215 protein-coding genes, 1 tRNA gene and 1 riboswitch (2 of these 217 cut by a window edge) are annotated in these 221,537 nt (G+C 67.4%); of the genes, 106 read left to right on the top strand and 110 right to left on the bottom strand.

Translation table 11 applies throughout. The annotated features are described in order from the left end of the window. A protein-coding gene (locus tag AC07NY_RS14425) for a methyl-accepting chemotaxis protein (protein WP_494584394.1) crosses the window boundary here: on the bottom strand, positions 1-1,250 show its 5' portion. The gene continues 436 nt to the left of window position 1, outside the view; the window shows 1,250 of its 1,686 coding nt (coding positions 1-1,250); the start codon lies at positions 1,248-1,250; its stop codon lies beyond the left edge, outside the window. A gap of 114 nt (positions 1,251-1,364) precedes the next feature. Continuing rightward, positions 1,365-2,198 (bottom strand): ChbG/HpnK family deacetylase, encoded by an 834-nt coding sequence (locus AC07NY_RS14420; RefSeq protein ID WP_494584393.1) that lies wholly within the window; start codon positions 2,196-2,198, stop codon positions 1,365-1,367. 273 nt (positions 2,199-2,471) lie between these two features. On the opposite strand from AC07NY_RS14420, the gene AC07NY_RS14415 reads away from it, so the two are divergent. Together AC07NY_RS14415 and murJ are read left to right on the top strand one after the other, a co-directional pair. Beyond that, the gene (locus AC07NY_RS14415; protein WP_492284191.1) at positions 2,472-3,431 is read left to right on the top strand and encodes a glycosyltransferase family 2 protein; all 960 of its coding nucleotides are present in this window, start codon (positions 2,472-2,474) and stop codon (positions 3,429-3,431) included. A 6-nt stretch (positions 3,432-3,437) separates the two neighbouring features. Further along, the gene (murJ, locus tag AC07NY_RS14410) at positions 3,438-4,964 is read left to right on the top strand and encodes a murein biosynthesis integral membrane protein MurJ (RefSeq protein WP_494584392.1); all 1,527 of its coding nucleotides are present in this window, start codon (positions 3,438-3,440) and stop codon (positions 4,962-4,964) included. 163 nt (positions 4,965-5,127) lie between these two features. Here murJ and AC07NY_RS14405 read toward each other — a convergent pair whose 3' ends face one another. From AC07NY_RS14405 to AC07NY_RS14390, 4 genes are all read right to left on the bottom strand, one after another. Beyond that, the gene (locus AC07NY_RS14405) at positions 5,128-6,105 is read right to left on the bottom strand and encodes an NAD(P)H-dependent flavin oxidoreductase (RefSeq protein WP_494584391.1); all 978 of its coding nucleotides are present in this window, start codon (positions 6,103-6,105) and stop codon (positions 5,128-5,130) included. A 17-nt stretch (positions 6,106-6,122) separates the two neighbouring features. After that, positions 6,123-6,995 (bottom strand): branched-chain amino acid aminotransferase, encoded by an 873-nt coding sequence (locus AC07NY_RS14400; protein WP_494584390.1) that lies wholly within the window; start codon positions 6,993-6,995, stop codon positions 6,123-6,125. Positions 6,996-7,121: 126 nt separating this feature from the next. Beyond that, positions 7,122-7,439 carry an AzlD family protein gene (locus AC07NY_RS14395; protein WP_494584389.1) on the bottom strand — a complete coding sequence of 106 codons (318 nt, stop codon included), beginning with the start codon at positions 7,437-7,439 and terminating at the stop codon, positions 7,122-7,124. Then, positions 7,426-8,157 (bottom strand): AzlC family ABC transporter permease, encoded by a 732-nt coding sequence (locus AC07NY_RS14390; RefSeq protein ID WP_494584388.1) that lies wholly within the window; start codon positions 8,155-8,157, stop codon positions 7,426-7,428. Before AC07NY_RS14390 ends, AC07NY_RS14395 begins: the two co-directional genes overlap by 14 nt. A gap of 113 nt (positions 8,158-8,270) precedes the next feature. On the opposite strand from AC07NY_RS14390, the gene AC07NY_RS14385 reads away from it, so the two are divergent. Further along, entirely contained in the window at positions 8,271-8,903 is a 633-nt protein-coding gene (locus tag AC07NY_RS14385) for a 4'-phosphopantetheinyl transferase family protein (RefSeq protein WP_494584387.1), read from the top strand. On the opposite strand, the gene AC07NY_RS14380 is transcribed toward AC07NY_RS14385, so the two are convergent. The 7 genes from AC07NY_RS14380 to pheS all read right to left on the bottom strand — a co-directional run bounded on the left by AC07NY_RS14380 (position 8,891) and on the right by pheS (position 17,041). Next, on the bottom strand, positions 8,891-9,634 hold the full coding sequence (locus AC07NY_RS14380) for a TerC family protein (RefSeq protein ID WP_494584386.1): 744 nt from the start codon (positions 9,632-9,634) through the stop codon (positions 8,891-8,893). The two genes, AC07NY_RS14385 and AC07NY_RS14380, sit on opposite strands and share 13 nt — an antisense overlap. Positions 9,635-9,711: 77 nt before the next feature. Beyond that, positions 9,712-10,788, bottom strand: coding sequence for a tartrate dehydrogenase (locus tag AC07NY_RS14375; protein WP_494584385.1), 1,077 nt, complete (start codon positions 10,786-10,788; stop codon positions 9,712-9,714). Then, positions 10,785-11,687, bottom strand: coding sequence for an alpha/beta fold hydrolase (locus tag AC07NY_RS14370; protein ID WP_494584384.1), 903 nt, complete (start codon positions 11,685-11,687; stop codon positions 10,785-10,787). Before AC07NY_RS14370 ends, AC07NY_RS14375 begins: the two co-directional genes overlap by 4 nt. Positions 11,688-11,919: 232 nt before the next feature. Continuing rightward, positions 11,920-14,343, bottom strand: coding sequence for a phenylalanine--tRNA ligase subunit beta (pheT, locus tag AC07NY_RS14365; protein WP_494584383.1), 2,424 nt, complete (start codon positions 14,341-14,343; stop codon positions 11,920-11,922). Then, on the bottom strand, positions 14,340-14,765 hold the full coding sequence (locus AC07NY_RS14360; RefSeq protein ID WP_494584382.1) for an ASCH domain-containing protein: 426 nt from the start codon (positions 14,763-14,765) through the stop codon (positions 14,340-14,342). Before AC07NY_RS14360 ends, pheT begins: the two co-directional genes overlap by 4 nt. Further along, entirely contained in the window at positions 14,755-15,930 is a 1,176-nt protein-coding gene (locus AC07NY_RS14355) for a ceramide glucosyltransferase (protein WP_494584381.1), read from the bottom strand. The genes AC07NY_RS14360 and AC07NY_RS14355 overlap by 11 nt, the downstream gene beginning before the upstream one ends. A 28-nt stretch (positions 15,931-15,958) precedes the next feature. Further along, positions 15,959-17,041, bottom strand: a complete 1,083-nt coding sequence (gene pheS, locus AC07NY_RS14350) for a phenylalanine--tRNA ligase subunit alpha (protein ID WP_494584380.1) — start codon at positions 17,039-17,041, stop codon at positions 15,959-15,961. Positions 17,042-17,181: 140 nt separating this feature from the next. On the opposite strand from pheS, the gene AC07NY_RS14345 reads away from it, so the two are divergent. After that, the gene (locus AC07NY_RS14345) at positions 17,182-17,901 is read left to right on the top strand and encodes an LOG family protein (protein ID WP_257732593.1); all 720 of its coding nucleotides are present in this window, start codon (positions 17,182-17,184) and stop codon (positions 17,899-17,901) included. A 61-nt stretch (positions 17,902-17,962) separates the two neighbouring features. Here AC07NY_RS14345 and rplT read toward each other — a convergent pair whose 3' ends face one another. Both rplT and rpmI read right to left on the bottom strand, forming a co-directional pair. Next, positions 17,963-18,337, bottom strand: a complete 375-nt coding sequence (gene rplT, locus AC07NY_RS14340; RefSeq protein WP_377846401.1) for a 50S ribosomal protein L20 — start codon at positions 18,335-18,337, stop codon at positions 17,963-17,965. Between the two features lie 28 nt (positions 18,338-18,365). Continuing rightward, positions 18,366-18,566: a 50S ribosomal protein L35 gene (gene rpmI, locus AC07NY_RS14335; RefSeq protein WP_047575639.1), complete on the bottom strand. Its 201-nt coding sequence runs from the start codon at positions 18,564-18,566 to the stop codon at positions 18,366-18,368. Positions 18,567-18,834: 268 nt separating this feature from the next. Between rpmI and AC07NY_RS14330 the strand changes: the two genes are divergently transcribed. After that, positions 18,835-19,857 (top strand): amino acid ABC transporter substrate-binding protein, encoded by a 1,023-nt coding sequence (locus AC07NY_RS14330; RefSeq protein ID WP_494584379.1) that lies wholly within the window; start codon positions 18,835-18,837, stop codon positions 19,855-19,857. Between the two features lie 53 nt (positions 19,858-19,910). Here the strand turns inward: AC07NY_RS14330 and AC07NY_RS14325 are convergent, their stop codons facing one another. After that, positions 19,911-21,119: an MFS transporter gene (locus AC07NY_RS14325; protein ID WP_494584378.1), complete on the bottom strand. Its 1,209-nt coding sequence runs from the start codon at positions 21,117-21,119 to the stop codon at positions 19,911-19,913. Positions 21,120-21,224: 105 nt separating this feature from the next. On the opposite strand from AC07NY_RS14325, the gene AC07NY_RS14320 reads away from it, so the two are divergent. Continuing rightward, entirely contained in the window at positions 21,225-21,821 is a 597-nt protein-coding gene (locus tag AC07NY_RS14320) for a TetR/AcrR family transcriptional regulator (protein ID WP_494584377.1), read from the top strand. A 59-nt stretch (positions 21,822-21,880) separates the two neighbouring features. Here AC07NY_RS14320 and infC read toward each other — a convergent pair whose 3' ends face one another. Both infC and AC07NY_RS14310 read right to left on the bottom strand, forming a co-directional pair. Further along, positions 21,881-22,474: a translation initiation factor IF-3 gene (gene infC, locus AC07NY_RS14315; protein ID WP_257732516.1), complete on the bottom strand. Its 594-nt coding sequence runs from the start codon at positions 22,472-22,474 to the stop codon at positions 21,881-21,883. A gap of 69 nt (positions 22,475-22,543) precedes the next feature. Further along, a complete protein-coding gene (locus AC07NY_RS14310; RefSeq protein ID WP_494584376.1) occupies positions 22,544-23,761 on the bottom strand; it encodes a glycosyltransferase family 4 protein in 1,218 nt (405 codons plus the stop codon). A 107-nt stretch (positions 23,762-23,868) separates the two neighbouring features. Between AC07NY_RS14310 and AC07NY_RS14305 the strand changes: the two genes are divergently transcribed. Beyond that, entirely contained in the window at positions 23,869-24,645 is a 777-nt protein-coding gene (locus tag AC07NY_RS14305; protein ID WP_494584375.1) for an alpha/beta hydrolase, read from the top strand. Positions 24,646-24,663: 18 nt separating this feature from the next. On the opposite strand, the gene AC07NY_RS14300 is transcribed toward AC07NY_RS14305, so the two are convergent. The 5 genes from AC07NY_RS14300 to AC07NY_RS14280 form a co-directional block, all read right to left on the bottom strand. Beyond that, complete coding sequence (locus tag AC07NY_RS14300) at positions 24,664-24,930, bottom strand: BQ00720 family protein (protein WP_257732513.1); 267 nt, start codon at positions 24,928-24,930, stop codon at positions 24,664-24,666. Between the two features lie 110 nt (positions 24,931-25,040). Continuing rightward, positions 25,041-25,469: an Hsp20 family protein gene (locus AC07NY_RS14295; protein ID WP_492284210.1), complete on the bottom strand. Its 429-nt coding sequence runs from the start codon at positions 25,467-25,469 to the stop codon at positions 25,041-25,043. Between the two features lie 185 nt (positions 25,470-25,654). Continuing rightward, a tRNA-His gene (locus AC07NY_RS14290) sits at positions 25,655-25,731 on the bottom strand. A gap of 149 nt (positions 25,732-25,880) precedes the next feature. After that, a complete protein-coding gene (locus AC07NY_RS14285; protein ID WP_494584374.1) occupies positions 25,881-26,729 on the bottom strand; it encodes a phasin family protein in 849 nt (282 codons plus the stop codon). 93 nt (positions 26,730-26,822) lie between these two features. After that, complete coding sequence (locus AC07NY_RS14280) at positions 26,823-27,218, bottom strand: phasin (RefSeq protein WP_492284212.1); 396 nt, start codon at positions 27,216-27,218, stop codon at positions 26,823-26,825. A 225-nt stretch (positions 27,219-27,443) separates the two neighbouring features. Here AC07NY_RS14280 and AC07NY_RS14275 point away from each other — a divergent pair, with 225 nt between their 5' ends. The 3 genes from AC07NY_RS14275 to AC07NY_RS14265 all read left to right on the top strand — a co-directional run bounded on the left by AC07NY_RS14275 (position 27,444) and on the right by AC07NY_RS14265 (position 31,080). After that, positions 27,444-30,389 carry a sensor histidine kinase gene (locus AC07NY_RS14275; protein ID WP_494584373.1) on the top strand — a complete coding sequence of 982 codons (2,946 nt, stop codon included), beginning with the start codon at positions 27,444-27,446 and terminating at the stop codon, positions 30,387-30,389. A gap of 231 nt (positions 30,390-30,620) precedes the next feature. After that, positions 30,621-30,833: a BrnT family toxin gene (locus AC07NY_RS14270; RefSeq protein ID WP_494584685.1), complete on the top strand. Its 213-nt coding sequence runs from the start codon at positions 30,621-30,623 to the stop codon at positions 30,831-30,833. Continuing rightward, complete coding sequence (locus AC07NY_RS14265) at positions 30,802-31,080, top strand: helix-turn-helix domain-containing protein (protein ID WP_492284215.1); 279 nt, start codon at positions 30,802-30,804, stop codon at positions 31,078-31,080. Before AC07NY_RS14270 ends, AC07NY_RS14265 begins: the two co-directional genes overlap by 32 nt. 121 nt (positions 31,081-31,201) lie before the next feature. Here the strand turns inward: AC07NY_RS14265 and mgtE are convergent, their stop codons facing one another. Then, entirely contained in the window at positions 31,202-32,569 is a 1,368-nt protein-coding gene (gene mgtE / locus AC07NY_RS14260; RefSeq protein ID WP_494584372.1) for a magnesium transporter, read from the bottom strand. A 330-nt stretch (positions 32,570-32,899) separates the two neighbouring features. Here mgtE and AC07NY_RS14255 point away from each other — a divergent pair, with 330 nt between their 5' ends. The 7 genes from AC07NY_RS14255 to AC07NY_RS14225 all read left to right on the top strand — a co-directional run bounded on the left by AC07NY_RS14255 (position 32,900) and on the right by AC07NY_RS14225 (position 39,484). Then, positions 32,900-33,562 (top strand): glutathione S-transferase family protein, encoded by a 663-nt coding sequence (locus tag AC07NY_RS14255; protein WP_492284217.1) that lies wholly within the window; start codon positions 32,900-32,902, stop codon positions 33,560-33,562. An 83-nt stretch (positions 33,563-33,645) separates the two neighbouring features. Next, entirely contained in the window at positions 33,646-34,581 is a 936-nt protein-coding gene (locus AC07NY_RS14250; protein WP_494584371.1) for a DMT family transporter, read from the top strand. Between the two features lie 183 nt (positions 34,582-34,764). Beyond that, the gene (locus AC07NY_RS14245) at positions 34,765-35,748 is read left to right on the top strand and encodes a LysR family transcriptional regulator (protein WP_492284219.1); all 984 of its coding nucleotides are present in this window, start codon (positions 34,765-34,767) and stop codon (positions 35,746-35,748) included. Continuing rightward, on the top strand, positions 35,748-36,266 hold the full coding sequence (locus AC07NY_RS14240; RefSeq protein WP_494584370.1) for a tripartite tricarboxylate transporter TctB family protein: 519 nt from the start codon (positions 35,748-35,750) through the stop codon (positions 36,264-36,266). The genes AC07NY_RS14245 and AC07NY_RS14240 overlap by 1 nt, the downstream gene beginning before the upstream one ends. 3 nt (positions 36,267-36,269) lie before the next feature. Further along, positions 36,270-37,769: a tripartite tricarboxylate transporter permease gene (locus AC07NY_RS14235; RefSeq protein WP_494584369.1), complete on the top strand. Its 1,500-nt coding sequence runs from the start codon at positions 36,270-36,272 to the stop codon at positions 37,767-37,769. A gap of 65 nt (positions 37,770-37,834) precedes the next feature. After that, a complete protein-coding gene (locus AC07NY_RS14230) occupies positions 37,835-38,809 on the top strand; it encodes a tripartite tricarboxylate transporter substrate-binding protein (protein WP_494584368.1) in 975 nt (324 codons plus the stop codon). Between the two features lie 243 nt (positions 38,810-39,052). Further along, entirely contained in the window at positions 39,053-39,484 is a 432-nt protein-coding gene (locus AC07NY_RS14225) for a DUF1236 domain-containing protein (RefSeq protein WP_494584367.1), read from the top strand. 90 nt (positions 39,485-39,574) lie between these two features. Here AC07NY_RS14225 and upp read toward each other — a convergent pair whose 3' ends face one another. The 6 genes from upp to AC07NY_RS14195 all read right to left on the bottom strand — a co-directional run bounded on the left by upp (position 39,575) and on the right by AC07NY_RS14195 (position 46,589). After that, complete coding sequence (gene upp, locus AC07NY_RS14220; protein WP_257732500.1) at positions 39,575-40,216, bottom strand: uracil phosphoribosyltransferase; 642 nt, start codon at positions 40,214-40,216, stop codon at positions 39,575-39,577. A gap of 39 nt (positions 40,217-40,255) precedes the next feature. Next, complete coding sequence (locus AC07NY_RS14215) at positions 40,256-41,473, bottom strand: URC4/urg3 family protein (RefSeq protein WP_494584366.1); 1,218 nt, start codon at positions 41,471-41,473, stop codon at positions 40,256-40,258. 26 nt (positions 41,474-41,499) lie between these two features. Then, positions 41,500-42,762 (bottom strand): GTP cyclohydrolase II, encoded by a 1,263-nt coding sequence (locus tag AC07NY_RS14210; protein ID WP_494584365.1) that lies wholly within the window; start codon positions 42,760-42,762, stop codon positions 41,500-41,502. 102 nt (positions 42,763-42,864) lie between these two features. Next, positions 42,865-43,026 carry a Thivi_2564 family membrane protein gene (locus tag AC07NY_RS14205; protein WP_091855869.1) on the bottom strand — a complete coding sequence of 54 codons (162 nt, stop codon included), beginning with the start codon at positions 43,024-43,026 and terminating at the stop codon, positions 42,865-42,867. A 348-nt stretch (positions 43,027-43,374) separates the two neighbouring features. After that, the gene (gene glyS, locus AC07NY_RS14200; RefSeq protein ID WP_494584364.1) at positions 43,375-45,687 is read right to left on the bottom strand and encodes a glycine--tRNA ligase subunit beta; all 2,313 of its coding nucleotides are present in this window, start codon (positions 45,685-45,687) and stop codon (positions 43,375-43,377) included. Beyond that, a complete protein-coding gene (locus AC07NY_RS14195; RefSeq protein ID WP_494584363.1) occupies positions 45,687-46,589 on the bottom strand; it encodes a glycine--tRNA ligase subunit alpha in 903 nt (300 codons plus the stop codon). The genes glyS and AC07NY_RS14195 overlap by 1 nt, the downstream gene beginning before the upstream one ends. Before the next feature lie 258 nt (positions 46,590-46,847). Between AC07NY_RS14195 and AC07NY_RS14190 the strand changes: the two genes are divergently transcribed. From AC07NY_RS14190 to AC07NY_RS14180, 3 genes are all read left to right on the top strand, one after another. After that, the gene (locus AC07NY_RS14190) at positions 46,848-47,117 is read left to right on the top strand and encodes a hypothetical protein (RefSeq protein WP_494584362.1); all 270 of its coding nucleotides are present in this window, start codon (positions 46,848-46,850) and stop codon (positions 47,115-47,117) included. Positions 47,118-47,254: 137 nt separating this feature from the next. Beyond that, positions 47,255-47,530, top strand: coding sequence for a hypothetical protein (locus AC07NY_RS14185; protein ID WP_494584361.1), 276 nt, complete (start codon positions 47,255-47,257; stop codon positions 47,528-47,530). A gap of 155 nt (positions 47,531-47,685) precedes the next feature. Beyond that, on the top strand, positions 47,686-47,991 hold the full coding sequence (locus tag AC07NY_RS14180) for a hypothetical protein (RefSeq protein ID WP_494584360.1): 306 nt from the start codon (positions 47,686-47,688) through the stop codon (positions 47,989-47,991). Here AC07NY_RS14180 and AC07NY_RS14175 read toward each other — a convergent pair. Then, positions 47,982-48,767 (bottom strand): tRNA1(Val) (adenine(37)-N6)-methyltransferase, encoded by a 786-nt coding sequence (locus AC07NY_RS14175; RefSeq protein ID WP_494584359.1) that lies wholly within the window; start codon positions 48,765-48,767, stop codon positions 47,982-47,984. The genes AC07NY_RS14180 and AC07NY_RS14175 overlap by 10 nt on opposite strands. Then, a complete protein-coding gene (locus tag AC07NY_RS14170; protein ID WP_492284231.1) occupies positions 48,760-48,984 on the bottom strand; it encodes a putative signal transducing protein in 225 nt (74 codons plus the stop codon). Before AC07NY_RS14170 ends, AC07NY_RS14175 begins: the two co-directional genes overlap by 8 nt. Positions 48,985-49,238: 254 nt before the next feature. On the opposite strand from AC07NY_RS14170, the gene AC07NY_RS14165 reads away from it, so the two are divergent. Next, positions 49,239-50,174, top strand: coding sequence for a polyprenyl synthetase family protein (locus tag AC07NY_RS14165; RefSeq protein ID WP_494584684.1), 936 nt, complete (start codon positions 49,239-49,241; stop codon positions 50,172-50,174). A 15-nt stretch (positions 50,175-50,189) separates the two neighbouring features. Here the strand turns inward: AC07NY_RS14165 and AC07NY_RS14160 are convergent, their stop codons facing one another. The 3 genes from AC07NY_RS14160 to AC07NY_RS14150 form a co-directional block, all read right to left on the bottom strand. Continuing rightward, a complete protein-coding gene (locus tag AC07NY_RS14160) occupies positions 50,190-51,065 on the bottom strand; it encodes a 4-(cytidine 5'-diphospho)-2-C-methyl-D-erythritol kinase (protein ID WP_494584358.1) in 876 nt (291 codons plus the stop codon). Positions 51,066-51,091: 26 nt separating this feature from the next. Then, a complete protein-coding gene (locus AC07NY_RS14155; protein ID WP_494584357.1) occupies positions 51,092-52,858 on the bottom strand; it encodes a tetratricopeptide repeat protein in 1,767 nt (588 codons plus the stop codon). A 468-nt stretch (positions 52,859-53,326) separates the two neighbouring features. Then, on the bottom strand, positions 53,327-55,006 hold the full coding sequence (locus AC07NY_RS14150) for an electron transfer flavoprotein-ubiquinone oxidoreductase (RefSeq protein WP_494584356.1): 1,680 nt from the start codon (positions 55,004-55,006) through the stop codon (positions 53,327-53,329). Positions 55,007-55,177: 171 nt separating this feature from the next. Between AC07NY_RS14150 and AC07NY_RS14145 the strand changes: the two genes are divergently transcribed. The 5 genes from AC07NY_RS14145 (at position 55,178) to AC07NY_RS14125 (ending at position 59,996) form a co-directional block, all read left to right on the top strand. Next, positions 55,178-56,002, top strand: coding sequence for a uracil-DNA glycosylase (locus tag AC07NY_RS14145; protein ID WP_494584355.1), 825 nt, complete (start codon positions 55,178-55,180; stop codon positions 56,000-56,002). Positions 56,003-56,117: 115 nt separating this feature from the next. Then, on the top strand, positions 56,118-57,548 hold the full coding sequence (locus AC07NY_RS14140; RefSeq protein ID WP_494584354.1) for a cytochrome ubiquinol oxidase subunit I: 1,431 nt from the start codon (positions 56,118-56,120) through the stop codon (positions 57,546-57,548). 11 nt (positions 57,549-57,559) lie between these two features. Then, a complete protein-coding gene (cydB, locus tag AC07NY_RS14135; protein WP_494584353.1) occupies positions 57,560-58,564 on the top strand; it encodes a cytochrome d ubiquinol oxidase subunit II in 1,005 nt (334 codons plus the stop codon). 148 nt (positions 58,565-58,712) lie between these two features. Next, positions 58,713-59,594: a KPN_02809 family neutral zinc metallopeptidase gene (gene ypfJ / locus AC07NY_RS14130; protein WP_494584352.1), complete on the top strand. Its 882-nt coding sequence runs from the start codon at positions 58,713-58,715 to the stop codon at positions 59,592-59,594. A gap of 63 nt (positions 59,595-59,657) precedes the next feature. Continuing rightward, on the top strand, positions 59,658-59,996 hold the full coding sequence (locus AC07NY_RS14125) for a hypothetical protein (RefSeq protein WP_494584351.1): 339 nt from the start codon (positions 59,658-59,660) through the stop codon (positions 59,994-59,996). Between the two features lie 103 nt (positions 59,997-60,099). Here the strand turns inward: AC07NY_RS14125 and AC07NY_RS14120 are convergent, their stop codons facing one another. After that, complete coding sequence (locus tag AC07NY_RS14120) at positions 60,100-60,225, bottom strand: hypothetical protein (RefSeq protein ID WP_257732482.1); 126 nt, start codon at positions 60,223-60,225, stop codon at positions 60,100-60,102. Between the two features lie 151 nt (positions 60,226-60,376). Then, the gene (locus AC07NY_RS14115) at positions 60,377-60,862 is read right to left on the bottom strand and encodes a hypothetical protein (protein WP_494584350.1); all 486 of its coding nucleotides are present in this window, start codon (positions 60,860-60,862) and stop codon (positions 60,377-60,379) included. A gap of 232 nt (positions 60,863-61,094) precedes the next feature. On the opposite strand from AC07NY_RS14115, the gene AC07NY_RS14110 reads away from it, so the two are divergent. The 4 genes from AC07NY_RS14110 to AC07NY_RS14095 all read left to right on the top strand — a co-directional run bounded on the left by AC07NY_RS14110 (position 61,095) and on the right by AC07NY_RS14095 (position 65,506). Continuing rightward, positions 61,095-62,180, top strand: coding sequence for a PA0069 family radical SAM protein (locus AC07NY_RS14110; RefSeq protein ID WP_492284241.1), 1,086 nt, complete (start codon positions 61,095-61,097; stop codon positions 62,178-62,180). Between the two features lie 341 nt (positions 62,181-62,521). After that, positions 62,522-63,133 (top strand): ribonuclease HII, encoded by a 612-nt coding sequence (rnhB, locus tag AC07NY_RS14105; RefSeq protein ID WP_492284748.1) that lies wholly within the window; start codon positions 62,522-62,524, stop codon positions 63,131-63,133. A gap of 339 nt (positions 63,134-63,472) precedes the next feature. Then, a complete protein-coding gene (locus AC07NY_RS14100; RefSeq protein ID WP_494584349.1) occupies positions 63,473-64,675 on the top strand; it encodes a site-specific DNA-methyltransferase in 1,203 nt (400 codons plus the stop codon). Between the two features lie 102 nt (positions 64,676-64,777). Continuing rightward, complete coding sequence (locus AC07NY_RS14095) at positions 64,778-65,506, top strand: papain-like cysteine protease family protein (protein ID WP_492284243.1); 729 nt, start codon at positions 64,778-64,780, stop codon at positions 65,504-65,506. Here the strand turns inward: AC07NY_RS14095 and mutY are convergent. Beyond that, the gene (gene mutY / locus AC07NY_RS14090) at positions 65,485-66,549 is read right to left on the bottom strand and encodes an A/G-specific adenine glycosylase (protein ID WP_494584348.1); all 1,065 of its coding nucleotides are present in this window, start codon (positions 66,547-66,549) and stop codon (positions 65,485-65,487) included. The genes AC07NY_RS14095 and mutY overlap by 22 nt on opposite strands. A 60-nt stretch (positions 66,550-66,609) precedes the next feature. After that, complete coding sequence (locus AC07NY_RS14085) at positions 66,610-67,203, bottom strand: DNA polymerase III subunit epsilon (protein WP_494584347.1); 594 nt, start codon at positions 67,201-67,203, stop codon at positions 66,610-66,612. A gap of 118 nt (positions 67,204-67,321) precedes the next feature. Between AC07NY_RS14085 and AC07NY_RS14080 the strand changes: the two genes are divergently transcribed. From AC07NY_RS14080 to AC07NY_RS14040, 9 genes are all read left to right on the top strand, one after another. After that, positions 67,322-67,819 (top strand): DUF721 domain-containing protein, encoded by a 498-nt coding sequence (locus tag AC07NY_RS14080; protein ID WP_494584346.1) that lies wholly within the window; start codon positions 67,322-67,324, stop codon positions 67,817-67,819. A 92-nt stretch (positions 67,820-67,911) separates the two neighbouring features. After that, the gene (locus AC07NY_RS14075) at positions 67,912-68,532 is read left to right on the top strand and encodes a DsbA family protein (RefSeq protein WP_494584345.1); all 621 of its coding nucleotides are present in this window, start codon (positions 67,912-67,914) and stop codon (positions 68,530-68,532) included. A gap of 162 nt (positions 68,533-68,694) precedes the next feature. Further along, on the top strand, positions 68,695-72,150 hold the full coding sequence (gene smc, locus AC07NY_RS14070) for a chromosome segregation protein SMC (RefSeq protein WP_494584344.1): 3,456 nt from the start codon (positions 68,695-68,697) through the stop codon (positions 72,148-72,150). 285 nt (positions 72,151-72,435) lie between these two features. After that, positions 72,436-72,786, top strand: a complete 351-nt coding sequence (locus AC07NY_RS14065; RefSeq protein ID WP_336809738.1) for an AtpZ/AtpI family protein — start codon at positions 72,436-72,438, stop codon at positions 72,784-72,786. Positions 72,787-72,828: 42 nt separating this feature from the next. Beyond that, positions 72,829-73,593: a F0F1 ATP synthase subunit A gene (locus AC07NY_RS14060; RefSeq protein ID WP_492284249.1), complete on the top strand. Its 765-nt coding sequence runs from the start codon at positions 72,829-72,831 to the stop codon at positions 73,591-73,593. Between the two features lie 67 nt (positions 73,594-73,660). Further along, the gene (locus tag AC07NY_RS14055) at positions 73,661-73,888 is read left to right on the top strand and encodes a F0F1 ATP synthase subunit C (RefSeq protein WP_038360954.1); all 228 of its coding nucleotides are present in this window, start codon (positions 73,661-73,663) and stop codon (positions 73,886-73,888) included. Positions 73,889-74,020: 132 nt separating this feature from the next. Then, on the top strand, positions 74,021-74,590 hold the full coding sequence (locus AC07NY_RS14050; protein WP_494584343.1) for a F0F1 ATP synthase subunit B family protein: 570 nt from the start codon (positions 74,021-74,023) through the stop codon (positions 74,588-74,590). A gap of 11 nt (positions 74,591-74,601) precedes the next feature. Beyond that, positions 74,602-75,078 (top strand): F0F1 ATP synthase subunit B family protein, encoded by a 477-nt coding sequence (locus tag AC07NY_RS14045; protein WP_492284251.1) that lies wholly within the window; start codon positions 74,602-74,604, stop codon positions 75,076-75,078. A gap of 376 nt (positions 75,079-75,454) precedes the next feature. Next, positions 75,455-76,177, top strand: a complete 723-nt coding sequence (locus tag AC07NY_RS14040; protein WP_494584342.1) for a dienelactone hydrolase family protein — start codon at positions 75,455-75,457, stop codon at positions 76,175-76,177. 6 nt (positions 76,178-76,183) lie between these two features. On the opposite strand, the gene AC07NY_RS14035 is transcribed toward AC07NY_RS14040, so the two are convergent. The 7 genes from AC07NY_RS14035 to AC07NY_RS14005 all read right to left on the bottom strand — a co-directional run bounded on the left by AC07NY_RS14035 (position 76,184) and on the right by AC07NY_RS14005 (position 83,648). Beyond that, the gene (locus AC07NY_RS14035; protein ID WP_494584341.1) at positions 76,184-77,443 is read right to left on the bottom strand and encodes a L,D-transpeptidase family protein; all 1,260 of its coding nucleotides are present in this window, start codon (positions 77,441-77,443) and stop codon (positions 76,184-76,186) included. A gap of 125 nt (positions 77,444-77,568) precedes the next feature. After that, the gene (gene gcvPB, locus AC07NY_RS14030) at positions 77,569-79,140 is read right to left on the bottom strand and encodes an aminomethyl-transferring glycine dehydrogenase subunit GcvPB (protein ID WP_494584340.1); all 1,572 of its coding nucleotides are present in this window, start codon (positions 79,138-79,140) and stop codon (positions 77,569-77,571) included. Further along, entirely contained in the window at positions 79,140-80,480 is a 1,341-nt protein-coding gene (gene gcvPA / locus AC07NY_RS14025; protein ID WP_494584339.1) for an aminomethyl-transferring glycine dehydrogenase subunit GcvPA, read from the bottom strand. The genes gcvPB and gcvPA overlap by 1 nt, the downstream gene beginning before the upstream one ends. A gap of 161 nt (positions 80,481-80,641) precedes the next feature. Next, positions 80,642-81,016 carry a glycine cleavage system protein GcvH gene (gene gcvH, locus AC07NY_RS14020; RefSeq protein WP_336809746.1) on the bottom strand — a complete coding sequence of 125 codons (375 nt, stop codon included), beginning with the start codon at positions 81,014-81,016 and terminating at the stop codon, positions 80,642-80,644. A gap of 35 nt (positions 81,017-81,051) precedes the next feature. After that, entirely contained in the window at positions 81,052-82,206 is a 1,155-nt protein-coding gene (gcvT, locus tag AC07NY_RS14015; protein ID WP_494584338.1) for a glycine cleavage system aminomethyltransferase GcvT, read from the bottom strand. 162 nt (positions 82,207-82,368) lie between these two features. After that, a riboswitch (glycine riboswitch) is annotated at positions 82,369-82,459 on the bottom strand. A gap of 77 nt (positions 82,460-82,536) precedes the next feature. Beyond that, complete coding sequence (locus AC07NY_RS14010) at positions 82,537-83,133, bottom strand: hypothetical protein (protein WP_494584337.1); 597 nt, start codon at positions 83,131-83,133, stop codon at positions 82,537-82,539. Beyond that, entirely contained in the window at positions 83,130-83,648 is a 519-nt protein-coding gene (locus AC07NY_RS14005; protein ID WP_374678976.1) for an invasion associated locus B family protein, read from the bottom strand. The genes AC07NY_RS14010 and AC07NY_RS14005 overlap by 4 nt, the downstream gene beginning before the upstream one ends. Positions 83,649-83,985: 337 nt before the next feature. Between AC07NY_RS14005 and coxB the strand changes: the two genes are divergently transcribed. The 12 genes from coxB to AC07NY_RS13945 all read left to right on the top strand — a co-directional run bounded on the left by coxB (position 83,986) and on the right by AC07NY_RS13945 (position 97,012). Then, positions 83,986-84,864, top strand: a complete 879-nt coding sequence (gene coxB, locus AC07NY_RS14000) for a cytochrome c oxidase subunit II (RefSeq protein WP_492284259.1) — start codon at positions 83,986-83,988, stop codon at positions 84,862-84,864. A gap of 19 nt (positions 84,865-84,883) precedes the next feature. Next, positions 84,884-86,506 (top strand): cytochrome c oxidase subunit I, encoded by a 1,623-nt coding sequence (ctaD, locus tag AC07NY_RS13995; protein ID WP_492284260.1) that lies wholly within the window; start codon positions 84,884-84,886, stop codon positions 86,504-86,506. Between the two features lie 143 nt (positions 86,507-86,649). Next, positions 86,650-87,594: a heme o synthase gene (locus AC07NY_RS13990; protein ID WP_492284261.1), complete on the top strand. Its 945-nt coding sequence runs from the start codon at positions 86,650-86,652 to the stop codon at positions 87,592-87,594. After that, positions 87,591-87,764, top strand: coding sequence for a cytochrome c oxidase system small membrane protein (locus AC07NY_RS13985; protein WP_494584336.1), 174 nt, complete (start codon positions 87,591-87,593; stop codon positions 87,762-87,764). Before AC07NY_RS13990 ends, AC07NY_RS13985 begins: the two co-directional genes overlap by 4 nt. After that, a complete protein-coding gene (locus AC07NY_RS13980; RefSeq protein WP_494584335.1) occupies positions 87,764-88,375 on the top strand; it encodes a cytochrome c oxidase assembly protein in 612 nt (203 codons plus the stop codon). The genes AC07NY_RS13985 and AC07NY_RS13980 overlap by 1 nt, the downstream gene beginning before the upstream one ends. Before the next feature lie 54 nt (positions 88,376-88,429). Next, positions 88,430-89,290 (top strand): cytochrome c oxidase subunit 3, encoded by an 861-nt coding sequence (locus tag AC07NY_RS13975; protein ID WP_492284264.1) that lies wholly within the window; start codon positions 88,430-88,432, stop codon positions 89,288-89,290. Positions 89,291-89,430: 140 nt separating this feature from the next. After that, complete coding sequence (locus AC07NY_RS13970) at positions 89,431-89,805, top strand: DUF983 domain-containing protein (RefSeq protein ID WP_494584334.1); 375 nt, start codon at positions 89,431-89,433, stop codon at positions 89,803-89,805. Beyond that, positions 89,802-90,569 carry an SURF1 family protein gene (locus tag AC07NY_RS13965; RefSeq protein ID WP_494584333.1) on the top strand — a complete coding sequence of 256 codons (768 nt, stop codon included), beginning with the start codon at positions 89,802-89,804 and terminating at the stop codon, positions 90,567-90,569. Before AC07NY_RS13970 ends, AC07NY_RS13965 begins: the two co-directional genes overlap by 4 nt. Positions 90,570-90,639: 70 nt before the next feature. Then, complete coding sequence (thrC, locus tag AC07NY_RS13960; protein ID WP_494584332.1) at positions 90,640-92,055, top strand: threonine synthase; 1,416 nt, start codon at positions 90,640-90,642, stop codon at positions 92,053-92,055. 29 nt (positions 92,056-92,084) lie between these two features. Next, positions 92,085-93,392, top strand: coding sequence for a M16 family metallopeptidase (locus AC07NY_RS13955; RefSeq protein WP_494584683.1), 1,308 nt, complete (start codon positions 92,085-92,087; stop codon positions 93,390-93,392). Between the two features lie 6 nt (positions 93,393-93,398). Continuing rightward, on the top strand, positions 93,399-93,998 hold the full coding sequence (locus tag AC07NY_RS13950; protein ID WP_494584331.1) for a GNAT family N-acetyltransferase: 600 nt from the start codon (positions 93,399-93,401) through the stop codon (positions 93,996-93,998). Positions 93,999-94,075: 77 nt separating this feature from the next. Continuing rightward, positions 94,076-97,012, top strand: a complete 2,937-nt coding sequence (locus tag AC07NY_RS13945) for an EAL domain-containing protein (RefSeq protein WP_494584330.1) — start codon at positions 94,076-94,078, stop codon at positions 97,010-97,012. 151 nt (positions 97,013-97,163) lie between these two features. Here AC07NY_RS13945 and AC07NY_RS13940 read toward each other — a convergent pair whose 3' ends face one another. Then, positions 97,164-97,775: a YqgE/AlgH family protein gene (locus AC07NY_RS13940; RefSeq protein ID WP_494584329.1), complete on the bottom strand. Its 612-nt coding sequence runs from the start codon at positions 97,773-97,775 to the stop codon at positions 97,164-97,166. 258 nt (positions 97,776-98,033) lie between these two features. Here AC07NY_RS13940 and AC07NY_RS13935 point away from each other — a divergent pair, with 258 nt between their 5' ends. The 6 genes from AC07NY_RS13935 to AC07NY_RS13910 all read left to right on the top strand — a co-directional run bounded on the left by AC07NY_RS13935 (position 98,034) and on the right by AC07NY_RS13910 (position 101,247). Beyond that, entirely contained in the window at positions 98,034-98,897 is an 864-nt protein-coding gene (locus tag AC07NY_RS13935; RefSeq protein WP_494584328.1) for a protein-disulfide reductase DsbD domain-containing protein, read from the top strand. A 53-nt stretch (positions 98,898-98,950) separates the two neighbouring features. Continuing rightward, entirely contained in the window at positions 98,951-99,436 is a 486-nt protein-coding gene (locus AC07NY_RS13930) for a peroxiredoxin (protein ID WP_494584327.1), read from the top strand. A gap of 21 nt (positions 99,437-99,457) precedes the next feature. Further along, positions 99,458-99,943: a hypothetical protein gene (locus AC07NY_RS13925; protein ID WP_494584326.1), complete on the top strand. Its 486-nt coding sequence runs from the start codon at positions 99,458-99,460 to the stop codon at positions 99,941-99,943. 49 nt (positions 99,944-99,992) lie between these two features. Next, entirely contained in the window at positions 99,993-100,415 is a 423-nt protein-coding gene (locus tag AC07NY_RS13920) for a hypothetical protein (RefSeq protein WP_494584325.1), read from the top strand. Positions 100,416-100,493: 78 nt separating this feature from the next. Beyond that, on the top strand, positions 100,494-100,724 hold the full coding sequence (locus AC07NY_RS13915; RefSeq protein WP_306227150.1) for a hypothetical protein: 231 nt from the start codon (positions 100,494-100,496) through the stop codon (positions 100,722-100,724). Between the two features lie 73 nt (positions 100,725-100,797). Beyond that, positions 100,798-101,247, top strand: a complete 450-nt coding sequence (locus AC07NY_RS13910) for a GNAT family N-acetyltransferase (protein WP_494584324.1) — start codon at positions 100,798-100,800, stop codon at positions 101,245-101,247. Between the two features lie 106 nt (positions 101,248-101,353). Here AC07NY_RS13910 and AC07NY_RS13905 read toward each other — a convergent pair whose 3' ends face one another. After that, positions 101,354-101,872, bottom strand: a complete 519-nt coding sequence (locus AC07NY_RS13905; RefSeq protein WP_494584323.1) for an anthrone oxygenase family protein — start codon at positions 101,870-101,872, stop codon at positions 101,354-101,356. Positions 101,873-101,959: 87 nt separating this feature from the next. Here AC07NY_RS13905 and AC07NY_RS13900 point away from each other — a divergent pair, with 87 nt between their 5' ends. Further along, positions 101,960-102,559, top strand: a complete 600-nt coding sequence (locus tag AC07NY_RS13900) for a TetR/AcrR family transcriptional regulator (protein ID WP_494584322.1) — start codon at positions 101,960-101,962, stop codon at positions 102,557-102,559. On the opposite strand, the gene rnhA is transcribed toward AC07NY_RS13900, so the two are convergent. From rnhA to AC07NY_RS13880, 4 genes are read right to left on the bottom strand one after another with little or no spacing between them, the layout of a single operon-like run. Next, positions 102,556-103,005, bottom strand: coding sequence for a ribonuclease HI (rnhA, locus tag AC07NY_RS13895; RefSeq protein ID WP_492284279.1), 450 nt, complete (start codon positions 103,003-103,005; stop codon positions 102,556-102,558). The genes AC07NY_RS13900 and rnhA overlap by 4 nt on opposite strands. Then, the gene (locus AC07NY_RS13890) at positions 103,002-103,967 is read right to left on the bottom strand and encodes a homoserine kinase (protein WP_492284280.1); all 966 of its coding nucleotides are present in this window, start codon (positions 103,965-103,967) and stop codon (positions 103,002-103,004) included. The genes rnhA and AC07NY_RS13890 overlap by 4 nt, the downstream gene beginning before the upstream one ends. A gap of 21 nt (positions 103,968-103,988) precedes the next feature. After that, entirely contained in the window at positions 103,989-104,960 is a 972-nt protein-coding gene (gene ispH / locus AC07NY_RS13885) for a 4-hydroxy-3-methylbut-2-enyl diphosphate reductase (protein WP_494584321.1), read from the bottom strand. A gap of 18 nt (positions 104,961-104,978) precedes the next feature. Continuing rightward, the gene (locus AC07NY_RS13880; RefSeq protein WP_494584320.1) at positions 104,979-105,161 is read right to left on the bottom strand and encodes a hypothetical protein; all 183 of its coding nucleotides are present in this window, start codon (positions 105,159-105,161) and stop codon (positions 104,979-104,981) included. Between AC07NY_RS13880 and AC07NY_RS13875 the strand changes: the two genes are divergently transcribed. From AC07NY_RS13875 to AC07NY_RS13865, 3 genes are read left to right on the top strand one after another with little or no spacing between them, the layout of a single operon-like run. After that, positions 105,160-107,025 (top strand): monovalent cation:proton antiporter-2 (CPA2) family protein, encoded by a 1,866-nt coding sequence (locus AC07NY_RS13875; RefSeq protein WP_494584319.1) that lies wholly within the window; start codon positions 105,160-105,162, stop codon positions 107,023-107,025. The two genes, AC07NY_RS13880 and AC07NY_RS13875, sit on opposite strands and share 2 nt — an antisense overlap. Continuing rightward, on the top strand, positions 107,022-108,428 hold the full coding sequence (locus AC07NY_RS13870; protein WP_494584318.1) for an MATE family efflux transporter: 1,407 nt from the start codon (positions 107,022-107,024) through the stop codon (positions 108,426-108,428). The genes AC07NY_RS13875 and AC07NY_RS13870 overlap by 4 nt, the downstream gene beginning before the upstream one ends. Before the next feature lie 35 nt (positions 108,429-108,463). Beyond that, complete coding sequence (locus AC07NY_RS13865; RefSeq protein WP_494584317.1) at positions 108,464-109,354, top strand: DUF937 domain-containing protein; 891 nt, start codon at positions 108,464-108,466, stop codon at positions 109,352-109,354. Between the two features lie 85 nt (positions 109,355-109,439). Here AC07NY_RS13865 and AC07NY_RS13860 read toward each other — a convergent pair whose 3' ends face one another. Continuing rightward, on the bottom strand, positions 109,440-109,802 hold the full coding sequence (locus tag AC07NY_RS13860; RefSeq protein ID WP_492284285.1) for a hypothetical protein: 363 nt from the start codon (positions 109,800-109,802) through the stop codon (positions 109,440-109,442). Positions 109,803-109,982: 180 nt separating this feature from the next. Here AC07NY_RS13860 and AC07NY_RS13855 point away from each other — a divergent pair, with 180 nt between their 5' ends. Then, entirely contained in the window at positions 109,983-110,864 is an 882-nt protein-coding gene (locus AC07NY_RS13855) for a LysR substrate-binding domain-containing protein (protein ID WP_047580398.1), read from the top strand. Between the two features lie 38 nt (positions 110,865-110,902). Here AC07NY_RS13855 and AC07NY_RS13850 read toward each other — a convergent pair whose 3' ends face one another. From AC07NY_RS13850 to AC07NY_RS13840, 3 genes are all read right to left on the bottom strand, one after another. Continuing rightward, positions 110,903-111,079 carry a Flp family type IVb pilin gene (locus tag AC07NY_RS13850; RefSeq protein ID WP_494584316.1) on the bottom strand — a complete coding sequence of 59 codons (177 nt, stop codon included), beginning with the start codon at positions 111,077-111,079 and terminating at the stop codon, positions 110,903-110,905. Positions 111,080-111,181: 102 nt separating this feature from the next. Continuing rightward, positions 111,182-112,561, bottom strand: coding sequence for a glutamate--cysteine ligase (locus tag AC07NY_RS13845; RefSeq protein ID WP_494584315.1), 1,380 nt, complete (start codon positions 112,559-112,561; stop codon positions 111,182-111,184). 169 nt (positions 112,562-112,730) lie between these two features. Beyond that, complete coding sequence (locus AC07NY_RS13840; protein ID WP_494584314.1) at positions 112,731-113,477, bottom strand: 16S rRNA (uracil(1498)-N(3))-methyltransferase; 747 nt, start codon at positions 113,475-113,477, stop codon at positions 112,731-112,733. Positions 113,478-113,684: 207 nt separating this feature from the next. Between AC07NY_RS13840 and AC07NY_RS13835 the strand changes: the two genes are divergently transcribed. Beyond that, complete coding sequence (locus AC07NY_RS13835) at positions 113,685-114,152, top strand: hypothetical protein (RefSeq protein WP_492284289.1); 468 nt, start codon at positions 113,685-113,687, stop codon at positions 114,150-114,152. A 16-nt stretch (positions 114,153-114,168) separates the two neighbouring features. Continuing rightward, a complete protein-coding gene (gene ubiA / locus AC07NY_RS13830; protein ID WP_494584313.1) occupies positions 114,169-115,134 on the top strand; it encodes a 4-hydroxybenzoate octaprenyltransferase in 966 nt (321 codons plus the stop codon). Between the two features lie 3 nt (positions 115,135-115,137). On the opposite strand, the gene AC07NY_RS13825 is transcribed toward ubiA, so the two are convergent. Beyond that, on the bottom strand, positions 115,138-115,659 hold the full coding sequence (locus AC07NY_RS13825; protein ID WP_494584312.1) for a DUF6101 family protein: 522 nt from the start codon (positions 115,657-115,659) through the stop codon (positions 115,138-115,140). 249 nt (positions 115,660-115,908) lie between these two features. Here AC07NY_RS13825 and AC07NY_RS13820 point away from each other — a divergent pair, with 249 nt between their 5' ends. The 5 genes from AC07NY_RS13820 (at position 115,909) to lpxK (ending at position 120,141) form a co-directional block, all read left to right on the top strand. Further along, the gene (locus tag AC07NY_RS13820; protein WP_494584311.1) at positions 115,909-116,736 is read left to right on the top strand and encodes a 3'(2'),5'-bisphosphate nucleotidase CysQ; all 828 of its coding nucleotides are present in this window, start codon (positions 115,909-115,911) and stop codon (positions 116,734-116,736) included. Positions 116,737-116,826: 90 nt separating this feature from the next. After that, positions 116,827-117,069 (top strand): DUF4170 domain-containing protein, encoded by a 243-nt coding sequence (locus tag AC07NY_RS13815; RefSeq protein ID WP_492284293.1) that lies wholly within the window; start codon positions 116,827-116,829, stop codon positions 117,067-117,069. Between the two features lie 29 nt (positions 117,070-117,098). After that, complete coding sequence (locus AC07NY_RS13810; protein WP_492284294.1) at positions 117,099-117,836, top strand: lysophospholipid acyltransferase family protein; 738 nt, start codon at positions 117,099-117,101, stop codon at positions 117,834-117,836. Further along, positions 117,833-119,137 (top strand): 3-deoxy-D-manno-octulosonic acid transferase, encoded by a 1,305-nt coding sequence (locus AC07NY_RS13805; protein WP_492284295.1) that lies wholly within the window; start codon positions 117,833-117,835, stop codon positions 119,135-119,137. The genes AC07NY_RS13810 and AC07NY_RS13805 overlap by 4 nt, the downstream gene beginning before the upstream one ends. Beyond that, on the top strand, positions 119,137-120,141 hold the full coding sequence (gene lpxK, locus AC07NY_RS13800) for a tetraacyldisaccharide 4'-kinase (protein WP_494584310.1): 1,005 nt from the start codon (positions 119,137-119,139) through the stop codon (positions 120,139-120,141). The genes AC07NY_RS13805 and lpxK overlap by 1 nt, the downstream gene beginning before the upstream one ends. Positions 120,142-120,148: 7 nt before the next feature. On the opposite strand, the gene AC07NY_RS13795 is transcribed toward lpxK, so the two are convergent. Beyond that, positions 120,149-120,370, bottom strand: coding sequence for a DUF2093 domain-containing protein (locus AC07NY_RS13795; protein WP_257732426.1), 222 nt, complete (start codon positions 120,368-120,370; stop codon positions 120,149-120,151). Between the two features lie 110 nt (positions 120,371-120,480). Here AC07NY_RS13795 and AC07NY_RS13790 point away from each other — a divergent pair, with 110 nt between their 5' ends. Continuing rightward, positions 120,481-121,293: a dienelactone hydrolase family protein gene (locus AC07NY_RS13790; RefSeq protein ID WP_494584309.1), complete on the top strand. Its 813-nt coding sequence runs from the start codon at positions 120,481-120,483 to the stop codon at positions 121,291-121,293. 3 nt (positions 121,294-121,296) lie between these two features. Here AC07NY_RS13790 and xseA read toward each other — a convergent pair whose 3' ends face one another. Next, a complete protein-coding gene (gene xseA, locus AC07NY_RS13785; protein ID WP_494584308.1) occupies positions 121,297-122,892 on the bottom strand; it encodes an exodeoxyribonuclease VII large subunit in 1,596 nt (531 codons plus the stop codon). A 92-nt stretch (positions 122,893-122,984) separates the two neighbouring features. On the opposite strand from xseA, the gene purD reads away from it, so the two are divergent. The 3 genes from purD to AC07NY_RS13770 are packed head-to-tail and all read left to right on the top strand — an operon-like array spanning position 122,985 to position 126,106. After that, positions 122,985-124,262, top strand: a complete 1,278-nt coding sequence (gene purD / locus AC07NY_RS13780; RefSeq protein ID WP_494584307.1) for a phosphoribosylamine--glycine ligase — start codon at positions 122,985-122,987, stop codon at positions 124,260-124,262. Positions 124,263-124,295: 33 nt separating this feature from the next. After that, entirely contained in the window at positions 124,296-125,210 is a 915-nt protein-coding gene (locus AC07NY_RS13775; protein ID WP_494584306.1) for an alpha/beta fold hydrolase, read from the top strand. Between the two features lie 23 nt (positions 125,211-125,233). After that, positions 125,234-126,106, top strand: coding sequence for a patatin-like phospholipase family protein (locus tag AC07NY_RS13770; protein ID WP_494584305.1), 873 nt, complete (start codon positions 125,234-125,236; stop codon positions 126,104-126,106). Here AC07NY_RS13770 and AC07NY_RS13765 read toward each other — a convergent pair. Next, positions 126,066-126,830 carry an ArsR/SmtB family transcription factor gene (locus AC07NY_RS13765; RefSeq protein ID WP_494584304.1) on the bottom strand — a complete coding sequence of 255 codons (765 nt, stop codon included), beginning with the start codon at positions 126,828-126,830 and terminating at the stop codon, positions 126,066-126,068. The two genes, AC07NY_RS13770 and AC07NY_RS13765, sit on opposite strands and share 41 nt — an antisense overlap. An 87-nt stretch (positions 126,831-126,917) precedes the next feature. Between AC07NY_RS13765 and AC07NY_RS13760 the strand changes: the two genes are divergently transcribed. Together AC07NY_RS13760 and AC07NY_RS13755 are read left to right on the top strand one after the other, a co-directional pair. Beyond that, the gene (locus AC07NY_RS13760; RefSeq protein WP_494584303.1) at positions 126,918-127,661 is read left to right on the top strand and encodes a sulfite exporter TauE/SafE family protein; all 744 of its coding nucleotides are present in this window, start codon (positions 126,918-126,920) and stop codon (positions 127,659-127,661) included. 102 nt (positions 127,662-127,763) lie between these two features. After that, positions 127,764-128,015 (top strand): hypothetical protein, encoded by a 252-nt coding sequence (locus tag AC07NY_RS13755; protein ID WP_492284304.1) that lies wholly within the window; start codon positions 127,764-127,766, stop codon positions 128,013-128,015. A 3-nt stretch (positions 128,016-128,018) separates the two neighbouring features. Here AC07NY_RS13755 and AC07NY_RS13750 read toward each other — a convergent pair whose 3' ends face one another. After that, positions 128,019-128,483: a nucleoside deaminase gene (locus AC07NY_RS13750; protein WP_494584302.1), complete on the bottom strand. Its 465-nt coding sequence runs from the start codon at positions 128,481-128,483 to the stop codon at positions 128,019-128,021. A gap of 684 nt (positions 128,484-129,167) precedes the next feature. Between AC07NY_RS13750 and AC07NY_RS13745 the strand changes: the two genes are divergently transcribed. The 4 genes from AC07NY_RS13745 to AC07NY_RS13730 all read left to right on the top strand — a co-directional run bounded on the left by AC07NY_RS13745 (position 129,168) and on the right by AC07NY_RS13730 (position 132,930). Continuing rightward, positions 129,168-130,835, top strand: a complete 1,668-nt coding sequence (locus tag AC07NY_RS13745) for a pseudouridine synthase (RefSeq protein ID WP_494584682.1) — start codon at positions 129,168-129,170, stop codon at positions 130,833-130,835. A 3-nt stretch (positions 130,836-130,838) separates the two neighbouring features. Further along, positions 130,839-131,399 (top strand): 16S rRNA (guanine(966)-N(2))-methyltransferase RsmD, encoded by a 561-nt coding sequence (rsmD, locus tag AC07NY_RS13740; RefSeq protein WP_494584301.1) that lies wholly within the window; start codon positions 130,839-130,841, stop codon positions 131,397-131,399. A gap of 172 nt (positions 131,400-131,571) precedes the next feature. Continuing rightward, complete coding sequence (locus AC07NY_RS13735) at positions 131,572-132,477, top strand: LysR family transcriptional regulator (protein ID WP_494584300.1); 906 nt, start codon at positions 131,572-131,574, stop codon at positions 132,475-132,477. A 63-nt stretch (positions 132,478-132,540) separates the two neighbouring features. Continuing rightward, positions 132,541-132,930, top strand: a complete 390-nt coding sequence (locus AC07NY_RS13730) for an antibiotic biosynthesis monooxygenase family protein (RefSeq protein ID WP_494584299.1) — start codon at positions 132,541-132,543, stop codon at positions 132,928-132,930. 291 nt (positions 132,931-133,221) lie between these two features. Here the strand turns inward: AC07NY_RS13730 and AC07NY_RS13725 are convergent, their stop codons facing one another. The 10 genes from AC07NY_RS13725 to AC07NY_RS13680 all read right to left on the bottom strand — a co-directional run bounded on the left by AC07NY_RS13725 (position 133,222) and on the right by AC07NY_RS13680 (position 145,751). Further along, positions 133,222-133,647: a GFA family protein gene (locus AC07NY_RS13725; RefSeq protein ID WP_494584297.1), complete on the bottom strand. Its 426-nt coding sequence runs from the start codon at positions 133,645-133,647 to the stop codon at positions 133,222-133,224. Between the two features lie 42 nt (positions 133,648-133,689). Then, a complete protein-coding gene (gene mutL, locus AC07NY_RS13720) occupies positions 133,690-135,495 on the bottom strand; it encodes a DNA mismatch repair endonuclease MutL (protein WP_494584296.1) in 1,806 nt (601 codons plus the stop codon). A 159-nt stretch (positions 135,496-135,654) separates the two neighbouring features. Further along, entirely contained in the window at positions 135,655-136,980 is a 1,326-nt protein-coding gene (locus AC07NY_RS13715) for a phosphoglucose isomerase-related protein (RefSeq protein ID WP_494584295.1), read from the bottom strand. 36 nt (positions 136,981-137,016) lie between these two features. After that, entirely contained in the window at positions 137,017-138,312 is a 1,296-nt protein-coding gene (locus tag AC07NY_RS13710; protein WP_494584294.1) for a M16 family metallopeptidase, read from the bottom strand. A gap of 53 nt (positions 138,313-138,365) precedes the next feature. Continuing rightward, positions 138,366-139,655: a M16 family metallopeptidase gene (locus AC07NY_RS13705; protein ID WP_494584293.1), complete on the bottom strand. Its 1,290-nt coding sequence runs from the start codon at positions 139,653-139,655 to the stop codon at positions 138,366-138,368. A gap of 146 nt (positions 139,656-139,801) precedes the next feature. After that, complete coding sequence (locus AC07NY_RS13700) at positions 139,802-140,443, bottom strand: hypothetical protein (RefSeq protein ID WP_494584292.1); 642 nt, start codon at positions 140,441-140,443, stop codon at positions 139,802-139,804. A gap of 74 nt (positions 140,444-140,517) precedes the next feature. After that, positions 140,518-141,000, bottom strand: coding sequence for a signal peptidase II (lspA, locus tag AC07NY_RS13695; protein WP_492284313.1), 483 nt, complete (start codon positions 140,998-141,000; stop codon positions 140,518-140,520). Beyond that, positions 141,000-144,014, bottom strand: coding sequence for an isoleucine--tRNA ligase (ileS, locus tag AC07NY_RS13690; RefSeq protein ID WP_494584291.1), 3,015 nt, complete (start codon positions 144,012-144,014; stop codon positions 141,000-141,002). The genes lspA and ileS overlap by 1 nt, the downstream gene beginning before the upstream one ends. A gap of 201 nt (positions 144,015-144,215) precedes the next feature. Beyond that, complete coding sequence (locus AC07NY_RS13685) at positions 144,216-145,199, bottom strand: bifunctional riboflavin kinase/FAD synthetase (protein ID WP_494584290.1); 984 nt, start codon at positions 145,197-145,199, stop codon at positions 144,216-144,218. A 96-nt stretch (positions 145,200-145,295) separates the two neighbouring features. Further along, the gene (locus tag AC07NY_RS13680) at positions 145,296-145,751 is read right to left on the bottom strand and encodes a MaoC family dehydratase (RefSeq protein ID WP_494584289.1); all 456 of its coding nucleotides are present in this window, start codon (positions 145,749-145,751) and stop codon (positions 145,296-145,298) included. Between the two features lie 492 nt (positions 145,752-146,243). Here AC07NY_RS13680 and AC07NY_RS13675 point away from each other — a divergent pair, with 492 nt between their 5' ends. Further along, positions 146,244-146,630, top strand: coding sequence for a response regulator (locus AC07NY_RS13675; protein ID WP_257732403.1), 387 nt, complete (start codon positions 146,244-146,246; stop codon positions 146,628-146,630). A 127-nt stretch (positions 146,631-146,757) separates the two neighbouring features. Here the strand turns inward: AC07NY_RS13675 and AC07NY_RS13670 are convergent, their stop codons facing one another. From AC07NY_RS13670 to AC07NY_RS13660, 3 genes are all read right to left on the bottom strand, one after another. Next, positions 146,758-147,627 (bottom strand): TIGR01459 family HAD-type hydrolase, encoded by an 870-nt coding sequence (locus AC07NY_RS13670; protein WP_494584288.1) that lies wholly within the window; start codon positions 147,625-147,627, stop codon positions 146,758-146,760. 110 nt (positions 147,628-147,737) lie between these two features. Then, positions 147,738-149,249: an EAL domain-containing protein gene (locus tag AC07NY_RS13665; protein ID WP_494584287.1), complete on the bottom strand. Its 1,512-nt coding sequence runs from the start codon at positions 149,247-149,249 to the stop codon at positions 147,738-147,740. Positions 149,250-149,382: 133 nt separating this feature from the next. Next, the gene (locus AC07NY_RS13660) at positions 149,383-151,140 is read right to left on the bottom strand and encodes a tetratricopeptide repeat protein (protein ID WP_494584286.1); all 1,758 of its coding nucleotides are present in this window, start codon (positions 151,138-151,140) and stop codon (positions 149,383-149,385) included. A gap of 179 nt (positions 151,141-151,319) precedes the next feature. Here AC07NY_RS13660 and aptA point away from each other — a divergent pair, with 179 nt between their 5' ends. After that, positions 151,320-152,660 carry an omega-aminotransferase AptA gene (gene aptA / locus AC07NY_RS13655; RefSeq protein ID WP_494584285.1) on the top strand — a complete coding sequence of 447 codons (1,341 nt, stop codon included), beginning with the start codon at positions 151,320-151,322 and terminating at the stop codon, positions 152,658-152,660. A 28-nt stretch (positions 152,661-152,688) separates the two neighbouring features. After that, on the top strand, positions 152,689-153,792 hold the full coding sequence (locus AC07NY_RS13650) for a serine hydrolase domain-containing protein (protein ID WP_494584284.1): 1,104 nt from the start codon (positions 152,689-152,691) through the stop codon (positions 153,790-153,792). Between the two features lie 12 nt (positions 153,793-153,804). Here AC07NY_RS13650 and AC07NY_RS13645 read toward each other — a convergent pair whose 3' ends face one another. From AC07NY_RS13645 to AC07NY_RS13625, 5 genes are all read right to left on the bottom strand, one after another. After that, positions 153,805-154,299: a peptide deformylase gene (locus tag AC07NY_RS13645; protein ID WP_494584283.1), complete on the bottom strand. Its 495-nt coding sequence runs from the start codon at positions 154,297-154,299 to the stop codon at positions 153,805-153,807. Between the two features lie 14 nt (positions 154,300-154,313). Beyond that, entirely contained in the window at positions 154,314-156,515 is a 2,202-nt protein-coding gene (locus tag AC07NY_RS13640) for a 3-hydroxyacyl-CoA dehydrogenase NAD-binding domain-containing protein (protein ID WP_494584282.1), read from the bottom strand. Between the two features lie 157 nt (positions 156,516-156,672). After that, the gene (locus AC07NY_RS13635; protein WP_494584281.1) at positions 156,673-157,881 is read right to left on the bottom strand and encodes an acetyl-CoA C-acetyltransferase; all 1,209 of its coding nucleotides are present in this window, start codon (positions 157,879-157,881) and stop codon (positions 156,673-156,675) included. 141 nt (positions 157,882-158,022) lie between these two features. After that, complete coding sequence (locus tag AC07NY_RS13630; RefSeq protein WP_494584681.1) at positions 158,023-159,810, bottom strand: acyl-CoA dehydrogenase C-terminal domain-containing protein; 1,788 nt, start codon at positions 159,808-159,810, stop codon at positions 158,023-158,025. A 352-nt stretch (positions 159,811-160,162) separates the two neighbouring features. After that, positions 160,163-160,621: a MerR family transcriptional regulator gene (locus tag AC07NY_RS13625; protein ID WP_494584280.1), complete on the bottom strand. Its 459-nt coding sequence runs from the start codon at positions 160,619-160,621 to the stop codon at positions 160,163-160,165. Between the two features lie 355 nt (positions 160,622-160,976). Here AC07NY_RS13625 and AC07NY_RS13620 point away from each other — a divergent pair, with 355 nt between their 5' ends. The 3 genes from AC07NY_RS13620 (at position 160,977) to AC07NY_RS13610 (ending at position 166,202) form a co-directional block, all read left to right on the top strand. Then, the gene (locus AC07NY_RS13620; RefSeq protein ID WP_494584279.1) at positions 160,977-164,324 is read left to right on the top strand and encodes a hypothetical protein; all 3,348 of its coding nucleotides are present in this window, start codon (positions 160,977-160,979) and stop codon (positions 164,322-164,324) included. A 181-nt stretch (positions 164,325-164,505) separates the two neighbouring features. Further along, entirely contained in the window at positions 164,506-165,435 is a 930-nt protein-coding gene (locus AC07NY_RS13615; RefSeq protein ID WP_492284328.1) for a sulfite exporter TauE/SafE family protein, read from the top strand. Continuing rightward, positions 165,432-166,202 carry a TIGR02186 family protein gene (locus tag AC07NY_RS13610; RefSeq protein ID WP_494584278.1) on the top strand — a complete coding sequence of 257 codons (771 nt, stop codon included), beginning with the start codon at positions 165,432-165,434 and terminating at the stop codon, positions 166,200-166,202. The genes AC07NY_RS13615 and AC07NY_RS13610 overlap by 4 nt, the downstream gene beginning before the upstream one ends. Here the strand turns inward: AC07NY_RS13610 and AC07NY_RS13605 are convergent. After that, entirely contained in the window at positions 166,199-167,440 is a 1,242-nt protein-coding gene (locus AC07NY_RS13605; protein ID WP_494584277.1) for a molybdopterin molybdotransferase MoeA, read from the bottom strand. The two genes, AC07NY_RS13610 and AC07NY_RS13605, sit on opposite strands and share 4 nt — an antisense overlap. 151 nt (positions 167,441-167,591) lie before the next feature. On the opposite strand from AC07NY_RS13605, the gene AC07NY_RS13600 reads away from it, so the two are divergent. The 3 genes from AC07NY_RS13600 to AC07NY_RS13590 all read left to right on the top strand — a co-directional run bounded on the left by AC07NY_RS13600 (position 167,592) and on the right by AC07NY_RS13590 (position 169,512). Continuing rightward, complete coding sequence (locus tag AC07NY_RS13600) at positions 167,592-167,849, top strand: sulfurtransferase TusA family protein (protein ID WP_494584276.1); 258 nt, start codon at positions 167,592-167,594, stop codon at positions 167,847-167,849. Between the two features lie 63 nt (positions 167,850-167,912). Beyond that, positions 167,913-169,028 carry an Mrp/NBP35 family ATP-binding protein gene (locus AC07NY_RS13595; RefSeq protein WP_494584275.1) on the top strand — a complete coding sequence of 372 codons (1,116 nt, stop codon included), beginning with the start codon at positions 167,913-167,915 and terminating at the stop codon, positions 169,026-169,028. An 82-nt stretch (positions 169,029-169,110) separates the two neighbouring features. Continuing rightward, positions 169,111-169,512: an SRPBCC family protein gene (locus AC07NY_RS13590; RefSeq protein WP_494584274.1), complete on the top strand. Its 402-nt coding sequence runs from the start codon at positions 169,111-169,113 to the stop codon at positions 169,510-169,512. Between the two features lie 7 nt (positions 169,513-169,519). Here the strand turns inward: AC07NY_RS13590 and mobA are convergent, their stop codons facing one another. Both mobA and AC07NY_RS13580 read right to left on the bottom strand, forming a co-directional pair. Next, positions 169,520-170,137 carry a molybdenum cofactor guanylyltransferase MobA gene (mobA, locus tag AC07NY_RS13585; protein ID WP_494584273.1) on the bottom strand — a complete coding sequence of 206 codons (618 nt, stop codon included), beginning with the start codon at positions 170,135-170,137 and terminating at the stop codon, positions 169,520-169,522. Positions 170,138-170,142: 5 nt separating this feature from the next. Then, entirely contained in the window at positions 170,143-170,658 is a 516-nt protein-coding gene (locus AC07NY_RS13580; protein ID WP_494584272.1) for a DUF2478 domain-containing protein, read from the bottom strand. Positions 170,659-170,898: 240 nt separating this feature from the next. On the opposite strand from AC07NY_RS13580, the gene AC07NY_RS13575 reads away from it, so the two are divergent. The 3 genes from AC07NY_RS13575 to AC07NY_RS13565 all read left to right on the top strand — a co-directional run bounded on the left by AC07NY_RS13575 (position 170,899) and on the right by AC07NY_RS13565 (position 173,804). After that, positions 170,899-172,155: a peptide ABC transporter permease gene (locus tag AC07NY_RS13575; protein WP_494584271.1), complete on the top strand. Its 1,257-nt coding sequence runs from the start codon at positions 170,899-170,901 to the stop codon at positions 172,153-172,155. 113 nt (positions 172,156-172,268) lie between these two features. After that, positions 172,269-173,252 carry a threonine ammonia-lyase gene (locus AC07NY_RS13570; RefSeq protein ID WP_494584270.1) on the top strand — a complete coding sequence of 328 codons (984 nt, stop codon included), beginning with the start codon at positions 172,269-172,271 and terminating at the stop codon, positions 173,250-173,252. 30 nt (positions 173,253-173,282) lie between these two features. Further along, positions 173,283-173,804: a GNAT family N-acetyltransferase gene (locus tag AC07NY_RS13565; RefSeq protein ID WP_494584269.1), complete on the top strand. Its 522-nt coding sequence runs from the start codon at positions 173,283-173,285 to the stop codon at positions 173,802-173,804. Between the two features lie 18 nt (positions 173,805-173,822). Here AC07NY_RS13565 and AC07NY_RS13560 read toward each other — a convergent pair whose 3' ends face one another. After that, positions 173,823-174,230, bottom strand: a complete 408-nt coding sequence (locus AC07NY_RS13560) for a hypothetical protein (protein WP_494584268.1) — start codon at positions 174,228-174,230, stop codon at positions 173,823-173,825. A gap of 356 nt (positions 174,231-174,586) precedes the next feature. Between AC07NY_RS13560 and AC07NY_RS13555 the strand changes: the two genes are divergently transcribed. Beyond that, complete coding sequence (locus tag AC07NY_RS13555; protein ID WP_492284338.1) at positions 174,587-175,759, top strand: M20 aminoacylase family protein; 1,173 nt, start codon at positions 174,587-174,589, stop codon at positions 175,757-175,759. A gap of 10 nt (positions 175,760-175,769) precedes the next feature. Further along, positions 175,770-176,876: an NAD(P)/FAD-dependent oxidoreductase gene (locus tag AC07NY_RS13550; protein WP_494584267.1), complete on the top strand. Its 1,107-nt coding sequence runs from the start codon at positions 175,770-175,772 to the stop codon at positions 176,874-176,876. Positions 176,877-177,057: 181 nt separating this feature from the next. Here AC07NY_RS13550 and eda read toward each other — a convergent pair whose 3' ends face one another. The 8 genes from eda to AC07NY_RS13510 form a co-directional block, all read right to left on the bottom strand. Then, positions 177,058-177,702, bottom strand: a complete 645-nt coding sequence (eda, locus tag AC07NY_RS13545; protein WP_494584266.1) for a bifunctional 4-hydroxy-2-oxoglutarate aldolase/2-dehydro-3-deoxy-phosphogluconate aldolase — start codon at positions 177,700-177,702, stop codon at positions 177,058-177,060. Between the two features lie 39 nt (positions 177,703-177,741). Beyond that, positions 177,742-178,428 carry a 6-phosphogluconolactonase gene (pgl, locus tag AC07NY_RS13540; protein WP_494584265.1) on the bottom strand — a complete coding sequence of 229 codons (687 nt, stop codon included), beginning with the start codon at positions 178,426-178,428 and terminating at the stop codon, positions 177,742-177,744. Continuing rightward, complete coding sequence (gene zwf, locus AC07NY_RS13535; RefSeq protein WP_494584264.1) at positions 178,428-179,930, bottom strand: glucose-6-phosphate dehydrogenase; 1,503 nt, start codon at positions 179,928-179,930, stop codon at positions 178,428-178,430. Before zwf ends, pgl begins: the two co-directional genes overlap by 1 nt. 170 nt (positions 179,931-180,100) lie before the next feature. Next, the gene (locus AC07NY_RS13530; RefSeq protein ID WP_494584263.1) at positions 180,101-180,853 is read right to left on the bottom strand and encodes an ABC transporter ATP-binding protein; all 753 of its coding nucleotides are present in this window, start codon (positions 180,851-180,853) and stop codon (positions 180,101-180,103) included. Continuing rightward, on the bottom strand, positions 180,850-181,707 hold the full coding sequence (locus tag AC07NY_RS13525) for an ABC transporter ATP-binding protein (RefSeq protein WP_492284343.1): 858 nt from the start codon (positions 181,705-181,707) through the stop codon (positions 180,850-180,852). Before AC07NY_RS13525 ends, AC07NY_RS13530 begins: the two co-directional genes overlap by 4 nt. Positions 181,708-181,711: 4 nt before the next feature. Next, the gene (gene nikC / locus AC07NY_RS13520) at positions 181,712-182,617 is read right to left on the bottom strand and encodes a nickel transporter permease (RefSeq protein ID WP_494584262.1); all 906 of its coding nucleotides are present in this window, start codon (positions 182,615-182,617) and stop codon (positions 181,712-181,714) included. Between the two features lie 12 nt (positions 182,618-182,629). Beyond that, positions 182,630-183,694, bottom strand: coding sequence for an ABC transporter permease (locus tag AC07NY_RS13515; protein WP_494584261.1), 1,065 nt, complete (start codon positions 183,692-183,694; stop codon positions 182,630-182,632). Positions 183,695-183,848: 154 nt separating this feature from the next. After that, positions 183,849-185,450 carry an ABC transporter substrate-binding protein gene (locus AC07NY_RS13510; protein WP_494584680.1) on the bottom strand — a complete coding sequence of 534 codons (1,602 nt, stop codon included), beginning with the start codon at positions 185,448-185,450 and terminating at the stop codon, positions 183,849-183,851. Positions 185,451-185,683: 233 nt separating this feature from the next. On the opposite strand from AC07NY_RS13510, the gene AC07NY_RS13505 reads away from it, so the two are divergent. The 3 genes from AC07NY_RS13505 to AC07NY_RS13495 are packed head-to-tail and all read left to right on the top strand — an operon-like array spanning position 185,684 to position 192,491. Further along, a complete protein-coding gene (locus tag AC07NY_RS13505; RefSeq protein WP_494584260.1) occupies positions 185,684-189,085 on the top strand; it encodes a transglutaminase family protein in 3,402 nt (1,133 codons plus the stop codon). Positions 189,086-189,093: 8 nt separating this feature from the next. Then, on the top strand, positions 189,094-191,616 hold the full coding sequence (locus AC07NY_RS13500; RefSeq protein ID WP_494584259.1) for a circularly permuted type 2 ATP-grasp protein: 2,523 nt from the start codon (positions 189,094-189,096) through the stop codon (positions 191,614-191,616). Continuing rightward, complete coding sequence (locus tag AC07NY_RS13495; protein WP_494584258.1) at positions 191,613-192,491, top strand: transglutaminase family protein; 879 nt, start codon at positions 191,613-191,615, stop codon at positions 192,489-192,491. Before AC07NY_RS13500 ends, AC07NY_RS13495 begins: the two co-directional genes overlap by 4 nt. Positions 192,492-192,495: 4 nt before the next feature. Here the strand turns inward: AC07NY_RS13495 and AC07NY_RS13490 are convergent, their stop codons facing one another. Beyond that, positions 192,496-192,858 (bottom strand): winged helix-turn-helix transcriptional regulator, encoded by a 363-nt coding sequence (locus AC07NY_RS13490; RefSeq protein WP_492284349.1) that lies wholly within the window; start codon positions 192,856-192,858, stop codon positions 192,496-192,498. 99 nt (positions 192,859-192,957) lie between these two features. On the opposite strand from AC07NY_RS13490, the gene AC07NY_RS13485 reads away from it, so the two are divergent. Then, positions 192,958-193,971 (top strand): zinc-binding alcohol dehydrogenase family protein, encoded by a 1,014-nt coding sequence (locus AC07NY_RS13485; protein WP_494584257.1) that lies wholly within the window; start codon positions 192,958-192,960, stop codon positions 193,969-193,971. Between the two features lie 57 nt (positions 193,972-194,028). Here the strand turns inward: AC07NY_RS13485 and AC07NY_RS13480 are convergent, their stop codons facing one another. Both AC07NY_RS13480 and AC07NY_RS13475 read right to left on the bottom strand, forming a co-directional pair. Next, positions 194,029-195,474 (bottom strand): aldehyde dehydrogenase family protein, encoded by a 1,446-nt coding sequence (locus AC07NY_RS13480; protein ID WP_492284351.1) that lies wholly within the window; start codon positions 195,472-195,474, stop codon positions 194,029-194,031. A 124-nt stretch (positions 195,475-195,598) separates the two neighbouring features. Beyond that, positions 195,599-195,751: a hypothetical protein gene (locus tag AC07NY_RS13475; protein ID WP_492284352.1), complete on the bottom strand. Its 153-nt coding sequence runs from the start codon at positions 195,749-195,751 to the stop codon at positions 195,599-195,601. Positions 195,752-195,921: 170 nt separating this feature from the next. Between AC07NY_RS13475 and AC07NY_RS13470 the strand changes: the two genes are divergently transcribed. Next, positions 195,922-196,410, top strand: coding sequence for a pyridoxamine 5'-phosphate oxidase family protein (locus tag AC07NY_RS13470; RefSeq protein WP_377846078.1), 489 nt, complete (start codon positions 195,922-195,924; stop codon positions 196,408-196,410). A gap of 13 nt (positions 196,411-196,423) precedes the next feature. Here AC07NY_RS13470 and AC07NY_RS13465 read toward each other — a convergent pair whose 3' ends face one another. From AC07NY_RS13465 to AC07NY_RS13450, 4 genes are all read right to left on the bottom strand, one after another. Continuing rightward, complete coding sequence (locus tag AC07NY_RS13465) at positions 196,424-197,074, bottom strand: phosphatase PAP2 family protein (RefSeq protein WP_494584256.1); 651 nt, start codon at positions 197,072-197,074, stop codon at positions 196,424-196,426. A 92-nt stretch (positions 197,075-197,166) separates the two neighbouring features. Continuing rightward, the gene (locus tag AC07NY_RS13460; RefSeq protein ID WP_494584255.1) at positions 197,167-198,066 is read right to left on the bottom strand and encodes a diacylglycerol/lipid kinase family protein; all 900 of its coding nucleotides are present in this window, start codon (positions 198,064-198,066) and stop codon (positions 197,167-197,169) included. Positions 198,067-198,110: 44 nt separating this feature from the next. Then, positions 198,111-198,998: a transglutaminase-like domain-containing protein gene (locus AC07NY_RS13455; protein ID WP_494584254.1), complete on the bottom strand. Its 888-nt coding sequence runs from the start codon at positions 198,996-198,998 to the stop codon at positions 198,111-198,113. 327 nt (positions 198,999-199,325) lie between these two features. Then, positions 199,326-199,709 (bottom strand): PRC-barrel domain-containing protein, encoded by a 384-nt coding sequence (locus AC07NY_RS13450; RefSeq protein ID WP_492284356.1) that lies wholly within the window; start codon positions 199,707-199,709, stop codon positions 199,326-199,328. A gap of 256 nt (positions 199,710-199,965) precedes the next feature. On the opposite strand from AC07NY_RS13450, the gene AC07NY_RS13445 reads away from it, so the two are divergent. Then, the gene (locus AC07NY_RS13445; protein ID WP_492284357.1) at positions 199,966-200,232 is read left to right on the top strand and encodes a YMGG-like glycine zipper-containing protein; all 267 of its coding nucleotides are present in this window, start codon (positions 199,966-199,968) and stop codon (positions 200,230-200,232) included. 76 nt (positions 200,233-200,308) lie between these two features. Here AC07NY_RS13445 and hutC read toward each other — a convergent pair whose 3' ends face one another. Together hutC and AC07NY_RS13435 are read right to left on the bottom strand one after the other, a co-directional pair. Next, on the bottom strand, positions 200,309-201,058 hold the full coding sequence (gene hutC / locus AC07NY_RS13440) for a histidine utilization transcriptional repressor HutC (protein WP_494584253.1): 750 nt from the start codon (positions 201,056-201,058) through the stop codon (positions 200,309-200,311). Positions 201,059-201,070: 12 nt separating this feature from the next. Continuing rightward, positions 201,071-202,438 carry a formimidoylglutamate deiminase gene (locus AC07NY_RS13435; RefSeq protein WP_494584252.1) on the bottom strand — a complete coding sequence of 456 codons (1,368 nt, stop codon included), beginning with the start codon at positions 202,436-202,438 and terminating at the stop codon, positions 201,071-201,073. A 179-nt stretch (positions 202,439-202,617) separates the two neighbouring features. Here AC07NY_RS13435 and hutI point away from each other — a divergent pair, with 179 nt between their 5' ends. The 5 genes from hutI (at position 202,618) to AC07NY_RS13410 (ending at position 208,506) form a co-directional block, all read left to right on the top strand. Beyond that, on the top strand, positions 202,618-203,784 hold the full coding sequence (gene hutI / locus AC07NY_RS13430) for an imidazolonepropionase (RefSeq protein WP_494584679.1): 1,167 nt from the start codon (positions 202,618-202,620) through the stop codon (positions 203,782-203,784). After that, entirely contained in the window at positions 203,781-205,313 is a 1,533-nt protein-coding gene (gene hutH / locus AC07NY_RS13425; protein WP_494584251.1) for a histidine ammonia-lyase, read from the top strand. Before hutI ends, hutH begins: the two co-directional genes overlap by 4 nt. After that, complete coding sequence (hutG, locus tag AC07NY_RS13420) at positions 205,310-206,119, top strand: N-formylglutamate deformylase (protein ID WP_494584250.1); 810 nt, start codon at positions 205,310-205,312, stop codon at positions 206,117-206,119. The genes hutH and hutG overlap by 4 nt, the downstream gene beginning before the upstream one ends. After that, positions 206,116-207,783, top strand: coding sequence for a urocanate hydratase (gene hutU, locus AC07NY_RS13415; protein WP_494584249.1), 1,668 nt, complete (start codon positions 206,116-206,118; stop codon positions 207,781-207,783). Before hutG ends, hutU begins: the two co-directional genes overlap by 4 nt. Positions 207,784-207,945: 162 nt before the next feature. Continuing rightward, on the top strand, positions 207,946-208,506 hold the full coding sequence (locus tag AC07NY_RS13410; RefSeq protein WP_494584248.1) for a HutD/Ves family protein: 561 nt from the start codon (positions 207,946-207,948) through the stop codon (positions 208,504-208,506). 112 nt (positions 208,507-208,618) lie between these two features. On the opposite strand, the gene AC07NY_RS13405 is transcribed toward AC07NY_RS13410, so the two are convergent. Then, a complete protein-coding gene (locus AC07NY_RS13405) occupies positions 208,619-209,698 on the bottom strand; it encodes a citrate synthase/methylcitrate synthase (RefSeq protein WP_494584247.1) in 1,080 nt (359 codons plus the stop codon). Between the two features lie 89 nt (positions 209,699-209,787). Between AC07NY_RS13405 and AC07NY_RS13400 the strand changes: the two genes are divergently transcribed. Next, positions 209,788-210,927: a citrate synthase family protein gene (locus tag AC07NY_RS13400; protein WP_494584246.1), complete on the top strand. Its 1,140-nt coding sequence runs from the start codon at positions 209,788-209,790 to the stop codon at positions 210,925-210,927. Positions 210,928-211,080: 153 nt separating this feature from the next. On the opposite strand, the gene AC07NY_RS13395 is transcribed toward AC07NY_RS13400, so the two are convergent. The 5 genes from AC07NY_RS13395 to AC07NY_RS13375 form a co-directional block, all read right to left on the bottom strand. Beyond that, entirely contained in the window at positions 211,081-212,277 is a 1,197-nt protein-coding gene (locus tag AC07NY_RS13395; RefSeq protein WP_494584245.1) for a class I SAM-dependent methyltransferase, read from the bottom strand. Positions 212,278-212,450: 173 nt separating this feature from the next. Beyond that, on the bottom strand, positions 212,451-213,230 hold the full coding sequence (locus tag AC07NY_RS13390) for an ABC transporter ATP-binding protein (RefSeq protein ID WP_494584244.1): 780 nt from the start codon (positions 213,228-213,230) through the stop codon (positions 212,451-212,453). Beyond that, the gene (locus tag AC07NY_RS13385) at positions 213,227-214,000 is read right to left on the bottom strand and encodes an ABC transporter permease (RefSeq protein ID WP_494584243.1); all 774 of its coding nucleotides are present in this window, start codon (positions 213,998-214,000) and stop codon (positions 213,227-213,229) included. Before AC07NY_RS13385 ends, AC07NY_RS13390 begins: the two co-directional genes overlap by 4 nt. Next, positions 213,997-214,512 carry a mismatch-specific DNA-glycosylase gene (locus AC07NY_RS13380; RefSeq protein WP_494584242.1) on the bottom strand — a complete coding sequence of 172 codons (516 nt, stop codon included), beginning with the start codon at positions 214,510-214,512 and terminating at the stop codon, positions 213,997-213,999. Before AC07NY_RS13380 ends, AC07NY_RS13385 begins: the two co-directional genes overlap by 4 nt. Before the next feature lie 24 nt (positions 214,513-214,536). Beyond that, positions 214,537-215,496, bottom strand: a complete 960-nt coding sequence (locus AC07NY_RS13375) for an ABC transporter substrate-binding protein (RefSeq protein WP_494584241.1) — start codon at positions 215,494-215,496, stop codon at positions 214,537-214,539. A gap of 241 nt (positions 215,497-215,737) precedes the next feature. Between AC07NY_RS13375 and AC07NY_RS13370 the strand changes: the two genes are divergently transcribed. After that, complete coding sequence (locus AC07NY_RS13370) at positions 215,738-217,294, top strand: acetolactate synthase large subunit (protein WP_494584240.1); 1,557 nt, start codon at positions 215,738-215,740, stop codon at positions 217,292-217,294. 182 nt (positions 217,295-217,476) lie between these two features. Here the strand turns inward: AC07NY_RS13370 and AC07NY_RS13365 are convergent, their stop codons facing one another. The 4 genes from AC07NY_RS13365 to AC07NY_RS13350 all read right to left on the bottom strand — a co-directional run. Next, on the bottom strand, positions 217,477-218,520 hold the full coding sequence (locus AC07NY_RS13365; RefSeq protein WP_494584239.1) for a histone deacetylase family protein: 1,044 nt from the start codon (positions 218,518-218,520) through the stop codon (positions 217,477-217,479). Positions 218,521-218,646: 126 nt separating this feature from the next. Continuing rightward, positions 218,647-219,243, bottom strand: a complete 597-nt coding sequence (locus AC07NY_RS13360; protein ID WP_494584238.1) for a TetR/AcrR family transcriptional regulator — start codon at positions 219,241-219,243, stop codon at positions 218,647-218,649. A gap of 220 nt (positions 219,244-219,463) precedes the next feature. After that, positions 219,464-220,642, bottom strand: a complete 1,179-nt coding sequence (locus AC07NY_RS13355) for an acyl-CoA dehydrogenase family protein (RefSeq protein WP_494584237.1) — start codon at positions 220,640-220,642, stop codon at positions 219,464-219,466. 99 nt (positions 220,643-220,741) lie between these two features. Then, positions 220,742-221,537, bottom strand: partial view of a diguanylate cyclase domain-containing protein gene (locus AC07NY_RS13350; RefSeq protein ID WP_494584236.1) — the 3' portion only. The gene runs 326 nt beyond the window's last position; only the last 796 of its 1,122 coding nucleotides appear in the window; its start codon lies off the right edge, out of view; it ends in the stop codon at positions 220,742-220,744.

The raw sequence follows: 221,537 nt of genomic DNA, 5'->3' as shown, positions 1-221,537 counted from the left end.
ATGGTCGCGTTGAGCGCGAGCAGGTTGGTCTGGGCGGCGATATCGCGGATCAGATTGACGACCTCGCCGATCGCCCGGGCGGTCTCGTCGAGGGCCTGCACGGAACCTGCCGTATCGCGCGAGACGGACGCCGCCTCGACGATCTCGGTGCGGACACGGCGGACCTGGAACTCGACCTCGCGGATCGCCGCGCCCATCTCCTCGGCCGCCTGCGCGGCGTTCTCGACATTGCCCGAGGCACCATGGGCGTTGTCGGCCGCGCGGGCCGCACGCTCCGAAGATTCGGCGGCGACGCGAGCGAGGCCGTCGGAAGCCTCGCGCATCCGTTCGGCGTTGTTCTTGAAGGCCTCGAGCGCGAGGCCGACATCGGTGCGGAACGAGGTGATCGCATGGTCGACGCCCTGCTGGCGCGCGATCCTCTCGACCTCGGCCACGCTCTGCTTCTCCTCGAGGGTCGCCCGTTCGGCGAGGCGGATCTTGAGGACGCCGAGTGCCCGCGCGATCGCGCCGATCTCGTCGCGCCGGCCGAGCGCATCGATCGGGGTCGAGAGATTACCGTCGGAAATACTCACGATCGCCTTGGTCATGCTGCGCAAGGGGCGCATCGCCCGCGAGAGCGAGAACCAGAGCAGCGGGCCGAGCACGAGCAGGATGAGCAGGCCGAGCCCCATGGTCACGAACTGCTCCCAGGCGGCGCGGGCCACCAGGCGCGTCTTGTCGAAGCGCAGGGCGACATAGCCGATCTGCTTCTGCAGATTGCCGACGCGGACGGCATAGATCTTGGTCAGATAGACATCGTCCTCGATATCGATCTCGTTGCGCGTCTGCAGCGCATTCCAGGGCTCTTCGCCGATCCGCTCGGCCAGCCAGCGCGGCGTCAGCGACAGGCGCGCCTCGACGGTGCGCCCGGCAGACGCCAGGCTGGAGATATCGTCGGCGACGATGCCGGCGTCGAAATCGGGGTCGCGCTGCAGCGAGGCGAGGATATATCCGAGCGTGCTGTTGTCCCGCGACAGGATCAGGGACGGTGCCGCGTTGACCACCATCAGGGTCAGTGCCGTGACCTTCTGGTCGAGATCGGCCCGTGTGCGGGCGTCGTTGTAGCGGGCGATCGCCATCACGACAAAGACGACGGCGATGGCGACGATCGCCACAGCCGCCGCCGCGATCTGCCGGCTGAGTGAGCCCAGGCGCTGCCCGCCCGGCTGCGCCGGCTCTCCCGCGCCGGCTGCGCGCCTGAACACCTTCATCGAGCCGATCATCTCCGAAACCGGCGCAAACTGCGGCAAAGCGCGGCGCCTCCAACCCTGCAAGAGAATGGCCGATGCCGGTAAACAAATCGCTTGCAGGCACGTCCTCGGCGGTCAGCCTTCAAGGGCGCCGAAGCGACGTAACGGAAGATCCGGCGGCGGCACGAAAGCGGCGATGGCGGCGTGCTCGACGGGCCGCGTCGCGATGACGGGATCGAGGCTGGCGAGCTCATCGTCGATGAAGCCGGGATGGCACATCACGAGATGGCGCGGACCGGGCGCGATCAGGAAGCGCCCAAGGTCCGCACCGAAATCGCGCTGCGGATCGAAGGGCGCCACACCGGAGAAGCCGCGATTGACGCGCAGGCCCCGCCGCAACGCCGCACTACGGAAGCCCGCGGCGAGGCCGGCGATGACGAAAGCCTTGCCGACTGCGATGCCGCGCGCCTTGATCGCTGCGGGACGATCCGCAGGGTCGCGCACATAAAGCGAACCGGCCGGGTAACGCCGGGCGAGGCTGTCGAGCAACGCCCGGCGTACGCCGGGCAGCACATGGACATGCTGGTGACCGTCGACGAAATCCGGCGGACGCCCGAGCGCATCCTCGAAGGCATCGAGCTGTTGCGCGATCTCCGTCGCAATCTCCTTGCGCACCGCCGGTGAGAGCGCGGCGGCGCGTGCGAGGTCCTTGAGACCCGGCAAGGTACCACCCGGCGCGAGCCGCGGCATCGCCGAGAGCGGTGCGGCGCAGGTCAGGTTGAGATGCAGGCCGAGATCGGCCCTGTCGGCGAAGGCGCGGAGTTCGGGCGCGAGCCGGCGCCAGTGCGAACGATTGGTCATCGCCCCGGTCGCCGTCAGCTTGCCGCGCCCGAGCAGGTCGAGAATCGCGCGGCTGACGCCGTCCGTCATGGCGAAATCATCGGCGCACAGGATAAAGCCCTCGGCCATCGCGTTCTCATCCTCCATGCGCGCCAAAGCCGCCGTCGCCCGTTTCCGCGATCGTGGCAACCCTTTTGTGGAGCAAACCCCGGTTCGGCTGCGCCTGAATGAAAGGGCCGGCCATTCCGGGCTTGTCGGGCGGCAAGCTTTGCGGTTCTGTGCGTCGCGCCTCGTCTGCGAGGCAATGCATCCAAGGTTGAAAGGTCGTTCGTGTCGGATATCGGGCCCCAGCCGGTTCAACGTACGCCTCGGGCATCCCGCTGGCCCGAGCTGTCCATCGTCGTGCCCGTGCACAACGAGGCCGCCAATCTGCCGCTTCTCGTCGAACGGCTGCGGACGGCACTGACCGGCGAAGTCGCCTCCTGGGAAATCGTCTTCGTCGACGATGGCAGCCGCGACGAGACGCTGGCCGCGATCCGCGACCTCAACGCCGCCGACCCGCGCATCAGCGCCGTCTCCTTCAGCCGCAATTTCGGCAAGGAGATCGCGATCGCGGCCGGACTCGACCATGCGCTCGGCGACGCCGTCGTCATCATGGACGCCGATCTCCAGCATCCGCCGGAGACGATCTCCGCCTTCCTCGCCAAATGGCGCGAGGGCTATCTCAACGTCTACGGCCAGCGCACCGATCGCGACGGCGAGACCCGGATGAAGCGCGGCTTCGCCAAGCTGTTCTACCGGCTCTTCGGCTATTTCGGCGAAACCCCGCTGCCGGAAGGTGCCGGCGATTTCCGCCTGCTCGACCGCAAGGCCGTCGATGCGCTGCGGGCTCTGCCGGAACGGGCGCGCTTCTCGAAGGGGCTCTATGCCTGGGTCGGCTTCCGCTCCATCGGCGTGCCTTTCCATGTCGCCGAACGCGAGCACGGCCAGTCCAAGTTCAGATACGGCAAGCTATTCTCCTTCGCCTTCGACGGCCTTTCCTCGTTCTCGACGGTGCCGCTGAAGATCGCGACCTGGTCGGGCGCGATCATCGCCGTGATCGCCGCGTTCTCCGCCGTCTACTTCCTGCTGCGCACGCTCTTCTTCGGCACCGACCTGCCCGGCTTCCCGTCGCTGATCGTCTCGATCATGTTCTTCTCGGGCATCCAGCTTTTGTCGCTCGGCATGATCGGGGAATATGTCGGGCGCATCTTCGCCGAGGTGAAGCGCCGGCCGCTCTACCTGATCGGCGAGCGCATCGGCTTCGACGCCCGCACCGTCGACCATCCGCGCGGCGACGCTCTGCCGCCGCTGATCCGCTAGGCCTTCATGCTCAAGAACATCCTGTCGGTCGGCGGCTATACGCTGATCTCGCGGATCACCGGATTCGTCCGCGACATCGTGCTGGCGGCGGTGCTCGGCGCGGGCGCGATCATGGACGCCTTCTCGGTCGCGCTGCGCCTGCCCAATCATTTCCGCGCCATTTTCGGCGAGGGCGCCGTCAACCAGGCCTATGTGCCGACCTATGCGCTGATCGCCGAGAAAGAGGGGCGCGAAGCCGCCAATCTCTTCGCCGACCGGCTCTTCACCGTCCAGCTGATCGTGCAGATCGTCCTGCTGGCGCTCGCCCTGCCCTTGATGCCCTGGCTGGTGACGCTGCTGGCGCCGGGCTTCACCAAGGACCCGGCGGTCTTCGAGCTCGCGGTCGCGCTGACGCGGATCACCTTCCCCTATCTTTTGTTCGTGACCATGGTCACCTTCCTCGGCGCGACGCTCAACGCCGTCGAGCGCTATGCCGCCTTCGCGGCCGCGCCGATCCTGCTCAACGTCTTCATCGTCGCCGCACTGGCCGTGCCCTTCCTGTTCCCGAGCGCCGCCCATGCTGCCGCCTGGGGCGTCGCGATCTCCGGCGTGGCGCAATGGGTCCTGCTCTATGTCGCGGCGCGGCGGGCCGGCGTCTCCGGCAAGGTGGTGCGCCCGCGCATGGATGCCGGGGTCCGGCATTTCCTCAAGGTGTTCGGGCCGGCGGTGATCGGCTCGGCCGGCGTCCAGATCGCGATCTTCACGGACGGCATCATCGCCTCGATGCTGCCGCGCGGCGGCTATGCCGCGCTGTACTATGCCGAACGGCTCTACCAATTGCCGCTCGGGCTGATCGCGATCGCGGTCGGCACCGTCGCGCTCTCGGCGATGAGCCGCGCCATCGCGCGGGGCGACGAGGCCGCCGCCAATCGCGCGCAGAGCCGCGCCATCGCGATCTCGCTCGCCGCCAGCGCGCCCTTCGTCGCCGCCTTCGTCGCGGTTCCCGAAATGATGATCGCGGGACTGTTCCAGCGCGGCGAATTCGATGCGCCGGCAAGCGCGGCGGCCGGCGCGGTTCTGTTCGCCTATGCGCTCGGCCTGCCGGCGATCGTGATGATCCGCACACAGGTCTCGGCCTTCCAGGCGCGCGGCGACACGATGACGCCGATGCTGGTCGCGCTCGCCGCCATCGCCTGCAATGTCGCGATCAAGCTCCTGCTCTGGCGCGACTGGGGCGCACCCGGACTGGCGCTCGCGACGGCAGCCGGCGCCTGGGTCAACCTGATCGTGCTCTTCGTCCTGGCGCGGCGACGCGGCCTGACCGAGCTCGACCGGCGCCTGCCCGGCTTCGCGGCGATCATCTGCGGCGTGGCGGCGATCTGCGGCCTGCTGGCCTGGTGGGGGAAGCCGCTCGCGCTCAAGCTGACGGCGGCCCTGCCCTTCGAACCGATTTTGATGGCGGTGCTACTGTTGTCAGGCGTCGCAGCCGTGCTCTACGCGGTGCTGGCCGGCGGGCTGCTCAAGGTGACGGGGCTGCTCAGGTTGCTGAGATAGAGCAGTTCTTCAGGCTGGACCCTTGTCATTCCGGGGCTTCGCAAAGCGAAAAGCCCGGAACCCACGACTGGGTGAGCCCGTCCCAACCGATACGTCGCACCCAGTCGTGGGTTCCGGGTTCGCCTTCGGGCGCCCCGGAATGACAATGTGACCCTGAAACGTATCAGGCGAGGAAGTGCTTTGCGCCACCGAGCAACGCAGCTGCCTCGACCACCATGCGCTCGACGATCTCCGCGGCGCTGGGAACATCGGAAATCAGCCCGGCTGCCTCGCCAAAGATGACAGCCGCCTTGTCAGGATCGCCGGCCATGAAGGCCTCGCGATAAGCCGGGCCCTCGGCTGCGATGGCATCCTTGAGCGCAGCATCGCGGCCCGCCCAATTCGCGATGAAGGCGTTGTCGGAGACGCGGATATCGAAGGGCTTCGGCCAGTCGAGCTGGCGGGCGATGTCGGGCAAGGAAGAGCGCACGGTTTGGTCGCCCGTCGCTCCGACGGCCGCAGCATGATGGCGCTCATGCACCAGCGCCTCGCGGCTCGCCCAGAAGCGCGTACCAGCCAGCACGCCATCGGCACCGAGCATCAGGGCTGCGGCGAGCCCGCGGCCATCGGCGATGCCACCTGCGGCAACGAGCAGCGTGTCGGGGCTTTCGCGGGCGATGAGATCCGCTGCCTCGGGCACGAAGGGCAGCGTCGCGCGGTTGGCGCCATGTCCGCCCGCTTCGGAGCCTTGCGCGACGACGATCGTAGCGCCGGCCTCGATGGCCTGACGGACATGGGCGAGCGACTGGCACTGGCAGATCAAAGGCACGCCCGCCGCCGCGATCTCACCGGCGAAGGGGCGCGGGTCGCCGAAGGAGAGCATCAGAGCGGCCGGCTTGTGCGCCAGCGCCTGCGTCAGAAGCTCAGGCTTTTTCGCCATCGACCAGGTGATGAAGCCGCAGCCGACCTGTGTGTTGCCGGCTGCAGCGAATTGCTGCTCGATCCAGGCGGCATCGCCATAGCCCCCGCCGATCAAGCCGAGGCCGCCGGCGCGCGTGACCGCCGCGGCCAGCGCCCCACCGCCTGCCAGCGCCATCGGCGCCGACAGGATGGGATGGGCGATGCCGAGGCGTTCGGTCAATCGCGTGGCGAGGCGCGCCATGGACCGGGCCTTCAGGCTCAGGCGGCCTTCGGCTTGCTGTGGGCGTAGTCCATGTAGAGCTCGCGGGCGCGGCGGAAGAGCGGGCCGGGCTGGAGCGTGCGGTTGTCGATGCGGGTCACCGGCATGCATTTCGAGTAGTTGCCGGACATGAAGATCTCGTCGGCCTGCTCGAAATCCTCATAGCGCAGGCTGCATTCCTCGACCGGAATGCCGCTCTCGCGCATCAGCTTGATGACGCGCTGGCGGGTGATGCCGTTCAGGAAGGTGCCGTTCGGAACAGGGGTCTTCACGACGCCGTCCTTGGCGAGGAAGATGTTCGAAGTCGCGGTCTCCGCGACATTGCCCTGCATGTCGAGCACCAGCGCGTTGTCGAAGCCGGCGGCCTTCGCCACCTTCAGCACGCGGGCATTGTTCGGGTAGAGGCAGCCGGCCTTGGCGTCGGTCGGGGCGGTCTCGTAGCTCGGGCGGCGGAAGGCGCCCTTGGTCACCGAGAAGCCGGCCGTCGGCTGCGGCATCGCTGCCTCGAACAGGCAGAGCGCGAACTGGGTCGAGTCCGGATCGGGCATGATCGTGGACGGGCCGTCCGCCTCGCCCCAGTACATCGGCTTGACGTAGATCGCCGTGCCGGGGGCGAATTTCTTGACGCCCTCGAACATCTTCCCGACGATGAAGTCGGCCTCGACGGTCGGGTTCAGGCCGAGCGCGGTGGCCGAGCGGTTCACGCGGGCGGCATGCAGGTCGATGTCCGGCGCGACGCCGTCGAAATAGCGGCCGCCGTCGAAGACCGAGGAAGCCTGCCAGAGCACATGGCTGCGCGGACCGACGATGCCGGGGTTGCCCTCATGCCAGGCGCCATCGAACCAGGTCCACGTCTGAGAATACCATGCCATGACGGCGCTCCATTGTAGGCGATTTAACTCAGCCGCACCGTCCTCCCCCCGCCCTTCGCCGTCAACATGCGGCGATGCATATCGGGATGACGTGATGTGATGGAAGCAATCGGCCCGCGTGATGGATCAGTAGCCGAGCGCGCGCAGGCCCGAGATCGCCGCCATGCCGACGAGCAGCGCCAAGAGCTCGCTACGCCGCAGGATCATGGTGCCGACAGCGGCCAGCAGCGCGATCGCCGCGGCCCAGCCGAGCCGCTCGATCAAGGGCAGGACGGTCGCCACGACGATCGAACCCGGCAGGGCCGCGAGGCCGCGCCGGACATGCGGCGTCAGCGGGATGATGCTCATCAGCGCCACGCCGGAGATGCGGCAGAGATAGGTCGCGGCGGCCATCGCGGTGATGGCGATGATCGGGCCCCAGGTACCGAGGTCAGGCAGCGTCATCGCTGAACGCTCCCGTGATCGCGCCGGCGAGCGAGCCGACGATGATGAAGGCGTAGCCATCGACCAGCCGGGCGGTGACCAGCGCGACGAGCCCGGCGACGACCCAGGGCACCATGCCGCGCCGCCCACGCCAGAGCGGCACAATCATCGCGGCGAAGAAGATCGGCATGACGAGATCGATGCCGTAGCGGCGCGGGTCGCTGACCAGCGCGCCGAGCATGTAGCCGCCGCCGGTCGCGATCACCCAGACCAGCCAGAGCGCGAGCCCGGCCCCGACCAGCACGCCGAGGTCGCGCCCGCCTTCGGCGCGGTAACGCGTGCCGATCAGCCAGTTGGCATCGGTGAAGAAGAAGAGATGGAAGGCGTTGAGCGTCTTCGGGTATTTCGCGAACCAGGGCTGCAGAGAGGCCCCCTGCAGCACCATGCGCGCGTTGACGGTTGCGGTGACCACGGCGATGCCGGCAATCGCCCCCCAGCTCCATTCCGGGCGCCAGAGCTCCAGCGAGACAAGCTGCGCGACGCCGGCATAGACGAAGCCGCTCATCAGCAAGGTCTGGAACAGGGTGAGCCCCTTCGCCGCCGCCGCCGCGCCGAAGGCGACGGCGAAGACGACGATGCCCGGCATCAGCACGGAGACCTTGCGCAGGCCGAGCATCATGCCGGCGGCGGTGATCGGTGCTTCCGGGACGACCGGCGGCGTGTTCGGGTCGGGTGACATGATCCTTCCAAAAGCGGGAAAGCCTGCGCGAAGGTCAACGCGCAGGAACGGCGCGCCTGCATGAATTCCGCGCAGGGCGCGACAGCCTTCGGCAGGAGCCCTACAGATGAGCCATGCACTGGTTTGACGACGCCGATGCCATCGCCCCTGCCCTGCCCGCGATCTGGCTTATCCGGACGAATGCTGCTCCGCGCAACCTGACGGAGCGCTCCGCGCTGAGACGTGGCACGGCGCGGCAGATCGTGGCGCATCAGCTTGGTTGCCGTGAGGAGGACGTCGCCATCGCGCATGATGCGCTCGGGCGCCCTCTGCTTGATCTTCCCAGGAAATCTGGCCTGCATCTTTCATTGGCGACACGGGCCGGGATCGTCGCCGTCGGCCTCGCGCGTCATCCGCTGGGCATCGACGTCGAACAGGTCGATGAACAAGCTGCACCGCCGCTCGACCTGTTGCACCCCGACGAGCGCGCCGCCCTCGTAGCAGCGGATACTCCCCAGCGAGCCCAGAGCTTCGCCCGCCTCTGGGCCGCGAAGGAGGCTTACGTGAAGGCTTTGGGAACGGGCTTCCGGCGGGCGCCGGAGAGTTTCGCGGTGTCGCTTCTGTCGGAGACAGCCTTTCGGGTGACCGACGCGCCCGCTCCCACGGACGCCATCGGCGTTCTCCGCACCATGAAAAACGGCGGCCATGAGATCATGGCCGCCGCGTTCGTCGCTACCGGTCAGGCTGAAGCAAATCAGCCGGCCTGATCGATCGGCTTCTTCTTGAGGGAGTAGCCGACGATGCAGACGAAGGCCGCGCCGAGCACCGCCGCCGTATAGAACGGCACCTTGGCGGGCAGGAGACCGGCCGGGTTCGTCTCGGAGACCGGCACGCTCTGGACCCAGCTCGGCATATGGACCTGGAGCCACTGCATCACCGCCATGTCGCTGAGCAGCATCTCGCCCGCGATCCAGCCGAGCAGGGCCGCGCCGAGCCAGATCAGGATCGGGAAGCGCTCGAGGACCGACGAGAGCAGGCGGGCGCCGAAGATGATCAGCGGGATCGTCAGCAGCAGGCCGAACACGAACAGCTCGAAATGGCCGCGTGCGGCGGCGGCGATCGCGAGCACGTTGTCGAGGCTCATCACCGCATCGGCAATGGCAATGGTGCGTACCGCCTTCCAGAGATTGTCGCTGGCAGCGATCTCGCCATGCGCCTCTTCCTCACCCTTGGCGAGCTTGATGGCGATCCAGAACAGGAGCAGCGCGCCGACGACCTTCAGGAACGGGATGTTCAGGAGGTAGCTGACGACCACCGCGAAGATGATGCGCAGGCCCACCGCCGCGCCGGCGCCGAGCCAGATGCCGACCTTGCGCTGCTTCTCCGGCAGCGAGCGCACGGCGAGCGCGATCACGACCGCGTTGTCGCCCGAAAGCAGCAGGTCGATCCAGATGATCTGGAGCAGTGAGGTCCAGAAGGCGGAAGATGCGAAATCCATTGGTCAGGTTGCCCCTTTTTGCGGTTTGTCAGAGAGCCGGATCAGGCCGGCGTGTTTTGATGAAGTAGCCGATCATCCTAGAGCGCCTGCTCAACCGCCTTGCCGGCGGCTTCGGTGCCGAGCGAGCCGCCGAGATCGCGGGTGCGGGTCCGTGCATCGCCGAGCGCACGCTCGATTGCCGCCTCGATGCCTTTGGACGCCTCGTGCTCGCCGAGATGGTCCAGCATCATCGCGCCGGACCAGATCATGCCGACGGGATTGGCGATGCCCTGCCCGGCGATATCGGGCGCCGAGCCGTGGACCGGCTCGAACAGCGAGGGGTGATCGCCGGTCGGGTTGATGTTGCCGGAGGGCGCGATGCCGATCGTGCCGGTGCAGGCCGGTCCGAGATCGGAGAGGATGTCGCCGAACAGGTTGGAGGCTACGACCACGTCGAAACGATCCGGGTTCAGCACGAAATGCGCGGTCAGGATGTCGATATGGTACTGGTCGACCGCGACGCCGGGGTAGTGCTTCGCCATCTCCTTCACCCGCTCGTCCCAGTACGGCATGGTGATCGAGATGCCGTTGGACTTGGTGGCCGAGGTCAGCTTCTTGCGCGGGCGACGCTGCGCCAATTCGAAGGCGTATTTCAGCACGCGGTCGACGCCGACCCGGCTCATCACCGTCTCCTGGATGACGATCTCGCGCTCGGTACCGGCATACATGCGCCCGCCGACCGAGGAATACTCGCCCTCTGTGTTCTCGCGCACGACGAAGAAGTCGATATCGCCGGGCTTGCGGTTGGCGAGCGGGCCGGGCACGCCCGGCATCAGGCGCACGGGGCGCAGGTTGACGTATTGGTCGAACTCGCGCCGGAACAGCAGCAGCGAACCCCAGAGCGAGATATGGTCCGGCACCTGCTGGGGCATGCCGACGGCGCCGAAATAGATCGCGTCATGGCCGCCGATCTTCTCCTTCCAGTCGTCCGGCAGCATCTTGCCGTGCTTGGCGTAGTAGTCGCAGGAGGAGAAATCGAACTCGTCGAGGCGCAGTTCGAAGCCGTATTTCTTGGAAGCGGCCTCGAGCACGCGCAGGCCCTCGGGCATGACCTCCTTGCCGATGCCGTCGCCGGCGATCACGGCGATGCGGTAAACGCGGTTGGTGCCGGTCATGCGGTTTCTCCGAAGAAGGCCCTGAACTCCGCGGCGACGAGATCGGGAACCTCCTCCGCCAGATAATGTCCGCCCGGCAGAGCCCGGCCGCGCACATCCTGCGCACGCTCGCGCCACAAGGCCAGAGGGTCGAAGCATTTTCCGATGACGCCGCGCTCGCCCCAAAGCGCCAGCAGCGGGCAGGCGAGCTTGCGGCCGCCATCGGCATCGTCATGGGCGATGTCGATCGTCGCGGCGGCGCGATAATCCTCGCAGCTCGCATGGATCATCGCGGGATCGCGGAAGCAGCGCAGGTATTCCTGCAACGCCTCGGGCTCGAACAGCCGCATGTCCGAGGCACGCCGGCTCGTCCAGTAGAAATCCGGGTCGCTCTCGATCATGCGCTCCGGCATCGGCGCGGGCTGGATCAGGAAGAACCAGTGCCAGTAGGCGCGGGCGAAGGCATCTGTCGTGTCGCGACACATCTCGCGGGTCGGCGCGATGTCGAGGGTGGCGAGCTTCAGCACGCGCTCGCCATGATCGAGCGCCAGACGATGCGCGACGCGGGCGCCGCGATCATGCGAGCCGACGCAGAAGTGCTCATGCCCGAGCGCGCTCATCACCTCGGCCATGTCCTGCGCCATGGCGCGCTTCGCGTAAGGCGCGTGATCGGCATCGCTCGGCGGCTTGTCGGAATCGCCATAGCCGCGCAGATCCGAGCAGATCAGGGTGAAATGCGGGGCGAGCAGCGGCGCGATCCGGCGCCACATCACATGGGTCTGCGGATAGCCGTGCAGCAGCAGAAGCGGCGGCCCCTCCCCGCCGATCCGCACGCGAATCCGCGGCCCCGACGTCGCGACGTCGAGCAGGCGAAAACCGGGGAACAGATTGTCCGCGACGGGACGTTCGGTAAGGCTCATAGGACCGCGAAGATGCAAGAATGCGTCAGCGCATACCCTGATAGCGCAGGGATTTCGCGCATGGATTATTACATAATGTCGATCAATGGTGGGAGACCCCGGCACCCCACGGCGTCATTCTCGGGCGCCGCGAAGCGGTGACCCGAGAATCTGCCGCCGAAAGAGCGCGGGAGCCTCATTCAGCACGAGATGCTCGGGTCGAGCCCGAGCATGACGCGCCTTGGATGATCACTCAGCCGCGCAGCGTCGCGCCGTAGCGCTTGCCGATCTCGGCGACGATCTTGCTGCCGACGGCCTCGATCTCGGCCTCGGTCAGCGTCTTCTCGGTCGGCTGCAGCGTGACGGCCAGCGCGACCGATTTCTTGCCGGCCTCGACGCCCGCGCCCTCGTAGAGATCGAAGACGCCGACATTGGCGATCAGCGCACGATCGGCGCCCTGCGCCGTCTTGACCATGTCGCCGGCCGCCACCGCCTTGTCGACGATGAAGGCGAAGTCGCGCGTCACCGGCTGGAAATCGGAGAGCGCGAGCTTCGGCTTGACCTTGGTCGGCTTGGCCTTGGGCAGGGGCAGCGCGTCGAGATGGATCTCGAAGGCGACCAGCGGCCCCTTCACGTCGAGCGCCTTCAAAATCTTGGGGTGGACCTCGCCGAAGGCGCCGATCACGCCCTTGGGGCCGAACTGGAGCGTGGCCGAGCGGCCGGGATGGGCCCAGGCCGGGCCGCCCGCGACGATCTGGAGACCGCCGGTCGGGATGCCGAGCCCAGAGAGCAGGCCGAGCACATCGGCCTTGGCATCGAAGACGTCGACGGACTTGGCGCCGACATCCCAGCGACGGCCAACACCGTCAAGGCGAGCGGTGCCGCGGCGCAGGCCGGTCGCGGCGATGAGCTGGCCTTCCGGCTCGTCGCTCTTGAAGACCTGGCCGACCTCGAACAGCGCCACATCCGGGAAGCCGCGATCGGCATTGCTCTGCGCGGCGCGGATCAGCCCCGGCAGCAGCGAGGGCCGCATGTCCGAGAGATCGGCGGCGATCGGGTTGGCCAGCGCGAGCTTGGGCGAGCCACCGCCGAAGAGCTTCGCTTGGTCATGCGAGATGAAGGACCAGGTCACCGCCTCGACGAGGCCGCGCGCCGCGAGCGTGCGCTTGGCGGTGCGGGTGCGCTTCTGCAGCACGGTCAGGACCGGCTTGACGACCTCGCCCTTGATGCGCGGCAGCGGCGTCGAGGCGACGCGGTCGAGCCCGGCGATGCGGACGACCTCCTCGACGAGATCGGCCTTGCCACCGACATCGGCGCGCCACGACGGCGGCGCCACTTTCACTCGGTCGCCCGCGCCCGAAACGTCGAAGCCGAGCGAGGTCAGCGCCTGCTTCATCTCAGCCTGCGGCAGGTCGAGCCCGGTCAGACGCTCAACCTCCGACCAGGGGAAATCGATCGCGGCGGGGCTATCCGGCAACTCGCCGACGAATTCCATCTCGGACGCTTCGCCGCCGCAGAGCTCGATCACCAGCGCGGTCGCGAGATCGAGGCCCGGCCGGGCGAAATCGGGATCGACGCCGCGCTCGAAGCGATAGCGCGCATCCGAATTGATGCCGAGCGCGCGGCCCGAGCGGGCGACGTTCAGCGGGTCCCAGAGCGCGCTCTCGATCAGCACGTCGGTCGTCGTCTCGCTGCTGCCCGAGGCCTCGCCGCCCATGATGCCGGCCAGCGACTCGACGCCGTGCTCGTCGGCGATCACGACCTGCTCGTCGGTCAGCGTATAGGTCTTGCCGTCGAGAGCGAGGATGGTCTCGCCAGCCTTGGCGCGCCGAACGGTGAGATTGCCCTTTACCTTGGCGGCATCGAAGACGTGCAGCGGCCGGTTGCGGTCGAGCGTCATGAAATTGGTGATGTCGACCAGCGCGTTGATCGGACGCAAGCCGACGGCGCGCAGGCGCGCCTGCAGCCAGTCCGGCGAGGGGCCGTTCTTGACGCCGCGCACGAGGCGCAGCGCGAAGGCCGGGCAGAGCTTCCGGTCTTCCGCAGCGAAGTCGAGCGTGACCTTCACAGGGCACGGGAAGGAGCCGCTGATCGGCTGGATCGGCGCGTTCTTCAACTTGCCGAGGCCGGCGGCGGCGAGGTCGCGGGCGATGCCGGCGACGCCAAGTGCATCGGCCCGGTTCGGCGTCACCGCGATCTCGATCACGGCATCGTCGAGCCCGGCATAGGGGGCGTAGGGCTGGCCGACAGGAGCGTCCGCCGGCAATTCGATGATGCCGTCATGGTCGTCGGACAACTCCAGCTCGGCTTCCGAGACCAGCATGCCGTTCGATTCGATGCCGCGGATCACGCCCTTGCCGAGCGTGACCTTCTTGCCGGGGATGTAGCTGCCCGGCGGCGAGAACACGCCCTTCATGCCGGTGCGGGCATTCGGCGCGCCGCAGACGACCTGCACGGGCTCGCCCGCTCCGGTATCGACCAGGCAGACGCGCAGGCGATCGGCATTCGGGTGCTGCTTCGCCTCGATGACATAGGCGATGGTGAAAGCCGACAGCGCGGCGGCGCGATCCTCGATCGCCTCGACCTCCAGGCCGACGCGGGTCAAGGTCTCAGCGATCTCCGCAACGGAGGCGTCGGTGTCGAGATGCTCTTTGAGCCAGGAGATCGTGAACTTCATCGGTCTACGTCCATCGGGGCGAGCACTTCCACCAGACGGAAGCGTTCGCAAAGCAAGGGCATGTCGGGGCTGAAGACACCGATGCGCCGGAAATAGGATTCGTGGGCGTCCCGCCAGAAGGCCAGGGAGCGGTCCCCCTCCCCTTCGTCGAAGGCGAAGGCCTCGTCAACTTCATCGAAGCGCCGCGGGGTGAGTTCGAGCGTCTCGATGACGCAGACGGGCCGGCCGGTGCCGTCGAGCACGATCCAGAGCTCGTTGAGCTTGGGGCAATCGGGCGCGTCGAGCGTGTTCACCGTCGCGATCTTGCGACCGCTCACGACCAGCGCAGCAAGCTCCGTCGCGAGTTCCGGGCTGTCGCCGAAGGAAAAGCTCGGGCAATCGCGATAACGCTCCGGCAAGGAGGCGATCAGCTCAGCGTCCATCGCGCCCCGCCTGTGCCGGCGCCGTCGCATCGTTGAGCTTGTTGGCGCCGTCGGTGCTGATCTTCATGGCATTGCCACGCCAGCTCACCTCGCCGCCGACGAAGGCATAGGCCCAGATGCCGGGGAAGGCGATGTCGCGTGCCAGCATGGCGAGCGGAGTACGCCAGTTCAGGAACCAGCCGACACTCGCGGACAGCACGATATCGCCGGCATACCAGACGAGCAGCACGAAGAGCGGCGCAAGCCAAGCCGGCAGGCCGATGGCAGAAGCGCCGAAGGCCGCCAGCACGGCCGCAAGGAATGGCGTGGACAGGATTTCCAGCGCGAAGAAGGGCAGGAAGGTCACGCGCCGCAGACGCGCCCAGCGGAACTGGCGCTGCACGGCGTCCCTCAGTCTGCGCCGGCCAAGCGGCTGCTCGAAGGGCTGGCCGACGAGATGGACCTGCCGCCCGGTGCTGCGCACCAGCTTGGTCGAGGCCGCATCCTCGGCGATCTCGGCGCCGAGCGCGGCGATGCCGCCATTGGCGTCGAGGAAAGGCTTGTTCCAGAGCATCGACTTGCCCTGTGCGAAGCCAAGGCCCAGCGCCTCGCCAACATATTGCCAGCGCGCCTGGAAGGCGTTGAGGAAGGCGCATTCGACTTCGGCGCCAATGCACAGAGGCCGGGAACCGGCCGGCGTCGAGCAGACGAGCCCGGTCGTCGGCTGCCAGGCGGCGAGCATGCGCTGGATGTAATCCTTGGGCATCAGCACATTGGAATCGGCGAGGATGACCCAGTCGGTCTCCGCCGCCTCCCAGCCGCGCACGCAGTTGTTGAGCTTGGGATTGGCGCTGACCGGCACGTCGCCGACGATCAGGCGCGCCTTCTCGTTGCCGTAGATGCCGACCAATTCCTCGATCAGCGGGATGATCGGGTCATGCGCGTCGGCGACGCAGAAGATCGTGCTGTAGCGGGGATAGTCGAGTTCCAGCCCCGAGATCGCCGTCTCGCGGCTGAAGGCCTCGATGCCGCGCACCGGCCGAACGATGGTGACCGGCGGCAGTTCTTCGAGCAGAGCGGAGCGCTGCAAAGGCCGGCGCAGCCGCCAGAGCGCGATGGCCTGGCTCGCCAGGTTCATCACGACCAGCAGCACGGCGATCGTCGCCGCCCAGCCCGCAGGCGTCATCGCGCCCTCCCCTGCCCGGCCGATGCCGTCATGAGGACAGGCCGCCCGTCAGCGTCGGCAGGTCGAGCGGACGGAAGCCGTAATGGGCGAGCCAGCGCACATCGGCCTCGAAGAACGGGCGCAGGTCCGGCATGCCGTATTTCAGCATGGCGATGCGGTCGATGCCCATGCCCCAGGCGAAGCCCTGATAGACCTCCGGGTCGAGCCCGCAATTTTTCAGCACGTTCGGGTGGACCATGCCGCAGCCGAGGATCTCCAGCCAGTCGTCGCCCTCGCCGAAGCGGATTTCGCCGCCCTTGCGCGAGCACTGGATGTCGACCTCCATCGAGGGCTCGGTAAAGGGGAAGAAGGACGGGCGGAAGCGCATCTTCACGTCGTCGATCTCGAAGAAGGACTTGCAGAACTCTTCGAGGATCCACTTGAGGTGGCCGAGATTGGCCGACTTGTCGATGACGAGCCCCTCGACCTGATGGAACATCGGGGTGTGGGTCTGGTCGGAATCGTTGCGATAGGTCCGGCCCGGGCAGATCACGCGGATCGGCGGCTCCTGCACCAGCATGGTGCGGACCTGGACCGGCGAGGTGTGGGTGCGCAGCAGCTTCCGCTCGCCGTTCTCATCCGGCGCGAAGAAGAAGGTGTCGTGCATCTCGCGAGCGGGATGGCCGACCGGGAAGTTCAGCTTGGTGAAGTTGAGGTCGTCGGTCTCGACATCCGGCCCTTCGGCAATGGCGAAGCCCATGTCGCCGAAGATCGCGGTGATCTCGTCGATGACCTGGCTGATCGGGTGGATGCGGCCGCGCGCTTCCGGGCCGTCCTGCACCGGCAGCGAGATATCGACGCGCTCGGAGGCAAGCCGGGCTTCGAGAGCGGCCTCGCCGAGCGCTTCCTTGCGAGCGGCGATGGCGCCCTGCACACGGTCGCGCAGGCCGTTGATCTGCGGGCCCTTCTCCTTGCGCTCGTCCGGCGTCATGCCGCCAAGCGTCTTCAGCAGCGCCGAGATCGAGCCGGACTTGCCGAGGGCGCCGATGCGCACATCCTCGATGGCGGCTTCATCGGCGGCAGAATCGATCGCGGCGAGGACGTGGCGTTCCAGGGTGGCGATATCGGTCATGAATTAAGTCGCAAGCGTTTGAAGGCGTGGGAACGGGCGCGTTCTAGCGGGAACGGCCGGCATATGCCAGAGCGAAGCGACGACTTGAGGAGGCTGCCTTGCCCGACAATACCCGCCAGAAGGAATCGCCCTCTTACCGGATGGCCGCGCTCGACCCGGATTTCATCCTCGGCGATTCGATGCGCGGCGCGCGCTTCATGCTGGAATACCAGAAGGCGGAGGACAGCCTGAGGGCGCGCGGCGTCGTCTCGACCATCGTCGTCTTCGGCTCGGCGCGGGTGCGCGAGGGCAATCCCTGGTACGAAGCTGCCCGCACCTTCGGCCGCATCGCGTCGGAGCGCGGCGGGGCGCTGCGCGACGGCGAGGCCGGGCGCCATCACGTCATCGCCACCGGCGGCGGGCCGGGCATCATGGAGGCCGCCAATCGTGGCGCGACCGAAGCCGGCGCGATCTCGATCGGCTTCAACATCACCCTGCCGCACGAGCAGGAGCCCAATGCCTGGTCGACGCCGGACCTGACCTTCCTGTTCCACTATTTCGCGATGCGGAAGATGCATCTGGCGATGCGCGCCGCGGCGCTCGTGGTCTTCCCCGGCGGCTTCGGCACGCTCGACGAACTCTTCGAGATCATGACCCTGGTGCAGACCGGCAAGATGGGCCCGGTGCCGATCGTGCTCTACGATTCCGGCTACTGGAAGGGCCTGCTCAATCTCGACCAGATGGCAGCGGCGGGCTTCATCCGGCCCGATGACCTGAAGCTGTTCAGCTATGTAGATTCGCCTGAGGAAGCCTATGACCGGATCGTCGAAGGCGCCGGCGAAGGCTGGAACCCGCCGAAGAACGGAAGCGTGCAGACGTAGACCCCAAAGAAAAAGGCCGGCGTCACCGCCGGCCTTTTCCAATTCAGCACTGCAAGGCTGCTCAGGCAGCCTTGGCCTCGGCGCCCAGCACGCCCTTGACCGTCTCGACCACGGCAGCGAACGAGGCTGCGTCGTCGATGGCCATGGCCGACAGGGTCTTGCGGTCCAGCTCGATGCCGGACTTGATCAGGCCGCCGATGAAGACCGAATAGGTCAGACCGTGCTCGCGCACCGCAGCGTTGAGACGCTGGATCCAGAGAGCGCGGAACGTGCGCTTCTTGTTCTTGCGGTCGCGATAGGCGTACTGCATCGACCGATCGACGGCCGCCTTCGCGGCGCGGATCGTATTCTTGCGGCGGCCATAGAAGCCCTTGGCAGCCTTGAACGTCTTCTTGTGCTTGGCGTGGGACGTTACGCCCCGTTTCACGCGAGCCATGTCATGATCTCCGGAATGTCAGGTGGCGTCAGCCGTTGGGGAGGAAGAACTTCTTCACGTTGGCAGCATCGCCCTCGAAGAGGGTCGTGGTACCGCGGTGATTGCGGATCTGCTTGTTGGTCCGCTTGATCATCCCGTGACGCTTGCCGGCCTGGGCGTAGAGCACCTTGCCGGTTCCGGTGATCTTGAACCGCTTTTTGGCGGCCGATTTGGTCTTGATCTTGGGCATTTGAGCTCCTCAATGGTCGTGGCTGCGCGTCTTTTGAACGCGTTGCCAATGTCTTGCTTTCAGGAAGCAAAGCACGATCGCCACGGCAGCCCTTATCAGCCGGGCGATCGAAGGCCGGGCCTATCGCAGAAAACGGCGTCTATTGCAAGTGCGAAGCCGGCAATCCCCAATGGGGCTGCCCGGAAAAGCAGCAGCGTTTTATCCGCTTCCTTCAAATGATTGTCACGCCGTAAGCTCAACAGGCGCGTTCCGCATCTGGAGTCTCCCCGTGAAGAAGCTTCTCACCCTCGCCACAGGCCTGGCCCTGACGGCCGCCGCCTCGGCCCCTGCGCTTGCCCAATCGACGCTCGACAAGATCAAGGCGCGCGGCAACATCATCTGCGGCACCAGCGAAGGCGTTCCGGGTTTCTCGCTGCAGGACAAGAACGGCGTCTGGCAGGGCTTCGACACCGATGTCTGCCGCGCGCTCGCGGCCGCGATCTTCAACGATCCGAACAAGGCGACCTACCTCTCGCTGTCGAGCAAGAACCGCCTCGTCGCGCTGCAATCGGGCGAGATCGACGTGCTCGCCCGCACCACGACATGGTCGCTCGGCCGCGATATCGGCCAGGGCGTCAGCTTCACCGCGATCAACTATTACGACGGCCAAGGCTTCATCGTCCGCAAGAAGCTCGGCGTGAACAGCGTCAAGGACCTCAACGGCGCGTCGGTCTGCGTCGCGCAGGGCACCACCACCGAACTCAACCTCGCCGATTACGGCCGCACCAACGGCCTCAAGTTCGAGACCGTCGCCTTCGCGACGCTGGAGGACACGGTGCAGGCCTATGAGGCCGGGCGCTGCGACGCCTACACCACCGATCTCTCCTCGCTCGCCGGCACGCGCGGCCGGCTGAAGGACCCGGAAGAGCATGTGCTGCTCCAGCAGGTCATCTCCAAGGAGCCGCTCGGCCCGTGGGTGCGCAAGAGCGACGCATCCTGGTTCGATCTCGTGCGCTGGACGGTGATCGCCACGATCAATGCCGAGGAGCTCGGCGTGACCCAGGCCAATGTCGAGGAACTCGCCAAGACCTCGCAGAACCCCGAGATCCGCCGCATGCTGGGTAGCGAGGGCAAGTTCGGCGAAGGCCTCGGCCTGAGCAACGACTGGGTCGTGCGCATCATCAAGGCGGTCGGCAATTACGGCGAGAGCTTCGAGCGCCATTTCGGCGCCAAGACCACCAACCCGCTGCCGCGCGGCGTCAACAACCTCTGGACCAAAGGCGGCCTGCAATACGGCCCGCCGATCCGCTGAGGCGAGCCCCCATCTGAGACCGGGCCGTTCCTTCCGGGGAGCGGCCCTTCTCTTTAAGCGGCTTCGCAGACCAGCGTTTCGGCCCGCGCACCGAGCAGGCGGCCATAGCCGATCAGCACGACCAGCAGCGCAGCGACGCCCGCCCCGACCGAGATCCAGAAGCCGCTCTGGGCGCCGTAGGCGTCGATCAGGATGCCCGCAGCCGAGGCGCCGGCGGCCATGCCGATATTGATGCCGGTGATCGCCCAGGTCATGCCCTCGGTGAGCTGGCGCGCCGGCACCAGCCGCTCGACCAGGCCCATGGCGATGATGATCGTCGGCGAAACCGCGGCGCCCGCCATGAAGAACACCAGCGCCAGCGAATAGAGTCCGGTCACGGCCAACAGCGGCAAGGTGGTCGCCGCTGCCAGCGCGATTGCCGCAAGGAACTGCATGGCGAGCGAAGCCTTGAGCCGCAACGTCCCGAAGACGAGGCCGACGATCAGCGAGCCCGCCGCGTAGACGGCGAGCGGCAGGCTCGCGGCGGCCTTCTGACCCTGCGCTTCCGCAAAGGCGACGGCGGTGATCTCGGCCGTGCCGAAGATTGCGCCGATCGCGATCATGACGAGCACGACGATCTGGACGCCGCCGACGCGGATGACCGAGATGTCCGTGCCGGCCACATGAGCGCGGACCGGCGGCTCGGTGCGCCGCTGCGCGCAGAGCAAGGGCACGCCGACGACGAGGAAGATCAGGGCGGCCAGCGGCCCGGCCTCGGGAAACAGCCCGACACTCAGCCCGATCGCGACGATCGGCCCGATGATGAAGATCACTTCGTCGACCACCGATTCGAAGGCGAAGGCGGTGCGCAATTGCGGGGTGTCGCGATAGAACTCGGTCCAGCGCGCCCTGACCATCGCGCCGATGCTCGGCGTCACGCCGGCGAGCAGCGCGAAGACGAAAAGCAGCCAGCTCGGCGCGCCCGTCCAGGTCGCGACCATCAGGCCGCTCAAGGCGAGCGCCCCGGCAGCGGCAGCCGGCATCAGCACGCGGCGCTGACCGTAGCGATCGACGAGGCGCGAGACCTGTGGCGTGATCATCGCACTGGCGAGCGCAAAGGTCGCCGCCACCGCGCCTGCGATCGCATATTCGCCGCGCCGCTCCGACAGCATGGTGACGATGCCGAGCCCGACCATCGAGGCCGGCAGGCGGGCGATGAAGCCGGCACCGGAAAAGGCGAAGGCGCCCGGCACCTGGAAGATCTCGCGATAGGGATTAGGCATGACTCGGACCGTGATTGCGAACATACGCCGCGTATGTGAGTGAATGCGTAATTGCATACGCCCCGTATGTCAATTAACATACGAGGCGTATGTGATGGGGATATGATGGCTCGCAGACTTCGTGCCGACATGATCGCGGAAACCCGCGCCAGCCTGATCGCCGCCGCCCGCGAGGCGTTCGGGACGGTCGGCTATGCCGGCGCCTCGATGGACGAGATGACGGCGGCCGCCGGGCTGACGCGCGGCGCGCTTTATCACCATTTCGGCGACAAGAAGGGCCTGTTCGCGGCCGTCATCGACCAGATCGATGCGGAAATGACGGTCAGGCTGCGCGCCGTCTCCGCCAGGGCCGGAGATCGCTGGACCGGCTTCCGCGACGAATGCGCCGCCTATCTCGCCATGGCGCTGGAGCCGGAAATGCAGCGCATCATGCTGCGCGACGGCCCGGCCGTGCTCGGCGACCCCTGGAGCTGGCCGATCCAGAACGACTGCATCCGGATGATGGCCCGAAGCCTCGACGAGCTCGTCGCCGAGGGCGTTCTGGCGCCGCTCGATCCGGAGGCGGTGGCGACACTGATCTTCGGCGCGACCCAGCATGCGGCGCAATGGATCGCGCATGCGCCAGATCCGGAGGCGGCGCTCAAGGGCGCCACCGACGCCTTCGGCGCGATGCTGGACGGGCTGCTGAGAAAAGCGACATGAAAAAGGGCGCCAGCGGCGCCCTTTTTCTCGATCTGTAGCGATCGCGGGTAACGCGCGCCTCAGCGCGGCGCGAGCACCATGACCATCTGGCGGCCTTCGAGCTGCCAGTCGCTCTCGACCTTGGCGATCTCGGCGGTATCGACCTTGACCCGCTCCAGCACCTTCACGCCGAGGTCCTGATGCGCCATCTCGCGGCCGCGGAAGCGCAGGGTGACCTTCACCTTGTCGCCTTCCTCGAAGAAGCCGTGCATGGCCTTCATCTTCACGTCGTAGTCGTGCTTGTCGATGCCGGGGCGCAGCTTGATTTCCTTGATCTCGATGGTGCGCTGCTTCTTGCGCGCCTCCGAGGCCTTCTTCTGCTCGAGAAAGCGGAAGCGACCGTAATCGAGGATCTTGCAGACCGGCGGAACGGAGTTCGGGGCGATCTCGACGAGGTCGAGGCCGGCATCCTCAGCAAGCTTCAGCGCATCGAAAAAGGACACGACGCCGCGGTTGGCGCCGGTATCGTCGATGAGCTGAACCTCGCGAACTCCACGGATATCGCGGTTCGAGCGGGGACCTTCTTTGGTCGGGGTCGGGGCAGCGCGGTAGGGACGACGAATGGGGGTATTCTCCTGTACTTGGCGCGCTTCGCGCCGTTGTTGCAGACACATTGCACAAAGACGGGCGATGTCAATGCATGACACCGCCACGGCAGGCATCTCCCACCGCGCAGAAGCCGGTCAGCGCCCCAGCAACGCGCAATAGACGTCAAGGGTTTCCGCGACCATCGCTTCGAGCGAGAAATGCCGCTCGACATGCACCCGCGCCCGCCGCGCCAGCGCATCGCGGGCGGAAGGGCGCAAAGCGAGCGCCTCGTTCAAACCGGCCGCGAGGGCCGCGGCATCGCCCGGAGGCACGTGCCAGCCGGTGCGCTCGCCCGGCTCGATCTGCGGCGGCGCCAGCACCGTCTCGGGGACCGCTCCGAGATCGGAAACGACGACGGGCGTGCCCATCGCCTGCGCCTCGACCGCGACGCGGCCAAACGCTTCCGGATCGGTCGAGGGGACCGCGACGACCGCCGCCGAGAGCATCGCCGCCGGCATGTCCGAGCAATGGCCGACGCGCTTCACCCGGCCTTCCAGCCCGGCCTTGGCGATCAGCGCGTCGAGCTCCTTGACGTAGCCATCCCTGCCCTGCGCATCGCCTGCGAGGATGAAGGCCGTGTCGGTATCGCCGCCGTCGCGCATGATGCGCGCGGCCTCGATCAGCACGCGCTGGCCCTTCCAGTTGGTCAGCCGGCCGGGCAGCAGCACGATGCGCTGGTGGGGCTCGACGCCCCAGGCCTTGCGCAGGGCCTGCACCCGCTCGGCACCGACGGCAGCCGGCGCGAAGGCCGAGAAATTGGTGCCGCGATTGACGACCCGGACCCGGTCGCCGGCGACCGGGTGCTTCGCCTGGATCAGGCCCGCCGTATAGACGGAATTGGCGATCACGACGTCGCCGCGCGCCATCACCGAGTTATAGAGCGTCTTCACCGCCGAACGGCTGTTATAGGAGCCGTGATAGGTGGTGACGAAGGGCAGCTTCAGGAGCCGCGCCGCGCCGAGCGCGACCCAGGCCGGGGCACGCGAGCGGGCGTGGATCAGCTCCACCCCCTCCTGTTTGCAGAGCCGCGCGAGCTTGCGGATGTTGAACAGCATCGCGACCGGGTTCTTGGACGCCGCCGGGAATGGCAGCCAGACTCCCCCCTTCGCCTGCAATTCGGCGACGAGGCGCCCGCCCTCCGTCGCGACCAGGGCGCGAGCGCCAGAATCGGTCAGCCCCTTGGCGATGTCGACGGCGGTGCGCTCGGCCCCGCCTGCTTCCAGCTCGGGAATGATCTGCAGGATCGTCCGCCCCGCCAGCGGATGCGTTTCGGTCGATGGCAGCGAAAGATGGGCACCTGGCTGGAAGGACATTCGCTCTCGGTCTGGACTTTCGTAAACGAGGGCGAATATGCCCCTATCGGATAGACGCCGCAGCCTTTAATCGCCGCGGCGCCCTGATTCGTCACAGGAGATTTGCCTTGGAGCGCCAGCCACCGCAATGGCTCGAGGTCGGAGACGGCCCCTCGAAGCGCCGCCTCGCCTATCTCCTGCAGGAGGGTACGGCTGCGCCAGTGGTCTGGCTCGGCGGTTTCCGCTCCGACATGCGCGCCACCAAGGCCGAAGCGCTGGCGGACTGGGCCAAGGGCGCCGGCCGCGCCTTCCTGCGCTTCGACTATAGCGGCCATGGCGAGAGCGATGGCGATTTCGGCAGCTTTACCCTGTCGGATTGGCTCGGCGACGCGCTGGCGGCGATCGAAAGCCAGTGCCGCCAGCGCCCGATCCTGGTGGGATCCTCGATGGGCGGCTGGATCGCGCTGCTCGCCGCGCGCAAGCTCCTCGGAACGCCGCTTCAGCCCGCGGGACTCGTGCTGATCGCGCCGGCCGTCGATTTCTCCGAGGATCTGATGTGGGCGCAGATGCCCGATTCGATCCGCCGGATGATCATGGAGGAAGGTGTCTGGCAGCGGCCTTCGGAATACTCGCCGGAACCGACGCCGATCACCCGCGCCCTGATCGAGGACGGGCGCCGACACCTGATGTTCGGCGGCGAGATCAAGGCCGGCTGCCCCGTGCATATCCTGCAGGGCATGCGCGACCCCGACGTGCCCTGGCGCCAGGCGCTGAAGCTCGTCGAGCATCTCAGCGGTGATCCCGTCGTCCTGACCTTGATCAAGGACGGCGATCACCGCCTGTCCACGCCGGACGATATCGTGAGGTTGCAGTCGGCCGTGGCCGGGATGGCGAGCGCGCCCTGAGAACCGGGCTGGCCAGCGTCAGTGGACGCTGACCATCCGCAGATCATGCTCCCAGGCATTGGCCGTGGCGGCCTCGCGCGAATCCGTGACGAGGATCGGCGCGCCGTCGGCCGAGAGCAGGGTGAAGAGCTGCAAGCCGGACTCGATCTTGGGAGCCTGCGGGAAGATCCGCATCAGCTCGTCCGAGCTCATCGACTTGAGGTAGGCGACCTCCCCGGTGCCGAGCGCGGCGAATTCCGCAGGGGTCAGCGGGTTGATCTGGATGAGATTCCTGTCCTGTTTCATCGCGCCCTCCTTCAGAGCAGTGCGAACGCGGTTCTGATACTGCGCCTTCAATTATGAACAGATGCGAAAACCGCTGGCGCATCCTTCAAAGCTGGACGGGTCCCCGTCCTCTACTCCCGGCTCATGATATCGATACGCCGGACGAGCCGTTCCGGTTCCGGCCTGACCAGATCAATCGCGAGCAGGCCGTTCGACAGATCGGCGCCGAGGACCTGCATGCCGTCGGCCAGCAGGAAGCTGCGCTGGAACTGACGGGCAGCGATGCCGCGGTGCAGGAACTGGCGATTCTTGTCGTCGCTCTGGCGGCCGCGGATGGTCAGCTGGTTCTCCTCCAGCGTGATCTCCAGCTGCTCGCGAGCAAAGCCCGCGACGGCCAGCGTGATGCGCAGACGATCGGGCTCGTCCTCCGTCCGGGGCAGCCGCTCGATATTGTAGGGCGGGTAACCCTCGCTCGCGCCCTTGGCGACGCGATCGAGCGCACGCTCGATATCGTCGAAGCCGAGCAGGAACGGGTGGGACAAGCTAGGTGGACGCGTCATCGCTTCAGGCCCTCGAAAGGCGCCTCATGGACATCGGGACCCGCCGCCGGGCAGCATCCCGCAGGCGAAAGGCGAACCCTTCCGCTTGAGCCAGATATGGCGAAGCGCAAAGGCCGCTTCAAGGGGCGGCGCTGAGCCGGCTCAGCCTGGAAGGGGGAAAGTTCCTACAATGTCCGGAAGGAGAATGGTACAGCCACCCCGGCTTGAACGGGGGACCTCTAGATCCACAATCTAGCGCTCTAACCAACTGAGCTATGGCTGCCCAAACCAGGCTTCGCGACCGGCCGCCGTGGCGGGGGTCGTCAGCGGCGCGGACCCTAGTGCCGAGTTTCCGCTTTTGCAACCGCGTAATTCAACTCCGGCCATGGAAATTCGGCGCGGCCGTCGCACGCGCCGAATTCGGCCACTCGATCAGTCCTTGCGCAGGGCCGCGTTGGCGGTCCGGGCGAGCTCCTTGAGGTGCTCGGCATAGGATTCGTAGCTGCGGCGCACTGCCTTGGCCTGGAGCGCGACCGCCTCCGACGCGCTGTTGCTGCGGGCGAGCGATTGCGCATCGCCGAGCGTCGCCTCCAGCTCGGCGCAGGCATGGTCGAGCATGCGGGCCTGCAAGGCACCGAAGGCGCGCGCCATGGTCAGCGCCTGGCTCATCGCCGTCGCCGTGACCACGGCGGCCGCCTCGGGCGGGCGAGGCAGCGGCAGCGATTCGAGGGATGCAGGCGGCGGAGGTGGCGCCTTGGCAGCCGGAGCAGGAGCAGGAGCAGGCTCAGTCGGCTTTGCAGCGGGGGCGACAGGCGCGGCCTCGACGGTCGCCGGCTTGCTGGCGACGACAGGCTTGGCAGGCGCCGGCTCGGCAACGGCCGGCTTGGCAGGCGCGGGCTTGGCTTCGGCGACCACCGGCTTGGACACTGCTACGGCAGGCTTGGCGGCCTTGGCGGCAACCTTCGGCCCGGCGACCTTGGCCGCAGGCTTCTCGACCCGGACCTTGATCGGCGCCGCCTTTTTCGGGGCGCTCGCGAGCGCGGGCTTGCTGACGGGAGCCGGCTTGGCCGCAGCGGCAGGAGCCGGCGACGGCGCGGGAGCGGCGACCTTCACAGGCGCGGGCTTGGCAGGCGCAGCAGCAACGGGTTGCGCGGGGGCCTTCGGCTTTTCAGGTTCAGCGGCGGATGGCGGCGTCGCGACGGGCGCGGACGTCAGCGCCTTCACCGGGGACAGGCTGACCGGAACCTTGGACTTGGTCCGGGTCGGAGCAGGCTTGACCATGACAGCTCTCCTTCAGCGGCAAACAGCGAAGGCCGGACACAGGGTCCGGCCAAAAGCAATGGCGGCGCCATGCGGCGCCGAATCAGTCTCGTCTCAGCGGCCCTTGGTCGCCTTGCTGACAGTCTCGGCAGCCTTGGTCGCAGCATCCTGCGCGGCGGTGCCGAGGTCCTTGATCTGGCTCTGAAGCGCGGCGACCTGCGACTTCAGGAAGTCGGACTGATGCTGCATCACCTCGGTGAGGTCCTTGGACTTCACCAGCTTCTGGGCGAAATCGAACGCGGCCGCGACATTGTTCTCGGCATAGGAGATCGCCTTGCGGGTCGCTTCCTGGGTGTTGACGCGGGCGCTCTCGGCCGAGCCATGGGCATTGTCCACAGCCTTATGGGCAGCGCCCATGAAGCCGTCGAACGCCTTGCGGGCCTGCTCTACGCTGCGCTCGGCGAACTCGCGCATTTCGGTGGGCACTTCATAAGGCTGCTTGCCGTTCATCGAATCCTCCTGTCGAGTGACGATCCATCCCTAGATCATTGTGCAGTGCAATATCATTGTTGCGCTGCAATGACAACAGCGCGACAAGCCGGCGACGCCGACCATGTTAACGCTGTTTCGATGAGAAGCGGGAGAGCGATCTTCGGTTCCATGGATTTGCCGCCGTTTGGGGTCTATTAAGGCTTTGTTAGGCATAACGGGCGCGGATCGAGCGAGCAGGCAGGCATGAGCGAGGCCGGAGAGGACTGGGCGGAGTGGAGCGTGGCGGCGGCTGAAGACGCCGCCCTTGCGTCCTTTGCCGCCGGTGGCGCCCTGCTGCTGTGGGATCCGGCCGCCGAGAAGCCCCATTTCGTCAATGCGGCAGCCGAAGCGCTGCTCGGCGGGCAAGCGAGCCTGCCGGCACCGACCCGGCAACGCCTGAACCTGCTGGCCGGCGGCCTGGCCTCGGCCAACGGCATTCGCCTGGAGCGCCTGCGCCTGACCGCGAGCTTCGCCGCAGTGCCGGTCACTTGCGGCAGCAAGCTGGTTTCGCGACCGGACGGGCGCTCGGCCCTGGCCATCGCCGTGCAGGCCTCCGAACTGCGCCGTCTCGGCGTCACGGTTCCGAAGGCCGCGCCTGCCGAACCCGCCCCCGTCGCCGCTCCGACTGCACTTGCACCCCAGGATGAAGCCGCCTCGCCCGCCAAGCCGGCCATGGTCCGCTTCCTCTGGCAGAGCGATCGCGAGGGCAAGCTGACCAAGCTCTCCGACAATATCGCCGCCCTCACCGGGCAGACGGCAGCGGCCGGGCTGATCGGCCAGCGCTGGCAGGACCTGCTCGGCTTGAGCTTCGCCGACAGCGATGGCGGCCTGATCGAGCGGTTCGCCAAGAATGCAACCTGGAGCGGCCATAGCGTTCTCTGGCGGACCGATTCGCCCGGCGAGGCTGCACCGGTCGAGCTTTCCGGCGTGCCGGTGCTCGACGCCGCGCGCCAGCTCGCCGGCTTCCGCGGCTTCGGCATCGCCCGACTCAACGAGCGCTGCCCCTTTCCGGTGCCGGCGGCCGATGCCATGGTGACGGAGAATGCCGAGCCGGATTCGGAGCAGGTTCCGGCTATCGCCGATGCGATCCAGGACGACGCGGCACAGCCGGCCGCCGATCTTGCCGCCATGGACGAAGCTGGCCGGGCCTCGCCCACCGCGGAGGATCGGGAAGACCTGACGGTCGACGCACCTGAAACGGGCGATCTGCCGGATCTGGCTGAGGAAGATGAGGAGGAAGCCGAAGCCGCCGCCTCGACCAATCTCGACACACCGCAGGAAGAAGCTGCGGCGGAGCAGGCTCCCGAAGCGCCCGTCTTGCCTGAACCTGAGCCCGATCCGCTGCCCGGCAAGATCGTGCCGCTGCGCAACGGCCATCTCACCGCGATCCGGCCGGTGCTCGAGCCGTCGAAGTCGCATCTGAGCTCGGCCGAGCGCAACGCCTTCCGCGAGATCGCCAAGGCGCTGGGCGCCCGGCTTGCCGGTGACGACGAGCCGAGCACGCCCCGCCTGCCGCCGGTCGCGCCCTTGCAGGTCAAGGAGAAGGAGGAGGCCACCGTCGCCAAAGCGGCCGCGGAGGCTGACGCTGGCATGGCCCCTGCCCGCCAGCGCAATTCCCATGCGGATGTGCTCGACCGGCTTCCCGTCGCCGTTCTCGTCAATCGCGGCGATGAGGCGCTCTATGCCAATCGCACGCTGCTCGAACTGCTTGATTATGCCGATCTCGCCGACCTGAAGGCGGGCGGCAAGGTCAGCCGCCTGATCAAGGAGGCCGCCCGCACCGATGGCGGCACGATGACGCTGATCGACCGGCTCGGCCATCTCGTCCATGTCGATGCCGTGCTGTCGAGCGTGAGCTGGCAGGACGAGCCGGCGACACTGATGGCCTTCCGCCGTCCCAGCAGCGACGGCAGCGAGGTTCCAGTTCTGACGCCGGAAGAGGCTGAGGAAGCCGAGCTTGCGGCCGAATTCGCGGCGGAGGAAGCCGAGTCGGCTGCGCGTGTCGAGGCGCTCCGGCTCGATGCGGATGCGCGCGATGCCCGCATCGGCGAGCTCACCGCCATGCTCGACACCGCAACCGACGGCGTCGTCACCGTCGACGATCGCGGGCGCATCCTCTCGCTGAACAAGGCCGCCGAGGCACTGTTCGGCTATGACCAGCGCGAGGTCACCGGCGAATTGTTCACACTGCTCTTCGCCGGCGAAAGCCATGCGCCTGCACTCGACTATCTCGAAGGCTTGAAGGGCGGCGGCGTCGCCTCGGTGCTCAATGATGGGCGCGAGGTGCAGGGCCGCGTCCGCCAGGGTGGCAAGATCGCGCTGTTCATGACGATGGGCCAGATCGCCCATGGCAGCGAGCCGCGCTTCTGCGCCGTGCTGCGCGACCTGACTGCCTGGAAGAAGACCGAGGGCGAGCTGGTCGAGGCCCGCAAGGCGGCCGAGACGGCGAGCGCCCAGAAATCCGACGTGCTCGCCAAGATCAGCCACGAGATCCGTACCCCGCTCAACGCGATCATCGGCTTCGCCGAGGTGATGGCGGAGGAGCGTTTCGGGCCGATCGCCAACGAGCGCTACAAGGAATACCTGCGCGATATCCACCAGTCGGGCGGCTACGTCATCAGCCTCGTCAACGACCTGCTCGACCTTGCCAAGATCGAGGCCGGCAAGCTCGATCTCGACTTCGTCAGCGTCAACCTGAACGAGATCGCGCTGTCGACCGTGTCGCTGCTCCAGCCGGAGGCGCAGCGCGGCCGCGTCGTCCTGCGCTCGGGGCTCTCGCCGAAGCTGCCGCCCGTCGTCGCCGACGAGCGCTCGATCCGCCAGATCGCGATCAACCTGCTCTCGAACGCGGTGAAGTTCACCGATGCCGGCGGGCAGGTCATCATCTCGACGGCGCTCGGCGACCAGGGCGAGGCGATCCTCAGGGTGCGCGACACCGGCATCGGCATGGACGATGACGAGCTCCGGCTCGCACTCGAACCCTTCCGCCAGGTTCCGACGACACGCCGCGCCGGTGGCACGGGGCTCGGCCTGCCGCTGACCAAGGCGCTGGTCGAAGCGAACCGCGCGGCCATGGCGATCACCAGCGTCAAGAAAGAAGGCACGCTGGTCGAGATCACCTTCCCGCCGCAGCGCGTGCTGGCGAGCTGAGCCGGACCGCCCAACGTCATGCTCGGGCTTGACCCGAGCATCTCGGGCCGGAAGAGGCGCGTTAGCCTGCCCGAGATTCCCGGGTCGAAGCTGCGCTTCGCCCGAGAATGACGGCCTTCATCGTGCGATGGATTGCGCCAAATACGGAAATCCCGTATAGTCACTGCATATGTCGGAAGACAGATTTGACCCCGTCAAGGACGCGACCAACCGTGCAAACACGGGCTTCCGCTGGCGTTCGGCGACCGAATCTTCGGGGACGGCGATCACCTGATCATCCCCTCCATCCGCGAGATCGATGGCGAGGAACGTTTCAAGGTTGTCGGGATCGTCGAGGAGAAGCTGTTCACCGGCATTTTCGTCTGGCGGGGTGACCTACCCCGCTTCATCTCGGTGAGAAGGAGCAACAAGGGTGAAGAACGAGCCTACCGCTCTTCCTGCTGATGCAACCGATGCCGAGGATTTCCACGCATCGGCCAAGGCGTTGGACCGCGGCCAGCGCGCGCGTCTGATCCGCCAGACGCGGAGCCGACTCGGCCTGTCGCAATCCGAGTTCGCCACCCGTTTCCATGTTCCGGTCGGCACACTGCGCGATTGGGAGCAGGCGCGGGCGACCGCGCCTGATTTCGCGATCGCCTATGTGCGGGTCATCGGCCAGCATCCGGAGATGGTGGCGAAAGCGGTCGCCTAGCCGGCAGACGTCATGCTCGGGCCTGACCCGAGCATCTCATGCCCACTATGCGCGGGAGCCTCATCCTGCGCGAGGTTCTCGGGTCGAAGCTGTGCTTCGCCCGAGAATGACGGCCTCTGCCTTACAGCAGCGTCCCGGTCAGGATCGCCGCCGCCACGCCGAAATAGATCACCAGGCCGGTGACATCGACCAGCGTCGCGACGAAGGGCGCCGAGGCGCTGGCCGGGTCGAAGCCGAGCCGCTTCAGCGCGAAGGGCAGCATCGAGCCGGCGAGCGAGCCGAAGGTGACGATGCCGACGAGCGCGCCGCCGACGGTCGCGGCGATCAGGATCCAGTGCGGCCCGTAATCGTAGAGGCCGAGCCACTGCCACGCGATGATCCGGACGACGCCGATCAAGCCGAGAATGCTGCCGAGCGTCAGGCCGGTCGGCAGTTCGCGTAGCGCGATCCGCCACCAGTCCTTCAGCGTGACCTCGCGCAGCGCCAGCGCCCGGATGATCAGCGAGGTCGCCTGCGAACCGGAATTGCCACCGGAGCTCATGATCAATGGGATGAAGAGCGTCAGCACGATCGCCTTCTCCAGCTCGCCCTCGAAGAACTGCATGACGGAGGCCGTCAGCATCTCGCCGACCAGCAGGATCGAGAGCCAGCCGGCGCGCTTGCGGATCATCGCGAGGAAGCCGATTTCCTTATAGGGCTGGTCCAGCGCTTCCATGCCGCCGAGCTTCTGTACGTCCTCGGTGGTCTCGGCGATCATCGCGTCGATGACGTCGTCGAAGGTGACGATGCCGATGAGCTGCTCCTCGGCATCGACGACGGGCACGGAGAGCAGGTCGTATTTGGTGATGAGGCGAGCGACCTCCTCGCGATCGACCTCGGGCGTCACGCAGATCGGCTTGTGCGCGGGCACCACCGATTCGACCGGGGCCTCGGGATCGCCGCTGATCAGGCGGCGCAGCGAGACGGCACGCACCAGCTTGCGCGTCACCGAATCAAGCACGTAGATCGCGTAGACCGTCTCACGCGAACGCTCGACGCGGCGGATATGGTCGAGCGTCTGCTGCACCGTCCAGTTCGAGGGCACGCTGACGAACTCGGTCGTCATGATCGAGCCCGCGCTGTGCTCGGGATAGGCCAGCAGCTTCTTCAGGTCGGACCGAGTCTGGCGGTCGATGCGGCCGCTCAGTCGTTGTCGAACCTCCTCGTCGAACTCCTGGAAGACGTCGGCCGCCCGATCCGCCGACATGGCGGAGAGCAGCGCGCCCGCGCGTTGGTCCGGCAGCAGCGCCACGGCTTCGGCAGCCGTGGTGAATTCAGGCTGGTCGAGCACTTCGACGGCGCGCTCGAAGGGCAGTTCAGCCAGGACATGCGCGATGGTCGCGGTGTCCTGGTCGTTCAACGTCTCGACGATGTCGGCGACGTGTTCCTGCGCCAGCGTCTGGGCCAACGTCACGGCAAGGAGGTCCGTGGTGGCGGCGGTATCATTCATGGCTCTGTTCCTTGCGATCGGGCCGTCGTGGCCGGATCGCAGGCGAGCCGGGGGACCCGGTCAGGCGCGCGAGACGGCGGCGGACGGCTTCGACTGTCGGCTGGGACTGTCGCTGGGCATCGGGTCGGGGTTTCCTGTGAGCAGCCGGCCGCAGAGGCCGGGAGCAGGAGGCCAATGCACCCGCAAGGCGCGCGCGTCAAACGGTTTTTTGCTTCGCGCGCGGCGATGATTGGCATTGGCCGATGCCACGCGACCGGCCTATTGTCGCCGCGACGCGCCGGCCCCTGCCGGAGGCGTCCCCGTTCCGCACTCTCTTGCTGGATTCCGCCGATGTCCCTGACGATCTATGGCTGTTACCGCTCGCGCGCGACGCGCGTCATCTGGCTCGCCAACGAGCTCGGCCTGCCCTTCAACCATGTGCCGGTGATCCAGGCCTATCGCCTGCCCGATCCGACCGCGCCGGGCGTGCCGCTGCATACCCGCAGCGCCGATTTCCTGAAGATCAACCCGAACGGCCATATCCCGAGCATCGACGATAACGGCTTCAAGCTGCACGAATCGCTGGCGATCAACCTCTACCTCGCCCGCAAGCATGGCGGCCCGCTCGCGCCCAAGGACGCGCAGGAAGAAGGGCTCGCGGTGATGTGGTCGCTCTGGGCCGCGACCGAATGCGAGACCCATGCGCTCAACCTGCAGTTCCATCTCGCGGCCTACCCGCCGGAGAAGCGCAAGCCCGAGCTGGTGGAAGCCGCTCTCGCCGCCCTGCCCGCCCCTTTCGCCGTGCTCGAAAAGACGCTCGTCGAGAATGGCGGCTACGTGATGGGCAACCGCTTCACCGTCGCCGACATCAATGTCGCCGAGATCATCCGCTACGCGAAGCCCGCGACCCAGCTCTTCGACGCCCATCCGCGCGTGAAGGCCTGGCTCGACGCCTGCCAGGCGCGGCCGGCCTTCCAGGCGATGTGGCAGGCGCGCGACGCCGAAGCTGCCTGAACCAGGACAGAATACGGGTGGCCGGGCCTCGTCCGGCCACCTACTGACGCGGGATGACCCGGCCCGAGAGCAGAGCTTCCGCCATGACACAGCCGATACCCGCTCCCGCGCTGCGCATGGGCCCGCTCGAATGGCTCCTGCTGATCGTCCTGTCGGTCCTGTGGGGCGGCTCGTTCTTCTTCAACAAGCTGACCGTCGCGGAATGGCCGCCCTTCGCGGTGGTGCAGGTGCGCGTCGGCCTCGCCGCGCTTGCGCTGCTGCTCGCCGTGCGAATCGCCGGGCACTCGATGGCGGTTGGGCGCGAGCTCTGGCTCGCCTTCTTCGGGATGGGCATCCTCAACAACCTGATCCCGTTCAGCCTGTTTCTCTGGGGGCAACAGCAGATCGCGAGCGGCCTCGCCTCGATCCTGAACGCGACCACGCCGATCTTCGCGGTGCTGGTGATGCATTGCTTCGGCAATGAGAAGGCGACCGGCCTGAAGCTCGGCGGCGTGCTGGCCGGTCTCGTCGGCGTCGCCATCCTGATGGGCCCGGACGCGCTCAGCGGCCTCGGCTCCAATCTGGCGGCGCAGATCGCCTGCATCCTCGCCGCCGTCTCCTATGCCTTCTCCGGCCTGCTCGGCCGGCGCTTCCGCGGCGTGTCACCGCTGGTCGCCGCCACGGGCCAGCTCTCGGCCTCGACCCTGATGATGCTCCCGATCGTCTTCGTGATGCACCCGCCCTGGACGCTGCCGGTGCCGTCGCAGACGGCCCTGCTCGCCCTCGTCGGGCTGGCACTCATCTCGACGGCGCTGGCCTATCTGCTGTTCTTCAGGATCATGCGCACGGCCGGCCCGAGCAATGTCATGCTCGTCACCTTCCTGATCCCCGTCAGCGCGATCCTGCTCGGCTCCGGCCTTCTGGGCGAGGCCCTGCTGCCGCGCCATTTCGCCGGCATGGCGGCGATCTTCGTCGGGCTCGCCCTCATCGACGGCCGCATCATCCGCCTGGCCCGGACCGACCCGGCACCCACCGCCTGACCTCAACTCCCGGTCGCCATAGCCCTTCCACAGCCGGGCTCCCTGCGGGGCGCTCAGTCGAAAGGCTTTGTTGCCAAAAGATTATGAATTTCTGTAGGGTCGACACCTTGGCCGGAACCGCTATTGGCCACGGCCACCGATAGAGATATCGCGGCAAGCGATACACGGGACAGGGGACGGCTCATGGATGTGCGGCAACTGCGATGTTTCATCGCGGTAGCAGAAGAGCTGCATTTCGGCCGGGCGGCCGAGCGGCTTGGCATTGCGCCTCCTGCGCTGTCGCGCCAGATCAGCACCCTCGAAGACGAGCTGGGCGTCGCCCTCCTGACCCGCACCACCCGGCAGGTCGCGATGACGCGCGCCGGGCTGATCATGCTGGAGGAAGCCAAGGGCATCCTCGTCAAGATGGAGCATGCCTCGCGTGCCGTGCGCGAGGCCTCGCTCGCCTCGGGCAAGGTGCTGCGCGTCGGCGCGATCGACGCGGCCTCGTCGAGCTTCGTGCCGGAAGCGCTGGTGGCCTTCCGCACCCGCTTTCCCGGGATCGAGATCAAGTTCGTCGAGGCGATGACGGCGGCGCTCGTCCAGATGCTGGAGGCCGGCAAGCTCGACCTTGCCCTGACCCGCCCGCCGCGCAAGCCGACCGACTGCGCCTTCGAGATCCTGCGGGTCGAGCGCCCGATCGTGGTGCTGAACGAGAATCATCCACTCGCCGCGCGCGAACACCTGACCATGCTTGATCTGGTCGGCGAGCCCTTCGTCGTGCCGTCCAAGCGCATCCGGCCCTATGCCTATGATCTCGTCATGGCCTATTTCGAGAGCGTCGGCGCGGTTCCGAACGTGACGATCGAGGCGACCGAGAAGCCGGCGATGATGTCGGCGGTCGCTGCGGGACTGGGCATGGCGCTCGCGCCGGACTGGGTTTCCCGCCTCTCCTTCCCCGGTGTGACGATGCGGCGCCTGCGCGGCGCGATGCTCGATCCGCCGCCGCCCGGCGCGCTCGTCGGCGTGTCCTGGCGCCCGCAGCAGAAGCTGCCGTCGCGCGACGATTTCCTCGCGATCCTCCGGGAAAGCGTGACGCTGCTCGATGAGCGCCACATCCTGCCTTTCGCCCTACCAAAAACGCAGAAACGGACCGCCCGCACCGGGTCGCCAGTCGGAGGAGCCTGATGAGTTTGAACCAGATAGAGCGGGCCCGGGGCCTGCGCGTGCGATCATCGCAGGATTTGGCCGGCGGCCTGTTCATGGTGCTGCTCGCACTCGGCGCCTTCGTCTTCTCCTGGGAGCTGCCGGCCGGCACGCTGCGCCAGCTCGGGCCGGGCATGCTGCCCAAGACCTTCGCGGTGATCTGCGGGGCGCTCGGCCTCATGCTGGTGCTCGCATCGCTGCGCTACAATGGTGAGAAGCTCTCGGGCTGGTCGTGGAAGGGCATCTTCTTCGCGCTGGGTGGCGCCTGCCTGTTCGCACTCACCATCCGCGGCTTCGAATTCGGCCCGATCCGGGTGCCGGCACTGGGCCTTCTGGTCTCAGGCCCCCTTCTGATCTTCTTCTCGGGCCTGGCGGCCGATGATCGCAGGCTCAAGGAGCTGGTGATCTTCGCCGTGGCGATGTCGGCAGCCTGCATCCTGCTGTTCAAATACGCGCTGAGCCTGCCGATCCCGCTCGCGCCTTGGCTGCTGGGGATCTGACCGATGGATATGTTCTCCAATCTCGCACTGGGCTTCGGCGTCGCGTTGACGATGAAGAACATCGCGCTCTGCTTCGCCGGCTGCCTCGTCGGCACGCTGATCGGCGTGCTGCCCGGCGTCGGGCCGATCGCGACGATCTCGATCCTGCTGCCGATCACCTTCGGCCTCGACCCGACCGGCGCGCTGATCATGCTCGCCGGCATCTATTACGGCGCGCAATACGGCGGCTCGACCACGGCGATCCTGGTCAACATCCCCGGCGAGGCGACCTCGGTCGTCACCACGCTGGACGGGCACCAGATGGCGAGACAGGGCCGCGCCGGCGTCGCACTCGGCACGGCCGCGATCGGCTCCTTCTTCGCCGGCTGCGTCGCGACCCTGATCATCGCCGCGCTCGGCGCGCCGCTGACCAAGATGGCGCTGCTCTTCGGCCCGGCCGAGTATTTCTCGCTGATGGTGATGGGCCTGTGCTTCGCAGTCGTGCTCGCGCGCGGCTCGATCCTCAAAGCCTTCTGCATGATCATGCTCGGCCTGCTGTTCTCGACCGTCGGCACCGACCTAGAGACCGGGCAGGAGCGCCTGACCTTCGGCATCGCCTCGCTCTCGGACGGCATCGACTTCTCGGTTTTGGCGATGGGCGTGTTCGGCTTCGCCGAGGTGCTGCGCAACCTCGAAAGCCCGGAGGCGCGCGACGTCGTCAAAGGCAAGATCGGCCGGCTGCTGCCGGACTGGAACGACATCAAGCAAGCGACCGCGCCGGTGCTGCGTGGCACGGCGATCGGCGGCATCCTCGGCATCCTGCCGGGCAACGGCGCCGTGCTCGGCCCCTTCGCCAGCTACACCATGGAAAAGAAGATCGCCAAGGACCCCTCCCGCTTCGGCAAGGGCGCGATCGAGGGCGTGGCGGGGCCGGAATCGGCCAATAATGCCGGCGCGCAGACCGCCTTCATCCCACTGCTCACGCTCGGCATCCCGCCGAACGCGGTGATGGCGCTGATGGTCGGCGCGATGACGATCCACGGCATCATCCCCGGCCCGCAGGTCATGACCCGCAACCCGGAGCTGTTCTGGGGCATGATCGCCTCGATGTGGGTCGGCAACCTGATGCTGCTGGTCATCAACCTGCCGCTGGTCGGCCTGTGGGTCCGGCTGCTGCAGGTGCCCTACCGGCTAATGTTCCCGGCGATCCTGATCTTCTGCTGCATCGGCATCTACTCGGTGAACAACCAGCCGCTCGACGTCGCCTTCACGGCGCTGTTCGGCCTGTTCGGCTACCTGCTGATCAAGCTCGGCTTCGAGCCGGCGCCACTGCTGCTCGGCTTCGTGCTGGGCAAGCTGATGGAAGAGAAGCTCCGGCAGGCGCTGATCATCTCGCGCGGCTCGTTCTGGACCTTCGTCGAGCGGCCGATCTCGGCGGGACTGCTGCTGGTCGCCGTGGCCGTGCTCACCATCGCGCTCTTGCCCTCGATCTCGAAGAAACGCGAGGAAGTCTTCACCGAATGACGGGGTTGCCGCCCCGGCGGCGTCCCCCCAGTTTCATCTCAAGCCAATCCCAGGGAGGAATACGCATGAAGAAGCTCGTTCTCGGCCTTGCCGCCGCCGCCACGCTGGCCGTTGCCGGCGGCGCACAGGCGCAGGCCTACCCGACGAAGCCCGTCACCATGATCGTGCCCTTCGCCGCCGGCGGGCCGACCGACATCATCGCCCGCATCGTCGCCGACCACATGTCGAAGACGCTCGGCCAGCAGATCGTGATCGAAAACGTCGCCGGCGCCGGCGGCACGACCGGCATCGCCCGCGCGGTGACTGCCGCGCCGGACGGCTACACCATCGCGATGGGCCATCTCGGCACCTTCTCGGCGGCGCCCGCCACCTATCCCGGCCTCAAGTACGACCCGATCAACGGCATGCAGACGATCGGCCTGGCCGGCGGCACGCCGATCCTGATCGTCGCCCGCAAGAACCTCGAAGCGCCCGATCTCAAGGCCTTCGTCGCCGCCGTGAAGGCCAATCCGGACAAGTTCAACGAAGCCCATGCGGGCCTCGGTTCGGTGTCCTGGACGACCTGCACCCTGCTCAAGGGCATCCTCGGCACGCCGAAGATCAATGCCGTTGCCTATCGCGGCACGGGTCCTGCCCTGAACGACCTCGTCTCCGGCCAGGTCGACTTCATGTGCGACCAGATCGTCTCGGTCGCCGAGCAGGTTCGCGCCAATACGATCAAGGCCTATGCCATCGCCTCGGCCCAGCGCTCGCCGGCCCTGCCCGACGTGCCCACCACCAAGGAAGCCGGTCTGCCCGAGTACCAGATCGAGGCCTGGAACGGCATCGCCGGCCCGAAGGGCATGCCGAAGGAGGCCGTGGACAAGCTGGTCGACGCGCTCGGCAAGGCGCTCAACGACGAAGGCACCAAGAAGCGCCTGCTCGACCTCGGCACCGTGCTGCCGACAGCCGAGGAGCGAACCCCGTCCGGCTTCGCCGCGCTGATCAAGCGCGACGCCGACAAGCTGACGCCTGCGCTCTCGGCCGCGCCGAAGCAGTAAGCTTCCAGCGCTCTCAGACGACGATGCGGCGGGCCCTTATGGCCCGCCGTTTTCGTTTCCGGCATCGCGTTCATCAGGTACGAATATGGGTCAGGCTTCTGCTCTGACCCGCCAAAGCCTTGTTCTGGAAAGCTTTTCCTAGGTCCATTTCCGGGCGTTAACATCTCGTGACCCGATTTCCGGGAACTGTTCCCGCGCGCCTTGGTTGTCCCGCCGAAGATTAGCTTCGAAAGGAGACATCCCATGTTCAAGAAGCTTGCTATCGTTGCCGCCCTGGCCATCACCCCGGCGGTCGCCTTTGCCCAGAGCCAGCCCTCGGGCGGCGCGGTCGGCGGTGCGACCAGCGGCGCTGCGGCGGGCGCGGTTGGTGGCGCCGTCGTCGGCGGTCCTGTGGGCGCCGTGGTCGGCGGTGTCGGCGGTGCCGTGGTCGGCGCGATCGTCGGCGATGCGGCTTCGCCGCGCTTCCGCACCTATGTCGTCGAGCAGCGCGTGCCGTCCTACACCTATGCCGAGCCGGTCGCGGTCGGCACGGTCTTGCCGCAGCAGGGCGTCGTCTACCACCAGCTGCCGGCCGATTACGCGCCGAACGCCTCGAACTATCGCTATACGGTCGTGAACGACCGCACCGTGATCGTCGAGCCGCAGACGCGCCGCATCGTCCAGATCATCGAGTGATCCGGCACCTCGATTCAGGCGGCACCTGAATCGGTTGGAAAGCCCGCCCCTAACCGGGCGGGCTTTCTGTCGTTCGGATATTGCGAGGCGTCAGCGGGTTCCGAACATGCGGTCCCCGGCATCGCCGAGGCCGGGGACGATATAGCCATGGTCGTTCAAGCGCTCGTCGATCGCCGCGGTCCAGATGCGGACATCGGGATGGGCGCCGCGCAGGCGGGCGATGCCCTCAGGCGAGGCCAGAAGGCAGACGAAGCGCAGGTCCTTGGCGCCACGCTCCTTCAGGCGCTCGACCGCCGCGACGGCGGAGTTCGCGGTCGCCAGCATCGGGTCCATCACCACGATCATGCGGTCCGCGATATCGGAGGGCGCCTTGAAGTAATACTCGACGGCCTGGAGCGTGTCGGGATCGCGATAGAGCCCGATATGGGCGACGCGGGCGGCCGGGACGAGCTCCAGCATGCCATCGAGGAAGCCGACGCCGGCGCGCAGGATCGGGGCGAAGACCATCTTCTTGCCGGAGATGACCGGCTGCATCGATTTCTGCAGCGGCGTCTCGATCTCGATCAACTCGGTCGGCAGGTCGCGCGTCACCTCGTAGCAGAGCAGCATGCCGATCTCGTTGAGGAGCTGGCGGAAACTCTTGGTGGAGCGATCCTTCTCGCGCATCAGCGTGAGCTTGTGCTGGACCAGCGGATGGTCGACGACGGTGACGCCGTCCTGGCTCGAAGTCATACGCCGGTTACCCCTCTATCTCTCGGACTTGGCTTACCCTCAAAATACCGTGCCATCGCTGACGATGGTCAAGGGCGGGCCGCCATCCACACGCTTTTCGCGCGCGATCCGGCGCCCGGCCGCCCAGGTCCCGCCTTCGAGCACCTTGGCGAGCGGCAGTTCCTCGCGCGAACGGCCGAGGCGCTGGCGGATGAGAGCGCCGACCTCGTCGAGCAACGCGACGGTCAGCGCCCGCCATTCGACCACGAGGGGCGACGAGACCTCGTGCGCCTTCGCACGGTCCGCCTCGTCCTTCAGCGCGATGACGCCGCTGTCGAGGAAGAGCCCGCCATTGCGGTATTCCGGCAGGCCGGTCATCTCGTCGATATCGACCACGGTGATGCCGGCCCATTCCAGCGGCTCGATCAGCGAATAGGTCAGCCATTGCGAGAGCTTGTGAAAGGGCACGAGCCCCTCGGTCGGCTTGCCCGGCGCTATCAGCGGATGGCGCCAGGTATCGCCGAGCGCAATACCGGCCAATGTCAGGCGCGACGGCCAGATGCCGCCGAAGGTGCCGAGCACCTCGCCGAGCATATGTGGCGCCCGCAGCGTGCCGGTCTCGGCTGATGCCGCGAAGCGGTCGAACAGCGCGCCAGGACGAGACAAGCCCTGCCTTTCGAGTTCCTCGCCGAGGCGGTTGAGCAGGGCGGCACGGCCTTCGAGCGCCAGCAGCGGATTATCCGGGCCGGCCTGGAAGCCGCGCGCCAGAGCCGCCGCGTCGAGCCGCTTCAGGCCGGCCGCATCGGCCTGCAAGGGCTTGGCGGGATCGCTGGAGAACAAGCCGGCGGCGAACATGTCGAGCGAGGCCAGCGCCAGCCCCTCGGAGCGGCCGATCTCGCGACCGGTCGCGGCATCGCGATAACGCCAATCGGGGCCGGCGCCGGCATCGAGCAGGACGCTGACGACAGCGAGATCATAGGCGGCGCGACCTCGTGCGGCGGGGTTGGCGAAGCCGGCGGTCTTGTCGAGCTTCTGCCAGCGATCCTCGCCATCGACAGTGAAATGGCGCCAGCGGGCATGGAAGGGGATGTCGAGCGTCGGATAATTCGCGCGGATCGTCTCCAGTACGTAGCCGGCGCAGGCCTCGAGCCGGTCCGGATGCACGCTGAAATGCAGGAGCTGGCCGGCGAGCCCGAGCTCCAGCATCTCCTGTGCGCGCTCGCGCACGGCAGCGGGTTTCAACAGGGCGCGGAACGCCTCGGGATCGCGGTCGGGCATCATCAACTCGGGCAGGCGTGACGGAATCAGAACTTGTCGAGGTCGCGGCCGACAGTCGATTTCAGGGCGTTGTCGCCGGGCGCGCCGTCGGGCGAGTAATAGCCTGCGGCCTTCTTCGCCTCGATCTCGACGGAGGCATCGGGCGGGATCAGCTCCGGCGGGATCGCGACGCGCTCGCCGATGGTGATGCCGCTCTCGACCATGGCGTCGTATTTCATGTTCGACATCGACATCAGCCGGTCGATATGCGTGACGCCGAGCCAGTGCAGCACATCCGGCATGAGCTGCTGGAAGCGGGCATCCTGCACGCCGGCGACGCATTCGGTGCGCTCGAAATAGGTCGCCGCGGAATCACCACCTTCCTGGCGCTTGCGGGCATTGTAGACGAGGAACTTGGTGACCTCGCCGAGAGCCCGGCCCTCCTTGCGGTTGTAGACGATCAGCCCGACGCCGCCGCTCTGGGCCTCCTTCACGCATTCCTCGATGCCATGCGTGAGATAGGGCCGGCAGGTGCAGATATCGGAGCCGAACACGTCGGAACCGTTGCATTCGTCATGGACGCGGCAGGCGATGCGCGCCTTCGGATCGGCGAGCCGCGAGGCTTCTCCCATGACATAGGCCGTGATCGAGCCGATCGGCGGCAGGAAGACCTTGAGATCCGGCCGCGTCACCAGCTCGGGATACATGCCGCCAGTCTGCTCGAAGAGCGTGCGGCGCAGATCACTCTCGGTCGCGCCGAAGCGCTCAGCGATGCCGGGCAGATACCAGACCGGATCGACCGCGATCTTGGTGACGCTGATATCGCCGGACGCGTGCAGGATATGGCCGTCGGCCGCGAGACGATGCACGCCCATCGCGGCGAGGATCTCGGGGAGGTTGAGCCTGGCCTTGGTGATCGCGATCGAGGGGCGGATGTCGATGCCCTCGCCGATCAACTGGCCGAAATCCTGCGCGACTGTGTGCCCGAACGGATCGAGCGAAACGATCCTCTTCGGATCGCCCCATTGCGGCTGCGGCAGGATTTCCGCCGTCGGATAGGTGTTGGTCAGGTCCGGACGCTGCGAGGGGTTCATCGCGCGGGCCGAGATCGCCAGCGCCCGATACACCGAATACGAGCCGCCATGGGCACCGATGACGTTGCGGTCGGCCGGGTTGGTCGTGGAGGCGATGATCGGGCCGCGCTCAGTGGCGGTGGCAGCGCCCCATCGGATCGGGAAGCGCGCGGCGGCGCTGCCCGGCTCGGGGTGGGAAGTCAGCCTGATATGGCCGTTGCGGTTCGGCGCGTTCATCGCGGTCACGTCCTGAAACGGAAAAGGGCCCCGGACGGGGATCGTCCGGGGCCCTCTGGACCTCGTGAAGTCTGAACCAGCGCGGTGACGCCGTCAATCGCCTTAGAAAACAGCGAGATAGCGCAGCAGCGAGATGATGCCGATCACGATCACGATGATCTGCACGACGTTCTTGATCTGCCCATCGAGCGGCAGCATCCGCACGAGGTAGAGCACGAGGCCGATGACGAGAACGGTGATCAGCAGCGAAATCAGAATGGACATGCTTTCAGCCCTTTATCTCGGCCGGTAGCCGGCCCCCCGGAGCCCAGCCGCGACGCATTCGCGGCTTGTCAGCCCCGCCGACAGAACGTCGCAGGGCGGGGATTGGTTCCGGAAGCGGGTTTGCCGGCGAAAGGCGTTAGTGGCGGTTTTCAGGGAGCGTGCGGGAGCCACAACAGAAAACCCCTCTCCTGTAAGGAGAGGGGTAGGGGTGAGGTGTCGGCCGCTGGACCAGTTCAGCGCCAAACCAACCGCGGGCGCGGTTAGGGCAGAGCACGGGCGACCAACGGCCTACCCCTCACACTGCCCTCTCCCTACGGGAGAGGGTTCCCCGCGGTACCCGCGCCTTACTTAGCCCGCGATGCGATCGAAATCCGCGACCGCGCGCGTCGCCTGGCGAAGCTGGTTGAGCAGCTTCAGGCGGTTGGCGCGCAAGGCCGGATCGGGATCGTTGACCGTGACCTTGTCGAAGAAGGCATCGACCGCCGGGCGGATTTCAGCGAGCGCGGCCATGGCGCCCTCGTAATCCTCGTTAGAGACGGCAGCCTCGGCCTTCGGCGTCGCCTGCGCGAGGGCGACGGCGAGCGCCTTCTCCTCGATCAGGCCGGCCTCGGCGATGAGGTGGAGGTCGGGAGCAGCGGCAAAGGCGCCCTCCCCGTCCTTCTTCTCCTCGGCCTTGAGGATATTGGCGGCGCGCTTGTAGCCCGCGAGCAGGTTCCTGCCGTCCTCGGTGTCGAGGAAGCGGCCAAGTGCGGCGACACGGCGGGTGATGAGGAAAAGATTGCAGCTTCCCGGCGCGATGACGGCATCGATGATATCGTGCCTGGTGCCGATTTCCCGGAGATGAACCCGGAGGCGATCCTGGAGGAACAGGCGCAGATCGTCGCTGATGGCGGGGTCATGCTCATCGACGAGCCGCAGCCATTCGGGCTTCTCGTCACGGCTCGCGGCGATCAGCGCGCGCGCCTGCTCACCGAACATTCCGCTGGTAGCGGCTGCGGACAGGATGGCGCCGAGTTTTTCGGGAGCCGATGGTGAGGAGCCGATCTGGTGACGCAGCAACTGCACGTCGTTGAAACGGTCGATCGAGAAGTTCAGGCCGTTTTCCAGCACGATCCTGATCACGCCCAGCGCAGCCCGTCGCAGCGCAAAAGGATCCTTGCTGCCGGTCGGCTTTTCGTCGATCGCCCAGAAGCCGGTGAGCAGATCAACCTTGTCGGCCAGCGCCACCGCCACCGAGACCGAATCCGTCGGGATGCGGTCTGTCGGCCCGAGCGGCTTGTAGTGCTCCTCGACCGCTGCGGCGACCGAAGCGTCCTCGCCCTGGAGCTCGGCATATTTCCGGCCCATCAGGCCCTGCAACTCCGGGAACTCGCCGACCATCTCGGTCGGCAGGTCGGCCTTGGCGAGCTTGGCGGCGCGCTCGGCCTTGTCCGGGTAGGCACCGACGATCGGGGCCAGGTCCTTCGCCAGCGCCGCGATGCGCTGGACGCGCTCGCCTTGCGTGCCGAGCTTGGCGTGGAAGACGACGCCGAGCTTGTCGAGCTTGGCCATGCGCTGGTCGAGCGGCTTGGCGAGATCGAGCCCGAGCTTCTCGGCGCTGTCCTTGAAGGTGCCGAGGTCCGGCAGCGAGCCGCGATCGGTCTGCCAGAAATAGGCGGCGTCCGAGAGGCGCGCGCGCACGACGCGGCCATTGCCGGCGGTGATCGCCACGCCACCATCGCTGGCGACGAGGTTCGAGACCAGGATGAAGCGGTTGGCGAGGTTGCCGGTCGCCGGATCGCGCAGCACGAAGCATTTCTGGTTCGCGCGGATGGTGGCGCGGATCGCCTCGCCGGGGATATCGAGGAAGCGCTCCTCGAAGGAGCCCATCAGCACGACCGGCCATTCGACGAGGCCGGCGACCTCCTCCAGCAGCCCCTCGTCCTCGACGAGATCGAGCCCCTGCGCGAAGGCAAGGTTGCGGGCATCGGTGAGGATGATCTCCTTGCGGCGGTCGGCATCGAGCACGACCTTCGCCTTCTCGAGCGAGCTCACATAGTCGTCGAGGCGCTTCACCGTGATGGGCGCAGGCGCATGGAAGCGATGGCCATAGGTGACATTGCCCGAGACGATGCCGTCGACCGCGAAGGGCACGATCTCCGGGTCCTCGACCTCGGCAGCGCCGAAGGTGCAGAGGATCGAATGCAGCGGGCGGACCCAGCGCAGGCTCGCGCCGGCCGCCGAGGCCTTGCCCCAGCGCATCGATTTCGGCCAGGGGAAGGCGCGGATCACGGCCGGCACGATCTCGGCGATGGCCGCGACGGTTTCCTGGCCAGGCTTCTCGATGATGGCGACGTAGCTGTCGCCCTTCTTCGGATCGCTGACGATGGTCGCCTGGTCGAGCGAGGTCAGGCCGGCAGCCTTGAGGAAGCCCTGCACGGCAGCGTCGGGCGCGCCGACGCGCGGACCCTTGCGCTCCTCGCGCACGTCGCGGCCGCGCACGGGCAGGCCGGCGATGTGCAGCGCGAGACGGCGCGGCGTCGCGAAGGCCTTGGCGCCCTCATAGACCAGGCCGCGCTCGACCAGCGCATCGGTGACGAGCTTCCTGAGGTCATCCGCCGCCTTGCGCTGCATGCGCGCGGGGATTTCTTCCGAAAACAATTCAAGGAGAAGATCGGGCATCAGTTCGCTCCGCCGCCGTCGGTCTTCAGCCAGGCCGCACCGCAGGCCTTGGCGAGCTCACGCACGCGCAGGATGTAGCTCTGCCGTTCGGTGACCGAGATCACGCCGCGCGCATCGAGCAGGTTGAAGGTATGACCGGCCTTCAGGCACTGGTCATAGGCGGGCTGGACCATGAGATGGCGGTCGCCGGCCTCGCCCTTTCGCAGGAGGGCGCGGCACTCGGCCTCCGCCTCGGCGAAGCGCCGGAACAGGGCATCGGTATCGGCGTGCTCGAAATTGTAGCGCGAATATTCCTGCTCGGCCTGCAGGAAGACATCGCGATAGGTGACCTTCTCGTCGCCCTCGAGCCCGTTGAAATTGAGCTCCATGATGCTCTCGACGTTCTGCAGATAGCAGGCGAGGCGTTCGAGACCGTAGGTCAGCTCGCCGGATACGGGCGCGCATTCGATGCCGGCGACCTGCTGGAAATAGGTGAACTGGCTGACTTCCATGCCGTCGCACCAGCATTCCCAGCCGAGGCCCCAGGCGCCCAGCGTCGGGTTCTCCCAATCGTCCTCGACGAAGCGGATGTCGTGCAGCAGCATGTCGATGCCGATCGCTTCGAGCGACTGGAGGTAAAGTTCCTGCAGGTTCGGCGGGTTCGGCTTCAGGATGACCTGGAACTGGTAATAATGCTGCAGCCGGTTGGGGTTCTCGCCATAGCGGCCGTCCTTGGGCCGGCGCGACGGCTGGACATAGGCCGCCCGCCAGGGCTTCGGCCCAAGCGAACGCAGCATCGTGCCGGGATGGGAGGTGCCGGCGCCGACTTCCATGTCGTAGGGCTGCAGCACCACGCAACCTCGCTCGGCCCAGAAGCGCTGCAGCGTCAGCAGCAGCCCCTGGAAGGAGCGGGTCGGATCCATCGCCGGGGAAGAAGCCGGGATGGTGGAAAGCGAGAGTGGCGCGGGGGCGGACAAGTGCCTGCAACCTTCCGATAACAAGGGGATGGTGCGGTGATTAGGGTTCGTATCCGCCAGGGTCAAGCGCGGGCCGGAACCGAACGCGGACAGGTTTCGTTCATAACCGGTCTGATATCGACACAACCAACCGCATGGTTCGCGATGTTCGGGGCGAGCATTTGATGCCGGGCCGGCGGCTGTAAAAACCTAAGGAGTAAGCCCATGTTGACAACCCGCATCATTGCCGCCGCGTTCGGCGCCGCAACCTTGCTCGGTGCCGCCATGAGCAGCGCCCCGGCCTCCGCGGCCCCGATTTCCGCCGGCACGACCTTTGCCGCCGGCGCCGAAACCGGGCTCGTCCAACAGGCTTGGCATCGCGGCCGGCCGCATTACGGCCCGGGCCGCCCGCATGTCCGCCGCTGCTGGACCGAGACCCGCCGCTTCTGGAACGGCCGGCGCTGGGTCGTGCGCCAGCATCGTATCTGCCGCTAAGCCGGCCTCCCGCCGGTTTCGACTGGGCGAGCTGAACGGCGCCGTTTCGCGCCGTTCAGCAGCAACGGCCTCGCCTTCCGGCGGCAACGACGCGTCACCCATCGGCACTGCCGATGGCTCGATCGACGGAGAAGACCATGTTCCGGACAGCGCTTATCGCGACCGCCGTGGCGGGTGCCCTCGGGGGCTTCGCCCTGACGGCCGCCTCTGCCCCTGCGGCTCCGGCTAGCGCTCAGGCAGGCCAGACCACGCAGGCTGGCGAAAACCTGGTCGAACAGGCTCAATACCATCGCGGCCCGCGCCGCCATTATGGCCCGCGCCCCTCCTATCACCGCCCGCGCTGCTTCTGGTCCGAGCGGCGTATCTGGGACGGCTGGCGCTGGGTTGTCCGCCCGGTACGGGTCTGCCGCTGAGCGGCAGCAAGCATGGCCGCATTGCGGCCATTGGCTGAAGGCAAGGTGAACGGCGCGATCCCATACCGTTCAGGTTCGACGACGTAATGTCACAACTCAAGGGCGGCGTTTCATCCGACGGCAAGCGTTGCCGACGCCATCTCATGGAGGTTTTCATGTTTCGGACAATCATCGTCACGGCGGCGACCGCCGGTGCGCTGGGCTTGGCCGGCCTCGGCAGCACCTCTGCCTCCGCGGCTCCGGTCGGGGCCGCTCCGATCGCGGCCACTGCCGACGCGAGCGAAGGCATGGTCCAGGAGGCGCAGTATTATTACGGCCCGCGCCGCTATTACGGGCCGCCGCGCTACTATGGCCCGCGCTATTACGGCCCGCGGCGCTACTATGGTCCGCCGCGCTTCTATGGTCCGCGGCCCTATTACGGCCCGCCGCGCTTCTACGGCCCGCGTCCCTATTACTGGTAATCGGGAGCCAGGCGCGCGCGGCCGCGATGCACCGCATCGCTAAGCGGCGTCAGCCGTCCGTCGGCGCCATTGATTACGAAAGCCGGCAGCAAAGCTGCCGGCTTTTTGCTGTTCAGGACGGCGGTGACGATGATCCGGATCGCCGGCTTGTCGGCGAAGGCATGAACCGGCCGGATCGCGACCGCACCGAAACCGGTTTGGAGACCGGCCAGCACCTCCGGCAGTGCCTCCGCCGTGTGAATGAGCGCCAGATGCCCCCGGGGCCTGAGCAGGCGCCGGGCAGCCCGCAGCCACGGTTCCAGGGCACCCTCGGCCATATGGGCCGCCTTGCGATTCGGAACCGGCGAAGCCCTGCTCCCGCCCGGCGGGTAGAAGGGTGGGTTCATCGCGACCGCATCATATGAGGCGGCAGTCAAGCCGAGCCCGGAGAGAATCGCGGCGCGCGCCGTGACATCGCCGGCAACGGCCGTCGCGCGTCCGGCCATGTCGTTGAGCCCGGCATTGCGCGCCGCCAGCGCGGCAAGCTCCGGATCGCGCTCCAGCAACGTGACACGCAGATCGGGCTGGGCCAGCGCAGTCGCGAGGCCGACCGTGCCCACGCCCGCGCCGATATCGAGCAACGCACCCTGCCCAAGCTCCGGCAAGGCAGCTGCCAGCAGGATCGCGTCGCTGCCGGCGCGATGGCCCTTGCGCGGCTGGAGCAGCCGCAACCGGCCATCGAGCAGGCGATCCTCGACGATCTCGCCCAGCGCCGAGGCTTCCCCGATTTCACTCATCGCGGAGTTCGGCGCCGTAGCCGGCCTCGACCAGCAAGGCGCGAGCACGCTTGCGGTCGGCCTCGCGCACCAGCAGGCGGCGCGGGAAGGCGCCGATCATGCCTTCAAGCGAGCTGATATGCTGGTCGGCGATCAGGCAATCGAGATTGGCGGAGGCCAGCAGCGCCTCGACGGCGCCGAGCAGGATAAGATCATTGGTGCGCATGAGTTCGTGCATGGCTCCATGGAGCCCAAGCACCCCGCCCCGCGCAAGAGCCGAGCGCTTTCAGGCCCCCGCTCACGCAAAGGTGCGGCGTCGCGCCGGTTTGCAGGGGCTGGCGTCCCATGCGACGGTTGTGGCATGGCAAGCGCGCGCCGTCCGGCGCGAGTATCCGACTTGGAGTGCGTTCAGTGGGTGTCGTCGTCTCCCTCGAGGAACGGGAATCGAACCAGGCCAGCATCGAGCCGCTGGTCGGGCTGACGCGCGATGACATGGCGCGGGTCAATGCGATGATCCTGTCGCGCACCGGCTCCGACGTGACGATGATCCCGGAGGTCGCCAATCACCTGATCTCGTCTGGCGGCAAGCGCCTGCGGCCGATGTTGACGCTCGCGATGGCCGATCTCTGCGGCTACCAGGGCGAAGGCCACGTCAAGCTCGCGGCTTCCGTCGAGTTCATGCACACCGCCACGCTGCTGCATGACGACGTCGTCGACGAGAGCGACATGCGCCGTGGCAAGCTCGCGGCCCGCATGCTCTGGGGCAACGAGGCGAGCGTGCTGGTCGGCGACTTCCTGCTCGGCCAGGCCTTCAAGATGATGGTCGAAGTCGGCTCGCTGCGCGCGCTCGACATCCTGTCGACGGCCGCCTCCGTGATCGCCGAGGGCGAGGTGCTGCAGCTTTCGGTCGCCAAGAACACGGAGACGACCGAGGACGAATACCTCTCGGTGATCCGCGGCAAGACGGCCGAGCTCTTCGCCGCCGCCTGCGAAGTCGGGCCGGTCATCGCCAATTCCTCGAAGGCCGATGCCGCCGCCTGCCGCAGCTACGGCCTCAATCTCGGCATCGCCTTCCAGCTCATCGACGACGCGCTCGACTATGGCGGCGTTGCCGCCAAGCTCGGCAAGAATACCGGCGACGATTTCCGCGAGGGCAAGATCACCCTGCCCGTCGTGCTCTCGTTCCGGCGCGGCGACGAGGCTGAGCGCGCCTTCTGGAAGCGTACGCTGCAGGACGGCGAGATTCGCGACGGCGACCTTGAGGAAGCGCAGGCGATCATGCGCCGGCACAAGGCGCTCGACGACACGATCGCCCGGGCCGAGCATTATGCCCGGATGGCCAAGGACGCGCTCGGCCTGTTCCCGGCCTCGCCGATGAAGCAGGCGCTCAACGCCGCCGTCGATTTCTGCGTGGCGCGGGCGCATTGAGCAGCCCACCGGCCGTCAGTTCAGCAGCGTCGGCTTGATCCACCAATCCGGCCGCTCGCGCTGCAAAGCCTTCGCCGCAGCGGCGCTGGCCATGCAATCGTCGAACAGCGCGTAGCAAGTCGCGCCGGAGCCCGACATGCGCGCGAGCCGGCAACCCGGCAGCGCCGCAAGCCGTTCGAGAACCTCGCCGATCACCGGCGCGATGCGTTGCGCCGGCGGGGCAAGATCGTTGGTCGTTGCTGTCAGGTGCCCAAGAAGCTCGCTGGCCGATGCCGGCGCTGCAAGGTTGATCCTACGCGCTTCGGCAACCACTTCACCGACCTTGAGCCCGAGCGCCCGGAACACCCCGACGGTCTCGACCCCCACACCCGGATTGACCAACACCGCGAAGAGCCGCGGCAGGCTGAGCACCGGACCAAGCTTTTCGCCAATACCGGCCATCAACCGCGCCCGCGAATCGAGGCAGACCGGCACATCGGCGCCGACGCCCGCAGCAACCTGCCGCAGCAGCGGATCGGTTAGCGCGATGCCGTTCAACCGCGCGAGCAGACGCAGCGCCGCAGCCGCATCGGCCGAGCCACCGCCGATACCGGAGGCGACCGGCAATCTTTTCACGAGATGGAAGCGCCCCAGACTCAGGCCAGGACGCGCGGCAGCGAGCGCACGGGCCGCCCGCAGGATGAGGTTGCCGTCATCGACCGCCAACCCTTCGGAGCGGGGCCCGGTGAGCGTGAGAGATAGCGGCGCGCCCGGATCGAGCGAGAGCGTATCGCCCACGCCTGCGAAGGCGACGAGGCTTTCGAGCTCGTGATAGCCGTCGGCACGCCGGCCGAGCACGCGCAGGTCGAGATTGACCTTGGCGCGGGCGCGCGTGGTCAGCGGCAGGGCCACGGCGTCAGGCCGGCGACGCGAGAGCGTCAGCCGCCATCCTTCTTCGGGGCTTCGGTCGCATTGGCCGAAGGCTCCTCAAGACCGCGATCGATCTTGCGCAGGATCTTCTCCAGGTCCTCGGGCTCGGGCTTGAGATCGCGGGCGTGGTTCCACTGGAACTTGGCCTCGAGCTGGCGGCCGGTGCGCCAGTAGACGTCGCCGAGATGGTCGTTGATGACCGGGTCGGAGGGGCGCAGCTCCGAGGCGCGCTCGATCTCGCGCGCCGCATCCTCGTAGCGGCCGAGGCGGTAATAGGCCCAGCCCAGCGAATCGATGATGTAGCCGTCGCGCGGCCGCAATTCGACGGCGCGGCGCAGCATGTCGAGCGCCTCGTCGAGCTTGAGATGCTTGTCGACCAGCGAATAGCCGAGATAGTTCAGCACTAGCGCGCGCTCACGGCCGAGCGGATCGGGCAGGAGTTCCAGCGCCTTGCGCAGGTCGGCCTCAGCCTCAGGCCAACGATTGATGCGCTCGCGGGCGATGCCGCGGAAATAGAACAAGTCCCAGTTGGCCCGGCCCGGCGAAGCGAGCTTCGAGATCGCCTTGTCATAGGCCGCCGCGGCCTCGGCGAACTGCTTGCGCGAGCGATAGATGTTGCCGAGCGCCGAGAGCGCGTCGACATCGTCAGGACGCTCCGCGATGACCTTGTCGAGATGCTTCACCGCCTCTTCGGGCTTGCCGAGATTCTCCAGCGCCAGACCGGCCTGGATTTCGGCATTCGGGCGCAGCGGAGAGGTCGCCGGCATCTTGTCGTAGACGGCGACGGCATCTTCCGGCTGGCGCGCGCGCTCGAGGATGTCGCCGAGCGTCAGGATGGCGAGGTCGTGGCCGGGATCGAGATAGATCGCCATGCGCAGGTAGAGCAGCGCGGCAGCTTCGTCGCCCTGGCGATTGCCGGCGCTGGCGAGGCCGTAGAGCACCTCGGCCGCGCCCTGCTGCGGCGTGGAGATCTGGCGCGGCGGCTGCTCCTTCTTGCCGACCAGCGCCATGCCCTCGCGGATGATCGGATGGTTCGGCAGCAGGCGGTCGAAGCCGGCATAGGTCTCGGCTGCGCCGTTGAAGTCGCCGTTGCGGGCCTGGAAGCGCGCCCAGAGATCGACGAGGCGGAGCGTGGTCTTCTCGGCGTCATAGGCCGATTTCAGGCGCTTCTCGGCATCGGCCCGGCGGCCGGCGGCGTCGAGGATCAGGCCGGCATGGTAGTCGCGGAAAAGATTGTAGGAAGGCTCGCCCTTCAGGCGCTCCAGCGTCTCGATGGCGCGCTTGGGATTGTTCGAGCCGAGATAGGACCAGGCCGAGAGCAGGGTCGCGGTGATGTCGGCCGCGCGACCCCTGCCCCCGCGCTGGAGATGGTTGCGCGCGGTCTGGTAGCTCTTCTGCTTGATCGAGCGGATGCCGATGACGAGCTGGGCGAGGCCGTTGCTCGGGTCCTGCTGGATCAGCTTGTCGGCAGCCCGGAAGGCGTCCTGCATGGCACCGTCGGCCAGGAAGGCGACGAAGGCGCGCTCGGTCAGATCGTTGTTCTGCGGATCTTCCTTGATCGCCTCGCGCAGATAGACGGAGGCCGCGCCGAGATCGCGCGAGGCGCCGGCGACGATCGCGGCGAGGTAGTTACCCTCCAGGCTATCACCCGGCTCAAGCGAATCAGCCGAGCGCGACTGGGTCGCGCCCTGGGCGGCGGCCACGGCTGGCAGGAACATCAACAGCGACAACGCAGCAGCCGTGCCGGAGGCACGAACCTTCTTCAATAATGTCACGACTGCCATTCTCCCTCGGCCCGCAGCCTCACCATCTCGGGGCGCACTCTTCAAGCGGACCGTGATCGCTTCGCGTAGGCCGCCAAGATGGCGGTTTCCGGGCGGGCGGGCAAGCCGGCCTCCCCATGAATGCGGCGGTTTCGTAGCAGCTGCGCAACACCTGGTGGAATCCCGGTGACGAAGGGGCCGGCACAAGAAAACGGCAATCATCCGCTAGGGATATCGTGTCTATATTCGGCTCGCTTGCGGTTCCCGCAGCGATTCCACTGGGACTATTCCAATGAAGAAGATCATTCTGAGCGTTGCCGCCGTCGCGCTTCTCGGCGGCTTCGTCGCCGGCTGCGCCAAGGAAGAGACCAAGCCGGTCGCCCCGATCGTCCGCAAGGGCTGATCAGACCGGTTTTAACGACAAAGGGCGCGCCGGCAGGCGCGCCCTTTTTGATTCGTCAGGCAAGTAAATCGCGGCGATCACATATTCGCGTAACCGGGGCCGCCGCCGCCTTCCGGCACCGTCCAGGTGATGTTCTGGGCGGGATCCTTGATGTCGCAGGTCTTGCAGTGGACGCAATTCTGCGCGTTGATCACGAAGCGCGGATTGGTCTTGGTCTCCGCGTTCTCATAGACGACCTCGTAGACGCCCGCCGGGCAATAGAGCCGCGCCGGCTCACCATAGAGCGGCAGGTTCTGCGAGATCGGAACCGACGGGTCGGTCAGCTTGAGATGCGCCGGCTGGTCTTCCTCGTGATTGGTCGAGGACAGGAAGACCGAGGACAGCTTGTCGAAGGAGATCTTGCCGTCCGGCTTCGGATAGGTGATCGGCGTGACCTCGGCGAGCGGCTTCAGCGTCGCGAAATCCGGCTTGCCGTGCTTGAGCGTGCCGAAAGGCGACCAGCCGAAGAGCTGGTTCAGCCACATGTCGATGCCGCCGAGCCCGATGCCGAGGAAGGTGCCGAACTTGGACCAGAGCGGCTTGACGTTGCGGACGCGCTTCAGGTCCTTGCCGATAGCGCTGTCGCGCCAGCTATTCTCGATCTCGACGACCTCGTCATGCTGGCGACCCGCCTGCAGCGCCGGCACGAGCTTCTCCGCCGCGAGCATGCCCGACAGAATGGCGTTGTGGCTACCCTTGATGCGGGGAACGTTGACGAAGCCGGCCGCGCAGCCGATCAGCGCACCGCCCGGGAAGGTCAGCTTCGGCACCGACTGGAAGCCGCCCTCGGTGATGGCGCGGGAGCCATAGGCGATGCGCTTGGCGCCCTCGAAGGTGTCGCGGATCAGCGGATGGGTCTTGAAGCGCTGGAACTCGTCGAAGGGCGACAGCGTCGGGTTCTGGTAGTTCAGATGCACGACGAAGCCGACGGAGACGAGATTGTCGTCGAAATGGTAGAGGAACGAGCCGCCGCCGGTCTTGTTGTCGAGCGGCCAGCCGAAGGAGTGCTGGACGCGCCCCTTGTGGAATTTCTCCGGCTTGACCTGCCAGAGCTCCTTCAGGCCGATGCCGTATTTCTGGGGCTCGCGGCCCTCGTCGAGAGCAAACCGCTTGATCGCGATCTTGGAGAGCGAGCCGCGCGCGCCCTCGCCCAGCAGCGTGTAGCGGCCGCGCAGTTCCATGCCGCGGGTGAAGCGATCCGAGACGGTGCCGTCCTTGGCGATGCCCATGTCGCCGGTGGCGATGCCGGCGACCGAGCCATCCTCGTTGAAGAGCAGTTCGGCAGCGGCGAAGCCCGGATAGATCTCGACGCCGAGCGCCTCGGCCCGCGCGCCCAGGAACTTCGCGACCAGCCCGAGCGAGCCGACGAAATTACCGTGGTTGTTCATCAGCGAGGGCATGCCGAAATTCGGCAGGCGGATGCCGTTCGGCTGCGTCAGGAAATAGAAGATGTCTTCCTTGACCTCGGTGGTCAGGGGGCGATCGGGATCCTCGCGCCAGTCCGGCACCAGCTTGTCGAGGCCGATCGGATCGATGACCGCGCCGGAGAGGATATGGGCGCCGACCTCGGCCCCCTTCTCGACCACGACGACGGTAAGGTTCTCGTCGAGCTGCTTCAGCCGGATCGCGGCGGCCAGGCCAGCAGGACCCGCGCCGACGATGACGACGTCATAGTCCATGCTCTCGCGCGGTTCGCTCTGCGCTTCCTTGAGATCCATCCTGCCCTCCGCCTCAGCAACCGCGCCGCTTGATAGTTTATATATGAACTATTTCGCCGGGTCGTTCAATGCCGGCTTTCGTCCAGTCTGGAACCCCTCTATCCAAGCGTGCGTTCCATTTTGCAACTGCGTCGGCTCGCGAAGCGGCCTTGCAGGGTATAGGATACCCCTATGAGCCTGTCCGATGCAGTCGGCCCCGACGCGCCCGATCCCTATGAGTTGCTGAGCTGGTACGCCGAGATGGGCGTGACCGAGGCGCTCGACGAGACACCGCGAAACCATTTCGCCGATCCGGTTCCCGCCGGCGGCAACGGCCAGCCGCGCCTGCGCCCCCTGCCCGGCCGCCCGGCTGCACCGGTGCGGCCTATGACGGCGGCTGCGACGGCTCCGGACGACGCGACGGTCAGCGCGAAGGCATTGGCGCGAGAGGCCCGCACGCTCGACGAGCTGAAGACCGCGCTCGCCGGGTTCGAAGGCTGCGCGCTGAAGGCCACCGCCAAGAACCTGGTCTTCGCCGACGGCAATCCGGAAGGCCGCGTGATGATGGTTGGCGAGGCACCCGGCGCCGATGAGGACCGGATCGGCCTGCCCTTCGTCGGACGCTCCGGCCAGTTGCTCGATCGCATGCTGGCAGCGATCGGGCTGAGCCGGAAAGACGACGTCTATATCGCCAACATGCTGCCCTGGAGGCCGCCGGGCAACCGCACGCCGACGCCGCAGGAGGTCGCGATCTGCCTGCCCTTCATCCAGCGCCAGATCGAGCTTGCCGACCCCGACATCCTGGTCTGCGTCGGCGGCCCCTCGGCGCAAGGTCTGCTCGGATTCACCGGCATTCTGCGCTCGCGCGGAAAATGGGTGGAATACGACACCGGCGCGCGACGCATCCGGGCGATCGCGACGCTGCACCCGGCCTATCTGCTACGGCGACCGCTCGACAAGCGCCTCGCCTGGCGCGACCTGCGCGCGCTAAAGGCGGCGCTCGACGGGAAGAATTGACGCAGCGACGTTGCGCGCAGGGGCGGCGCAAGGCAGAGTTACATTAGATCACATCCAGAAGCGCCCCAGCGGGCGTTCCCCAGCGCCTTGACGGCGTGGCCGACGGAGTTCTGCGATGGTCATCGATGCATTTCTGCTCTCACGCATCCAGTTCGCCTTCACGGTTTCCTTCCACATCGTCTTTCCCGCCTTCACGATCGGGCTTTCGGCCTATATCGCGACGCTGCTCGGGCTGTGGCTGAAGACGGGCGATGCGAAATTCCATCTGCTCGCGCGCTTCTGGACCAAGATCTTCGCGGTCTCCTTCGCCATGGGCGTGGTTTCCGGCATCGTGCTGTCCTACCAGTTCGGCACCAACTGGAGCCGGTTCTCGACGGCGGTCGGCAACGTCATCGGGCCTCTGATCGGCTACGAGGTGCTCTCGGCCTTCTTCCTCGAGGCCTCCTTCCTCGGCGTCCTGCTGTTCGGCTGGAAGCGCGTGCCACCCTGGCTGCACTTTCTCTCCGCCGTCATCGTCGCGGGCGGCACGGCGCTCTCCGGTTTCTGGATTCTCTCGGCCAATAGCTGGATGCAGTATCCGGCCGGGCACGAAGTACGCGACGGCATCGCCTATCCCGTCGACTGGATGAAGATCGTCTTCAACCCGACCTTCCCCTTACGCTTCGCCCATATGATGACGGCCGCCTATCTCACGACCGCCTTTGTCGTGCTCGCGACCGGGGCGCGCCACCTGCTCGCCGGGCACCGCACCGAATCGGCCAAGACGATGGTGCGGATGGCGATCCTGATGATCGCGCTCACCGCGCCGCTGCAGGCGGTGATCGGCGACTTCCATGGCCGCGATACCGCGACCTACCAGCCGGCCAAGCTCGCCGCGATCGAGGCGCACTGGGATTCGTCGAAGCCCGGCGCGCTCGTGCTCTTCGCCTGGCCGGACGAGAAGGCCGAGCTCAACCGGTTCGAGATCTCGATCCCCGGCGTCGCCAGCCTCGTCACCCACGGCAGCATGAACGCACTGTTCCCGAGCCTGAAGGACTTCAAGATCGAGGACCGGCCGCCCGTGCTCATCCCCTTCTTCGCCTTCCGGGCGATGGTCGGGATCGGCGTGCTGATGATCCTGTTCGGTTGGGTCGGCGCCTGGCTCTGGCGCAAGGGCACCGTCTTCGAATCGCGGCGCTGGCTCTGGCTCGCGCAATACACCTGGCCGGCCGGCTTCATCGCCATCCTCTCCGGCTGGTTCGTGACCGAGGTCGGGCGCCAGCCCTGGCTGGCGACAGGCATCATCCGCTCCGCAGACGCGGTCTCACCGGTCACGACGCTGCAGGTCGCGATCTCGCTTGCGCTGTTCGTCTGCGTCTACTCCGTCGTCTTCACGGCCGGAATCCTGCTGATCAACCGCCTGATCGACAAGGGGCCGGACGAGATATCCGGCGAGGATGCGCCCGAGCAGCCATCGCAGCGCCCGCTCAAGGCGGCGCAGGGGGAGGCCGCCGCGATCTTCGGCGACGGCAAGCCCGGCGACGACAAGATCCAGCCCGCGATCTGAGGAGACGACCCATGGAATGGTATCTCCCCGTGATCTGGGCCGGGCTGATCGGCACCGCCGTGATGCTCTATGTGGTGCTCGACGGCTTCGACCTCGGCATCGCCATCCTGTTCCCGACGACGAAGGACGAGGGCGAGCGCGACCAGATGATGAATTCGGTCGCGCCGTTCTGGGACGGCAACGAGACCTGGCTGGTACTGGGCGGCGGCGGGCTCTGGGTCGCCTTCCCGCAGGCCTATGCCATCATCATGCCGGCCTTCTACATCCCGGTGATCCTGATGCTGCTGGCGCTGATCTTCCGTGGTGTCGCCTTCGAGTTCCGCTGGGTCGCCAAGCCGCATCACCACCGCTGGGACCTCGCCTTCTGGCTCGGCTCCACCGTCGCCGCCTTCTCGCAGGGGCTCATCCTTGGCGGGCTGATCCAGGGCATCACGGTCGCGAACGGCCAGTTCGCCGGAGGCCCGTTCGACTGGCTGACGCCTTTCACCGTGATGTGCGGCATCGGCGTCGTGGTGGGCTATGCCCTGCTCGGCGCGACCTGGCTGATCTTCAAGACCGAAGGCCCGGTCGCGGAGCGGGCGCGCCGGCAGGCCAGGGCGCTGCTGCTCGCGCTGATGGGCTTCGCCGCGCTGGTTTCGCTGTGGACGCCCCTCGCCCATCCGCGCATCGCCGAGCGCTGGTTCACGCCGGGCAATCTCGCCCTGCTCTGGCCCTTCCCGGTGCTGACGGCGTTCTGCGGCTACATGGCCTGGAAGCGGCTCCACGGCGCGCATGAATTCACGCCCTTCGCCTTCACCATCGCGATCTTCCTGCTCTGCTTCCTCGGGCTGTCGATCTCGAACTTCCCCTATCTCGTGCCGCCCTCGGTCACGATCTGGGATGCCGCCGCCGCGCCGTCCTCCCATATCTTCGTGCTGATCGGCGTCGCCTTCCTGCTGCCGATGATCCTGTTCTACACGGCCTTCGTGTACTGGACCTTCCGCGGCAAGGTCAGGGCCGATAGCGGCTACCACTAAGAGTCTCCAACAAGACCCGGAGGGGTCTCGATGGAGGCTCTCAGGAACCGACGCGGTCAGCCGGCGTTCAGGAGCAGCTTGCAAAGACGACTTGAGTTCCCTGCCTCTCCCAGCGAGATTGCGGGGACGCTTCGTCGGGGACGCCTTCATGCAGTGGGAAGATTACCGCCAGTCCGAAAATCTCGAGGACAGGCGCGGCAGCGGCGGCGGTTTCGCCGGCATGCCCGGCGGGCGCGGCGGCGTCGGCATCGGCACGATGGTGGTGCTGGGCCTGCTCGGCTGGGCGCTCGGCATCGACCCGCGCCTGCTCATCGGCGGAGCCGAACTGATCGGCGGCATCGGCGGGCGCCCGCAGACGCAGGAGACACGCCGCTCCTCCGGCCCGCCGCAGGACGAGATGGGCCGTTTCGTCTCGGCCGTGCTGGCGCAGAACGAGGATATCTGGTCGAAGATCCTGCCGCAGCAGGCCAATATCCGCTACCAGCCGCCGCGCCTCGTGCTGTTCTCGGGCGTCGACCGCTCGGGCTGCGGCACGGCGCAGGCGGCAATGGGGCCATTCTATTGCCCGGCCGACAAGAAGGTCTATCTCGACACCTCCTTCTTCCAGGAGATGCAGCGTAAGCTCGGCGGCGGCGGCGACTTCGCCTATGCCTATGTCGTCGGCCACGAGGTCGGCCACCACATCCAGAACCTGCTCGGCATCCTGCCCAAGGCCAACCAGCTGCGCGAGCGCTCCTCGGAGCGCGACGCGAATGCGATCTCGGTCAGGATCGAATTGCAGGCGGACTGCTTCGCCGGCGTCTGGGCCAATAACATTCAGGCGATGGGCCGGCTCGACCAGGGCGATATCGAGGAAGCGCTGCGCTCGGCTGCGGCGATCGGCGACGACAAGCTGCAGCAGGCCTCGCAGGGCGTGGTCGTGCCCGATTCCTTCACGCACGGCTCGTCCGCCCAGCGCACGAAATGGTTCAATGTCGGCTTCCAGTCCGGCTCGATGCAGCGCTGCGACACGTTCCGGAACCCGGTCTAGGGCGGCACGCGCTCTGTCTTTCGTCGAGATGGGCCCTGCCGCATAAATTACAGGAGACCTCTCATGTGCCGTTTGCTGATCGCCGCGGTGCTGCTTGCCGCCGGCGCAACCATGATGGCGCCGGCTGCGTCCGCATCCTCCGTGAGCGAGGCGCTTCCGGCGGCGACCGCCGGGCAGCTCGACGGACAGCCGATAGCCTTCACCGCCAGCGCCGCCAGGCGCGAGCGGATGATGACCATCCAGCAGAACATGGAAGAGCAGCGGCGCTTTGGCCGCAGCGGAGGGCGCGGCTACGGCGGCGGCTACTACAATCGCGGTTACGATCGGGATCCCAACTACCGGCGGCGTCCCGGCAACCTGCCGCCTTACGGCTATCGCCGTCCTCATTCCAACCGGTGGTAATCGGGCAAGCTCGCAAAACAGAAAGGGCCCGAACAGGGCCCGCGACGTTCACATGCTGCGCGGAGGGCTGCATCCAGCCCTCCGCTTCGTTTTCATGGAGCCTTCAGCTCCAGAATCCTTCCTGATGCACGCGAGGCGAGAACGTATCCTCGTCCTCTTGCTGTTCCTCGCGTTTGTCCTCTTCGCGCTCGGCTTCAAACGCTGAACAGGAATCGTGCCGGTCAAGCATGGGTCTCTCCTTTCGAAGGTCTGAGGGAGGTGCTTTGGGCAACCGTCAACATATGAACTTATGCTGCATTGCACAAGTTCCGATGCGAAACGCGATCTGCCATGCGCCCGAAGCATGACCAGCCGATGACAATAAGGAGGGTGCGAACGGCTTAGCCGGCCCGTTCCCGCAGGACCGGCAACCGCAGCGGTGCCCGGTCGATTCGGCCGGCCGCTGCCGCCGCGCGGAGCATGACGAGGCCGGGCCCAAGGCCACGCCCGCCCAAGGAGAAAGCCAGCCGCTCGCGCAGGGATGCGGCAATCCCGCTTGCCGGAATCAGGGCCGGCTTCGCCGCCGCGACCAGCAGATGGCGCTCCACGGCCTGCACCCAATGGGCCTGCGGCACGTCGCCGGCATCGAACAGGACGATACGCTCGCCCCGCGCACCGGCCGCGCCATCGCGCCAAGCGCTGCCATTGCCCGCGCGCAGATAACGGGCGCCCGTCGCATCAGCGGCGCGCTCGGTCTCGGGCGAATCGATGGTGTCGACGATCACCGCATGGCCGAGAAAGCCCTCCGCCACCGCCGGGATGAGGACGGCAAGGGTCGCTGCGAGCGCCTGCTGGGAACCATCGCTGCGGATCACGGCTGTGAGCATGAGCGAAATCCTATGCCGCAACGCAGCATGCCACAATCCCGCCACTTGCCTTTTGTTCTCTATATGTTCACTCTACGTGAGACCAGAATGCGTCGATTCCCGGCGCGCGACCCGGTTCGAAACCATGCCCCAGGCCAGACCCACCTCACGGCCCTTCCCGGCAGCCCAGCCCCTGCGGCGGGCGGACAGGGAGCCGAGTGTTTCCGCTCCGATCGTCGCGCCGGCTGACCCTATGGCCTATGCCGGCCACCGCATCGATCCCGACAGGCGGCGCGGGCGCGGCGCCACGATCAATCCGGGCGGACGCTACGAGACGGAGCAGCGCGTCACCGAGGATGACGGCTGGGGCTCGCTGGAGGAGCTGCCGCCGTTCTCGACCGAGATCGCCTATGAGAAGGCGCGCACCATCATCACGCGCAACGACTCGCCGGACATCTCCTTCGACCGTTCGATCAATCCTTATCGCGGCTGCGAGCATGGCTGCGTCTACTGCTTCGCCCGGCCGAGCCATGCCTATCTCGGCCTGTCGCCCGGGCTCGACTTCGAGAGCAAGCTGACGGCCAAGCCGGATGCGGCGGCGCTGCTGGAGAAGGAGCTCTCATCGCCCTCCTACCAGCCGCGCACCATCGCGATCGGCACCAATACCGATGCCTATCAGCCGATCGAGAAGAAGCTCCGGATCATGCGGCAGATCCTGGAGGTGCTGGCCAAGTTCAACCATCCCGTCGGCATCGTCACGAAATCGGCGCTGGTCCAGCGCGACATCGATATCCTCGCGCCGATGGCGGAAAAGGGGCTGGTCAAGGTCGCGCTCTCGGTGACGACGCTCGATCCCAAGACCGCACGCGGCATGGAACCGCGCGCCGCCTCCCCCGCCAAACGCCTCGAGACGATCCGCAAGCTCTCGGAGGCCGGCATCCCGGTCACGGTGCTGGTCGCGCCGATCATCCCGGCTATCAACGAGCACGAGATCGAGCGCATCCTCGATTCGGCCAAGGCGGCGGGCGCCCAGGAGGCCGGCTATGTCCTGCTCAGGCTGCCGCTCGAGGTCCGCGACATCGTGCAGGAATGGCTGCTGACGCATCATCCCGACAAGCTCCGGCATGTGATGTCGCTGATCCGCTCGACGCGCGGCGGCAAGGACTACGATTCGCAATGGGGCCAGCGCATGGTCGGCTCCGGCCCCTATGCCTGGATGATCGGGCGGCGCTTCGAGATGGCGGCCGAGCGCATCGGCTTCAATACAACCCGGCGCCGGCTGCGGACGGATCTCTTCGTGAAGCCGGAGAAGGAGAAGGCGCAGCTGAGCTTGTTTTGAGGCGCTGGGTCAGCCGTCATTCTCGGGCGCAGCGAAGCGCAGACCCGAGAATCTCCTTCACCAGATGGCTGCCGCAGATCAATCAACCGCAGGAACCCCTCTCCTGTAAGAATAGGGGTTGGGGTGAGGTGTAGGCCTCTCGACCAGTGAAGCGCTCGCCTTTCCGCTGCCGCGGTCAGGTCACAACCACAGTGTCCAACGGCCTACCCCTCACCCTGCCCTCTTCCTCCGGGAGAGGGTTCCCCGCGGTTCCAGCATCTATTGGGTCGGGTAAGAGCATGGCAGTGGAGCGCGCTCCCGCCGCTCTGGCCCAACGTCCCTGCCTGCTGCATAACCCCGCCATGCCCGCCGATTTCCACCGCGAGACCTCCGCCATCGCCAACGGCTTTTGGCCGCTCGCCGGGATCGACGAGGTCGGGCGCGGCCCGCTGGCCGGGCCGGTCGTTGCGGCGGCCGTGATCCTCGATCCCGCCCGGGTGCCTCACGGACTCGACGATTCGAAGAAGCTGCCGGCGGCGATTCGCGAGGAGCTCTTCGGGGAGATCATGGAGCGGGCGCTGGCCGTTTCCGTCGCCAGCGTGACGGCGGTCGAGATCGACGCCATCAATATCCGCCAAGCGACGCTGCTCGCGATGCGCCGGGCCGTGGCCGCGCTGCCGCTCGCGCCGCGGCATGTACTGGTCGATGGCAACGACCCGCCGCAATTCGATTGCTCCTGCGAGGCGATCATCCAAGGCGACGGGCAGGTCGCCTCGATCGCCGCGGCCTCGATCGTCGCCAAGGTGATGCGCGACCGGATGATGGCGCGGCTCTCGCAGCGCTATCCGGCCTATGGCTTCTCCGGCCATGTCGGCTATGGCACGCCGCAGCATCGCAAGGCGATCCTCGCGCACGGCCCCTGCCCCGAGCACCGCTATTCCTTCGCGCCGGTGAAAGGCGTCTGGTTCCGGTAGCCGGCGCATTTGTTCACGCGTCATTCTCGGGCGGAGCGCAGCGCAGACCCGGGAATCTCCGCCAGGAAGAGGCCCCGGAGCCTCGGTGCCAGAGATGCTCGGGGCACGCCGTAGCATGACGGCCAGCTCTGGCCGAAAGGGAAGCCGACCGCCCCGCCAACCTGCCGTAACGGCAGGTCCAGACGTTAACCGCCGTTTACGAATTTCCCTTGATTCCCAATAGGCTAGGCAAATTTTGCAGCCCCAGAATGGGACGCATTTTTTTCAAAGCGGAAACCCGACCTTTACCCTGTCTGACCAATATCGCCCTCGTTGAAGTTGCGTAACGGTCTTGGCGTCATGGGTATCTCGCGTACCGGGACCGCCAGTGCTCCCGTCCGGATTCAGGTTTCGCGTACCGGACGGCCTGCACTGGGGGCTCGGATGAAGGCCAAGGGCCTTCCCGAACAAATCGGCATCCCTCGGGAGCTGCCGCTGGATCAGGTCCTCGTCGGCGATTGCATCGCCGCGATGAACGCCCTGCCACCGGCGAGCGTCGACCTGATCTTCGCCGATCCTCCCTATAATCTCCAGCTCGGCGGCGATCTGCGCCGGCCCGACGACAGCCTCGTCGATGCCGTCGACGACGACTGGGACAAGTTCGCCTCCTTCTCCGATTACGACCGCTTCACCCGCGACTGGCTGTCGGCCGCGCGGCGCATCCTGAAGCCGGACGGGGCGCTGTGGGTGATCGGCAGCTATCACAACATCTTCCGCGTCGGCGCGACGCTGCAGGATCTCGGCTTCTGGATGCTGAACGACATCGTCTGGCGCAAGGCCAATCCGATGCCGAATTTCCGTGGCCGGCGCTTCACCAATGCGCATGAGACGCTGATCTGGGCGGCGCGGGGCGAAGCTTCCAAATACACCTTCCATTACGAAGCGCTGAAGGGCGGCAATGACGACCTGCAGATGCGCTCGGACTGGTATCTGCCGCTCTGCACCGGCGACGAACGCCTGAAGGACGAAAACGGCACCAAGGTTCATCCGACGCAGAAGCCGGAAGCCCTGCTCGCCCGCGTGCTGCTCTCGGCCTCGAATCCCGGCGACGTGATCCTCGATCCGTTCTTCGGCACGGGCACGACCGGCGCCGTCGCCAAGGCGCTGGGCCGCCGCTTCATCGGGCTCGAGCGCGATCCGGTTTATGCCAAGGCGGCGCGCGAGCGCATTGCCGCGGTGACGCCGCTGGCGCCGGAAGCCTTCTCGACCGCGCCCTCAAAGCGCAGCGAGCCTCGCGTGCCCTTCCTCAGCCTGGTCGAGGCCGGGCTGGTGAAGGCCGGCGAGACCGTCCATGACGAGAAGCGCCGCTACAAGGCCACCGTGCGCGCCGATGGCACGCTGCTGCTCGGCCCCGCGGTCGGCTCGATCCACAAGGTCGGCGCGCTGGCGCAGGGCCTGCCGGCCTGCAACGGCTGGACCTTCTGGCATGTCGAGCGAGAGGGTGGGCTGACCGTCCTTGACACCCTGCGTGGCGAGATCCGGGCGCAGATGGCCGCGGTCTGAGCCGCCGGGCGCAGGCGCCCGGCCCTTCCGTCATTCGTTCAGAGGATGCGCGCCCGCCGCCCGCGAGCGCATGCTCGCCCGTATGACATAGAGGGCGGCAGCATGGCGACGATCCTCAAGAACGGCTCCCGTGGCCCCGAGGTCAAGGCGCTCCAGGAAGCGCTGAACGCCAAGCTCAAACCGATACCCAAACTCGTGCCCGACGGACAGTTCGGCACCCTCACCCACAATGCGGTCCTCGCCTTCCAGCGCAAGAACTGGCTGGTCGAGGATGGCCAGGCGGGGCCGGCGACCCAGTCCTGCCTCTACGATACCGAGGCCTTCGCGCCGATCCTGCACAAGGTCCCCTTCATCGCGCAGCCGACCAACACGACCTGTTGGGCGACATCGACGGCGATGATGAAGAAATCGACCGTGCCGATCATCATCGCCAAGACGCCACCGGACATGATCGCCTCCGATGGCGGGCTGCTGAACTCCTCCGAAAGCGACCAGGCGATCGTCACCGGCCAGCGCTATGGCCGCGTCCACGGCCTGCGCTGCAATGCGCCGCAATCCTGGTCGGTCGAGCAGCTTCGGCAGGCGGTGTCGCGCGGGCCGTTGATGTTCGACATGCTCTGGCGCGTCGATGAATATACCGCCGGCCGCGGCAGTCCCGGCCATATGATCGTGATCGTCGGCATGCGCGGCGACGGCAATCCGGACGGCACCGGCACGACGCTGCGCATCCACGACCCCTGGCCGCCGAACCGCGGCAAGGTCTATTCGAAGGGCTATTTCAAATGGTCCGTCGAATTGCCGACGATGACCTATCGCGTCTTCGAGTTGTAGAGCCCGGCGCGCTCGACCACCTTCAGCATCAAGCTCGGCAACGGCTCGCCGGCGAGATCGGCGAGTCTGGTAAAGCGCATGCCTGCCGGGGCCTGCGTGCGCTCGGACACGCTGCCGGTGAACACGGTCAGTTCCAGCGGAAAATGCGTGAAGACATGGCGGACCGGCTCCGCAACCTGCGTCCAACGCAGTGGCAACGGCGCGTCCTGCGCCGCGCCGTCGAGTTCGTAATCGGCCCGCCATTCGCTGGTCGGCACCTCGGCCATGCCGCCGAGCAGGCCCTTGGCCGGCCGGGTGCGGAGCAGGATGGCGCCATCCTGCCGGGTGAGCACGAAGGCCGCGCCATAGCGCGTGACGCCGGCCTTCTTCTTCGCCTTGCACGGAAAGCTCTCCTGCGTTCCGGCGATCCGCGCCCGGCAGGGCTCGCGCCAGGGGCAGAGGCCGCAGGCCGGATTGCGCGGCGTGCAGATGGTGGCACCGAGATCCATCAACGCCTGAGCGAAATCACCCGGCCGGCCGTGCGGCAGCAGCGCCAGCACCTTCTCGCGAATCAAAGGCCGGGCGCCGGGCAGTTCATCCTCGATGGCGAAGAGCCGGCTCATGACGCGCTCGACATTGCCGTCGACCGCCGCCGCCGGCCGGTCGAAGGCGATCGCGGCAACCGCACCGGCCGTATAGGCGCCGATGCCCGGAAGAGCGCGCAAGCCCTCCTCCGTATCGGGAAAGCGGCCGCGATGGCCCTCCATCACCGCCTTGGCGCAGGCGTGGAGATTGCGGGCGCGGGAATAATAGCCGAGCCCGGCCCAGGCCTGCATGACATCCTCGGACGGCGCCTCGGCGAGAGCCTTCACCGTCGGGAAGCGGGTCATGAAGCGCTCGTAATAGGGCTTCACGGCCGTGACGGTTGTCTGCTGCAGCATGATCTCGGAGGCCCAGACCCGGTAGGGATCAGGCCGTTCGCCCGCGCTCGCACGCCAGGGCAGCGCCCGGCGATGACGGTCGTACCAGGCGAGAAGGTCGGCGGCGCGGGCCTCTGGGTTCATGAGGCCGATGTAGCCCGAGAGGCCGGCGATGCGGAAGGGCGGGGATCACCGAGCACCGTCCTAACGTCCGTGCGCTAAGCGTCCATTCCGGATGACGAAGCTCAGGAGGTTTGCATAGCCACGCGCATCATCGATCGCGCGATGCGTGTGCTCGACATCGCCGAGCCATTCGGTGGGATAATTCCCGACATCGCATTCCCAATGCCCCCGCCCCGTGCTGCCCGCGACCATGGACATCAGGCACAGAGGCGCATGAAAAAACAGGCGATCGGAGACCCATGGGCCTTCCAGCAGCGGGCGTCCGGTAAAGCGCCGCAGGCAAAAATCGAACCATGGCCCATCGAGGCTGACCGGGTGCGCGGCAAAGATCGGCTTGCCATCGAATGATCTCACCCAATCGACGAAACGTCCGACTACAGTGGCTGCGGGTTCGGCGTTGCTGGTGGCAGCTGCCCAGGCTTCCGGATGCCTCTGCCAAAAAGCCATGGTGCCGGGATCGCGACCTGCGCCGTCCAGCGGCTCCAGAACGGCCTCGAATTCACCGAGAATGCTGCCGCTGGCCGAGACGGCGACGGAGCCGAACGAGAGCATCGAGTTTGCACCGGGCGTCGGCCCGTCGAATTCGCAATCTGTGACGACGTAAAACGGTGCCATCGCAGTTCCCGCTGTCCTTCAAGCCTCTGAAACGGTCCTCTGTATAGAGCTTCGCCAACCCACCGCCAGCGGCGGCAAGCAACTTGCGGGCAGCCGGCCGCGCCCCCACAATGCAGCCATGTCCGCCAAACCTCTCGCAGAGCTGATCGACGACTGCATCGCGCCCGCGCTCGCCGCTCAGGGCTTCGCGGGGCGCGCCATCGTCTCGCTCTGGCCGGAGATCGTCGGCGAGCGGCTGGCGGCGCGCTCGCGGCCCCTCAAGATCGACTGGCCCCGGCGACGGCCGGCGCCGGGCGAGGCCTCCGAGCCGGCGACGATGGTGGTGCGGGTCGAGAGCGCCTTCGCGCTGGAGATGCAGCATCTCGGGCCATTGCTGGTCGAGCGCGTCAACACGCATCTCGGCTGGCGGGCCGTCGGCAAGCTCGTGCTCAAGCAGGGGCCGGTGGCGGCGCCCGTCGTTGCCAAGCCGGTGCCCAAGCTCGACAGCGAGACGGTGGCGCGCGTCGAGGCGCAGGTTTCGGGCGTCGTCGACGAGGGTCTGCGCGAGGCGCTGGCGAAGCTCGGCCGGGCCGTGGCATTGCGCGCGAAAACGCAAGGCGATGACACGGCTTCGTGAGCGGAGCGGTGCGCGGCACGATGCGCTCTTGCCACAATCGCGATGGCCTCTATAGCTCCAACCGATTTCGACCTTTCCGAGGATATCTCACGATGACGAACAGGCGACAGCTCCTGACCGGCGCAGCCGGCATCGCCGCTGCCGCGCTCGCCGGCGGCACCGCCGCGCGGGCCCAGACCAAGCTGCCCGATGCCGGCCCGCTGGGCGACGTCTGGCTCGGCTCCGCCGACGCCAAGGTCAGCATCGTCGAATATGCGTCGCTGACCTGCTCGCATTGCGCGACCTTCCATTCCGCGACCTGGCCGGAACTGAAGAAGAAGTACATCGACACCGGCAAGGTGCGCTTCAACCTGCGCGAGTTCCCGCTGGATCCGCTGGCCACCGCCGGCTTCATGCTGGCCCGCTGCAACGGCAACGACAAATATTACCCGATGACGGACCTGCTCTTCGCGCAGCAGCGCAACTGGGCCTTCACCGACAAGCCGGTCGATGCGCTCTCCGCGCTGGTGAAGCAGGCCGGTTTCACACAGGAATCGTTTGAAGCCTGCTTGAAACGCCAGGATATCTATGACGCCGTCACCGTGGTGAAGGATGGCGGGGCCAAGGCTGGCGTGGATTCGACGCCGACCTTTTTCATCAACGGGCAGAAGCGTTCCGGTGCGCTCACGATCGCCGAATTCGACAAGATCCTGGAGCCGCTCCTCGGCAATTGAGGCGGCGTGCGATGCACATTCCCTTCTCCCCTCGGGGGAGAAGGAGTCTGCGAAGCAGACGGATGAGGGCAGGCTCGCGCTGCCCTGCCCTTCCCTCATCCGACCCGGCTCCGCCGGGCCACCTTCTTCCCCGAGGGGAGAAGGAAGAAAGCTGGCGCGCCTATGCATCTGACGCGCCTCAAGCTCGCCGGCTTCAAGACCTTCGTCGAGCCGACGGAGTTCCGGATCGAGCCGGGGCTGACCGGCGTCGTCGGCCCCAATGGCTGCGGCAAGTCCAATCTCGTCGAAGCCCTGCGCTGGGTGATGGGCGAAAGCTCGTTCAAGAACATGCGCGGCTCGGGCATGGACGACGTCATCTTCGGCGGCTCGAACGAGCGCCCGGCCCGCAACATGGCCGAGGTCTCGCTCACCCTCGACAATAGCGACCGCAAGGCGCCGGCCGCCTTCAACGAAGCCGATGTGCTGGAGGTCACGCGCCGGATCGAGCGCGAGGAGGGCTCGACCTACCGCATCAACGGCAAGGAGGTGCGGGCCAAGGACGTGCAGCTCCTTTTCGCCGATGCGGCGACCGGCGCGCGCTCGCCGGCCCTCGTGCGGCAAGGGCAGATCAGCGAGATCATCTCGGCCAAGCCGCAATCGCGCCGGCGCATCCTGGAAGATGCCGCCGGCATCGCCGGCCTCCACAGTCGCCGCCATGAGGCCGAACTGCGCCTGCGCGGGGCCGAGGACAACCTGACCCGGCTGGAAGACGTGCTCGGCGAGATCGACGGGCAAATCGACGCCTTGCAGCGTCAGGCAAGGCAGGCCGGGCGCTATCGCAGCCTCGCTGCCGATATCCGCCGGGCCGAAGCGATTCTCGCCGTCATCGCCCTGCACGACGCCCGCGCCCAGGAGGCGCAGGCCGCGCATGTGCTGGAAGAAGCCGTGCGCGGCGTCGCCGATCAGACCGGACTTCAAGCCGAAGCCGCCAAGAGGCAGGCGATCGCCGCGCATGAATTGCCGGCGCTGCGCGAGGGCGAGGCGACCGCCGCTGCCGCGCTGGTCCGCCTGAAGCGCGGGCTCGACGAGCTCGAAGCCGAGAACAGGCGAGCCCGCCAGCGCGCCGAGGAACTCGGCAAGCGCCTCGCCGAATTGCAGGCCGACCTGTCGCGTCAGGAGACGATCGGCCGCGACGCGGCCGAGAGCCTCGCCCGACTGGCGGAGGAAGACGAAGCGCTCGCCCGGGAAGGCGATGGCGCCGGGTCAGGCGCCGAGACCGCAGCGGCGGCGCAGCGCGCGGCGGAAGCCGCACTTGCTGCAGCCGAAGCCGAGCAAGCCACTGCGCAGGCCGCGCTCTCCGATCTCGCCGCACGACGCGGCGCCCTGGAGCGCTCACTGCGCGAGGCGCGCGATCGACAGGATCGCGCCGGAGCCGAACGCGACAAGCTGCGCCGCGAGCTCGAAACCCTCGACGCATCCGATGCCAAAACGTTGCTCGACCGGCTACGCGAAACGCTGGCCGCCGCCGAGAAGGCGCTGAAGGCCACCGACGCCGACGTCGTCACCGCGCGCAATGCCGTCGCTTCGGCGCGCGAGCGCGAAGCCGGGCAGCGGGGGCCCCTTGCCGAAGCCGACCGCCGGGCGCAGCGCCTCGACACCGAGATCGGCACGCTGCGCAAGCTGCTCGCCCCGGCTGCGGGTGATCGCTGGCCGGCGGTGCTCGAAGCCGTCAGCGTCGCCAAGGGTTACGAGATCGCGCTCGGCGCCGCGCTCGGCGACGATCTCGACGCGTCGACCGAGGCGACCGCCCCTGCCCATTGGGACGATACCGGCGAAGGCGAGAGCGACCCCGCCCTGCCTGCGGGCGCCCAACCGCTGCTTGCCCATGTCAAGGCGCCGGCAGCGCTCCGGCGGCGGCTGGCGCAGATCGGCGTCGTCACCTCTGACGAGGGCGAGGCTCTGCGGCGCTCCCTGAAACAAGGTCAGATCCTCGTGTCGCAAGCGGGCGATCTCTGGCGCTGGGACGGTTTCACCAGCGCGGCTGACGCCCCCTCGCCTGCCGCGCGGCGGCTCTCCGAGAAGAATCGCCTTGCCGATCTCGAACGCGAGGCGAAAGCGGCCCGGGAGGCGGCTGAGGCTGCGCGCCGGGCTCTGGAGGCCGTGAGCGCCGAGGCGAGACAGGCCGCGCAGGCCGAAAGCGCCGCGATCGAGGCTGCAAAGCAGGCACGGCGCGGCGTCGACCAGGCCCGCGAGCAGTTGACCGTTGCCGAGCGCAAGGCGGCCGAAACGCTGGTCAAGCGCTCGACGCTCGCGGAAGCGGTCAAGCGCCTCGGCCAAGCCGTGTCGGAAGCTTCGCAGCAAGTCGCAGCGCAGAAGACAGGGCTTTCCGCCCTGCCCGCTTCCGCCGAACTGGAAAATACCCTGCTCAAGGCCCGCGTGCTGCTGGGCGAGGCCCGCGCCGCCGCCTCCGATGCGCGCGCTCGCGTCCAGACCCTGGCGCGGGAGGCCGACCTGCGCGCCCGCCGCCGCGAGGCCATCGCCGCCGACATCAAGGCGTGGAAACAGCGCACGGCTGCAAGCCTCCAGAGCGCCGAGGAGACGCGACGCCGAATCGACGCCGCCGGCGCCGAGCAGAAGGCGCTTCTCGAAGCGCCCGACACGTTCCTGACCGAGCGGCGGCGCCTCGTTGCCGAGATCGAGCAAGCCGAAGCCACGCGCCGGGACGCCGCTGACAAGCTGGCTTCAGGCGAGGCCGCGCTGGCCGAAGCCGACCGGCAGGCGCGCATCGCTCTAGAGGGTTTGTCGAGTGCCCGCGAGCGCCGTGCCTCGGCTGAAGCCCGACTGGAGGCCGCCCGCCAGCGCGTCGGTGACATCATCCGGCAGATCGAGGACGGGCTCGATACCGGGCTCGACGGTTTGCAGGCGATCGCCGGAATCAAACCGGGCGATGCGCTGCCCGAACCGGAAGCGATCGAGCGGCGGCTCGCCAACCTCAAGGGCGAGCGCGAGCGGCTCGGCGCCGTCAATCTGCGTGCCGAGGACGAATTGACCGAAGTGAAGGCCAAGCGCGAAGGCCTCTCCAGCGAGCGCGACGACCTGACCGAGGCGATCCGCCGTCTGCGACAAGCGATCGGCGCGCTCAATCGCGAGGGGCGCGAGCGGCTCATCGCTGCTTTCGACGTCGTCAACGGCCATTTCCAACGGTTGTTCGGCGTGCTCTTCGGCGGTGGCGAGGCGGAACTCAAGCTGGTGGATTCGGAAGACCCGCTCGATGCCGGCCTCGAAATTTTCGCCCGCCCGCCCGGCAAGAAGCCGCAGGTGATGACGCTGCTCTCCGGCGGCGAACAGGCGCTAACCGCGACCGCGCTGATCTTCGCGGTCTTCCTGACGAATCCCTCCCCGATCTGCGTGCTCGACGAGGTCGACGCCCCGCTCGACGACGCCAATGTCGAGCGCTATTGCGACCTGCTCGTCGACATGGCCCGCAATACCGAGACGCGCTTCATCCTGATCACGCACAATCCGATCACGATGGCCCGGATGGAACGGCTCTTCGGCGTGACCATGGCCGAGCGCGGGGTCAGCCAGATGGTGTCGGTCGACCTGGCAACGGCCGAGCGCATCCGCGACGCGGGATAAGCCGGCCTCGAGCGGTCCGGTCATCCCCAAAAACGTGGCCGTGAGCGGCCGCGGCCCGCTGAAAAAATGCCACATTCGGTCCCGCAATGCGGCAAGATTGTCGCACTTTGCCAGAATTTATAAATATTCCAATGCGTTAGACATTATCCACCTGCCTTGACAGCGCGGGGGGCTGCCAATAAAGGAGGCCGTGCTGACGACGGCTCGATGCGCGGGTTTGGTCGTGGTTATAGTGGTTTTTCGCCGGATCGCGGCGTAAACGCGATCAAGACGGAGACCAAGACCATGTCCGAACCCGACCCAAACGCCTCAGACTCGGAGTTGCGCGCAAGACTGGGTTCCCTGAAGTCCGCGATCCAGCGGGCGGAAGAGAACGAAAAGCCGGGCGCGAGCCCGGTTGGAGAGGACAAGGCCCTTGCGGGCGCGATGTCCTCAGGCTTTCGCGCCGCGACGGATCTTGCAGGCGGTGTCATCGCGGGTGCCCTGATCGGGTATCTCGGCGACCGGTGGCTGGGAACGTCCCCGTTCCTGCTGATCGCCTTCCTGGTGATCGGAACCATCGCGGGTTTCAGGGCCGTCTACCGGCTCGGTTCGCGTCCGACCTCCGGGTCGAAGGGCGGTCCGAAGGCGAATTGATCGAAAGGCGGCCGTCCGGGCCGCGCGACGAGGAACGAGACAATGGCGGCCGGCGGCGGAATCGATCCGATCCACCAATTCCACATCACGAATCTCGTTGAGCTGAAGCCGCTCGGCATCAATCTCTCCTTCACGAACACCTCGCTGTGGATGGTGATCGTGCTCGCCGTCGTCTCGGCGCTGATGATCTACGGCTCGAGCCAGCGTGCGGTCGTTCCCGGCCGCCTGCAGTCGCTCGCCGAGATGATCTACGAATTCGTCGCCTCCACGCTGACAGGCGTGATGGGCAAGGAAGGCATGAAGTTCTTCCCCTTCGTGTTCTCGCTGTTCATGTTCGTGCTGGCCAGCAACATGCTGGGCATGATCCCCGGCTCGTTCACCGTCACCAGCCAGATCATCGTCACCGCCGCCTTCGCCGTGCTCGTCATCTCGGTCGTGCTGGTCTACGGCATCGTGAAGCATGGCAGCCATTTCTTCGGCCTGTTCGTGCCGTCGGGCGTGCCCGGCTGGCTCCTGCCCTTCATGGTGCTGATCGAGGCCGTTTCGTTCCTGTCGCGCCCGGTTTCGCTGTCGCTTCGCCTGTTCGGCAACATGCTGGCCGGCCACATCGCCCTCAAGGTCTTCGGCGGCTTCGTCGTCGCGCTGCTCGGCTCGGGCGCCGTGCTGAGCTATGCCATCGCGCCGCTGCCGCTGCTGCTGGCGGTTGCGCTGACCGCGCTCGAATTCCTCGTCGCTTTCCTGCAGGCCTATGTCTTCGCGATCCTGACCTGCGTCTATCTCAACGACGCGCTGCACCCCGGCCACTGAGGCTAAGGGCAGCGCTCGCGAGAGTTCATCCCACCCCGTTAAAACCTTCCACACTGGAGATAAGACCATGGATCCTGTTGCAGCCAAGTTCATCGGCGCCGGCCTCGCCTCGCTCGGCATGGGCCTCGCCGCCATCGGCGTCGGCACCATCTTCGGCAACTTCCTCTCGGGCGCCCTGCGCAACCCGTCGGCGGCTGACGGCCAGTTCCCGCGCGCCTTCATCGGCGCGGCGCTCGCCGAAGGTCTGGGCATCTTCGCGTTCGTCGTCGCGCTCGTCCTGCTCTTCGTGGTCTGACGCTTTCGTCGACTGCTTTCTCGTCGCGCGTTCGGGCCATCCGGCCAAACGCGCGACGGTTTCCTATCTTTAAGCGCTGAAAGGCACGCCATGCCGGTTCGATCTTCAGGGTTCGTGCGAAAAGGATGGCCGGTGGCTGTCGCCTCGTTCGCCACTCTGCTGGCGGGTGCGGCGCAGGCTGCCACTCCGGGCCTGACCGGCGAGAAGGCCTCCTTCCCGCCCTTCGACCCCGCGCATTTCGCCAGCAACCTGTTCTGGCTCGCGATCACCTTTGGTGCGCTGTACTGGCTGATGTCCAAGGTCGCGCTGCCGCGCCTCGGCTCCATCCTGGAAGAGCGCGCCGACACGATCGGCCGCGACCTCGACCAGGCCACCGAGATGCAGGCGAAGGCCGAGGATATGGCGCAGGCCTATGAGAAGGCTCTCGCCGAGGCCCGCAAGAACGCCCAGGGCATCGCCCAGACGGCGCGCGAAGCCGGCGCCAAGGCGAGCGACGCCCAGCGTCACGCCACCGAGGCCGAGCTTGCCGCCAAGATGGCGCAGGCCGAGGCGACCATCGCCAAGACCAAGACCAAGGCGATGGGCAATGTCCGCGATCTCGGCAGCGACATCGCCACCGCGATCGTCACCAAGCTGACCGGTCAGGCTCCCAGCGCCAGCGAGGCGTCGGCGGCTGTCGACCAGGCCCTGACGCGCGGCTGAGGAGAGTTCAGATGGATACTTTCTGGGTCGGCGTCGCCCTCGTCATCTTCCTGGCCATCCTGGTCAAGTTCGGCGTGCCGGGCGCGATCGTGAAGGCGCTCGACGCGCGCGGCGAGAAGGTCGCGCAGGAGCTGGCGGAAGCCCGCCGCCTGCGTCAGGAGGCCGAGAAGCTGCTCGCCGAGTACGATGCCAAGCGCAAGGCCGCCGAGGCCGAGGCCGCCGAGATCGTCTCCTCCGCCAATGACGAGGCCAAGCGCCTCGCGGCGGAAGCCGAGGCCAAGCTCGCCGATTTCGTCGCCCGCCGGACCAAGGCGGCCGAGGAGAAGATCGCCCAGGCCGAAAGCCAGGCCGAGGCCGAGGTTCGCGCCGCCGCTGCGGAGGCTGCCACCCAGGCCGCCGCGACCATCCTGCGCGGCCAGATGGCCGGCAAGGCTGGCGAAGCCGCCTTCGCCGCCGGGCTGAACGAGGTCAAGGCCAAGCTCAACTGAGCCGGAGCCGATTGCTCGATATGATCACGCCGCGCCCGCAAGGACGCGGCGTTTTTCTTTGCCGCTCTCCCGCCGGATTCCTGATCCGAACTGTCACGACCGCAATCACCCGGCACCCGTTGATGCGGGCGGAACACAACGTCATCCCGGACTCAGCGAAGCGGAGATCCGGGATCCATCATAGAGTTCCGGAGCCCTTCGATGGATCCCGGGGCAAGCCCGGGATGACGGAGTGGTTCCGAGCACTAGCCTGCAAGCCTGATCGCGTATTTGGAAGCTACGGAGTTTGGGGATGATCGGTCGTCTTGTCCGCCTACTCGCTATCGCGCTCCTACCGCTTGCCTTGGCGGCAACTCCTGCGAACGCCTTCGAGAGGGTGAGCTTTCCATCGCGCGACTCGGCTGACCTCGTGGGCTGGCTGGCGCGCCCGGCGGGAGCAGGCCCCTTCCCCGTCGTCGTCGGTCTGCACGGCTGCGCCGGGCTCTACGCCCGCTCGGGCGAGATCAATGCCCGCGAAAGCGACTGGTCGCAGCGGCTGACCAGCGCAGGCTATGCCGTGCTGCTTGTCGACAGCTTCGGACCGCGCGGCATCAAGGCGCTCTGCAACGAGCGCGAACGCTCGCTGACGCCGGCCGGCCGCGCCCGCGATGCCTTCGCCGCTATCGACTGGCTGGAGAAACAGGGCTTCGCCCTAAAGCAGCGCATCGCCCTGATCGGCTGGTCGAATGGCGGCTCGACGGCCTTGCGCGTCGCGGGCGCTCCCGAAGCCAGGCGCCTGCGCCATGTCATTGCCTTCTACCCCGGCTGCCGCGTCATCCTGAAGCGCGGCTGGCGGGCGCAGACCGATACCGCGATCTTCCAGGGACTGGCCGATGACTGGACGCCGGCGGCCCCGTGCGAGGAGCTGGCCCGCAGCGGCGGGGCACGCTTCGTCGGCTTCCCCGGCGCCTATCACGATTTCGACCATCCGAACCTGCCACTGCGCGAGCGCAAGGCAGCCTATTCGCAGCGGCCCGATGGCCTGGTCACCATCGGCAGCGATCCGAAGGCGCGTGCCGAAGCCATCGACGCCGTGATGGCGATCCTGAAGCGGCCCTGACGGTTCTCAGTTGCTGGCGGTCGCCGTCGCGGCCGGCGGATTGCCCGAAGCCGTCATCGGCGTCGCTGCAGGCCGTGCCGGTGGCACGACCGCCGCCTTGGGCTTGGGCTTCCGCGGCTGGATCGTGGAGGTGACGATGCCCTGCGGCGTGTCGAGCCCGTAGATGTCGTCGCGGAACTGGACCTGCCCGTCAGCACCCTGCCAACCGGTGAGATAAACCCAGGCGACGGGAACCTGCTTCTTCAGCGTGATGTTCTTGCGCTCGCCCTTGGCGATCTCGTCCTCGATCGACTGGCGGTTCCATTCCGTGCCTTCGAGCAGCCAGGTTCCGAGGTCGCGGACGCCCTCGATGCGGGCACAGCCGGAGGAATTGAAGCGGATATCGTTGCGGAACAGCGTCTTCTTCGGCGTGTCGTGCATGTAGACCGCATCGCTGTTGGGCATGTCGATCTTCATCTGGCCGAGCGAGTTGGTCGGCCCCGGCTCCTGGCGCACGTAGAAATAGGGGTTCTTCAGCGTCGCCCAGTTGACGCTGGCCGGGTCGATTTCCTTGTTCTCGGCGCCGAGCAGCTTCATGTTCGACTTGGCGATGAAGCTCGGGTCCTTGCGCATATGCGGGATGATGTCGGCTTTCACGATCGACATCGGCACCGTCCAGTACGGGTTCAGGTTGACCGAGGAGATATTGGCCTGGATCACCGGCGAGGGCCGGTCCGGCCGGCCGACGATGGCGAGATGGCGCTGCGCGACCCTGCCGTTCTCGACCGCCTCGACGCTGGCGCCGGGGATGTTCACCACGACATAGCGATTGGCGAAGTTGAAGCCGTTGCCCTTGAGGCGCTCCAGCGTCGCGGTGAGCTGGTTCAGACGCGATTCGACCGGCGTGTTCATCGCCTTCAGGGTCAGGCGCCCGACGGTGCCGAGATCCGACAGGCCGTGCCGGCGCTGGAAGCGCTTCACCGCCTCGACCACGTTCGCGTCATAGACGTCGCCGACCACCGCCTCGGGCGCGAGATCGCCGCTGGCGAGCAGGCGCTGCTTCAGCACGACGACATCCGGCCCTTGCGAATCCGGCTTCAGGGATGTGGCGCTCGCCGGCACCTTGGGCCAGCCGCCGCGATTGGCGACGTCCTCATGCGCGATCAGCGCCTCGAGCGTGCGGTCATAGGTGTTGGGGCCATAGCTCGGCTCGTTGGCACGCACGAGCGCCGTCGAGGCCAGCAGAGCAGCGGCCGCAATGGCGAGGATGGAGGGACGCGCAGACATGAAAACCCCCGGGCCGCACAGAGCGGCACCGGGGGATCATTCCGCGACATGGTCAAGGAATGCTTAAGAAGCTGCCAGCGCCCTTCACCATGCTGACGAATGTCGTCAGCATGGCCGAAAACGCTTTACTCGGCGGCCTTGGCGGGAGCGGGCTTCTCCCATTTCAGGACCGGCGAACGGGCGGCGCGGGTCTCGTCGAGGCGACGGATCGGAGCGTGATGCGGGGCGCTGGTGAAGCGCTCCTTGTCGTTGCCCTTGGCCGCGATGGCGAGGTCGCGCAGCGTCGCGATGAAGAGATCGAGCGCCGCCTTCGATTCCGACTCGGTCGGCTCGATCAGCATGGCGCCATGAACGACGAGCGGGAAATAGACCGTCATCGGATGGTAGCCCTCGTCGATCATCGCCTTGGCGAAATCGAGCGTCGAAACACCCGAGCCCTTCAGCCATTCATCGTCGAACAGCACCTCGTGCATCGACGGATGGTCCGGGAAGGGCAGCGACATCAGGTCGGCCAGGCCGGCGCGGATGTAGTTCGCGTTCAGCACCGCGTCCTCCGACGCCTGGCGCATGCCGTCCGAGCCGTGGCTCAGCATGTAGGCGAGTGCGCGAACGTACATGCCCATCTGGCCGTGGAAGGCGGTCATGCGGCCGAAGGGCTGGTTGCCCGCTGGGGCTTCGCCGCGGGACTCGATCAGATGCGGCTTGCCGTTCTCGACATGGATGAAGGGCACCGGCGCGAAGGGCGCCAGACGCTCGGACAGCACCACCGGGCCGGCACCGGGACCGCCGCCGCCATGGGGCGTCGAGAAGGTCTTGTGCAGGTTGATGTGCATGGCGTCGACGCCGAGATCACCCGGACGGGCCTTGCCGACGATCGCGTTGAAGTTGGCGCCGTCGCAGTAGAAATAGGCGCCGGCCTCATGCATCGCCGCGGCGATTTCGACGATCTGCGGCTCGAAGATGCCGCAGGTGTTCGGGTTGGTCAGCATGATCGCGGCGATGTCCGGCCCGAGCAGGGCCTTGACGTCCTCGACCGCGACGGTGCCGTCCGGACGGGCCGGAACCGCCTTCACCGAGAAGCCGATCAGGGCTGCGGTGGCCGGGTTGGTGCCATGGGCCGATTCGGGGACGAGCACGACATTGCGGGTCGCACCCTCGCCCTTGGCGGCGATCGCGGCCTTGATCGCCATCATGCCGCAGGCCTCGCCATGGGCGCCGGCCTTCGGAGAGAGGGCCACCGCCGGCATGCCGGTCAGCGTCATCAGGTAGCGGGCAAGCTCCAGCATCAGGTCGAGCGCGCCGGGCACGCTCGAGAGCGGCTGGAGCGGATGAACGTCGGAGAAGCCCGGCAGCCGCGCCACCTTCTCGTTGAGGCGGGCATTGTGCTTCATCGTGCAGGAGCCGAGCGGGAAGAGCCCGGTATCGATGCCGTAGTTCTTCTGGCTGAGGCGCACGAAGTGACGCATCGTCTCGGGCTCGGAGAGGCCGGGCAGGCCGATCTCGCCCTGGCGGGCATGCTTGCCGAGGCGCGACTTGAACGGCGCCGGCTTGTCGATATCGACGCCGGTCGCCTCATGATGGCCGATCTCGAAGATCAGCGGCTCGACCTGCTGGAGAGCCTTGTTGCCGGTGAAAGTGGCGTGCTCGGCATGAGCGGCCTCGCCGGCCTGGGTGGGACGTCCCTGACGGTTCAGCATCACAGCACCTCCACGAGCGCCGCCACGAGGGCCGCCCGATCTTCATCGGTATTCACCTCGGTCGAGGCGATGATCAGCAGGTCGTCGAGCCCGGCCTTGGGCAGGAGCCGCGAGACGGGGACGCCGGCCAGGATGCCCTTGGCGGCGAGCACCTCGACGACCTCGGCGGCGGGCTTCTTCAGCTTCACGGTAAACTCGTTGAAGAAGCTGTCGTTGAGCACGGTCACGCCCTCGACGCCGGCCAGCAGGTCGGCGACCTTCACGGCATTGGCGTGGTTCACCTCGGCGAGGCGGGCAAGGCCGGTCTGGCCGAGCAGCGTCATGTGGATGGTAAAAGCCAGCACGCAGAGGCCGGAATTGGTGCAGATGTTCGAGGTCGCCTTGTCGCGACGGATATGCTGCTCGCGGGTCGAGAGCGTCAGCACGAAACCGCGCTGGCCGGTCGAATCGACCGTCTCGCCGCAGAGCCGGCCCGGCATCTGGCGGATGTACTTCGACTTGGCGGCGAAGAGGCCGACATAGGGACCGCCGAAATTCAGGGCGTTGCCGATCGACTGGCCCTCGCCGACGACGATGTCGGCGTCCTGGGCGCCCGGAGGCACCACGGCGCCGAGCGAGACGACCTCGGTGAAGACCGCGATCAGCAGGGCGCCATGGGCATGGGCTTTCTCGGCGATCGGCTTGAGGTCGCGCAGGTTGCCGAAGACGTCCGGCGACTGGACGACGACGCAGGAGGTGCTGTCATCGATCTGGGAGAGGATGTCCTCATTGGCGGATACGTCGGGCTTTAGCGCCACGACCTCGTCACTCGCCATCTCGGATAGGGTCTCGACGACCGCGGTGTAGTGCGGGTGCAGGCCACCGGAGAGCACCGCCTTGCGGCGCTTGGTGACGCGATGCGCCATCAGCACGGCTTCGCCCGTGCCGGTCGAGCCGTCATACATCGAGGCGTTGGCGACCTCCATGCCGGTCAGCGCGGCGACCTGGGTCTGGAACTCGAAGAGATATTGCAGCGTGCCCTGCGCGATCTCGGGCTGGTAGGGCGTGTAGCTGGTCAGGAATTCCGAGCGCTGGATCAGGTGATCCACCGTCGCCGGGACATGGTGCTTGTAGGCGCCGGCGCCGACGAAGAAGGGCACCGCGGAGGCGGCGGTGTTCTTGCCCGCCATCTTGCCGAGGATGCGCTCGACCTCGAGCTCGCCCTTGGCGCGGGGCAGGTCGACCGGGGCCTTCAGCAGCTTGCCGGCCGGCACGTCACTGAACAGCGCGTCGACATCGGAGACGCCGATCCGCGCGAGCATGTCCTCGCGGTCGGTATCGGTGAGCGGGAGATAGCGCATGGGGTGATTCCGTTTCGGGGTGTCATCCCGTGCGCGCTGCGGCATGGAATGCCGCGGCGCAGACACGGGATCGTGCGACGGGAAGGCGCCTTATCCTGATGACGGTCCCGCATCTGCGCAGCAGCACTGACGTGCTGCGGCGCGTGCGGGACGACACCCGGTCAGAGCGACTTCACGTAGTCCTGGTACTCGGCCTCGTTCATCAGGGCGTCGAGCTCGCCGGCGTCCTTGATCTTGATCTTGAGGAACCAGCCCTTGCCGGCCGGGTCCTCGTTGACGGTGCCGGGCGCGGCCTCGAGCTCGCCATTGACCTCGACGACCTCGCCGGAAACCGGGGCATAGACCTCGGAGGCGGCCTTGACGCTCTCGACCACCGCGGCTTCGCCGCCCTTGGCCAGCGCCTTGCCGACGCTCGGCAGCTCGACGAAGACGACGTCGCCGAGCTGCGACTGGGCATAATCGGAAATGCCGACGGTGCCGACGTCACCCTCGATACGGATATATTCGTGGTCCTTGCTGTAGCGGGTCTCGGCCATGGTTTCCTCCTGGCGTCAGTTGTCTGGAAAAGGGTTCAGCGCTTGTAGCCGTTCGGCACGAAAGGCATCGTCGCCACGACGGCCGGCAGCGGCTTGCCGCGCACGATCAGGTTGAGCTGCGTGCCCGGCGCAGAATGAGCCTTGGCGACATAGCCCATGGCGCAGGGGCCGTTCAGCGTCGGGCCGAAGCCGCCGGAGGTCACGACGCCGATCACCTCGCCCTCGGGCGTTGCGATCTCGGTGCCCTCGCGGGCCGGAGCACGGCCTTCCGGCTTCAGGCCGACGCGGATGCGCGAAACGCCTTCCGCCAGCTCGCGCTGGACGCGCGCCGCGCCGGGGAAGCCGCCTTCCTCGCGGCGGCGCTTCTGGATCGACCAGTTGAGCGCGGCCTCGATCGGCGAGGTCGTGGTGTCGATGTCATGGCCGTAGAGGCACAAGCCGGCTTCGAGGCGCAGCGAATCGCGGGCGCCCAACCCGATCGGCTTGACGTTGCCGTCGAGCAGCAGCGTGTCCCAGATCTCGCCGATCTTGTTGGCGGCGGCGGAAATCTCGTAGCCATCCTCGCCGGTATAGCCGGAGCGGCTGACATTGGCCTTGATGCCCGCGACCTTCATGGTGCGCGAGGACATGAAGCCCATCTCGGCCGCTTCGGGAGCGATGGCGGCAAGAGCCGCCTCGGCGCCCGGACCCTGCAGCGCGATCAGACCGCGATGCTCGGCCTTGACCAGCTTCACATTGGCCGGCAGGCGCGCCTCGATATGGGCGTAGTCGGCATCCTTGCAGGCGGCGTTGACGACGACATAGAGCGCGCCGTCCTCGTCGGGATCGAGCGAGCGCGTCACCATCAGGTCGTCGAGGATGCCGCCCTCCTCGTTGAGGAGCTGCGAATAGCGCTGCTTGCCAGGCGCGAGATTGACGATATCGGCGGGGATCAGCGCTTCCAGCGCCTTCGCCGTCGTCTCGTGATCGGGGCCGATCAGGAAGCACTGGCCCATATGCGAGACGTCGAAGAGCCCGGCCTTCTCGCGCGTCCAGTTATGCTCGGTCAGGATGCCGCTCGGGTACTGCACCGGCATATCGTAACCGGCGAAGGGCACCATGCGGGCGCCGAGCGCGACATGGCGCGCATGCAGCGGGGTCTTTAGCGGCGCGGCAGCGCCGGCGGTATCGGTAGTGGCCTCGGCAGCCATGGCATGCCCCTCCCAGAGTCAAGCGCAAGCCCCGGACGACAGTGTCCGGAACGCGCCCCCTCTGTCTCGGCACCTGAGAGATTTCCCCGCCCGACCCATAAGATCGGACGAGTTACACCCGTCGGTGGGCGGACATCGCTGCCCGCCGCTTTCCAGAGCGCCAAATCCCCAGCGGCCCTTTTGCCTGAGCGTTTCCGGGGCGGTTGCGCCTTCGGCGCCGGGCTCGAAACCCGGTCTCTCCCGCGGGGATATGCGGCTTCGGCACAGATACAAGACGCGCCGGTTGAGTCAATCGGCGCGCCGTCGTCTTTTACGGCAAAGCCGCCTTAATCAGCGGCGCCGCCGTGCCGGAGCGGCAGGCCCGCCGCCGCCCAGGCCGACGAAGATCTCGACGTCGCCCTTGCCGGCCGGCACCATGATGCCTTCCTCGACATGGATGAAATCGGCGCCGCTCTGCCCGGAGGGAATCGACGCGCCGACGCGCGCGCTGCGCTTGCCGAGGACGGTCGTCCCGCGCATCACCGTGGTCGTCAGCGTGGCGCCATAGCTACCCGGGCTGCCGGCCGGGCCGAGCAGCACGCGCCCCTCGACGCCGACCTTGAGGCGGAACGTGCCGTTTCCGGTCGCGGTGCACTCGCGCGCGACGTTGGTGATCGAGATCTGATAGCGCAGGCCGCTCGAATCCTGTCCCGCCTGGGCGCGGATCGCGGCGCCGCCATCGGAGATGATGACCTCGGGGCAGACCAGCGTCGCGTCAACATCGTCTTCCCGCGGCAGCTGATCGGCCGGCGGCGGCGTGGTGGACTGGAACATCACGACGTTGAGCGCGGTGTTGCCGCCGGATGACATCGATCCGCAACCGGCGAGGCCGAGGCACAGCAGCGGCAAGGCAAGCCAGCGGCTCGCGAACAGAGTCTGGTCGATCACGGCAACGCCTCCACGCCCGGGCCGAAGCCATTGAGGGAAACGGGCACGCCCACCCCCTCTTCCGGCGTCTGAAATACGATGAAAGTCGCGCTCTTGCCGCCCTTGAGCTGGCCAAGCAGGGCATCGTCCATGACGACCTCCGCCACGCAACCGGTGGTCAGGCAGCGCACGAAGCCGGCGCGGCCGATATCCTTGTCGTCGATCTTGAGGCCGAGGCCCGAGGGCAGAAGCACGCCGAGGGGAGCCACGACGCGCAGGAGCCTGCTCTTCTGATCGGCCGTCTTCAGCACGATGACGAGAAGCGTCAGGTTGGGCCGGTCCTCGGCGGCGACGTTCTGGACGAGCGCGCATTGCTCCGCCTTGGCGCCCGGCGGCACCTCGCAGCGCATCTGCCAGTCGCCATGTGTGGAGCGCACCGCGCCCTGCGCGAAAGCGGAGCCGGCGGCGAGGCTCGTCCCCATGAGCGCCAGCGCCAGGGCGCCTGCCGCTCCGATGATCCTCATCATCCCTGCCATCCCTTTCAAACCGGTCCTTGAAACCGCAGCAGAAGCGCAGAATTCAGGCAAAACGCCGACCGCGCCAGAGAATCCCGCCGCTCCTCAACATAAAACGCGTTCGGACCATGCAGGGTGGGTCCTGTCAAGGCGGAACGCCGGCCCAGGAGCCTCGTCAAGGCCTCGTGCGATTTTGCCGCACTGTGGATGGGGGCAGTCTTCATTGCCCCTCTGGCGCAAGCGTGATCTTTGATTTATCGCAATCTCGAAGAATGAGGCGACTTCACGGTCGCCCCTTCATGCGTGGGGCAAAGCCGGTCGGCTCCCAGGCAAGTCGATTGAGGAGCATGTCGGATCGATGCGATTTCTGAGCAGGACCTTTGCAACAGCGGCCGCCACGGCCCTTGCCGTCGCAGCGCTGGCGACCGTCCCGGCGATCGCCGGCACCGGCATGCCGTCCCCCTGGCAGATGAACCTGCAGGGCGCGGTCACGCCCGTCGCCGAGTTCATCCACTGGTTCCATGACTGGCTGAACATCATCATCACCATCGTCACGCTCTTCGTGCTGGCGCTGATGATCTATGTCGTCTTCCGCTTCAACGAGAAGGCGAACCCGGTTCCCTCCAAGACCACGCATAACGCCCTGCTCGAGGTGGCCTGGACCGTGATCCCGGTTCTCATCCTCGTCGTGATCGCGATTCCCTCGTTCCGCCTGCTCAAGCTGCAGCTCGAGGTGCCGCAGTCCGACATGACCCTAAAGGTCACCGGCAACCAGTGGCGCTGGACCTACGAGTACCCGAAGGAGAGCGGCGGCTTCACCTTCGATTCGCTGATGCTGAACGAGGAAGAGCGCGCCAAGGCGATCGCCAGCAAGCGCATCGCCGAGGCCGAGGCGCCCCGCCTGCTCGCCGTCGACAACGAGGCCGTCATCCCGGTCGGCAAGATCGTCCGCGTCCAGGTCACCGCTTCCGACGTCATCCACAAGTTCACGGTTCCGTCCTTCGGCATCAAGATCGACGCCATTCCCGGCCGCCTGAACGAAACCTGGTTCAAGGCCGAGCGCGAAGGCATCTATTACGGCCAGTGCTCGTTCATCTGCGGCCAGGACCACGCCTATATGCCGATCGCCGTCCGCGTCGTCAGCCAGGAGCGCTATGCCGCCTGGCTCGCGGAAGCGAAGCAGAAATTCGCCAATGCCGAAGATGCGGGCAGCAAGTTTGCTGCCGCGTCCAAGTAAGTCGCCGAGGAGAAGAACGATGGCAACAGCGGCTCACGCTCACGGCCATGACGAGGCCCATCACGCCAATCCGACCGGATGGCGCCGGTGGCTCCTGTCGACCAACCACAAGGACATCGGCACGCTCTACCTGATCTTCTCGATCATGGCGGGCCTCGTCGGCGGCTTCCTCTCGATCATGATGCGCATCGAGCTGCAGCAGCCCGGCCTGCAGATCTTCGCCAACGGTCAGAGTTACAACGTCTTCGTCACCGGCCACGGCCTGATCATGATCTTCTTCATGGTCATGCCCGCGGTCATCGGCGGCTTCGGCAACTGGTTCGTGCCGCTGATGATCGGCGCGCCGGACATGGCCTTCCCGCGCATGAACAACATCTCGTTCTGGCTGACGGTCGCCGCCTTCATCCTGATGATCATCTCGATGTTCGTCGAGGGTGCGCCGGGCGCCAAGGGCGTCGGCACGGGCTGGACGGTCTATCCGCCATTCTCGACATCCGGCCACCCCGGCCCGTCGGTCGATTTCGGCATCCTGTCGCTGCACCTTGCCGGTGCCGCCTCGATCCTGGGCGCGATCAACTTCATCACCACGATCCTGAACATGCGCGCGCCGGGCATGACCATGCACCGCATGCCGTTGTTCGCCTGGGGCGTGCTGGTCACGGCGTTCCTGCTGCTCCTGTCGCTGCCGGTCCTCGCCGGCGCGATCACCATGCTGCTGACGGACCGCAATTTCGGCACGACCTTCTATGATCCGGCCGGCGGCGGCGATCCGATCCTGTACCAGCACCTGTTCTGGTTCTTCGGCCACCCCGAAGTGTACATTATGATCCTGCCGGCCTTCGGCATCGTCAGCCACATCATCTCGACCTTCTCGAAGAAGCCGATCTTCGGCTATCTCGGCATGGCCTATGCCATGGTCGCGATCGGCGTCGTCGGCTTCATCGTGTGGGCGCACCACATGTACACCGCCGGCCTGTCGCTCAACACGCAGCGCTATTTCGTGTTCGCGACGATGGTCATCGCGGTGCCGACGGGCATCAAGATCTTCTCCTGGATCGCGACGATGTGGGGCGGCTCGATCCGCTTCACCGCGCCGATGGTCTGGGCGATGGGCTTCATCTTCCTGTTCACCGTCGGCGGCGTCACTGGCGTCGTGCTGGCCAATGCCGGCGTCGACCGCTCGCTGCACGCGACCTATTACGTCGTGGCACATTTCCACTACGTGCTGTCGCTCGGCGCGGTGTTCGGCATCTTCGCGGGCTTCTACTACTGGTTCCCGAAGATGAGCGGCTACGTGATCCCGGACTGGATCGGCACGCTGCATTTCTGGGTCGCCTTCGTCGGCGCGAACCTGCTGTTCTTCCCGCAGCACTTCCTCGGGCTCGCCGGCATGCCGCGTCATTATGTGGACTATCCGGACGCCTTCGCGGGATGGCATTTCTGGTCGTCGATCGGTTCCTACATCTTTGCCTTCGGCCTGCTGATCTTCTTCTACGGCCTCGTGGTCGCCTTCACGAAGAAGCAGCTCGCCGGCGACAATCCGTGGGGCGAAGGTGCGACGACGCTGGAGTGGACCCTGTCCTCGCCGCCGCCGTTCCACCAGTTCGAGACGCTGCCGCGCATCACCGGCTCGGACCACTGAGATTTGAGGCGGCGGGCTTCAGGGCCCGCCGCCGCCCTTCCCCCGAGCGCTCCAAGGAGCGTTCCGGAGACGGGCGGCAACCACGCCGCGAAGACCCCGCGCCCACGGGCGCCGTTCACAAGAGTACGAAGACGATCCAACTGATGTCTGCTGCGTTCGAGACCCGCACCGAGAGCCTGACAGCCTCCACCGGCGAAGCGCGTGACTTCTTCGCGCTGCTGAAGCCGCGCGTGATGTCGCTGGTCATCGTGACGGCGCTGACCGGCATGGCCACCGCGCCGGGCTCGGTGCATCCCGTGCTCGGCCTTGCCGCGCTGCTCGCGATCGCGGTCGGGGCCGGCGCGTCCGGCTGCCTCAACATGTGGTACGACGCCGATATCGACGCGCTGATGAGCCGCACCGCCAAGCGGCCGATCCCGTCGGGCCGCATCCTGCCCTCGGAAGCGCTGGCCTTTGGGTTGACCCTTTCGATCGGCTCCGTGCTGGTGCTCGGGCTTGTCGCGAACGCGCTCGCAGCGGCGATGCTCGCCTTCACCATCTTCTTCTACGCCGTCGTCTATTCGATGTGGCTGAAGCGCTGGACGCCGCAGAACATCGTGATCGGCGGCGCTGCCGGCGCCTTCCCGCCCATGATCGGCGAAGCGGTCGTGACCGGCGATTTCGGCTGGCATTCCATCGTATTGTGCGCGATCATCTTCCTGTGGACGCCGCCGCATTTCTGGGCGCTCGCACTGGTGAAGTCCGGGGACTACGCCCGCGCCGGCATCCCGATGATGCCGAACGTCGCCGGCCCCGCAGCCACCCGCCGGCAGATCGTGCTCTATTCGCTGATCATGGCGCCGGTCGCTGTCCTGCCGGCGCTGATGGGCTTCGGCGGCCTGCTCTACCTCGCCGTCTCGGTCTCGACCGGCCTCGTCATGATCGCGCTGTCGATCCAGGTCTGGCTGCGGACCGAAGGCCCCGCCGCGACCAAGGCCTGCTGGTCGCTGTTCGGCTTCTCCATCCTCTATCTGTTCCTGCTCTTCGCCGTGCTGATCGTCGAGAACGGCTTCGGGCTGATGTGGGCGCTGCCGAAGGTGATCGGATGAGCGAGCAGCGTCAGCAGCAGATCACCCCCGCCCCGTTCTCGCCCGAGGACATGGCGCGCCGTCGCCGCCGCTCCATCGCGCTGGCGCTGGTGCTCGGCGGGCTCGTGATCTTCTTCTTCGTGGTCACGCTGGTGAAGACCGGCCCCGCGATCCTGAACCGGCCGCTGTGATGACGGCGCCCGCCCCCCAGCAACGCAAGGGCAATCCGGCGCGCACCGCGCTGATCTGTGCCGGCGTCGCCTTCGGCATGCTCGGCGCCTCCTTCGCGGCGGTGCCGCTCTACGATCTCTTCTGCAAGGTCACCGGTTTCGGCGGCACGCCGATGATCGGAACGGCCGGCGCCGGAAAGATCCTCGACCGGACGATGGCGGTGCGCTTCGACGCCAATGTCGCGCCGGGGCTCGGCTGGAAATTCGAGGCGGAAAGCCCGGAGATCAAGGTCAGGGTCGGCGAGACCCAGACCGTGTTCTACAAGATGACGAATCGCTCGGACCGTACGGTCACGGGCATCGCGAGCTATAATGTCGCGCCCGAGAAGGGCGCGGCCTATTTCGTCAAGATTCAATGCTTCTGCTTCACCGAGCATACGCTGAAGCCCGGCGAGAGCTTCGAGGCGCCGGTGGTGTTCTATATCGACCCTGAAATCGCCCAGAACCGCGAGCTCGACGGGGTCCACGCCATCACGCTGTCCTACACCTATTTCGCCTCCAAGTCGGGCCAGCCCGTCGCGGAGGACAAGGCCGGCCCCGTCAAGGGTGACGCGGGCAATCCGAAACTGTAGAACCACGCTAGACCACGAGCGCGGACAAAAAGCCGTACGCGGAGACTGAATACGATGGCCGGGGCCCATACGAAGCACCACGATTACCACCTCGTCGATCCGAGCCCGTGGCCGCTCGTCGGCGCCGCCAGCGCGACGATCATGGCGATCGGCGCGGTGATGTGGATGAAGGCCATGCCGGTCGGCGGCATGCATATCGGCCCGCTCGTCTTCGGCGCCGGCCTGCTCGGCGTGCTCTACACCATGCTCGCCTGGTGGATGGACGTGGTGCGCGAGGCCGAGAAGGAAGGCCACCACACCCGCGTCGTCCAGATCCATCACCGCTACGGCATGATCATGTTCATCGCCTCCGAGGTGATGTTCTTCGTCGCCTGGTTCTGGGCCTATTTCGACGCCAGCCTCTTCGCCGGCGAGCACATCAACTACCTGCGCTACGACTTCACCGGCGGGCACTGGCCGCCGAAGGGCATCGAGACCTTCGATCCCTGGCACCTGCCCCTGCTCAACACGCTGATCCTGCTGACCTCGGGCACGACCGTGACCTGGGCGCATTACGCCCTGATCAACAACGATCGCGCCGGCCTGAAGCAGGCGCTGTGGCTGACCGTGATCCTCGGCGTCCTGTTCACGATCTGCCAAGCTTACGAGTATTCGCACGCCACCTTCGCCTTCAAGGGCAACATCTACGGCGCCACCTTCTTCATGGCGACGGGCTTCCACGGCGCGCATGTCATCATCGGCACGATCTTCCTGGCGGTCTGCCTGTACCGGGCCTATCTCGGCCACTTCAAGCCGAACCAGCATCTCGGCTTCGAGTTCGCCGCCTGGTACTGGCACTTCGTCGACGTGGTCTGGCTGTTCCTGTTCGCCGCGATCTATGTCTGGGGCGCGGGCGCGCCTGCCGCCGGACATTGACGCCGCTGACCGCGCTCTCGCGGTATCGTCTGAAGAAAGGCGGCCGCGAGGCCGCCTTTCCTGCTTAGGCCCTTTGATTTTGCATCGGCTTTCCCGAAAACCGCATTCCAGTTTTCGGGGCGATGCTCTGGGAGGCTGCAATGGCCGGTCCTGAACCTACACTGCCCTCCCCTTATTCGACGGGGCTGGCGGGCCGCTGCCCGCGCTGCGGCGAGGGCGCACTGTTCGACGGCTTCCTCAAGCTCAAGCCGCGCTGCAATGCCTGCGGGCTCGACTACAAGTTCGCCGACTCGGCCGACGGCCCTGCCGTCTTCATCATGCTGATCGCCGGCTTCGTCGTGCTGGGCGCCGCGCTCTATGTCGAAATCGCCTATGAGCCGCCGATCTGGCTGCACATGCTGATCTGGCTGCCACTGGCCATCGTGCTCTGCCTCGGCCTGCTCAGGCCGATGAAGGGGCTCGCCGTCGCCCTGCAATATGCCCATAAGGCCGAGGAAGGCAGACGCGAATCGTGACCTCCGTGTCGTCTCCCGCTCCCCGCAGGCCCGGATTGCTGCTGCCGACGCTGCTAACCGTTATCGGCACGGTGGTGCTGTGCACGCTCGGCACCTGGCAGCTCCAGCGCATGGGTGAGAAGCACGCCTATATCGACCGCCTTCAGGAACAAGCGGCAGGAACCCCTGCCCCGATGCCGCCGAGCGCGGGATGGGCGAAGCTCGATCCCGCCGCGCTCGACCTGACCCATGTCGTTGCCAAGGGCAGCTTTATCGATGACCGGATCGCCGGCGTGCGCACCACGATCGCCGCCGGCCCGCCCGGCAGCCGGCAGTTGTCCGGCTTCGGGCGCTGGGTCTTCCAGGCGTTCAAGCTGGAGGATGGCGGCGTCATCCTGGTCAATCGCGGCTTCGTGCCGGAAGGCCGGCTCGGCCAGGTTGGCCCGGCCAATGGCCCCGACACGATCAAGGGCTTCCTGCGGGCACCGGAAGCCCGCAACAGCTTCACCCCGCAGGACCTGCCGGCCATCCGCGAGTTCTACACGCGCGACCCCGCCGCGATCGCGGCATCGCTCGGCCATCCGCCGGCGCCGTTCTATCTGGAAGCAGCCCGCGAGGGCGACGGCATGACGCCACCGGCCGGGGTCGATGTCCGCGAGCTGATCGCCCGCATTCCGGACAACCACCTGCAATATGCGCTGACCTGGTTCGGGCTCGCACTGACGCTGCTCGGGGTCTTCGCCGCCTGGGTCTGGCAGACGCGAAAGGGCACGGCGGCAGGCTGAGCGCCAACGGTTTTGCCCAAAGCGCCGGACCGGCCTATAGCATCAGGCTGAGATCACCGAGGCCAAGATCGTGCTGCATATTTCCACCCGGGGTGAAGCCCCGGCGCTGAGCTTTTCCGATGCGCTCCTGACCGGGCTCGCCCGCGACGGCGGACTCTATCTGCCGCAGAGCTGGCCGACGCTTTCGACCACGGAAATCGCTGGTTTCGCCGGCAAGCCCTACACGGCGGTCGCCGAGCGCGTGCTCGGTGCGCTCACCGACGGAGATATCGAGAGCGGCACGCTTTCGGGCATGATTCATCAGGCCTATGCCGGCTTCCGCCATCCGGCCGTCTGCCCGCTGACGCAGATCGGCGACAATCTCTTCGTGCTGGAGCTGTTCCACGGCCCGACGCTCGCCTTCAAGGACGTGGCGATGCAGTTGCTCGGGCGGTTGATGGACCATGTGCTCGGCCAGCGCGGCCAGCGCGCGACCATCGTCGGCGCGACCTCTGGCGATACCGGCGGGGCGGCCATCGACGCCTTCAAGGGGTTGAAGAGCGTCGACGTCTTCATCCTCTATCCGCAGGGCCGCGTCTCGGACGTGCAGCGCCGGCAGATGACCACGGTCGATGCCGACAACGTCCATGCCATCGCGGTCGAGGGCACCTTCGACGACTGCCAGAACCTCGTGAAGGCGATGTTCAACCATCACGCCTTCCGCGACGAGATCGGGCTCTCTGGCGTCAACTCGATCAACTGGGCGCGTATCGCGGCGCAGGTGGTCTATTACTTCACGGCCGCCGTCTCGCTGGGCGGACCGGGCCGGAAGGTCTCCTTCACGGTCCCGACCGGCAATTTCGGCGATATCCTCGCCGGCTGGGTCGCCAAGCAGATGGGCCTGCCGATCGAGCGGCTGGGCATCGCGACCAACAGCAACGACATCCTGGCGCGCACGCTGGAGACCGGCGCCTATGAGATGCGCGGCGTCCATGCGACGACCTCGCCCTCGATGGACATCCAGATCTCCTCGAATTTCGAGCGGTTGCTGTTCGAAGCCCATGGCCGTGACGGCGCAGCCGTCCGCCGCCTCATGCAGTCGCTGCAGCAATCCGGCCGCTTCGAGATCGCCAGCGAGGCGCTCCAGCGCATCCGCAGCGAGTTCGACGCGGCCTCGCAGAGCGAGGACGAGATCGCGGGCGAGATCCGGAGGAGCTGGAACGAGGCCGGCTATCTGCTCGATCCGCATACGGCGATCGGCGTGGGCGCCGCGCGGCAGGCCCTGAAGCGCGATTCCGCGACGCCGATGATCGTGCTCGGCACGGCCCATCCCGCGAAGTTCCCGGCTGCAGTGAAGGCAGCGAGCGGCGTCGAGCCGGCGCTTCCGGCCCATCTCGCCGATCTGATGGAACGCAAGGAGCGCGTGACGCTGCTGCCGAACGACCTCGGCACGATCGAGACCTTCGTGCGCGAGCATGCACGGGCCGTGCGCGGGGCAGCAGCGTGAGCGCGACCGCCCCGGTGGACGAGCACGAGCTGGCCGCGCCCGCGCGGCCGGACGGGCCTCACGATCCCGATGTCGCCCTGACCACCCTGCCGTCTGGCCTGCGCATCGTCTCGCAGCGCATGGACCATGCGGCCACCGTCTCGCTCGGCATCTGGATCGGCGCCGGCGCGCGCGACGAGCTCCCGAACGAGCACGGGCTTGCCCATCTGCTCGAGCATATGGCGTTCAAGGGGACGGCGCGCCGCAGCGCGCTTGAGATCGCCGAGGAGATCGAGAGCGTCGGCGGCGACCTCAATGCCGCGACCTCGGTGGAGTACACCTGCTACACCGCCCGCGTGCTCGGCTCGGACCTCGGGCTCGCCGTCGATATCCTCGCCGACATCATCACCTCGCCGTCGCTGACCGAGGAGGAGCTGAAGCGCGAGAAGGGCGTGATCCTGCAAGAAATCTCGGCTGTGCAGGATACGCCGGACGATCTCGTCTATGACCGCTTCCTGCAAGCCGCCTTCCCGGACCAGCCGATCGGCCGGCCGATCCTCGGCACCGCCAAGACGGTGAAGAGCTTCACCCCCGATGCGATCCGCGCCTATCTCGCCCGCAACTACCATGCCGGCAACATGGTGCTCGCCGCCTCCGGCGCGGTCGATCATGACGAGCTCGTGGCGCTCGCCAGGGAACATCTCGCGAAGCTGCCGGCCGCTCCCGCCGAACCGCTTCCGCGCGAAGCCGGGGAGTATCGCGGCGGCGAGGCCCGCATCGGCAGCGACGAAGAGCAGGTCCATCTCGTGCTCGGCCTGCCCGGCCTGCCCTTCAAGGGCGGCGCGCATTACGCGCTGCAGATTTTCGCCTCGGTGCTCGGCGGCGGCTTGTCGTCGCGCCTGTTCCAGGAGGTGCGCGAACAGCGCGGCCTCGCCTATGCCATCGACGCCTTCCACTGGCCCTTCTCCGATTGCGGCGTCTTCGGCATCGGGGCCGGCACGGCGCCGGAGGATGCGGGCGAATTGATCGAGGTCGCGCTCGGCTGCCTACGGCAGGCGGCGGAGGATGTGAGTGAAGCGGAAGTCGCCCGTGCTCGCGCCCAGATGAAGGTCGGCTTGCTGGCCTCGCTCGAAAGCCCCGGCGGCAAGCTGGAGCAGATGGCGCGGCAGGTGCTGCTCTTCGATCGGGCGATTCCGCGCGAGGAACTGGCCGCCCGGCTCGATGCGGTGACGCTGGACGACGTGCGTGCCGCCGGCCGCTCGCTGTTGGGGCACCAGCCGACCATTGCCGCCGTCGGCCCGACCCATGGCCTGCCGCCGGCCAAGCGCCTTCGCCACGCCGCCCGGGCGGCGGACTGACCGGCGATGGCGCTGTTCCGTTTCCCGAGCGAGCCGCCGAGCCGCCCGCTGATCCGGACGCCGAATCTCTATCTGCGCGCGCCCCAGGCCAGCGACCACGCGGCCTGGGCACTGCTGCGCATGGAAAGCCGGGAATTCCTGACCCCCTGGGAACCGACCTGGAACGAGGACGACCTCACCCGCGCCTCGTTCCGCCTGCGCGCCAAGCGCGCTGCCCGCGAGATCTCGACCGACGAGGCCTATTCGCTCTTCATCTTCGAGACCGGCACGGAAACCCTGATCGGCGGGCTGACGCTGGGGCTGATCCGGCGCGGCGTCGCGCAGGCCTGCACGCTCGGCTACTGGATGGGCCGGCGCCATGCCGGCAAGGGCCATATGACGGAGGCCGTGCGCGGGGCGGTGCGCTTCGCGTTCTCCGACCTTGCGCTCCACCGTGTCGAGGCCGCCTGCCTCCCCAATAACGAGCCGTCGCGGCGCCTGCTGGAGCGTGTCGGCTTCCAGCATGAGGGGCTGGCGCGGGCCTATCTCAAGATCAACGGCAACTGGGCCGATCACCTGCTCTACGGCGTGCTCTCCAGCGACATATTGCCCGGAAGCAGACCGTGACTGCGGCGGTTGACCACAGCCCCGCTCCGCCTTGCCCTTGCCATGAGCGGCCGATAGGGCTTTTCGTTAAACATCGAATGATCGCTTCCCGCCTGATAGCCGAGCACAGCTTGTCCATTTCCGAGCGCATCTTCCGGGTCGGCCTCGCTCTGGCCGGCCTTGTCCTGTGGTTCTGCGCCGCTGTCCTGCCGGCCCAGGCCGTCGAGGCGGTCCGGGTTCCCGTCGACGCCCCTGTCATCGACCTGACCAATGTCGTCGAGCGCAACAGATCCGACGGCGACGTCATCCAGATCTCGACCGCGCCGGGGCCGGACGGCATCGTCCGGCGCATCGCGGTCAAGGCCCGCGAGGCCGGTGCGCGGCCGGACTGGATCGTCTTCGCGCTCACCAATGATTCCGACGAGCAGATCGACCGCCTGTTGGTCGCGCCCTTCCACCGCCTGATCGGCTCCGGCGTGGTCTGGCCCGATCTCGGCGACAAGCGCATCGAGGCGGTGACGGCGAGCCAGGGCCTTTCGCCCGACCGCGAGCCCAGCCCGGATGCCGACGTCTTCCTGATCACACTCGACCCCGGCACGACGGTCACATTCGTCGCCGAGCTCAAATCGCCGAACCTGCCGCAGCTCTATCTCTACGAGGCCGAGGCCTACCGGCAGAAGACCAATGGGCTCACGCTCTACAAGGGCATCATCATCGGCATTGCCGGCCTGCTCGCGCTGTTCCTGACCATCATCTTCGTGGTCAAGGGCGCGGTCATCTTCCCGGCCGCGGCGGCCCTTGCCTGGGCGGTCCTGGCCTATGCCGGCCTCGATTTCGGCTTCTTCCAGCGCCTGTTCCCACTGACGCCGGCAATCGAACGCATCTATCGCGCCGGTGCCGAGGTGGTGCTGGCGGCGACGCTGCTCGTCTTCCTCTTCGCCTATCTCAACCTGTCGCGCTGGCATGTGCGCTATGGCCACGTCACGCTGCTCTGGATTCTCGGCCTCGCCGGGCTGATCGGTCTTGCCGTCTTCGACGCGCCGATGGCGTCCGGCATCGCGCGCATCTCGATCGCGGCGGTCGCGGCGATCGGCTTCATTCTCGTCGTGCACCTGGCGACGCATGGCTATGAGCGTGCGGTGATGCTGATCCCGACCTGGTTCCTGCTCGCTGTCTGGGTGACCGCCGCGAGCTTCACCGTGACCGGGCAGTTTCAGCGCGATCTGGTTGCGCCTGCCTTGCTAGGCGGCCTCGTCCTGATCGTGCTGCTCATCGGCTTCACCGTGATCCAGCACGCCTTCGCCGGCGGCGCGATCTCGCAGGGGCTGGTCTCGGATACGGAGCGCCGGGCGCTCGCGCTCTCCGGCTCGGGCGACCTCGTCTTCGACTGGGATGTCAGCTCCGACAAGATCTTCGTCTCCCCGCAGATCGAAACGCTGCTCGGCCTGCCGAAGGGTGCGCTCGAAGGCTCGGCCGCGCGCTGGCTGGAGCACATGCATGTCGCCGACCGCGACCGCTATCGCGTCACGCTCGACGCCGTGCTGGAGCAGCGCCGCGGCAAGCTCAATCTCGACTTGCGTCTGCGCTCCGCCAACGGCGCCTATCACTGGGTCAACGTGAAGGCACGCCCGGTGATCGGTTCCGATGGTGAAGTCATCCGCGTGATCGGCACGTTGGCCGACGTCACCGAGCAGCGCACCGCGCAGGAGCGCCTGCTGCACGATGCCGTCCACGACAACCTGACCGGCCTGCCCAACCGCAAGCTGTTCCAGGACCGGCTGGGCGCGATCTTCGGCTTCACCCGCGCCGACGACAATATCCGCCCCACCGTGCTCGTCATCGATGTCGACCGCTTCAAGCAGGTCAACGAATCCGTGGGATTCTCGGCCGGCGATTCGATCCTGCTGACGCTGGCGCGACGCCTCGGCCGGCTGCTGCGGGCGCAGGACACGCTCGCCCGCATCGGCGGCGACACCTTCGCGATGATCCTCGTCTCCGAGCGCGATCCCGAGCGCATTCTGGCTCTGGCCGAGTTGGTGCGCCGCGCCGTCTCGACGCCGATCACCTATGCCGAGCGCGAGATCGTGCTGACGCCCTCGATCGGCCTTGCCCTGTTCGATCCGGCGCCGGCCTCGCGCAAGGAGGACGCGCTGAAGAACGCCGAGCTCGCCATGGCCCATGCCAAGCGCCAAGGCGGCAACAAGATCGAGGTCTTCGTGCCGGCGATGCGGACCGACCGCAACGACCGGCTCGCGCTGGAAAGCGACCTGCGCCGGGCGATCGAACGCAACGAAATCCAGGTCATGTACCAGCCGATCGTCCGGCTGGAGGACCGCACCATCGCAGGGTTCGAGGCGCTGGTGCGCTGGGACCATCCGCGCGAAGGCCGCCTGATGCCGCAGGATTTCCTCGCCATCGCCGAGGAGACCGGGCTGATCGTCGATCTCGGCGTCTATGTCATGGACAAGACGGCGCGCGAGCTGGAGGCCTGGCAGGCGGCGCTGGAAGTCGAGCCGCCGATCTTCGCCAGCGTCAACGTCTCCAGCCGGCAATTGCTGCGTCACGACCTGCTGCATGACGTGAAGACCGTGCTCGGGCGCCGCCGCGTGCTGCCGGGCACGCTCAAGCTCGAGATCACCGAGAGCCTCGTCATGGAGAATCCGGAATATGCTGCGCAGATGCTGCAGCGCATCCGCGATCTCGGCGCCGGCCTCTCGCTCGATGATTTTGGCACGGGCTATTCCTCGCTGTCCTATCTGCAGCGCTTCCCCTTCGACACGATCAAGATCGACCAGAGCTTCGTGCGCCAGATGGGCAATGGCCGCCCGCCGGTGATCCTGCGTTCGATCGTGCAGCTCGCCGCCGATCTCCACATGGACGTCGTCGCCGAGGGCGCGGAGAGCGAGTCGGATGCGATCGAGCTCTACCAGCTCGGCTGCCAATACGCGCAGGGCTATATCTTCGGGCAGCCGATGACGGCGGCAGAGGCGCGCCGACTGATGGGCGCCGCGGCGGCGGCGACCGAGGCGGCTTAAAAATCCCTCTCCCCTCGGGAGAGAAGGTGGCAGCGCGAAGCGCTGACGGATGAGGGCAGCTCGACATCCCAGAAACAACGAAGGGCCGCTTGCGCGACCCTTCCCTCATCCGTCTGCTTCACAGACACCTTCTCCCCGAGGGAAGAAGGAATTAAGCGTGCCCTGCCTCGCGCGACAGGAAGGCCGGGTCGATGCCGATCTTGCCGAGCGCGCGCTGGTACTTGGTCTCGACGCTCTCGTCGAAGAGCAGTTCGGGATCGGCGGAGCAGTGCAGCCAGCCGTTCGACTGGATCTCGGCCTCCAATTGCCCCGCGGCCCAGCCGGCATAGCCCAAAGCCAGCACCGCGTTCTCCGGCCCGTCGCCATTGGCGATGGCGCGCAGGATATCGAGCGTCGCGGTCAGGCAGATGCCCTCGTCGATCGGCAGGGTCGCCGATTCCAGGAAGAAATCGGCGGTATGCAGGACGAAGCCGCGCTTGGTCTCGACCGGCCCGCCGCGCAGCACCTGCATGCGCTCGGCCCGGCTCGGCAGGCGGATCACCTCCTCGGAGGGGATGACGTCGAGCTGGACGAGCAACTCCGGGAATTTCGTATCGCCCGCCGGCTTGTTGACGATGATGCCCATCGCCCCATCCTCGGAATGGGCGCAGACATAGACGACGCTGCGGCTGAAGCGTGTATCGGCCATGCCCGGCATCGCGATCAGGCATTGCCCATCGAGATAGCTGCGGCCGCCGACGCGCGATTGTGAGCCGATTTTCATGAGGCCATGCTAGAGGCTCTCGGGGAGGGTCGGCAAGGCTTGGCTGAGGCCGATGATGCCGAGGGGCACCTTCGCGGGTTGCGCCCGCCCTCGATCACGTTCGCGTGCACGAGCGGCGTCGTGCCACACGCGGCCGTCCCTATCGCGATTGTGCCCCAATCCTGCGCGAGATTACCGCGAGATCGTTCAGGCGCCGACCGGCGGAGGAAGACAGGTTTTGTTCGCTTTTCAGGCTCGCAATCGTTAAAGGCTGGGCCCGTGAACCGCATTCTCCCTCTGTTGGCCCTCCTGCCGCTGGCGCTTAGTTCCACGGCGCAGGCGCAAGATGCCACCCACGAGGCGGCGACCTCGCCCTGGTCCGCTAGCGAGCACGCGAAGCTGCGCCTGATTGCCGGACCGACCACCTCGACCGGCAAGCAGCGCGTCGGCGTCGAGATCGTGATGTCGCCGGGCTACAAGACCTATTGGCGCAGTCCCGGGCAGTTCGGCGTGCCGCCGGCCTTCGACTGGTCGGGCTCGACCAATATCGGCGGGCTCGACGTGCGCTGGCCCGTGCCGGAACGCTTCCAGGATTCGGCCGGCTATTCCATCGGCTATGTCGGGGAGGTCGTGATCCCGATCTCGGTCCAGCCGGTCGATCCGTCGCGGCCGGTGCTCGTCGTGCTCAAGCTCGACTACGCTGTCTGCGAGAAGATCTGCATCCCCGCCAAGGGCGAGGCCAGCCTGTGGCTCGAACCCGGCGTGACCACCGTGGCCTCGCCGCGGCTCGAAAGCTTCGAGGCGCGCGTGCCGGTTCCGGTCAAGCCCGGCGTCCATAAGGAGAAGATCGCGATCGTCGAGGCCGCGCCCGACGACGGCGTGGTCGATCCCGGCCTGCGTCTCATTCTGCAGCCGCCGCCGGACGGCAAGATCGAGGATATCTTCGTCGAAGGCTCGGGCATGTGGTCCTTCGGCAAGTCCCGCCTGACGCCGCAGGCGGACGGCACGGTCGTCGCCCAGATCCGCATCGACGAGCGGCCGAAGGGCATCGCCGGCCCGGTCCCGCTGATCTTCACCGTACGCGGCACGCCACGGCCGATCGAGACGCGGCTCGACCTCGACATCCCCGCCTCAAAGCCCTAATCCCTCAAGCCGGGCGGCCCCTCTGGCCGCAGGCTTCACGGAGAGACAGGCTCATGACCATCAAGGTGGGTGACAAGCTTCCCCAGGCGACGTTCCGCGTCATGACCGCCGACGGCCCCGCCGCGCGCACGACCGACGACCTGTTCAGCGGCAAGAAGGTGGTGCTCTTCGCCGTTCCCGGCGCGTTCACCCCGACCTGCCACCGCAACCACCTGCCGGGCTATCTGGAGAAGGCGGCCGAGATCAAGGCGAAGGGCGTCGACGCCATCATGGTCACCAGCACCAACGACGTCTTCGTCATGGACGCCTGGTCGAAGGCGACGGGCGGCGCCGGCGTGATCGAGTTCCTCTCCGACGGCAATGCCGATTTCGCCAAGGAGATCGGCCTCTCGCTGGACGGCTCGGGCTTCGGCCTCGGCACCCGCTCGCAGCGCTATTCGATGCTGGTCGAGGACGGCGCCGTGAAGGTGCTCAGCGTCGAGGAAGCCGCCGGCAAGGCCGAAGCCTCCGGCGCCGAGGCGATGCTCGCCAAGCTCTGAGCCTCAGCGCTCGGAGAGAGATTGGAGCCCGCGCAGATGATGCGCGGGTTTTTGTTGGCTGGCCGGATGGGGCGAATGTCAGCAATGGGTCGATTGCAGACATTCGTTTTGGCGTTAGAATCAGGCATGCGCTTCCCCTCAATGCCGATCGACGGCTGGCAGCTACTCGATGGCGAAGAACACCATCAATGGGCTCCGGCAACGTTCTCAATCCCGACGCGGCCAGAGCGCGAAGGATTGCGGGCGGGCGATTTCGCAAAGCTGATGTTTGAAATCGCGGTTGGGGACCGCGTCGTTGTGGAGCGGATGTGGGTGCTCGTAACCGCTCGAAATGAGAGCGGCTATGTTGGCATTCTCGACAATGACCCGACAGAGATCGCCGAAAATGATGAGCTTTGGTCGGGAACCGAGCTGCCCTTTGGAGCTGCGAACGTCATCGCAGTCATGGAACGGAATGAGAGTAGTTTAGCTATGGCGGAGCTGCCGCCTAGAAGGAACTGGCGCTAACGGCACTCGACCATCGCTTGCTCAAGTCTGCTAAGTGGAAATTTAGGCAATGGATCAGGCCATTAACGAGTTGCTGCGCCGTTATGCTCAACTCGACAGAAAGGAGATAGAACTGCGAGAAGCACGCATCACCGAGATCGATTTAGAACGATGGTCAGTGTCATATTCGGGTAATTTTGAAGCCATGTTCGACGCTATAGCAGAGGCTCTAGCTCGCAGGTTCAACAGCGGCGAAATTGAGTTCTGGCAAGGCGACTTCATCGCAAACACTCTATTCAGCCGGATGATTGAACACGCTCCTGATGGGATACCTTTTTGTACCCTCGTATGGGAGGTCTATGAAGCGTTTGACGCTGGGGAGTATTCTCGGACTCCTAACGACGACCCCATTGGGACCTACACCGTCCCGATGATTGCAGAGATTGTCGGCGACCTTGATGCAGCAAAAACGAATGTCGTCTTAGGGGCGTAAGCGGACCTAGCTTTTGACATTGCAAGGAGTGCGCTGCCTCTTAATCTGCTCCACTTCTCTGGCGTATGGGGAAAGGACATGCCGTTTCAGGGCTTCGTTGTCGAACCTGCGGAGCTGGCAAAATTGGCTCGCGCCTTCGACGCCGCCTGGATGGCGGTGAACAGCGTGAACACCGTCGGCGGCCAGCAGCAGAGGCGGGCTAGAGCCCGCCTGGCAGGCATCATTCTCGATCTTTGGAGGGAGGATTCTGCTCAGGCTTTGAGCGCCAGCGCTGTCGAGCGCTTCCTGGCATCAGACCAGCCCCACTGATCGATCCGATCTGCGCTTGTCATGAGACAAGCCGCGAAGCCCCGGCTAGCTTCCGGACCGGAGGAGAATACCGATGGCCGAGATCACCATTCGCCCGCTTGCCGCGACGGACCGGGAGGCCTGGACGCCCCTCTGGCATGGCTACCTGACCTTCTACAAGGCGACGCTGCCGCCCGAGATCGACGCGATCACCTTCGGGCGCCTGACCGCCGGCGAGGAGCCAATGGGCGGCTTCCTCGCCTTCGAGGGCGACAAACCGCTCGGCATGGTCAACTGGGTGCTCCACCGCACGACCTGGAGCGAGAAGCCGATCTGCTATCTGCAGGACCTGTTCACCGTGCCGGAATCGCGCGGCACCGGCGTCGGCCGCAAACTGATCGAGGCCGTGAACCAGATGGCGCGGGCGAAGAACTGCTACCGCGTCTACTGGCAGACGCACGAATCCAACCTGCAGGGACAGGCGCTCTACGACAAGGTCGCCGACAAGTCGGGCTTCATCGTCTACCGCCAGCCGCTGGGCTGAGAGACCCGGCCGGAGCGACCGTGATCGCGATCCGGGACAAGGCTGAGATCATCGAGCGGCTCGGTGCCGATCCGCTCCTGCGCCTGACCCACTACCTGCACGAGCGCTAGCTCGAGGCTGCCCGTCCGGCCGGGTGCACTCTCGTGAGCCCGAAGGCTGCGCAGGCCAGCGCCAGCCCCGAGGCAACCGTCCGCACCTGATTCCAGACCTGCCAGCGGCCGGAATAGCCGGCCCAGATCTCCCGCGCCGCGTCGATATCGGATGGGACAGGCGAGACCTTCGCCAGCGCCTCGTTCATCGGGACATTGACGAGCATCGTGAGGGCGAGCCCGAAAGCCGCATAGATGACGGCCGCAGCGATGAACCAGCCCGCGGCCTGCCGCTGACGGGACAGGAATAGGGCGATCGCCGTCAACGCCAGCACCACCGGCGTCAGGAAGAAGGCCGGAAAGAAGACGACGTTGCGCACCGATGCGTTCATCGCCTGCATCGCCGCGATCGCCACGCGCGGGTCGGCCTGATCCAGACCCCACATCGTCGAGCAGACCCAGGCGTAGAAGAATCCGAAGATCGCGCCGCAGAGCAGGATCGACACCGTCGACAACGTCACGAGCAGGCTGGGCATGGCGGCACCCCTTATCCGTACACCTCAGTACGCTTGATTTATCCGTACATAGAGATACGGATTCGATCAAGGTGCGGTGGGGGCAAGATGCGGGACGAGAACAAAGCGGAGCGCCAGCGCGAGATCGAGGCCGTGGCCTACCGGCTGATCCGGGACCACGGCTATGGCGGCGTATCGATGCTGGCGATCGCCAAGGAGGCGAAGGCCTCGAACGAGACGCTCTATCGCTGGTACGGCAGCAAGCGCGGATTGCTCGCCGCGATGGTCGAGCGGAATGCGCAGACCATCGCCGGCACGTTGCAGGCGGCCATCGCACACGGGGCGGACGCCATCGCCACGCTGGAGCATATCGCTCCGATCCTGCTCTCGATGCTGCTGGGCGAGAAGGCGATCCTGCTGAACCGCGCCGCTGCTTCCGACGAGACAGGGGAGCTCGGGGCAACGATCGGCCAGGCGGGCCGCAGCGCCGTTTTTCCGCTGGTCGAAACGCTGATCGCGCGCGGGATGGCCAACGGCGGGCTGGATGCTCCGTCTGCGCGCGTGGCGACAGAGTGGTTCCTCTGCCTTCTGATCGGTGATCAGCAGATCAGGCGGGTCATCGGCACGCTGGAACAGCCCTCGGATGCGGAAGTCGCTGCACGCGCCGCCAGCGCGCTATCGGCCTTCCGAAAGCTGTGCGGCGCCTAGCGCCCCGGCTTGAACGGCGCCATGCCGGCGCGCGCCAGGGCGTCGGCACGCTCGTTCATCTCGTCGCCGGCGTGGCCCTTGACCCATTTCCACTCGATCTTGTGGCGGCCGAGCGCGGCTTCGAGGCGCTGCCAGAGCTCGGCATTCTTGACCGGCTTGCGGTCGGCCGTCTTCCAGCCGTTCTTCTTCCAGCCATGGATCCAGCCGGTGATGCCCTGCCGCAGATACTGGCTGTCGGTGTGGAGCGCGACCGTGACGGGGCGCTTCAGCGCCTCCAGCGCGGCGATCGCCGCCATCAATTCCATGCGGTTATTGGTCGTCTGGGCTTCGCCGCCGGACAATTCCTTCTCGACGCCGTTGAAGGTGAGGATCGCGCCCCAGCCGCCCGGCCCCGGATTGCCCGAGCAGGCGCCGTCCGTCCAGACTTCGACCGTACCTTCGCTCATCGCTTCAGCCCGTATTCGCGGGCGTCAGCAATGCGCTGGTGGAAGACGAGCCTGCGGTCGTATTCGAGCGGATCGAGCGGCTTGACCAGCGCGCCAGGCGGCACGTTCAGCCAGTCGACCAGTCGCGTCACCAGGAAACGCAAGGCCGAGCCGCGGCAGAGCTGCGGCAGCGCCTCGACCTCCGCCGCGGTGAGCGGGCGCACGCTCTCGTAGCCGGCGAGCAGCGCCTGGCCCTTCGTCAGGTTGAACGAGGCATCGGCCTCGAAGCACCAGGAGTTCAGGCAGATCGCCAGATCATAGGCGAAGGCATCGGTGCAGGCGAAATAGAAGTCGATCAGGCCGGACAGCCTGTCCTTGATGAAGAAGACATTGTTCGGAAAGAGATCGGCATGGATCACGCCGCGCGGCAGGTCCTGCGGCCATGAACGCTCATGGACCTCCACCTCCGCCATGACGCGCCGCGCCAATCCGGGCGAAACCGTATCCGCCGCCGCTCCCGCCTGCTCGGCGAGCGGACGCCAGCCCGGAACCGACAGCGAATTGACCCGCTCCATGCCGAAATCGGCGCCGGCCTCGTGCAGCTGGGCCAGCCCGCGCCCGAGCTCGGCGCAGTGGGTCACGTTCGGACGCCGGACGGACAGGCCATCGAGGAACGAGACGATCGCCGCCGGACGACCGGCCAGCCGGCCGACGGCTTCGCCATCCTCCATGCGCAGCGGCACCGGGCAGATCAGGCCACGCCGGGCGAGATGGTCCATCAGCCCGATGAAGAAGGGCAGCTCCGCCTCGTCCACCCGCTCCTCATAGAGGGTCAGGATGTAGAAGGCCTTGGTCGTATGCAGCAGGAAGTTCGAGTTCGAGACGCCCTCGGCGATGCCCTTGACGGAGAGGAGGTCGCCGATGCCGTAGCGCGCCACGAAGGCAGCCAGCTCGTCATCGGGCACTTCGGTATAGACGGCCACGCTTGCACTCTTCTGCTGAGATTATTCCGCCGCGTCCGGCGTCGCCTCGCCGCGCAATTCGCGCGGCAGCGGGAAGAAGACGTTCTCGTCGGCGGTCGAGACGGTCTCGACGCGGACCTCGTAGCGCGCGGCGAAGGCGTCGATGATCTCCTCGACCAGCACCTCGGGCGCGCTCGCGCCGGCGGTGATGCCGAGGCTGCGGATGTTGCCGAAGACCGACCAGTCGATCTCGTCGGTGCGCAGCACGAGCCGCGCCACCGGGCAGCCGGCACGCTCGGCGACCTCGCGCAGGCGCTGCGAGTTCGAGGAATTGGGCGAGCCGACGACGATCAGCCCCTCGACCAGCGGCGCGACGCGCTTCACCGCCTCCTGGCGGTTGGTCGTGGCATAGCAGATGTCTTCCTTGTGCGGGGCGATCAGCTCCGGGAAGCGGGCCTGCAAGGCCTCGACGATCTCGCGGGTATCATCGACCGAGAGCGTGGTCTGGGTGACATAGGCGAGTGGCTGATCCGCCGGCGGGGTCAGCGTCGCGACGTCGTCCAGGGTCTCGATCAGCGTGATCGCGCCCTCGGGTAGCTGGCCCATGGTGCCGATCACTTCCGGGTGGCCGGCATGGCCGACGAGCAGGATATGGCGGCCGCGCTTGTGATGGACCTCGGCCTCGCGATGGACCTTGGTCACCAGCGGGCAGGTCGCGTCGATGGCGAAGAGGTTGCGCGCCTTCGCCGCCGCCGGCACCGCCTTGGCGACGCCATGGGCCGAGAAGATCACGGGACGCGTCTCGTCCGGCACCTCGTCGAGCTCGGCGACGAAGACCGCGCCCTTCCGCTTCAGGGATTCGACGACGTATTTGTTATGGACGATCTCGTGGCGGACATAGACCGGCGCGCCATGCAGCTTCAGCGCCTTCTCGACGGCGTCGATGGCGCGCACGACCCCGGCGCAGAAGCCGCGCGGGGCACAGAGCAGGATATCGAGCGGCGGCTTGGTCACGCGCGAATGGTTCTCCGATCAGTCCGCGTCTTCTTTCGGCGGGATCGGGGCGATGTCAAGGAAGCGAAGCAGCGCAGGCTTGGCCGCCATGCCGATTGCCTCTCGCAGGATCGCCATCGAAAGCCTAGATAGAACGATGGCCCGCCACGCCGCGCGTCGCGCCTGATCGCCAAGCCCGTTCCAAAGCACCGAGTTCCGCATGGCCGACGCCGCCTCGCATGCCAGCTATCTCCCGCCGATCCTGACCTTCTGTGCCGGGGCGGTGATCGCCGTCCCGCTCTTCCGCAAGCTCGGCCAGTCGGCGGTGCTGGGCTATCTCGCTGCCGGCATCGTCATCGGCCCCTCGATCCTCGGCGTGATCAAGGACCCCGATGCGATCCGTGGCACGGCCGAGATCGGCGTCGTGCTGCTGCTCTTCCTCGTCGGCCTCGAATTGCAGCCGTCGCGGCTCTACTCGATGCGCAAGGACATCCTCGGTTCCGGCCTTGCGCAGATGGCACTCAGCGCCGGCGGCATCGGCCTGTTCGGCTGGTATTTCGGCCTGTCAGCGGCAGGTGCGGTCGCCGTCGGCGTGGCGCTCGCGCTGTCGGCAACCTCGATCGCACTGCAATTGCTGGAGGAGCGCGGCGACGGCAACGAGACCTACGGCCGGCGCACCTTCTCGATCCTGCTGTTCCAGGACATGGCGATCGCGCCCGTGCTGGCACTGCTGCCGCTGCTTGCGACCACGGGCGGCAAGGAAACCGGCAGCCCGATCATGGCGCTGGCGAGCCTCGGCATCGCGCTTTTCGCGCTGGTGCTGATCGTGCTGGCCGGGCGCTATGTGATGAACCCGTTCTTCCGCATCCTCGCCCATACCGGCGCGAAGGACGTGATGACGGCGGCCGCATTGCTGATCGTGCTGGGATCGGCGCTATTGATGGAGCATGTCGGGCTCTCGATGGCGATGGGCGCCTTCCTCGCCGGCGTCATGCTGGCCGACTCGCATTTCCGGCACGAGCTGGAGGCCGATATCGAGCCGTTCCGCGGCGTTCTGCTCGGCCTGTTCTTCATGGCGGTCGGCATGTCGCTCGACCTCAAGCTCGTCGCCGACAACTGGCTGCTGCTCGCGCTCGCCGCGCCGCTCTTGGTGCTGTTCAAGATCGCCGTGGTGACCTCGATCCTGCGCCTGTCCTGCTCGTCCTGGCTCGAAGCGGTCCGGGCCGGCGCCCTGCTTTCGCCGGCCGGCGAATTCGCCTTCGTGCTGCTGCCGCTCGGGCTCGCGAACGGGCTGCTCACGGCCCAGCAATCCGCGATGGTCACGGCACTTGCTGCGATCAGCATGCTGCTGGGCCCCGTCGTCGCCAAGCTGATCGATGCGGCGCTGCTGGCGCGCATCACGCCTGCGACGATGGACGAGGATTACGAGGGCGCCGGCGACAGCCCGGTGATGGTGATCGGCTTCGGCCGCTTCGGCCAGATCGTGACGCAAGCTTTGCTGCTCCAGCATATCGACGTCACCGTCATCGATTCGGATGTCGAGCGCATCCGCTCCGCATCCCAGTTTGGCTTCAAGATCTACTATGGCGACGGCACGCGGCTCGACGTGTTGCGCGCGGCTGGCGCCGGCAAGGCCCGCGTCATCTGCATCTGCGTCGACGACAAGCAGGCCGCGCTCCGCATCGTCGAGATGGTCAAGGCCGAATTCCCGAGCGTGCGGCTGCATGTGCGGGCCTATGACCGCATCCACGCGATCGAGCTGATGAAGGCGAATGTCGACTTCCAGATGCGCGAGACCTTCGAATCGGCGCTTGGCTTCGGCCGCGTCACCCTGGAGACGCTGGGCCTGACCCGCGACGAGGCCGATCTCGTGATCGACCATGTCCGCGACCGCGACGCGCAGCGCATGGAGATCCAGTTCCACGAGGGTCTCGCCGCCGCGATCAACCGCGTGCCGCGCGTCACGCCGGAGCCGCTCGTCCCGCCCAAGGCGAAGTCGAAGCCGCTCACGCCTGAGACGCGGCAGGTCATCGAAGATGGCGGGGCCGAGATCGCGGTCGGCGGCGTCGGCGAGCCCGAGCGATGAGCGAGGCTACCGCGCGGCCGGGACAGGCCGTCTTCCTCGAGGGACCGCTGATGCGCCATGTCGCGGTGATGACCGCGACGAGCTCGGTCGGCCTGATGGCGGTGTTCGTCGTCGACCTTCTGTCGCTGCTCTACGTCTCCTGGCTCGGGCGGCCGGAAGCGACGGCCGGCGTCGGCTTCGCCACGATCGTGCTCTACCTGATGATCTCGGTGAATGTCGGGCTGATGATCGCGGTGACGGCGCTGACCTCGCGCAGCATCGGTGCGGGCGACCGCCCTGGCGCGCGACGCATCGCGGCCTCGACCATGGTCCTGTCGGCGCTTGTGGCGCTCGTCATCTCGCTCGCGGCGCTGCCCTTCCTGCCGAAGCTGCTCAGCCTGCTCGGCGCGCGCGACCAGTCGCATGCGGTCGCCCTCTCCTTCCTCTACATCGTGCTGCCATCGAACGCCCTGATGGCGATCGGCATGGGCCTCTCCGGCATCCTGCGCGCGGTCGGCGACGCCCGGCGCGCGATGTTCGTGACGCTCGGCGGCGGCATCGCGACAGCGGGGCTCGACCCGCTGCTGATCTTCGGCTTCGGCCTGGGGCCGGACGGTGCCGCGATCGCGATCGTGCTGGCGCGCATCATCATCATCGCCATCGGCTTCCACGGCTGCGTGACGGTGCATGACATGATCGACCGCCCGCGCCTGTCCTTCATCCGGCAGGATGCCGCCCGGACCTTCGCGATCGCGGGGCCGGCGATCCTGACCAATCTCTCGAACCCGATCGCCAATGCGGTCTTCGCCAGCGTCGTCGCCCGTTTCGGCGATGCGGCGATCGCGGCGCTCGCGATCGTCGACCGGCTGGTTCCAGTGGCCTTCGGCGTGCTCTTCGCGCTGTCGGGCTCGGTCGGGCCGATCCTCGGCCAGAACTGGGGCGCGGGACGCTTCGACCGGATGCGCCGGGGCCTGACCGATTCGGCGATCTTCGCGGGTGGCTGCGTCCTCGTCTCCTGGGCGCTGCTCTTCGCCTTCCGCGACGTCCTCGTTTCCGCCTTTCACGCGACGGGACTGACGGCCGAGCTCGTCCTGTTCTTCTGCCTGATCGCCGGGCCGATGTGGATCTTCGTCGGCATGCTCTTCGTCGCCAATGCCGCCTTCAACAATCTCGGCATGCCGTTCATGTCGACATTGTTCAGCTGGGGCCGCGCCACGCTCGGCACCGTGCCGCTCGCCATTCTCGGCGCGCATCTCGCCGGGCCGAAAGGTGCGATGGCGGGCTCGGCGCTCGGCGCCGTTGCCTTCGGCGTGCTGGCGCTAATCTTCGCCTATCGCGGCATCACCCGGCTGGAGCGCCGGGCCGCGCAGCGCCAGGCCGCAACCGATTTGCCAGGCAAGGACACCCTGCTATCGTCCTCCTAGGCACGGAACCAAAGACCGGCCGGGGAGAAGCGTCCATGATGAACCTGTTCGATATCATGCAATCGGCCCAGCACGGCCAGGCGCTGCCGAACCTCGCCCAGCAATACGGCCTGAGCCTGCAGCAGACGCAGGCTGCGCTCGATGCCCTGCTGCCGGCCTTCTCGATGGGGCTTCAGCGGCAGACGCGAGACCCCTACGCCTTCGGCTCGCTGGCGCAGATGATGACGGCTTCGCCCTATGCCCGCTTCTTCGAGGCCGGCGGCTATGGCATTCCGGCCGGCGCCCAGAATGCCGGCAACGATGTGCTGAGCCAGCTCTTCGGCTCGCGCGAGGTCAGCCAGGCGATCGCGGCGCAGGCGGCCGCGACCAGCGGCGTCTCGCAGGCGATCCTCAAGCAGATGCTGCCGGTCATCGCCGCGATGCTGATGGGCGGCCTGTCGAAGACGTCGAGCAACGAGGGGCTGGGCGGCATCCTCGGCCAGTTCGCCGAGATGATGCGCGGCCAGATGCCGGGCATGCAGCCGGCACCGCAGCAGCCGCAGATGCCGGCCAATCCGTTCGAGGCGATCCTCAAGGGCATGTTCGGGCAGGCCGGCGGCCAGCCGCAGCCCAGTCCGCAGACGGCCCCGTCCGATCCGTTCGGCGGCGCGTTCGGCCAGATCCTCGGAGGCATGTTCGGTGGCATGGCACCGCAGCCGGCGCCGGAGCCTGCTCCCGCCCCGCGCAGCGCGCCACGGCGCGCGCCCGCGCCGGAACCGGAGCCCGAGGAGGCGGCAGCCTCGTCGTCTGCCAATGGGCCGGGCTCGATCGGGCTCGACGCGCTCAACCAGATGTTCGAGCACGGCCGCCAGATTCAGGACGAGCATCAGAACGCGCTGAAGTCGATCCTCGACGCCATGCTCGGCGGCGGACAGGGCCGCCGCTGAGGCAGACCTGAGCCTTCAAAGCTGAAGACATGAAAAAGGGCGGAAGCACGAAGCTCCCGCCCGCAGGAACGCTGTCGCCAAGGGGTCAGGCGCAGCGTGCAACCGTGATATCGGCCTTCCCGGCCAGCATCGGCGCGGCGCCGGCATGGCGCAGGGCATGCTCGCGCCGCGCGGCGGCGAGATTCGACGAAGAGCGCGAGCGCTCAGCCAGGACGGTCGAGGGATCGTCGAGCCAGGACGCCGCCAGCGCGCCATCGATATCCGAGCGCACGAGGCCGATATCCTTGAGCCCACGCTCATCGAGCTCGGCGCCGAGTCGCATCACCTCACGACGATGGATAAGGGCGCGCACGAGTTGGATCGTTCCGGCAGCTCCGATGGTGGCAACACGCGTGACGCCGGCCGAAATGGACGAGAGCGACTTCGCGGTGATGGTCATGAGCAGCATGACAGCCTCCTTTGGCGGTGCAGAACGTTAATCTCAGCCTCTCCGTCCCGCCCGGACGCGCCATTGACAGGAAATTTCGGAGTGCATCCAGACCTTAGCGAGGCTCTGGTCATCAGCCAAACGAATGGTTATGATGTCTCGCAACACTGATATTGATGGACAGTGGACGGGGGACCGCCAATGGCTCATGTGCTCGACGCCGATCAGCTCAAGACCTTCGTCGCCATTGCCGATACCGGGTCATTCACCCGCGCCGCCGAGATCGTCTTCAAGACGCAATCGGCCGTTTCCATGCAGATGAAGCGGCTCGAGGAGCGGGTCGGGCGGCCTCTGTTCGGCCGCGACGGGCGCCATGCCAAGCTGACCGAGGATGGCGAGCGCCTGCTCGACTATGCCCGCCGGATCGTCAGGCTGAACCTCGAATGCGTGGCCTCCTTCGCCGATGCCGATCTCAAGGGGCGCATCCGCCTCGGCGTGCCCGACGACTATGCCGACCGCTACCTGCCGGAAATCCTGGCCCGCTTCGCCCATTCGAATCCGCGCGCCGAGGTCACCGTGGTCTGCGAGCCGACGCCGATGCTGGCCGAGCGGATCGCGACCGGCGATATCGACCTCGCGATCATCACCCATGTCGAAAGCCGCGGCCAGGGCGAGATCATCCGCATCGAACCGCTGCTCTGGGTCACCTCGGCGCGCCACAGCGTGCATGAGGAGGATCCGCTGCCGCTCGCGCTGGGCCGGCCGACCTGCAACTGGCGGCAAGCGGCCGTCGATGCGCTGGAATCGAAAGGGCGCCGCTTCCGCGTGCTCTATGCGAGCTGGAACTCCACTGCCGTCGGCGCCGCGGTGCTGGCCGGGCTGGCGATCTCGGTGCTGCCGGAGAGCGCCGTCAGGCCGGGCATGCGCATCCTCGGGCCCTCGGAAGGCTTCGCAACCTTGCCGTCCTGCAAGATCGGGTTGCTGCGCACCCGCTTCGATCCCTCGGTTTTGTCGAACGCGTTGGCCGAGCACATCATCCAGAGTCTCGACAACCTGGCGAGCTTCAAGACGGCGGCGGAATAGGGCTGAACCGGAGGCAGGACTTGGGGCTGGAGGCTTGATCAGCCCTTGAAGCCTGCCAGGACCGCCGTGAACTTCGCAGTGACGTCCTGGCCGATCGCGGTCGCGCCCGCCACGATGCTGATCGAGACCAAGCCGGCGATCAGCGCGTACTCGATCATGGTCACTCCGCGTTCGTCGCGAAGAAGCGCGGCAAAGCTGATGCGAAGGTGCTTCATGCCGTCAGACTAGCGGCATGAATCGTCCAATTCGTTAATTCCGAACCGGCAATCCGCTCAAAACCGCATTTTTTGAGCGGATTACTGGCAGTTCGGGAGAGATCAGAGCACCATTTCAGTCATGACCGGCTCGACCTTGCCGTGCCAGGCATCGCGATAGCGCGCCTCCAGAACCTGGGCCAGGCTCTGGCCACGCTCCAGAATGCCGTGCAACGGCATCAGGAAGCGGGTCTCGTCCTGCCCGGCGGCGTTCTTCAGAGCCCTGCGCGCAAGGCCCGCACGCGACAATTCCACGACCTCGGCAGCGATCTCCGCGAGCTTGCGCCCACCGATCGTGGCCGCAAGCCCTTCGCGCGGCACCGCGTCGCGCAGCGCCTGCCGCTCCTCGGCGGTCCAGCCCTTGACGAGGTCCCAGGCCGCATCGAGCGACGTCGTATCGTAGAGCAGCCCGACCCAGAAGGCCGGCATCGCAGCCAGCATGTCGACCGGGCCGGCATCGCAGCCACGCATCTCGAGGAAGCGCTTGAGCCGGACCTCGGGGAACAGCGTCGAGAGGTGATTGGCCCAGTCGGACATCGTCGCCTTCTCGCCCGGCAATTGCGGCAAGCGGCCGGCCAGCAGGTCGCGGAAGGAGGCGCCGGCGACGTCGTGATAGATGTCGCCGCGCTTGACGAAGTACATGGGAACGTCGAGCGCCCAGTCGACATAGCCCTCATAGGACATGCCCTCGTCGAAGGCGAAGGCGAGCATGCCGGAGCGCGCGTTGTCGGTATCGCGCCAGATCTCGGAGCGCATCGACTGGAAGCCGTTGAGCTTACGCTCCAGGAAGGGCGAGGAGGCGAACAGGGCTGTGGAGAGCGGCTGCAATGCCAACGAGACCCGGAGCTTGCGAACCATGTCCGCCTCGCTGGCGAAGTCGAGATTGACCTGCACGGTGCAGGTCCGGAACATCATGTCGAGGCCCATCGTGCCGACCTTCGGCATGTAGTTCGCCATGATCTTGTAGCGGCCCTTCGGCATCACCGGCGTCTCGGCACGGGTCCAGAGCGGCGAGGCGCCCAGGCCGACAAAGCCGATATCATGCGGGGCGGCCACAGCCTTCACATCGGCGAGATGGGCCAGAAGCTCGGCCTCCGTCTCATGCAACGTCGCCAGCGGCGCGCCGGACAATTCGAACTGACCGCCGGGCTCCAGCGAGATCGCGCCACCGCCATCCGGCCCGGCCAAGCCGATGATATGGCCGGCATCGACGATCGGTTCCCAGCCCAATCGCTGCTGCATGCCTTCCAAGAGGGCGCGGATACCGCCTGCACCAGCGCGCCCCTCATAGGGAACGGGCGCGAGGTCGCTCCGATAGAACGGGAATTTCTCGTGCTCGGTGCCGATCCGGAAGGACGAGACCGGTTTCTCGCCGGCGGCGATCCACGCAATCAGTTCGGCTTTGGAACCGATCGGGGTCGAATCGGACACGTCGCGAGCCATGGGCGCTCCGGCAGATGAGTCAGGACGACCGGCCCCCGGCACTGAGCGCGCGGAGGAAGCCGGAAGAGGATGCACAGACATAGGCGAGCGCCGGGCGCTCGACAACGACTGCTATCGTGCATTCGCGCAAAGGCGACCGGCGCTGGCGGCAGGTCTCACCGCCCTGTTTTCAGGCGCGCGGCCAGTCGCCGAGAGCAGCCTGCACCAAAGCGAGTGCCGCGACCGCAGCCGTATCCGCCCGCAGGATGCGCGGGCCAAGCGAGATCGGCTGCGTGTTGGGCCGCGACCGGATCAATTGCCGCTCGGCCTCGTCGAAGCCGCCTTCGGGTCCGATCAGGACGGCGAGCGGCGCCGGCTTGCACGCCGCCAGCGCGGCGAGCGGGCTCGCCTCCGCCATGCCCTCGTCGCAGAAGACCAGCAGCCGCTCCGGCGCCAGCGCAGCAAGGGCGGCTTCCAGGGAGCGTTCCGGCTCGATCTCCGGCAGGCTGAGGATGCCGCATTGCTCGGCCGCCTCGACGGCATTGGCGCGCATCCGATCGAGATTGAGTCGGGAAACCTGGGTGCGCCGGGTCAGCACGGGCTGAAGGACCCCCGCGCCCATCTCGACTGCCTTCTGCGCCATGTAGTCGAGCCGGGCATGTTTCAGCGGCGCGAACAGGTAGTGCAGATCGGAGGCCGGAGGCTGCGGCTTCGTTTGCCGGACCAGTTCGAGGCTTGCCTGCTTGCGGCCTTCCGGCACGAGGCGCGCCAGCCATTCGCCGTCACGCCCGTTGAAGACGAGCACCGTGCCCTCGACCCGCAGGCGCAGGACATTGAGCAGGTAGTTGGCCTGCTCTCGTTCGAGCGGAAGAATCGCCGCCGGGCCAAAGGGCTGGTCGATATAGAGCCGGTGCCGGGCGAAATCGGGAACGGACATGGGCGCGAGCGCCTCCGGGAAAGCAAGAATATCGTCGAGAACGCTACGAAAAACGCCACAATCTCTTTCTAGTAGCGATCCGTTCCCAAAAGGCCACCCATGGACTCGCAAGAGTCGTTGGCGTTAACAGCGCCTGCTGTTAAGGACGTATCGAAGGATCGGCCGGGGAGGCCGGCAATCTGGAGTAAGGAAACCATGCGGCGTTGGATGGCTTCAGGCGCAATCGCGGTGCTCGGCCTTGCCGTGGCCCCGTTCCTGGCGGCTGCTCCCGCAAACGCGCAGGCCTCGGGCTGCGAACAGATCCAGAAGCTGCTCACCGAGCGCCAGTCGATCGTCGCGCGGCTCTCGTCCGCGCAGAAGGCCAAGCAGAAGATGACGCCGCAGGAAGCCTGCAGCGCCTTCGGCCGTCTCGTCAATAACGGCGATGCCGCGATCAAGTTCGCCACCGCCAACCAGGACTGGTGCCAGATCCCACCAGCCTTCATCGAAGGCATGCAAGCCGACAACAAGAAGGTCACCGGCTTCCGCGCGCAGGCCTGCAACGCGGTGAAGCAGCAGGCCGCGATGCAGCGCCGTGCCCAGCAGCAGGCGCAAGGGGCCAACCCGTTCGGCGGTGCCGACTCCATCACCGGCGGTGTCGGCGGCGGGATGCGCGTGCCGCAAGGCGCGCTCTGACCGGCGCGCCGGCGCCATGCCCGATCCGTCTCCCCTCGGAGCGATGCCCGGGCGCGACGCGCCTCTTCCCGATGCGCTGACCGGCCACTGGGTCGATACGCGGGCCCCCCGAGCCACACGGCCGTTCCTCAAGCTCGCCCGCATCGAGCGGCCGATCGGCTGGTGGCTGCTGCTGATGCCGTGCTGGTGGGCAGCCGGCCTTGCCGCCATCGCTGCCGGCCAGCCCTATCCCAATCCCTGGCATTGCCTGCTCTTCTTCGTCGGCGCCGTGCTGATGCGCGGCGCGGGCTGCACCTTCAACGACATCATCGACCGCAAGCTCGACGCCGAGGTGGCGCGCACGCGTGGGCGGCCACTGCCGTCCGGGCAGGTGACGGCGAAGGCCGCCGCCCTGTTCATGGTCGCGCAGGCGCTCCTCGGCTTCGTCGTACTGCTGCAGTTCAACCGCTTCACGATCATCCTCGGCATCGCCTCGCTCGTGATCGTTGCGATCTACCCGTTCATGAAGCGGGTCACGAACATGCCGCAGTTCGTGCTGGGGCTCGCCTTCTCATGGGGCGGGCTGATGGGCTGGAGCGCCGTGTTCGGCCGGCTCGATCCGCCGGCCTACCTGATCTACGCCGCTTCCATAGCCTGGACGGTCGGCTACGACACGATCTATGCGATGCAGGATCTGGAAGACGATGTCATCGCCGGCATCCGCTCGAGCGCACGCTATTTCGGCGACCATACGCGCGAGGCGGTGGCGCTGTGCTTTGCGCTGGCGGTTGTGCTCACGGGCATCGCGATCTGGCTGGTCGGCGGTGGCCCCATCGCCTGGCTCGGCTTTGCGGCCTTTGCCGTGCATCTCGGCCGCCAAGTGACGCGCATCAATGGTGCGACGGCACCCGAAGCCTTACGGATTTTCCGGTCGAACCGCGATGCCGGCCTGCTTCTGGCGGCCGGGCTCGCGCTCGATGCGATGAGTCGTTCGCTGTTCTGAGGATCAGTCCGTCATCCGGTCGCCGCTGACGATGACCGGCAGTTCAGCCAAGCGACCGGTCTTGCGACGGGTCAGGAAGCGTGGCCGGCGGCCATTGAGCAGGCCGTGACGGCGGCGGATGCGAACCGCTCCCAGCGCGACGCGGCCAAGCTGCGGATAAGGCTCGCTCACCACGCCATCGGCGGCTTCGAGCAGGAGCGGCAGGCCGCTGGTCCGGCCGAAATCCCGCCAGAGCGCGACCGCATCCTCCTGATCGGCTGACGCCACCACGATGGAGCGGCCGTCGCCGGCCGTCAGGGCCAGCTCGAAACGCTCATCGTCACCCGCCGGATTGGCAAGACGCAGCGCGACGCCGCGCCAGTTGCCATTGCCGCGCAGTATCCGCACGGAACCGACGCGCTCGATCGCCGGAGCGACCGGACGATCCGGCATCGGGTTGCGGGAAACGATCGCTGTGGTTGTCGGACCGCCGGAGAGAACAGGCACAAAACCGCTCTCTCCGGCGGCCGGCGTGACGCTGGCCATCGGTTGTAACGCCTCTCTGTAATCCCTGCTGCAACGGAGCCCTCTGTCGATGCCGGGGCTCTCGTGCTTGCCATGTGAGGATGGCCGCCAGCCGTGTCCGAGCGCTTAAAGGGTTGGGTTAAAGGAAGGTGTTTCCGCCGCGATCCGACCCGAAACAGGTGGTTTCCCGCGGGATGCTTGACGGAATCTTTCGATCCATGGCCGCATTTTCGGCTTGAAACAGCGACTTTCACGGCCGATAGGAAAGCCATGAACGCCACCACGCTACCGATCGCGGCCGAGCTGCTGAAGGCTGTCGGCGAAAGCTGCCTGGAAGCAGGCACGATCGCGCTGGACCTGTTCCGGCCGGGCGCGGCGACAGCGGCGCGGACCTGGTCCAAGAGCGGCGGGTCGCCCGTCACCGAAGCCGATATCGGCGTCGATACCTTCCTGCGGATCCGTCTCTCCGAATTGCTCCCCGAGGCCGCCTGGCTGTCGGAGGAGACCGTGGACGACGCGCAGCGGCTCTCGCATCGCTACGTCTGGGTCGTCGACCCGATCGACGGCACGCGGGCCTTCATGCAGGGCTCGCCGGACTGGGCGGTGTGTGTCGCGCTGCTTGACCAAGGCGCGCCGATCCTCGGCATCGTGCATGCACCGGCCTGCCAGGCGACCTATCGCGCGCTGGCCGGCGGTGGCGCGACCCTCAATGGCGAGATCATCCGGACGACTTCCGCGGACACGCTGACCGGCGCGCGCATCGCCGGCCCCAAGCCGATGCTCGATGCGCTCGCGCAGTTCGAGAGCTTCGAGGCCGCCGGCCGCATTCCGTCGCTGGCGCTGCGGCTCACGCGCATTGCCGACGGCACGATCGATGCCGGCCTGATCTCGCCCGACGCCCGCGACTGGGACCTGGCGGCGGCCGATCTCGTGCTGAGCGAAGCCGGCGGGCAGCTCACCGACGGCGAGGGCCGGCCTGTCGTCTACAATCGCGAGGCCCCCGTCCACGGTATGCTCGCGGCCAGCAACGGCAAGCTTACCGCGCCGCTGCTAGCGGCGATCGAGCGGCTGCGCGACGGACGGACGCAGCCCGCCTGACGATTTTTTTCAACGCTTCCGGCGCGGCCCGCTCGCATGGGCCGCCGGGATGGCTTATGGGGGCGCCAACGTCCCTCGCAGGAGAGTTCGATGAGCACCGAGCCGGAACAGAAGCAGCTTCTTCACCTCGTGCTGGGCGGCGAGCTCGCCTCGCTCGACGGCATCACCTTCAAGGATCTGTCGAAGCTCGACATCGTCGGCGTCTTCCCGAACTATGCCACCGCGCACTTGGCCTGGAAGGCCAAGGCGCAGCAGACCGTCGACCAGGCGCAGACGCGCTACTTCATCGTCCATCTCCACCGGCTGCTCGACCCCGAGACCGCCAAGAGCTGAGCCCGGACGGGCTTAGAACGACAGGACCTATGGGTTTTTCGATCCTCAAGACGCGCGTGGCGCAGGAAACGCTTGGCCGGATGCTGGCCGGCTATCTGCGCCTCGTGCAACGCACGAACCGGATCGTCTTCGAGCCCGCCGATATCTACGACCATGTCCGGCCGGACCTGCCGCTCATCTTCGCGATGTGGCACGGCCAGCACATCATGATCCCTTTTGCCCGGCCGGACTGGATGCCGGCCTGCTCGCTGGTGTCGCGCCATGGCGATGGCGGCTTCAACGCCGTCGCCCTGCGTGAACTCGGCATCGGCGCGATCCGCGGCTCGGGCGCACTCGGCAAGAAAGTCCGCGAGAAGGGCGGTGCCAGCGCCTTCCTTGCCATGGTCCGCCGGCTCGCCGCGGGTGACACCATGGTGCTCACCGCCGACGTGCCGAAGCGCGCCCGCATCGTCGGCCCCGGCATCATCGCGCTGGCCCGCGCCTCCGGCCGGCCGATCCGCGCGGTCGCCGTGGTGACGAGCCGGCGCATCGATTTCAACAGCTGGGACCGCGCCTCGATCGGCCTGCCCTTCGGACGCTGCGCCATCGTCGTCGGCGAGCCGATCCTGGTCGCGCGCGATGCCGACGAGGCGACGCAGGAAGCGGCACGCCTCGCGCTTCAGGCCAGCCTCGACGACGTCCATGCCCGCGGCTACGCGATCGTCGGCAGCAGCGATCCGGGCGCCGGCCTGCGCGATAAGCAGCTGGCTGCCGGGGCGCCGGCATGAGCGGCAAGGGCGCGATCCTCCGCAGCTATCGCTATGCGACCTCCCTGCTGGAACCGGCTGCGGCCGGGCTTCTGCTCTGGCGCCAGCGACGCGGCAAGGAGGATGCGACGCGCCTCGCCGAGCGGCGTGGCCACGCGAGCGTCAAGCGGCCGAACAAGCCGCTGGTCTGGCTGCACGGCGCCAGCGTCGGCGAGACCGTGACCCTGCTGCCCCTGATTGCCAAATTGCAGAAGCGCGGCTTTGCGGTGCTGGTGACCTCCGGCACGGTCACCTCCGCCAAGCTGATGGCGGCCAGGCTGCCGGGCGGCGTGATCCACCAGTACATCCCGCTCGACGTGGCGCGCTACATGCGCCGCTTCATGGACCACTGGCGGCCGGACCTTTGCCTGATCTGCGAATCCGAGATCTGGCCGAACCTGCTGATCGAGGCGCAGCGCCGCGACATCCCCGTCGTGATGGTCAATGGCCGGATGTCGGAGCGCTCCTTCGCGCGCTGGTACAAGATGCCGAAGACCTCGCGCTTCCTGCTCTCCTGCTTCGAGGCCTGCCTCGCGCAATCGCAGGGCGATGCCGAGCGTCTGGCGCAGCTCGGCGCGCCGCGCGTCAGCGTCAGCGGCAACCTGAAATTCGACGTGCCAGCTCCGCCCGCCGACCCCGACACGCTCGCGATCCTGGATGGCCAGACGACAGGCCGCCCGGTCTGGATCGCCGCCAGCACCCATCCCGGCGAGGACGAGCTGGTGCTCGCCGCCCATCTCGCGATCAAGCCCTATCTGCCGAAGCTGCTCACGATCATCGCGCCGCGCCACCCCCAGCGCGGCCCCGAGATCGAGGCGCTGGCCGAGGCGAACGATGTGCCGGTCTCGCGCCGCGCAGCGGGCGGAAGCCCGGAACGCGACGTCGATCTCTATGTCGCCGACACCGTCAACGAGCTCGGGCTGTTCTACCGTTTGTCGCAGGTCGCCTTCCTCGGCGGCTCGCTGGTCGAGGGCATCGGCGGGCATAACCCGATCGAGCCGGCCAAGCTCGGCTGCGCCCTGCTGCACGGGCCGCATGTCCATAACGCCGCCGAGATCTTCGCCGCCTTCGATCGCGACGGCGGCTCGCGCGAGGTCGCCGATGCGCAGGCGCTGGCCGGCGCGGTCCATCGCTGGCTGAACAACCCGGCCGAGGCCCGGCAGGCGGCGCGCGCCGCCGCGCAGACCGCGACCGAGCTCGGCGGCGCCCTGAACCGCACGCTCCATGCGATCGAGCCCTTGCTGATGCGGGTCGCGATCGGCCAGCGCGAGAGCGCGCCCTGATGCTGCGTGCCCCGCGCTTCTGGTGGCGGGAGACACCGACGCTGCTCGCCCGGCTGTTTCAGCCGCTCGGCTTCCTCTACGGGCGGATCACCTTGCGGCGGATGCGGCAGCCCGGCACCGAAGCCGGTGTTCCGGTCATCTGCGTCGGCAATTTCGTCGCCGGCGGCGCCGGCAAGACGCCGACCGCGATCGCCATCGCGCGCCTGCTGGAAGCGCGGGGCGAAAAGCCTTTCGTGCTGATGCGCGGCTATGGCGGACAGCTTGCCGGGCCGGTCGAGGTCGATCCCGATCGGCATCGCGCGGCCGATGTCGGTGACGAGCCGCTGCTGATGGCCCACCATGCCCGCACCGTCATCGCCCGCGACCGGGTGGCCGGCGCCAGGCTGGCGCGCGGCCTTGGTGCCAGCATCGTCGTGATGGATGACGGGCTGCAGAATCCGTCGCTGGTCAAGCATCTCAGGCTCGCGGTGGTCGACGGGGCAAGCGGCGCCGGCAACGGGCTTTGCCTGCCGGCCGGCCCCTTGCGTGCGCCGCTCGCCGAGCAGATGAGCCTAACGGACGCCGTCATCGTGATCGGGCCGGGGGACGCAGGCGGACGCGTCGCCGCTGTCGCGCGCGAGGCGAAGAAGCCGGTTCTCAAGGCGACCCTCAAGCCTGCCGATGCCGCCGTCGCGCGCTTGCATGGCCAGAAGGTCGTCGCCCTGTCAGGGATCGGGCGGCCGGAGAAATTCGTGGCCACGCTGCGGGATGCGGGAGCGATCGTCATAGCCGAGCAAGCCCATGGCGACCATCACGCTTACGCGGAAAGCGATGTCACGGCTGCGCTAGCGGTTGCCCGGGAGCACTCCGCGCTGGTTGCAACCACCGAGAAGGATTGGACCAAGCTCGCGCCGCTCTGGCCCGAGGATGCGCGTGACGAACTGGTCGTGGTGCCGGTCTCGCTGGCTTTCGCGGAACCGGCCGGGATCAGCGGCTTGCTCGCTGCCATCGGCAAGGCGAGCTGAGATTTCGTCAGGCGCGGCCGGCGCGGCGCAGTCTCAGAAGCGCGGCTTCCGACGAGGAATAGGCTTCCTGCCACTCGATCGACCAGTAGCGGAGATCGTCGAGACGGATCGGCGCACCAGTCACGGCGCAGCGCACGAAAGCGCCCGGCTTGACCACGCGGAACTCGCCGGGGCCGTAATCGACGACAGCTTCAGGGCCATGAGGCGGAAGGCGCTCGCTGATATTCATCAAAATTGCATCAAATCATTGATCGGGAAACGGAAAGCCGGGATACTCCGGGGTTTGTGATAACCTTCTGGTCGGCGATGTCCAGTCTCCTGCGCCTCATGGCGTGCCTGATGAGCCTTGCGCTGCTCGCAGCATCGGCAGCCCGTGCCGGTGGCTACGAGCGCGTGGCCATTGCGACCGACCAGGGAACGCTGACCGGGGTGTTCTATCTGCCGGCTGGCCAGGGGCCGTTTCCGGCCGTCGTCGCTTTGCATGGTTGCGGCGGCTTGTGGCGCGAGCACGGCCAGCTTTCGCTCCGGCATGCCGATTGGGGCGAGCGGCTGGCCGCCGCCGGCTTCGCCGTGCTGATGCCTGACAGCTACGGCTCGCGCGGGCTCGGCTCGCAATGCGGCGTCAAGGACCTGACCGTCCGGGCCAACCGCGAGCGCGTCGCCGACGCGATGGCCGCGCGGAGCTGGCTGCAGCAGCGCGGCAACATCAAGCCTGACTCGATTGCGCTCCTCGGCTGGTCGAGCGGCGGCCTCACCGTCCTGACCGCGATCCGCAAGGAACGCATGCCCGCCGACGGCATGCCCGATTTCAAGCGCGCCGCCGCCTTCTACCCTGCCTGCCGGAGCCAGTCGGAATCGCCGAGCTTTTCCGCCCGCATCCCGCTCCTGATCCTGATCGGCGAGGCCGATGACTGGACGCCGGCCGCGCCCTGCGGCCATCTCGCCAAGGCGGCGCAGGCACGCGGCGAGCAGGTCGGGCTCGTGCTCTATCCCGGCGCGCTGCATGATTTCGACCATCCGCGCCTCGAGGTGAAAGAGCGCGACAACATCGCCTATTCCGCCAGCGGCACCGGCAAGGCCACGGTCGGCACCAACATGGCGGCACGCGAGGACGCGCTGAAGCGGGTCAAGGCCTTCCTGACCGCGCCCTGAACTTCAGAACAGGTCGCCCTGCGATCCCGGCGTCGGCGCCTTGCGCAAGGGGCGCGGCGCAGGCGGCTTCGTCCCCCCGGCCTCTCCACCGATAACGGTGACGCCGAAGCTGCCGTCAGCGACCTGCACCGAAAGTGCCCTGCCCGGCTGGGCCGCCTCGACGCTGCGCACCAGTGCACCGGCTTCGTCGCGGATCAGGGCGTAGCCGCGGGAGAGCACCGCCTCAGGCCCGAGCGAGCGGATCAGGGCCCAGAGCGAGGCGAGCCGGTCAGTACGGCGATGCAAGATCTGGCCAAAGGCGCGCTCGGCGCGCTGAGCCAATGCAAGGCCGCGTTCGCGGCGCTGGATCAGGCTCTGGCCGAAGGCGTTGCGCGCCCGCGTCTCCAGTGTCGCGAGACGATCGCGCGCATTGGCGATCCGGGTGCGCTCGCCGGCAACAGCATTCCCCCTGGCGGCGGCCAGTGCGCGCCCGAAACCATCGAGCTGCGTCCGCAGACGAACGAGCGCGAGACGCGGCGAGCGCGCCTCCAGCCGGCGCGACAGAGCCTGCAATTGCTGCTCATGCGTGCGCGCATTGCGAGCGAGCGCAGGCGCCAGCCGCGTCGCGGCAAGATCGAGCCGCTGGCGCGGGCCTGACAGGACGGCCTCAGGTCCCGGCAAGGCACGGGCGAGCGCCCGCAGGTCGCTGCGGCGGCGGTCCGACAGGCGGAGCATCGCCCCGGCATGGCGGCGCGCGAGATCGGCGACGAAGCCCATCAGCTCCGCCCGCACCGGCACGACCTTCTCGGCCGCGCCGGTCGGCGTCGGGGCGCGCAGGTCGGCGGCGTGATCGATCAGCGTCCAGTCGGTCTCATGGCCGACGGCGGAGACCAGCGGTATCTCCGAGGCCGCGGCAGCGCGGACGACGATCTCCTCGTTGAAGCTCATCAGGTCTTCGAGCGAGCCGCCGCCGCGCGCGACGATGATCACATCCGGCCGCGGGATGCGCCCGCCCAAGGGGAGCGCATTGAAACCGGCGATGGCGTTGGCAACCTCGGCGGCGCTGGTCTCGCCCTGTACGCGCACCGGCCAGACCAGGACATGGCGCGGGAAGCGATCCTCCAGGCGGTGCAGGATATCGCGGATGACCGCGCCGGTCGGCGAGGTCACGACGCCGATCACGGAGGGCAGATAGGGGATGAGCTGCTTGCGCTCCTCGGCGAAGAGGCCCTCGGCAGCGAGCCGCTTGCGGCGCTCCTCCAGCAGCGCCATCAGCGCGCCGGCCCCGGCCAGCTCCAGCGAATCGATGACGATCTGGTAGCTCGACTTGCCGGCGAAGGTGGTGATCTTGCCGGTGGCGACGACCTCCAGCCCTTCCTGCGGGCGCGTCTTCAGGCGGCCGAAGACGCCCTTCCAGATCACCGCATCGATCTTGGCGTTGGTGTCCTTCAGCGAGAAATAGACATGGCCGGAGGCGACCGGGCCGCGATAGCCCGAAATCTCGCCACGCACGCGCACGAAGCCGAAATTGTCCTCGATCGTGCGCTTCAGCGCTCCCGAGAGGTCAGAGACGCTCCATTCGGGCGCATTGCCGGTCGTCTGCTGCGATTCGCTGCTCATGGCCGGGACCATAACCGGACGGGCGATACAGCAGAAGCGTTGCCCGCAGCGCCCGGTGCCGTTATTGCGCCCGTGACGGAGCGGAGAGCGCGATGAAAATTCTTCTGATCGGTTCGGGCGGCCGCGAGCATGCGCTCGCCTGGGCGATTTCGGCCTCGCCGCTCTGCGACACGCTGTTCATCGCGCCGGGCAATCCCGGCACCGCCCATTGCGGCGAGAATGTCGTGATCGATATCGCCGACCACGCGGCGGTCGCCGCCTTCTGCCGGCTGCAGGCCATCGGCCTCGTCGTCGTTGGGCCGGAAGGGCCGCTGGTCGCCGGCATTGCCGACGATCTCAGGGCCGCCGGCATCAAGGTCTTCGGCCCGTCCAAGGCTGCGGCCCAGCTCGAAGGCTCGAAGGGCTTCACCAAGGAGCTCTGCGCCGAATTCGGCATCCCGACCGCCGGTTTCGGCCGCTTCAGCGACGCGGCTTCCGCCAAGACTTACGTCGCCACCCAGGGCGCGCCGATCGTGATCAAGGCCGACGGGCTCGCCGCCGGCAAGGGCGTGATCATGGCCGAGACGCTGGATCAGGCGAACGAGGCCATCGACATGATGTTCTCGGGCGGCTTCGGCGCGGCCGGGGCCGAGGTCGTGGTCGAGGAATGGATGATCGGCGAGGAAGCCAGCTTCTTCGCGCTCTGCGACGGCACGCATGCGCTGGCGCTCGCCTCGGCCCAGGACCACAAGCGCGTCGGCGACGGCGATACCGGCCCGAATACCGGCGGCATGGGCGCCTATTCGCCGGCCCCCGTGATGACGCCCGCGCTGACCGAGCGCGTCATGGCCGAGATCATCCGGCCGACGCTCGCCGGCATGGCGAAGCGCGGCACGCCGTTCCAGGGCGTGCTCTTCGCCGGGCTGATGATCACGGCGCAGGGGCCGAAGCTGATCGAGTACAACACCCGCTTCGGCGACCCCGAATGCGAGGTGCTGATGCCGCGCCTCAAGAGCGACATCGTGCCGGCGCTGCTCGCCGCCTGCGACGGCGTGCTCGACCGGGTCGACCTGCGCTGGCGCGACGAGCCGGCACTGACCGTCGTGCTCGCGGCGAAGGGCTATCCGGACAAGCCGGAGACGGGCAGCGTCATCCGCGACGTCGAGAAGGCCGAGGCGCTGGACGACGTGCTCGTCTTTCATGCCGGCACGAAGCTCAGGAATGGCGACCTCGTCGCCAATGGCGGGCGCGTGCTCAACGTGGTCGCGCTCGGCAAGAGCGTCGGCGAGGCGCAGAAGCGTGCCTACGAGGCCGTCGACAAGATCGACTGGCCCGGCGGCTTCTGCCGTCGCGATATCGGCTGGCAGGCGGTCAAGCGCGAGCAAGGCTGACAGGACCGTTTGCGCGGCGCTATGCTGCCGCCCATGGCGAACATCGACAGTCTCTTCCCCGGCTTCAAGGCGCATTGGATCGACGGGCCGCTCGGCAAGATCTTCGCGCGCGTCGGCGGCGAAGGCCCGCCGCTGGTGCTGATCCACGGCTTTCCGCAGACCCATGCCGAATGGCACCGGCTGGCGCCGGAGCTGGCCAAGACCCACACCGTGGTCTGCCCCGACCTGCGCGGCTATGGCTGGTCGGCCGCGCCGCATGGCGATGGCGGCCAGGAAACCTACACCAAGCGCGGCATGGGCGAGGACATCGTCGCGGTGATGCAGGCGCTCGGCCATATCCGCTTCGGCGTGATCGGCCATGATCGCGGCGCGCGCGTCGCCTATCGCCTCGCCCTCGACCATCCCGGCCGCGTCGAGCGGCTCGTCCTGCTCGACATCCTGCCGACCGTCTCGATGTGGGAGGGCATGAACGCGGCGCGCGCCATGCAGGTCTATCACTGGACCTTCCTCGCCCAGCCCGAGCCGATCCCGGAGAACCTGCTCAAGGCCGATCCGGTTGGCTGGCTCGACCGCACGATCGCGAGCTGGAGCCGGGCGAAGAATCTCGACCTGTTCGACCCGCTGGCGATGCGATCCTATGCGGAATCCTTCAGCGATCCCTCGCGGACCCACGCGGCCTGTGAGGATTACCGCGCCGGCGCCACGACCGATATCGAGCACGACAAGGCCGATCTCGCTGCGGGCAAGCGCATCCTCTGCCCGGTGCAGGTGCTCTGGGGCGAGGCCGGCATCCCGGCCAAGGACGCAAGCCCGCTCGCGATCTGGCGCGAGACTTTCGCGCCGCAGGCCGAAGGGCAGGCGATCGATAGTGGCCATTTCCTGCCGGAGGAGAATCCGCAAGCGACGCTCGCGGCGCTGAAGCCGTTCTTGGCGCAGGCTGCGGCCTGAGCGGACCCACGGGAACAATCGGCATGCCACGTTCCCGCCCCTCCGAAGCGCCGCCAAGCGGAAGCGCGCCCGAGATCGCGCTCGTGCTCGGAGCCGGTGGAGCGCGTGGCCTCAGCCATATCGCGGTGCTGGAGGCCTTTGACGAGCTCGGCGTGAAGCCCGCGCGCATCGCCGGCTGCTCGATCGGCGCGATCATCGGTGCAGCCTATGCCGCCGGGCTGTCCGGCCGGGAGTTGCGCGAGCATGCGCTGTCGACCTTCCGCGACCGGGCGCGAGTGATCGCGCGGCTTCTCGATTGCCGCGTCGGCAAGCTCGCCGATCTCGTGCGTGGCCTCGGCAATCCCGTGCTGATCGATGGCGAGCGCCTGCTCGATCTGTTCTGGCCGGAGGCCGTGCCCGATCGCTTCGAGGAGCTGGCGATCCCGTTCACCGCGATCGCGGCGGACTACCATCGGCACGCCGTCGTCGCGCTGCACGATGGCCCGCTGACCCCGGCCGTCGCGGCCTCGCTCGCCATTCCCGGGCTGGTGCGGCCGGTCGCGCTCGGCGGGCGCGTGCTGATCGATGGCGGCGCGATCGATCCCCTGCCCTATCGGGATTGGCTGGCACCAGGCCGCATCGTCGTCGCGGTCGATGTCAGTGCGCCCATGACCGAGCCGGGCGAAGCGCGCATTCCCGGCGCGATGGAGGCACTCGTCGGCGCCTCGCAGATCCTGACCCGCACGCTGGTCCAGCGCCTGATCGAGCAGGAACCGCCGGATATCCTGATCCGGGCCGGCGCCGACGGCATCGGTGGGCTCGATTTCTTCAAGGCCAAGGCGATCCTCGCGGCAGCCGAGCCGATCAAGCACGAGGTCAAGCGAGCGCTGGAACGGGCTCTCGAATCGCGGGGCTGACCGGTTCGGGCGCATCGCAGCGGAAGCTGGGCAGCGCGGCCTCCAATACGCCTTGCCCCTCCTCGGTCAGGATCACGGCGCGGCTGTCCTTGCGGCGGCGCACCCAGTTCATCTCGAAGCAGCGGCAGGCGAGCGAGGCCGCGAGATGGCCGGCGAGGTGCGGCCGGCGCTCGCTCCAGTCGAGACAAGGGCGCAAGGCGGCGCGGCGGCTCCTGGCGGTAGCGTCGGGATCGAGGCCCAGCGCCCTGAAGATCGCCTTGCCCGACGCTGTCAGCGCATAGCCGCCTTCGCTCGCGGCGAGATGGCCGCCCGCCATCAGCGCATCATGAATGCCGATGCCGAGCCTTCCGGCGAAATGGTCGTAGCAGGTGCGGGCCTGGCTCAGTTCCGCCCCGACGCGCGAAGGCAGGCGCCGGCTCGTGCCGTCGAGATTGGCCAGCACCATCAGCCCTTCCAGCGCCGTCGCCACCTCGGGACCGGCCAGCCGGTAGTAGCGGTGGCGCCCCTGCACGGCGACGTCGATCAGCTTGCCCTGCATCAGCTTGGCGAGATGGCCGCTTGCCGTCTGCGGCGCGACGCCGGCGATCCAGGCGAGTTCCTTCGCCGTCAGCGCGCGGCCGTCCATCAGCGCGTGCAGCATGTTGGCGCGGGCCGGATCGCCCATCAGATGGGCGATCTCCGCGAGATAGGGACCTTGCGTGCTCATGGTGACATGATGCGCCATCGCCGCCGCGCCGCAAGCGGGAACACTACGGCACGGGCCGTAGCGTCGGGCAGCGACAGGCGCCCACGGCAATGCCAAAAGCAGGGCATGGACAACACGACTCTTCTCATCTTCGTCACCGCGACCTTCGTGCTCGCCGGCTTCGTCAAGGGTGTCATCGGGCTGGGACTGCCGACCATCGCGGTCGGCATCCTCGGCGTGGTCATGGCCCCGGCCCAGGCGGCGGCGCTGCTGGTCGTGCCCAATCTCGTCACCAATGGCTGGCAGATCGCGACCGGGCCAAAGCTCGGGGCCACGCTGAAGCGCCTCTGGCCGATGCTTACGGCCATCTGCCTGGGCACCTGGGCTGGCGCCGGGTTGCTGCAACAGCAGAAGGACGGCAGCGCCACGCTCTGGCTCGGCGCGGCGCTTGTTCTCTATGCGCTCGTCGGTTTGAAGGCGGCGAAGCTGCGCGTACCGCCCCGCTGGGAAGGCTGGCTCGGGCCGGTGATCGGTTTCACGACGGGTGTCGTCACCGCCGCGACGGGCGTGTTCGTGCTGCCGGCCGTGCCCTATCTGCAGGCGCTGGGCTTCGACAAGGACGAGTTGGTGCAGGCGCTCGGCATCTCCTTCATCGTCTCGACGCTGGCGCTGTCCTTCGGCCTGATCGGGGCGGGAGCGCTCAACGGCACCGTCGCCTGGCAGTCGCTGCTGGCGCTCGTCCCTGCGCTGATCGGCATGGGCGCCGGCCAATTCATCCGCAGCCGCATCTCGCCCGCAACCTTCAAGATCTGCTTCTTCGCCGGCCTGCTGGCGCTGGGAGCGTATCTCTGCTGGCGCAGCCTGGCCTGATGGTCCGGCCCTTGCTTAGCGCAGCAGGACGAAGTTTGCAGGCTTAACCAGGCGCTAACCATACGGGCGCAGCCTCGGCCGGCAGAAACGGGAGCGGCTCGCATGGAAGCCTTCACCATGGTCATCATGGCCTGCGTCGCCGGCGAGGCGCATTGCGCCACCAGCCGCGTCAGCGAAATGGGCTTCACCACGGCACAGGCCTGCGAGGCACGGATCGACGACATCGCTCGCACGATGACCAAGGAGTTCGGCAAGCGTCCGGAGTTCAAGGGTCGGCAGGTGACCTATGACGTCTCCTGCATGGACCGCGCGCAGCTCGCGGCGAAGTTCGGCATCGCCTCGTCGGATACGTGAGCCTTAACGCCGCTCGCGGAAGAAATCCCTGAGCAGCGCCGCGGCCTCCGTCTCGCGCAGGCCGCCATAGACCTCCGGCGCATGATGGCAGGTCGGGCTCTCATAGAGCCTGACGCCGTTCTCGACCGCGCCGCCCTTCGGATCACCGGCGCCGAAATAAAGCCGCCTGATCCGGGAAAACGAGATCGCCGCCGCGCACATCGGGCAGGGCTCGAGCGTGACGTAGAGATCGCAGCCGATCAGCCGTTCGCTGCCGATCGCCTCGCAGGCGAGCCTGAGCGCCAGCATTTCGGCGTGCGCCGTCGGGTCCTTCAGCTCCAGCGTGCGGTTGCCCGCGCTGGCAAGGATCGCTCCGTCACGCACCACCACCGCGCCGACCGGCACCTCGCCGCGCGCGGCGGCAGCCTTCGCCTCGTCGAAGGCAAGCGCCATGGCATCGACGGTGGATGAGTGTTGCGGCAGCGACATCGAAAACCCCAGCTTTGACGCTCGCAGCGAAGGAAAGCCTCTGCTACAAGCGCCGGTCATAGCGAATAAGCGAGCCAGGCCTTTCCCGCAAAGCGGTTGTGCTCGGCCGGCTCAGGAGCAAGCATGAAAGACGACGACAACAACAGAGGCCGCGGCCCACGCAAGGGCGGTGGCGCCGGCGGCCGTGGCCCCGGCTCCGGTGGCAAAGGCTTTGGCGGCAAGCCCTTCGGCAGCCGCCCCAGTGGCGAAGGTCGCGGGCCCGCGCACGACGGAGAACGCAAGCCCTTCCGCAGCCGCCCGGCCGGCGACGACCGCCCGGCCCGCGACGGCGAGCGCAAGCCCTTCCGCGGCCATTCGGCTGGTGACGAGCGTCCGGCCCGCCGCTTCGAGCGCCCTGCCGGCACTGAGGGCGAGGCTCCGCGTCCGCGCCGCTTCGACAACGACCGCCCGGTCCGCGCCAGGACCGAGGGCGAAGGCCGCAATTTCCGCGAGCGCTCGGGCGATGAGCGCCCGCGCCGCACAGGCGACCGCCCCTTCGCAGGCCGCGACCGGCCGCAGGGCGACCGGCCGCCGCGTGGCGAGGGCCGCGACGGCGAGAAGCGTTTCTCGCGCCCGCGTTCGCCCCGTTTCGAGGGCCAGGACGATCGTCCGCGCCGCGCGCGCGAGGATGCGCCCGAGCGCAAGCTGATCACGGCCGACGAACCGGAGCGGATCGCCAAGGTGATGGCGCGCGCCGGTGTCGCCTCGCGCCGCGACAGCGAAGCGATGATCGCGGAAGGCCGCGTCAGCGTGAACGGCACGGTGCTGGACAGCCCGGCCCGCGACGTGAAGCCGACCGATATCGTGCTGATCGACGGCGAGCCCTTGCCGGCCCGGGAGCGCACGCGGCTGTGGCTCTACCACAAGCCCCGCGGCGTGGTGACGACCAATTTCGACCCGGAAGGCCGGCCGACCGTCTTTGACGTGCTGCCAGAAGACCTGCCGCGCGTACTGACCATCGGCCGCCTCGACATCAACACCGAAGGCCTGCTGCTGCTGACCAACGATGGCGGGCTGGCGCGGGTTCTGGAATTGCCGGAGACCGGCTGGCTGCGCCGCTACCGCGTGCGCGCCTTCGGCGAGGTGACGCAAGACGTTCTCGACACGGTCAAGGACGGCGTCACCATCGATGACGTCCATTACGGGCCGGTGATCGCCCGCTTCGAGCGCCAGCAGGGCTTCAACACCTGGCTGACGGTCGATCTGCGCGAGGGCAAGAACCGCGAGGTCAAGACCGTGCTCGAGCATCTCGGGCTGACGGTGAACCGCCTGATCCGCATCTCCTTCGGCCCGTTCCAGCTCGGCGAGCTCGAGGAGGGCGAGGTCGACGAGATCCGCTCGCGCGTGCTGCAGGACCAGCTCGGCACCGAGCTCGCGGCCAAGGCCGGCGCCGATTTCGAATCGCCGCGCCGCGACGCCCTGCCCGCCGCGCCGCGCCCGGCGCCAGCCGGCGACGATCGCCCGCGCCGCCGCCGCGACGAAGCCGGCCGCGACGACGAGCCGGCCCGCGCGCCGCTGCGCGGCGACAAGCCCTGGACCCGTACCGTCTGGCGCGATGCCGAGACCGAGCCGCAGCGCGAACGCAAGGCCCCGCCGCGCCGCGGCGCCGACCCGAAGCTGGAGCGGCAGGAGCGCGAGGCCACCGGCGACGTCAAGCGCCGCCGCGACACGCCGATCGCCGATCCGAAGGGCCGGCGCGTGCTGGTCGAGCGCGTCCGCGCCCCCGTTTCGGAAGAACGCGCTGCTCCCGAACGCGAGAGCAAGCGCAGGCCCGACCGCAAGCCGCGCCAGGAGCGTGGCCGCGAAGAGCGTGGTGGCGACGAGGCACGCGCCCCGCGCTCCTTCGAACGCTCTGGCGGAGACGAAAGGCCGGCACGGCGCCCGCGCAGCGAGGCCGGCGAACGCGATCGCGGTGGTGACCGGCCGTGGGAAGATCGCGCACCGCGCGGCGAGCGTCCTGACCGCCCGCCCCGTGACGGCGCTGAGCGCCCTGCCCGCGCCTTCCGCGAGCGTTCATCGGAGGAGAGGCCGCGCGGCCGCAGCTTCGGCGACAAGCCTGCCGGCAAAGGCTTCGGGGGCAAGAGCTCCGGCGGACGGTCCTCCGATCGGCCGGGCGATGACCGGCCCCGTGGCCGCAGCTTCGGCGACAAGCCCGGTGGCAAGAGCTTCGGAGGCCGTTCATCCGAGCGGCCGGCCGGTGGCGGACGCCCCTTCGGCGGCAAGCCTGGCGGTGGGCGACCGGGTGGCGGCAAGGGTCCGCGCCCCGGCGGCGGTGGCAGAGGTCCCCGTGCCGGTGGCGGCAGCCGCGACTAAGCGATGCGGATCGTCGGCGGACGCCTGGGCGGCCGGCCTCTGGCCGGCCCGAAACCGGGGATCGGCAGCATCCGGCCGACCTCGGACCGCCTGCGCGAATCCCTGTTCAACGTGCTCGTCCATGCCTATGGCGACGCGATCGAAGGCGCGCGCGTGCTCGATCTCTTCGCCGGCACGGGCGCGCTCGGCTTCGAGGCCTTGTCACGGGGCGCGGGCTTCGCCCTGCTGGTCGATGACGGCACGGAGGCGCGCGGCATCATCCGCGAGAACCAGATGGCTCTCGGTATCGCCGGCTTCAGCCGCATCTTCCGCCGCGACGCCACCAAGCTCGGCCCGATCACCGGCATGGCGCCGTTCGGCCTCGTCTTCTGCGACCCGCCTTATCGCAAGGGGCTCGGCGAGAAGGCGCTGACCTCGGCCCGCGAGGGCGGCTGGCTGGCACCGGAGGCGCTGATCGTGCTGGAAGAGGCTGCGGATGCCGAGATCAGCCTGCCGGAGGGCTTCGAGGAGCTGGAGCGGCGGGCATATGGCGAGACGCAGGTTCTGGTGCTGCGGGTGACGTAGGCACCGAGGCGAGACGCTGGCAAAGCGACGATTCTTGCTTCTAGTAGCAGGCGGATGACGGCAGGAATTCGCAAGCCGCACAACAGCGTCACGTATTGCACTCCATTCACATGCGTCGGGCTTGAGCCCCACATATTGGCGCATGGCGAGCCATTGTTTATAAATTGAGCACATGAATCTTCAGGACATCGAAGCCTATGTCGCGGTGGCAGAAACCGGATCGGTGAGCCGAGCTGCTGCGCGCCTCAATCTTACTCAGCCTGCGACCACGCGACGTATCCAGAGCTTTGAAGCGACGGTCGGCGAAGGACTTCTCTTCAACCGCACGGTCAAGCCAGCTACTCTGACCGCGCTCGGCACGCATGTTCTCGAGCATTGCAGGCGCGTGCTATCTGCGGTGGCAGAGTTGGAAACCTGCACGACAAGCGCCGCCGACCCGGCCGGCGAGCTCAGAATCGGCGTCGCCCATGGGCTCGGCGAAATGGTGCTCGCAACCCCAGTGGAGGCGCTGCGGCAGCGTTACCCCCGCATCAGGCTCAAAATCGGATCGAGTTGGAGCATCGACCTTATCGAGGACGTGCGGAGCGGGGCCATCGACTGCGCCATCGGCCTGCTGACCGAAGCACACTTGATTCCGGCCGGATTGCAGCGGGTCGCTCTGGCAGACGAGCAGGTGGTCGTCGTTTCAGCGTCCCGCGCTGCCACAAGGCGGGATGGCAGCCCATGGCGATTGCGCGACCTGGCAGACGAGGACTGGTTTCTCAATCCACCTGGCTGTGGCTGTCGTGCTGCGCTGACGCGCGCCTTTGATCGCCAGCAACTCCCGATGCGTATCGCGGCGGAAATCTTTGGAGAGAATCTGCAGCTATCTCTTCTCTCCGACAATAATGGCCTGTCACTCGTCCCGCGCCGGCTGTTCGAGCACAGCCCGCATCGTCACGGCCGGCAGATTCTCGATGTGGTTGATTTCAGCATGCCAGCCACGGTAGCGCTGGTCCGCAGCAGCCTGGCTGGTCGCTTTGACGCACCGATGGACAATCTCGTGCGCGCATTGCGCGACGAGTTAAGCAAACCATAAGTTTCAGCATAATCATTATATTAATAATGCATTTGATTTATATTGATTGAGCGGCCATTCCTCATGGGCAGCTACCGGCTGAGAGAAATCTTTGCCGCCGGCACCGATCTAGCCTGCCCATTTAGAGGTACCGCTCCGATGATCGTCACAGTGCTTCGCTCTCGCCTGGTTCCCGGCATTCTGGACGAATATGGCCCCACAGCCAGACGCATGAGCGAGTTGGCCCGAACTATACCGGGCTATGTCTCTCACAAGGGCTTCGTCGCCGAGGATGGCGAACGCGTCACCATCGTGGAGTTCGAAACCGAAGAGGCACTTCAGGACTGGAAAGTTCATCCGGAGCACCGTGAAGCCAAGCGGATCGGCTTCAAGAAATTCTACAGCGTCTTCAGCTACCAGATATGCAAGGTCACGCACGCCCGTGCTTGGGAAAGCAAGGTCGCGACGACATGACGGTTACGCGCTTGCCTCTCACGGGGCCGGGCGTCCGCCTGCCGACCATTTCTTCGGAATTGATCGCACGCCACGTCTAGATGGCTGAGAGCCTGCGCAGCGCCGCGATCCGCGATGCGGCAGAGCGGATCTCCGTATATCCTTGCCGTCTGATAGACCGCATGAAACGCCGGATCGCTTCCGAGCCGAACTCGGAAAGCCCCAAACAAGCAACCTGAGTGTCGCGCTTCTCCGCAGCTATAGCAGTGCGATGTGCGGCTGGCGTCCCGCAACCGTGCAGGCCACCGACACTTACTCCAGGGTCGGCTCGTAGCGGAGGATGCCCGCTATTCTTGGCTTTGAACCAGCGGGCATATCGCTGGGGTGATTGATGCCGTCGTTGACCTGCAGCACCGGGAAATCGAAGGGGCTGGCGCCGTCGATGCAGGCGACGTTCACGCCGAGCTGACCTGGATTCGAACGGCGCTGATGATGGGTATAGATGCCGCAGCCCAGGCAGAAATAGTGCTTCGCCGTCCGGGTGTTGAACTGGTACTCGCCAAGCTTGTCCTCGCCTGAGACAATCCTGACGCTGCTCGCCGAAACCACGACCGCGCCTCGCATGCGGCAAAACGAGCAATCGCAGCGGCGCGCCGTTTTCATGCCGTCGGTCAGGGTCGCTTCGAAACGAACGCTTTTGCAGTGACAGGCCGCCTGGACAATCGTCTCGCCTGCCATCGCCGCCTCCTCGATCAATCTCTCGGCGCCTTATACGCGCTCTTACCGCCGCCCGAACAGCCGCTCGATATCGCTCAACTTCAGTTCGACATAGGTCGGCCGGCCGTGGTTGCACTGGCCGGAATTGGGCGTGATCTCCATCTCGCGCAAAAGCGCGTCCATCTCCTCGGGGCGCATGCGGCGGCCGGCACGGACCGAATTGTGGCACGCCATCGTCGCCAGGACATGGTCGAGCCGGCGCTCCAGTGAGCCGGCGGTACCGTGCTCGGCGAGCGCATCGGCAACGTCGCGGACGAGGCGCTGGAGATTGCCGCCGGCGAGCTGGCTCGGCGCCTCGCGAACCAGAACCGCGCCGGGGCCGAAGGATTCCAGCACGAGACCGAGGCTTTCAAGCTCGCTGCCCGCCGCGATCAGGCGGTCGGCATCGACCGGGTCGAGCTCGACCACCTCCGGCAGCAGCAGGGGCTGGCGGGCGATGCCGTTGCGGGCGCGCTCGGCCTTGAGGCGTTCATAGACGAGGCGCTCATGGGCGGCGTGCTGGTCGACGATGACGACGCCCTCGCGGGTCTGGGCGACGATATAGGTCTCGTGAACCTGGGCGCGGGCGGCGCCGAGCGGGCGGTCGAGCGCGTCCGCCGAAGGCTCGGCCAGATGCGCGCGGGCGTCTGCGGAGGGCGCGGCGAAATCGGAAAAGCCGGATTGCGGGGCGCTCATCGGGATCGGGGCCGGGCCGCCCCAGCTCGGCGCCTGCGGGAATGCGGGGCGCGGGATCGCGTTGCCGTTGCCGCCCATCGAGAGCACGGCGCGGAAGGCGTCGAGCGTGCGGGCGCCGCCCGTCGTGGTGGCGCGGTGGCCGGCTGCGGCGAGCGCCGCCTTCAGGCCGGAGACGACGAGGCCGCGCACCAGCGCCGGATCGCGGAAACGGACCTCGCTCTTGGCCGGGTGGACGTTGACGTCGACCGAGCGCGGATCGCAGCCGACATCGAGGAAGAGCACCGGATGCCGGTCGGAGGGCACGACATCTGCATAGGCGCCGCGCACGGCCGAGAGCAGCAGCTTGTCGCGCACCGGGCGGCCATTGACGGCCAGATGCACGCCGGCCGAGGTACCGCGATGGAAGGTCGGCAGGCCGGCGAAGCCTGAAATGCCGAAACCTTCGCGTTCCGCCTCGATGCGCAGCGCGTTCTCGGGGAAGTCGCGGCCGAGCGCGCGGCCGAGGCGGCGTAACAGGCCGTCCTCCCCGATCGGCTCGGCCGGCCAGTCGAAGGCGCTGATATGCTCGCCCTCCAGCGAGAAGCGGATCTCGGGATGGGCGATGGCGAGGCGCCGGAGCATCTCGGAGACCGCCTGCGCCTCGGCCCGGTCGCTCTTGAGGAATTTCAGGCGGGCCGGGGTGAAGATGAAGAGATCGCTGACCTCGATGCGCGTGCCGGGCGCCGCAGCGACGGGGCGGACTACGCCCTTCTCGCCGGCCTCGACAACGAGGCCGGAGCCCTGCACCGCGTCACGTCGGCGCGTCGCGATCGAGAGCCTTGCGACCGAGCCGATCGAGGGCAAGGCCTCGCCGCGGAAGCCCAACGTGTCGATGGCGAAGAGATCGCCGCCGGGGAGCTTCGAGGTGGCATGACGGTCGACGGCGAGTTCGAGGTCATCAGGCGTCATGCCGGCGCCGTCATCGACGACGCGGATGAGTTCGCGGCCGCCGCCCTGGATGGTGACGGCGATCGAGCGCGCGCCGGCATCGATCGCGTTCTCGACCAGCTCCTTCACGGCCGCAGCCGGCCGCTCGATCACCTCGCCAGCGGCGATGCGGTCGACCAGGACGGGATCGAGGCGGCGGACGGTCATGGGGCTCTAGCGGTCATCAGAAAACAGGGCTCGTCATTCTCGGGCGGAGCGAAGCGCAGACCCGAGAATCTCCGGCAGGAAGAGGCTCCCGAGCCTTCGTGTCCTGGGATGCTCGGGTCAAGCCCGAGCATGACGGCCACCCGCAAGGTTCGCTGCGACTCAGGCCCGCCCTTCGGCAAGATAGCGCTTGGCGAGGAGCTTCGCTTCTTCCACGGCCGGCTGGTCGAACGGATCCACGCCCATGGCGTAGCCGGTCAGGATCGTCTCCAGCATGAAATGCATCAGCATCTCGCCATGGCTGGTCTCGTCGATGCGCTCGACATGGAAGCGGCGCACCGCGCAACCGTTCTTGGCGAAGGTATCGATCATCGCGATGCCTTGCGCCGCGACGAGGTCGCCGATCGTCTTGCCGGCGAAATCGGCCTGGCCGATCTTTTCCGCCAGAGCGGCGTCGATCTGCGGGCCCTTGCCCTTCACGCTCGTGGTGATGACCGTGAAGAACTTGTCCTTGGGGCCGGCTAGGTAAAGCTGCTGCTGCGAATGCTGGTCAACCGGGCCGAGCGCGCCAACGGGCTGCGTGCCCTGCCCGTCCTTGCCGAGGCTCTCGGCCCAGAGCTGCATCCACCAGCGGGTGAGCAAGGCAAGCTTGTCGGCATAGGGCATCAGCACGGCGATGTTCTTGCCCGAGCGCATCGCGGCGAGATGCAGCGCCGCACCGACGGCAGCCGGCGTCTCGTGGACATCCTTGCCGGCGAAGAGCGGCGCGACCGCGCGGCCAGCGCCGAGCCTGAGCGCCTCGATATCGAGGCCGAGCACGGCGGCGGGCAGCAGGCCGCAATTGGTCAGCACGGAGTAGCGGCCGCCGACATCGGTGTGATGCTCGAGGAAGGGCGTGCCGAAGGGTTCGAGCAGCGCGCGCAGCGGATGCAGCTTGCCGGACTTGGCCGGCTCGGAGAGCCCCTCGAAATGCGTACCGATCTGCTGATCGGTCAGATGCGCGCCGCGCAAGGCCTCGATCGCGGCGATCGATTGCAGCAGGGTCTCGCCGGTGCCGCCCGATTTCGAGATGGCGACGAATTTGGTGGTCTTGAGCGGGAGCTTGGCGAGCAGCGCGGCATAGGTCGCGGGGTCGAGATTGTCGATGAAATGGACGCGCACGCCGGAGGTGAACTGCGAGAGCCCGGCGATACCGTAGCCGGTGAGCTGCGCCAGCGTCTGGCCGCCGAGGCTGGAGCCGCCGGTGCCGAGCACCAACACGTCGGTGGTGCCGCCTGATTTCAATCGTTCGGCCGCGGCCTTCACGGGCGCCAGATCGGCCGTGTCGCTCGGCAGCTTCAGCAGCGGCAGCGAGCCATCCTTGGCCTGCGCCTGCAGCTTCGCCAGCGCGGGCTTGAGATCGGCCAGCGCCGTCTCGAAGGCCGCATCGGGAATACCGCCCTTGCCGACCTTGGATTCGAGCGCGAGATCGAAGCTTTGCTGAAGCATGAACCTATCCGTATCGACGAGAAGACGAAGGCTATTTCAGACCAGCGCGACGGGCTTGCCAACCGCCTGGACGAGCAGTTCGGGGTTACCGAACAAGCGCTTGGCGACGCGCTTGACATCGTCGAGCGTGACGGCCGCGAAGAGGCTGTTGCGACGGGCGAGGAAATCCGGCGTGTCGCCGCGCAAGGCGAGCGCGAGCAATTCGCCGGCGATCTTCGGCGAAGTGTCAAAGCGCAGCGGATAGGAGCCGATGATGTAGCGCTTGGCTTCCTCGACCTCGTGCTCGGTCGGGCCCTCCTCGGCGAGCTTCAGCATCTCCTCGCGGATGACCTTCATCGACTCGGCCGCGCGATCGTTGCGGGTGGCGGTGCCGCCGACCAGCATGGCACTCTCGCGCATCGGCATCAGGCTGGACGAGACGCCATAGGCGAGGCCGCGCTTCTCGCGCACCTCCATGAACAGGCGCGAGGTGAAGGCGGAGCCACCGAGAATATGGTTCAGCACGCTGGCAGTGATGAAATCCGGATCGTCCCACATCAGGCCCGGCCCGACGAAGCGCAGCACGGTCTGCGGCACGTCGAGATCGATGACATGGGTCTGGCCGAGCCCCTGGATCGGCAGGGCTTGAGCCGGGCGGGGCCGCGGCTCGCCCTTGGGCAAGTCACCGAAGAGCGCATCGAGCCGGCCGGCAAGCTCAGCCGCGGTGATGTCCCCGACGACGACGATCTTGAGGCCGGCGCGGTCCATGAGGGTGGGCCGCAGCGCCTTCAACGCCGGCGCTTCCAGCCTGGAGACGCTGTCGATATCGCCCTTCTCGGGCCGGCTATAGGCATGACCCGGAAAGGCCGCGGCATAGAGCGCGTTGCGGCACATCACCTCGGGATTCTTCGCCTGGCGCTGCAAGCCGGCGATGACCTGCGCACGGACACGGGCGACCGCGTCGGCATCGAAGCGTGGCTTGTTGAGCGCCAGCCCGAGCAGCTCGAAGGCAGTCTCGCGATGCGTGGACAGCGTCTGCAGATAGCCGTGGAAATCGTCGCGGCGGGCCTCGAAGCCGAGGCTGATCGCGTGGTCGGCCATGCGGCCCTGGAAGGCCTCGGCATCGAGATCGCCGGCGCCCTCGTCGAGCAGGCCAGAGATCAGATAGGCGCTGCCGGCGGCATTGTCGGGATCGAGGCTGGCGCCGCCGTCGAAGGCGAAATCGACCGCGATCAACGGCAGGCTGTGCTCCTCGACCAGCCAGGCCTCGACGCCGCCAGGCGAGCGGACGGTCTGGACGGCGATGGCGGGGCCGGCCGTGTTGAGCTTGGGCGTCGGAATCGGGGCGTTCATGTCGCTTCCTGTCGGCGGAGCAGGGACTCCGCCCGTTCGGTGAGACGGCAGTGTCAGGCGGGCAGCAGCAGGCCGGTGACGCTGCGATCAGGCTTGAGATAACGGCGCGCGGCCTCGATCACGGCATCGCGGCCGACAGCCTCGATGCGCTGCGGCCAGGCGAGCACATCCTCGACCGTCTCGCCGACGGCCAGCGCCGAGCCGAAGATGCGGGCGAGCGAGGACTGGTTGTCGCGGGCGAAGATCGTCTCGGCAACCAGCCGGGTGCGGGCGCGGGCCAACTCCAGTTCGGTCGGCCCATCCGCCAGGAAGGCGGCGAGCGCCGCATCGAGCCCGGCTTCCATCGCCGCCATCTCGACGCCGGGGCGCGGGCTGGCGGAGATCTGGAAGGCGGCGCGATCGACCATCGAGCTCATGAAATAGGCGCTCGCGCCGGCGGCCAGTTCGTCCTCGACGCAGAGCTTGCGATAAAGCCGCGAGGTCGTGCCACCGCCCAGAATCTCGGCGACGAGTTCAAGCGCGAGGACCTCCTCGCGCTCGCCGCTCGTATAGGTCGGGGTCAGCCAGCCACGCCGCAGCGAAGGCTGCTGCACGCGCGGATCATTGAGCTGCACGCGGCGCGAGGCGCGCGGTTCCGGCTCGATCGGGCGGGAGCGGACGGGCGCCGCGCCGCGGGCCGCGATCTTGCCATAGGTCTCCTCGGCGAGGCGGCGGACCTCGGCGGCATCGGTATCGCCGGCGACGACGAGGATCGCGTTCTCGGGCGTGTAGAAGCGCTGGTAATAGGCGAAGGCGTCGTCCCGGCTCAGGCGCTCGATCTCGTGCTCCCAGCCGATGATCGGCGTGCCGTAGGGGTGATGGAAGAACAACGTCGCCGAGAATTCCTCGCCGAGCTGGGCGGAGGGGTCGGAATCGACGCGCATGCGCCGCTCTTCCAGCACCACGTCACGCTCGGGCGCGACCACGCCCTCATCGAAGGAAAGGCCGGTCATGCGGTCGGCCTCGTAATCCATCATCGCGCGCAGATGCTCCTTCGGCACGCGCTGGAAATAGGCGGTGTAGTCGAAGGAGGTGAAGGCGTTCTCCTGGCCGCCGAAGCCTGCGACGATCTTGGAGAACTCGCCCGCGGGCCAGCGTTCGGTGCCCTTGAACATCAGGTGCTCGAGGAAATGGGCGATGCCGGACTTGGCCGACGGATCATCGGCCGAGCCGTTGCGATACCAGACCATGTGGGTGACGACCGGAGCGCGCCGGTCCTTCACCACCACGACATCGAGGCCATTGGCCAACCGGAAGGATTCGACCGGCTCCGCCTGGTCGCTCCGGTGCGCATGGATGTTCACCTGATGCCGTCTCCTCGATCGAAAAAAGGGCGGGCGCGACGCGCCCGCCCTTCTGGACAACTTGGTCAGGCAACCCTGCTTCGGCAAGGGGCAATCGGACCGGCGGTCACGCCCGTGCGATCACGCTCCGTCCGATGCCGGCCTGCTCACTGCATGACCGGGCCGCGCCCGGTCACGAACTCGCGCTGGCCGGTGGCTTGCGTGTCTTCCTTGGGCCCGCCCGCACCCGGGCCGAAGGCGGCCGTCGCAGCCGGGCGGCGATAGCCGGTCGGCGGCTCGGTCAGGGTACGGCGCGGCGGCTCCTCGCCATGAAGAGCGGCGCTTTGGTCGATCTGGTTCTGGCGCGCGGCAAGCTCGCGGCCGATCCGGATCGGCTGGATCTGGTTGTTGTAGTTGTTCTGTTCCTCGGTGAAGCGCGGGCCTTCCGTGGGACGCGTGGTGCGGCCGCGACGAACTTCCTGCGGCGACATCATCGGGTTGTTGCGAACCCCGAGAGCCGGCACGTAGGGAGCCGGGTTGGCCTCGTCCTTGCGGCGCTGCACGTCCGGATCGTTCGGCCAGGCGGCGTTGCGCTCGCTGCCCGCCTGCTGTGGGCGCGGCAGGGTCGAGTTCGGCGGCACGACCAGCGGGGCGCGGGCGCGATAATCGATATCCGGATCGCCCCCCCTGCCCAAGACACCTTCCATCAGGTTCTTGAACAGCATGCCGTCCTGCGCGAAGGCCGGCGAAGCGGCGAGCACAAGCCCGCCGGCGATGAGCAGATGAGCCACGCGGACGCGTTTGGCCATGTCAAATCTCCCTTCGGACAATCTCGCCTCGTCTCAAAACCCAGACGAACGGCAAAACAATGGCGAAACCGTCGTTAAGCTGTCTTTTCTGCGCTCGGGCGGAAGGACTCATATAGCAGACCGAGCACTCCGACAACGATCGCGACGTCGGCGATGTTGAAGATATACCAGCTGAAGCTGCCCCAGTGGAAATGCACGAAGTCGACCACCGCGCCATAGACGGCGCGATCGACGCCGTTTCCGAGCGCACCGCCGATGATCAGCGCGAGACTGAACACGCTGAAAGCTCGCGGCTCGCGCCACATCCAGCGCCAGAGCCAGATGGCTGCGACGAAGGAGATGACGACGAGGAACCAGCGGCCGAGATCCGTGCCCTGCTGGAACAGGCCGTAGGAGATGCCGCGGTTCCAGGCCAGCACGATCGTCAGGAACGAGGTGAGATCGTACGGCCCGTTCTGAGCCAGCCCGACGCTGTAGAGCAGCCACCATTTCAGGAGCTGATCGGCGACGAAGACGATCAGGACCGTCAGCAGGCCAAGGCGACGGGCGGACGTCATCAGGCGCGCACTCCCAGCTCCTTGAGCGCCTTGGCGTCGCGCGGCGTGACCTGAGGATAAGCCTTGTCGGCCGTCGCCGGGTCGAAATATTTCCAGGATCGGGCGCATTTGATGCCGGCCGCGCGATGCGGCACGACCGCGACGCCCGGCACGTCGGCGAGGCGGAAGGCGTCAGTCGGCCCCTCCCCGCTCTCGACGCGGATGCCGGAGGTGATGCTGATCTCGGCGAGATCGGCGCCGGACAGCGCGGCGTAAAGATCGCTGTCGGAGACGAAGACCTGCGGCGCCGCCTCCAGCGAGGAGCCGAGGCGCTTGGCCGCGCGCTCAAGCTCCAGCGCGCCGGTGACGACACGGCGCACGCGGCGGATCTTGGCCCAGCGCTCTGCCAGCTCCGGATCGAGCCACTCCGCCTTGGCCGCGACGAAGCGCTCGAGATGGACCGAGCCCTCGCCAGCCTTCTGGTCGGGGTAGCGGTCGAGCCAGGCTTCCTCGGCGGTGAAGACCAGGATCGGTGCGAGCCAGGTCGTCAGGCAGCGGAAGAGATGGTCGACGACGGTGAGCGCGCTCTTGCGGACATGGCTGGAGAGCGGATCGCAGTAGAGCGCATCCTTGCGCACGTCGAAATAGAAGGCCGAGAGCTCGGTGTTCATGAACTGCGAGAGCAGGAACACGACCTTCTTGTAGTCGTAGGTGCGATAGGCCTCCTCGACCAGCGGCCCAAGCTCCGCAAGCCGGTGCAGCATCAGCCGCTCAAGCTCCGGCATGGTCTGCGGATCGGAGACGCGGACATCCTCGCTGAAATGGGCGAGCGTGCCGAGCATCCAGCGCATGGTGTTGCGCAGCTTGCGATAGGTCTCGACGAAGGTCTTGAGGATCTCCTTGCCGATGCGCAGGTCGTCCGAATAATCGGCGGCCGCAACCCAGAGGCGCAGGATGTCGGCGCCCGAGTCCTTGATGATGTCCTGCGGGGCGGTGACGTTGCCCTTCGATTTCGACATCTTCTCGCCCTTCTCGTCCAGGCAGAAGCCATGGGTCAGGACGATGTCGTAGGGCGCCCGGCCGCGCGTGCCGCAGCTTTCGAGCAGGCTCGAATGGAACCAGCCGCGATGCTGGTCCGAGCCCTCGAGATACATCACGCGGTCCTTGCCGCCGTCGCCGCGACGGCGGGCGCGCAGGTCGCCCCGCTTCTCCAGCGTGAAGGCATGGGTCGAGCCGGAATCGAACCAGACGTCGAGCACGTCGGTGACGCGCTCGTACTGCGCGGGATCATAGCCGAAGGGCTTGAGGAAGCGGGCGCCGTCCGTATCGGTGAACCAGGCATCCGCGCCTTCGGCCTCGAAGGCCTCGGCGATCGCCGCGTTCACGCGGTCATCGACCAGGATCTCCTTGGTCTCCTTCTCGACGAAGACCGTGATCGGCACGCCCCAGGCGCGCTGGCGCGAGACGACCCAATCGGGACGATTGGCGATCATGCCGGTGATGCGGTTCTCGCCGGCGGCGGGCACCCATTCGGTCTCCTTGATCGCCTTCAGCGCGCGGTTGCGCAGCGTGTCGGAGTTGCCGCCCGCGACCGGCTGCGGATCGGCCGCATCTGGTGCGCCGGCCTCACCGATCGGCTTGTCCATGGCGATGAACCATTGCGGCGTGTTGCGGAAGATCACCGGCTTCTTCGAGCGCCAGCTATGCGGGTACTGATGCTTCAGGCGGCCCCGCGCGATGATGTTGCCGGCCTCGACCAGCGCCTTGATCACGACGTCGTTGGCATTGCCCTTGTCGCCCTTGTCGGTGATGACCTGCGCGCCCTCGAAGCCCGGCGCCTCCTTGGTGAAGCGGCCATCGGCATCGACGGTATAGGGAATGCGGGTCTCGATGCCGCGCTCGGTCAACTGGCGGCCATTGGCCATCCAAACGTCGAAGTCCTCACGGCCATGGCTCGGCGCGGTGTGGACGAAGCCGGTACCGGCATCGTCGGTGACATGGTCGCCATCGAGCAGCGGCACGACGAAATCGTAGCCGCGGCCGCGCAGCGGATGGGCGGTGGTCAGCGCTGCGAGGTCATTGGCGGAAACGTCCGCGACGAGTTCGAAGGCCTCGACCTTCGCAGCCTTGAAGACGCTCTCGGCGACATTCTTCGCGAGGATATAGGTGGCACCGGTCTTGGCCCAGTTGTTCTCGGGCGCGACTGTCACCTTGTAGAGGCCGTAGGCGACCTTGTTGCTGTAGGAGATTGCGCGATTGCCGGGGATCGTCCAGGGCGTGGTCGTCCAGATGACGACGGAGGCGCCGGCGAGCGCGGCCGGTCCGTTCAGCACCGGAAACGCGACATAAATCGTGTCGCTGGTATGCTCCTCGTACTCGACCTCGGCCTCGGCGAGCGCGGTCTTCTCGACCACCGACCACATCACCGGCTTGGAGCCGCGATAGAGCTGGCCGGTTTCGGCGAATTTCATGATCTCGCGGGCGATCTGCGCCTCTGCGGGATAGGCCATGGTCAGGTAGGGGTTGGCCCAGTCGCCCTCGACGCCGAGACGCTTGAACTCCTCGCGCTGGACATCAACCCAGTGCTCGGCGAAGGAGCGGCACTCCTTGCGGAATTCGACGACCGGAACGTCGTCCTTGTTCAGTCCCTTGGCGCGGTACTGCTCCTCGATCTTCCATTCGATCGGCAGGCCATGGCAGTCCCAGCCCGGCACATAGTTGGAATCGTAGCCGAGCATCTGCTGCGAGCGCGTGACGAGGTCCTTGAGGACCTTGTTCAGCGCGTGGCCGATATGGATGTTGCCATTGGCATAGGGAGGGCCGTCATGCAGGACGAAGCGGTCCCGCCCCTGCCCGGCCTCGCGCAGCTTGCGGTAGAGGTCCATCTTCGCCCAGCGGGCGAGCAATTCCGGCTCGCGCTGCGGCAGGCCGGCGCGCATTGGGAACTCGGTCTGAGGCAGGAAGAGCGTCTGCGAGTAATCGACGCCGTCGGCAGCGGTCTCGGCGGCTTTGGCGGTGTTGGTCTTATCGGTCATCATCCGGCTCGGACAGTCGGGACGGCGGGCCGGTCGGGGCCTCGGGCGTCCACGCGTAAACGGGAAAAGCGGTCTTCAACCCGGACTGCGCAAACGCCCACGCTCTTCAGCGCGAGGCGGCAGCCGGGCCCGTAATTCGCCGGGAAAGATCGATCAGCATGGCGCGTTCTGCGGGCATGAGGGGCTTCTAGCAGGCGCGGCTCAAGGAAGGAAGGCCGGCGTCTCCGCCAGAATGTCGCGTGCGCGGGCGCTGTCGGCGTCCATCTGGACGATCAGGGTCTCCAGCGAAGCGAACTTCTCCTCGCCGCGCAGCCAGTCGACGAAGGCGACATCGACGCGCTGGCCGTAGAGATCGCCGGAGAAATCGAAAACGAAGGTTTCGAGCCGCGGCGCGCCGTCGTCGAAGGTCGGGCGGCGGCCGAAGCTCGCGACGCCATCATGCCAGACGCCGTCGATCTTCATCCGGACCGCATAGATGCCGTGGCGCAGCTTGCAGTCGCGGGCGAGCTGCATGTTGGCGGTGGGGTAGCCGAGCTCGCGCCCGCGTTTGTCGCCATGGGCTATGAGGCCGCGCACCAGCCAGGGCCGGCCGAGGAATTCCGCCGCGCGCGCGACATCGCCGGCTTCCAGCGCCGTGCGGATCAGCGTCGAGGAGACAGGCTCGCCCTTCCAGCTGAAAGGCGGCACGACCGAGACGGGAATGCCGGCGGCGAGGCCGTGGGCCTGCAGCATCTCGGGCGAGCCGGTGCGGCCCTTGCCAAAATGGAAATCGTAGCCGCAGACGAGGCCGGCGGCGCCGAGCCGGCCGATCAACAGGTCATCGACGAAGCTTTCCGCGGGGATCGCTGCGATCTCGCGATCGAAGGGCAGGACGAAGACCTGCGGCAGGCCGGCTTCCGCCAGCAGTTCCAGCTTGAGCTGCGGCGAGGTCAGCCGGAAGACCGGCTCGTCCGGACGGAAGACGCTGCGCGGATGCGGCTCGAAGGTGAAGGCCGCCGGGCGGCTTCCAAGCTCGCCGGCCAGGGAAGCGGCGCGGTGCGCAAGCTCGGCATGGCCGCGATGGACGCCGTCGAAATTGCCCAAGGCCAGGACGGCACCGCGCAAGGCGTCGGGCATGGGCTTGTCGAGGTCGAGGACCACGGCCGTCGGCTCGGGGCGGACAGGCTCATCGGCTTGGGATGGCATCAATCGGGAACGTCCACCTGCCCTCACAAACAGGGCGATGACCGTCTTTGCGGCGAAGGCCGGCGAGGCGTCAAGGCCGCGAGGCGTCGGAAGGCCTCAAACGCGCGGCCTCGGCGGCATCGCGACCCAGGCCTCGCCCTCCATCACCGCCTTGCCGTCGACGAGGCACTCGCAGAAGAAGCGGGCTCGGCGGCGCTCGGCAACCAGCTCGACGACCTCGACGCGGGCAGTGACGACATCGCCGATCTTGACCGGAGCGAGGAAGGTCAGCGTCTGCGAGAGATAGACCGCGCCCGGCCCCGGCAAGCGCGTGCCGAGCAGCGCGGAAATAAGGCTCGCGGTCAGCATGCCATGGGCGATGCGCTGGCCGAACTTGGTATTGGCCGCGAAATGGTCGCAGAGATGGATCGGATTGGCGTCGCCCGAGAGTTCGGCGAAGAGCGCGACATCCCGCTCCATCACGGTCCGCATCAGGCTTTCGCTCCGGCCGACGGCTAGGTCCTCGAAGGCGTGGACGGTGTAGAGCCCGCCAGACATCGGCTGAACTGTCATGGATCCCGCACGGCCCATGGGCCTGTGCCCTCCTGTCTGCGATCGGGTTAAGCATCTCGCAACCGCAACATCAGCGCAATTGGACTTTGGTGCGGCGCACCTTAGAGCCTCTAACAGAACCTGGCGGGGTCTCGACGTCGGCAATTCGTCCGTTCCGCCAGGAGCGGGGTGAAGCCGATACCGTTGGTATCGGCAAGCGCCGCGACGCCGCGGGCGGTCGAATTCCCGGCGCCGAAGGTGGGTTTTGGAGGGCCGCCTGCGGCGTCGGACCGACTTGCCGATATCTAAGGATATCGGCTGCGCGCTCCTCCTGGCATGCGTCTCTCCAAAGCCCATCGAGACCCCGCCAGATTCTGTTAGAGGCTCTTACTCCCCTTGCGTCAGTTCGCAATTGGATTAACCGGTTCGCAAGGCGCGCCCGCTATCAACTCAGGCGAACGGCACGGCGCTGGTATCTCCCAGCACCGCGACCGTCATGCCTGGAGCATCAGAATGGCTCTCGACCCGTCCATGCCGATCCTCGTCGTCGACGACTACCAGACGATGGTCCGCATCATCCGCAACCTGCTGAAGCAGCTCGGCTTCGAGAATGTCGACGATGCCTCGGACGGCTCCGCAGCCATCTCGAAGATGCGCGACAAGAAATACGGCCTCGTGATCTCCGACTGGAACATGGAGCCGATGAGCGGCTTCGAACTGCTCCAGAAGGTCCGCGAGGAGACGGCGCTCTCGGAAACGCCGTTCATCATCGTCACCGCCGAATCGAAGACCGAGAATGTCGTCGCCGCCAAGAAGGCCGGCGTCAGCAACTACATCGTCAAGCCGTTCAACGCACAGACGTTGAAGACCAAGATCGAATCGGTCTGCGCTGCGGCCTGAAGGCCCGCCCTGCCGAGGCACATCATGCTCGGGCTTGACCCGAGCCTCTCCTCAACCAGAGCCTTTCCGGCCTTAGATTCTTGGGGCGCGCCGCTTGGCTCCGCCCGAGAATGACAGCGGCTGTTTCTCACCACACCAGATGCGGCATGGCATAGGCCGGGCGGTGCGTCTGCCGGCCGAACCAGCCATGGCGCTCATCCCATGACGCTTCCATCAGATCCTGGGCGTGGATGCCGGCCAGCACCATGATGCCGGCCGCGCCGAACGCGTCGGCACCAGCGATATCGGTGCGGATCGCATCGCCAATCGCGCAGATCCTGTCCCGGGCGATCGCACGTCCCTTCGCCTTCTCGGCTGCCGCGACTGCCGCCTCATAGATCGGCCGGTGCGGCTTGCCGGCATAGATCACCCGGCCGCCGATCTCCTCATAGGCCAGTGCCACGGAACCGGCACAGGGAATGATGCGGCCCCCGCGCTCGACGACGAGGTCGGGATTGGCGCAGATCAGCGGGAGCCCGCGCGCGGCGAAGCCGGCGAGCAGGTCGGCATAGGTCGCCGCGGTGTCCTTCTCGTCGTCGAACAGGCCGGTGCAGAGCACATAGGTCGCCTCGTCAGGAGAGGTCTCGCGCACGTCGAGCCCGGCGATGAGCGGCAGGTCACGATCGGGGCCGAGGCGGAACATCGGCTGGCCCGCCCGCTCACGGATCAGCGAGCGGCAGACATCGCCGGAGGTGACGATCGCATCCCAGGCCTCGCGCGGCACGGCGAAACCATCGAGCTGGCCGACGATGACATCGGCCGGGCGCGGGGCATTGGTGACGAGGACGACGCTGATGCCGTGCTCGCGCATCCGCATCAGCGCGGCAATCGCGTCGCGATAGGCGGCGACACCGTTATGGACCACGCCCCAGACATCGCACAGGCAGAGATCGAAGCGATCCGCGACCTCGGAGAAACCCGAAAGCGGAAGGGTGGAAGCGATCCCCGATGGCGACACTGTCTCGATCTCCGGCTGGGTGAGGGAGGCGAACGCCGCCTCTCGACATGGCCTGATCTAGACGGGATTCGCCGGAAGCGGAACCGGAGACCGCGACGGGCGGCCGCGCGTCAGGCGCTGGCGCGGCGCAGGACCGCCCGGAAAGGTAACCGCTCGGGTCGCGCTTCCTGCGGAGCCGTCTCCGGGAAGGGCAACGGAGCCGGCAATGCAGCGGCTCGGGCGAGCAGGCGCTCGGCGATGCTCTGCGGTGCCGGCGCGGCCTCGACCTGTGCTGGAGCAGCCGGCGCCGGCGCGGGAGCAGGCTTGGCGGACACCGGCTCCGGCTCGGCGAAGACTTCGGGTTTCACCGGGCGCGGCGGCGAGAAGGCCAGTCCCTGCCCCATCGTGGCGCCGAGTTCGATCATGTCGGCCGCGGCAGGATTGTCCTCGACCTGGTCGGCCACGAGCGTGACCGAGACACGGGCCAGCAGCGTTGCGAGATCGCCAGCAGCGATATCGCTCTGGATCCGGCCATCGCGATGCCCCTGGAGCAGCGCGGCGGGCGCCTTCACATAGCGGATACCCCGATCGAACAGGGCGCGCGGATCGAGGCGCAGATCGACGAGCTGGTCGAGCGCGAAACGCACGCCGTTCGCCGACATCGCGCCGAGCAGGCCGAGGCTGGTCGGGTCGAGCTCGCGGAACACCGCCTGCGGCATCTCGATGACCAGATGGGCGGTATGATCGCGGTATTTATCGAGGATACGGGTCAAGGCCGCGAGCGCCCGCGACGAGCTCCAGGTCGCGTGGCTGAAATTGCAGGAGACGAAGATGCCGCCATCCTTCGAGCCGAGATGGCGGGCAATCGCCAGGGCCCGTGTCAGCACGAGCGCGTCCAGCGTCGGCCCGAAACCGCGGGTCTCGACGGTCTCGATGAACTCATGCGGCAGGAGCAACGTGTTCTCGTCCAGCCGCAGGCGCGCGAGCGCCTCGTAGCCGCAGGTCCGGCGTTGCGGCAGCGAGACGATCGGCTGCAGATGGACTTCCAGCCGGCCCTCGCTGAGCGCCTTGCCGATCAGTGCCGCGCGTTCGGCCTCGGCCTCCTCGCGCGCCGCAGCAGCGGCAGCCGCGCGCTCGGCGGCCAGCTTCTCGGCCCGCTCCCGGCGGACAGCTTCCGGATCGAGCACCACCTCGGGCGCCGGCGCGGGCACTGGTATGGCGACGGGCTCGGGCATGCGCGCGAGCACCGTCTCATGATCGGCGAGCGTCGTCGCGACCTGGTGGATCAGGTCGCCGAGCAACCCGACCTCGGCGGTCAGTTCGTGGATCGCGGCGCGCGCCGGCGCGGCATCGGCATCGCGCATCGGCATCTGCTCGACGCGCTGCGACAAGGCGTCGAGGCGAATGGCATTGGTCGCGAGCCGAACCTTGACCTCGCCGATCCCCGCCATGGCCTGCTCGTGCCGGGCGAGGCTGCGCCGCTCGAAGGCTCGCATCGCCAGCATGCAGCCGGCTCCGGAGGCCAGCAGGCCGAGCGCCGAGCCAAGCCCACCCGGAAGCAGGATCGCAACCGCTGCGCCAGCCGACAGGCCGGTCACGGCGCCTGCGAGAGGGTGCAGGGATTTCAGACGGGCAGGTGCCACGGCAGCGTTCGCGCTACGTCGAGGAATCGGAATGGGAAGCGAATCACGGTCTACAACCGCAGATTAACCTTGCCGGCGCGGTTATGCGAGCGACCGCCCCACTTCCGCCACATCCGGCGCGCGCCACGGGGGCTTAAGGCTTGTTCAGGCCCAGCGCCGTCAGGATCCGGTCGATCACCGATTTCGCGAAGCCCCGCCTTTCGAGGAAAGCACGCGGGTCTTTTCCGAAGAGCGGCGCCTTCTCGTTGAGCTGGGTCAGCAGCTTCGCCTGCTTTTCCGGTTCATTGTCGGTCGCCGCCTTGAGCGCCTGGCCAAGCAGGCCGAACTGGCTCGAATCCGCCGCCAGCATCCCGGCGTGGCTTTCGGATACCTTTTCCGCTCCGACGAGATAGGCCCCGAGAAAGGCGTAGAAATCGTAGCGCGGCGGGCGGGCTACGCTGAGCGAGGTCGCGCGCTCCAACAGCGGCAGCCCTTCGAGCGGGCGGCCGAGCCGGACATACAACGCGCCGATATCGGCCATGATCTCCGGATCATAGGGATTGCGGGCCTGTGCCTCACGGCCCATCTGGATCGCCTCGTCGGTCGCGCCGCGCAGCAGCAGCACCTTCATCATCGCCTGATAGGCTCGCGCGCCCGATGGCGCGAGCCGGACTGCCGTCAACGCCGCCGCGAGGGAGCGGTCGAGCGGGGCGCGCGGATGATTTGCGTCACCCTGAGCGGCAGCGCCTTGCGGGGCCGGGCTGGCATGCTCGCGCAGCGTCATGATCGCGAGATGGGCCCAGGCCGGATAGAAACCCGGCTCCTGCTCGACCAACTGCGCGAGGCAGAGCTGGGCCGCCACGTGCATCTCAGGCTGCATGGCGCGTCGCGCGTCGAAGGCCTTCAGGATGCAACGCATGGCCGGCGAGGCCACGGATTGGCGTGCGTCGGCGGGAATGATGCCGAAAGGCTCGGCCAAGCGTGTCGCCAGCCGCCGCGCCATCTCGGCGAGATCGCTTTCCTGGAGCGTCGCGAGTGACGAGCGGCTCGACGAGGTCGTCCAGACGATACGTCCGTCTCGCACCGAGCGCAGGCGGGCCAGCCCCACCGCCCCGCTGTCCAGCCCCTGGGCGTCGATCTCGATCGCGTAGTCGACCTCGTCCTCCGGGGCGGAGCCGGGGAGCGGTGCCCTGATCGTCACGAGGTCATCGAACCGCGCCATGGCATCGACCAGCAGCGCCGAGAAGCGGCGCAGGACCTCGGCAAGCTTGGGGTCGGAAGGCGGGTTAGGGGTGATGATCGCGACGCGCACGAGAAGAGGCATCGCGGCCGTCTCGCGTAATGCGCCGGCTGCCTGCTCCACAGCGGCGGGCTTCGCGGCTTCGGTTACGGCCGGGCCGCGGGCCGGCGCCAGATACCACCAGCCGAGCGCCAGCAGGCCGCCTGCCAGAGCCGTGACGGTCAGCCCGGCCCAGCGCAGCGCGGTCCGCCGATCCGGCCCCTGTGCCTCGTCCGAGGCATCGGGCGCGGCCCGGTTGCCCTCGCCGCCGAACCAGGTGAAGACCGGCACATAGCCGCCGACCGGCATCGAGATCTGCACGGGGTCGTCACGGCCGTCACCGGAATAATACTGCGCCAGCGCGCGCCGCAGCCGCCCCGCCTCGACGCGGACGATCGGGTCGAGCTGCGGATTGAAATCGGCCGGCCGCCCGAGCCCCTCGACCGCGATCGTATAGCCCTTCAGCTCGGCCGCGCGCCCTTCGACCGTGCGCTCGACCACGAAGCTCAGGAACGCGGAAAGCTGGGGCGCAGCGCGGAAGGCATCCGAGACAAGGACCCTGTCGAGGCCGGCGCGAATGATCGCCGCGGCTCGTACGTCCAGCCGTCCAGGATCATCTGCGCCTTCGGCCATCGGGGTCCGTTCTCTTTGCGCCCCTCAAGCGGGGATTGTACGCCATTGGCGACCTAACGTCACCCATCAGCGGGTTTACGCCGTCATCCGCTGGGCGCAGCCATCCTCGGCCATGATGGCGATTTACAGGCGGCTTGCTCCTGCTAGCTTCAACCAAGGTTAATCCACAGGGGCCTCGAATGACGTCAGCACCTTCCGCCATCGCCACGCCGAACGACCTCGAAGCCTACTGGATGCCGTTCACGGCCAACCGGTCGTTCAAGAAGAACCCGCGCATGGTCGCCCGCGCCGAGGGCATGTTCTACTACACGCCCGACAACAAGCCGGTCATGGACGGCACGGCCGGCCTGTGGTGCTGCAATGCCGGCCATGCCCGCGAGCCGATCATCCAGGCGATCCAGGCGCAGGCGCGCGACCTCGACTACGCTCCGTCCTTCCAGTACGGCCACCCCAAGGTCTTCGCCGCCGCGGCTCGGATCGCGGCGCTGGCGCCGGGCGATCTCGACCACGTCTTCTTCGCCGGCTCCGGCTCGGAAGCGGCCGATTCCGCGCTCAAGATCGCGCTCGCCTACTGGAACGTCTCGGGCAAGGCGGCCAAGACCCGCCTGATCGGCCGCGAGCGCGGCTATCACGGCGTCGGCTTCGGCGGCATCTCGGTCGGCGGCATGTCGAACAACCGCAAGTTCTTCGGCTCGCTGCTCACCGGCGTCGACCATCTCGCCCACACTTACGACCGCGAGAAGCAGGCCTTCAGCAAGGGCGAGCCGGATTACGGCGCGCATTTCGCCGATGATCTCGAGCGGATCGTCGCGCTGCACGATGCCTCGACCATCGCGGCCGTGATCGTCGAGCCGATGGCGGGATCCACCGGCGCGCTGCCGCCGCCGAAGGGCTATCTCAAGCGCCTGCGCGAGATCTGCGACAAGCACGGCATCCTCTTGATCTTCGACGAGGTCATCACCGGCTTCGGGCGTCTGGGCTTCGCCTTCGCCGCCGAGCGCTACGGCGTGATCCCCGACATGATCACCTTCGCCAAGGGCGTGACCTCCGGCACGGTGCCGATGGGCGGCGTGATCGTGCGCAAGCACATCTACGACGCCTTCATGGGCGGGCCGGACAACGTCATCGAGCTGTTCCACGGCTACACCTATTCGGGCCACCCGCTGGCGGCGGCGGCCTGTCTGGCGACGCTCGACATCTATCGCGACGAAGGGCTGTTCGAACGGGCGCGCGCCATGGAAGGCGCCTGGGCCGATGCGGTGATGAGCCTGAAGGGCGAACCGAACGTCGCCGATATCCGCACGCTCGGCATCGTTGGCGCGGTCGACCTCGCGCCCCGCGCCGAGGGCGTCGGCAAGCGTGCCTTCGAAGCGATGGACCGCCTCTTCCGCGAGGAAGGCCTGATGGTGCGAACCGCAGCCGATACCATCGCTTTCTCGCCGCCGCTGATCATCTCGGAGAGCCAGATCGAAGAGCTGATCGAGAAGCTGCGCCGGGCGATCCGGGCAGTCGCGAACTGAGGCTGCGACAGGCAGGGATTTGCCGGACATGGATCGACGCATTTTTCTCACCGGCGCGAGCGCGGCCCTCGTGGCGCGCCCGGCCGCAGCGCAAGCGCCGACGCGCCAATGGCAATCCCTGTCTCTCGCCGAGGCGGGGTTCAAACCCGATGCGAGCGAGCGCCTGCAGAAGGCCTTCGCCGACGGCGAACTGAAGGGGCTCCATGGCCTTGTCGTGCTCCGGCACGGCAAGATCGCGATGGAGCACTATTTCACCGGCACGGACGAAATCTGGGGCGACAGCCGTGGCACCGTCGCCTTCAACGCCGACGAGCTTCACGACCTCCGCTCGGTGTCGAAGAGCATCGTCGGGCTGATCTACGGCATCGCGCTCGGTGAGGGGCACGTCCCGAAACCGAATGCGCCGGTGTTGGCGAGCTTCCCGGATTATCGCGATCTCGCGGCCGATGCGGACCGGCAGCGCATCAAGATCGAGCATGTCCTGACCATGAGCATGGGTCTCGCCTGGGACGAGAGCCTGCCCTACACCGATCCGCGCAACAGCGAGATCGCGATGGAGCGGGCGGCCGATCGCTACCGCTTCATCCTGGAGCAGCCGATCACCCGTCCGCCCGGCGAGGCCTGGACCTATAGCGGCGGCGCTACGGCCCTTCTGGGCCATCTCGTCGCCAGGGGCTCGGGCCAGCGGCTCAGCGCCTATGCTTCAAGCCGCCTCTTCGCGCCGCTCGGGATCGGGCATTTCACCTGGACGAACGGCATGAACGGCGAGGAAGCCGCGGCCTCGGGCCTGCGCCTGCGTCCGCGCGATCTTGCCGCGATCGGGCAGCTCCTGCTGGACAAGGGCAGCCATGGCGGGCGGCAGATCATACCGGCCGACTGGGTGGAGCAGGCCCTCACACAGCGCATGCAGCGAAAGGATGGGCTCGGCTACGGCTATCAGTGGTATCTCGGCCGCGATCGTGCCGGAGATGCCTGGTACGGCGCCGAAGGCAATGGCGGGCAACGCCTGATCGTCGCGCCCAAGCAGCAGATCGTCATCGCCACCACGGCGGGGAACTACAACCAGCCCGGCAATTCGCGGCTGCCGCTGCGCGTGGCGAGCGAATTCGTCTTCGGCGCCCTGGCCCAGTAGGCAGGGCGCCGCTCAGCTACGCCGCAACTTGTTGTAGCGGGCAATCAGCCTGTCGCGCTTGAGCCGCGACAGGCGGTCGATCCAGAAGATGCCGTCGAGCTGGTCGATCTCGTGCTGATGGCAGACGGCCAGCAGGCCGTCAGCCTCCTCGACATGCTCCGCCCCGTCGAGATCGCGATAGCGCACGCGAACATGGGCATGGCGCTCCAACTCGTCGGTGACGCCGGGCATCGAGACGCTGCCCTCGACATGGCGGATGGTCTCGCGCGAGACGCCGTCCAGCACCGGATTGGCATAGGTCCGGACGTCGCCGGGCGTCAGCTCCAGCACCACCAGCCGCGACGACACGCCGATATGTGGCGCGGTGATGCCGATGCCGGGCGCTTCCCGCATCGTGCCGAGCAGATCGGCGGCAAGCTCGCGCAGGTCGGCATCGAAGCGCGTGACGGGTGCAGCCGCCACGCGCAAGCGCGGATCGGGAAAGCTCAGGATCGGCCGAGTGGCCATGGTGGCCCGCCCGCTCAGGCTACCTTCTTCTCGGCCGTGCCGTAGAAGCTCTCGCCGGTCTTGGCCATGCGCTTCAGCAGCCGGTTCGGCTTGAAGCGCTCGCCATGGGCCTTGGCCAGCTTCTCGCAGAGCTTCACGAAGGCGGCCGCGCCCATGTTGTCGATATAGGACAGCGTGCCGCCGGAGTAAGGCGCGAAGCCGAAGCCGATGATCGAGCCGACATCGGCCTCGCGCGGATCGGTGACGACACCCTCCTCATAGGTCTTCGCGGCTTCCAGAGCCTGCGTGACCAGGAGGCGGTGCTTCAGCTCCTCCATGTCGACGCTCTCGGGATCGAGCCGCGGGCCTGCGAGATCGGCGAGGCCCGGCCAGAGGCGCTTCGGCCCGGCTTCCGGATAGTCGTAGAAGCCCTTCTTGTTCTTGCGGCCCAGCCGCCCATGCTTCTCGACCATGTCGGCGAGCAGCTTCTCCTGCGCCGGATCGACCGCACCGTCACCGAGCTGAGCCTTGGTCGCCTTCAGCACCTTGTAGGCGAGATCGACCGCGACCTCGTCATTGAGCGAGAGCGGGCCGACCGGCATGCCGGCCTGCTTGCCGGCGGCCTCGATCATCGCCGGGGGCACGCCTTCCATCAGCATCAGATGGCCTTCGCGGATATAGTTGCCGACGCAGCGATTGGCGTAGAACCCACGGGTGTCATTCACGACGATCGGGGTCTTCTTGATGGCACGGACGAAGTCCAGCGCCATGGCAAGCGCCTTCTTGCCGGTCTTCTTGGCCATGATGACCTCGACCAGCAGCATCTTCTCGACCGGCGAGAAGAAATGGATGCCGATGAAGTTCTTCGGGCGCTGGCTGGTCTCGGCGAGGCCGGTGATCGGCAGCGTCGAGGTGTTGGAGCCGAAGATGGTGCGCGGGCCGACCACGGCCTCGACCTTGGCGATGACCTCGGCCTTGACCTTCGGGTCCTCGAACACGGCCTCGACGATCAGGTCGCAGCCCTTGAGATCGGCATAATCGGCCGAGGCCTTGATGCGGCCGAGCAGCGCGTCGCGGTCTGCGGTCTTGGCGCGGCCCTTCATGATCTGGTCGGAGACCAGCTTGTGCGAATAGGCCTTGCCCTTCTCGGCCGCCTCGACGTCCTTGTCGACCAGCACGACCTCGAGGCCGGCATTGGCGGTGACATAGGCGATGCCGGCGCCCATGAATCCGGCGCCGATGACGCCGACCTTCTTGAGCTTGGAGGGCGGCACGTCCGCCGGGCGGCGGGCGCCCTTGTTCAGCTCCTGCATCGAGACGAAGAGCGAGCGGATCATCGAGGCCGCCTCCTTCGTCCTGAGAATCTTGGCGAAGTAACGGCTCTCGACCTTGAGGCCGAGATCGATCGGCAGCTGCAAGCCCTCATGGACCGCGCAGAGGATGGCGCGCGCGGCCGGGTAGTTGTCGTTGGTCTCGCGGCGATAGATCGCGTTGGCCGGCGGCCAGATCTGCATGCCGGCCGGCGAATGAACCTTGTTGGAGGGCAGCTTGAAGCCCTTCTGGTCCCAGGCTTGAGTCGCCTGCGGATTGGCCTTGAGCCAGTCCTTGGCGTTCTGGACGATATCGGCGCGCGGGGTGACGGCATGGACGAGGCCGGAATTGCGCGCTGGCAGCGCCTTCACCTGCTCGCCCTTGAACATCATCTGAAGCGCGTCGCCGGTCTGCATCAGGCGGGCGACACGCTGGGTGCCACCGGCGCCGGGGAAGAGCCCGACCTTGATCTCGGGCAGGCCGACGCGGGTCGAGGCGTCGTCGGAGACGACGCGGTACTGGCAGGAGAGCGCGAGCTCGAAGGCCCCGCCGAGGCAGACGCCGTTGATCGCCGCGGCGAAGGGCTTCCCGCAGGTCTCGAGCTTGCGATAGAGCAGCGAGAGCTTGCGGCTCTCGTCGAAGAAGCTCTGCATCGCGATGGCCTCGCCCTTCTCCTTGGCGAGCGTCACATAGAGGTCGCGTAGGCCCTGGAGCATGGTGAGGTCGGCGCCGCCGGAGAAGCTCTCCTTGCCGGAGGTGATGACGCAGCCCTTGATGGCTTCATCGTCCGCGACCTTGTCGACGATCTGGTTCAGCTCTTCCATCACATCGGGGGTGATGACGTTCATCGAGCGGCCGGGCATGCCCCAGGTCGCGACGGCAATCCCGTCGGCGTCAGTCTCGAAGCGGAAATTGGTGAGGTTCATGGACGGTCCCTCCGGTGGGTCGGGTCATCCCGGACGCCGCCACGCGGCGATCCGGGATCGTCATCAGGAAAAGGCGGTGCTGGGGGCTAGCTCGTCATGCGGTCCCGTGTCTGCGCAGCGGCTACTCATGTGCCGCAGCGCGCACGGGAAGACAGCGCTAGACCCGCTCGATGATGGTGGCGACGCCCATGCCGACGGCGACGCAGAGCGTCACCAGCGCGGTCTGCTTGTCCTGCCGCTCCAGCTCGTCGAGCACGGTGCCCAGCACCATCGCGCCGGTCGCGCCGAGCGGGTGGCCCATGGCGATGGCGCCGCCGTTCACGTTCAAGATGGCGTCGTCGATGTCGAGCGCCTGCTGGTAGCGCAGCACGACCGAGGAGAAGGCCTCGTTCAGTTCGAACAGGTCGATGTCCTTGACCGACATGCCGGCCTTCTTGAGCACGCGCTCGGTGACGTCGACCGGACCGGTCAGCATCAGCGCGAGGTCGGAGCCGACCGTGGCGAAAGCCTTGATCCGGGCGCGGGGCTTCAGGCCCGCAGCCTTGCCGGCCTTCTTCGAACCGACGAGCACGGCGGCCGCGCCATCGACGATGCCCGACGAATTGCCGGCATGGTGGACGTGATTGACGAACTCGACATCCGGGTGCGCGGCGGTCGCGACCGCATCGAAGCCGCCCATCTCGCCCATCTGAACGAAAGAGGCCTTCAAAGCGGCCAGCGTCTGCATGTCGGTGCCGGGGCGGATCGTCTCGTCACGGTCGAGGATGACGAGGCCGTTGACGTCGGTAACGGGGATCACCGAGTTCCTGAAGCGGCCTTCGGCCCAGGCCTTGGCGGCGCGCTGGTGCGAGCGCACGGCGAAGGCGTCGACATCGTCACGGGAGAAGCCGTATTTCGTCGCGATCAGATCGGCCGCGACGCCCTGCGGCATGAAATAGGTGTCGATCGCGACTGATGGATCCACCGCGATCCCGAAGCCCGAAGCGCCCATGCCGACGCGCGACATCGACTCGACGCCGCCGCCGATCGCCATCTCCTTCTGGCCGGACATGACCTGCGCCGCGGCGAGGTTCACCGCATCGAGGCCCGAGGCGCAGAAGCGGTTGATCTGCACGCCAGGCACTTCCTTGCCGTAGCCGGCCTTGAGCGCGACGGTGCGGGCGATGTCGGCGCCGGCCTCGCCGACCGGGTCGACGCAGCCCATGACCACGTCCTCGACGAGGAGCGGATCGAGGTTGTTGCGATCCTTGATCGCGCGCAGCGCCTGGGTGCCGAGTTCGATCGCGGTGACTTCGTGAAGCGAGCCGTCGGCCTTGCCCTTGCCGCGCGGCGTCCGGACGTGATCGTAGATGAATGCGTCTGCCATCGAGGGATCTCCCTGGCCTGCCGCGACCCGGCGGCTTGTTTTTATGCCGGACGTCGTGGTCGGGCTTCGCCCGACCATCTTCCTATCCAGCGAACTCATCAAGGGCTGCCCGGGCTAGGCCCGGGCAGGACGGCGCTTTCGTCAGAACTGCTCGACGCTCAACGCCATGGTGGTGTCGGCGCCGGAGGTGATGCGCGCCAGATGGGCGCCGGTTTCCGGCAAGGTGCGCTCCATGAAGAAGCGGGCCGTGACCAGCTTGGCGCTCATCCGCTCGTCGGCACCGGCCTTGAGCTTCTCCTGCGCGGCCTTGGCCATCTTCACCCACATGTAGCCGAGCGAGACGAGACCGAGCAGGTGCATGAAGTCGGACGCACCGGCGCCGGCATTGTCGGGCTTGGCGAGCGCGTTGTTCATGAACCACATCGCCGCCTGCTGGAGATGGCCGAGCGAAGCCTGGAGCGGGCCGAGCAACGGCTTCAGCGCCTCGTCCTCGGCATTCTCCTTCAGGAAGGTGCCGACCTCGTTGAAGAAGGCCATGATGCCGCGACCGCCATCGCGGCCGAGCTTGCGGCCGACGAGGTCCATCGCCTGCACGCCGTTGGCGCCCTCGTAGATCATGGCGATACGGGCATCGCGGACGAACTGCTCGACGCCGGTCTCGGCGATGTAGCCGTGGCCACCGAACATCTGCTGCGCCTTCACCGCATTGTCGAAGCCGACATCGGTGAGCACGCCCTTGAGCACCGGGGTCATCAGGCCGAGCTGGTCGTCGGCAGCCTGGCGCTCGGCCGCATCGCCGGAACGATGGGCGATGTCCGACTTCAGCGCATTCCAGAGCACGAAGGCGCGGGCGGCCTCGTTGAAGGCCTTGATCGACATCAGCGTGCGGCGCACGTCCGGGTGGACGATGATCGGGTCGGCCGGCTTGGCAGGCTCCTTGGTGCCGGTCAGCGCGCGGCCCTGCAGGCGCTCCTTCGCATAGGCGACGGCGTTCTGATAGGCGACCTCGGACTGGGCGAGGCCCTGGATCGCGACGCCGAGGCGGGCCTCGTTCATCATCACGAACATGGCGTTGAGGCCCTTGTTCTCGGCCCCGACCAGCCAGCCCTGCGCGCCGTCATAGTTCATGACGCAGGTCGAATTGCCGTGGATGCCCATCTTGTGCTCGATCGAGCCGCAGGAGACGCCGTTATTGGCGCCGACCGAGCCGTCGCTACCCAGCTTGTTGCGCGGCACGACGAAGAGCGAGATGCCCTTCACGCCGGCCGGCGCGCCCTCGATGCGGGCCAACACGAGATGGACGATGTTCTCGGTGATGTCCTGCTCGCCGGCCGAGATGAAGATCTTGGTGCCGGAGATCGCGTAGGAGCCGTCGCCGTTCGGCACGGCCTTGGTCTTGAGCAAGCCGAGATCGGTGCCGCAATGCGGTTCGGTCAGGTTCATGGTGCCCGACCAGGTGCCGTCGATCATCTTCGGCAGGTAGGCGCGCTTGATCTCGTCGGAGCCATGGACATAGAGCGCGGCGATCGCGCCCATGGTCAGGCCGGGATACATGGCGAAGGCCATGTTCGCGGCCGAGGCGTATTCGTTCATCACGGCGCCGAGCGTGTAGGGCAGGCCCTGGCCGCCATATTCCGGGTCCATGGCAAGCCCGATCCAGCCGCCGCCGGCATAGGCCTCATAGGCCGCCTTGAAGCCCTTCGGCGTGGTGACGCGGCCGTCGGCGTGACGGGTGCAGCCTTCCTGATCGCCGGAATAGTTGATCGGCTGGAGGACTTCCTCGCAGAGCTTGGCGCCCTCACCGAGCACGGCCTCGATCACATCCGAGGATGCATCGGCGAAGCCCGGCAGGTTGTTGTAGCGCTCGATATTGAAGACGTCGTTGAGCAGGAAAAGCGTATCGTCGACGGGTGCCTTGTAGACCGGCATCTGATCCTCCCTCTCGTCGCAAAGGCGGCGCTTGATCGCTATCGCCGCATCAAGATAGTTCATATATAAACAATCTGGACGAAGTTGCAACTGTGACGATACGATTTTGTCGGCCATGCGACAGGGGGCGCGCCGTGCCGCGCATAAAAAAAGCCCCGGCGAAAGCCGGGGCTTGGTGGAAATGCCGGTGTCATCCCGTGTCTGCACAGCGGCATAGAATGCCGCTGTGCAGACACGGGACCGCGCGACGAGAAGGCGCCTTTTCCGGAGGACGGTCCCGTGTCTGCGCAGCAGCGTTGCACGCTGCGGCGCGCACGGGATGACGCTCTTGAGCGCGCCGGAATAGACCCGCTCAGGCCTTGCCGAGACGCGCGAGCGAGCTCTCGAGCTCGGCGATCGCGCCTTCGATCTCGGCGCGCTGGCTGCGCAGCAGCTCGAGCTGCTCGACGATCTGCTCGCGGCTGAGCTGCAGTCCGCCGACGGATGCGGCGGCATCGCCGGCCGAACCCTTCTTGTCCTCGTTGGCGAGCATGGCGCGGATTTCGACGAGCGTGAATCCGAGCTGCTTGCCCTTGAGGATCAGGGCGAGGCGGGCGCGGTCGCGCGCCGAATAGATGCGCGTCATGCCGGAACGGCTCGGAGCGATCAGGCCCCGCGATTCATAGAAGCGCAGTGTGCGCAGCGTCACGCCGAAATCGCGGGCGAGGTCGCTAATGGTGAAATCGCCGGCCTGTTCGGCGGCGGCGGAGTCGGCGGCGTCGCGGGTTTCATGAATCGAGGAACCCGCCATAGCCAAGCTTTGGCGTGACATGAAAGCTGCAATCCTTGCGATTGGATCGAATCGCCGACCTTCTGACGGCATCGATCGATGCCTGAGTGATAGGCATGGAGCTCTCGCTGCGTCAGGTAATACGTGGCAGGGGCGGGGTAAGTTACCGTTACATGGCCCGAAAAGGCGCCTTCCCATGGGGCATTCGGGAAAAATTAACGATCAGGACCCCGGTTATTAACCTGCTGTTTACCATGCAAGCCAAATGTCGGGAACGCGCATCGGCTTCGTGGCTTCGTCAACGGTATTTTCACGATCAGCCAAGGTTCGCGCGGAAGGCGACGGCATCAGGGGGCCTCGCCTGCCGCAGACAAGGTCCCCTTAGGCGAGCGAGATCATGGCCAACAGCTTGCCCTGGAGCGTGAAGGGCGTCGATCCCCGGACGCGCGATGCGGCAAAGGCGGCGGCCCGCCGGGCGGGCATGACGCTGGGCGAATGGCTCGACCACAAGATTCGCGACGAGAGCGAGGAAGCCCTTGCTTCGACGCCTCCGGAACAGCTCGACATCGCCGCCCTGTCCGAGCGGCTGGCGCGCCTGTCGCAGGGCCGGATGGATACGGCGCCGCGGCAGCCGGAGCCGGCCCCGTCGCGCGAGGCGATCGACAGCCTCGTCGGCCAGGCAGCCGCCCTCGAAAGCATGACGCGTGAAGCCAATGCCCGGACCGCCGGCGCGCTGGATTCGATCACCCGCTGGATCGAGAAGACCGAGGACCGCCTGTCGTCGAGCGAGCGCGGCTCGGCCGAGCGGCAGGAACGCGCCACCAATGTCATCGCCGACGCCATCAAGACGATGGGCGAGCGCATCGCCGAGATCGAGCGCCGCAACATCGAGGCCCAGCAGCCCCGCGTCGAGCAGGCCCCCCGCCTCGCCTTCAGCCGCGAGGGGCTTGCCGCCGCCGTCACCGACATCCGCACGCGCCAGCGCTTCCTCGACACCGACGAGGCCGTGGCAGCCCGGCCGGCAGCCGTCGCCCCCGAGCGCATCTCGGCCTTGCGCGAGGACCTGCGCGAGCTTGGCTCCCGCCTCTCCCACGAAAGCCGCCGCCCCGCCCAGCCGCAGCGGCCGGCCGCGCCCATGCGCGTCGACACCAGCGCCATCGAGGCCAAGATCGGCCTCCTGGCCGAACGCCTCGACAGGCTCGACCGGCGCGACCAGTTCGAGCCCCTGCTCAAGCCGCTCACCCGGATCGAGGCGGAAGTCTCGCGGCTCTCGCAGGACCGCGCCGGTGAAAGCTACCAGTGCTTCCAGCTGGAGATCGCGCATCTCGCCGCCAAGGTCGATGCGCTCGCCACCCGCGGCGGCCAGGTCACCAATCTCGATCCCGTCCGGCGTGACATCGCCGAACTGAGGGATCTCCTCGGCGCCGGCGGACAGGACCACAAGCTGGAGAACCTCTCCGAGCAGGTCGCCACGCTCGGTTTCGAGATCGGGCGGCTGCGCGACGTCCAGCCCGACATGAGCGAGTTGCGCAGCCTCGCGAACGCGATCGACGACGTGCGCGGCGTCGTGCTGTCGCAGCGCGGCGAGTTCCCCGGCGCCGGCCTGCTGACGTCACTGGGCACCCAGATCGACACCCTCTCGCACAAGTTCGACGCGATCGCCTCGCAGAAGCTCGACGAAGCGGCGTCCCAGCGCCAGAGCGAGTACCTTGCCAGCCGCATCGATTCGCTGCAGCAGCGGATCGAGACGCTGGCCGAGCAGGGCCCCTCCGCAGTCACCCGCCAGATCGAGGCGCTCTCCGGCCGGATCGAGAGCCTCGCCGCTTCGAGCCAGCTGACCCGGATGGTCGGCGATGGCGCGGCCACGGTCGATCTCAACCCGATCGAGCAGATGCTTAAGCATCTCGCCGAGAAGATCGACGAGGCCGGCGCGCCCGGCGCCAACGCCGAATCCTTCGATGCGCTCGAACGGCAGATCTCCGGCATCGCCAGCCGTCTCGACGAGGCCTCCGCGACCCGCTCCGCCGAGAACGGCATGGAGCGTACGCTGCAGGATCTCGTCGTGCACCTGCGCTCGATGCGCGAAGAAACCGCCGCCGAACGGGCCGCACTGGTCCAGGCGGCGAGCACGACGGCCCCCGGAAAAGGCATTGCCGAACTGTCGAGCCTGGTCACCGGGCTGCACGACACCCACGCCTCGTCCGATCGCCAGACCCGCGATGCGCTCGGCGCCGTCCACGGCTCGCTCGAGACGATCATGTCGCGGCTCGCGAGCCTCGAAGCCGATCTGCACGGCGAGCGGCGCCCGCCCGCGGGCACCCTTGCCGCCGCGATGCGCGGCGACGATACCCTCGTTCAAGCCAAGCCGGCCCCTGCTCCCAAGCGTGACGGCGCGAGCCTTTCGGTCGGTGCCGCCGCGCAGGACCGCTTTGCGGCACCGGCGAGCGAGCCCGCCCGGACCGAGCCCGCCCTGCCGGCGGTCAGCACCGCCTTCGACATGCCGCTCGAGCCCGGCTCCGGGCGCCCGCGCCCCGAAGCCGTCGCCGCTGCCGGCCAGGACCCGCAATCGGTGCGCCAGAGCCTGATCGCCGCCGCGCGACGCTCCGCCAAGGCCGCCAGCGAGGCGGCCGCGTCCACGCCCGTGCCCGCCGCCGAGCCATCGACCAAGAGCCCCGGCCGCCTCAAGGAGATTCTGGAGAAGCGCAAACGCCCGCTCCTGCTCGGCCTCGCCGCGCTGGTCCTCGCCATGGGTACCGCGCATCTCGTCACCACCTCGCTGCGTGGCGACGGCGACAAGGCCGCCAACAACGAAGCCCGCAGCCTGATCGCTCCGCCGGCCACCCAGCCGGAGGCCCCTGCCGCGCCGGCCCAGGCCCCCGCCAAGGATCAGTCCTCGGCCCTGCCCGCCACCCCGCAAGAGGCTCCCGCCCAGCCGGCGGCCAGCACTGCCGCACCCGAGCGCTCCATCACCGCATCGGCTGCTCCCGCGGCGCCTGCCGATGCCGCTCCTGCGGCGGCAGCCCCGGCCGAGCAGGCTCAGGTCGTGACCGGGATCGGCGACCTGCCGGCCGGGTTCGGCAGCGCGGGCCTGCGCAAGGCGGCCCAGGACGGCGATGCGCGCGCGGTCTACGAACTCGCGAGCAAGGCTGCCGACGGGCCGGCCAACCAGCGCGACCCCAAGCTCGCGCTGCGCCTGTTCGAGCGCGCCGCGGTCGCGGGGCTTGCCCCCGCCCAGTTCCGTGTCGGCAACATGTTCGAGAAGGGCATCGGCACGCAGCGCGACCTCGCGCTCGCCCGTGTCTGGTACCAGCGCGCCGCCGAGCGCGGCAACGCCAAGGCCATGCACAACCTCGCCGTGCTCCATGCCGAGGGCGCCTCGGGGAAGCCGGACTATGCCATGGCGACGGAATGGTTCCGCCGCGCTGCCGAGCTCGGCGTCCGCGACAGCCAGTACAATCTCGCCGTGCTGCTGGGACGCGGTCTCGGCGCGCCGACCGATCTCGCCCAGTCCTTCGTCTGGTTCTCGGTCGCGGCGGGCCAGGGTGACGAGGATGCCGGCCGCAAGCGCGACGAGGTGGCCCAGCGCCTGAAGCCCGAGGATCTCACCGCAGCCAAGGGACTGGCATCCAGCTGGAAGCCCCGGACGCTCGACGCTGCCGCCAACGAAGTCGCTCCGCCGGCCAAGGGCTGGGATCCCCAGCCCACCGCGGCGGTGGCCAAGCCGGCAAAGCCGTCCCGGTCCTGAGCCGCGTCGCGCAACGTCATGCTTTCGACGTGTTGACGCGAGAGTAAGAACGATCGTTTCCTAGGGCGGGCCGGAAGCGGCCCGCCTTTTCCATTCGGAAACTTGCCTTAACCCGGACAGCCTAGTCTGGGGCTCATCAGGCGCATGCAAACGTTCATGCGCCGCCTTTCGAGGGATCAGCGTGCAGATCTACCTGCCGATCGCCGAGCTGCCGATCAGCGTGCTGATGGTTCTCGGCCTGAGTGGCGCGGTGGGCTTCATCTCCGGCCTGTTCGGCGTCGGCGGCGGCTTCCTGCTGACGCCGCTGCTGATCTTCCTCGACATCCCGCCGGCCGTGGCGGTCGCGACCGTCGCGGCGCAGGTCGCGGGCTCCTCGATGACCGGCGTGCTGACCTATCTCCGACGCAAGGCGCTCGACCTCAAGCTCGGTGGCGTGCTCGTGAGCGGCGGTATCCTGGGCACCGTGCTCGGCGTGCTGTTCTTCAACACGATGCGCCGGCTCGGCCAGCTCGAACTCGTAATCACGCTGTCCTATGTCACGCTGTTCTCGATCATCGGCGGGCTGATGCTCTACGACGCGCTGCGGGCCATGCTGCGCGTCCGGGCCGGCAAGCCGGCGCGATTGAAGCGGCGCGGCGGCATGCACCCCTGGTGGATGGGCTTGCCCTTCCGCCAGCGCTTCTACCGCTCCGGCCTCTATTGCAGCGTCATTCCCATCGCGCTCCTCGCCATCGTCATCGGCTTCATCGGCGCCGTGCTCGGCGTCGGCGGCGGCTTCATCCTGGTTCCCGGCCTGATCTACTTCTTCCGGATTCCGCCGGCCGTGGTGGTCGGCACCTCGCTGTTCCAGATCCTGGTGACGATGACCGGCGCGACCGTGCTGCACGCCGTCACCAACCAGTCGGTCGATATCGTTCTGGCCGTGCTGCTGCTGGTCGGCGGCGTGATCGGCGCGCAGTTCGGCGGACGAGCTGCGCGCAATCTCAATGTCGAATCCTTCCGCCTCCTGCTGGCGCTGCTGATCCTGTCGGTGGGCCTGCGCTTCGCCATCGAGCTCTTCATCCCGCCGAGCGAGCCCTTCTCGGTCGTCGTGCCGGAGAGCGCGCGATGAAATGGCTCGCCGCAATCCTCGCTGCATTCACGATCGGGCTCGCGACCAACGCGGCGCGCGCCGAGACGCTGATCGCGGCGATGTCGAGCCACCAGATCCAGATCACCTCGAACTACACCGGCAGCCAGCTCACGGTATTCGGACTGGTCGAGCGCGACGGCCGGACGATCGCACGCGGCGACCCCTACGACATCATCGTCACGGTGCGCGGGCCGAGGCGGATGCTGCTGGTGCGCGAGAAGGAGCGGCTCGGCCCGATCTGGATCAACCGGACGCAACGGCGCTTCCCGGACAATCCGGTCTTCCTGCATGTTGCCAGCAACCGGCCGATCGCAGAGATGATGTCCAACGAGACGGCGCAGCGCGACCGCATCGGCCTCGCCAATGCCGAGCGGCCTTCCGGCAGCTGGGTCGATCTCGATCCCGGTGCGCGGCGCTTCCGCGAAAGCCTCGTCCGGATCATGCAGGCCAAGGACCTCTACGGCTACGAGGAGCGCGGCGTCACCTTCCTGTCGAGCGCGCTGTTCAGCGCACCGGTCGACATCCCCGCGACGGCGCCGACCGGCTCCTACACGGTCGATATCGTGCTCTATTCCGGCGGCGTGCCCCTGGCGCGGCAACAAACCAATTTCGAGGTGATCAAGACCGGGATCGAGCAGCGGCTGGCCTCGGGCGCCTATGACTGGGCCATCCTGTACGGCCTCGTCACCGTGCTTATCGCGCTGTTCCTCGGCTGGAGCGCGAGCGTGATCTTCCGACGCGACTAGAGAAGTTCCGCATAGGGCAGGAAGGGCGCGAAATCGCCCGCCTCGATTCGCGCGACATCTTCGGCCAGCACGACGAGCCCATCGGACTGCGCGAGCGAGGCGAGCGAGCCCGCGCCCTCACCGGGATGGCGGCGAGCGACAACCACGCCATCAGCGCCCTGTTCGAGCGAGACACGGAGGAATTCGCGGCGGCCCGTTTTCCGGGCATGCGAAAAGCCAAGCCTGACCGGCCAGGCTCGCGGTCGAGCAGAGGTTTCGCCAGCCAGCCGGGCGATCAGCGGGCGCGCGACGAAGGCGAAGCCGACGAAAACCGCGACCGGATTGCCGGGCAGCCCCACGAAGGGCGTGCCGGCGACATTGCCGATCGCGATCGGCTTGCCCGGCTTGATCGCAACCCGCCAGAGGTCGAGCGCTCCGCAGGCCAGCACGGCGTCCCTGACGTGATCGGCTTCGCCGACGGAGACGCCGCCGGAGGTGATGACGAGATCGCAACCGGCCGCCGCCTCGCGCAGCCGTTGCTCCAATCCTGTCGCCTCGTCGCTGAGGATGCCGAGATCGACGACCTCGGCGCCGGCCCGCGCCAGCATCGCGCGCAGCATCGCCCGGTTGGCGTCGTAGATCGCCCCGGGACCGAGCGGCCGGCCCGGCTCGGTGAGTTCGTCCCCGGTGGAAAACAGCGCGACACGCGGGCGGCGGCGCACCGTGACATCGGCCAGCCCCAGCGCCGCGAGCAGCCCGAGATCCTGCGGGCCAAGGCGCCGGCCAGCCGGCAGCACCTCCTGCCCACGCGCGACATCCTCACCCGCCAACCGCAGATTGGCGCCGCGCCTGATGCCGGCCGGAAGGGTGACCGCGCCATCACTTGGGGCGACATCCTCCTGCATTACGATGGTATCGGCGCCCTCGGGAACCGGGGCACCGGTGAAAATGCGCCAGGCGCCCTGCTCCAATCGTGCGGGGGCCTCTCCGGCCATCGTCCGGCCCAGCACCGGCAGGCTGGTCGCCGCGCAGGGTGCGAGATCGCCGAAGTGGATGGCATAGCCATCCACCGCGGAATTGGCGAAAGGCGGGAGATCGCACGGCGCGATCACCGCTTCCGCCAGCACATGGCCGTCGGCTTGGGCGAGCGGAAGCTTCACAGTGCCGGCGAGCGGGTGCACGCGCGAAACCGCATCAGCTGCCGCCTCGTCGAGCGTGACGAGCCCGGAATCGCTCCGGCCATCACCCAGCCGCGCCATCACGATCCCCGCCTGCTTCGGCCGCCTGAGCGCATCGCCGCCCGCTTCCTCCCGATCGATCGTTCTTCATCGGCGGCGCGGCCTGTGGGGTCAAGCGCCCTGCGGCATGGCGGCGGTTGCCGGCCGCCGAACAGCCGTCCTATGAAGCAGCATGACCACGACGGCCCCGACGGGCACGCCCCCCGATGCGATCGAGCTGGACCTGCGCGGCCTGAAATGCCCGCTTCCGGTGCTGCGCGTGCGCAAGGCGCTGATCGCCGCGCGGGCCGGTACGCTCCTCGTCGTGGAATGCACCGACCCGATGGCCGCGATCGACCTGCCGAACCTCGTGCGCGAAACCGGCGACATCATCGAGTTGCAGGGGGATGCGGACGGCGCCCTCGTCTTCCATATCCGCAAGGCGGCCTAGACAACCACGTCATGCTCGGGCTTGACCCGAGCATGACGCTTCCGAGAAACGGAGTTCGACAACGTGACCGTCTCCCAAGCCGATGTCCTGCGGGCGCTCGAACTGGTGAAGCTGCCGGCAAGCGGGCAGTCGCTCGCCGCCTCCGGCCGCATCGGCGACATCCTTGTCGATGGCGGCAAGGTGATCTTCGCCATCGGCATCGACGCGACCGAGGCCGCAGCCATGGAGCCGGTGCGCAAGGCGGCCGAAAGCGCCGTCGGCGGCCTGCCGGGCGTGACGCAGGTTCTGGTCGGGCTGACGGCCGACAAGGCCGGCCCCTCGGCCGGGATGCAGGCACGCCAGCAGGCGCAGCGCCCCGCACCGGGTGGACCGCCTAAGCCTGCCGGCGTGCCGGGCGTGAAGCAGATCATCGCGGTGGCCAGCGGCAAGGGCGGCGTCGGCAAGTCGACGACCGCGGCCAATCTCGCCGTGGCGCTCTCGACGCTCGGCCTCAAGGTCGGCGTGCTCGACTCCGACATCTACGGACCGTCCATGCCGAAGATCTTCGGCATCACCGGCAAGCCGCAGATCGTCTCCGGACGGACGCTGGCGCCGATGGAGGCCTATGGCCTCAAGGTCATGTCGATCGGCTTCCTCGTCGACGAGGAGACGCCGATGATCTGGCGCGGGCCGATGGTGATCTCGGCCATCACCCAGATGCTGCGCGAGGTCGCCTGGGGCGAACTCGACGTGCTGGTCGTCGACATGCCGCCCGGCACCGGCGACGCCCAGCTCACCATGGCCCAGCAGGTGCCGCTCGCCGGGGCCGTCATCGTCTCGACGCCGCAGGACCTCGCCCTGCTCGACGCGCGCCGCGGCGTCGCGATGTTCAGGAAGGTCGCGGTGCCGATCCTCGGCCTCGTCGAGAACATGAGCTATTTCACCTGCCCGGCCTGCGGGCATCGCTCCGACATCTTCGCCCATGGCGGCGCCCGGCACGAGGCGGAGCGTCTCGGCATCCCCTTCCTCGGCGAGATCCCACTGGCCATGCCGATCCGCGAGACATCGGATGGCGGCCGGCCGATCGTCGCCAGCGACCCGTCGAGCGCCCATGCCAAGGCCTATGTCGCGCTGGCGCGGCAGGTGCAGGCCAGTCTCGGTGGTGCGGTCCGGGCCGCACCGCGCATCGTCATCGAGTAGGATTAGGCGAGCATCACGCCGGGTGCTTGACAAACCGAAGCATTTGTTCTTCTTTTGTTCTTTATCTGGAAGGACGAAAGCCATGGCCGTCCATCGCGCCCGCCATATCGGGGTCGGCATCGACCGCCCCGTCGAGGAGGTCTATGCCTTCCTCGCCGATCCCGCGAACTTCCCGCGCTGGGCCGAGGGCCTCGGCCACAGCTTCGTGCCGGTCGAGGGCATGACCTGGCGCGCCGAGACGCCGATGGGGCCGATGCGAATCCTGTTCAGCGAGCCGAACAACCATGGCGTGCTCGACCATGCCGTCATCCCGGAGCACGGTCCGGCCATGCACAATCCGATGCGGGTCGTCGCCAATGGCGACGGGGCCGAAATCGTGTTCACGCTGTTCCAGCGCGACGGCATGTCCGATGACGAGATGGCGGGGGATGCGGCCATGGTCGCCCGCGACCTCGCGGCGCTGAAGGCTCTGCTGGAAGGGTAAGCGCCAGTCAGGCCACGCTTGCGGCCAGCCGCTCAGCCTCGACGAGATCCTCGGGCGTGTTGACATTGAAGAAGGGATCGAGCGGTTCAGCGGACCATTCGGCGACGGCGACGCCATGTCCCTGCGCCCAGCGGCCAAGCTTGCGCTCGCCCGCGGCCAGCGCCTCGCGTAACTCCTCCCGCAACGCGACCGGCCAGAGGCCGATGGCGTGGTGCTGCTGCCCACCCGAGGCCGCGCAGGCGAGCGGCGTGCCGGCGGCAGCCCGCGCCTGATGCAGGCGCGCGGCGAGATCCCCAGGAATGAAGGGCGTATCGGCGGCGACGCTGAGCAGCCACTCGGTTTGCGGCCTGTGAGCTGCGATCCAGTCCAGCCCGACGAGGATTCCCGCAAGGGGTCCGGCAAAATCCGGCACCGTATCGACGACGACCGGCAGGCCGAAGCCGGCGAGCCGCGCCGGATCGCCGTTGGCATTGAGCAGAAGGTCGTCACACTGGCCGCGCAGGCGATCGATGACATGGGCGAGGATCGGCCTGCCGGCGAGCGGCTTCAGCGCCTTGTCGCCACCGCCCATCCGCCGGGCGAGGCCGCCCGCGAGGATCAGGCCGATGGTCGGCGTTTCCGCCATGAGGCTCAAGCCGCGACGCGCGTTGCCGCCAGCGCCCAGCGCTCCACCGCCGCCTCATCGACAGGCAATTCGAGCCAGTCGTCACCGGCGAAATCACGCCAGGCCGGCAGGAAATCGCTGCGCACGGCGATGAGCAGCGGCAGGCCGGCGAGCAGCGCACCGGCGATCTCCGCGCGCAGCCCCTCGCCCGCGGCCTCCTGCTTGCCGAAGCGGTTGACGATGACGAGATCGGCGCGCCCGGCCAGCGCATCGGAGAAGGCTGCGGCAGCGGCGGCCAAACCAGCGGCATCGAGATGGCAGCCCGAAGCGCCTGCGCCGAGATCCTGGCTGATCGGGAAACGCCGGCCGCTCGCGACATCCTCCAGCGACATCGCCATGCAGCGGTCGTCGCAGGCCGGATCGTTGTGCTGGACCACGCCACCGAGGCGCAGCCCCTGGCGCTTCAGCCGGGCCACGAGCCCGTGCATGAAGGCGTCGATCGGAAAGCCGCTCGCAAAGGGGGTGGCCGCCAGCATGGTCATGCCGGTTTCTCTCACGAACGCCGCCGCTTCGCCAGAGGCCCGGCGTCGCACCATCGGGTACCAGCCATAGGGGCCCTGCGGAGATCATCATGCTCCGCGCCATCGATTTGACGATGTCAAAACAGGCTTTCAGTGTTGCGCCGCACCTACAGTCGAGGGCGCTTGCGCCCGCTAGGGTGGCAGCGGCTCATCCCGGGCGGCCGGGCAGGCCGAGAGGCTGTCAGGACCCCGCCGAAACGCATGATCCGCAACAACGCCCAAGCCCCGCTCGATCCGGCCACCGACGCCGCGCTGCTGCTGCGGCGCATCGGCTTCGGCACGCTGGCACTCGTCCTGCCGCTGGCCGCGCTGGTCTCGCGCCGCGCTGCCGTCGTGCTGGTGCCGATCGGCATCGCCCTGCTGATCATCGCGACACTGATCGAAGAGCCCCGCAAATTCGTCGGCACGCTCCGTGCGCTCCTGGTCAGCCGCCCCGGCCTGATCCTGATCGGCCTGATCGCCTGGGCCTTCCTCTCCCTGGTCTGGAGTCCGTTTCCGGGTGCCGCCGTCGAGAAGGCGGGCAATCTGATGCTCGCTGCCGTGCTCGGCTTCGTCGGCCTCTCGGCCCTGCCCGAGCGGATGCGCTCCTCGAACCTCAACCTTGTCGCGCTCGGCACGGGCACCGCCGGCATCTTCGCGCTCGGTCTGATCGCGGTCGCGGCGCTGCGCCATGCCGAGACACCGCCCGGCGCCGTCGAGCGCGGCGTCTCGATCATCCTGATCATGGCCTGGCCGGCGCTGGCCTGGCTGCTTTCGCGCGAGCGCGGCCTCAGTGCACTGGGCTTGGCCCTCGTCGTGACGCTGCTGGCGCTGACGCGCTTCGAGGACGGCGAGACGCTCGCCATGATCTTCGGCGCCGTCGCCTTCGGGGCCGTCACCGCCAGCCCTGAGCGCGCGACGCAGATCATCGCCGCCATCATCGCCGGGCTGATGCTGTTCGCGCCGATCCTGCCCTTCCTGATGGCGCCGCTGGTCTCGATCCTGCCCGACAGCGCCGACGACTTCGCGCAGATGCTCTCGATCTGGGCCGACGTGATCCGGCAATCGCCGATCGAGCTGATCACCGGGCACGGGCTCGATACCGTGGTGCGCGGGCAGATGAGCGGGACCTTGCCGCAGCCCGCCCCGGCGACCCTGCTGTTCGAGACCTGGTACGAGCTTGGGCTGGTCGGGGCCGCCGCCGCCGCAGCCTGCCTCTATTTCGCGATCCGCGCCGCCGGTCGCATGACCGGGGCGCTGGCTGCCGGCGGTGTCGCAGCCTTCACCACGGCCTTCGCGCTCAGCGTCTTCGGCTTCGCGCCACTGCTTCCCTGGTGGCTGATGACCCTGACCGCCGTGATGCTGCTGTTCGGCGCCATCGCGCGGGGCCAGTACCGCACCGACCGCCCGGCGGTGCCGCTGCCGACGCGCCCGGTCAATCATACCCGGCCCAAGGCGAGCCCGCCGCCCGCTCCCTGACGGTCGGACTCAGCCGCAATCTCGAATGCGCTTAGCCGACGCTTGACGGCTGGGCGTCCGCCGCGCTCTCGTGCCGCCGAACCGGAATCGCTGGGGCAAAGGACCAGAGCGCCATGAGCTTCGACGTCACCGCATTCGACGTCACCCTTGCCGACGTCCAGGCCGCCGCCGCGCGCATTGCCGGTAAGGTCCGTCGCACGCCGACCTATTACAGCGCGGGGTTGTCCGCACGGCTCGGCGTCGAGACCTGGGTGAAGGTCGAGAGCCTGCAACTCGGCGGCTCGTTCAAGGTCCGCGGCTGCTACAACAAGCTGATGGGGCTCAGCGATGCCCAACTGGCGCGCGGCGTCGTCACCGTCTCGGGCGGAAACCATGCCATCGCGGTCTCGCTCGTTGCGAAGGCCGTCGGCACGCGGGCGCTGGTGCTGATGCCGAAGGCGACGCCGGCGCTCAATATCCGCCTGACCGAGGAGGCCGGCGGGCAGGTCGAACTCTGCGAGGATTCCGTCGCTGCCTTCGCCAAGGCCGAAGGCTACGCCGCGCAGGGCATGACCCACGTCCATTCCTATGACGACCCGGCGATCATCGCCGGACATGGCACACTCGGCCTCGAACTGGCGGCCGATGCCGGCGGGCGGCTCGACCATGTCTTCATCTCGGTTGGCGGCGGCGGCTTCTCGGCCGGCGTCGGCACAGCCTTGAAGGGGCTCGATCCGGCCGTGCGGCTGCATGGCGTCGAGACCGAGGGCGCCACGACGATGACGCAGGCGCTGGCGGCCGGCGAACCTGTCGCGATCCGCCCGACCTCGATCGCCCGCACGCTCGGCGCGCCCTTCGCGACCAAGCGCACCATGGCGGCGGCCCGGCAGTTCCTCGAAGAGATCATCGTGGTGCCCGACGCGGAGGCCGTCCGCGAACTCGTCTGGGTGCTCCAGAATGGACGGGTGCTGCTGGAGCCGGCGGCCTCCTGCGTGGTCGCCGCCGCATTGGCGCGCAAGGACAGCTTCCGGCCCGACGAGAGGGTTTGCCTCGTGCTCTGCGGCTCGAATGTCGCGCTCGAGGATATCGACGGCTGGCGCAAGAGCTTCGGCGTCTGAGCCGGCGCGAAAGCATTTCCGGAACCGACTATGGACAACCGATCGATCCCGACGCTGCAGACGCAGCGCCTCGTCCTGCGCCCGATGGCCGAGGCCGACTTCCCTGCCTATGCCGCCTTCCTGGCTTCGCCGCGTGCCGCCGGGCTGGGCGGGCCGTTATCCCTGAGACAGGCCTGGGGCCTGTTCTGCCACGACATCGCCTGCTGGAGCCTCTACGGCCATGGCGGGCTGATGATCGACCGGCGTTCGGACGGCGTCTGCATCGGACAGGTCGGTATCAGCCATGGCCCGCTCTTCCCGGAGAAGGAGCTGGGCTGGCTGCTCTATGAGGGCCATGAACGACAGGGCTACGCGACCGAGGCGGCCATCGCCTTGCGCGACTGGGCCGGGCAGGCGCTCGGGGTCCCTGAGCTGGTCAGCTATATCGCGCCGAACAATGCGAGCTCGGCGGCCCTGGCGGAACGGCTCGGCGCCATCCGCGACCTGCTGGCCGACAGACCGGACCCGAAGGATCTGGTCTATCGGCACAGCCTCACGACCACGCCCCGCTAAAGGGCGCGGCCGGCTTCGTCAGTTGCTGTTGCGGGCGAGCCGGGCATAGCGGCTGCGCTTGCTGGCGGAAGCGTAACGGCTGCGCTTGTGGCCGTACCAGGAGAGCTCGCGCTCGCCGACATCGGCATGGACCAGGCCGTTGGAATAGGTGCCGACACCGCCGACATTGTCGATCGCGCGCGCGGCAGCGGCGGCCTTGCGCGACGAGGTCGCCATCGGCCGGAAATCGATCGCCCGGCCACTATAGTGCTGCGAGTGGCGGGCATGGCGGCCGCCGCAGGTCGAGGTGATCTGGATCGGGCCGATCTTCGCGACGAGTTCGGCGATCATCGCCTTCGTCTCGGGCTTGAGGCAGCCGAGGCCTTTGACCTGCGGCTGAAAGGAAATTTTCTCGGGCGTGACATCAGCCAGGGCGGCCGCAGGCAAGAAACCACATAGTAACGCAAGCAACGACAAGCGACGCATCATCTACCAGACATGTAAGGGGGAATTGAAAGGGATCAGGCCAGATAATCTCGATGGCCCGAGCGGATGCTGCCTCCGCTAATCGTCAAGCAAGGCCAAATCATGGCTGCGGCCTTTCCAGATTATTGCACTACCGTTACCCAGATCGCTCCTCGATCCCCACAGATCGCTCCTGACCTTTCGATAGGGCCCTTGCCATTCCGCCAAGGCCCATCCCCTGCGCGCCACCGGCTTGGACAGGCGGGGCGAGGCTGGGCTAGCCTGCGCGACGGCACCCGCTTTCTGCGTGGTCGCCCCATGCCATCTCAGAGGATACGATGCCCAAGACCGACATCATCGCGGCGCTCACCCCGGAAATCACCGCGATCCGCCGCGACATCCACCGCCACCCCGAGCTGATGTACGACGTGCACCGGACCGCCGGCCTCGTCGCCGACAAGCTCCGGGAATGGGGCGTCGACGAAGTCGCCACCGGCGTCGGCCAGACCGGCGTCGTCGGCGTCATCAAGGGCAAGGGCCAGGATTCCGGCCGTGTCATCGCCATGCGCGCCGACATGGACGCGCTGCCGATCCACGAAGAGACCAATCTCCCGCACCGCTCGACCGTGCCCGGCAAGATGCATGCCTGCGGCCATGACGGCCACACCGCCATGCTGCTCGGCGCCGCCAAGTACCTGAGCGAGACCCGCGATTTCGACGGCACCGCCGTGCTCATCTTCCAGCCGGCCGAAGAGGGCGGCGCCGGCGCCAAGGCGATGATCGACGACGGGCTGATCACCCGCTTCGGCATCCAGGAAGTCTACGGCATGCATAACAAGCCGGGCGTGCCCGTCGGCAAGTTCGAGATCCGCAAGGGTCCCGCGATGGCCGCGGCCGACCAGCTTCACATCAAGATCGAGGGCCTTGGCGGCCACGCGGCTGCGCCGCATCGCGTCAACGACCCGATCGTCGCCTCCTGCGCGCTCGTCTCGGCGCTGCAGACGGTCGCCTCGCGCAATGCCGATCCGCTCGAGTCGATCGTCGTCTCGGTGACCGCACTGAATGCCGGCGAGGCCTTCAACGTCATTCCGCAGACCGCGGAGATCAAGGGCTCGGTCCGTACGCTGACGCCGGAAACCCGGGACCTCGCCGAGAAGCGCATCGCCGAGATCGTCGAAGGCGTGATGAAGGCCTTCGGCATGAAGTACCAGCTCAACTATCGCCGCGGCTATCCGGTGACCTTCAACCATGCCGGCCAGACCGATTTCGCCACCAGCGTGACGAAAGAGGCCTTCGGCTCGGACGCGATCAATACCGAGGTGCCGCCGACCATGGGTTCGGAAGACTTCTCCTACATGCTGGAGGAGCGCCCCGGCGCCTTCATCAATATCGGCAACGGCGACTCGGCTGGCCTGCACAACCCGGCCTACGAGTTCAACGATGCGGCGATCCCGGTCGGCGTGAACTACTGGGCGAGCCTCATCGAGATCGCCATGCCGCAGCGCAGCTGACGGCGAGGCGATGAGCGACATCGATTGTCTGGTGATCGGGGCCGGCGCCGTCGGCCTCGCGGTTGCCCGCGAACTGGCGCTGGCCGGACGCGAGGTCGTCATCGCCGAAGCCACTGAGGGCATCGGCACCCAGACCTCGGCACGCAATTCCGAGGTCATCCATGCCGGGATCTACTATCCGCCCGGCTCGCTGAAGGCCCGCGTCTGCGTCGCGGGCCGCAGCAAGCTCTACCGTTACCTCAGGGAGCGCGGCCTGCCGCATAAGGCCTGCGGCAAGCTGATCGTCGCCACCTCCGAGGCGCAGAAGCCGGCGCTGGAGACGATCATGGCCCGTGCCAAGGCTTCCGGCGTCGATACACTGCGCTGGCTCTCTGGAGCCGAGGCGAAGGCAATGGAACCGGAGGTGCGCTGCGAGATCGCGCTCATCTCGCCCGAAACCGGCGTGGTCGACAGCCATGCGCTGATGCTGTCGCTGCTCGGCGAATGCGAGGCGGCCGGCGGCTCGCTTGCGCTGAACACCCCGATCACCGGCTGGCGGCGCGAGGCGGACGGCTTCAGCGTCGATTTCGGCGGCGACGATCCGGCGACCTATTCAGTGCGTACTGTGGTCAATTCGGCTGGCCATGGCGCACCGAAACTGCTCGGCCTGCTCGACGATTTCCCGCGTGAGCATGTACCGGTGCAGCACTATGCCAAGGGCAATTACTTCGCGCTGACCGGCAAGCAGCCCTTCAGCCATCTCGTCTACCCGGTGCCGGAGGCGGCTGGTCTCGGCATCCACGCCACGATCGACATGGGCGGGCGGGTGAAGTTCGGCCCCGATGTCGAATGGGTCGAGCACGATCAGGATCTGGTGGTCGATCCGGCGCGGGCAGAGAAATTCTACGCGGCGATCCGGACCTATTGGCCGGGGCTGCCGGATGGCGCGCTGGTCGCGGATTACGCGGGCATCCGCCCGAAGCTGCACGGGCCAAGCGAGCCGATGCCGGATTTCCGCATCGATGGGCCGGAGGTGCATGGGGTGGCTGAGTTGGTCAATCTGCTGGGCATCGAGAGCCCGGGGCTGACGAGTTCGCTGGCGATTGCGGAGATGGTGCGCGAGAAGCTCGCTGCGTGAAGGGTGTCTTCCCGCACGCGCTGCGGCACACAGTGCTGCTGCGCAGATGCGGGACCGCGCGACGAGAAGGTGCCTTTTTCTGAGAACGATCCCGTGTCTGCTCCGCGGCATTCACATGCCGCAGCGCGCACGGGATGACACCCTTCCGCCCTCGCGCCTCACTTCTTTTCCAACGCGGCCCTTACGCACGCGCCTTCAAAAACGCTTCCTTCGCCTCTCGCGCCAGAGTCTCGATCCGCTTCCAATCACCCGCCGCGATCGCATCCGCCGGCACCAGCCAGGAGCCGCCGACGCAGATGACCTGCGGCAGGGCGAGATAGTCACCGAGGTTCTTAAGCCCAACGCCTCCGGTCGGGCAGAAGGTCATCTGCGGGAACGGGCCGGAGAGCGCCTTCAGCGCCGGCGGTCCACCCGCCTGCTCGGCCGGGAAGAATTTCGCGGTGGTACGGCCAGCGGCGACGGCACGCATGCAGTCGGAGGCCGTCGCGACGCCAGGCAGCCAGGGCAGGCCGGCCTTGCGCAACGCCTCGTCGACGCCCTCGCTGAAGCCAGGGCTGACCACGGCCTGCGCCCCGGCATCCTTGACCTGCTGGGCCTGGGCCGGCGTCACCACGGTGCCGGCAACCGCCAAGGCCTTCGGCACCGATTTCGCGATGGCCGCGAGGGCTTCCATCGCGGCCGGGCGGCGCAGCGTGACCTCGACGACATCGATGCCGCCGGCGACCAGCGCATGGGCGAGATCGACGGCGCGCGAGGCGTCCTCGATCACCACGACGGGGATCACGCCGCAGCTCTTCAACCGGGCAATCGCGGCAGTCTCGTCCATGGTCTCGTCTTTCAATCGATTTGAGCAGGAAATCCGGCTCTACTCCTTCGCCCAGTAGACGTCGAGCCCTCGCGCGCCGCCGAGCAGAAGATCGACCGGCAATGGCTGCTGCTCGCGCTCCAGAGCGGCCTTGAGCACGGCTTCCTTGGCAGCGCCGGAGACGAGCAGGCTTGCCCAGCCGGCGCCGAGCAGGCGGGCGGGCGAAAGCGACAGGCGCGGCGGCAGACCCGGCGGGCGGGCGACGACGATGCCGCTGTCCGGCACCGCGTTGAAGGCGGCCTCCCCGCCCGGAAAGAGCGAGGCGATATGCCCATCCGCGCCCATGCCACTGACGAGCAGGTCGATCTCGGGCAGTTCGGCGAGCTTGGCGCAGAGCAGCGCTGCAGCAGCCTCGATATCGCTGCCATGCTCGTGGAAGGATAGGAACGAGGCGCGCCCTGCCGCGAGCGGCGCGAATTGCGCACGGATCATACGCTCGTTCGAGGCGGCATCATCGGCCGCGACGAAGCGCTCGTCGGTCGGCAGCAATGTCACCTGCTCCCAAGGCAAGTCATGCCGGCCGAGCGCGGCGAGGAAACCAGCCGGGGTCGCTCCGCCAGGCACGGCGAGAAGCGCCCTGCCCTGCCCGGCGAGCAAATCCTTCAGCCGGATCGCGACCGCCTCCGCCAGCGCTTCGGAAGCGTCGGCCAGCGTAGCGAAGCGGTGCCAGGCGAGCGGGCCGGCCATCAGACCAGATCCGGATCGGCCCAGGAGCGGCCATCGCGCTCGATCAGGCCGATCGCCTGCGACGGCCCCCAGGAACCGGCGGCGTAGCGATGCGGATGCGGATAATAGTCCTGCCAGCCGGCGATGATCGGGTCGACCCAGGCCCAGGCCTGTTCGACCTCGTCGCGATGCATGAACAGCGTCTGGTCCCCGCGGATCACATCGGTCAGCAGACGTTCATAGGCGTCCGGCGTGCGCTCGTCGAAGGCGGTGGAATAACGCAGGTCGAGCTGGCGCGGCACGATCTTGAGGCGGCCGGAGCCCGGCACCTTCATCATGAGCTGGAGCTGCACGCCGTCATTCGGCTGCAGGCGGATGAAGAGGCGGTTGGCGTCGAGCCTGTCGCAGGAGCCACCGCCGAAGATCGAATGCGGCACCGGCTTGAAGGTGACGGCGATCTCGGAATAGCGCTGCGCCATGCGCTTGCCGGTGCGCAGATAGATCGGCACGCCGGCCCAGCGCCAGTTATCGACCTCGCAGCGGATGGCGACGAAGGTCTCGGTGTTCGAACCGTGGCCGAGTTCCTCGGAATAGCCGCGCACGCGCTGGCCGTCGATCTGGCCGGCGCCGTACTGGCCGCGCACGGTGTAGCGCTGGACGTCCGGCCCGACGATGGGGCGCAGCGCCTTCAGCACCTTGATCTTCTCCTCGCGGACGGCGCCGGCCTCCAGCATGTTCGGCGGCTCGATGGCGAAGAGGGTCAGCAACTGCATGAGATGGTTCTGGACCATGTCGCGCATATGCCCGGACTTGTCGTAATAGCCGGCGCGCTGCTCCAGGCCGACCGTCTCGGCCACGGTGATCTGGACATGGTCGATGTCCCGGCTCGACCATGAGCGCTCGAACAGCGTGTTGGCGAAGCGCAGGACGAGCAGGTTCTGCACCGTCTCCTTGCCGAGATAATGGTCGATCCGGTAGGTTCGGCTTTCCGGCAGGATGCGCGCGACGGCATCGTTGATCGCCCGCGCCGAGGCGAGATCGCGGCCGAGCGGCTTTTCCAGGATGACGCGCGAGGTCGGCGTCAGGATCTCGGCCTTGGCGAGGTTCTCGCAGATCGGGATGAAGAGATCGGGCGGCGTCGAGAGGTAGAAGGAGCGGACGCGCTCGCTCTCGCCCAGAGCCTGCTTCAGCGCGCCATAGGTTTCGGGCTTCACCGCATCGAGCATCACCATGGTCAGGCGGCGCAGGAAAGGCTCGACCTGATCCTTCGGGATGCCCTCCTCGTCGAGGCGCTTGGCGATCTGCTTCGGCAGCCCTTCGACATCCTCCTCCTTGCGGACGATGGCGAGGATGCGGCTCTCGCCGGGCAGGACACCCTCGCGATTGCGCTGGGCCAGCGCCGGGAAGAGCTTGCGCAAGGCGAGATCGCCGCCCGCGCCGAAGATCACGAGATCGAAGGGCGGGACCGGCGTCCGCTCGGGGGCGGTCTCGGGCCGAAGCGCGTTGTCCACGATAGCGTCCATCAATCCAGTAACTCCGTCAGGCGGTGCCGGTTCGCTGGACCGGCGCGAAGCTTCGCTGGCCTGCCAACGTCGATCCGGACACGAAGCAGCTAGCGCAAGGCTGCGTCCAGAGTGGGACGGTTTTGCCGCGCTGCAAAGAGGGGACAGCGCAGGGCCGGTCCCCTCGCCGTTCAGCCCGCTCGCCGGAAACCTGCGCTCGCGGTCAGCAATTGCTGGGCATAGGCCGTCTGCGGCTGGCGCGCGGCCAGCGTCTCGACCGTCATCTCCTCGACCGCACGGCCGAACTGCATGACCAGCAGGCGCTCGCACATGTGGCCTACGACCGAGAGGTCGTGGCTGACGAGGATATAGGTGAGCTTCCGCTCCTGCCTGAGCGCCGCAAGCAGGTTCAGCACCTCCGCCTGGATCGAGACGTCGAGCGCCGAGGTCGGCTCGTCGAGCAGCAGGATCGAGGGTTCGAGCACGAGGGCTCGCGCGATCGCGACGCGCTGGCGCTGACCGCCCGAGAGCTGGTGCGGATAGCGGAAGCGGAACGAGGCCGGCAGGCCGACATCGGAGAGCGCCTTGCCGATGCGGGCCTCGGCATTGTCGAGGCCGTGGATCGCGAGCGGCTCGGCCAGCGTGTCGTCGACCGTCTTCTTGGGGTGCAGCGAACCATAGGGGTCCTGGAAGACCATCTGGACGTTGCGATAGAAGACCTTGTCGCGAACCTTGGGCTGCTCCGTGCCCTCGATCGTGACGATGCCGCTCCATTCCCGGTTGAGGCCGGAGAGCACGCGCAGCACGGTCGACTTGCCCGAGCCGGACTCGCCGACGAGGCCGTAGCTCTCGCCTTTGCGGACCTCGAAGGAGAGATCCTTCACGACATGGGAGTCGCCGAAGGAGACGTTGAGCTTATCGACGGAGATCGCTGCGTTCGTCATGCCAGCCACGCCGGGTCACGGTTGAGGGTGGCGAGCTTCGCCCGGGGATGGTCGAGGTCCGGCAGGCATTCGAGCAGGCCGAGCGTATAGGGATGGCGGCGGCTGCGCGCGGCCTCATCGGCAAGCTCAGCCGCCGGCAGCGTCTCCATGACCTTGCCGCCATACATCACGATGACGCGGTCGCAGAAGGACTGCACCAGATGCAGGTCGTGGCTGATGAAGATCAGCCCCATCCCGCGCTCGGTGACGAGATCGTCGAGGATCTTGAGGATCTGGAGCTGGACGGTAACGTCGAGAGCCGAGGTCGGCTCGTCGGCGATCAGGACTTCGGGCTCGGCGATCAGCATCATCGCGATCATGACGCGCTGGCCCATGCCGCCCGAGACCTCGTGCGGGTAGAGGTCGTAGACGCGGGCGGGCTCGCGGATCTGCACCTGCTCCAACATGGCGAGGCTGCGCTCGCGCGCCTCCCGCGAGCCGGCCTTGCGGTGGATGCGATAGGCCTCGGCGATCTGGCTGCCGACGGTCTCGACCGGATTCAACGAGAATTTCGGGTCCTGCATCACCATCGAGATATGGCGGCCGCGGAGCTTGCGGCGTGCGCCCTTGTCCATCGCCGTCAGGTCCTGACCACGGAAGCGCATGCGGTCGGCGCTGACGACGCCCGGATGCGGGATCAGGTCGAGGATGGCGCGGCCGGTCATCGACTTGCCCGAGCCGGACTCGCCGACGATGCCAAGCCGCTCGCGGCCGAGCGTGAAGGAGAGGCCGCGCACGGCCCGGACGATGCCGGTCGGGGTGTGGAAGTCGACCTTGAGATTGTCGACTTCGAGAAGGGGCTGCTCGCTCGTCATCGGCTTACCTCGCATCCATGACGTCGCGGAGCCCGTCGCCGAGCAGATTGAAGCCGAGCGCGACGATGCAGATCGCGATGCCCGGGAAGGTCGCGACCCACCACTGGTCGAAGATCTGCTCGCGGCCGGCCGAGATCATCGCGCCCCATTCCGGCATCGGCGGCTGCGCGCCCAGGCCGAGGAAGCCGAGGCCGGCGGCGGTCAGGATAATGCCGGCCATGTCGAAGGTGGTGCGCACGATCAGCGAGGACATGCACATCGGCACGACATGCTTCCAGATGATGCGGGCCTGCGAGGCGCCCTGCAGGCGCATCGCAGCGATGTAATCCTGGTTGCGGATCACCATAGTCTCGGCGCGGGCGACGCGGGCATAAGGCGGCCAGGTCGTGATCGCGATGGCGATGATGGCGTTGACGATGCCGGGGCCGAGCGCCGCGACGAAGGCCAGCGCCAGCACGAGGCGCGGAAAGGCCAGGAAGACGTCGGTGATGCGCATCAGCAGACGGTCGACCCAGCCGCCGTAATAGCCGGAGATCGCGCCGATCAGCAGCCCGAAGGGACCGACCGTGACGACGACCAGCAGCACGATGACCAGCGTGATCCGCGTGCCGTAGACGATTCGGCTGAAGATGTCGCGGCCGAGCGCATCGGTGCCGAACCAGTTGGTCGCAGACGGCGGCAGGAGCCGCTTGTCGAGCGCCTGCGCGAGCGGATCGAAAGGCGCGATCAGGGGCGCGAAGGCGGCGATCAGCAAGAGCAGGACGATGATGGCGAGGCCCGCCACCGCCATCGGGTTGCGCTTGAAGGCGAGCCATTGCCGGTAGAGCTGGCCGAGACGGGCCTGGCGGCGCGACTCAGGCGAGTCGCTGATCAGCCAGGCATGCAGGCCGGTGGAGGAGGTATCGCTCATGGGTCCGCCTCCTCAGCGCACGCGCGGATCGGCCAGACGGCCGATGATGTCGGTCAGGAGATTGACCGCGATGAAGACGACGCCGACCACCAGCGTGCCGCCGAGCACGGCGTTCATGTCGGCGTTGAGCAGGGCGTTGGTGAGATAGCGGCCGAGGCCCGGCCAGGCGAAGATCGTCTCGGTCAGCACCGAGCCCTCCAGCAGATGCATGTAGGAGAGCGCGATCACGGTGAAGAGCGGCACGGCGGCGTTGCGCAGCGCGTGGCGCCAGATCACGGCCGTCTCGGAGACGCCCTTCACGCGGGCGGCGATGACGTATTGCTGCTGCAGCTCGGTGATCATGAAGCTGCGCGTCATGCGGCTGATATAGGCGACGGAGAGCAGGCCGAGCACCAAAGCCGGCAGGATCAGATGCGAGAAGGCATCCCAGAACGCCTCCCATTCGCCCTCCAGCGCCGCGTCGATCATGATGACGCCGGTGCGGGTGGTGACGATGTCCTGCCAGACCACCGAGATGCGGCCCGGGCCGGAGACCCAGCCGAGCTTGGCGTAGAACAGCAGCAGCGCCATCAGGCCGATCCAGAAGACCGGGACGGAATAGCCGACGAGGCCGACGACGCGGGCGACCTGATCCTGCCAGCGGCCCTGGTTGACGGCGGCGAGGATGCCGAGCGGCACGCCGATGAGGACGCCGATCAGCGTGCCGAGCGTGGCCAGCTCCAGCGTCGCGGGGAAGACGCGCTTGATATCCTCGGTGACCGGGTTCGAGGTCAGCACGGAGGTGCCGAGATTCCCGGTGAAGACCTTGCCGATATAGATGGCGAATTGCTGCCAGAGCGGCTTGTCGAGGCCGAGCTCGATGCGCGCCGCCTCATAGGTCTCGGGCTTGGCGTTGTCGCCGACGACGGCGAGCACCGGGTCGATCGGGATGACGCGGGCGATGAAGAAGGTGACCAGCAGCAGGCCGAACATGGTGATGACCACGGTCGTCAGCTCGCGCGAGAGCGCGCGGCTCCAGCGCCGCAGCCTGCCCGGCGCGGCGGCCTTGCCTGTGGGAGCTTGCGTCACGGCTGTCATGACCCGCCTCCATTTCCAGTGTTTTTCGTCGGAGCGCCGGGAATGGCTGCAGGCGTTTCGCGCTGCGCCAGAATCCAGGCCATGTCCGGGATGAGCATGAAAGGAAGCCCGCCGCGACCTTTCGGGATCGCGGCGGGCTCCTGAGCCGGAAGGCTCAGTTCTTGACGATGGTGGCGTAGCGGTTGGTGTCCGAGCTCGGTCCGATGACCCAGCCGTTCACGTTCTTGCGCTCGGCCGAGACCTCGATCTGCTGGAACATGATGACGAAGGGCGAGACCTTCTGGTGGTCGCGCTGCAGACCCTCATAGGTGGTCTTGCGCTTGCTCGCATCGGCTTCCAGCACGGCGCTCTGGGTGACCTTGGTCATGTCCGGAATGTTCCAGGCATTGCGCCAGGCCAGCGTCTTCGACTTCGCTTCCTCGCCATTGTCCTCGTTGATGGCGAAGGTTTCGGCATTGGTGTGCGGGTCGAGATAGTCCGGGCCCCACTGGCCGATATAGATGTCGTGGGTGCGGGCGCGGTACTTGGTCAGGGTCTGCTTGCCGTCGCCGGGGATGATCTCCAGCTTGACGCCGGCCTGGGCCCAGGTCGCCTGGATCGCCTGCGCGATATCAGTGATCGGCGAGATCGAGCGGGTGTCCATGGTGACGGTGAAGCCGTTGCTGAGGCCGGCCTTGGCGAGCAGCTCCTTCGCCTTGGCGACGTTGAGCTGGTAGGGCTTGTCCGAGATCGCGCCAAGGAAGCCCTGCGGCAGGAAGGACTCGTGGCCCTTGTAGGTGCCTTCGAGGATGTTCTTCTCGATCGAGGCGTAATCGACTAGGAGCTTCAGCGCCTCGCGGACCTCGGGCTTCGCCAGGTTCGGGTTCTTCTGGTTCAGGCCGAGATAGAGGATGTAGCCCTTGTCGCCCTGGACGATCTTGAGCGCGTCGTTGCCCTTGACCGCCGTGAGCTGGTCCTTGGAGAGGTTGCGGGCGATATCGACGTCACCCTTCTCGACGAGGAGGCGCTGCGAGGCCGGCTCGGCGACATGGCGCACGACGATGCGCTTGCTCTTCGGCGCGCCCCTGTACCAGCTCTCGTTGGCGTCGAGCGTGTACTGCTCGTTCGGGCGATAGCTGCGGACCTTGTAGGCGCCGGAGCCGGCCGAGTTCAGCTTCAGCCAGCCATTGCCCCAGTCGCCGTCCTTCTCGTTGGCCTTGACCAGCTTCGAGTCGACGATGGCGGCGACGCCGGAGGTCAGGCAGTTATAGAAGAAGGTCGGGGCGTAGGGCTTCGAGACCGTGATCTGAATGGTGTTCTCGTCGACGGCCTTGACCTTGTCGAGCACGTTCTCGGCGACGAAGCCGAACTGGCGCAGGATGAAGCCCGGCGACTTGTTGAGCGTGACCGCCCGCTGGAAGGAATAGACCACGTCGGCGGCCGTTACCGGGTTGCCCGAGTGGAACTTGACGCCTTTGCGCAGCTTGAAGGTGTAGGTCAGGTTGTCGGGGCTGACGCTCCAGCTCTCGGCGAGATCCGGAATCAGCTCGTTATTCTTGGAAATGTCGATGTTGATCAGCTTGTCGTAGACATTCGCGCCGACTTCGACGCCCGAGAACTCGAAAGCCTCGGCCGGATCGAGCGTGATGATGTCGTCGATCTGCTTGGCCATCACGACGGTGTCCTTCGGCGTCTGCGCGAAGGCCGTCGTCGACATCAGGGCGGCAAAGGCCGAAACCGCCATCAATTTGGCTACGTGACGCATCGGATTCCCCATCATTCGTGTTGCGCGGGCGATGGCCGCCCGTTGGGCGCTATCTGCAACCAGTCCATCGCGACTGTCCAGTCAACGAACGGCGATGCAACGGGCGGAACGGCGCATTTTGCACATCTGTTGAGCAGGGATGCCGGGCAGTCGCGCCATACCGTCCTGAGATTGCCTTGCGCATGCCGGCCGCCTCGCTAACCTGACGTTGCAGGCGGCTATCGCCTCAGACTAGGGGGCGAAACTTGGCCATCATCGCCGCGCTGAACCATGTCACGCATTACCGCTACGACCGGCCGGTCACGCTGGGGCCGCAGATCGTGCGCCTGCGGCCGGCGCCGCATTGCCGGGCCGGGATCGAAAGCTACTCGCTGAAGGTGACGCCGGCGCAGCATTTCGTGAACTGGCAGCAGGACCCGGCCGGCAACTGGCTGGCGCGCTATGTCTTCCCGGAACCGGTGATGGAGTTCCGGATCGAGGTCGACGTCGTCACCGAATTGTCGATCATCAACCCGTTCGACTTCTTCGTCGAGGCGCAGGCCGAGACCTTCCCCTTCGCCTATACGCAAGAGCAGACCGAGGAGCTCGCGCCCTATCTGGTGAAGGAACCCGCAGGGCCGCTGCTCTCGGCCTTCCTCGCCGAACTGCCGCGCGAGCCGATGAACACGGTCAATTTCATCGTCGACCTCAATGCCCGCCTACAGCAGCGCATTGCCTACGGCATACGCATGGAGCCCGGCGTGCAGGAGCCGGAGCATACGCTGTCGATCGGGTCCGGCTCCTGCCGCGACACGAGCTGGCTGCTGGTCCAGGCGCTCCGGCATCTCGGCCTCGCGGCGCGCTTCGTCTCCGGCTACCTGATCCAGATGAAGGCGGATATCGATCCGCTCGAAGGCCCGCGCGGGACCGACAAGGACTTCACCGACCTGCATGCCTGGGCCGAGGTCTACATTCCCGGCGCGGGCTGGGTCGGGCTCGACCCGACCTCCGGCCTGCTCACCGGTGAGGGCCACCTGCCGCTGGCGGCGACGGCGCATTATCGCGCGGCCGCGCCGGTCTCGGGTGTGGCGAGCTATGCCGAGACGACCTTCGACTTCCAGATGAGTGTGACGCGCGTGCATGAGGTGCCGCGCATCACCCTGCCCTTCTCCGATGCGTCATGGGGTGAACTCGATGCGCTCGGCGGCAAGGTCGAGGCCGACCTGCAGGCGCAGGATGTCCGCCTCACCATGGGCGGCGAGCCGACCTTCGTCTCGATCGACGACCAGACCGGCGCGGAATGGAACATCGCCGCTGTCGGGCCGACCAAGCGCCAGCGTGCCGATACGCTGATCCGGCGCCTGCGCCAGCGTTTCGCGCCGGGCGGGATGCTGCATTACGGCCAGGGCAAATGGTATCCGGGCGAAACCCTGCCGCGCTGGGCCTTCGCCTTGTATTGGCGCCGCGACGGCGAGCCGATCTGGCGCAATGCCGACCTCATCGCCCGCGAGCCGGAGGCGCAGACCGGTGGCGACCGCGAGCTTGAGGTCGCGGCGACCATCCGCGATGCCGAGGCCTTGGCGCAAGGGCTCTCCGAGAAGCTCGGGCTCGGCGCCGATTACGTGATGCCGGCCTATGAGGATACCGGCGTCTGGCTGCTCAAGGAGGCGCAGCTTCCCGACAATGTCGACCCGCTCGATTCGCGCCTCTCCGATCCGGAGGAGCGCTCGCGGATGGCGCGCGTCTTCGAGCTCGGCCTCGGCAATCCGCGCGGCTATGTCATCCCGGTGCAGCGCTGGCAGGCCGGTGCGAGCGACCGCCGCTGGCGCTCGGAGAAATGGAAGCTGCGCCGTGGCAAGCTCTTCCTCGTGCCGGGCGACTCGCCGGTCGGCTACCGTTTGCCGCTGGGCTCGCTGCCGGTCGTGCCCAAGGCCGAATACCCACATATTCATCCGCAGGACCCGATGGAGCCACGCCCGCCGCTGGCGGCAGGTGGGCCGGCCGGGGCAAGCTGGACCGACCATCCCGAGGCGCGGCCGACAGAGCCAGCCTCCACGGAGGAGCGGCCCGGCCCGGCTCAGATGAGCATCGGGGCATCTGCCGCGGCAGGGCCGGTCCAGGACCGGCGCGAGCAGGAGATCGGCGGCGATCATGTCCGCACGGCGCTCAGCCTCGAAATTCGCGACAACGTGCTCTGCATCTTCCTGCCGCCGGTCGAACGGCTGGAGGATTATCTCGACCTCGTCGCCTCGGTCGAGGCGGTGGCGGAGGAACTCGGCCAGCCCGTGCATATCGAGGGCTATGCGCCGCCCTTCGATCCCCGCCTCGACGTGATCAAGGTCACGCCCGATCCCGGCGTGATCGAGGTCAATATCCACCCGGCGACGGACTGGCGCGAGGCTGCAGCGATCACCCAGGGCGTCTACGAGGAGGCGCGGCTGGCCCGGCTCTGCGCCGAGAAGTTCATGGTCGACGGCCGCCATACCGGCACGGGCGGCGGCAACCATGTCGTGCTCGGCGGCGTGACGCCGGCCGACTCGCCCTTCCTGCGCCGGCCGGACCTGCTCAAGAGCATCATCCTCTACTGGAACCGGCATCCGTCGCTGTCCTACCTGTTCTCCGGGCTGTTCATCGGCCCAACCAGCCAGGCGCCGCGCATCGACGAAGCCCGGCAGGATGGGCTCTACGAGCTGGAGATCGCGCTGGCGCAGGTGCCCAAGCCCGGCGAGGCGCCGATCCCGCTCTGGCTGGTCGACCGGCTATTCCGCAACCTCCTGGTCGACGTCTCCGGCAACACGCATCGCACCGAGATCTGCATCGACAAGCTCTATTCGCCTGATGGGCCGACCGGGCGGCTCGGGCTCGTCGAGTTCCGCGGCTTCGAGATGCCGCCGGATTCGCGGATGTCGCTCGCCCAGCAATTGCTGCTGCGCGCGCTGATCGCCTGGTTCTGGCGCGAGCCGCTGGAGGGCAAGCTGGTCCGGTGGGGCACCGCCCTGCATGACCGCTTCATGCTGCCGGAGATGGTCTGGCAGGACTTCAAGGACGTCCTCAGTGACCTCCAGCGCGCCGGCTACGCCTTCGATCCCGTCTGGTTCGAGGCGCAGGCCGAGTTCCGCTTCCCGTTCTTCGGCAAGGTCGCGCATGGCGGCGTCGAGATCGAGATCCGGCAGGCTCTCGAACCCTGGCATGTCATGGGCGAGGAAGGCGCGATCGGCGGCACGGTGCGCTATGTCGATTCCTCGATCGAGCGCTTGCAGGTCAAGGCGACCGGGCTGGTGCCTGGCCGCCACCTGATAACCTGCAACGGCCGGCGCCTGCCGATGACACAGACCGGCGTCTCGGGAGAGTCCGTCGCGGCCGTGCGCTTCAAGGCCTGGCAGCCGGCGTCCGGCCTGCATCCGACGATCCCCGTGCATGCGCCCCTGACCTTCGACATCGTCGATCTCTGGTCCGGCCGCTCGCTCGGCGGTTGCGTCTACCACGTCGCCCATCCCGGGGGTCGCAATTACGAGACACCCCCGGTCAATTCCTACGAGGCGGAGGCGAGACGGCTCGCACGTTTCGAGGCGATCGGTCATAGTCCCGGCCCTCTGGCGATTCCGCCGGAGGAACGCAGCGCCGAATTCCCGCTCACGCTGGATCTGAGGCGCCCGACAGGGATCTGACGCGAAGCATGTCGGTGCAGGGCCGCACCCGATCGGGACGCAGCAAGGCCGAGCGGCGTGCATCGCTGCTCGCCGGCTATCGCCCGCTGCCGGGCGTCTTCGATGAGTTCATCGACGAGAACGGCGACGTGCGCCCGCATTGGGAGCCGTTCCTGTCGGGATGGTGCGCGCTGTCGCCCTCCGAGCTGACCCAGCGCTTCGGGCTCGCCGACCGGCATGTCCGCGATACCGGCGTCTCCTATCGCGTCCATGGCGATATCGACGAGCGCGACCCCGGCGTCGGCGAACGGGCCTGGCCGCTCTCGCATGTGCCGCTCGTCATTCCCGAGGCGGAATGGCAGGTCATCGCGGCCGGCGTGACGCAGCGCGCCGAGCTGCTCTCGACCGTGCTCGACGACATCTACGGGCCGGGCGAGCTGATCGCGGAGGGCCATCTGCCGGCCGCCGTCGTCACCGGCAGCCCCGATTACCTGCGCCCGCTGCACGGGATTGCCGGGGGCGGCACGCTGCAGCTCTATGCCGCCGATCTCGGACGTGGCCCGGATGGGCGCTGGTGGGTGCTGCAGGATCGGACGCAGGCCCCGTCCGGCACCGGCTATGCGCTGGAGAACCGGCTGGCACTGGCCCGCGCCTTCCCCGACATGTTCCGCAGCATGAACATCGAGCGGCTGGCGGCCTTCTTCCAGAGCTTCCGCGCGGGTCTGGTCACACGCTCGAAGCGGGTCGAGCCGCGCATCGCCCTGCTGACGCCCGGCCCACTCAACGAAAGCTATTTCGAGCAGGCCTATCTCGCGCGCTATCTCGGTTTCCTGCTCGTCGAGGGCGGCGACCTCCTGATGCGCGAAGGCCGGGTGCATGTGCGCACCATCGCCGGCCTGAAGCGCGCCGACGTGATCTGGCGGCGCATCGACGGCGATTTCGCCGATCCGCTGGAGCTCAATTCCGGCTCGGCGCTCGGCGTCGCCGGGCTGGTCGAGGCTGTCCGGCAGGGGCAGGTCCATGTCGCCAACGGGCTCGGCTCCGGGGTCGTCGAGGCGCACGCCCTGATGGGTTTCCTGCCGGCACTTGCCCGGCACGTGCTCGGACAGGACCTGATCCTGCCGAATATCGCGACCTGGTGGTGCGGACAGCCGCAGGAACGCCAGACCGTGCTCGACCGGCTCGGCGAGATGAGCATCGCGCCGGCCTTCCGTGGCGCCGGCAATGGCATCGACACGACTCAGGTCGTCGCCGGGGAGTTGCCGGAGGCAGAACGCGCGGCCCTGCGTCAGCGCATCGAAGCGCGCGGCATGGACTATGTCGGGCAGGAGGTCGTCAGGCTTTCGACCATGCCGGTTTTCCAGAACGGCCGGCTCGAGCCGCATCCGATGACGCTGCGCGTCTTCGCCGCCGCGACGCCCGAGGGCTGGAAAGTCATGCCCGGCGGTTTCTGCCGCATTTCCGACGAGCCCGACGCACGGGCGGTCAGCATGCGAAACGGCGTGCGCTCCAGCGATGTCTGGGTCACCTCGGAGGAGCCGGTCGCGCAGGTCAGCCTGCTGCCGACGCCGGACCGGATCAGCATCCGCCGCGTCACCGGCACCCTGCCGAGCCGTGCCGCCGACAACCTGTTCTGGCTCGGGCGCTACCTGGAGCGCGGCGAGGCGATCCTGCGGCTGGTACGCGCGCTGCTTGGCCGCCTGATCGATCCGGACCCGGCGCCGGGGCGCAACGACGCCGTGCGCCAGCTTGCCGGCATGCTGGTCGCCTGGGGCGCGGCTCCGGGAGGACAGGAGAAGCGGACGCCGGCGGCACAGGCCTATGCCGCGCTCTACAGCCTCGACGATTACGGCTCGGCCGCTGCCTCGCTGCGCGAAGCCCGGCGCACCGCCTCGGTCATCCGCGAGCGCCTTTCCGTCGATGCCTGGCGCCTGTTCGGCGACCTCCAGCACCAGCTCGCCCCGGAGGATGGGCGCAAGCCGAGCGAGGGCGAGGCCTATGAGATCGCCGACCGCGCGCTGAAATCGCTCGCCGCCTTCTCCGGCCTCGGCCAGGAGAACATGGTGCGCGGCAATGGCTGGCGTTTCCTCGATATCGGCCGGCGCCTGGAGCGGGGCATCGCGACCTGTCGCTTCGCCCGGCAACTCGCCGACAGCAACGCCTCCAGCGACAACCTCGACGCCCTGCTCGACCTGACGGATTCGCAGATCACCTACCGCTCGCGCTACCTGCTCGGCGCCAGCCTGCAGCCGGTGCTCGATCTCGTCATGCTCGACCCCTACAACCCGCGCTCCGTCGCCTTCCAGGTCGAGCGGCTCGACACCGAGATCGCCAACCTGCCGACGCTGACCGATGACGGCATGCTGGAGGCGCCGCGCCGGCTGGTGCTGCGGCTCGCGGCCGATTGCCGGACGATGGAGGCGAGCCGGCTCGACCGGACCAGCATCCTGCTGTTCGAACAGTTGCTGATGGGGCTCTCGGGCGCGATCGCCGACCGCTATTTCCTGCAGAACAGCGGCCCCGAAGGCTCGCGGATGACGAGCATCGCGTGATTTACGAGCTGCGCCACGTCACCACCTACGGCTATAGCCGGCCGGTGCCCTTTTCCCGCTGCATCCTGCGCTTGCTGCCGCGCGACGGGGCGGGCCAGCGCGTGCTGAAGAGCGAATTGCTGATCACGCCGCGCCCGGCCGAGCGTAATGACGGGCTCTGCTTCTTCGGCAACCACATGACCACGATCACCATCACCAAGCCGCATCGCGAGCTCAAGCTCGAGATGCGGGCGCGGATCGAGGTCGACCGGCCGCCGCCGCCCCATGCCGGGCTGACGCGGAACTGGGAGGATGTCGCGGCGCTGGCGCTCGATTCCCGGAGCCTCCAGCCGGATTCGCCAGCGCATCACCTCTATCCGAGCCGGCTCGTGCCGCATGTTCCTGCCGTGATCGACTATGCGCGGACGAGCTTCGACGCCGGCCACCCCGTGCTGGAAGCGGCCTGCGACCTGATGGCCCGGATCAGGCGTGACTTCACCTACGATCCTGAGGCGACTGAGGTGACGACGCCGCTGGCCGAGGCTTTCGACCAGCGCCACGGCGTCTGCCAGGATTTCGCGCATATCATGATCGCTGGTCTCAGGGGGCTCGGCCTGCCCGCCGCCTATGTCTCCGGCTATATCCGCACCATCCCGCCGCCCGGCCAGAAGCGGCTCGAAGGCGCCGATGCCAGCCATGCCTGGGCGATGCTGTGGTGCGGCCCCGAGATCGGCTGGGTCGGGCTCGACCCGACCAATGACCTGATCGTCGCGGACGACCATATCGTCACCGCCTTCGGCCGCGACTATGCCGATGTCGCCCCGCTCGACGGCGTGGTGATCGGGCCGGGCACGCAGAAAGTCGGCGTCGCCGTCGACGTGGTGCCGGTCGGCTAAGCCTTCAGGCCGCCGCCTCCGCCGCTTGGGGCTGTGGCGAGCGGGCATGCGCCTCGCCCCAGTTCTTCAGCGCCATGATCACAGGCTCCAGCGTCCGCCCCTTGGCCGAGAGACTGTACTCGACGCGTGGCGGCACCTCGGGATAGACGACGCGCACGATCAGGCCGTCGGCCTCCAGCTCGCGCAACTGCGTGGTCAGCATGCGCTGGGTTACGCCCGGAATGCGCCGGCGGATCTCGTTGAAGCGCAAGGTCCCGCCCATCAGGTGATAGAGCGCGATGCCCTTCCACTTGCCGCCGATCAGGCCGAGCGCCGCCTCGACGGGGCAGCCGGCCGAGCAATAAGGCTCCTGGAAGCGCGGCGGCATGACGGTATCCTTTTCGACACTATAGGCTGAAATTGTGCGTTCTTGCGTGTCTTGAAGGTTATGCGCATCTCGGCTGCATCGCAATGCAGGAGAGCCGCCATGCGCGCCGTCGGATACCGCCAGTCGCAACCCATCACCGCCGAGACCAGCCTGATCGATCTCGACCTGCCCGAGCCGAAGGCCACCGGACGCGACCTGCTGGTCGAGGTCAAGGCGGTCTCGGTCAACCCGGTCGATACCAAGATCCGGGTCCGCAGCCAGCCGGCCGAAGGCCAGACGAGCGTCCTCGGCTGGGATGCGGCCGGAATCGTCAAGGCGGTGGGGCCGGAGGTGACCGGGTTCAAGCCGGGCGATGCCGTCTTTTATGCCGGGGCCATCGACCGGCCGGGCTCGAATGCGGAATTCCATCTCGTCGACGAGCGCATCGTCGGCCCCAAGCCTAAGAGCCTCGGCTTCGCGGAAGCCGCCGCCTTGCCGCTGACCGCGATCACCGCTTGGGAAATGCTGTTCGACCGGCTCGACATCCGCAAGCCGGTGCCGGGCGCGGCGCATGCCTTGCTGGTCATCGGCGGCGCGGGCGGCGTCGGCTCGATCGCGATCCAGCTCGCGCGCCAGCTCACCGATGTCACGGTGATCGCCACGGCCTCACGGCCCGAGACCCGCGCCTGGGCGCAGGAACTCGGCGCACACCATGTGATCGACCACACCAAGCCGCTGCCCGCTCAGATCGCGGCGCTCGGCATCGGCGCGCCTGCCTTCGTCTTCTCGACCACGCATACCGACACCCATCTGGAGGGCATCGTCGAACTCATGGCGCCGCAGGGGCGGTTCGGCCTGATCGACGATCCGAAGGTGCTCGACGCCAATCCATTGAAGCGCAAGAGCCTCTCCCTGCATTGGGAGCTGATGTTCACCCGCTCGCTGTTCAAGACCGCCGACATGGGCGAGCAGGGCAAGCTGCTGGCGGAGGTTTCGCGGCTTGTCGACGAAGGCAAGATCCGCACGACGCTGGCCGAGCATTTCGGCGCGATCAACGCCAACAATCTCAAGCGGGCGCATGCGCTGATCGAGAGCAACCGTGCCAAGGGCAAGATCGTGCTGGAAGGCTTCTGAACGAGAAGGGCCGCGCCTTCCGGCGCGGCCCTTCAATTCTGCTCGGTTCCGAACCGATCAGGCCAGCGTGTAGGCCGTCTTGACCGTGGTATAGAACTCCTTGGCGTAGGCGCCCTGCTCGCGCGGACCGTAGCTTGAGCCCTTCCGGCCGCCGAACGGCACGTGATAGTCGACGCCTGCCGTCGGCAGGTTGACCATCACCATGCCGGCCTCGCTGTTGCGCTTGAAATGCGTCGCATGCTTCAGCGAGGTCGTGCAGATGCCCGAGGAGAGGCCGAACTCGGTGTCGTTGGCGACAGCCAGCGCCTCGTCATAATCCTTGACGCGGACGATGTTGGCGACCGGGCCGAAGACCTCCTCGCGCGAGATGCGCATGGCGTTGGTGGTCTCGGTGAAGAGCGCCGGCGCGAGGTAGAAGCCGGGAGTGTCGCGCTTCAAAAGCTCGCCGCCGAAGACCAGCTTGCCGCCCTCGTCCTTGGCGATCTGGATGTATTTCAGGTCCTGGTCGAGCTGGCTCTGGTCCACGACCGGGCCGATATGGGTGCCGGCCTTCAGCGCGTCGTCGACGACGACGGTCTTGAGGCGCTCGATGCAGGCCTCGACGAACTTGTCGTGGATGCCGGCCTGGACGATCAGGCGCGAGGACGCCGTGCAGCGCTGGCCCGTCGAGAAGAAGGCGCCGTTGACGGCGACCTCGACCGCGACCTTCAGGTCGGCATCGTCGAGCACGACGAGCGGATTCTTGCCGCCCATCTCGAGCTGAACCTTCTTCATCGGATTGCCGGAGATGGCGGCGGCAGCGACCTTGCGGCCGGTGCCAACCGAGCCGGTGAAGGAGATCGCGGAGACGTCCTTGTGCTCCAGCAGTGCCTGGCCGACGACCGAGCCGCGGCCCATGACGAGGTTGAGCGCGCCCTTGGGCAGGCCGGCCCGCTGGAGGATGTCGACCAGCGCCCAGGCCGAGCCCGGCACGAGATCGGCCGGCTTCAGCACGACGCAATTGCCCCAGGCGAGTGCCGGAGCGATCTTCCAGGCGGGGATCGCGATCGGGAAGTTCCAGGGCGTGATCATGCCGACGATGCCGACGGCCTCACGGGTGATCTCGACGCCGACGCCGGGACGCACGGACGGAACCATCTCGCCGCCGAGGCGCAGGCACTCACCGGCGAAGAAAGCGAAGACCTGGCCGGCGCGGGTCGCCTCGCCGATGCCCTCGCCAAGGGTCTTGCCCTCTTCGCGCGAAAGCAGGCGGCCGAGCTCGTCCTTGCGGGCGAGGATCTCGTCGGAGGCCTTCTTCAGGATGTCGTAACGCTCCTGCGGAGTGGAGCGGCTCCAGGCCGGGAAGGCAGCCTTGGCGGCGGCGACCGCGTTGTTCAGGTCCTCGACCGAGCCCTGCACGTACTCGCCGACGACGTCATTGGTGTTCGAGGGATTGATGTTGCGCGAGGCATTGGCGCCGCCGGCCCATTCGCCGGCGATCAGGTTCTTGAAGGGCGCGTTCATCTCGTTCTCCCACGACACAGGTTCGTGGTTCGGGTGTTAGCGCCTTTGGGCCGGCAAGGCCAATGCCCTTTGGGCAGCTCGCTCTACTTTGATCGCACCGCGAGCGGTCATCGCAATTGCGAACTTACTTTTCCTTGATCGACAGCCCGTTCTTGCCGACCGAAATCTCGACGCCGTCCGGCTGCTTCTTCTCCTGGTAGAGCGAGAAGCCGGTCACGGCGAGGGCAGCGACGAGGATGAGGACCAGCACGGCCAGGAGATTACGCGATAAGACCATGAAGAGTTCCCGATAATGGCGGCCGGGCCGCGAGCCCTTTCCAAACGCAGGGCCGGCCATGATGTTCCAGAGAGCCGGGAACGATGCCTGCCACGCGGCGTTGGCATGACGCACAGGCTGGTTTCCACGGGGGGCCGGCCGTGACAGGATCGCACCGGCAGGAGGTTGCCATGCCAGACACCGAACTGCAGGAACGCATCTGGGCCGCGCTGGCCGCGCACCCTGTCTATATGGTCTCGCTCGTCGCAGAGGGCGACATCAGGACCCGGCCGATGTCCGGCCAGCTCGACCGCGACCACCATCGCCTGCTCTTCATCACGCACCGTCATACCGGCATCATCGGGGCGGCCCTGCGCTCGCCCTCCGTCAGCGTGGCGATCAGCCATGAGGATCGCAATTTCTACGCGGCGATCTCCTGCTCCGCTTCCGAGGTTCCGGGCCGCGAGACGCTGCGGCAGGTCTGGACGCCGATGGCGAGCGCCTGGTTCCCGAACGGACCCGACGATCCCGACGCGACTTTGCTCGCACTGACGCCGACCTCGGCCGAAATCTGGGACGGGCCGTCGAGCAGCGTGCTCGTCGCGTTCAAGCTGGCGACCGCCAAGATCCTTGGGCGCACGCCCGATCTCGGCGTCAACGCAACGATCGACATGCGCTGAGCTCCGATCGGAATCAGGCTGGGTCGGATTCCGCCATCCTGCGGCCGAGCCAGGCAATCACGACGCTCGACCAGACGACCCCGAGGGCCCAGCCGCCGAGGACATCTGACGGCCAGTGCACGCCGAGATAGATGCGGCTCAGTCCGATCAGGCCGACCATGACCACAGCCATCACCATGCAGAAGCGTGCGATATCCGTCCGCCGCGAGGCAAGGCCGACGAAGCCGGCAATGGTCAATAGCGTTACGGCCGAGAGGAAGGCGTGGCCGCTCGGGAAGCTCGCCGTGAAGGTCAGAGCGGCATGCTCGACGATATCCGGCCGCTCGCGGGCGATCACGATCTTCAGGCCGGTGCTCGCCAGGAAGGCGGCGATGAGGCTCACGACGAGCCCGATCGCGAGATGGCGATAGCCGCAGAGCCAGAGCGCCAGCGTCGCCGTCAGCGCCATGAAGAACAGGCCGATGAAGCTGCCGAGCGCGGTCATGTCGCGCACGGCCTCCTGGAACCAGGCCGGCCCGATCGGGACCGCGGGATTGGCCGCGTCGCGGAACAGCATGATCAGCGTCGTATCGAGGGAGAAGCTGCGCCCGGAGACGATCAGCAGCGCCAACCCGAGGAAGACCAGGGCGGCAGTAGCGGGAACCAGGACACGAGGCTTGGGCAAGAAAGGCGGTCTCCGAGAGGGATCTGGCAGGAGATTAACAGGCGCTGGCGAACGTCGAACAGGCGGCGTTCTGCCGCCCTGACCGGCTCCGTTCAGTGACTGGCGGGGCGTGCCGCGATCACCCGCAGCGCCTTGGGAAGCAGGCCGTAGCTCAGCGGCCCCGCCTTGCGCTCGACCTCCCCGTCGAAGGTGATATGGCCGCGCCGCTTGTCGCGCCGGATCAGCGTCACCGCATCGCCGGTGAAGGAGGTCAGGTTATGCGAGTTCCGCCAGTGGCCCGACACCACCGAGAGCGCCGCCTTGCTGCGCGAATAGAGCCCGCCGGCATTGAGCACATGGACCTCGAAGAGCCCGTCATCGAGCCTCGGGCGGCGCCAGTCCGCACCTTCGAAACGGTTGACCGTGACCAGCACGGCATCCGCCTCGACGATGCGGTGGTCGTCGCCGACGGTGATGTCGAGCGTCACCGGCCGCGTGAACAGGATCGAGCGCGTCGCGGCGACGCCGAAAGCGGCCGCGCGGCTGAAGGGGAAGCGGCGGCGGGCATATTCGCGCTCGCGCGCCATCAGGCTGAAGAAGCCCATGCCGGAGATCGAGTGGAACAGGCGATCGTTGACCCGCCCGACATCCATCTCGACCGGCTCCCCCGCACAGAGCGCCGCAACCTGCTGCTCCAGCGTGCCGAACAGGCCGAGATCGCGGCCGAGCACGTTCACCGTACCCATTGGCAGGATACCGATCGGGCGATCGGCCTGGATCAGGACCGGCAGGGCGCCATTGATCGTGCCGTCACCGCCCGCCAGGACAGGCAGCGCATGCTTGTCCTCGATCGCGAGCGAGAGCGCGTCGTCGATCTCGCGCGGCGGCACGAGCCGCACATCCACGCCGCAGCCATGGTTGGCGAAGGCCGCCTCCAGCCGCGCGGCAAAGGCATCGGCGCCGGCTTCGAGAACCGTTCCGGCGCGGGCATTGACGACGATCGTGTAGCGCATTGTGCTGGGGTAGATGGGTGGCGCTCGACCATGCGCAAGAGCGCTCAGGCCGCGGCAGGACGAGCGTTGAACTGTTCCGGCATCGACGGCATCAGCGGCATCGGCACGTCCTCGACCTCCTCGGTGACGACTTCGAAGCGCTGCAGCGTGTGCGCCCCGAAGGAGCTGATCATCGCGACATCGGTCGCGTCGCGGCCACGCGCGATGACGACGCGGCCGATGCGCTGCTCGTTGTGGCGGGCATCGAAGGTGTACCAGCGTCCGCCGAGGAAGACCTCGAACCAGGCGTTGAAATCCATCGGCGCGGGATTGGCGGGCACGCCGATATCGCCGAGATAGCCGTTGCAGTAGCGCGCCGGGATATTCATGCAGCGGCAGAGTGCCACGGCAAGATGCGCGAAGTCGCGGCAGACGCCGATCCGCTCCTCGAAGGCTTCGGCAGCGGTTCGGGTGTTGCGGGCGAAATGATAGCCGAAGGTCAGGTGATTATGGACGAAGTCGACGATCGCCTGGACGCGCGACCAGCCCGGCTGGACCTGCCCGAACAGGCTCCAGGCCTGATCGTAGAGCTTGTCGGTCTCGCAATAACGGCTGCCGAGCAGGTAGACGAGCGCCGAATCCGGCAGGCGCGAGGGCGAGACCTCGCGGGCGGTGGCGTTGATGACATCCGGCTCGCCGGAATCATGGACGATCCCCTCCGATTCCAGACGGATACCGCCCGGCGGCGCGACCATGCGGCGGCGAATATTGCCGAAGGCGTCAAGATCCTGCGTCGTCGCGATGGCCAGGGACGGATCGGCAAGCGCGGTCACCTTCATCTCGTCCGGCGTCGTCAGATCGTGCCGGCGCGACGGATGCACGTCGAGCAGCGTGATCAAGGGCATGTCATGGGAACAGACCAACTCGATCCGATAGCCGTAGCGGATGCGCATCTCGCCTTCTCCTGATGTGAGGGCCGGACCGCTGCGCAAACTCGCCGCTGCGGATCGTCGGGTGTCGAAATCCCCCGGCGACTAGACGCGCGAATGGGCTCTTCTGTTCCCGCCGGTCGATGAAAAATGGCGCGGAATGCGGATGCTCCCCGAGAGCCCAAAAAAGAAGATGCGGGCCTTTCGGCCCGCATCCCGCCGCCACGACGGTTCGGCTGGGGGGATAGCAACCGCCGCGACCTGCGCTCTGGTCGTTTCGGCGCTTCCCCGAAGCGCCGAAACGATTCAAATCGTCGATCTGTCGCGTTTTCTCGCGAAACCGCCCTGCGGTTACATCATCCAGTAGGGCATCGTGCCGTAGTAGTCGTGGACACGCTTGCCGTAAGCCTTGTCGTCCCAGTCAGGCTCGCCCTCGCTGTCATACATCGGCGCAGCCTCGAGCTGTTCCTTGGTCAGCGGCACGACATAGCCGCCACGCTGCGTGTCGTAGTCGAGCACACTCCACGGGATGGGGTGGTACTTCTCGCCCAGCCCGAGGAAGCCACCGAAGGACATGATCGCGTAGGCGACCTTGCCGGTCAGCTTGTCGAGCATCACGTCATAGATTTCGCCGAGATGATCGCCGGCAGTGTTGTAGACATCGGTTCCGGCGACACGGGCCCCCGCGATGAGCGGGTTGGCGGTCGCAGCAGCAGTCATGGGAATGTCGGTCATCGTCTTCCCCCTTGGTTCACGATGGGATGCCGGAGAGCCTGTCCTCCGGCGGGACTTGCCTTTCCAACCGCCGCTGCCGCGATAGGTTCCGGCGGATCGCTAATTTTCGAGGCCTTGCGGAAGGCCCCGCCCGCTCCTTCGTGCTCCTCTCCCGGCGCACCGTTCTCGCCCTGTCCGGTTAGCCGGCGGGAACCTTAGGCGCCCAACGCTGTTTGGTGCTGCGAGCGACTCGTCATCTCACGGAGGAGGAGAGGTCATGATCATCAAGAAACTTATGCTCGTCGCGGCGCTGGGCGCTGCTCTCGGCGCCTGTACGGCGCGCGAGCAGAATGCCGGCACGGGCGCCCTGATCGGCGCAGGCGCGGGCGCCATCATCGGCGGCGCCGCCACGGGCCGAGCCGGCGGCGCGCTGGCGGGTGCTGCAATCGGCGGCGCGAGCGGCGCGATCATCGGCGGCGCGGCGACGCGTCAAAGCTGCTACGGGCGGGACGAATGGGGCCGCCGCGTGGTCTACGACTGCTGAGGCAGCATCATCCCATCGAAGGCCCGCCCACCGGCGGGCCTTTTCTTTTGCGTGCAGGGCGTGACAGCCTCTGCCCTCAGGCGGCGCCGTACGGGCCGAAGCGCCCGACGAAACGGTGGCGGAAGCCGGGATAGAGGAGCCGCACGGCCGTCACCGGCTGCGACTGGTTCCAAGTCCGGCGCTCGACCAGCAGGCAGGGCTCGCCCTCCGCGATCTCCAGCAAAGCCGCCTGTTCCTCCCCTGCTCCGATCGCGCTGATCGCATGCTCGGCCTGCGACCAGAGGCTGTGCTGCAAGAGCCAGTCGCCCGGCGGCGTCCCAGCGAAGTCTTCATCCGCGAGCCCGCTCATGCCGGCCGCGTGAATGACGCGCTCCTCCAGCACATGCGGCTTGCCGTCGGCGCGATGCAGAACGAGGAGATGCGTGACCTTGTCGGAACGCTTGAGACCGAAGAGTTCGGCCACCTCCGGCGAAGGCCGGCCGTCGGTACGCGCCAGCACCTCATAGTCGTAAGCTTGGCCGAGTTGGCGCACCTCTTCCGGGATCGAGAGGATGTCGAGCATGGCGTGGCTCGCCGGCGGGGTCGCGACAACGGTTCCCGATCGGCGGCGGCGGATGATCAGGCCCTCGCGGGCGAGCTGGACCAACGCGCGATGCACGGTCATGCGCGAGGCGCCGAGCTGCTCCATCAATGCGTGTTCGGGCGGCACGCTGGTGCCCGGCGGCCATTCCCCGCTGACGACGAGATCGCGGATCGCCCGCCGGATCTGGTCATAGACCGGCCCGGCGCCGTCCAGTTTCACCGCGTCGAGCCGGGTTTCCGTCATCGTCGTCCCTGGTTAGTCCGCTGCGAGGAGGCGCCTCATCACGCCGGCAAAGCGGGTGCGCACCGAATCGCGAGCGACATGCCGCCCCTCGGCCACCACCCTCCTGCCACCGACAACGACATCGCGCAAAGGCATGGCATTGGCGGCGAAGATCGCGCTGTCGACAGCCTCGGCGCCGGACCGGCCAACGAGAGCCGGATGATCGGTGTCGAGCGTGATGAAATCGGCGCGGTGGCCGGGCGCGATGGCGCCGATGGCGCGGCCGCAGGCGCGGGCACCACCGGCACAGGCGGCCCGCCAGAGCGCAAGGCCGGTCGAAGCCGTCTCCTCCGCGAAAAGCGCGCGGCGGCGGTCGCGCAGGCGCTGCGAATATTCGAGTTGGCGCAGCTCCGAGCCGGCGTCGATCTGGATGTTGGAATCGCTGCCCACGCCATAGGCGCCGCCGGCCTGGGCATAGCGGATGCCATCGAAGATGCCGTCGCCGAGGCTGGATTCGGTGATCGGGCAGAGCCCCGCTACCGCGCCGCTGCGGGCGATGCCGTCACGCTCCGCATCGGTCAGATGCGTCGCATGGATCAGGCACCAGCGCTTGTCGAGCGGGATCGTGTCCATCAGCAGTTCGACCGGGCGCTTACCGGTGATCTTCAGGCTGGCCTCGACCTCCGGGATCTGCTCGGCGACATGGATATGAACGGGGTCGTTGGGACGCAGCGACGAGACCCAGGCGAGATCGTCGAGCGCGACGGCTCGCAAAGAATGCGGGGCGACGCCGAGCCGCCCGTCCGGCAGGTCGCGGATCGCGGCGGCGCTGCCTTCCAGCAGGCGCTGATAGGCGTCACGCTCGTTGACGAAGCGGCGCTGGCCATGGACCGAGGGCGCCTGGCCGAAATTGCCGAAGCGATAGAGCACCGGGAGCAAAGTGAGGCCGAGCCCGGTTTCCTGCGCGGCGGAGGCGATCGCCTGCCCCATCGTCGCGATATTCGCGTAGGCGCGCCCGTCCTTGTCGTGATGGAGATAGTGGAACTCGGCGAGCGCGGTGAAGCCGCCCTCCAGCATCTCGACGAAGGCCTGTGCCGCAACGGCTTGAACGTCATCGGGATCGAGCCGGTCGAGGAAGCGGTACATCACCTCGCGCCAGGTCCAGAACGAATCCTCCGGCGCGCCGCGGCGCTCGGACAAGCCGGCCATGCCGCGCTGGAAAGCGTGGCTGTGCAGGTTCGGCATGCCCGGCAGCGCGATCCCCGCGAAGCTGCGGACATCTCCCGCCGGCTTCACCCCTGCCTCGACGGAGACGATCGCGCCGTCGGCGACGGTCAGCTTCACATCGCTGGCAAAACCTTCGGGCAGAAGGGCCTCGGCCAGATGCAGGGTCTCGGTCACCGTTTCGCTCCGTCGCTCATTGGCGTTTAATTGCATATGCAAATAACACTTGCCAATTGCATATGCAATTGGATAGCATGGCTTCAACTCAAAGAGTAGCGGGAGGACGCACGGTGGCGAAAGCGCCTGGTGAGACGATTGTCTGCGACAAGCTCTGGACGAATGCGCGGCTGGCGACGATGTCGGCTGCGGTCGAGGCTCCCTATGGCGCGATCGAGGATGGCGTCATCGCCGCTCGCGACGGACGCATCGTCTTCGTCGGCCCGCGCAGCGCGGCACCCGCCTTCCAGGCGGCCGAGACCATCGATTGCGCGGGTCGCTGGATCACGCCCGGGCTGATCGATTGCCACACCCATCTGGTCTATGGCGGCGACCGGGCGCATGAGTTCGAATTGCGTCTCCAGGGCGCGACCTATGAGGAGATCGCGCGGGCCGGCGGCGGCATCCTTTCCACCGTCAAGGCGACGCGCGAGGCGAGCGAGGATACGCTCTTCGCCTCCGCCGATAAGCGCCTCGCCGCGCTGATGGCCGAGGGTATCACCACCGTCGAGATCAAATCCGGCTACGGGCTGGAGCAGCAGGCGGAGCTCAAGCAACTCCGCGTCGCGCGCCGCATCGGCCGCGAGCGCCCCGTCACCGTCCGCACCACCTTCCTCGGCGCCCATGCCGTGCCGCCCGAATACAAGGGCCGCTCGGGCGACTACACCGCGCTGGTCGCCGGGCCGCTGCTCGACGCCGTCGCAGCCGAGGGGCTGGCCGATGCGGTCGATGCCTTCTGCGAGGGCATCGCCTTCTCGCCCGAGGAGACGAGAACCGTCTTCGAGGCCGCCAAGGCCAAGGGCCTGGCGATCAAGCTCCATGCCGAGCAGTTGTCCAATCTCCACGGCGCCAAGCTCGCCGCCGAGATGGGCGCGCTTTCGGCCGACCATCTCGAATATCTCGACGAGGACGGCGTCATCGCCATGGCCAAGGCCGGCACGGTCGCGGTCGTGCTGCCTGGCGCCTTCTATTTCCTGCGCGAAACGCAGAAGCCGCCGATCGAATTGATGCGCAAGCATGGCGCGGCGATCGCGCTCGCGACCGATGCCAATCCCGGCTCCTCGCCGCTGACCTCGCCTTTGCTCGTGCTCAACATGGCCTGCACGCTCTTCCGGATGACGCCGGAAGAGGCGCTGGCCGGGCTCACCCGCCACGCCGCCAAGGCCCTCGGACTTCAGGACGAGGTCGGCACGCTGGAAGCCGGCAAGCGCTGCGATCTCGCGATCTGGGAGATCGAGCGCCCCGCAGAACTCGCCTACCGTATCGGCTTCAATCCCCTTCACACCCGCATCTGGAACGGACAATGACCACGGTTTCGCTGAACCCGGGCGCAGCCCATCTCACCGACTGGCGCGCGATCCTCGACGGCGCCGTCGCCTCGCTAAGCAGCGAGAGCGCGGGGAATATCGCCTCCGGCCAGAAGATCGTCGAGGAGATCGTCGCCGCCGGCACGGTGACCTATGGCGTCAATACCGGCTTCGGGAAGCTCGCCAGCGTGCGCATCGCCGATGCCGATCTCGCCAAGCTCCAGAGCAACCTGATCGTCTCGCATGCGGTCGGCACCGGCCCTGCCCTGCCCGACGGCGTGGTGCGCCTGCTGCTGGCGATGAAGGCCGCGAGCCTGGCGCGCGGCGCCTCCGGCGTGCGCCCCGTCGTGATCGAGGCCCTGACCAACGCGCTCAAGGCCGACGCCTTGCCGGTGATCCCGGCCAAGGGCTCGGTCGGCGCCTCCGGCGATCTCGCCCCGCTCGCCCATATGACTGCGGCCCTGATGGGCTACGGCGAGATCCGCCTGAAGGGCGAGACCCTGCCGGCAGCCGAAGCGCTGAAGCGCGCGGGTCTCACCACGTTGGCGCTCGGCGCCAAGGAAGGCCTCGCGCTGATCAACGGCACGCAGGTCTCGACCACGCTCGCCATGACCGGCCTTGCCGCCATCGCTCGCGTCTTCGACGCGGCGCTCGTCGCCGGCGCGCTCTCGGTCGATGCGCTCAAGGGCTCCGACACCCCGTTCGATCCGCGCATCCAGAATCTCCGCGGCCAGCCCGGCCAGATCAAGGTCGCCAAGACCCTGCTCGACCTGATCGCCGGCAGCGCCATCCGCGAGAGCCATCGCCATGGCGACACGAAGGTGCAGGACCCCTATTCGCTGCGCTGCCAGCCGCAGGTGATGGGCGCGGTGCGCGACCTGATCGGCAACGCCGCCGCGACGCTCTCGATCGAGGCCAATGCCGTCACCGACAACCCGCTGGTGCTCGGCCCCGGCGAGATCGTTTCCGGCGGCAATTTTCACGCCGAGCCGGTCGCCTTCGCCGCCGACATCCTGGCCATGGCCGTCTGCGAGATCGGCAACCTCTCGGAGCGCCGCATGGCGCTGCTGGTCGACCCCGTGATGAGCGGCCTGCCGCCCTTCCTCGCCCGCGATGCCGGCCTGAACTCCGGCTTCATGATCGCGCAGGTCACGGCCGCGGCGCTCGCCTCCGAGAACAAGCAGAAGGCCTACCCTGCTTCGGTCGACACCATCCCGACCTCGGCCAACCAGGAAGACCATGTCTCGATGGCGACGCATGGCGCCTTCCGCCTGATCGACATGGCGAAGAATGCGGCGAGCATCATCGGCGTCGAGCTGATGGCTGCGGCAGAAGCGATCGAGCACCACCGCCCGCTCAAGACCAGCGCGCGCCTTGAGCCGGTGCTCGCCCTGCTGCGCGGCAAGATCGCGCCGCTGACCGAGGACCGCTACCTCGCCCCCGACCTCGCGGCCGCGACCGAGTTCGTGCTTTCCGGCGCCGTCGGCAAGGCGGCGGGCCTCGACAGCTTCGCCGAGTGCAGCGCATGAGCGCCGAGATCGTCACGGTCACGCGGGGCTCGTCCCCGCTGATCCTCTCCATGCCGCATCCCGGCACCGGCGTTCCGCCGGACGTCGCGGCGCAGCTCAACGCACGCGGAAAGCTGGTCGAGGATACCGACTGGCATATGCGCCAGCTCTACGGCTTCGCCGCGCCGTTCGCGCCGAGCATCGTCGAAGCGCAGCTCTCGCGCTTCGTCATCGACCTCAACCGCGACCCGGCCGGCGTCTCGCTCTATCCGGGCCAGGCGACGACCGAGCTCGTGCCGAGCACGACCTTCGACGGCGCGCCAATCTGGCAGACCACGCCGGACGCCGCCGAGATCGAGCGGCGCAAGGCGGCCTATTTCCAGCCCTATCAAACCGCGCTGGCGGCCGAGATCGAACGGGTGACGACCGAGCACGGCTATTGCGTGCTGTGGGATTGCCACTCGATCAAGTCGGTGATCCCGCGCCTGTTCGAAGGCACGCTGCCGACGCTGAACCTCGGCACGAATTCCGGCCAGAGCTGCGCCGGGAGTATCGAGGCCGCCGCCGTCACCGCGATGGCCGGCCAACCGCTCACCCAGATCGCCAATGGCCGCTTCAAGGGCGGCTGGATCACGCGCCATTACGGGCGCCCCTCCAGCCAAGTCCACGCGCTCCAGATGGAAATCGCGCTCTCGGCCTATCTCTCGGAGGAGAACGCGCCCTGGACCTTCGACGCGACGAAGGCCGCCGCCTTGCAAACCGCCTTGTCAGCCATCATCGCCGCAGCCCTGGACGCGGCCAAGACTCTCGAAGGGAGCCGCTCATGACCCGCCTGGACAATACCCGCGTCATCCGCCCCGCCACCGGCACCGAGCTCAGCGCCAAGAGCTGGATGACCGAGGCTCCGCTGCGCATGCTGATGAACAACCTGCACCCGGACGTCGCCGAGAATCCGCAGGAGCTCGTGGTCTATGGCGGCATCGGCCGCGCCGCCCGTTCCTGGGAGGATTACGACCGCATCGTCGCGACCTTGCGCCAGCTCGAGGCCGATGAGACCCTGCTCGTCCAGTCCGGCAAGCCGGTCGGCGTGTTCCGCACGCACAAGGATGCGCCGCGCGTCTTGATCGCGAACTCCAACCTCGTTCCGCACTGGGCGAACTGGGACCATTTCAACGAACTCGATAAGAAGGGTCTCGCGATGTACGGCCAGATGACGGCCGGCTCCTGGATCTATATCGGCACCCAGGGCATCGTTCAGGGCACCTACGAGACCTTCGTCGAGGCCGGCCGCCAGCACTACAACGGCAGCCTCAAGGGCAAGTGGGTCCTGACCGGCGGCCTCGGCGGCATGGGCGGCGCTCAGCCGCTCGCCGCGGTGATGGCCGGCGCCTCCTGCCTTGCCGTCGAGTGCAATCCCGACTCGATCGATTTCCGCCTGCGCACCCGCTATCTCGACGAGAAGGCCGAGACGCTCGACGAGGCGCTGGAGATGATCGCCCGCTGGACCAAGAACGGCGAGGCGAAGTCGGTCGGCCTGCTCGGCAACTGCGCCGAGATCCTGCCCGAGATGGTCCGCCGCGGCATCCGCCCCGACATGGTCACCGACCAGACCTCGGCGCATGACCCGATCAACGGCTACCTGCCGAAGGGCTGGACCATGGGCCAGTGGAAGCAGGCCCGCGAGGCCAATCCGAAATCCGTCGAAAAGGCGGCCCGCGCCTCGATGCGCGAGCATGTCGAGGCGATGATCGCCTTCCAGGACATGGGCATCCCGACCTTCGACTACGGTAACAACATCCGCCAGGTCGCCAAGGAAGAGGGGCTTGAGAACGCCTTCGCCTTCCCGGGCTTCGTGCCGGCCTATATCCGCCCGCTGTTCTGCCGCGGCATCGGCCCGTTCCGCTGGGCCGCCCTCTCAGGCGATCCGGAGGATATCTACAAGACCGACGCCAAGGTGAAGGAGCTGCTGCCCGACAACAAGCACCTGCATAACTGGCTCGACATGGCGCGCGAGCGCATCGCGTTCCAGGGCGTGCCGGCGCGCATCTGCTGGGTCGGCCTCGGCGACCGCCACCGCCTCGGCCTCGCCTTCAACGAGATGGTCAGGAACGGCGAACTCAAGGCACCGGTCGTGATCGGCCGCGACCATCTCGATTCCGGCTCGGTCGCCTCGCCGAACCGCGAGACGGAAGCGATGAAGGACGGCTCGGATGCCGTCTCCGACTGGCCGCTGCTCAACGCCCTGCTCAACACGGCGTCAGGCGCAACCTGGGTCTCGCTGCACCATGGCGGCGGCGTCGGCATGGGCTTCTCGCAGCATTCGGGCGTCGTGATCTGCGCCGACGGCACGGATGACGCGGCCGCCCGCCTCTCGCGCGTCCTGTGGAACGACCCGGCCACCGGCGTGATGCGCCATGCCGATGCCGGCTACGACATCGCGCTGGACTGCGCCCGCGACAAGGGTCTCAACCTGCCGGGGATTTTGGGCTGAGCAATCTTGTCATTCCGGGGCGGCCGCAGGGCGAACCCGGAACCCACGACTGGGTAGAACGTCGCGAGCAGACAGGGCTCGCCCGTTCGTGGGTTCCGGGTTCTCCGCTTGCGCGGAGCCCCGGAATGACAGCGATGGCCACTTGAATTCGAAGGAGCCTTCATGCGCATCATCCGCGCCGCCGATTGCAAGGTCATGCCGTGGAAGAACGGCGGGGGCACCACGACCGAGATCGCTGTTTCTCCAGAGGGGGCTCCCCTCAGCGATTTCGCCTGGCGCATCTCGATGGCCCATGTCGGACAGGACGGGCCGTTCTCATCCTTCCCCGGCATCGACCGAACCTTGTCGGTGCTGACCGGCAACGGCATTCGGCTGGCCTTCGGCGACGGCGAGACGGTTTCGCTCGATCGTTCGACCGCGCCGTTCTTCTTCGCCGCCGACCGGGCGGTAGATGGCGTGCTGGTCGACGGGGCGATCGATGATCTCAACGTGATGAGTCGGCGCGGGGCGTGGAGCCATAGCGTCGAGCGCCTCACCGGCGGATCGCATGAGATCGCGGCCGAGAGCGGGTTGCTGGTTCTGGTGGCGCGTCAGGGCGATTGGCGGGTGAATGCTGAGGCGCTCGCTGCCGGCGACAGCGCGGTGCTCGAAGCGCCTATCACAGCAAAACTCGCCGCTGGAGATGGCGGCGAGCTGTTTGCGATCCGACTGCAACCGGTCTGAGCTGCCGTCATTCTCGGGCGGAGCACAGCTCCGACCGAGAAGCTCATGACCAGCAGACACTGGTTTCCGAGATGCTCGGGTCAAGCCCGAGCATGACGCTTTTTCTTTCTCCTCAAGCCGCCTGCCGCGGCTGTGGGCCGACATAGACCGATTGCGGGCGGATCAGCCGGCCACCGGCGATCTGCTCCTTGGCATGGGCGAGCCAGCCCGTCGTCCGCCCCAGCGCGAAGACGCAGGTGAAGGAATCCGGCGCGAAACCGAGCGCCTCCAGCAAGAGCGCCGTGTAGAACTCGACATTGGTTTCCAGCGTGCGGTTCGGCTTGCGCTCGCGCAGGATGGCGAGCGCCGCCTGCTCGACCGCCTCGGCCAGCGCGAGGCGCCCGCTATCGGCGCCGAGCCGGCGGATTGCGCCCTTCAGCGCATCGGCGCGCGGATCGCGCACGCGATAGATGCGATGGCCGAAGCCCATCAAACGGTCGCCGCGATCGAGCGCCGTCTCCAGCCAGGTACGAGCATTGCCGGGCGCGCCGATCGCATCGAGCATCTCGATCACCGGGCCGGGCGCGCCGCCATGGAGCGGGCCTTTGAGCGCACCGATGCCGGCGAGCACCGCCGAGACCAGCCCGGCGCGGGTCGAGGCAACGACACGTGACGCGAAGGTCGAGGCGTTGAGGCCATGGTCGGCGACGGTCACGAGATAGGTGTCGAGCGCGGCGGCCTGCTGCTGCGTCGGCACCTTGCCGGTCAGCATGCGCAGCGTATCGGCTGCCTGCGACAGGGACGGATCGGGGGCGACCGCCGCAAGGCCCTGCCGCAGGCGCAGCGACGCGGCAGTGAAGACGGCAGGAGCCGCCAGCAGCCGCAGGACCGTGCCGGCATCCTCGCCATCGGGCACGAGCGCCGTCATCGCCCGGATCATCTCCACCGGGCCGAGTGTCACGGGGATAACGGCCTTCTTCACGATTGTCTCGAACAGTTCCTGCCGGGCAGCGCCAAGCGCCGCCGGCAAATCCTTCATGGTCGGCAGGTCCGGCACGAAGCCGTCCAGCATCAGCGCGGCCATCTCCTCGAAGGAGGTATGGCCCGCGAGCTCATCGAGGCTGTGACCGCGCATCACCAATCGGCCCGCCGCCCCATCGACTTCCGAGAGCACGGTATGGGCGGCAACGACATCTTCAAGGCCATCGGACATGGCGAGTTCTCCTCAACATCTGAGGCCTTGAAGATTGATAGCTTCATCAGTAGAATCAATCTTGAACAATATAATCAATGTATTTTCCCATGACCGACTGGCTGACGGCGCAACAGGTGATGCAGCGGCTCGGGCTGAAGCCGCAGACGCTCTACGCCTATGTCAGCCGCGGGCTGATCGAGGCGCGCGGCGATGCGGGCGACTCGCGCCGACGGCTGTACCGCGCCGAGGATGTGGCGCGGCTGGAGCATCGCAAGGCGCGGGGACGCAAGCCCGCCGCCATCGCCGAGGATGCGATCGCGTTCGGCGAGCCGATCCTGGCCTCCGGCATCGCCACGATCCAGCGCGGCAAGCTCTGGTATCGCGGGCAGGACGCCGAGACGCTGGCCGAGACGGCGAAGCTGGAGGATGTCGCGCGGCTGCTCTGGGATTGCGGCTCGCAACGCTTTCCGCCGCTGTTCACGATCGTGCCGAAGGCGCCGGCCCGGCAGCGCATGTTCGCGGTGATCGCCGCGCGTGCCGCCAGCGATCCCGCCATGGCCGGCCGGACGAAGAAGGCGCTCTATCTTGAAGCGGCTTCCGTCATCGACTCGCTCGTCGATGCCATCGCCGGACGACCGGGACAGGGGCCGATCCATCACCGGCTGGCGCAGGCCTGGGGCTGCGACGCCGATGGCGCCGACCTGATCCGCCGCGCGCTGGTCTTGCTTGCCGACCATGAGCTCAACGCCTCGACCTTCGCGGTCCGGGTTGCGGCCTCGACGCGCGCCTCGCTCGCCGCCAGCATCCTGGCCGGGCTCGCGACACTGTCGGGGCCGCTGCATGGCGGGATGACGCCGCGCGTGCTGGGCTTGATGCGCGAGATCGCGAGCGAGGGCGTGGAGATGGCCGTCTCGGCGCGGCTTGCGACCGGCATGCCCCTGCCCGGCTTCGGCCATCCGCTCTATCCGGATGGCGATGCGCGGGCGCGGGCGCTGCTCGCGGCGTTCACGCTACCACCGGCCTATGAGGAGACGCGCCGGGCCGTCACGGCCCTGACCGGCGAGGAGCCGAATATCGATTTCGTGCTGACGGCGATCGCGAGCGAACTCGGGCTCGGGCCGGATGTACCGTTCCAACTCTTCGCCGCCGCGCGCTGCGCGGGCTGGATCGCCCATGCACTGGAGCAGGGCGAGACCGGACGCCTGATCCGGCCTCGCGCCCGCTATGTCGGGCCGGAGCCGGCTTGAACCATCCTTGTCATTCCGGGGCTTCGCGCAGCGAAGAACCCGGAACCCACGACCGAGCGGGCCGCTCGCAGCCGAGCTCTTCATGTCTCACCCAGTCGTGGGTTCCGGGTTCGCGCCTATGGCGCGCCCCGGAATGACAAGCGTGGAGCTTGCTTAAGCCACCTTTCCTCCAAGCTCGCACTCACGCTCCGCGATATAGCCGCGCGTGATCGGCAGGCCGTCGAGCTTCTTGGCGAGCTGGAACTGGAAGACGACGAGGTCGTCATGCCGGAAGCTCGCCTCGCAGGCCGCGAGGTAGAATTCCCACATCCGGGCGAAGCGCTCGTCATACATCGCCACCGCCTCGTCGCGCCGGGCGAGGAAGTTCTCGCGCCAGACCTTCAGCGTCTCGGCATAGTGCAGGCGCAGCACCTCGACATCGGTGATGACGAGCCCCTCCTGCTCGACCGCCGCCGCCACCTCCGACATGGCGGGGATATAGCCGCCGGGGAAGATGTACTTGGCGATGAAGGGATTGGTCGCACCAGGCGGCGTCGAGCGGCCGATGGTGTGGACCAGCGCCACACCGTCATCGCTCAGCAATTCCCGGACCTTGCGGAAATAGTCGCGGTAATAGCCGACGCCGACATGCTCGAACATGCCGACCGAGACGATCCGGTCGAAGGGCTCGTTCAGATGCCGGTAGTCCTGCAGCCGGAATTCGACCGGCAGGCCGGATTCCGCGCCGCGCTGCTGCGCGATGGCGAGTTGCTCCTCGGAGAGCGTGATGCCTGTGACGGACGCCCCCGTCTCGCCGGCTATGGACAGCGCCATGCCGCCCCAACCGCAGCCGATATCGAGCACGCGCTGGCCCGGCTGGAGGTCGAGCTTGCCCATGATGTGGCGCTTCTTGGCGAGCTGCGCCTGCGCCAAGCTCATGCCGGGCTCGGCGAAATAGGCGCAGGAATACTGCATGTCCGGATCTAGGAAGAGCCGGAAGAAATCGCTCTTGAGATCGTAGTGATGCGCGACGTTGCGCTTCGCCAAAGCCGGCGTGTTGTGCTGGTGGAAGCGTCGCACCGCCGTGCGCAAGCCCTCCAGCACCTTGCCCCAACCTTTGGGGCGGGCGCGGTGCACGGCCGCGACCAGCGCATCGAGCAGGTCGTAGAGCGAGCCCTGCTCGACGACGACGCGCCCGTCCATCACGGCCTCGCCGAGGGCGAGCTCGGGATTGAGCGCGAGCTTCAGTTCAGTCGGCGAATCCACGATGCGCATGCGCAATCGCGGCGCGGCACCCTGCCCGACGGATTGCAACGTGCCATCGGGAAACACGACGTCGATACGTGGCTCGATCGCGAGCCGAGACAACATCCTGGCTATCAGCGAATGCATTGGCCCCACCTTCGGCAGCGCCCCTTTCGCTGAAGATGGCAACGCAACGCGCCGTCGTAACGCCCCCTCAGCGCAAGGCAGCCACACGCCTGCGACATGACAACGCAGGCGGTGCGGTTCGGTTTCGCTAGGGAAGCATGGCTGGCGGCTCGCTAGTGATCCGCCGCGATGACCTCGGCACGGATCTCCTCGACCAGCCGCTCCTTCAAGGCAACGAATTCCGGCGTCGTCTTGATGGTGTAGGGCCGCGGATGCGGCAGATCGACCGGGATATCGGCCTTGATCCGGCCCGGGCGCGCGCTCATCACCACGACGCGGGAGCCGACGAAGATCGCCTCCTCGATATCATGGGTGACGAAGAGCACGGTCTTCTGCTCGCGCTCCCAAATGCCGAGCAGCATTTCCTGCATCAACGCCCGGGTCTGGTTGTCGAGCGCGCCGAAAGGCTCGTCGAGCAGCAGGATCTTGGGGTTGTTGGCGAGCGCCCGGGCAATCGCCGTGCGCTGCTGCATGCCGCCCGAGAGCTGCTTCGGGAAATGGTCGACGAACTGGCCCAGCCCGACGCGCACCGCCCAGTCGCGGGCGATCTTCAGGCGCTCGGCCTCGGACACGCCCTTCTCGCGCAGGCCGAAGGCGATGTTCTGCTGCACGGTCAGCCAGGGGAAGAGCGTGTAGCTCTGGAAGACGAAGCCGCGATCGGCGCCCGGCCCCGCGACGGCTGCGCCATCCAACAGGACGCGGCCTTCGCTTGCCGTCTCCAGCCCGCCGATGATGCGCAGCAAGGTCGACTTGCCGCAGCCGGAGGGGCCCAGGATGGTGATGAAGTCGTTGTCGGCGACGCTGAGCGAGGTCGGCATCAGGGCGCGGGTCGGCTCGCCGCCGCGCTGCGCGGGGAAGACCTTGCCGACATTCTCGACGAGAAGCTTGCTCATGTGCGCGCCCACGGGAACAGGCGCTGGTTGACCGCCTTGAAGAGGAAATCGGAGACGAGGCCGATGAGCCCGATCACGATGATGCCGAAGATGATCTGCCCGGTGTTCAGCAGCGCCTGGCTGTCGGTGATCATGTGGCCGATGCCCGAGGACGAGCCGATCAGCTCCGCGACGATGACATAGGTCCAGGCCCAGCCGAGCACGAGCCGGAAGATCTCGGCGATCTCGGGCGCCGCGTTCGGCAGCATGACGCGGCGGACCACCGAGCTGTCGGTCGCGCCCAGCGTATAGGCGGCATCGACGAGGTCGCGCCGGATCGAGCCGACCGAGACCGCGATCATCAGGATGAGCTGAAAGACCGAGCCGATGAAGATGACGAGCAGCTTCTGCGTCTCGCCGATGCCGGCCCAGAGGATCAGCAGCGGGATGAAGGCCGAGGCCGGCAGGTAGCGCGCGAAGGAGACGAAGGGCTCCAGGAAGGCCTCGATCGGCTTGTAGGCACCCATCAGGATGCCTATCGGCAGGGCCACGAGGACGGCGAGGATGAAGCCACCGACGACGCGCCAGATCGTCATCATGATGTCGAAGCCGAAGCCGTAGCGGACCATCAGGTTATAGCCCTCGCCGACCATGGTCAGCGGATCGGCCAGGAAGAGGCGCTGGACATAGCCGCCGAAGGTCGCGACCGACCAGAGCGCGACGAAGAGCGCAAAGAAGGCCAGGCCATAGCCGATGCGGGCCGAGGCCGAGACGGGTTGCAAAGGTCTCATCGCGTTGTCGTTCCGGTCACGGCCATGGCCAGTTGCTTCCAGGGTTCGATCGACCAGAAGCCGGCAGCGGCGCCGGAGGTCGAGGGTAGGACGTAGATGTCGGCATCGGCCAGTCCATGCGCTTGCGGCCCGTAGGCGAGCCGCCCCTCATTGATCCCGAGGGCGGCTTGCGCCGCACGCTTGCCGTTGAAGGCGAGGATGCGGGGCCGGTTCGCAGCGATCCGCGCCGCGAAGCCGGCCACGTCGAAATGGCCGCCACGCAGAGCGGAATCCGGGCCCGAGGTCCGCTTGGCGACATCGGTCAGGCCGATGCCGTAGCGCGGCAAGGTCAGGAACTCCTCCGGCCGGAGCCTCACCGGGACGAGCCCGATCTCATGAAGCACCGGCCAGAACTTGTTGCCCGGCCCGGCATAGTAGGCGCCGCGCCTGGCCGAGGCAGCGCCGGCCTGCGTGCCGCAGAAGACGACGCGCAGGCCGGGCTCCAGAACATCCGGGAGGATGTCGCCGTTCACGCGGCGGCTGTTACTTGCCGGCGTTCACTTGCCGGCGACGAACTTCGTATCGACCAGCGTGGCGAGATCGGGCTTGGCCTTGATCAGGCCGATCTCGAGCAGCAGGTCGGCGGCCTTGGCCGAGAAGGCCTGCCAGTCGCCCGAGAAGAACTTCTTGTTACCCTCGGCATCCGACCAGCGCAGGTATCCGGCCGACTTGCCGAACTGCTCGCCGGTCTGCTTCACGTCGGCGCCCATGATCTCGTAGGCCTTGGCCTGGTCCTTCTTGATCATGTCCAGGGCCTCGTAATAGCTCTGGGTCAGCGCCGCCGCGGCCTTGTCGTTGACGAGGAAGGCGGGCGTGCAGCCGAAGGTGTCCATCACCATCGGGTAGTCCAGGGTGGTGGCGATGATCTTGCCCGCGTCCGGCTTGTCGCGGACGGAGGAGAGATAGGGCTCATAGGTCATGGCGGCGTCGTTCTGGCCGGCGATGAAGGCTTGGGCTGCCGGGCCCGGCTCCATGTTGACGACCTTGACGTCCTTCACCGAGAGGCCGTTCTCCTTGAGCATCCAGGCCAGCGCGAAATAGGGCGAGGTGCCGGGCGCGGAGGCCGCGACCGTCTTGCCCTTCAGGTCCTTGATCGCGGCGACATCCTTGCGCACGGCCATGCCGTCGGCGCCGTAGCTCTTGTCGAGCTGGAAGATCTGCTTGGTCTTGATGCCGGCCGCATCCCAGACGATCCAGGTCTCGACCGTGGTCGCGGCGCACTGGATGTCGCCCGAGGCGATGGCGAGATGGCGATCCTTCTGCGGGATCTTCTTGATGGTGACGTCGAGGCCGTTCTTGGCGAAGATGCCGGCCTCCTTGGCGAGCACCAGCGGAGCGAAGCCGGTCCAGCCGGAAATACCGATATTGACCTTGGTCTGCGCCTGGGCGCCGCCCGCCGCGAAGAGCGCCGCGAGGCCAAAACCAACCGCTGCGCCGGCGCGCTTGAAAACTGCCATGGTTGAAACCCTTCCCCTGTTTTTCGGCTGATGCGCCAATCCAACGCCTAGAGCGTCATCGCAGCGCCATGCAACCTTCGTTCCCATACATTTTAATTGCATATGCAAATACGTCAAGCGGCCGATCAGCGCCGCTTGGGAAAGTCATGACATTCTCTCGTTTGACAGGGCAGAGGGAATTTCCTCCTCTTCCGCCCGCCGGCGCGCAGACGCCCTTATTTCTTTGAGTCGAGGTTTTCCGATGAACGGCGCCGACCGCCTTTGCGACACGCTTCTGATCAACGGCGTCGATACCTGCTTCGCCAATCCCGGTACGTCCGAGATGCATTTCGTCGCGGCGCTCGACCGCAAGCCGGAAATGCGCTGCGTGCTCGGCTTGTTCGAGGGCGTCGTGACCGGCGCGGCAGACGGCTATGCCCGCATGGCCGACAAGCCGGCGGCGACGCTGCTGCATTGCGGCCCCGGCATGGCGAATGCGCTCGCCAACATGCACAACGCGCGGCGCGCCCGCACGCCGATGATCAATGTCGTCGGCGACCACGCGACCTACCATCTCCAGCATGACGCGCCGCTGACCAGCGATATCGAGAGCCTGGCCGAGCCGATGTCGCATTTCGTCCGGCGCATCGCGACGCCCGAGGATGTCGGCCCGGCGATCGGGGAGGCCTATGTCGCCTCGCTCACCCTGCCCGGTGTCACCACCGTGATTCTGCCGGCCGACTGCGCCTGGGGCAGCGTCGAGCCCGCCACGCTGAAGCCGACCGAGCTGCCGGCTTTGAAGAGCGTCGATGGCGCGACGATCCGCGAGGTTGCGGCCGGCCTGCGCAAGCACGGCGCGCGGGCTGCGATCATGCTGACGGGGCTTGCGCTGCGCGAGAAGCCGATGGAGATGGCCGCCCGCATTTGCGCGGTGACCGGCGCCCAGATCTTCAGCCAGATGTCGAACGGGCGCATCCAGCGCGGCGCCGGCCGCGTCGCCATGCCGAAGGTGTTCTATCCGATCGACAAGGCGCTCGAGCAGCTCAAGGACGTGGATTACCTCGTGCTCGTCGGCGCGCAGGTTCCGGTCGGCTTCTTCGCCTATCCCGGCAAGCCCGGCCGCCTGATCCATGACGGCTGCGAGGTCGCGACGCTGTCGATCCCCGGCGACGACCTGCCGGCCTCGATCACCGCGCTCGCCGAGGAGATGGGTGCGACGAAGACGGCGCCGCTCTACATCGCTCCGGTGCGCAAGGAGCAGCCCGGCCTGCCGACCGGCAAGCTCGATGCCGACAAGGCCTGCGCCATCGTCTCGGCGCTGCTGCCGGAGAACTGCATCGTCTGCGACGAGTCGGTCTCGTCCGGCCGCAGCTTCTACTACGACTGCCACACGGCGCCGCAGCACGACTATATCCAGCTCACCGGCGGCGCGATCGGCGAAGGCATCCCGCTCGCCATCGGCGCGGCCGTCGCCTGCCCCGACCGCAAGGTCATCGGCATGCAGGCCGACGGCTCGGGCATGTATACGGTGCAGGGGCTGTGGACGCAGGCGCGCGAGAATCTCGACATCGTCACCGTCGTCTTCGCCAACCGGACCTACCAGATCCTGCATGGCGAGATGCGCGCTGTCGGCGTCAACGATTTCGGCCGCAACGCCACGCTGATGCTGAACATCGACGAGCCGGCGCTGGACTGGGTGATGATGGCCAAGGGCATGGGCGTCGAAGCGGCGCGAGCCACGACGGCCGAGGAATTCACCAGCCTGTTCAAGGCGGCGCTGGCCAAGAAGGGGCCGTTCCTGATCGAGGCTGCGATCTAAGCGCCGCTGAGCGGCACTGAAGAGTGTCATCCCGCACGCGCTGCGGCACGAAGTGCTGCTGCGCAGATGCGGGATCGTCTGCAAGAAAAGGCGCCTTCTCGTCACGCAGTCCCGTGTCTGCGCCGCAGCGTTCCACGCTGCAGCGCGCACGGGATGACAGGCGGTAGCGCCCGAAGACAGCGCTACTTGAACCCGCCCAGGAAGGCGTCGAGGCAGTCGCCGATCGCCTCGATGGCGTAGCCGCCCTCCTGCACCACCAGCGTCGGCAGGCCGAAGCCCTTCACCTGCCGGCCGATCGTGCCGAAGTCCGAAGCCTCCAGCTTCAAGACACCGATCGGATCGTCCTTGTGGGCATCGTAGCCGAGCGCGATCACCACGGCATCCGCACCGAAATCGCGGATCGCCTTGCCGGCCTCGGCGACCGCCGCTTCCATCGCGGCGCCACCAGCCCCATGGGCCAGCGGCAGGTTCAGGTTGAAACCCTCGCCCGGGCCGTTGCCGCGCTCGTCGGCATAGCCGGTGAAGAACGGGTAGTAGTTCGTGGGATCGGCATGGACCGAGATCGTCAGCACGTCGTTGCGGCGATAGAAAATCTGCTGCGTGCCGTCGCCGTGATGGGCGTCGACATCGAGGATCGCGACCTTGCCGAATTTCGAGCGCAGGCGCTGGGCCGCGATCGCGGTGTTGTTGAGGTAGCAGAAGCCGGTGGCGCGGTCGGCGCGGGCGTGGTGACCGGACGGACGGCAAAGCGAGTAGACCGCGCGCTCGCCGCCGAGGATCGCGTCCGCCGCGGAGACGGCCGTCTCCGACGAGCGCAGCGTCGAATGCCAGCAATGCTCGCCGATCGGCACCGAGAGATCGCCGAGATACCAGCCGAGCTGGCCAATGAAGCCGGTCGGGCGGCAAGGCGGGCGGACATCCTCGTCCGGGCGGCCGCTCCAATAGGGGAAAGTGCTCGGCCAGACTTCCGGGCCGCGCTCGGCCGGCAGGTCCTGCCAGCGCGCCCAGGCGGTTTCGAGGAACTTGACGAAACCGGTGTCATGGATCGCCAGGACCGGCTCCGTGCCATGCGCCGTCGGCTTCTCCGGCGCGATGCCGTGCTTCCTGAGCGCCCCGAGCAGGCGCTCCGTCCGTTCCGGCAGGTCCTTGGGGGCCACGACCTTGCCGAAGCGCATGTACTGCTGGGGATCGTGAAGGGCTTGGTCGGGGTGATAGAAGGCGCGCATCAGGCGAAGAATCCTCGTCAGATCGCGAGGCGACCGTCAGCCCCGCAAGGGGATGCTAGCAACCCCCAACGCCCCGGTCAGCCATGACGATGCCGCCCACCCCTGCGTGGGAGGCGGGACCGCCGGTCAATGCGGCGAGAGCAGCGCGACGAATTCGCGCGCCAGGGCGTCGATCGAATGGCGCTCCGGCCGGTACCAGTCGGTCGAGCCATTGAGCGCACCGAGCAGGAAGAGCCTGAGCACATCGGGCGAGTTGCCGGCGGGCATGCCGCCGGCCTCCTGCCATTCGGCGATCAGACGGCGCCAGACATCCTCATAGGCGCGGCGCACGGCCCGCACGCTCTCCGGCACCGGCGCCGCGCCGAAGGTGAAGACCTTGATGCTGGCGGAGGTGTAATCGCCATGGCCGTGCAGCGCCGAGAGATGCGCGCGGATCGCAGCCTCCAGCCGGACGCGCGGCGAGGCACCCTCCTCCGCGGCGAGCGCCGCGACGACCGCCTCATGGACGAAGCGCACGCCGTCATTGACGACGGCCTCGACGATCTCCTCCTTCGAGCCGAAATGGTAATAGAGGCTCGCCTTGCGGATACCGACGGCCTCCGCGATCTCACGCAAGGTGGTCTGGTGATAGCCGCCGCCGCGCAGCAGCCGCGCGGCATGGTCGAGGATCAGGCGGCGGGAACCACCTTCGGCCGCTGGCCGCGTCGTTGGCGCTTCACTCATAGGGTGTCTTCCCGTGCGCGCTGCGGCGCGTGAGTAGCCGCTGCGCAGACACGGGGCCGCGCGACGAGAAGGCGCCTTTTCGGGAGGACGGTCCCGTGTCTGCGCAGCAGCGTTTCACGCTGCGGCGCGCACGGGATGACCCTGCCCCTTCTGGAAAACGGTCCCGCATCTGCGCAGCAGCATTGCATGCTGCGGCGCGTGCGGGGGTGACGCTCGTCCTTCACAGCCGCTTCGCCACTTCCTCGAGCATGACCTCGGTCGCGCCGCCGCCAATGGCCTGGACGCGGGCGTCGCGGGTCATGCGCTCGATCGCGCTCTCGCGCATGTAGCCCATGCCGCCATGGAACTGCAGGCAGTCGTACATGACTTCGTTGACCAGCTCGCCGCAATAGGCCTTGGCCATCGAGACCTCGCGGGTGGCGTCGAAGCCCTGCGCGTCGAGCCAGGCGGCGTGATAGACGAGCTGGCGACCGGCCTCGACCTTGCCCGCGAGATCGGCGAGGCGCTGGCGGATCGCCTGCTTCTCCCAGAGCGGCGCGCCGAAGGCTTTTCGCGTCTTCACATAATCCAGCGTCAGGTCGATGGCGGCCTGCGCCTCGCCCATGGCCATGGCGCCGATCACGGTGCGCTCGTTCTGGAAATTGCTCATGATCGCGTAGAAGCCGCGGCCTTCCTGCCCGAGCAGGTTCTCGGCCGGCACCTTGCAATCGACGAAGGAGAGCTCGGCGGTATCCGAGGAGCGCCAGCCATGCTTGTCGAGCGCACGCGAGACCGAGAAGCCCGGCGTGCCCTTCTCGACGACGAAGATCGAGACCGATTGCGACGGCCGGCCCTGCGGATCGGTCTTGGCGGCGACGCAGTAGAGATCGGCATGGACGCCGTTGGTGATAAACATCTTGGCGCCGTTGAGGACGTAGTGATCGCCCTCGCGCCGCGCCGTGGTGCGGATGCCCTTCACATCCGAGCCAGCATCGGGCTCGGTGACGGCGACCGCGACGATCTTTTCGCCGGCGATGATGCCGGGCAGGTACTTGTCCTTCTGGGCCTGGCTGCCGGCATTGGCGATATGGACCGAGGCCATGTCGGTATGGACGAGCGCGGTGATCGCGACGCCGGAGAAGGTCGAGCGGCCGAGCTCCTCGGCCAGCACGACGGTCGCCATCGTGTCCATCTCGGAGCCACCGTAATCGGCGGGGTAGCGGATGCCGAAGAAGCCGAGTTCGCCCATCTTGCGCAGCACGTCGCGCGGGACGAAGCCGTCCTCCTCCCATTGCAGGGCATGCGGCTTGATCTCGGTCTCGACGAAGCGGCGGACCTGATCGCGCAGCGCCTCATGCTCCTCGGTGAAGTAAGGCGAGCGGCGTGCGCCCTCCGCGACAAGCTTTCCGCCTGATGACATCGCCTTCTCCCGTCCCTGTGCAGCGCCATCGGCGAGCTACCTGCCGGACGGTAGGTGAACGGCCCGCCGAGATCAAGCTACCGTCATTCGGAAGTGATGTCAGGCGACGTCGTCCCAGTGGGCGACCATGCTGCGGCCCTTGCCGGCGCGCTTGGCACCATAGAGCGCCTGATCGGCTGCGCGCGTCAGCACCTCCGCCGTCCAATGGCCGGAATCCCGTTCCGGCTTGACGGAGACACCGACGCTGGCGCCGACCGTCACGAACTGCCCCATCAGCAGGACCGGCGCCATGACGACCGACACCGCCCGGTCGGCAACCTCGGAGAGTGCCACCGCATCCTCGACGCCGCGCACGAGCAGGGCGAATTCGTCGCCTCCCAACCGCGCCACGATGTCGCCCGGCCGGACGACGCCCTTCAGGCGCATCGCGACCTGCTTGAGCAGATCGTCGCCGGCCTGATGGCCATGGCGGTCGTTGATCAGCTTGAAGCCGTCGAGATCGAGCAGCAGCAGGCCGAGCGCCTCGCCGCTTTCTCCGGCTTCGTCGAGAACGCGATCCAATCCACGGCGGTTGAGCAGGCCAGTCAAAGGATCGTGGCTCGCGGCGAAGTCGAGTTCGCGCCGCACCATCAGCAATTCCTCGAACTGGCCGATGATGTGATCGGAGCTCTCGTAGATCGAATAGAGATAGACAAGCAGGAGCACGCTCAGCGCCTGATAGAGCGGATCGCCGGAGACGAGGAAGGCGACGACCAGCGTGCCGATCGCGATGGTCGAGAGCACGGCGCAGATCCAGTAGCGCAGCGTGCGCAGATAGGAACCGGCCGTCAGCGCCATGGTGAGCCCGAGGCTGAGCACGAAGCCGCCGGCATGGTCGGCTGCGGCAGCCGCCAGG

It is taken from the genome of Allobosea sp. GW821-FHT09G06, from assembly GCF_059416005.1.
The sequence above is the reverse complement of the archived record's forward strand: the minus strand, read 5'-3'. Positions and strand labels throughout refer to the sequence as shown.

What these genes read in the sequence shown, in the direction of transcription:
- AC07NY_RS14420 (WP_494584393.1), bottom strand. Translation starts at nt 2,198, where the DNA reads ATGGCCGAGGGCTTTATCCTGTGCGCCGATGATTTCGCCATGACGGAC.
- murJ (WP_494584392.1), top strand. Translation starts at nt 3,438, where the DNA reads ATGCTCAAGAACATCCTGTCGGTCGGCGGCTATACGCTGATCTCGCGG.
- AC07NY_RS14405 (WP_494584391.1), bottom strand. Translation starts at nt 6,105, where the DNA reads ATGGCGCGCCTCGCCACGCGATTGACCGAACGCCTCGGCATCGCCCAT.
- AC07NY_RS14400 (WP_494584390.1), bottom strand. Translation starts at nt 6,995, where the DNA reads ATGGCATGGTATTCTCAGACGTGGACCTGGTTCGATGGCGCCTGGCAT.
- AC07NY_RS14395 (WP_494584389.1), bottom strand. Translation starts at nt 7,439, where the DNA reads ATGACGCTGCCTGACCTCGGTACCTGGGGCCCGATCATCGCCATCACC.
- AC07NY_RS14390 (WP_494584388.1), bottom strand. Translation starts at nt 8,157, where the DNA reads ATGTCACCCGACCCGAACACGCCGCCGGTCGTCCCGGAAGCACCGATC.
- AC07NY_RS14385 (WP_494584387.1), top strand. Translation starts at nt 8,271, where the DNA reads ATGCACTGGTTTGACGACGCCGATGCCATCGCCCCTGCCCTGCCCGCG.
- AC07NY_RS14380 (WP_494584386.1), bottom strand. Translation starts at nt 9,634, where the DNA reads ATGGATTTCGCATCTTCCGCCTTCTGGACCTCACTGCTCCAGATCATC.
- AC07NY_RS14375 (WP_494584385.1), bottom strand. Translation starts at nt 10,788, where the DNA reads ATGACCGGCACCAACCGCGTTTACCGCATCGCCGTGATCGCCGGCGAC.
- AC07NY_RS14370 (WP_494584384.1), bottom strand. Translation starts at nt 11,687, where the DNA reads ATGAGCCTTACCGAACGTCCCGTCGCGGACAATCTGTTCCCCGGTTTT.
- pheT (WP_494584383.1), bottom strand. Translation starts at nt 14,343, where the DNA reads ATGAAGTTCACGATCTCCTGGCTCAAAGAGCATCTCGACACCGACGCC.
- AC07NY_RS14360 (WP_494584382.1), bottom strand. Translation starts at nt 14,765, where the DNA reads ATGGACGCTGAGCTGATCGCCTCCTTGCCGGAGCGTTATCGCGATTGC.
- AC07NY_RS14355 (WP_494584381.1), bottom strand. Translation starts at nt 15,930, where the DNA reads ATGACGCCTGCGGGCTGGGCGGCGACGATCGCCGTGCTGCTGGTCGTG.
- pheS (WP_494584380.1), bottom strand. Translation starts at nt 17,041, where the DNA reads ATGACCGATATCGCCACCCTGGAACGCCACGTCCTCGCCGCGATCGAT.
- AC07NY_RS14345 (WP_257732593.1), top strand. Translation starts at nt 17,182, where the DNA reads ATGGCCGCGCTCGACCCGGATTTCATCCTCGGCGATTCGATGCGCGGC.
- rplT (WP_377846401.1), bottom strand. Translation starts at nt 18,337, where the DNA reads ATGGCTCGCGTGAAACGGGGCGTAACGTCCCACGCCAAGCACAAGAAG.
- rpmI (WP_047575639.1), bottom strand. Translation starts at nt 18,566, where the DNA reads ATGCCCAAGATCAAGACCAAATCGGCCGCCAAAAAGCGGTTCAAGATC.
- AC07NY_RS14325 (WP_494584378.1), bottom strand. Translation starts at nt 21,119, where the DNA reads ATGCCTAATCCCTATCGCGAGATCTTCCAGGTGCCGGGCGCCTTCGCC.
- AC07NY_RS14320 (WP_494584377.1), top strand. Translation starts at nt 21,225, where the DNA reads ATGGCTCGCAGACTTCGTGCCGACATGATCGCGGAAACCCGCGCCAGC.
- infC (WP_257732516.1), bottom strand. Translation starts at nt 22,474, where the DNA reads ATGTGTCTGCAACAACGGCGCGAAGCGCGCCAAGTACAGGAGAATACC.
- AC07NY_RS14310 (WP_494584376.1), bottom strand. Translation starts at nt 23,761, where the DNA reads ATGTCCTTCCAGCCAGGTGCCCATCTTTCGCTGCCATCGACCGAAACG.
- AC07NY_RS14300 (WP_257732513.1), bottom strand. Translation starts at nt 24,930, where the DNA reads ATGAAACAGGACAGGAATCTCATCCAGATCAACCCGCTGACCCCTGCG.
- AC07NY_RS14295 (WP_492284210.1), bottom strand. Translation starts at nt 25,469, where the DNA reads ATGACGCGTCCACCTAGCTTGTCCCACCCGTTCCTGCTCGGCTTCGAC.
- AC07NY_RS14285 (WP_494584374.1), bottom strand. Translation starts at nt 26,729, where the DNA reads ATGGTCAAGCCTGCTCCGACCCGGACCAAGTCCAAGGTTCCGGTCAGC.
- AC07NY_RS14280 (WP_492284212.1), bottom strand. Translation starts at nt 27,218, where the DNA reads ATGAACGGCAAGCAGCCTTATGAAGTGCCCACCGAAATGCGCGAGTTC.
- AC07NY_RS14275 (WP_494584373.1), top strand. Translation starts at nt 27,444, where the DNA reads ATGAGCGAGGCCGGAGAGGACTGGGCGGAGTGGAGCGTGGCGGCGGCT.
- mgtE (WP_494584372.1), bottom strand. Translation starts at nt 32,569, where the DNA reads ATGAATGATACCGCCGCCACCACGGACCTCCTTGCCGTGACGTTGGCC.
- AC07NY_RS14255 (WP_492284217.1), top strand. Translation starts at nt 32,900, where the DNA reads ATGTCCCTGACGATCTATGGCTGTTACCGCTCGCGCGCGACGCGCGTC.
- AC07NY_RS14250 (WP_494584371.1), top strand. Translation starts at nt 33,646, where the DNA reads ATGACACAGCCGATACCCGCTCCCGCGCTGCGCATGGGCCCGCTCGAA.
- AC07NY_RS14245 (WP_492284219.1), top strand. Translation starts at nt 34,765, where the DNA reads ATGGATGTGCGGCAACTGCGATGTTTCATCGCGGTAGCAGAAGAGCTG.
- AC07NY_RS14240 (WP_494584370.1), top strand. Translation starts at nt 35,748, where the DNA reads ATGAGTTTGAACCAGATAGAGCGGGCCCGGGGCCTGCGCGTGCGATCA.
- AC07NY_RS14235 (WP_494584369.1), top strand. Translation starts at nt 36,270, where the DNA reads ATGGATATGTTCTCCAATCTCGCACTGGGCTTCGGCGTCGCGTTGACG.
- AC07NY_RS14230 (WP_494584368.1), top strand. Translation starts at nt 37,835, where the DNA reads ATGAAGAAGCTCGTTCTCGGCCTTGCCGCCGCCGCCACGCTGGCCGTT.
- AC07NY_RS14225 (WP_494584367.1), top strand. Translation starts at nt 39,053, where the DNA reads ATGTTCAAGAAGCTTGCTATCGTTGCCGCCCTGGCCATCACCCCGGCG.
- upp (WP_257732500.1), bottom strand. Translation starts at nt 40,216, where the DNA reads ATGACTTCGAGCCAGGACGGCGTCACCGTCGTCGACCATCCGCTGGTC.
- AC07NY_RS14215 (WP_494584366.1), bottom strand. Translation starts at nt 41,473, where the DNA reads ATGCCCGACCGCGATCCCGAGGCGTTCCGCGCCCTGTTGAAACCCGCT.
- AC07NY_RS14210 (WP_494584365.1), bottom strand. Translation starts at nt 42,762, where the DNA reads ATGAACGCGCCGAACCGCAACGGCCATATCAGGCTGACTTCCCACCCC.
- AC07NY_RS14205 (WP_091855869.1), bottom strand. Translation starts at nt 43,026, where the DNA reads ATGTCCATTCTGATTTCGCTGCTGATCACCGTTCTCGTCATCGGCCTC.
- glyS (WP_494584364.1), bottom strand. Translation starts at nt 45,687, where the DNA reads ATGCCCGATCTTCTCCTTGAATTGTTTTCGGAAGAAATCCCCGCGCGC.
- AC07NY_RS14195 (WP_494584363.1), bottom strand. Translation starts at nt 46,589, where the DNA reads ATGGATCCGACCCGCTCCTTCCAGGGGCTGCTGCTGACGCTGCAGCGC.
- AC07NY_RS14190 (WP_494584362.1), top strand. Translation starts at nt 46,848, where the DNA reads ATGTTGACAACCCGCATCATTGCCGCCGCGTTCGGCGCCGCAACCTTG.
- AC07NY_RS14185 (WP_494584361.1), top strand. Translation starts at nt 47,255, where the DNA reads ATGTTCCGGACAGCGCTTATCGCGACCGCCGTGGCGGGTGCCCTCGGG.
- AC07NY_RS14180 (WP_494584360.1), top strand. Translation starts at nt 47,686, where the DNA reads ATGTTTCGGACAATCATCGTCACGGCGGCGACCGCCGGTGCGCTGGGC.
- AC07NY_RS14175 (WP_494584359.1), bottom strand. Translation starts at nt 48,767, where the DNA reads ATGAGTGAAATCGGGGAAGCCTCGGCGCTGGGCGAGATCGTCGAGGAT.
- AC07NY_RS14170 (WP_492284231.1), bottom strand. Translation starts at nt 48,984, where the DNA reads ATGCACGAACTCATGCGCACCAATGATCTTATCCTGCTCGGCGCCGTC.
- AC07NY_RS14165 (WP_494584684.1), top strand. Translation starts at nt 49,239, where the DNA reads ATGGCGCGGGTCAATGCGATGATCCTGTCGCGCACCGGCTCCGACGTG.
- AC07NY_RS14150 (WP_494584356.1), bottom strand. Translation starts at nt 55,006, where the DNA reads ATGGATCTCAAGGAAGCGCAGAGCGAACCGCGCGAGAGCATGGACTAT.
- AC07NY_RS14145 (WP_494584355.1), top strand. Translation starts at nt 55,178, where the DNA reads ATGAGCCTGTCCGATGCAGTCGGCCCCGACGCGCCCGATCCCTATGAG.
- AC07NY_RS14140 (WP_494584354.1), top strand. Translation starts at nt 56,118, where the DNA reads ATGGTCATCGATGCATTTCTGCTCTCACGCATCCAGTTCGCCTTCACG.
- cydB (WP_494584353.1), top strand. Translation starts at nt 57,560, where the DNA reads ATGGAATGGTATCTCCCCGTGATCTGGGCCGGGCTGATCGGCACCGCC.
- ypfJ (WP_494584352.1), top strand. Translation starts at nt 58,713, where the DNA reads ATGCAGTGGGAAGATTACCGCCAGTCCGAAAATCTCGAGGACAGGCGC.
- AC07NY_RS14125 (WP_494584351.1), top strand. Translation starts at nt 59,658, where the DNA reads ATGTGCCGTTTGCTGATCGCCGCGGTGCTGCTTGCCGCCGGCGCAACC.
- AC07NY_RS14120 (WP_257732482.1), bottom strand. Translation starts at nt 60,225, where the DNA reads ATGCTTGACCGGCACGATTCCTGTTCAGCGTTTGAAGCCGAGCGCGAA.
- AC07NY_RS14115 (WP_494584350.1), bottom strand. Translation starts at nt 60,862, where the DNA reads ATGCTCACAGCCGTGATCCGCAGCGATGGTTCCCAGCAGGCGCTCGCA.
- AC07NY_RS14110 (WP_492284241.1), top strand. Translation starts at nt 61,095, where the DNA reads ATGGCCTATGCCGGCCACCGCATCGATCCCGACAGGCGGCGCGGGCGC.
- rnhB (WP_492284748.1), top strand. Translation starts at nt 62,522, where the DNA reads ATGCCCGCCGATTTCCACCGCGAGACCTCCGCCATCGCCAACGGCTTT.
- AC07NY_RS14100 (WP_494584349.1), top strand. Translation starts at nt 63,473, where the DNA reads ATGGGTATCTCGCGTACCGGGACCGCCAGTGCTCCCGTCCGGATTCAG.
- AC07NY_RS14095 (WP_492284243.1), top strand. Translation starts at nt 64,778, where the DNA reads ATGGCGACGATCCTCAAGAACGGCTCCCGTGGCCCCGAGGTCAAGGCG.
- mutY (WP_494584348.1), bottom strand. Translation starts at nt 66,549, where the DNA reads ATGAACCCAGAGGCCCGCGCCGCCGACCTTCTCGCCTGGTACGACCGT.
- AC07NY_RS14085 (WP_494584347.1), bottom strand. Translation starts at nt 67,203, where the DNA reads ATGGCACCGTTTTACGTCGTCACAGATTGCGAATTCGACGGGCCGACG.
- AC07NY_RS14080 (WP_494584346.1), top strand. Translation starts at nt 67,322, where the DNA reads ATGTCCGCCAAACCTCTCGCAGAGCTGATCGACGACTGCATCGCGCCC.
- AC07NY_RS14075 (WP_494584345.1), top strand. Translation starts at nt 67,912, where the DNA reads ATGACGAACAGGCGACAGCTCCTGACCGGCGCAGCCGGCATCGCCGCT.
- smc (WP_494584344.1), top strand. Translation starts at nt 68,695, where the DNA reads ATGCATCTGACGCGCCTCAAGCTCGCCGGCTTCAAGACCTTCGTCGAG.
- AC07NY_RS14065 (WP_336809738.1), top strand. Translation starts at nt 72,436, where the DNA reads ATGTCCGAACCCGACCCAAACGCCTCAGACTCGGAGTTGCGCGCAAGA.
- AC07NY_RS14060 (WP_492284249.1), top strand. Translation starts at nt 72,829, where the DNA reads ATGGCGGCCGGCGGCGGAATCGATCCGATCCACCAATTCCACATCACG.
- AC07NY_RS14055 (WP_038360954.1), top strand. Translation starts at nt 73,661, where the DNA reads ATGGATCCTGTTGCAGCCAAGTTCATCGGCGCCGGCCTCGCCTCGCTC.
- AC07NY_RS14045 (WP_492284251.1), top strand. Translation starts at nt 74,602, where the DNA reads ATGGATACTTTCTGGGTCGGCGTCGCCCTCGTCATCTTCCTGGCCATC.
- AC07NY_RS14035 (WP_494584341.1), bottom strand. Translation starts at nt 77,443, where the DNA reads ATGTCTGCGCGTCCCTCCATCCTCGCCATTGCGGCCGCTGCTCTGCTG.
- gcvPB (WP_494584340.1), bottom strand. Translation starts at nt 79,140, where the DNA reads ATGCTGAACCGTCAGGGACGTCCCACCCAGGCCGGCGAGGCCGCTCAT.
- gcvPA (WP_494584339.1), bottom strand. Translation starts at nt 80,480, where the DNA reads ATGCGCTATCTCCCGCTCACCGATACCGACCGCGAGGACATGCTCGCG.
- gcvH (WP_336809746.1), bottom strand. Translation starts at nt 81,016, where the DNA reads ATGGCCGAGACCCGCTACAGCAAGGACCACGAATATATCCGTATCGAG.
- gcvT (WP_494584338.1), bottom strand. Translation starts at nt 82,206, where the DNA reads ATGGCTGCCGAGGCCACTACCGATACCGCCGGCGCTGCCGCGCCGCTA.
- AC07NY_RS14005 (WP_374678976.1), bottom strand. Translation starts at nt 83,648, where the DNA reads ATGGCAGGGATGATGAGGATCATCGGAGCGGCAGGCGCCCTGGCGCTG.
- coxB (WP_492284259.1), top strand. Translation starts at nt 83,986, where the DNA reads ATGCGATTTCTGAGCAGGACCTTTGCAACAGCGGCCGCCACGGCCCTT.
- ctaD (WP_492284260.1), top strand. Translation starts at nt 84,884, where the DNA reads ATGGCAACAGCGGCTCACGCTCACGGCCATGACGAGGCCCATCACGCC.
- AC07NY_RS13990 (WP_492284261.1), top strand. Translation starts at nt 86,650, where the DNA reads ATGTCTGCTGCGTTCGAGACCCGCACCGAGAGCCTGACAGCCTCCACC.
- AC07NY_RS13985 (WP_494584336.1), top strand. Translation starts at nt 87,591, where the DNA reads ATGAGCGAGCAGCGTCAGCAGCAGATCACCCCCGCCCCGTTCTCGCCC.
- AC07NY_RS13980 (WP_494584335.1), top strand. Translation starts at nt 87,764, where the DNA reads ATGACGGCGCCCGCCCCCCAGCAACGCAAGGGCAATCCGGCGCGCACC.
- AC07NY_RS13975 (WP_492284264.1), top strand. Translation starts at nt 88,430, where the DNA reads ATGGCCGGGGCCCATACGAAGCACCACGATTACCACCTCGTCGATCCG.
- AC07NY_RS13970 (WP_494584334.1), top strand. Translation starts at nt 89,431, where the DNA reads ATGGCCGGTCCTGAACCTACACTGCCCTCCCCTTATTCGACGGGGCTG.
- AC07NY_RS13950 (WP_494584331.1), top strand. Translation starts at nt 93,399, where the DNA reads ATGGCGCTGTTCCGTTTCCCGAGCGAGCCGCCGAGCCGCCCGCTGATC.
- AC07NY_RS13945 (WP_494584330.1), top strand. Translation starts at nt 94,076, where the DNA reads ATGATCGCTTCCCGCCTGATAGCCGAGCACAGCTTGTCCATTTCCGAG.
- AC07NY_RS13940 (WP_494584329.1), bottom strand. Translation starts at nt 97,775, where the DNA reads ATGAAAATCGGCTCACAATCGCGCGTCGGCGGCCGCAGCTATCTCGAT.
- AC07NY_RS13930 (WP_494584327.1), top strand. Translation starts at nt 98,951, where the DNA reads ATGACCATCAAGGTGGGTGACAAGCTTCCCCAGGCGACGTTCCGCGTC.
- AC07NY_RS13920 (WP_494584325.1), top strand. Translation starts at nt 99,993, where the DNA reads ATGGATCAGGCCATTAACGAGTTGCTGCGCCGTTATGCTCAACTCGAC.
- AC07NY_RS13915 (WP_306227150.1), top strand. Translation starts at nt 100,494, where the DNA reads ATGCCGTTTCAGGGCTTCGTTGTCGAACCTGCGGAGCTGGCAAAATTG.
- AC07NY_RS13910 (WP_494584324.1), top strand. Translation starts at nt 100,798, where the DNA reads ATGGCCGAGATCACCATTCGCCCGCTTGCCGCGACGGACCGGGAGGCC.
- AC07NY_RS13905 (WP_494584323.1), bottom strand. Translation starts at nt 101,872, where the DNA reads ATGCCCAGCCTGCTCGTGACGTTGTCGACGGTGTCGATCCTGCTCTGC.
- AC07NY_RS13900 (WP_494584322.1), top strand. Translation starts at nt 101,960, where the DNA reads ATGCGGGACGAGAACAAAGCGGAGCGCCAGCGCGAGATCGAGGCCGTG.
- rnhA (WP_492284279.1), bottom strand. Translation starts at nt 103,005, where the DNA reads ATGAGCGAAGGTACGGTCGAAGTCTGGACGGACGGCGCCTGCTCGGGC.
- AC07NY_RS13875 (WP_494584319.1), top strand. Translation starts at nt 105,160, where the DNA reads ATGGCCGACGCCGCCTCGCATGCCAGCTATCTCCCGCCGATCCTGACC.
- AC07NY_RS13880 (WP_494584320.1), bottom strand. Translation starts at nt 105,161, where the DNA reads ATGCGGAACTCGGTGCTTTGGAACGGGCTTGGCGATCAGGCGCGACGC.
- AC07NY_RS13870 (WP_494584318.1), top strand. Translation starts at nt 107,022, where the DNA reads ATGAGCGAGGCTACCGCGCGGCCGGGACAGGCCGTCTTCCTCGAGGGA.
- AC07NY_RS13865 (WP_494584317.1), top strand. Translation starts at nt 108,464, where the DNA reads ATGATGAACCTGTTCGATATCATGCAATCGGCCCAGCACGGCCAGGCG.
- AC07NY_RS13860 (WP_492284285.1), bottom strand. Translation starts at nt 109,802, where the DNA reads ATGCTGCTCATGACCATCACCGCGAAGTCGCTCTCGTCCATTTCGGCC.
- AC07NY_RS13855 (WP_047580398.1), top strand. Translation starts at nt 109,983, where the DNA reads ATGGCTCATGTGCTCGACGCCGATCAGCTCAAGACCTTCGTCGCCATT.
- AC07NY_RS13850 (WP_494584316.1), bottom strand. Translation starts at nt 111,079, where the DNA reads ATGAAGCACCTTCGCATCAGCTTTGCCGCGCTTCTTCGCGACGAACGC.
- AC07NY_RS13845 (WP_494584315.1), bottom strand. Translation starts at nt 112,561, where the DNA reads ATGGCTCGCGACGTGTCCGATTCGACCCCGATCGGTTCCAAAGCCGAA.
- AC07NY_RS13840 (WP_494584314.1), bottom strand. Translation starts at nt 113,477, where the DNA reads ATGTCCGTTCCCGATTTCGCCCGGCACCGGCTCTATATCGACCAGCCC.
- AC07NY_RS13835 (WP_492284289.1), top strand. Translation starts at nt 113,685, where the DNA reads ATGGCTTCAGGCGCAATCGCGGTGCTCGGCCTTGCCGTGGCCCCGTTC.
- ubiA (WP_494584313.1), top strand. Translation starts at nt 114,169, where the DNA reads ATGCCCGATCCGTCTCCCCTCGGAGCGATGCCCGGGCGCGACGCGCCT.
- AC07NY_RS13825 (WP_494584312.1), bottom strand. Translation starts at nt 115,659, where the DNA reads ATGGCCAGCGTCACGCCGGCCGCCGGAGAGAGCGGTTTTGTGCCTGTT.
- AC07NY_RS13820 (WP_494584311.1), top strand. Translation starts at nt 115,909, where the DNA reads ATGAACGCCACCACGCTACCGATCGCGGCCGAGCTGCTGAAGGCTGTC.
- AC07NY_RS13815 (WP_492284293.1), top strand. Translation starts at nt 116,827, where the DNA reads ATGAGCACCGAGCCGGAACAGAAGCAGCTTCTTCACCTCGTGCTGGGC.
- AC07NY_RS13810 (WP_492284294.1), top strand. Translation starts at nt 117,099, where the DNA reads ATGGGTTTTTCGATCCTCAAGACGCGCGTGGCGCAGGAAACGCTTGGC.
- AC07NY_RS13805 (WP_492284295.1), top strand. Translation starts at nt 117,833, where the DNA reads ATGAGCGGCAAGGGCGCGATCCTCCGCAGCTATCGCTATGCGACCTCC.
- lpxK (WP_494584310.1), top strand. Translation starts at nt 119,137, where the DNA reads ATGCTGCGTGCCCCGCGCTTCTGGTGGCGGGAGACACCGACGCTGCTC.
- AC07NY_RS13795 (WP_257732426.1), bottom strand. Translation starts at nt 120,370, where the DNA reads ATGAATATCAGCGAGCGCCTTCCGCCTCATGGCCCTGAAGCTGTCGTC.
- AC07NY_RS13790 (WP_494584309.1), top strand. Translation starts at nt 120,481, where the DNA reads ATGAGCCTTGCGCTGCTCGCAGCATCGGCAGCCCGTGCCGGTGGCTAC.
- xseA (WP_494584308.1), bottom strand. Translation starts at nt 122,892, where the DNA reads ATGAGCAGCGAATCGCAGCAGACGACCGGCAATGCGCCCGAATGGAGC.
- purD (WP_494584307.1), top strand. Translation starts at nt 122,985, where the DNA reads ATGAAAATTCTTCTGATCGGTTCGGGCGGCCGCGAGCATGCGCTCGCC.
- AC07NY_RS13775 (WP_494584306.1), top strand. Translation starts at nt 124,296, where the DNA reads ATGGCGAACATCGACAGTCTCTTCCCCGGCTTCAAGGCGCATTGGATC.
- AC07NY_RS13770 (WP_494584305.1), top strand. Translation starts at nt 125,234, where the DNA reads ATGCCACGTTCCCGCCCCTCCGAAGCGCCGCCAAGCGGAAGCGCGCCC.
- AC07NY_RS13765 (WP_494584304.1), bottom strand. Translation starts at nt 126,830, where the DNA reads ATGGCGCATCATGTCACCATGAGCACGCAAGGTCCCTATCTCGCGGAG.
- AC07NY_RS13760 (WP_494584303.1), top strand. Translation starts at nt 126,918, where the DNA reads ATGGACAACACGACTCTTCTCATCTTCGTCACCGCGACCTTCGTGCTC.
- AC07NY_RS13755 (WP_492284304.1), top strand. Translation starts at nt 127,764, where the DNA reads ATGGAAGCCTTCACCATGGTCATCATGGCCTGCGTCGCCGGCGAGGCG.
- AC07NY_RS13750 (WP_494584302.1), bottom strand. Translation starts at nt 128,483, where the DNA reads ATGTCGCTGCCGCAACACTCATCCACCGTCGATGCCATGGCGCTTGCC.
- rsmD (WP_494584301.1), top strand. Translation starts at nt 130,839, where the DNA reads ATGCGGATCGTCGGCGGACGCCTGGGCGGCCGGCCTCTGGCCGGCCCG.
- AC07NY_RS13735 (WP_494584300.1), top strand. Translation starts at nt 131,572, where the DNA reads ATGAATCTTCAGGACATCGAAGCCTATGTCGCGGTGGCAGAAACCGGA.
- AC07NY_RS13730 (WP_494584299.1), top strand. Translation starts at nt 132,541, where the DNA reads ATGGGCAGCTACCGGCTGAGAGAAATCTTTGCCGCCGGCACCGATCTA.
- AC07NY_RS13725 (WP_494584297.1), bottom strand. Translation starts at nt 133,647, where the DNA reads ATGGCAGGCGAGACGATTGTCCAGGCGGCCTGTCACTGCAAAAGCGTT.
- mutL (WP_494584296.1), bottom strand. Translation starts at nt 135,495, where the DNA reads ATGACCGTCCGCCGCCTCGATCCCGTCCTGGTCGACCGCATCGCCGCT.
- AC07NY_RS13715 (WP_494584295.1), bottom strand. Translation starts at nt 136,980, where the DNA reads ATGCTTCAGCAAAGCTTCGATCTCGCGCTCGAATCCAAGGTCGGCAAG.
- AC07NY_RS13710 (WP_494584294.1), bottom strand. Translation starts at nt 138,312, where the DNA reads ATGAACGCCCCGATTCCGACGCCCAAGCTCAACACGGCCGGCCCCGCC.
- AC07NY_RS13700 (WP_494584292.1), bottom strand. Translation starts at nt 140,443, where the DNA reads ATGGCCAAACGCGTCCGCGTGGCTCATCTGCTCATCGCCGGCGGGCTT.
- lspA (WP_492284313.1), bottom strand. Translation starts at nt 141,000, where the DNA reads ATGACGTCCGCCCGTCGCCTTGGCCTGCTGACGGTCCTGATCGTCTTC.
- ileS (WP_494584291.1), bottom strand. Translation starts at nt 144,014, where the DNA reads ATGACCGATAAGACCAACACCGCCAAAGCCGCCGAGACCGCTGCCGAC.
- AC07NY_RS13685 (WP_494584290.1), bottom strand. Translation starts at nt 145,199, where the DNA reads ATGCCATCCCAAGCCGATGAGCCTGTCCGCCCCGAGCCGACGGCCGTG.
- AC07NY_RS13680 (WP_494584289.1), bottom strand. Translation starts at nt 145,751, where the DNA reads ATGACAGTTCAGCCGATGTCTGGCGGGCTCTACACCGTCCACGCCTTC.
- AC07NY_RS13675 (WP_257732403.1), top strand. Translation starts at nt 146,244, where the DNA reads ATGGCTCTCGACCCGTCCATGCCGATCCTCGTCGTCGACGACTACCAG.
- AC07NY_RS13660 (WP_494584286.1), bottom strand. Translation starts at nt 151,140, where the DNA reads ATGGCCGAAGGCGCAGATGATCCTGGACGGCTGGACGTACGAGCCGCG.
- aptA (WP_494584285.1), top strand. Translation starts at nt 151,320, where the DNA reads ATGACGTCAGCACCTTCCGCCATCGCCACGCCGAACGACCTCGAAGCC.
- AC07NY_RS13650 (WP_494584284.1), top strand. Translation starts at nt 152,689, where the DNA reads ATGGATCGACGCATTTTTCTCACCGGCGCGAGCGCGGCCCTCGTGGCG.
- AC07NY_RS13645 (WP_494584283.1), bottom strand. Translation starts at nt 154,299, where the DNA reads ATGGCCACTCGGCCGATCCTGAGCTTTCCCGATCCGCGCTTGCGCGTG.
- AC07NY_RS13640 (WP_494584282.1), bottom strand. Translation starts at nt 156,515, where the DNA reads ATGAACCTCACCAATTTCCGCTTCGAGACTGACGCCGACGGGATTGCC.
- AC07NY_RS13635 (WP_494584281.1), bottom strand. Translation starts at nt 157,881, where the DNA reads ATGGCAGACGCATTCATCTACGATCACGTCCGGACGCCGCGCGGCAAG.
- AC07NY_RS13630 (WP_494584681.1), bottom strand. Translation starts at nt 159,810, where the DNA reads ATGCCGGTCTACAAGGCACCCGTCGACGATACGCTTTTCCTGCTCAAC.
- AC07NY_RS13625 (WP_494584280.1), bottom strand. Translation starts at nt 160,621, where the DNA reads ATGTCACGCCAAAGCTTGGCTATGGCGGGTTCCTCGATTCATGAAACC.
- AC07NY_RS13620 (WP_494584279.1), top strand. Translation starts at nt 160,977, where the DNA reads ATGGCCAACAGCTTGCCCTGGAGCGTGAAGGGCGTCGATCCCCGGACG.
- AC07NY_RS13610 (WP_494584278.1), top strand. Translation starts at nt 165,432, where the DNA reads ATGAAATGGCTCGCCGCAATCCTCGCTGCATTCACGATCGGGCTCGCG.
- AC07NY_RS13605 (WP_494584277.1), bottom strand. Translation starts at nt 167,440, where the DNA reads ATGGCGCGGCTGGGTGATGGCCGGAGCGATTCCGGGCTCGTCACGCTC.
- AC07NY_RS13600 (WP_494584276.1), top strand. Translation starts at nt 167,592, where the DNA reads ATGACCACGACGGCCCCGACGGGCACGCCCCCCGATGCGATCGAGCTG.
- AC07NY_RS13590 (WP_494584274.1), top strand. Translation starts at nt 169,111, where the DNA reads ATGGCCGTCCATCGCGCCCGCCATATCGGGGTCGGCATCGACCGCCCC.
- mobA (WP_494584273.1), bottom strand. Translation starts at nt 170,137, where the DNA reads ATGGCGGAAACGCCGACCATCGGCCTGATCCTCGCGGGCGGCCTCGCC.
- AC07NY_RS13580 (WP_494584272.1), bottom strand. Translation starts at nt 170,658, where the DNA reads ATGACCATGCTGGCGGCCACCCCCTTTGCGAGCGGCTTTCCGATCGAC.
- AC07NY_RS13575 (WP_494584271.1), top strand. Translation starts at nt 170,899, where the DNA reads ATGATCCGCAACAACGCCCAAGCCCCGCTCGATCCGGCCACCGACGCC.
- AC07NY_RS13570 (WP_494584270.1), top strand. Translation starts at nt 172,269, where the DNA reads ATGAGCTTCGACGTCACCGCATTCGACGTCACCCTTGCCGACGTCCAG.
- AC07NY_RS13565 (WP_494584269.1), top strand. Translation starts at nt 173,283, where the DNA reads ATGGACAACCGATCGATCCCGACGCTGCAGACGCAGCGCCTCGTCCTG.
- AC07NY_RS13555 (WP_492284338.1), top strand. Translation starts at nt 174,587, where the DNA reads ATGCCCAAGACCGACATCATCGCGGCGCTCACCCCGGAAATCACCGCG.
- AC07NY_RS13550 (WP_494584267.1), top strand. Translation starts at nt 175,770, where the DNA reads ATGAGCGACATCGATTGTCTGGTGATCGGGGCCGGCGCCGTCGGCCTC.
- eda (WP_494584266.1), bottom strand. Translation starts at nt 177,702, where the DNA reads ATGGACGAGACTGCCGCGATTGCCCGGTTGAAGAGCTGCGGCGTGATC.
- pgl (WP_494584265.1), bottom strand. Translation starts at nt 178,428, where the DNA reads ATGGCCGGCCCGCTCGCCTGGCACCGCTTCGCTACGCTGGCCGACGCT.
- zwf (WP_494584264.1), bottom strand. Translation starts at nt 179,930, where the DNA reads ATGGACGCTATCGTGGACAACGCGCTTCGGCCCGAGACCGCCCCCGAG.
- AC07NY_RS13530 (WP_494584263.1), bottom strand. Translation starts at nt 180,853, where the DNA reads ATGACGAACGCAGCGATCTCCGTCGATAAGCTCAACGTCTCCTTCGGC.
- AC07NY_RS13525 (WP_492284343.1), bottom strand. Translation starts at nt 181,707, where the DNA reads ATGACGAGCGAGCAGCCCCTTCTCGAAGTCGACAATCTCAAGGTCGAC.
- nikC (WP_494584262.1), bottom strand. Translation starts at nt 182,617, where the DNA reads ATGAGCGATACCTCCTCCACCGGCCTGCATGCCTGGCTGATCAGCGAC.
- AC07NY_RS13515 (WP_494584261.1), bottom strand. Translation starts at nt 183,694, where the DNA reads ATGACAGCCGTGACGCAAGCTCCCACAGGCAAGGCCGCCGCGCCGGGC.
- AC07NY_RS13510 (WP_494584680.1), bottom strand. Translation starts at nt 185,450, where the DNA reads ATGGGGAATCCGATGCGTCACGTAGCCAAATTGATGGCGGTTTCGGCC.
- AC07NY_RS13500 (WP_494584259.1), top strand. Translation starts at nt 189,094, where the DNA reads ATGTCGGTGCAGGGCCGCACCCGATCGGGACGCAGCAAGGCCGAGCGG.
- AC07NY_RS13490 (WP_492284349.1), bottom strand. Translation starts at nt 192,858, where the DNA reads ATGCCGCCGCGCTTCCAGGAGCCTTATTGCTCGGCCGGCTGCCCCGTC.
- AC07NY_RS13485 (WP_494584257.1), top strand. Translation starts at nt 192,958, where the DNA reads ATGCGCGCCGTCGGATACCGCCAGTCGCAACCCATCACCGCCGAGACC.
- AC07NY_RS13480 (WP_492284351.1), bottom strand. Translation starts at nt 195,474, where the DNA reads ATGAACGCGCCCTTCAAGAACCTGATCGCCGGCGAATGGGCCGGCGGC.
- AC07NY_RS13475 (WP_492284352.1), bottom strand. Translation starts at nt 195,751, where the DNA reads ATGGTCTTATCGCGTAATCTCCTGGCCGTGCTGGTCCTCATCCTCGTC.
- AC07NY_RS13470 (WP_377846078.1), top strand. Translation starts at nt 195,922, where the DNA reads ATGCCAGACACCGAACTGCAGGAACGCATCTGGGCCGCGCTGGCCGCG.
- AC07NY_RS13460 (WP_494584255.1), bottom strand. Translation starts at nt 198,066, where the DNA reads ATGCGCTACACGATCGTCGTCAATGCCCGCGCCGGAACGGTTCTCGAA.
- AC07NY_RS13455 (WP_494584254.1), bottom strand. Translation starts at nt 198,998, where the DNA reads ATGCGCATCCGCTACGGCTATCGGATCGAGTTGGTCTGTTCCCATGAC.
- AC07NY_RS13450 (WP_492284356.1), bottom strand. Translation starts at nt 199,709, where the DNA reads ATGACCGACATTCCCATGACTGCTGCTGCGACCGCCAACCCGCTCATC.
- AC07NY_RS13445 (WP_492284357.1), top strand. Translation starts at nt 199,966, where the DNA reads ATGATCATCAAGAAACTTATGCTCGTCGCGGCGCTGGGCGCTGCTCTC.
- hutC (WP_494584253.1), bottom strand. Translation starts at nt 201,058, where the DNA reads ATGACGGAAACCCGGCTCGACGCGGTGAAACTGGACGGCGCCGGGCCG.
- hutI (WP_494584679.1), top strand. Translation starts at nt 202,618, where the DNA reads ATGTCGGCTGCGGTCGAGGCTCCCTATGGCGCGATCGAGGATGGCGTC.
- hutH (WP_494584251.1), top strand. Translation starts at nt 203,781, where the DNA reads ATGACCACGGTTTCGCTGAACCCGGGCGCAGCCCATCTCACCGACTGG.
- hutG (WP_494584250.1), top strand. Translation starts at nt 205,310, where the DNA reads ATGAGCGCCGAGATCGTCACGGTCACGCGGGGCTCGTCCCCGCTGATC.
- hutU (WP_494584249.1), top strand. Translation starts at nt 206,116, where the DNA reads ATGACCCGCCTGGACAATACCCGCGTCATCCGCCCCGCCACCGGCACC.
- AC07NY_RS13410 (WP_494584248.1), top strand. Translation starts at nt 207,946, where the DNA reads ATGCGCATCATCCGCGCCGCCGATTGCAAGGTCATGCCGTGGAAGAAC.
- AC07NY_RS13405 (WP_494584247.1), bottom strand. Translation starts at nt 209,698, where the DNA reads ATGTCCGATGGCCTTGAAGATGTCGTTGCCGCCCATACCGTGCTCTCG.
- AC07NY_RS13400 (WP_494584246.1), top strand. Translation starts at nt 209,788, where the DNA reads ATGACCGACTGGCTGACGGCGCAACAGGTGATGCAGCGGCTCGGGCTG.
- AC07NY_RS13395 (WP_494584245.1), bottom strand. Translation starts at nt 212,277, where the DNA reads ATGTTGTCTCGGCTCGCGATCGAGCCACGTATCGACGTCGTGTTTCCC.
- AC07NY_RS13390 (WP_494584244.1), bottom strand. Translation starts at nt 213,230, where the DNA reads ATGAGCAAGCTTCTCGTCGAGAATGTCGGCAAGGTCTTCCCCGCGCAG.
- AC07NY_RS13385 (WP_494584243.1), bottom strand. Translation starts at nt 214,000, where the DNA reads ATGAGACCTTTGCAACCCGTCTCGGCCTCGGCCCGCATCGGCTATGGC.
- AC07NY_RS13375 (WP_494584241.1), bottom strand. Translation starts at nt 215,496, where the DNA reads ATGGCAGTTTTCAAGCGCGCCGGCGCAGCGGTTGGTTTTGGCCTCGCG.
- AC07NY_RS13370 (WP_494584240.1), top strand. Translation starts at nt 215,738, where the DNA reads ATGAACGGCGCCGACCGCCTTTGCGACACGCTTCTGATCAACGGCGTC.
- AC07NY_RS13365 (WP_494584239.1), bottom strand. Translation starts at nt 218,520, where the DNA reads ATGCGCGCCTTCTATCACCCCGACCAAGCCCTTCACGATCCCCAGCAG.
- AC07NY_RS13360 (WP_494584238.1), bottom strand. Translation starts at nt 219,243, where the DNA reads ATGAGTGAAGCGCCAACGACGCGGCCAGCGGCCGAAGGTGGTTCCCGC.
- AC07NY_RS13355 (WP_494584237.1), bottom strand. Translation starts at nt 220,642, where the DNA reads ATGTCATCAGGCGGAAAGCTTGTCGCGGAGGGCGCACGCCGCTCGCCT.